Annotated in this window: 180 protein-coding genes, 4 tRNA genes and 11 pseudogenes (1 of these 195 only partly in view); 100 read left to right on the top strand and 95 right to left on the bottom strand. The window is 72.0% G+C overall.

Going from position 1 to position 230,686, the window contains the following annotated elements:
* Positions 1-72 precede the first annotated feature (72 nt).
* Complete coding sequence (locus AC3CH1_RS19785; RefSeq protein WP_488464447.1) at positions 73-1,068, bottom strand: DUF2156 domain-containing protein; 996 nt, start codon at positions 1,066-1,068, stop codon at positions 73-75.
* A gap of 154 nt (positions 1,069-1,222) precedes the next feature.
* Here AC3CH1_RS19785 and AC3CH1_RS19780 point away from each other — a divergent pair.
* Both AC3CH1_RS19780 and AC3CH1_RS19775 read left to right on the top strand, forming a co-directional pair.
* Positions 1,223-1,313 (top strand) — tRNA-OTHER (locus AC3CH1_RS19780).
* Between the two features lie 27 nt (positions 1,314-1,340).
* Positions 1,341-1,431: transfer RNA gene (locus AC3CH1_RS19775), tRNA-OTHER, on the top strand.
* Here the strand turns inward: AC3CH1_RS19775 and AC3CH1_RS19770 are convergent.
* Entirely contained in the window at positions 1,395-1,841 is a 447-nt protein-coding gene (locus AC3CH1_RS19770; RefSeq protein WP_488464138.1) for a transposase, read from the bottom strand. The genes AC3CH1_RS19775 and AC3CH1_RS19770 overlap by 37 nt on opposite strands.
* A 48-nt stretch (positions 1,842-1,889) precedes the next feature.
* Here AC3CH1_RS19770 and AC3CH1_RS19765 point away from each other — a divergent pair.
* From AC3CH1_RS19765 to AC3CH1_RS19745, 5 genes are all read left to right on the top strand, one after another.
* Positions 1,890-1,980 (top strand) — tRNA-OTHER (locus AC3CH1_RS19765).
* A gap of 284 nt (positions 1,981-2,264) precedes the next feature.
* Positions 2,265-2,765, top strand: a complete 501-nt coding sequence (locus tag AC3CH1_RS19760) for a hypothetical protein (protein ID WP_488464137.1) — start codon at positions 2,265-2,267, stop codon at positions 2,763-2,765.
* Between the two features lie 840 nt (positions 2,766-3,605).
* Positions 3,606-4,322 carry an AfsR/SARP family transcriptional regulator gene (locus AC3CH1_RS19755; protein WP_488464136.1) on the top strand — a complete coding sequence of 239 codons (717 nt, stop codon included), beginning with the start codon at positions 3,606-3,608 and terminating at the stop codon, positions 4,320-4,322.
* A gap of 181 nt (positions 4,323-4,503) precedes the next feature.
* On the top strand, positions 4,504-4,950 hold the full coding sequence (locus tag AC3CH1_RS19750) for a PaaI family thioesterase (RefSeq protein WP_488464135.1): 447 nt from the start codon (positions 4,504-4,506) through the stop codon (positions 4,948-4,950).
* A 266-nt stretch (positions 4,951-5,216) separates the two neighbouring features.
* Positions 5,217-5,585, top strand: coding sequence for a nuclear transport factor 2 family protein (locus tag AC3CH1_RS19745; RefSeq protein ID WP_488464134.1), 369 nt, complete (start codon positions 5,217-5,219; stop codon positions 5,583-5,585).
* A 286-nt stretch (positions 5,586-5,871) separates the two neighbouring features.
* Here AC3CH1_RS19745 and AC3CH1_RS19740 read toward each other — a convergent pair whose 3' ends face one another.
* Positions 5,872-7,347, bottom strand: a complete 1,476-nt coding sequence (locus tag AC3CH1_RS19740; protein ID WP_488464133.1) for an MmgE/PrpD family protein — start codon at positions 7,345-7,347, stop codon at positions 5,872-5,874.
* 119 nt (positions 7,348-7,466) lie between these two features.
* A complete protein-coding gene (locus AC3CH1_RS19735; protein ID WP_488464132.1) occupies positions 7,467-8,426 on the bottom strand; it encodes a diacylglycerol/lipid kinase family protein in 960 nt (319 codons plus the stop codon).
* Between the two features lie 470 nt (positions 8,427-8,896).
* On the opposite strand from AC3CH1_RS19735, the gene AC3CH1_RS19730 reads away from it, so the two are divergent.
* The 12 genes and pseudogenes from AC3CH1_RS19730 to AC3CH1_RS19675 form a co-directional block, all read left to right on the top strand.
* Positions 8,897-9,865, top strand: coding sequence for an LLM class flavin-dependent oxidoreductase (locus AC3CH1_RS19730; RefSeq protein ID WP_488464131.1), 969 nt, complete (start codon positions 8,897-8,899; stop codon positions 9,863-9,865).
* A 245-nt stretch (positions 9,866-10,110) separates the two neighbouring features.
* Positions 10,111-11,778: an aldehyde dehydrogenase family protein gene (locus AC3CH1_RS19725; protein WP_488464130.1), complete on the top strand. Its 1,668-nt coding sequence runs from the start codon at positions 10,111-10,113 to the stop codon at positions 11,776-11,778.
* A 40-nt stretch (positions 11,779-11,818) separates the two neighbouring features.
* Positions 11,819-12,958, top strand: a complete 1,140-nt coding sequence (locus AC3CH1_RS19720; protein WP_488464129.1) for an acyl-CoA dehydrogenase family protein — start codon at positions 11,819-11,821, stop codon at positions 12,956-12,958.
* 84 nt (positions 12,959-13,042) lie between these two features.
* Positions 13,043-14,341: an aspartate aminotransferase family protein gene (locus tag AC3CH1_RS19715; protein ID WP_488464128.1), complete on the top strand. Its 1,299-nt coding sequence runs from the start codon at positions 13,043-13,045 to the stop codon at positions 14,339-14,341.
* 2 nt (positions 14,342-14,343) lie between these two features.
* Positions 14,344-14,832 (top strand): type II toxin-antitoxin system RatA family toxin, encoded by a 489-nt coding sequence (locus tag AC3CH1_RS19710; RefSeq protein ID WP_488464127.1) that lies wholly within the window; start codon positions 14,344-14,346, stop codon positions 14,830-14,832.
* Between the two features lie 26 nt (positions 14,833-14,858).
* Positions 14,859-15,407 (top strand): hypothetical protein, encoded by a 549-nt coding sequence (locus tag AC3CH1_RS19705; RefSeq protein ID WP_488464126.1) that lies wholly within the window; start codon positions 14,859-14,861, stop codon positions 15,405-15,407.
* Complete coding sequence (locus tag AC3CH1_RS19700) at positions 15,404-15,994, top strand: flavin reductase family protein (RefSeq protein ID WP_488464125.1); 591 nt, start codon at positions 15,404-15,406, stop codon at positions 15,992-15,994. The genes AC3CH1_RS19705 and AC3CH1_RS19700 overlap by 4 nt, the downstream gene beginning before the upstream one ends.
* The gene (locus tag AC3CH1_RS19695; RefSeq protein ID WP_488464124.1) at positions 15,991-16,977 is read left to right on the top strand and encodes a ferritin family protein; all 987 of its coding nucleotides are present in this window, start codon (positions 15,991-15,993) and stop codon (positions 16,975-16,977) included. The genes AC3CH1_RS19700 and AC3CH1_RS19695 overlap by 4 nt, the downstream gene beginning before the upstream one ends.
* 23 nt (positions 16,978-17,000) lie before the next feature.
* Positions 17,001-18,003: pseudogene (locus AC3CH1_RS19690) on the top strand (beta-ketoacyl-ACP synthase III).
* Positions 18,004-18,081: 78 nt separating this feature from the next.
* Entirely contained in the window at positions 18,082-18,312 is a 231-nt protein-coding gene (locus AC3CH1_RS19685; protein WP_488464123.1) for an acyl carrier protein, read from the top strand.
* The gene (locus AC3CH1_RS19680) at positions 18,312-19,529 is read left to right on the top strand and encodes a beta-ketoacyl-[acyl-carrier-protein] synthase family protein (protein ID WP_488464122.1); all 1,218 of its coding nucleotides are present in this window, start codon (positions 18,312-18,314) and stop codon (positions 19,527-19,529) included. Before AC3CH1_RS19685 ends, AC3CH1_RS19680 begins: the two co-directional genes overlap by 1 nt.
* Before the next feature lie 137 nt (positions 19,530-19,666).
* Positions 19,667-20,049 (top strand): annotated as a pseudogene (locus tag AC3CH1_RS19675) (aminoacyl--tRNA ligase-related protein); the annotation flags it as partial.
* A gap of 126 nt (positions 20,050-20,175) precedes the next feature.
* On the opposite strand, the gene AC3CH1_RS19670 reads toward AC3CH1_RS19675, so the two are convergent.
* Entirely contained in the window at positions 20,176-20,937 is a 762-nt protein-coding gene (locus AC3CH1_RS19670) for an AfsR/SARP family transcriptional regulator (RefSeq protein WP_488464121.1), read from the bottom strand.
* A gap of 718 nt (positions 20,938-21,655) precedes the next feature.
* Here AC3CH1_RS19670 and AC3CH1_RS19665 point away from each other — a divergent pair.
* The 3 genes from AC3CH1_RS19665 (at position 21,656) to fabI (ending at position 25,281) form a co-directional block, all read left to right on the top strand.
* Complete coding sequence (locus AC3CH1_RS19665; RefSeq protein WP_488464120.1) at positions 21,656-22,801, top strand: fatty acid desaturase family protein; 1,146 nt, start codon at positions 21,656-21,658, stop codon at positions 22,799-22,801.
* A 153-nt stretch (positions 22,802-22,954) separates the two neighbouring features.
* Complete coding sequence (locus tag AC3CH1_RS19660; protein WP_488464119.1) at positions 22,955-24,373, top strand: MFS transporter; 1,419 nt, start codon at positions 22,955-22,957, stop codon at positions 24,371-24,373.
* Positions 24,374-24,519: 146 nt separating this feature from the next.
* Positions 24,520-25,281: an enoyl-ACP reductase FabI gene (gene fabI / locus AC3CH1_RS19655; protein ID WP_488464118.1), complete on the top strand. Its 762-nt coding sequence runs from the start codon at positions 24,520-24,522 to the stop codon at positions 25,279-25,281.
* A 111-nt stretch (positions 25,282-25,392) separates the two neighbouring features.
* Here the strand turns inward: fabI and AC3CH1_RS19650 are convergent, their stop codons facing one another.
* Positions 25,393-25,779 (bottom strand): ArsR/SmtB family transcription factor, encoded by a 387-nt coding sequence (locus AC3CH1_RS19650; RefSeq protein ID WP_488464117.1) that lies wholly within the window; start codon positions 25,777-25,779, stop codon positions 25,393-25,395.
* A 95-nt stretch (positions 25,780-25,874) separates the two neighbouring features.
* Between AC3CH1_RS19650 and AC3CH1_RS19645 the strand changes: the two genes are divergently transcribed.
* Both AC3CH1_RS19645 and AC3CH1_RS19640 read left to right on the top strand, forming a co-directional pair.
* Positions 25,875-27,872 (top strand): heavy metal translocating P-type ATPase, encoded by a 1,998-nt coding sequence (locus tag AC3CH1_RS19645; protein ID WP_488464116.1) that lies wholly within the window; start codon positions 25,875-25,877, stop codon positions 27,870-27,872.
* Between the two features lie 30 nt (positions 27,873-27,902).
* Entirely contained in the window at positions 27,903-28,061 is a 159-nt protein-coding gene (locus AC3CH1_RS19640) for a hypothetical protein (RefSeq protein ID WP_488464115.1), read from the top strand.
* Between the two features lie 131 nt (positions 28,062-28,192).
* On the opposite strand, the gene AC3CH1_RS19635 is transcribed toward AC3CH1_RS19640, so the two are convergent.
* From AC3CH1_RS19635 to AC3CH1_RS19615, 5 genes and pseudogenes are all read right to left on the bottom strand, one after another.
* A complete protein-coding gene (locus AC3CH1_RS19635; protein WP_488464114.1) occupies positions 28,193-29,185 on the bottom strand; it encodes a DUF389 domain-containing protein in 993 nt (330 codons plus the stop codon).
* A 164-nt stretch (positions 29,186-29,349) separates the two neighbouring features.
* Entirely contained in the window at positions 29,350-31,476 is a 2,127-nt protein-coding gene (locus AC3CH1_RS19630) for an ATP-binding protein (protein ID WP_488464113.1), read from the bottom strand.
* Positions 31,473-32,177 (bottom strand): Pvc16 family protein, encoded by a 705-nt coding sequence (locus AC3CH1_RS19625; protein ID WP_488464112.1) that lies wholly within the window; start codon positions 32,175-32,177, stop codon positions 31,473-31,475. Before AC3CH1_RS19625 ends, AC3CH1_RS19630 begins: the two co-directional genes overlap by 4 nt.
* A pseudogene (locus AC3CH1_RS19620) lies at positions 32,174-35,427 on the bottom strand (hypothetical protein). The gene AC3CH1_RS19625 and the pseudogene AC3CH1_RS19620 overlap by 4 nt, the downstream one beginning before the upstream one ends.
* A gap of 239 nt (positions 35,428-35,666) precedes the next feature.
* A complete protein-coding gene (locus AC3CH1_RS19615; protein WP_488464111.1) occupies positions 35,667-36,434 on the bottom strand; it encodes a helix-turn-helix transcriptional regulator in 768 nt (255 codons plus the stop codon).
* Positions 36,435-36,672: 238 nt separating this feature from the next.
* On the opposite strand from AC3CH1_RS19615, the gene AC3CH1_RS19610 reads away from it, so the two are divergent.
* The 17 genes and pseudogenes from AC3CH1_RS19610 (at position 36,673) to AC3CH1_RS19530 (ending at position 58,198) form a co-directional block, all read left to right on the top strand.
* Positions 36,673-37,992 (top strand): COG1470 family protein, encoded by a 1,320-nt coding sequence (locus tag AC3CH1_RS19610; protein ID WP_488464446.1) that lies wholly within the window; start codon positions 36,673-36,675, stop codon positions 37,990-37,992.
* Between the two features lie 707 nt (positions 37,993-38,699).
* Positions 38,700-40,239 (top strand): annotated as a pseudogene (locus tag AC3CH1_RS19605) (phage tail sheath family protein).
* 63 nt (positions 40,240-40,302) lie between these two features.
* Complete coding sequence (locus AC3CH1_RS19600; protein WP_488464110.1) at positions 40,303-40,743, top strand: phage tail protein; 441 nt, start codon at positions 40,303-40,305, stop codon at positions 40,741-40,743.
* Positions 40,740-41,240 (top strand): hypothetical protein, encoded by a 501-nt coding sequence (locus tag AC3CH1_RS19595; RefSeq protein WP_488464109.1) that lies wholly within the window; start codon positions 40,740-40,742, stop codon positions 41,238-41,240. The genes AC3CH1_RS19600 and AC3CH1_RS19595 overlap by 4 nt, the downstream gene beginning before the upstream one ends.
* On the top strand, positions 41,237-41,395 hold the full coding sequence (locus AC3CH1_RS19590; RefSeq protein ID WP_003966147.1) for a DUF6760 family protein: 159 nt from the start codon (positions 41,237-41,239) through the stop codon (positions 41,393-41,395). The genes AC3CH1_RS19595 and AC3CH1_RS19590 overlap by 4 nt, the downstream gene beginning before the upstream one ends.
* Before the next feature lie 2,770 nt (positions 41,396-44,165).
* A complete protein-coding gene (locus tag AC3CH1_RS19585; protein ID WP_488464108.1) occupies positions 44,166-44,690 on the top strand; it encodes a hypothetical protein in 525 nt (174 codons plus the stop codon).
* Positions 44,691-44,785: 95 nt separating this feature from the next.
* Positions 44,786-45,211, top strand: coding sequence for a phage tail protein (locus tag AC3CH1_RS19580; protein WP_018959947.1), 426 nt, complete (start codon positions 44,786-44,788; stop codon positions 45,209-45,211).
* Between the two features lie 67 nt (positions 45,212-45,278).
* On the top strand, positions 45,279-46,001 hold the full coding sequence (locus AC3CH1_RS19575) for a CIS tube protein (protein ID WP_488464107.1): 723 nt from the start codon (positions 45,279-45,281) through the stop codon (positions 45,999-46,001).
* Positions 45,998-47,779, top strand: coding sequence for a VgrG-related protein (locus AC3CH1_RS19570; protein WP_488464106.1), 1,782 nt, complete (start codon positions 45,998-46,000; stop codon positions 47,777-47,779). Before AC3CH1_RS19575 ends, AC3CH1_RS19570 begins: the two co-directional genes overlap by 4 nt.
* Before the next feature lie 196 nt (positions 47,780-47,975).
* Entirely contained in the window at positions 47,976-48,293 is a 318-nt protein-coding gene (locus AC3CH1_RS19565) for a PAAR domain-containing protein (RefSeq protein ID WP_265599242.1), read from the top strand.
* A complete protein-coding gene (locus AC3CH1_RS19560; RefSeq protein ID WP_488464105.1) occupies positions 48,290-48,739 on the top strand; it encodes a GPW/gp25 family protein in 450 nt (149 codons plus the stop codon). Before AC3CH1_RS19565 ends, AC3CH1_RS19560 begins: the two co-directional genes overlap by 4 nt.
* Positions 48,739-50,700 carry a putative baseplate assembly protein gene (locus AC3CH1_RS19555; RefSeq protein WP_488464104.1) on the top strand — a complete coding sequence of 654 codons (1,962 nt, stop codon included), beginning with the start codon at positions 48,739-48,741 and terminating at the stop codon, positions 50,698-50,700. The genes AC3CH1_RS19560 and AC3CH1_RS19555 overlap by 1 nt, the downstream gene beginning before the upstream one ends.
* The gene (locus AC3CH1_RS19550; RefSeq protein ID WP_098021952.1) at positions 50,697-51,272 is read left to right on the top strand and encodes a phage tail protein I; all 576 of its coding nucleotides are present in this window, start codon (positions 50,697-50,699) and stop codon (positions 51,270-51,272) included. The genes AC3CH1_RS19555 and AC3CH1_RS19550 overlap by 4 nt, the downstream gene beginning before the upstream one ends.
* A gap of 691 nt (positions 51,273-51,963) precedes the next feature.
* A complete protein-coding gene (locus AC3CH1_RS19545; protein ID WP_488464103.1) occupies positions 51,964-52,728 on the top strand; it encodes an NADase-type glycan-binding domain-containing protein in 765 nt (254 codons plus the stop codon).
* Between the two features lie 582 nt (positions 52,729-53,310).
* Positions 53,311-54,177 carry a terpene synthase family protein gene (locus AC3CH1_RS19540; protein WP_488464102.1) on the top strand — a complete coding sequence of 289 codons (867 nt, stop codon included), beginning with the start codon at positions 53,311-53,313 and terminating at the stop codon, positions 54,175-54,177.
* Positions 54,178-54,409: 232 nt separating this feature from the next.
* On the top strand, positions 54,410-56,686 hold the full coding sequence (locus tag AC3CH1_RS19535) for a peptidoglycan recognition protein family protein (RefSeq protein ID WP_488464101.1): 2,277 nt from the start codon (positions 54,410-54,412) through the stop codon (positions 56,684-56,686).
* Between the two features lie 36 nt (positions 56,687-56,722).
* On the top strand, positions 56,723-58,198 hold the full coding sequence (locus AC3CH1_RS19530; protein ID WP_488464100.1) for a carboxylesterase/lipase family protein: 1,476 nt from the start codon (positions 56,723-56,725) through the stop codon (positions 58,196-58,198).
* A 39-nt stretch (positions 58,199-58,237) separates the two neighbouring features.
* On the opposite strand, the gene AC3CH1_RS19525 is transcribed toward AC3CH1_RS19530, so the two are convergent.
* The 8 genes from AC3CH1_RS19525 to AC3CH1_RS19490 all read right to left on the bottom strand — a co-directional run bounded on the left by AC3CH1_RS19525 (position 58,238) and on the right by AC3CH1_RS19490 (position 66,159).
* Positions 58,238-58,894, bottom strand: a complete 657-nt coding sequence (locus AC3CH1_RS19525) for a ScbR family autoregulator-binding transcription factor (protein ID WP_488464099.1) — start codon at positions 58,892-58,894, stop codon at positions 58,238-58,240.
* A gap of 93 nt (positions 58,895-58,987) precedes the next feature.
* Positions 58,988-60,055: a CopD family protein gene (locus AC3CH1_RS19520; RefSeq protein ID WP_488464098.1), complete on the bottom strand. Its 1,068-nt coding sequence runs from the start codon at positions 60,053-60,055 to the stop codon at positions 58,988-58,990.
* Between the two features lie 157 nt (positions 60,056-60,212).
* Entirely contained in the window at positions 60,213-60,428 is a 216-nt protein-coding gene (locus tag AC3CH1_RS19515; RefSeq protein ID WP_488464097.1) for an EF-hand domain-containing protein, read from the bottom strand.
* 39 nt (positions 60,429-60,467) lie between these two features.
* Positions 60,468-61,331: a polysaccharide deacetylase family protein gene (locus AC3CH1_RS19510; RefSeq protein ID WP_488464096.1), complete on the bottom strand. Its 864-nt coding sequence runs from the start codon at positions 61,329-61,331 to the stop codon at positions 60,468-60,470.
* Positions 61,332-61,766: 435 nt separating this feature from the next.
* The gene (locus AC3CH1_RS19505; RefSeq protein WP_488464445.1) at positions 61,767-62,282 is read right to left on the bottom strand and encodes an ATP-binding protein; all 516 of its coding nucleotides are present in this window, start codon (positions 62,280-62,282) and stop codon (positions 61,767-61,769) included.
* Between the two features lie 274 nt (positions 62,283-62,556).
* Positions 62,557-63,324, bottom strand: coding sequence for an enoyl-CoA hydratase/isomerase family protein (locus AC3CH1_RS19500; RefSeq protein WP_403754303.1), 768 nt, complete (start codon positions 63,322-63,324; stop codon positions 62,557-62,559).
* Positions 63,325-63,417: 93 nt separating this feature from the next.
* Positions 63,418-64,665 carry a L,D-transpeptidase gene (locus AC3CH1_RS19495; RefSeq protein ID WP_488464095.1) on the bottom strand — a complete coding sequence of 416 codons (1,248 nt, stop codon included), beginning with the start codon at positions 64,663-64,665 and terminating at the stop codon, positions 63,418-63,420.
* Between the two features lie 252 nt (positions 64,666-64,917).
* Complete coding sequence (locus AC3CH1_RS19490; RefSeq protein WP_488464094.1) at positions 64,918-66,159, bottom strand: L,D-transpeptidase; 1,242 nt, start codon at positions 66,157-66,159, stop codon at positions 64,918-64,920.
* 152 nt (positions 66,160-66,311) lie between these two features.
* On the opposite strand from AC3CH1_RS19490, the gene glgX reads away from it, so the two are divergent.
* Complete coding sequence (gene glgX / locus AC3CH1_RS19485; protein ID WP_488464093.1) at positions 66,312-68,570, top strand: glycogen debranching protein GlgX; 2,259 nt, start codon at positions 66,312-66,314, stop codon at positions 68,568-68,570.
* 16 nt (positions 68,571-68,586) lie between these two features.
* On the opposite strand, the gene AC3CH1_RS19480 is transcribed toward glgX, so the two are convergent.
* From AC3CH1_RS19480 to AC3CH1_RS19465, 4 genes are read right to left on the bottom strand one after another with little or no spacing between them, the layout of a single operon-like run.
* Entirely contained in the window at positions 68,587-69,240 is a 654-nt protein-coding gene (locus tag AC3CH1_RS19480) for a response regulator (RefSeq protein WP_488464092.1), read from the bottom strand.
* Positions 69,237-70,586, bottom strand: coding sequence for a sensor histidine kinase (locus AC3CH1_RS19475; protein ID WP_488464091.1), 1,350 nt, complete (start codon positions 70,584-70,586; stop codon positions 69,237-69,239). The genes AC3CH1_RS19480 and AC3CH1_RS19475 overlap by 4 nt, the downstream gene beginning before the upstream one ends.
* A gap of 14 nt (positions 70,587-70,600) precedes the next feature.
* On the bottom strand, positions 70,601-71,401 hold the full coding sequence (locus tag AC3CH1_RS19470) for an ABC transporter permease (RefSeq protein WP_488464090.1): 801 nt from the start codon (positions 71,399-71,401) through the stop codon (positions 70,601-70,603).
* A gap of 1 nt (position 71,402) precedes the next feature.
* On the bottom strand, positions 71,403-72,320 hold the full coding sequence (locus AC3CH1_RS19465) for an ABC transporter ATP-binding protein (RefSeq protein ID WP_488464089.1): 918 nt from the start codon (positions 72,318-72,320) through the stop codon (positions 71,403-71,405).
* A 164-nt stretch (positions 72,321-72,484) separates the two neighbouring features.
* Between AC3CH1_RS19465 and AC3CH1_RS19460 the strand changes: the two genes are divergently transcribed.
* A complete protein-coding gene (locus tag AC3CH1_RS19460; RefSeq protein ID WP_488464088.1) occupies positions 72,485-74,425 on the top strand; it encodes an ABC transporter ATP-binding protein in 1,941 nt (646 codons plus the stop codon).
* On the top strand, positions 74,422-76,305 hold the full coding sequence (locus AC3CH1_RS19455; RefSeq protein ID WP_488464087.1) for an ABC transporter ATP-binding protein: 1,884 nt from the start codon (positions 74,422-74,424) through the stop codon (positions 76,303-76,305). The genes AC3CH1_RS19460 and AC3CH1_RS19455 overlap by 4 nt, the downstream gene beginning before the upstream one ends.
* Positions 76,306-76,530: 225 nt before the next feature.
* Here the strand turns inward: AC3CH1_RS19455 and AC3CH1_RS19450 are convergent, their stop codons facing one another.
* The 4 genes and pseudogenes from AC3CH1_RS19450 to AC3CH1_RS19435 all read right to left on the bottom strand — a co-directional run bounded on the left by AC3CH1_RS19450 (position 76,531) and on the right by AC3CH1_RS19435 (position 80,205).
* Complete coding sequence (locus AC3CH1_RS19450; protein WP_488464086.1) at positions 76,531-77,622, bottom strand: DUF1996 domain-containing protein; 1,092 nt, start codon at positions 77,620-77,622, stop codon at positions 76,531-76,533.
* Between the two features lie 141 nt (positions 77,623-77,763).
* Positions 77,764-78,252: a discoidin domain-containing protein gene (locus AC3CH1_RS19445; RefSeq protein WP_488464444.1), complete on the bottom strand. Its 489-nt coding sequence runs from the start codon at positions 78,250-78,252 to the stop codon at positions 77,764-77,766.
* A gap of 453 nt (positions 78,253-78,705) precedes the next feature.
* Positions 78,706-78,937 (bottom strand): annotated as a pseudogene (locus tag AC3CH1_RS19440) (cysteine hydrolase family protein); the annotation flags it as partial.
* 65 nt (positions 78,938-79,002) lie between these two features.
* Positions 79,003-80,205: an FAD-dependent oxidoreductase gene (locus AC3CH1_RS19435; protein WP_488464085.1), complete on the bottom strand. Its 1,203-nt coding sequence runs from the start codon at positions 80,203-80,205 to the stop codon at positions 79,003-79,005.
* A 138-nt stretch (positions 80,206-80,343) separates the two neighbouring features.
* Between AC3CH1_RS19435 and AC3CH1_RS19430 the strand changes: the two genes are divergently transcribed.
* Positions 80,344-80,955, top strand: coding sequence for a TetR/AcrR family transcriptional regulator (locus tag AC3CH1_RS19430; protein ID WP_488464084.1), 612 nt, complete (start codon positions 80,344-80,346; stop codon positions 80,953-80,955).
* Between the two features lie 354 nt (positions 80,956-81,309).
* Positions 81,310-83,355 carry a M4 family metallopeptidase gene (locus tag AC3CH1_RS19425; RefSeq protein WP_488464083.1) on the top strand — a complete coding sequence of 682 codons (2,046 nt, stop codon included), beginning with the start codon at positions 81,310-81,312 and terminating at the stop codon, positions 83,353-83,355.
* Positions 83,356-83,550: 195 nt separating this feature from the next.
* On the opposite strand, the gene glgP is transcribed toward AC3CH1_RS19425, so the two are convergent.
* The gene (gene glgP, locus AC3CH1_RS19420) at positions 83,551-86,220 is read right to left on the bottom strand and encodes an alpha-glucan family phosphorylase (protein ID WP_488464082.1); all 2,670 of its coding nucleotides are present in this window, start codon (positions 86,218-86,220) and stop codon (positions 83,551-83,553) included.
* Positions 86,221-86,911: 691 nt separating this feature from the next.
* On the opposite strand from glgP, the gene AC3CH1_RS19415 reads away from it, so the two are divergent.
* The 4 genes from AC3CH1_RS19415 to glgB all read left to right on the top strand — a co-directional run bounded on the left by AC3CH1_RS19415 (position 86,912) and on the right by glgB (position 94,782).
* Positions 86,912-88,930 (top strand): alpha-1,4-glucan--maltose-1-phosphate maltosyltransferase, encoded by a 2,019-nt coding sequence (locus tag AC3CH1_RS19415; protein WP_488464081.1) that lies wholly within the window; start codon positions 86,912-86,914, stop codon positions 88,928-88,930.
* On the top strand, positions 88,927-90,633 hold the full coding sequence (treS, locus tag AC3CH1_RS19410) for a maltose alpha-D-glucosyltransferase (RefSeq protein ID WP_069755463.1): 1,707 nt from the start codon (positions 88,927-88,929) through the stop codon (positions 90,631-90,633). The genes AC3CH1_RS19415 and treS overlap by 4 nt, the downstream gene beginning before the upstream one ends.
* 231 nt (positions 90,634-90,864) lie before the next feature.
* Positions 90,865-92,286, top strand: coding sequence for a maltokinase N-terminal cap-like domain-containing protein (locus AC3CH1_RS19405; RefSeq protein ID WP_488464080.1), 1,422 nt, complete (start codon positions 90,865-90,867; stop codon positions 92,284-92,286).
* A 66-nt stretch (positions 92,287-92,352) separates the two neighbouring features.
* On the top strand, positions 92,353-94,782 hold the full coding sequence (gene glgB, locus AC3CH1_RS19400) for a 1,4-alpha-glucan branching enzyme (protein ID WP_488464079.1): 2,430 nt from the start codon (positions 92,353-92,355) through the stop codon (positions 94,780-94,782).
* A 99-nt stretch (positions 94,783-94,881) separates the two neighbouring features.
* Here the strand turns inward: glgB and AC3CH1_RS19395 are convergent, their stop codons facing one another.
* The 5 genes from AC3CH1_RS19395 to AC3CH1_RS19375 form a co-directional block, all read right to left on the bottom strand.
* Positions 94,882-95,787 carry an NAD(P)-dependent oxidoreductase gene (locus tag AC3CH1_RS19395; protein WP_488464078.1) on the bottom strand — a complete coding sequence of 302 codons (906 nt, stop codon included), beginning with the start codon at positions 95,785-95,787 and terminating at the stop codon, positions 94,882-94,884.
* 172 nt (positions 95,788-95,959) lie between these two features.
* A complete protein-coding gene (gene trxA, locus AC3CH1_RS19390; protein ID WP_488464077.1) occupies positions 95,960-96,325 on the bottom strand; it encodes a thioredoxin in 366 nt (121 codons plus the stop codon).
* Positions 96,322-96,732, bottom strand: coding sequence for a MerR family transcriptional regulator (locus tag AC3CH1_RS19385; protein ID WP_488464076.1), 411 nt, complete (start codon positions 96,730-96,732; stop codon positions 96,322-96,324). Before AC3CH1_RS19385 ends, trxA begins: the two co-directional genes overlap by 4 nt.
* A gap of 134 nt (positions 96,733-96,866) precedes the next feature.
* Positions 96,867-98,165: an LAETG motif-containing sortase-dependent surface protein gene (locus tag AC3CH1_RS19380; protein ID WP_488464075.1), complete on the bottom strand. Its 1,299-nt coding sequence runs from the start codon at positions 98,163-98,165 to the stop codon at positions 96,867-96,869.
* Between the two features lie 226 nt (positions 98,166-98,391).
* Positions 98,392-99,756, bottom strand: a complete 1,365-nt coding sequence (locus AC3CH1_RS19375; protein WP_488464074.1) for a cation:dicarboxylate symporter family transporter — start codon at positions 99,754-99,756, stop codon at positions 98,392-98,394.
* Between the two features lie 162 nt (positions 99,757-99,918).
* Here AC3CH1_RS19375 and AC3CH1_RS19370 point away from each other — a divergent pair, with 162 nt between their 5' ends.
* The 3 genes from AC3CH1_RS19370 (at position 99,919) to AC3CH1_RS19360 (ending at position 103,206) form a co-directional block, all read left to right on the top strand.
* Positions 99,919-101,649, top strand: coding sequence for a sensor histidine kinase (locus tag AC3CH1_RS19370; RefSeq protein WP_488464073.1), 1,731 nt, complete (start codon positions 99,919-99,921; stop codon positions 101,647-101,649).
* On the top strand, positions 101,646-102,320 hold the full coding sequence (locus tag AC3CH1_RS19365; protein ID WP_488464072.1) for a response regulator: 675 nt from the start codon (positions 101,646-101,648) through the stop codon (positions 102,318-102,320). Before AC3CH1_RS19370 ends, AC3CH1_RS19365 begins: the two co-directional genes overlap by 4 nt.
* 181 nt (positions 102,321-102,501) lie before the next feature.
* Positions 102,502-103,206 (top strand): helix-turn-helix domain-containing protein, encoded by a 705-nt coding sequence (locus AC3CH1_RS19360; RefSeq protein WP_488464071.1) that lies wholly within the window; start codon positions 102,502-102,504, stop codon positions 103,204-103,206.
* A gap of 90 nt (positions 103,207-103,296) precedes the next feature.
* On the opposite strand, the gene AC3CH1_RS19355 is transcribed toward AC3CH1_RS19360, so the two are convergent.
* On the bottom strand, positions 103,297-104,322 hold the full coding sequence (locus AC3CH1_RS19355) for an ATP-dependent 6-phosphofructokinase (protein ID WP_329159706.1): 1,026 nt from the start codon (positions 104,320-104,322) through the stop codon (positions 103,297-103,299).
* A 335-nt stretch (positions 104,323-104,657) separates the two neighbouring features.
* On the opposite strand from AC3CH1_RS19355, the gene pta reads away from it, so the two are divergent.
* The 3 genes from pta to pyk all read left to right on the top strand — a co-directional run bounded on the left by pta (position 104,658) and on the right by pyk (position 109,551).
* Complete coding sequence (gene pta, locus AC3CH1_RS19350) at positions 104,658-106,739, top strand: phosphate acetyltransferase (protein WP_488464070.1); 2,082 nt, start codon at positions 104,658-104,660, stop codon at positions 106,737-106,739.
* A gap of 65 nt (positions 106,740-106,804) precedes the next feature.
* Positions 106,805-108,016 (top strand): acetate kinase, encoded by a 1,212-nt coding sequence (locus AC3CH1_RS19345; RefSeq protein ID WP_488464069.1) that lies wholly within the window; start codon positions 106,805-106,807, stop codon positions 108,014-108,016.
* Between the two features lie 104 nt (positions 108,017-108,120).
* Positions 108,121-109,551 carry a pyruvate kinase gene (pyk, locus tag AC3CH1_RS19340; protein WP_488464068.1) on the top strand — a complete coding sequence of 477 codons (1,431 nt, stop codon included), beginning with the start codon at positions 108,121-108,123 and terminating at the stop codon, positions 109,549-109,551.
* 100 nt (positions 109,552-109,651) lie between these two features.
* Here the strand turns inward: pyk and AC3CH1_RS19335 are convergent, their stop codons facing one another.
* The 4 genes from AC3CH1_RS19335 to AC3CH1_RS19320 all read right to left on the bottom strand — a co-directional run bounded on the left by AC3CH1_RS19335 (position 109,652) and on the right by AC3CH1_RS19320 (position 113,951).
* A complete protein-coding gene (locus AC3CH1_RS19335) occupies positions 109,652-111,010 on the bottom strand; it encodes a hypothetical protein (protein ID WP_488464067.1) in 1,359 nt (452 codons plus the stop codon).
* A complete protein-coding gene (locus tag AC3CH1_RS19330; protein WP_488464066.1) occupies positions 111,000-111,575 on the bottom strand; it encodes a DUF6114 domain-containing protein in 576 nt (191 codons plus the stop codon). Before AC3CH1_RS19330 ends, AC3CH1_RS19335 begins: the two co-directional genes overlap by 11 nt.
* Positions 111,576-111,668: 93 nt before the next feature.
* The gene (locus AC3CH1_RS19325) at positions 111,669-112,313 is read right to left on the bottom strand and encodes a DUF6230 family protein (protein WP_488464065.1); all 645 of its coding nucleotides are present in this window, start codon (positions 112,311-112,313) and stop codon (positions 111,669-111,671) included.
* A 666-nt stretch (positions 112,314-112,979) separates the two neighbouring features.
* Positions 112,980-113,951, bottom strand: a complete 972-nt coding sequence (locus AC3CH1_RS19320; RefSeq protein WP_488464064.1) for a tetratricopeptide repeat protein — start codon at positions 113,949-113,951, stop codon at positions 112,980-112,982.
* 453 nt (positions 113,952-114,404) lie between these two features.
* Here AC3CH1_RS19320 and AC3CH1_RS19315 point away from each other — a divergent pair, with 453 nt between their 5' ends.
* On the top strand, positions 114,405-115,031 hold the full coding sequence (locus AC3CH1_RS19315) for a TetR/AcrR family transcriptional regulator (protein WP_488464063.1): 627 nt from the start codon (positions 114,405-114,407) through the stop codon (positions 115,029-115,031).
* Positions 115,032-115,109: 78 nt separating this feature from the next.
* Here the strand turns inward: AC3CH1_RS19315 and icmA are convergent, their stop codons facing one another.
* The 4 genes from icmA to AC3CH1_RS19295 all read right to left on the bottom strand — a co-directional run bounded on the left by icmA (position 115,110) and on the right by AC3CH1_RS19295 (position 119,350).
* Positions 115,110-116,810: a coenzyme B12-dependent isobutyryl-CoA mutase large subunit gene (icmA, locus tag AC3CH1_RS19310; protein WP_488464062.1), complete on the bottom strand. Its 1,701-nt coding sequence runs from the start codon at positions 116,808-116,810 to the stop codon at positions 115,110-115,112.
* 96 nt (positions 116,811-116,906) lie between these two features.
* Positions 116,907-117,233, bottom strand: a complete 327-nt coding sequence (locus AC3CH1_RS19305) for a DUF3817 domain-containing protein (protein ID WP_026290710.1) — start codon at positions 117,231-117,233, stop codon at positions 116,907-116,909.
* Between the two features lie 67 nt (positions 117,234-117,300).
* A complete protein-coding gene (locus AC3CH1_RS19300; protein WP_217226404.1) occupies positions 117,301-117,810 on the bottom strand; it encodes a MarR family winged helix-turn-helix transcriptional regulator in 510 nt (169 codons plus the stop codon).
* Positions 117,811-117,820: 10 nt separating this feature from the next.
* Positions 117,821-119,350 carry an MFS transporter gene (locus tag AC3CH1_RS19295; RefSeq protein ID WP_488464061.1) on the bottom strand — a complete coding sequence of 510 codons (1,530 nt, stop codon included), beginning with the start codon at positions 119,348-119,350 and terminating at the stop codon, positions 117,821-117,823.
* A gap of 83 nt (positions 119,351-119,433) precedes the next feature.
* Here AC3CH1_RS19295 and AC3CH1_RS19290 point away from each other — a divergent pair, with 83 nt between their 5' ends.
* Positions 119,434-120,417, top strand: a complete 984-nt coding sequence (locus AC3CH1_RS19290) for an ArsR/SmtB family transcription factor (protein WP_488464060.1) — start codon at positions 119,434-119,436, stop codon at positions 120,415-120,417.
* Between the two features lie 205 nt (positions 120,418-120,622).
* Complete coding sequence (locus AC3CH1_RS19285) at positions 120,623-121,672, top strand: glycoside hydrolase family 6 protein (RefSeq protein WP_488464059.1); 1,050 nt, start codon at positions 120,623-120,625, stop codon at positions 121,670-121,672.
* A gap of 24 nt (positions 121,673-121,696) precedes the next feature.
* Here the strand turns inward: AC3CH1_RS19285 and glxA are convergent, their stop codons facing one another.
* From glxA to AC3CH1_RS19265, 4 genes are all read right to left on the bottom strand, one after another.
* Positions 121,697-123,652, bottom strand: a complete 1,956-nt coding sequence (gene glxA, locus AC3CH1_RS19280) for a radical copper oxidase GlxA (RefSeq protein ID WP_488464058.1) — start codon at positions 123,650-123,652, stop codon at positions 121,697-121,699.
* 3 nt (positions 123,653-123,655) lie between these two features.
* Positions 123,656-125,473, bottom strand: coding sequence for a glycosyltransferase family 2 protein (locus tag AC3CH1_RS19275; RefSeq protein ID WP_488464057.1), 1,818 nt, complete (start codon positions 125,471-125,473; stop codon positions 123,656-123,658).
* Between the two features lie 181 nt (positions 125,474-125,654).
* Positions 125,655-125,948 carry an MTH1187 family thiamine-binding protein gene (locus AC3CH1_RS19270; protein WP_018958954.1) on the bottom strand — a complete coding sequence of 98 codons (294 nt, stop codon included), beginning with the start codon at positions 125,946-125,948 and terminating at the stop codon, positions 125,655-125,657.
* Entirely contained in the window at positions 125,945-126,295 is a 351-nt protein-coding gene (locus AC3CH1_RS19265; protein WP_003966215.1) for a DUF3817 domain-containing protein, read from the bottom strand. The genes AC3CH1_RS19270 and AC3CH1_RS19265 overlap by 4 nt, the downstream gene beginning before the upstream one ends.
* A 223-nt stretch (positions 126,296-126,518) precedes the next feature.
* Between AC3CH1_RS19265 and AC3CH1_RS19260 the strand changes: the two genes are divergently transcribed.
* The 4 genes from AC3CH1_RS19260 to AC3CH1_RS19245 all read left to right on the top strand — a co-directional run bounded on the left by AC3CH1_RS19260 (position 126,519) and on the right by AC3CH1_RS19245 (position 129,188).
* Positions 126,519-127,151 (top strand): AIM24 family protein, encoded by a 633-nt coding sequence (locus tag AC3CH1_RS19260; protein ID WP_488464443.1) that lies wholly within the window; start codon positions 126,519-126,521, stop codon positions 127,149-127,151.
* A complete protein-coding gene (locus tag AC3CH1_RS19255; protein ID WP_488464056.1) occupies positions 127,151-127,801 on the top strand; it encodes an AIM24 family protein in 651 nt (216 codons plus the stop codon). Before AC3CH1_RS19260 ends, AC3CH1_RS19255 begins: the two co-directional genes overlap by 1 nt.
* Positions 127,798-128,562 carry an AIM24 family protein gene (locus AC3CH1_RS19250; RefSeq protein ID WP_026290713.1) on the top strand — a complete coding sequence of 255 codons (765 nt, stop codon included), beginning with the start codon at positions 127,798-127,800 and terminating at the stop codon, positions 128,560-128,562. The genes AC3CH1_RS19255 and AC3CH1_RS19250 overlap by 4 nt, the downstream gene beginning before the upstream one ends.
* Before the next feature lie 149 nt (positions 128,563-128,711).
* Entirely contained in the window at positions 128,712-129,188 is a 477-nt protein-coding gene (locus AC3CH1_RS19245; protein WP_488464055.1) for a MarR family winged helix-turn-helix transcriptional regulator, read from the top strand.
* A 12-nt stretch (positions 129,189-129,200) separates the two neighbouring features.
* Here AC3CH1_RS19245 and AC3CH1_RS19240 read toward each other — a convergent pair whose 3' ends face one another.
* Positions 129,201-130,661, bottom strand: coding sequence for an ATP-binding protein (locus AC3CH1_RS19240; RefSeq protein ID WP_488464054.1), 1,461 nt, complete (start codon positions 130,659-130,661; stop codon positions 129,201-129,203).
* Positions 130,658-131,319 (bottom strand): annotated as a pseudogene (locus AC3CH1_RS19235) (response regulator transcription factor). The gene AC3CH1_RS19240 and the pseudogene AC3CH1_RS19235 overlap by 4 nt, the downstream one beginning before the upstream one ends.
* Positions 131,320-131,436: 117 nt before the next feature.
* Between AC3CH1_RS19235 and AC3CH1_RS19230 the strand changes: the two are divergent.
* The gene (locus AC3CH1_RS19230) at positions 131,437-132,174 is read left to right on the top strand and encodes a PepSY domain-containing protein (protein ID WP_488464053.1); all 738 of its coding nucleotides are present in this window, start codon (positions 131,437-131,439) and stop codon (positions 132,172-132,174) included.
* A gap of 82 nt (positions 132,175-132,256) precedes the next feature.
* On the opposite strand, the pseudogene meaB reads toward AC3CH1_RS19230, so the two are convergent.
* Together meaB and AC3CH1_RS19220 are read right to left on the bottom strand one after the other, a co-directional pair.
* Positions 132,257-133,223: pseudogene (gene meaB / locus AC3CH1_RS19225) on the bottom strand (methylmalonyl Co-A mutase-associated GTPase MeaB).
* 45 nt (positions 133,224-133,268) lie between these two features.
* Positions 133,269-134,474, bottom strand: coding sequence for an acetyl-CoA C-acetyltransferase (locus AC3CH1_RS19220; RefSeq protein ID WP_488464052.1), 1,206 nt, complete (start codon positions 134,472-134,474; stop codon positions 133,269-133,271).
* A gap of 134 nt (positions 134,475-134,608) precedes the next feature.
* Between AC3CH1_RS19220 and mce the strand changes: the two genes are divergently transcribed.
* From mce to AC3CH1_RS19185, 7 genes and pseudogenes are all read left to right on the top strand, one after another.
* The gene (gene mce, locus AC3CH1_RS19215) at positions 134,609-135,037 is read left to right on the top strand and encodes a methylmalonyl-CoA epimerase (protein ID WP_018958964.1); all 429 of its coding nucleotides are present in this window, start codon (positions 134,609-134,611) and stop codon (positions 135,035-135,037) included.
* A 198-nt stretch (positions 135,038-135,235) separates the two neighbouring features.
* On the top strand, positions 135,236-139,129 hold the full coding sequence (gene scy / locus AC3CH1_RS19210) for a polarized growth protein Scy (RefSeq protein ID WP_488464051.1): 3,894 nt from the start codon (positions 135,236-135,238) through the stop codon (positions 139,127-139,129).
* Positions 139,130-139,313: 184 nt separating this feature from the next.
* Positions 139,314-140,252: a coiled-coil domain-containing protein gene (locus tag AC3CH1_RS19205; protein ID WP_397921275.1), complete on the top strand. Its 939-nt coding sequence runs from the start codon at positions 139,314-139,316 to the stop codon at positions 140,250-140,252.
* Between the two features lie 84 nt (positions 140,253-140,336).
* Positions 140,337-141,341, top strand: a pseudogene (locus AC3CH1_RS19200) (ATP-binding cassette domain-containing protein).
* Between the two features lie 5 nt (positions 141,342-141,346).
* Complete coding sequence (locus AC3CH1_RS19195) at positions 141,347-142,126, top strand: ABC transporter permease (protein ID WP_488464050.1); 780 nt, start codon at positions 141,347-141,349, stop codon at positions 142,124-142,126.
* Between the two features lie 130 nt (positions 142,127-142,256).
* Complete coding sequence (locus AC3CH1_RS19190) at positions 142,257-143,393, top strand: ABC transporter ATP-binding protein (RefSeq protein ID WP_488464049.1); 1,137 nt, start codon at positions 142,257-142,259, stop codon at positions 143,391-143,393.
* Positions 143,390-144,241, top strand: coding sequence for an ABC transporter permease (locus tag AC3CH1_RS19185; RefSeq protein WP_488464048.1), 852 nt, complete (start codon positions 143,390-143,392; stop codon positions 144,239-144,241). Before AC3CH1_RS19190 ends, AC3CH1_RS19185 begins: the two co-directional genes overlap by 4 nt.
* A 234-nt stretch (positions 144,242-144,475) precedes the next feature.
* Here the strand turns inward: AC3CH1_RS19185 and AC3CH1_RS19180 are convergent, their stop codons facing one another.
* Positions 144,476-144,805 (bottom strand): ATP/GTP-binding protein, encoded by a 330-nt coding sequence (locus AC3CH1_RS19180; RefSeq protein ID WP_398062710.1) that lies wholly within the window; start codon positions 144,803-144,805, stop codon positions 144,476-144,478.
* A gap of 211 nt (positions 144,806-145,016) precedes the next feature.
* Between AC3CH1_RS19180 and AC3CH1_RS19175 the strand changes: the two genes are divergently transcribed.
* The gene (locus tag AC3CH1_RS19175) at positions 145,017-146,066 is read left to right on the top strand and encodes an LLM class flavin-dependent oxidoreductase (protein WP_488464047.1); all 1,050 of its coding nucleotides are present in this window, start codon (positions 145,017-145,019) and stop codon (positions 146,064-146,066) included.
* 143 nt (positions 146,067-146,209) lie between these two features.
* On the opposite strand, the gene AC3CH1_RS19170 is transcribed toward AC3CH1_RS19175, so the two are convergent.
* The gene (locus AC3CH1_RS19170) at positions 146,210-146,602 is read right to left on the bottom strand and encodes an SCO5389 family protein (RefSeq protein WP_488464046.1); all 393 of its coding nucleotides are present in this window, start codon (positions 146,600-146,602) and stop codon (positions 146,210-146,212) included.
* Positions 146,603-146,877: 275 nt separating this feature from the next.
* Between AC3CH1_RS19170 and nucS the strand changes: the two genes are divergently transcribed.
* Positions 146,878-147,549 carry an endonuclease NucS gene (gene nucS / locus AC3CH1_RS19165; protein WP_488464045.1) on the top strand — a complete coding sequence of 224 codons (672 nt, stop codon included), beginning with the start codon at positions 146,878-146,880 and terminating at the stop codon, positions 147,547-147,549.
* Between the two features lie 81 nt (positions 147,550-147,630).
* On the opposite strand, the gene AC3CH1_RS19160 is transcribed toward nucS, so the two are convergent.
* From AC3CH1_RS19160 to AC3CH1_RS19150, 3 genes are all read right to left on the bottom strand, one after another.
* Complete coding sequence (locus AC3CH1_RS19160) at positions 147,631-150,129, bottom strand: tetratricopeptide repeat protein (protein ID WP_488464044.1); 2,499 nt, start codon at positions 150,127-150,129, stop codon at positions 147,631-147,633.
* Positions 150,130-150,424: 295 nt separating this feature from the next.
* Positions 150,425-150,748, bottom strand: coding sequence for an STAS domain-containing protein (locus AC3CH1_RS19155; protein WP_003966237.1), 324 nt, complete (start codon positions 150,746-150,748; stop codon positions 150,425-150,427).
* A 292-nt stretch (positions 150,749-151,040) separates the two neighbouring features.
* Positions 151,041-151,889, bottom strand: coding sequence for a 3-hydroxyacyl-CoA dehydrogenase family protein (locus AC3CH1_RS19150; protein WP_488464043.1), 849 nt, complete (start codon positions 151,887-151,889; stop codon positions 151,041-151,043).
* Between the two features lie 182 nt (positions 151,890-152,071).
* On the opposite strand from AC3CH1_RS19150, the pseudogene AC3CH1_RS19145 reads away from it, so the two are divergent.
* Together AC3CH1_RS19145 and AC3CH1_RS19140 are read left to right on the top strand one after the other, a co-directional pair.
* A pseudogene (locus AC3CH1_RS19145) lies at positions 152,072-152,221 on the top strand (ABC transporter permease); the annotation flags it as partial.
* A gap of 13 nt (positions 152,222-152,234) precedes the next feature.
* Entirely contained in the window at positions 152,235-152,807 is a 573-nt protein-coding gene (locus AC3CH1_RS19140; protein WP_488464042.1) for a cob(I)yrinic acid a,c-diamide adenosyltransferase, read from the top strand.
* A gap of 2 nt (positions 152,808-152,809) precedes the next feature.
* Here the strand turns inward: AC3CH1_RS19140 and AC3CH1_RS19135 are convergent, their stop codons facing one another.
* Positions 152,810-153,382: a hypothetical protein gene (locus AC3CH1_RS19135; RefSeq protein ID WP_488464041.1), complete on the bottom strand. Its 573-nt coding sequence runs from the start codon at positions 153,380-153,382 to the stop codon at positions 152,810-152,812.
* Positions 153,383-153,532: 150 nt separating this feature from the next.
* Between AC3CH1_RS19135 and AC3CH1_RS19130 the strand changes: the two genes are divergently transcribed.
* The 3 genes from AC3CH1_RS19130 (at position 153,533) to AC3CH1_RS19120 (ending at position 157,446) form a co-directional block, all read left to right on the top strand.
* Entirely contained in the window at positions 153,533-154,762 is a 1,230-nt protein-coding gene (locus AC3CH1_RS19130; RefSeq protein ID WP_488464442.1) for a sensor histidine kinase, read from the top strand.
* Positions 154,759-155,421 carry a response regulator gene (locus AC3CH1_RS19125; RefSeq protein ID WP_488464040.1) on the top strand — a complete coding sequence of 221 codons (663 nt, stop codon included), beginning with the start codon at positions 154,759-154,761 and terminating at the stop codon, positions 155,419-155,421. Before AC3CH1_RS19130 ends, AC3CH1_RS19125 begins: the two co-directional genes overlap by 4 nt.
* A 153-nt stretch (positions 155,422-155,574) precedes the next feature.
* Positions 155,575-157,446 (top strand): glycosyl hydrolase family 18 protein, encoded by a 1,872-nt coding sequence (locus AC3CH1_RS19120; RefSeq protein WP_488464039.1) that lies wholly within the window; start codon positions 155,575-155,577, stop codon positions 157,444-157,446.
* A gap of 248 nt (positions 157,447-157,694) precedes the next feature.
* On the opposite strand, the gene AC3CH1_RS19115 is transcribed toward AC3CH1_RS19120, so the two are convergent.
* From AC3CH1_RS19115 to AC3CH1_RS18990, 26 genes are all read right to left on the bottom strand, one after another.
* The gene (locus tag AC3CH1_RS19115; protein ID WP_026290719.1) at positions 157,695-158,141 is read right to left on the bottom strand and encodes a DUF2550 domain-containing protein; all 447 of its coding nucleotides are present in this window, start codon (positions 158,139-158,141) and stop codon (positions 157,695-157,697) included.
* Between the two features lie 133 nt (positions 158,142-158,274).
* On the bottom strand, positions 158,275-158,649 hold the full coding sequence (locus tag AC3CH1_RS19110) for a F0F1 ATP synthase subunit epsilon (protein ID WP_364953936.1): 375 nt from the start codon (positions 158,647-158,649) through the stop codon (positions 158,275-158,277).
* Between the two features lie 109 nt (positions 158,650-158,758).
* Entirely contained in the window at positions 158,759-160,201 is a 1,443-nt protein-coding gene (gene atpD, locus AC3CH1_RS19105) for a F0F1 ATP synthase subunit beta (RefSeq protein WP_488464038.1), read from the bottom strand.
* Positions 160,201-161,118, bottom strand: coding sequence for a F0F1 ATP synthase subunit gamma (locus AC3CH1_RS19100; protein ID WP_488464037.1), 918 nt, complete (start codon positions 161,116-161,118; stop codon positions 160,201-160,203). The genes atpD and AC3CH1_RS19100 overlap by 1 nt, the downstream gene beginning before the upstream one ends.
* 3 nt (positions 161,119-161,121) lie before the next feature.
* Entirely contained in the window at positions 161,122-162,693 is a 1,572-nt protein-coding gene (gene atpA / locus AC3CH1_RS19095; protein ID WP_488464036.1) for a F0F1 ATP synthase subunit alpha, read from the bottom strand.
* A 135-nt stretch (positions 162,694-162,828) separates the two neighbouring features.
* Positions 162,829-163,644 (bottom strand): F0F1 ATP synthase subunit delta, encoded by an 816-nt coding sequence (locus AC3CH1_RS19090; protein ID WP_488464035.1) that lies wholly within the window; start codon positions 163,642-163,644, stop codon positions 162,829-162,831.
* A complete protein-coding gene (locus AC3CH1_RS19085) occupies positions 163,641-164,177 on the bottom strand; it encodes a F0F1 ATP synthase subunit B (protein ID WP_003966253.1) in 537 nt (178 codons plus the stop codon). Before AC3CH1_RS19085 ends, AC3CH1_RS19090 begins: the two co-directional genes overlap by 4 nt.
* Positions 164,178-164,214: 37 nt before the next feature.
* Complete coding sequence (gene atpE, locus AC3CH1_RS19080) at positions 164,215-164,451, bottom strand: ATP synthase F0 subunit C (RefSeq protein ID WP_003966254.1); 237 nt, start codon at positions 164,449-164,451, stop codon at positions 164,215-164,217.
* 94 nt (positions 164,452-164,545) lie between these two features.
* Entirely contained in the window at positions 164,546-165,373 is an 828-nt protein-coding gene (atpB, locus tag AC3CH1_RS19075) for a F0F1 ATP synthase subunit A (RefSeq protein ID WP_097963969.1), read from the bottom strand.
* 200 nt (positions 165,374-165,573) lie between these two features.
* A complete protein-coding gene (locus AC3CH1_RS19070; protein WP_397843851.1) occupies positions 165,574-166,014 on the bottom strand; it encodes a Cg1360 family ATP-synthase-associated protein in 441 nt (146 codons plus the stop codon).
* Positions 166,015-166,281: 267 nt separating this feature from the next.
* Entirely contained in the window at positions 166,282-167,673 is a 1,392-nt protein-coding gene (locus tag AC3CH1_RS19065; protein ID WP_488464034.1) for an MraY family glycosyltransferase, read from the bottom strand.
* Between the two features lie 126 nt (positions 167,674-167,799).
* On the bottom strand, positions 167,800-169,077 hold the full coding sequence (locus AC3CH1_RS19060; RefSeq protein WP_488464033.1) for a serine hydroxymethyltransferase: 1,278 nt from the start codon (positions 169,075-169,077) through the stop codon (positions 167,800-167,802).
* 151 nt (positions 169,078-169,228) lie between these two features.
* Positions 169,229-169,870 carry an arsenate reductase/protein-tyrosine-phosphatase family protein gene (locus AC3CH1_RS19055; protein ID WP_007447717.1) on the bottom strand — a complete coding sequence of 214 codons (642 nt, stop codon included), beginning with the start codon at positions 169,868-169,870 and terminating at the stop codon, positions 169,229-169,231.
* Positions 169,867-170,514, bottom strand: coding sequence for an L-threonylcarbamoyladenylate synthase (locus AC3CH1_RS19050; protein ID WP_007447713.1), 648 nt, complete (start codon positions 170,512-170,514; stop codon positions 169,867-169,869). The genes AC3CH1_RS19055 and AC3CH1_RS19050 overlap by 4 nt, the downstream gene beginning before the upstream one ends.
* 52 nt (positions 170,515-170,566) lie before the next feature.
* Positions 170,567-171,412: a peptide chain release factor N(5)-glutamine methyltransferase gene (gene prmC / locus AC3CH1_RS19045; RefSeq protein WP_073878327.1), complete on the bottom strand. Its 846-nt coding sequence runs from the start codon at positions 171,410-171,412 to the stop codon at positions 170,567-170,569.
* A 46-nt stretch (positions 171,413-171,458) separates the two neighbouring features.
* A complete protein-coding gene (gene prfA, locus AC3CH1_RS19040) occupies positions 171,459-172,535 on the bottom strand; it encodes a peptide chain release factor 1 (protein ID WP_361877507.1) in 1,077 nt (358 codons plus the stop codon).
* Positions 172,536-172,690: 155 nt separating this feature from the next.
* A complete protein-coding gene (rpmE, locus tag AC3CH1_RS19035) occupies positions 172,691-172,915 on the bottom strand; it encodes a 50S ribosomal protein L31 (protein ID WP_488464032.1) in 225 nt (74 codons plus the stop codon).
* A 154-nt stretch (positions 172,916-173,069) separates the two neighbouring features.
* A complete protein-coding gene (locus AC3CH1_RS19030; protein ID WP_488464031.1) occupies positions 173,070-174,173 on the bottom strand; it encodes an LCP family protein in 1,104 nt (367 codons plus the stop codon).
* Between the two features lie 187 nt (positions 174,174-174,360).
* Positions 174,361-176,034, bottom strand: coding sequence for a trypsin-like serine protease (locus AC3CH1_RS19025; RefSeq protein ID WP_488464030.1), 1,674 nt, complete (start codon positions 176,032-176,034; stop codon positions 174,361-174,363).
* Positions 176,035-176,231: 197 nt separating this feature from the next.
* On the bottom strand, positions 176,232-178,310 hold the full coding sequence (rho, locus tag AC3CH1_RS19020; RefSeq protein ID WP_488464029.1) for a transcription termination factor Rho: 2,079 nt from the start codon (positions 178,308-178,310) through the stop codon (positions 176,232-176,234).
* Positions 178,311-178,700: 390 nt separating this feature from the next.
* A complete protein-coding gene (gene thrB / locus AC3CH1_RS19015) occupies positions 178,701-179,618 on the bottom strand; it encodes a homoserine kinase (RefSeq protein WP_488464028.1) in 918 nt (305 codons plus the stop codon).
* Between the two features lie 408 nt (positions 179,619-180,026).
* Positions 180,027-181,097 carry a threonine synthase gene (gene thrC, locus AC3CH1_RS19010; protein WP_488464027.1) on the bottom strand — a complete coding sequence of 357 codons (1,071 nt, stop codon included), beginning with the start codon at positions 181,095-181,097 and terminating at the stop codon, positions 180,027-180,029.
* A gap of 6 nt (positions 181,098-181,103) precedes the next feature.
* Positions 181,104-182,459 carry a homoserine dehydrogenase gene (locus tag AC3CH1_RS19005; protein WP_488464026.1) on the bottom strand — a complete coding sequence of 452 codons (1,356 nt, stop codon included), beginning with the start codon at positions 182,457-182,459 and terminating at the stop codon, positions 181,104-181,106.
* A gap of 149 nt (positions 182,460-182,608) precedes the next feature.
* Positions 182,609-184,000, bottom strand: coding sequence for a diaminopimelate decarboxylase (lysA, locus tag AC3CH1_RS19000; protein WP_488464025.1), 1,392 nt, complete (start codon positions 183,998-184,000; stop codon positions 182,609-182,611).
* Positions 184,001-184,034: 34 nt separating this feature from the next.
* Positions 184,035-185,312 (bottom strand): ArgS-related anticodon-binding protein NrtL, encoded by a 1,278-nt coding sequence (nrtL, locus tag AC3CH1_RS18995; protein WP_488464024.1) that lies wholly within the window; start codon positions 185,310-185,312, stop codon positions 184,035-184,037.
* A 137-nt stretch (positions 185,313-185,449) separates the two neighbouring features.
* Positions 185,450-185,863, bottom strand: coding sequence for a response regulator (locus AC3CH1_RS18990; RefSeq protein WP_488464023.1), 414 nt, complete (start codon positions 185,861-185,863; stop codon positions 185,450-185,452).
* 212 nt (positions 185,864-186,075) lie between these two features.
* Here AC3CH1_RS18990 and AC3CH1_RS18985 point away from each other — a divergent pair.
* Positions 186,076-186,150, top strand: a tRNA-Arg gene (locus AC3CH1_RS18985).
* A 600-nt stretch (positions 186,151-186,750) separates the two neighbouring features.
* The gene (locus AC3CH1_RS18980; RefSeq protein ID WP_488464441.1) at positions 186,751-188,415 is read left to right on the top strand and encodes an ATP-binding SpoIIE family protein phosphatase; all 1,665 of its coding nucleotides are present in this window, start codon (positions 186,751-186,753) and stop codon (positions 188,413-188,415) included.
* A 64-nt stretch (positions 188,416-188,479) separates the two neighbouring features.
* Here AC3CH1_RS18980 and AC3CH1_RS18975 read toward each other — a convergent pair whose 3' ends face one another.
* On the bottom strand, positions 188,480-189,073 hold the full coding sequence (locus AC3CH1_RS18975; protein ID WP_488464022.1) for a hypothetical protein: 594 nt from the start codon (positions 189,071-189,073) through the stop codon (positions 188,480-188,482).
* 216 nt (positions 189,074-189,289) lie between these two features.
* Entirely contained in the window at positions 189,290-189,619 is a 330-nt protein-coding gene (locus AC3CH1_RS18970) for a hypothetical protein (RefSeq protein WP_488464021.1), read from the bottom strand.
* 288 nt (positions 189,620-189,907) lie between these two features.
* Here AC3CH1_RS18970 and AC3CH1_RS18965 point away from each other — a divergent pair.
* A pseudogene (locus AC3CH1_RS18965) lies at positions 189,908-192,147 on the top strand (ATP-binding protein).
* Between the two features lie 445 nt (positions 192,148-192,592).
* On the opposite strand, the gene AC3CH1_RS18960 reads toward AC3CH1_RS18965, so the two are convergent.
* On the bottom strand, positions 192,593-193,843 hold the full coding sequence (locus AC3CH1_RS18960; RefSeq protein WP_488464020.1) for a hypothetical protein: 1,251 nt from the start codon (positions 193,841-193,843) through the stop codon (positions 192,593-192,595).
* Positions 193,844-194,118: 275 nt separating this feature from the next.
* Here AC3CH1_RS18960 and AC3CH1_RS18955 point away from each other — a divergent pair, with 275 nt between their 5' ends.
* Entirely contained in the window at positions 194,119-197,370 is a 3,252-nt protein-coding gene (locus tag AC3CH1_RS18955; protein WP_488464019.1) for an AfsR/SARP family transcriptional regulator, read from the top strand.
* 401 nt (positions 197,371-197,771) lie between these two features.
* Entirely contained in the window at positions 197,772-199,415 is a 1,644-nt protein-coding gene (locus tag AC3CH1_RS18950; RefSeq protein ID WP_488464018.1) for a hypothetical protein, read from the top strand.
* Positions 199,416-199,598: 183 nt separating this feature from the next.
* Here the strand turns inward: AC3CH1_RS18950 and ku are convergent, their stop codons facing one another.
* Complete coding sequence (gene ku / locus AC3CH1_RS18945) at positions 199,599-200,789, bottom strand: non-homologous end joining protein Ku (protein WP_488464017.1); 1,191 nt, start codon at positions 200,787-200,789, stop codon at positions 199,599-199,601.
* 78 nt (positions 200,790-200,867) lie between these two features.
* Here ku and ligD point away from each other — a divergent pair, with 78 nt between their 5' ends.
* From ligD to AC3CH1_RS18895, 10 genes and pseudogenes are all read left to right on the top strand, one after another.
* The gene (gene ligD / locus AC3CH1_RS18940) at positions 200,868-201,758 is read left to right on the top strand and encodes a non-homologous end-joining DNA ligase (protein WP_488464016.1); all 891 of its coding nucleotides are present in this window, start codon (positions 200,868-200,870) and stop codon (positions 201,756-201,758) included.
* A gap of 222 nt (positions 201,759-201,980) precedes the next feature.
* Positions 201,981-204,182, top strand: coding sequence for a HEAT repeat domain-containing protein (locus AC3CH1_RS18935; protein WP_488464015.1), 2,202 nt, complete (start codon positions 201,981-201,983; stop codon positions 204,180-204,182).
* Positions 204,179-204,495: pseudogene (locus AC3CH1_RS18930) on the top strand (zinc-ribbon domain-containing protein). The gene AC3CH1_RS18935 and the pseudogene AC3CH1_RS18930 overlap by 4 nt, the downstream one beginning before the upstream one ends.
* A 220-nt stretch (positions 204,496-204,715) precedes the next feature.
* Positions 204,716-205,432 carry a hypothetical protein gene (locus tag AC3CH1_RS18925; RefSeq protein ID WP_488464014.1) on the top strand — a complete coding sequence of 239 codons (717 nt, stop codon included), beginning with the start codon at positions 204,716-204,718 and terminating at the stop codon, positions 205,430-205,432.
* Positions 205,429-206,808 (top strand): ATP-binding protein, encoded by a 1,380-nt coding sequence (locus AC3CH1_RS18920; protein WP_488464013.1) that lies wholly within the window; start codon positions 205,429-205,431, stop codon positions 206,806-206,808. The genes AC3CH1_RS18925 and AC3CH1_RS18920 overlap by 4 nt, the downstream gene beginning before the upstream one ends.
* Before the next feature lie 92 nt (positions 206,809-206,900).
* Positions 206,901-207,401 (top strand): SH3 domain-containing protein, encoded by a 501-nt coding sequence (locus AC3CH1_RS18915; protein WP_488464012.1) that lies wholly within the window; start codon positions 206,901-206,903, stop codon positions 207,399-207,401.
* A 184-nt stretch (positions 207,402-207,585) separates the two neighbouring features.
* On the top strand, positions 207,586-208,965 hold the full coding sequence (locus tag AC3CH1_RS18910; protein ID WP_488464011.1) for an FtsW/RodA/SpoVE family cell cycle protein: 1,380 nt from the start codon (positions 207,586-207,588) through the stop codon (positions 208,963-208,965).
* Entirely contained in the window at positions 208,962-210,419 is a 1,458-nt protein-coding gene (locus tag AC3CH1_RS18905; protein ID WP_488464010.1) for a penicillin-binding transpeptidase domain-containing protein, read from the top strand. Before AC3CH1_RS18910 ends, AC3CH1_RS18905 begins: the two co-directional genes overlap by 4 nt.
* Positions 210,420-210,457: 38 nt before the next feature.
* A complete protein-coding gene (locus AC3CH1_RS18900; RefSeq protein WP_488464009.1) occupies positions 210,458-211,540 on the top strand; it encodes an amidase in 1,083 nt (360 codons plus the stop codon).
* On the top strand, positions 211,537-212,022 hold the full coding sequence (locus AC3CH1_RS18895) for a DUF3291 domain-containing protein (RefSeq protein WP_488464008.1): 486 nt from the start codon (positions 211,537-211,539) through the stop codon (positions 212,020-212,022). Before AC3CH1_RS18900 ends, AC3CH1_RS18895 begins: the two co-directional genes overlap by 4 nt.
* Positions 212,023-212,080: 58 nt before the next feature.
* Here the strand turns inward: AC3CH1_RS18895 and AC3CH1_RS18890 are convergent, their stop codons facing one another.
* The 3 genes from AC3CH1_RS18890 to AC3CH1_RS18880 form a co-directional block, all read right to left on the bottom strand.
* Positions 212,081-212,971, bottom strand: coding sequence for a hypothetical protein (locus tag AC3CH1_RS18890; protein WP_488464007.1), 891 nt, complete (start codon positions 212,969-212,971; stop codon positions 212,081-212,083).
* Between the two features lie 115 nt (positions 212,972-213,086).
* Positions 213,087-213,986 carry an ADP-ribosylglycohydrolase family protein gene (locus AC3CH1_RS18885; protein ID WP_488464006.1) on the bottom strand — a complete coding sequence of 300 codons (900 nt, stop codon included), beginning with the start codon at positions 213,984-213,986 and terminating at the stop codon, positions 213,087-213,089.
* A gap of 127 nt (positions 213,987-214,113) precedes the next feature.
* Positions 214,114-215,226 carry a ferritin-like domain-containing protein gene (locus tag AC3CH1_RS18880; RefSeq protein ID WP_488464005.1) on the bottom strand — a complete coding sequence of 371 codons (1,113 nt, stop codon included), beginning with the start codon at positions 215,224-215,226 and terminating at the stop codon, positions 214,114-214,116.
* A 247-nt stretch (positions 215,227-215,473) separates the two neighbouring features.
* Here AC3CH1_RS18880 and AC3CH1_RS18875 point away from each other — a divergent pair, with 247 nt between their 5' ends.
* The 5 genes from AC3CH1_RS18875 (at position 215,474) to AC3CH1_RS18855 (ending at position 222,219) form a co-directional block, all read left to right on the top strand.
* Positions 215,474-216,409 carry an AurF N-oxygenase family protein gene (locus AC3CH1_RS18875; protein ID WP_488464004.1) on the top strand — a complete coding sequence of 312 codons (936 nt, stop codon included), beginning with the start codon at positions 215,474-215,476 and terminating at the stop codon, positions 216,407-216,409.
* Between the two features lie 114 nt (positions 216,410-216,523).
* Entirely contained in the window at positions 216,524-217,300 is a 777-nt protein-coding gene (locus AC3CH1_RS18870; RefSeq protein ID WP_488464003.1) for a TetR/AcrR family transcriptional regulator, read from the top strand.
* A gap of 4 nt (positions 217,301-217,304) precedes the next feature.
* Complete coding sequence (locus AC3CH1_RS18865) at positions 217,305-217,592, top strand: hypothetical protein (RefSeq protein ID WP_488464002.1); 288 nt, start codon at positions 217,305-217,307, stop codon at positions 217,590-217,592.
* A gap of 103 nt (positions 217,593-217,695) precedes the next feature.
* A complete protein-coding gene (locus tag AC3CH1_RS18860) occupies positions 217,696-220,695 on the top strand; it encodes an outer membrane protein assembly factor BamB family protein (protein WP_488464001.1) in 3,000 nt (999 codons plus the stop codon).
* Positions 220,696-220,866: 171 nt separating this feature from the next.
* Entirely contained in the window at positions 220,867-222,219 is a 1,353-nt protein-coding gene (locus AC3CH1_RS18855; RefSeq protein ID WP_488464000.1) for a C40 family peptidase, read from the top strand.
* A gap of 66 nt (positions 222,220-222,285) precedes the next feature.
* Here the strand turns inward: AC3CH1_RS18855 and AC3CH1_RS18850 are convergent, their stop codons facing one another.
* The 5 genes from AC3CH1_RS18850 to AC3CH1_RS18830 are packed head-to-tail and all read right to left on the bottom strand — an operon-like array spanning position 222,286 to position 228,418.
* Positions 222,286-223,521: a styrene monooxygenase/indole monooxygenase family protein gene (locus AC3CH1_RS18850; protein WP_488463999.1), complete on the bottom strand. Its 1,236-nt coding sequence runs from the start codon at positions 223,519-223,521 to the stop codon at positions 222,286-222,288.
* Between the two features lie 47 nt (positions 223,522-223,568).
* Entirely contained in the window at positions 223,569-224,219 is a 651-nt protein-coding gene (locus tag AC3CH1_RS18845) for a GTP-binding protein (protein WP_265599362.1), read from the bottom strand.
* A complete protein-coding gene (locus AC3CH1_RS18840) occupies positions 224,200-224,616 on the bottom strand; it encodes a DUF742 domain-containing protein (RefSeq protein ID WP_003966308.1) in 417 nt (138 codons plus the stop codon). Before AC3CH1_RS18840 ends, AC3CH1_RS18845 begins: the two co-directional genes overlap by 20 nt.
* Positions 224,613-225,104 (bottom strand): roadblock/LC7 domain-containing protein, encoded by a 492-nt coding sequence (locus AC3CH1_RS18835; RefSeq protein WP_403754002.1) that lies wholly within the window; start codon positions 225,102-225,104, stop codon positions 224,613-224,615. The genes AC3CH1_RS18840 and AC3CH1_RS18835 overlap by 4 nt, the downstream gene beginning before the upstream one ends.
* Positions 225,101-228,418, bottom strand: coding sequence for a sensor histidine kinase (locus AC3CH1_RS18830; protein WP_488464440.1), 3,318 nt, complete (start codon positions 228,416-228,418; stop codon positions 225,101-225,103). The genes AC3CH1_RS18835 and AC3CH1_RS18830 overlap by 4 nt, the downstream gene beginning before the upstream one ends.
* 363 nt (positions 228,419-228,781) lie before the next feature.
* Between AC3CH1_RS18830 and AC3CH1_RS18825 the strand changes: the two genes are divergently transcribed.
* Positions 228,782-229,576, top strand: coding sequence for a hypothetical protein (locus AC3CH1_RS18825; RefSeq protein ID WP_488463998.1), 795 nt, complete (start codon positions 228,782-228,784; stop codon positions 229,574-229,576).
* Positions 229,577-229,601: 25 nt separating this feature from the next.
* Here the strand turns inward: AC3CH1_RS18825 and AC3CH1_RS18820 are convergent, their stop codons facing one another.
* Positions 229,602-230,084, bottom strand: a complete 483-nt coding sequence (locus AC3CH1_RS18820; RefSeq protein WP_018959054.1) for a MarR family winged helix-turn-helix transcriptional regulator — start codon at positions 230,082-230,084, stop codon at positions 229,602-229,604.
* 262 nt (positions 230,085-230,346) lie between these two features.
* On the opposite strand from AC3CH1_RS18820, the gene AC3CH1_RS18815 reads away from it, so the two are divergent.
* On the top strand, positions 230,347-230,686 hold the 5' end (the start) of the coding sequence (locus AC3CH1_RS18815; RefSeq protein ID WP_488464439.1) for a polysaccharide deacetylase family protein. It continues 413 nt past the right edge of the window; 340 of the gene's 753 nt are visible here — the first part of the coding sequence; the start codon lies at positions 230,347-230,349; the stop codon falls past the right edge of the window.

Below are 230,686 nucleotides of genomic sequence, written 5' to 3'. Positions count from 1 at the left end.
GGGGAGTCGACTGCGGACGAGTGCGGCGTGAACCGGGTGTCGGCACGTGGCTGTCCCGGCTCGACGCAGGATTCAGAAAGCCTTGCAGGCGCGGAAGACGTGCGCGAAGCCCGCGAGCGAGGGCCCGCCCTGGAAGGCGACGTACTCGGGGATGACCAGGTCCGGCCCCCATTTCTGCTTGTACGCCAGCTGCGTCTGCGCCGGATACAGTGCGGCGCCCTCGGCCCAGAGGAAGTGCATGAGCCACTGGAACGACGGGCTGTGGCCGGGTAGTTCACAGTCCTCGCTCAGGCCCGTGAACGGGGTGAAGCCGAAGTGCAGCCACTCGACCCCCTCGCCGCGGAACACCTCTATGGCGTGCGCGTTGATCGCTTCCATCAGTCCGGGTGAGCCCGCCGGTACGCGCCGGCTGAGGTCGTGCATCCAGCCGGTACGAGTGCCGTACACGGGGCAGTAGGAGATGTAGCCGACCGGAGCGCCGTCGATGGTCCCGACGAACAGCCGGCGCAGCGTCTGCGTGGAGCCGCCGATCTGACCGACCAGGAACTCCAGTTGAGGGGAGCCTCCCTTGGACCCGAGCCAAGCGTCGTCGATGGTACTGAGCGCCTCGCCGTATGAGTCGGCATCGACCTCGCGCACCTGGAGCCCGTTGCGCAGGGCCCGGGAGATCTTGTTGCGCAACTGCATGAAGCGCGTCCCTTTGAGGGTGAGATCCGGCACCCGGACCGCCCACGAGGCGCCTATCTGGTTGACGGTGAACCCGTGACGCGCGTACGCCTCCCCGTCCGCGCGCTGCAACTGGACGCCGACCAAACGCAGTTCCTGCTCACGCACGTGCTCCAGGAAGAGAGCGAGCAGTGCGTCGTAGTCGTCGGCGCCGGCGAACGGGCCGCCGAACTGCACGGCGAACCTGCCGGTGCGACGGTAGACGATCACACCGTCGAGTCCGGGCGCGGTGAAAGTGAGGTTGCCGCTGTTGAGCGCGAGGAAGGAGCTGGGATTCTCGGCCGAGGAGTGCTCGGTGATGGCTCGCAGAATTGGATCTTCGATCGATACGGCAGACACGATCGTTCCCTTCTCGAAAAAATCGCGACGATGAATTACAGCATCGGCCGACGACAAAGGAAAGAGGATCATAGCGTCAGAGGAATGTCAGCGTTGTGTCAGAAGCATCTGGCACTGTTGTTTCTGTGAACGGCACGGGAGACCGGGCCGGGAGCAGGGAGAGGTGCCCGGAGTGGTTTATCGGGGACCTGAGGTTTCTTGGGTCGGGCTCTTATGGGCCTGCGCAGGTTCGAATCCTGCCCTCTCCGCTGCGGTTGCGGTTGGGCCGCGTTCTGGGAGAGGTGCCCGGAGTGGTTTATCGGGGACCTGAGGCTTCTTGGGTCGGGCTCTTACGGGCCTGCGCAGGTTCGAATCCTGCCCTCTCCGCCGCGGTTGCGGTCAGGTCGTGTTCTGGGGGGTTTCCGAAGGTGATGGGGGTGCGCCTTCCGTCGACTTCGCCGGGCGGTTGCACGACGTGACCGGAGGCGCGGGTCCTTCCGGCTTCGGAAGCCGAAGGCGTGGGGGGCTTCGAGCTTGACGAGGCGGTTGTTGCCTTCGGAGGCGGCGTCGGTGATGCCGACGGTCAGGTAGGTCTCGATGCCGTCCCACCACTGCTCGACGGTCTCGGCGAGGGTGAGGAGTTCAGGCAGGTGGGTGGGGTCGGCGACGTGGGTGAAGAAGCGGTTGCGGCGCAGGAGTGTGCGGACGGCTTCGCGCCAGGGGGCGGGCCGGGTGCTGGGCCAGTCGGCGACCGAGTCCGCGTTGTGGGCCTCGACCGTCCCGGACGGTGACCTCACGTCAGGCCGCCACCACCACAGCCCCATCAAGTCCGAAGACCCGTTCCAGGAGAGGTGCCCGGAGTGGTCCATCGGGGATCTGCGGTTTCCGGGGTCGGGCTCTTCCGGGTCTGCGCAGGTTCGCATCCTGCCCTCTCCGCGGTGAGCGAGCGCCCTGCGCGGCAGGATCCGAAGGCCCCCGGGGCGGCGTCCGCCGTCCTGCCGGGAGTACGGCCGGCGAGGTCGGCCCCGTGTTCCGACGCGAGCGGCGGGCCGCCCGGCGCGCGGTGCGCCAGGTCCAGGATGCTGTGGACGACCTGACCGGTGTCGACGAGGTCGCCGGAAGGGGCGATGGCCCCTCCAGCCGGTGCGCGTCTCCTCACGCCGAGGAGTACGTCTCGGGTCCGGCCTTCCGCAATCAGCATCCTGTTCCCGGAGGTTCATGTGAACACCGCGCAGCTCGCCCACAGGTACGAGGAGTTCCTTTCCGCCGCAGACGCTCTCGCGGCATTGGCGCCTCTCAGCCCTCGCGTCCAGGCGCGGTACGACTTGACGGTGGCGCACGTCTTCCTCGCTGACCGCGCACTGACTCTCGCCGCCCGCCAGATCCTGGACGGGGCCATGGCCGGCCTGGACAACAGCGACGCCATGTCGCGGACGGCGCTCGGGAACCTGATCGCCAGTACCAGCCACGCTGAGCGACTGACCGCGGTGCGGCAGGAGATGAGGACCCTGTTACAGCTGTTGCGGTCGATTCCGGACGAGGCCGCCGCCGTCGCCGTCACCGTGAGACTGGTGGACCCTGGCGGAAAGCGCATCTTCGAGGAGTGCCTGCTCTGGGGCGACCTGATCGACCTCAGGGCCGAGGAGCACCTCGCGGGCCACTCGCGACTGCTGGCCGAACTCTCGACCCAGGCCTCGTTGTTTCACAGGGCTGTGGGTTGATCTCGCGTCCGTGACGTCACGTCGAGTGCCGGCCGTCCACGGGGGAGATCCGCCCCTGGCGATGATGGGTCGCGAAGGTCTGGCAGCGCGCCTCGTGCCCGATCTCCTAGGGGGCGGCCTGTTCGCGTGCGGTGAAGGCCCGGTCGACGGAGCACTCCCAGCGAAACGTGGGGCTCCGGACTCGGTGCTTCACCGTAAATTCACGGGGTGGCGACGAAACGACACCACTCTGAGAATTTACGGTGAAAAACCGAGGAAGAAGCTTGCCGTCGGCAGCGCTGGGTAAGGGGGCGCACCCGAAGGACCGGGAGTTGCATTCCATCCGCTCACGGGGGTGGGGGCGGGTTTATTTCCGTTGACAACGGTGGGCGTGCGGGCGTCGCCCATTCGTCGTCCGGTGACAGGGGGGCAGGCCGGTAGTGATGGAAAGGTTTGCGCCAGGAATCGGCGGAGGCCGGGGCCGGTCGACGTGCGTAAAGCGGGTGAACCGGGTGAACCGGGCTGTCGGACCGAGAGTCACGAGGGAGCTTTTATGGCCACCATCAAGAGGGACTACTCCATCCCCATCTGATATGGCACTATTGATCGAGGTTGAAATGGCTTCTTTCCACTCCTGTCGATTCTCTCACTCAGGCCGGTGAGCAGCTAGGGCGCGTTTCCTGAGTGACGCGCCGTGAGCGTGGTCCGGCGCTTCCAGGATCCATTCGCCCCTCTTGCGGCGGCTCATTCCCCATCGCCCCCCGAGGCAAGGAGAACTTCGTGCTGAACTTTTCGGTACTCGGAGCGTTACAGATCTCCTCGGACGACGAGGCTGTGGAGATACCCGGCGATCTTCAGCGTGTGTTGATCCAGACCTTGTTGGTCAGTGAGGACCGACCCATCCCCGCGGAGGCCCTGGCCGAGGAGATGTGGGGCGAGGCGGCCCCGGACCATCAGGCCAACGCACTCCAGGCACACATCAGCCGGTTCCGGCGGCGGCTGCGCCGTCTGGAGCCGGACAGGAACCCCCAGCGCTTGGTTCTCCGTCCTTCCGGCTACCAGTTGTGCCTGCAGAAGGGAGAGTTGGACGCGGTGGAGTTCACCGAAAGCGTCAAGTCCGCAGAGGCGACGATCGACCGCGACCCGGCCGCCGCGGCGGACACGCTCCGCCGCTCGATGGAGCTGTGGCGTGGCGGGGTCTTCGGTGACCTGCACGCAGGACCGATCTGCCGCCTCGCGGCCGCCCGTTACGAGGCCATTCGCCTTCGGGGCATGGAGCTTCTCTTCGACGCGGAGTTGGCCATCGGCAGGCACGACGCCATCCTCGTGGAGCTGACCGAGGCGCACATGGCCAACCCACTGCGGGAACGATTCTGCCAGCACCTCATGGTCGCGCTCTACCGGGCGGGACGGCAGGCGGAGGCGCTGGAGACCTATCGGATCATGTGGCGACGGCTGTCCGAGGAGCTGGGGGTCCAGCCTTCCCGGGAACTGCGCGGGCTGGAGAACGCGATCCTCTCCCACGACACGGCGCTGACGGCCTCCGACGCCCTGGCGGGTGCGGTGCGGTCGCGCTGAGCGCCGCACCACGGGGAACAACCCGAGGCGCTCCGGGCGGTCGTCCCCTCTCTCGGAGTGGAGCCGGCCGGGGTTGTCGCCCGCAACGGCGGTGCCGCGCACCGCATCCGGCACCTTCCCGGGCGGGAGTAGAGTGCCTCCCGTCCTTCCCACCGGCACCACCGCGCGAGAGGTGTTCCCGATGTCCGACTCCAACGTCCCCGCCTCCCCCACGTCAGACCTGGCCGCCCGTCTCCTCGCCGAGATGCCGTACGCGGTCGAGTCCGGGGTGGTACTGACCGAGGCCCGGCCCGAGGTCGCGCGGGGCCTCCTCGAATGGTCGGCCGGGCGCTGCACGGTCGGCGGCGTGCTGCATGGGGGAGCCCTGATGACGCTCGCCGACACCGTCGGAGCGGTCTGCGGGTACCTCAACCTGCCGAAGGGGGCGAGCACGGCCACGATCGAGTCGAAGACCAACCTCTTCCGGGGAGCGGGCCAGGGCACGGTACGGGCGGAAGCCCGGCCGCTGCACGTCGGGGGCACGCTCATCGTCGTCCAGACCGACGTCTGGGACGATCGCGGGCGCCGGGTCAGCCAGACCACCCAGACCCAGGCCGTCCTCATGCCGCGTCCCCCGGAGGCGCGGTAGCACCCCGGTGGTCCGGCCGGTTCCGGTGCATTACCCCAGCGGTAATCGACCGCTCCGGACGGGTGCGTCAGGCTGAGGACGCAGGCAGGGCGAGGCACATCCCGTGCCCCCGGCAAGCTCTGTCCCCGCCGCGTCACGCCCGGGGCGGACAACGCCGGCCATCGCACGGGCAGGCCGCCGTCCGGCCGCGCCCCCGCCGACGAGGCGGTCGGCGCACGCCGAACCGCGCCCTTCGGGTGCACCCGTACAGACGAGAGGACACCGTTGTGACCACGCACGAGGACGCTGTCGAGCGCTACTTCACCGCCTGGAACAGCGCCACCCCCGAGGAGCTGGCCAAGGCGGTCGCCTCCGCGTTCACCGAGGACGGCACCTACACCGACCCGCTCGGCGACGTGAAGGGCCACGACGGGATCGCCGCGGCCATCGAGGCCGCCCACCAGCAGTTCCCCGGCTTCGAGTTCAAGCTGACCGGCACGCCGGACGCGCACCACAACCTGGTGCGCTTCACGTGGGACCTGGTCTCCGCCGCGGACGGCTCCGCTCCCGCGGCCGGCTTCGACGTGATCACGCTCGCCGATGACGGCCGCATCACCAGCGTCGCCGGCTTCCTGGACCGCCTGCCGGAAGCGTGACCCGCACCCCTCGGCAGACCGCTTGAAGGACCGCGGCCGTCTCCGCTTCGGCGGGCGGGAACGTCTCGACCGCCCACTCGGAGACGGCCGTCCGGCAGATCCACCGCGAGCAGACTTCGGCCATCACATGCCCGGGATCATCACGCCGCCGACCACGCGCACTTGGCCGAACGGCCCGGGAGCAGGCCCGGTCCACCCGCGCCGTTCGCACGGACGGACGTACGGACGGGCGTACGGACGGGCGTACGGACAGGCGTACGGACGGACGGGCGGCGGCCCGACGGCGTCAGCCGAGGCTCGCGCGGAGCCAGTCGGCCAGCCGGTCGCCGTCCATCCGGTCGAGCTCCGACGCCGCATGCGCCACGTCCGGCGCACCGCCGAGCGAGACGAACTTCTCCCTCATCAGACGTGCGTGCCCGGCCCGGGTGTGCGGGCCGGCCGCGCCGATCGGCACCAGGCGCTCGCGGACCTCGGTGCGACCGTCGCGCATCCGTACGGTCACCCGGGCCGGAGTCGCCTTCGTGGCGTCGGAGAAGTCGTCGGCCCGGTCCGCGCCCGGACCGGACGCGGCGAGCGCGAGTTCCTCCGTCTCCGGCCCGCCCAGCGCTCTCAGCCACGGCCCGGCGGCCGTGCCGGCCCGGCGTACCGCCTCCCCGAAGGGGGCCACCGACCCGAACAGCGCCCGGGTGAAGTCCTCGTCGTGCCGGAGGACGACCCGTCCGGCCAGCTTCCAGCGGTCGGGGCGGGCGAGCCGGGGAGCGGCGAAGTCGTCCACGGTGAGACCGCCCTGGAGCAGCGCGGTCGCCACCGGGTAGGGGGTGTGCAGGACCAGTGCGCCCATGGGGGCGTCGGGCCCCGTCACGTACCGCTCGGCGGTACGCCCCGCAAAGAGGGTGTAGAGCGACGCCTCCACGACCACCTCCTCGATGTCCTCCTCGCGCAACGGTCCCAACACGTCGTGCAGTTCGATCGCGCAGTCCACCGCGGCGTCGATGCCGGGGCCGCCCGGACGGGCCTTGAAGGAGAGCGTGTGGGTGTACCAGCGTGTGCCGAGGCCATCGTCGACCTCGCCGGGCAGCGGGACGGACGCGAAGCGGGCCAGGAAGCCGTCCGGATGCTCCAGGATGTCCGGCGCTCCGTGCAGCCCGGCAGCCGCCGCGTCGCAGGCGTCCATGGCGGCGCGTACCGGGGTGAAGGCGTTGAACAGACGCGCGTCACTGGCCAAAAACGCGCGGTAGAGCGGCCAGTTGGGCATCGCGAAGGCAAGCCCCAGGGCGTCCGTCCAGCGTGCCACCGGGGCGCCCTCGCAGTGCAGACGACCCGCGACGCCGCCGGCCAGGTGGGTGTGCGCCGCGCTCTGGCCGCGCAGCGGTCCGAGCGTCGCCGCCGCGGTGATCCTGGCCGCGCACTCGTTGGCGGCCACCACGGCGGTGATCAGCGCGGCACCGTCCAGACCGCGGGCGAGGGCGTGTGCCAGGGGCACCGCCACCGTCGAGTTGGAGAGGTGGCCCGCATAGGCGGTGTCGTCGAGATTAAGCCAGGAACCGAGCCCCGCCAGTACGCAGGCACCGGTCCGGGGATCGTCCTGCCACGGATCGCCGAACGCGGCGACGATGCGCCGGCCCAGCGGATGGTGGAGGCCCGCCCGGATCGAACCGAGTTGGGAGAGCACCTGGCTGGCCGCCAGCGAGCGGACCGGTGCGGGGATGTCGTCGTGCCTCAGCCCGGACGCCCAGCCGGCGAGCTCTTCCAGGACGGTCATCCTCGGTTCCCTTCGGTGGGCGGTCTCGCCGGAGTCTCGGCCGTGCTGCCGTGCTGGCTGCGCGCGTTCTGCCGTGGGCGACGGTGCGGTGCGGCGGCGGTCCGTGCGGGTCCCCGGCCTCAGCGGGGGCCGCGCCCGCTCGCCCCGGCGTTCCAGGCCAGGAGCGCGCCGGGCAGCACCTCCAGCGTCATGCCCGAGGTCGAGGCCGGCTGGAGCTCGCCGTCGTGCTCGTACCGGAGCGGTGTCCCGTCCATGCGCTCGACGACGATCCGGCGGCCGCGCCCGTAGAACACTCCGGGCACATCCAGGTGGGCCCCCGTCCTGGTCAGTTCGGGCACCCGGGTGGGTGGCACCTCGCCGCCTATCACGCAGACGTCCAGCAGACCGTCGTCCGGCTCGGACCTCGGCAGCACCAGGTAGTCACCGCCGCGGTACCGGCCGCCGCCGACGTTCGCCAGCACGGTCGGCCCCTCGTGCAGCACCACTCCGTCGACGGTGACCCGGCCCGGGTACGGCGTGAAGGCCTCGGCGGTGCGCTGGAACGCCTCCGCGTAACGCCGGCGGCCGGTCAGCGCGATGCCGCGCGCGGTGACCAGCGCCTCGGCGATGAGCCCCGAGCACGCCCCCAGGAGGACCTTCTCGCCGTTCTCGGCCAGCTCCGCGAGATCGACGTGACGCAGCCGGGCCTCGTTCGAAGAACCTTCCGCCGCATCCAGCACCGCGAGCAGCGCCGCACGCCAGGGCAGGTCGCCCCAGAGCATCCGGTATCCGGAGTTACCGGTTCCGGCCGGCACGATGAACAGGGCGGCTGATCCACCGGCCAGCGCTTCGACCACCTCGCGGACCGTCCCGTCACCCCCGACCGCCACCACCAGGTCGGGCGGTGCCGCCCCCGCGCACGCCTCCGCCACCCGCCGGGTGGCGTCGCCCTGCCGGGTCGTGCGGTGCAGCCGCACCTCGGGCAGCCACTTTCCGCACAGTTCGGCCACCTCCTCGACCAGCCGCGCACTGGTGGTTCCCGCAGTGGGGTTGGCGACGATCAGTGCTCGGCGCGGCAGGGCGGCGCGTGGTGCGGTCATGTGACCAACTCCGTCTCGGTTCGGTCGGCGGGGAGATCTGCGGCGCTCCCGGGCAGCGAGGGCGGTACGGAGTGGGACCGCGCGCTGCTCACTACCGGGACACACCAGTGAATGTGACCGCCGCGGATGACGTGGCGCTGACCCGGCGCTGACGGACGGGCCGGGCGGCGCCGGATCAGTGCGGTGTCAGGCACTCCTGGTTCCATCGGCTCCCGTCGGACCCCCTCGTGCCACGACGGACGCACGGCAGAGGGGCGCCCCACGGCAGACAGCGGAACCGGGACGCGGAGTGAGCCGCCCCTGGAACTGCGCGAAGAACCGGAGGAGCTGGTCGTGGCCCTCTTCAGGCGGAAACCCCGCGAGGCGTGCGTCCGCACCCCGGCCGTCCGACCGTCCCGTCCGCCCTGTACGGGGCCGACGGCACCACCGAACCGACCGCAGCTTCACGACAGAGAACGGAGGTGAGTTCGGTGACCACCCGCATCGGTGTCCTGTTGCCGACGAGAGAGCAGGCCATGACGGGTGACTTCGGCGCCAACCCGCTGCTGGAGTTCGCCCGCGAGGCCGAGGCCCTCGGATTCGACTCCCTGTGGACCGGGGATTCCCTCACCGCGCGTCCACGGCTCGACCCCCTGGTGGTACTCGCGGCGGCGGGGGCGGCCACCAGCGGCATCACCCTGGGCACCGCCGCACTGACCCCGGCCCTGAGGCACCCGCTGATCGGCGCCAACATGCTCGCCAGCCTGGACCACGTGTGCGGATCACGGTTGGTCCTCGGCCTCGGCTCCGGCTTCCCCCTGCCCGAGACGGAGGAGGAGTTCGCGGCCGTCGACGTGCCGTTCACCGGCCGGGCCGGCCGCCTGGACGAGAACGCCGACCTGTGGCGCACCGCGTGGCAGGCCACCCTCCCGGACGCGCCGACGTCCTTCAAGGGCAGGTACTGGCAGGCCGAGGGCCTGGACCGGCTGCCGCCGCCGCACCGGCCGGGCGGCCCCCCGCTCTGGCTGGCGGGCAGCGACACACCGAGGGTGCTGGCCCGGGTCGCCCGGCGTTACGACGGCTGGTTGCCCTTCCTCCCGTCGGCGGAGGCCTACGGCACGGCCTGGCAGGAGATCCGGCGGCTCGCGGCCGAGCACGGCCGCCCGGCCGACGCGATCACCCCCGGGCTGTACGCCACCGTCACCCTCGGCCCCGACCGGGACGCGGCCAAGCGGGAGCTGGAGCACTACATCGAGCACTACTACGGACGCTCCCTCGGCTTCATGGCCGCGATCCAGGCGTACGCCTGGGGCGACGCCGACGAGGTGGTCGAGTGGCTGGCCGGGTACGTGCGGGCCGGCGCACGGCACATCGTGCTCCGCGTCGGCTCGCTGACCCCCGCTCCGCACCTGGAGCAGATCGCGCGGGACGTCGTGCCCGCGCTGCGCCGACTCCCCTGAACCGAGTCCACGCCGCGCCGACTTCCCGAACCCCATGGAGGTACAGGCCTGTTCGGGCGAACCCGGCCCGATCCGTTTCCGTCACTCGGCCGCGCCTGCGTCCGGTCCCGCGGGCGACCGCGACCGCCCCGCTGTCAGCATCAGCTCGGTGTCAGAACCGGGTCAGAGACAACTGCAACGATCAGAATCCGGCGCCCCGTTGTCACGTGCCGGTCAGCACTGGGACCCACCCGGAAAGGCCAACCATGCTCTCGGACGGAACAACAGAGGAGCAGTCCTCCGTACGTCCTGCCTCTCCTGACCAGGCGGCAGAAGAACGCCAGGCACCCCTGCGCAGCTACAAGCTCTACGTCGCCGGCAAGGACGTCGACGGCGACGGATGGGTCTACACCGTGAGCGGCAGATCCCTCCTCGACGACGTGTTCACCAGCGTGACGCTCAAGCGGAGCCTGGAGCAGGACGCCGCGTCGGACGCGGCCCAGCACCCCTACGTCGTGGGACGCTGCGCGATCGCCGGCGACGACGCCATCGATCTGGCGAGCGAGGCTGCCGCGGCCGCCGCCCCAGGCTGGGCCGCCTACCCGCTGGAACGCCGCATGCGCCTGGGCCGCCGCTTCCGCGAAGAGCTCGAACGGCGCCGGGACGAGTTCATCGAGATGCTGATCGCGGAGGCCCATCCCGCCAAGCTCGCCCGCTGGGAACACAGCTCCCTGCTCCAGATCTTCAGCGAGGAGAGCCTCGGCTGGTACCAGGAGCAGATGCACACCGAGTTCCGGCACGGGAACCGCCGGCTGATCGTGCGTCGTCAGCCCGACGGTGTCGTCGCCTTCAACCCCCCGCAGAACGCCCCGCTGCCCAGCGCGGCCCTCGGGGTGCTGTGTCTGATGGCCGGCAACGCCGTCGTCATGCGCGCCCCGCGCAGCATCGCGCTGAGCACCATGTGGCTGATGCGGGACGTGGTCGCCCCGATCCTCGAGGAGCTGGACGCCCCGCCCGGCACGCTCAACGCCCTGTGCGCCAACCCCAAGCAGACGCTGGACCGCTGGATCGACAGCCCTCTGATCGACGACATCTTCTACATCGGGGGCAGCCAGGAGGGCCTGCGCTTCGAGCAGCAGTGCGTCGCGAAGGGCAAGAAGGCCATCCTGGAGCTGGCCGGCAACGACATCGTCGTCGTCTGGTCCGACGCGGACATCCCCAAGGCCGTCGAGGCCATCACCGAGGCCTTCTACGGCTCGGGCCAGATCTGCATGGTCCCCAACGGCGTGCTGGTGCACCCCGCCGTCGCCGACGAACTGCTGGCTGAGCTGAAGGAGCAGGTCAAGCGGATACGGCCCGGCTATCCGGAGGAGGAGGACGTCCTGCTGTCGCCGGTCCGGCGCAGCGAGCGGTTCTTCCGACTCCTCAACCAGGCCTTGGACCAGGGCGGGTCGCTCGTCACCGGCGGGCGCCGCGTGGAGGTCGACGGTACCCCCTCGGACACCGGTGTGTTCCTGCAGCCCACCGTGGTGCTGGTCGACGGCCTGGCCCGTGCCCGCGACTTCGACATCGTCCGGGAGGAAACGTTCTTTCCGTTGATCCCCGTCATCGTCGCCGAACCCGGCACCGACCAGGAACTCCTGGCCCGATTCGTCGACTTCACCAATTCCAATCCCTACGGACTGCGCAACTCGCTGTGGGCCCGGTCCGAGGACGTCATCGACACCTTCGTGCGACACGTCACCAACGGCGGACTGCTGAAGATCAACGACTCCCACATGGGGTGCGTCCCCTACCTGCCCACGCACGGCGGCACCGGCCTGACCGGCGGAGCCTTCGGCGAGGCCAACTACCCGATGCTCAAGACCTCCCACCTCCAGGGCGTGAGCATCGCCCGCGACGTCAGCCCCTACGAGGCGGTCTTCGGCGCCTGAGCTTTCGCCCCCGCACCCCCCTCTCCCACCGGAGGTACCCGTGCGCTCCCTCGACCGAGCCCGCGCCGTCTGCGAGCACTACCACCCAGGGCTCCTCAAAGCCCTGGAGGAGATCCCCTTCGACGAACTGGAGAAGCCCGGCAGCGTCGCCATCGACCTCTTCCGCGCCCACGGCGGCGTCGGACTGCTCATCCCCACCACGTTCGGCGGTCACGGGGCGTCCCCGCTGGAGGCGGTCCGCGTCCAGGAGGCACTGGGCGCGGTGACGCCGTCGCTGGCCGCCGCCACGACCATGCACCACTTCACCGCCGCCATGCTCTACGCGCTGGCCGACCGGCCGGACAGACTGACGCCCACCCAGGTGGAGCTTCTGCACCGGATCGTGCCCGAGCAGAAACTCATGGCCTCCGGCTGGGCGGAGGGACGCACCCAGCAGAACATCCTCGCCCCGACCGTGGCCGCGGCGCCCGCCAAGGGCGGATACCTCCTGCGCGGCTCCAAGAAGCCGTGCAGCCTCTCCTCCTCGATGGACCTGCTGACGGCCAGCATCTCCGTACCCGGCGCCGACGGCGGCCCCGAGCTCGCCCTCGCCATCGTGCCGGCGGGCTCGCCCGGCCTGAGCGTCCACCCCTTCTGGGGAACCGGCCTGCTGGCCGGAGCCGAGAGCGACGAGGTCCACCTGGAGGACGTGTTCGTACCGGACGAGCTGGTGGTACGGACCTCGGCCGACGACCCGACCCGGTTGGACGACCTGCAGACGGCTGGGTTCATCTGGTTCGTCCTGCTCATCTCCGCCGGATACACGGGAGCCACCGCCGCCCTCGTCGAAGAGGTGGTCACGCACCAGCGGGGCAACCCCACCGAACGCGCGGCCCTCGCGATCAGCCACGAGGCGGCCGTCGCCCTGCTCGAAGGCGCCGCGCGCGCCGTGGAGAGCGGGGTCGAAGGCGAAGAGGCCGTGGCCGGCACCCTGATCGCCCGGTACACCGTCCAGGACGCCCTGGTCGCCAACGCCAACCGGGCGCTGGAACTCCTCGGCGGGATGGACTTCATCAAGGGCTCCCCGAACGCCACCCGTGCCGCTTCGGTGCGGCCCCTGGCCTTCCACCCGCCGGCGAGGCCCGCCGCGGCCGGACCGCTTCTGGCCTACTTCGCCGGCGGGTCCCTTGAGCTGGCCTGAGACGCGCCGTCGCGTCCTCGTCCCGGCCGCCGCCCGCACCCGCGATTCCTGCTCCAGCCCCGTACCACTAGGGAGTGACCACTCGTGACCGTGATCCAGGAAGCCCGGCCCGGCGCCGCCGCGCCGACCACGGAGGCAGAGATCCTGCGCCTCTACCGGGCGCACCTCAGCAAGGGCCGGGCGACGCTCGCCGAGCTCTTCGGCAGCCATATGGAGGTGGCGTCCTCCGGAGCGTGGCTGACCACCAGCGACGGCGAGCGCTTCCTGAACGCCGGCGGCTACGGGGTCTTCATCATGGGTGCCCGCCACCCGCGGGTCGTGGAGGCCGTCCAGCGCCAGCTGCACACCCACCCCACCGCGACCCGCATCCTCCTCGAGCCGACCGCCGCCCGCGCCGCCGAGGCACTCGTATCGGTCATGCCCGAGGGCCTCGACCGCGTGCACTTCGCCCTGTCGGGTTCCGAGGCCGTCGAAACCGGTCTCAAGCTCGCCCGCGCCAACGGCTTCAAGCGGACCGTCTCCCTGCGCGGCGGTTACCACGGCAAGACTCTCGGCGCGCTGTCCGCCACCGCCAAGGACGTCTACCAGCAGCCCTTCCGGCCGCTCGTACCGGACTTCCTGCACCTGCCGTTCGGCGACGCGGACGCGCTGGAAGCCGAGCTGGCGGCCCATCCCGGCGAGGTCTGCGTCATCATCGAACCCGTCCAGGGCGAGGGCGGCGTGATCATCCCGCCCAAGGGCTACCTCAAACGCGTCGAGGAACTTGTCCGCGAGTACGAGGGCTTCCTCGTCCTCGACGAGATCCAGTCCGGCCTGGGCCGCCTCGGCGAGTGGTGGGGCGCGGACGTCGAAGGCGTCGTCCCCGACGTCCTGCTGACGGGCAAGGCCCTGGGCGGCGGCGTGCTGCCGGTCTCCGCGGCGGTCGCCACCCGCAAGGCGTTCCGCCCCTTCGACAAGGACCCCTTCCTGCACACCTCGACGTTCTCGGGGCAGCCCCTGCTCATGGCCGCCGTCCAGGCGTCCATCGAGACGATCAAGGAAGAGCGGCTCGTCACCAAGGCCGTCGACCTCGGTGGCATCCTGCTGCCCGGGCTCACCGAGATCGCCCGCCGCAACATCCCCGGCCAGCTGGTGGAGGTCCGCGGCCGCGGCCTGCTGATCGGCGTCGAGCTGGTCGAGGCCGGGCTCGCCGGCGAGCTCCTGATCGAGCTGTTCAACCACGGGGTCGTCGCCAACCACTCGATGAACGGAAGCGCGGTGGTGCGCTTCACGCCGCCGGCCACCTTGACCGAGGCCGAAGTGCGGTTCCTCCTCGATTCCTTCGACAAGGCCACCCGCGACCTCGTACGGGGCGCGGCCACGATGCCGGAAAGTGGTAACTGACCGTGCGACACGTAGAACTCAAGGTCCTGGTTCCCGCCCAGGACGCCCGGACCGTCTTCGACGGGATCATCCAGTGGGAGAAGTACCCCGACCTGGCACCGCACGTGCACACCACCACCGTGCACGGCACGCTGCCGGCCGCCGAGTGCAGCTCCAGCTGGGAACTGCACTTCCGCAGCGGCCTGCTGCGCTGGTCCGAGAAGGACGAGTTCTCCGTCCGGGACCTGACCGCCCGCTTCGAGCAGACCGACGGCGACTTCGACAGCTTCGTCGGCCGGTGGACGCTGCGCCAGGACGGCGCCGACGTCACCGTCGCGTTCGAGGCCGACTTCGACTTCGGCATCCCCAGCCTCGAGGGGATCCTCGACCCCATCGCCGAACGCGTGATCAAGGAAAGCGTGGCCTGGGCGGTGACCGGCCTGTTCCCCGGCTCCACGCTGCTCGGCGACGCCAACCTCAGCGACGCCCGCCCGGAGAACGTCGCGGTGTGACCCGCTGCCCCGACAGGAGTTGAACCGTGGATCAGGCCAACCCGTTCGAGACCCCGCGCACCTACTCGCTCCACCGGGCCGAGTACCTCGTCGCCCTGGCCGTCACCACCGGTCTGATCATCGCCCACCTGGGCGACATCCGATGGGGGCCGGCCGTCCTGCTGTTCCTCTACATCGACCTGATCGGGTACCTCCCCGGCGCCATCGCCTTCCGGCGCAGCGGCGGCCGCCCGATCTCCAAGACGTACTACGTGCTCTACAACGTGATGCACAGCCTCATCACCCAGGCCGCGGTCGTGGCCCTGTGGTGCTGGCTGATCGGGCCGGAGTGGGCTCTGCTGGTGATCCCCTTCCACCTCTTCGGTGACCGGGGCCTCTTCGGCAACTTCATGAAGTCCTTCGCCCTGCCCTTCGAGCCTGTGCGCCAGCCCGGCTACCTGAGACTCCTGGACGACCTGGGCCTTGAGCACCCCAAGCCCGTGGGCCACGTCGCGGACCCCGCGCCCGTGGGACACGTCCCCGCCGCGCGGACGACGGCCGCGAGCGAGCGCGTCCGGCAGGAGGCGACGCGATGAGCACCGCGCTCCGCCCTCGCACCGGGCTGTCGACCGGGCCCCGCAGTCCGGACGGACGCCTGCGCCGGCGTAGGGCCCTGTACCACCTCACCGCCCCGGTGGCCGTGCTGACCGTCAGCCACGGAGGCGTCCTGCACGGAACCACCGTGAGCACCGTGACCACCGTGTCCCGGGAACCGCTGCTGCTGGGAACCTGCCTCAGGAGCGGGTCGCAGTTCGCCGCACTGGCCGCGGCGGCGGGCCGCTACGCGGTCAACGTCCTCACCGGGGCGCAGGCCGATCTGGCCCGGTACTTCGCCGACAGCTCGCGCCCCGGCGGGGCGGAGCAGTTCGCAGGCATGGGATGGGAACACGACCCGTACGCCCACGCGCCTCTCCTCGACGGCGCGCTGGCCCACTACACCTGCCGGCTCTACGGCTCGACCCCGCTGGGCGACCACGAGGTACTGATCGGCCACGTGACGCACGCCGCCGTCGGTGGCGGCGACCCTCTGCTCAGTTACGCCGGCGGGCTGTTCGGCGGCCCGCCCACCCCCGTCCGGGACCCCGGGCCGGGCAAGCACACCAGGAAGGAGACCACGACATGACCGAGTCCGTGGCGCCGGAGGCAGACTGGGACAAGGCACCCGGCCTGCTCGACGGAGCGAAAGAACTGACCCTCGGCCCCGAGGAGTGCGACCTCTCCTACTGGTTCACCTCCGTGGCTCAGGGGACCCTGCGGGACCGCGGTGACACCGGCCACCACGCGGACGCCGTCGTTCCCGACTTCCTCAAGGAGCCCGGGCCGCTGAGGGACGCCCTCACCCTGGAGTTCGGCTTCCGTGCCCTGTCCGAGGAGATGGCCACCCGGATCCTGGGGCGCTACGTCACCATCGCCCCGGGGATACCGGAGATGGAGTTCTACGCGACCCAGCTCATCGACGAGGCCCGTCACGCCCGGGTGTTCCGCAACCACCTCGTCGAGCTCGGTCACCCCGCCGGCAGCCTGCTGCGGGACGTGGACGAGATGGCGGCCGACTACCGGCGCCGGGTCCTGGAGCCGGTGAAGGAGTTCACCGACGACATCGTGACCGGGCAGTCGGACTTCATCGGCGGGGTAGCCGTGTTCGCCATCGTCATCGAAGGCGTACTGGCCCCCGCGGCCGAGCTGAGCGAGCGCAAGTGGACCCCGCTGTCGCCCGCCACCGGGGAGATCTCCCGCGGCACCGCCATCGACGAGATCCGACACCTGACCGTGGCCAGCACGATCCTGCGCGACCACGTGGTCAAGCACCCCGAGTACGAGCCGAGGCTGGTGGAGATCCTGCGTGCGGGCGCCCGACTCTGGGACGAACTCCCCGACCGCGAGTACGTTCTGCCCCGCGAGGAGATGTTCCAGAGGGGCATGCGGGAGCACACCGACCTGATCGGCGACTACGAGCTGTGGCCCGGCGTGCGCATGCTGGACACCACCCCCGAGCAGCGCTACGACATGGCCGAGCAGTGGACCGACGACATGGCCGAGGCCCGCATGGCCTACATGGGCCTGCCCGTCGACGCCCTGGCCTCCGGGCAGGGGAGCACAGGGTGACCACGGCCACGCGGCAGCCGCCCGTGGGGCGCACGGCGGTCATCGCGGGCATCGGGTCGTACGTGCCGCCGGACGTGGTGACCAACGAGGACCTGACCCGCCGGCTCGACACCACGGACGAGTGGATCCGCAGCCGCACCGGAATCGCCACCCGCCACGTGGTCTCCGTCGGCACCGCCACCTCCGACCTGGCCGTCGAGGCCGGGCAGCGGGCCCTGAAGTCCGCGGGCAGCGCCGACGTCGACGCGGTGGTGCTCGCCACCACGACACCGGACCACTCGTGCCCCGCCACCGCACCGGCCGTGGCCGCCCGTCTCGGTCTGACCGGCGTGCCGGCATTCGACGTGGCGGCCGTGTGCACCGGCTTCCTCTACGGCCTGGCCTCCGCCTCCGGACTGATCGCGGCGGGCATCGCGGACCGGGTACTGCTGGTGGCCGCCGATACCTTCACCACCATCGTCGACCCCGACGACCGCACCAGCGCCGTGATATTCGCGGACGGGGCGGGGGCTGTCGTACTACGCGCCGGAGACCCGGACGAGCCCGGGGCGATCAGGACCCCTGGTCCTGGGCAGCGACGGCAGCCTGGCGGACCTCATCGAAGTACCGGCAGGCGGTTCGAGGCAGCGTTCCTCGGCGCGGAGCGCCCCCATCGAGGACCACTACTTCCGGATGCGGGGGCGGGACACCTACCGCCACGCGGTGGAACGGATGACCGCCGCCTCCCTGGAGGCGGTCCGGCGCCGGGGATGGACCATGGCCGAGGTCGACCGGTTCGCCGCGCACCAGGCCAACGCCCGCATCCTCACCGCGGTCTCGGACCGGCTGGAGATCCCGGCCGAGCGCCAGCTGTCCAACATCGAACACGTCGGCAACACCGGCGGCGCCTCGATCCCGTTGCTGCTGTCCCAGGCGGCGCAGGACGGCCGCCTGGCCGCCGGCCACAAGGTCCTCCTCACCGCGTTCGGCGGCGGCCTGGCCTGGGGCGCGACAGCCCTGTACTGGCCCGGGCTCACTCCGTTCTGAGGAAACCGCCGCCGTCCCGCGGACCCGTACGACGCAAGGAAACGCACGCGCAACGCTGCGCACGACCGAAGGGCAATCATGTTCGAACAGTTCAAGAGCCTCCTCGTCGACAAGCTGAAGGTCTCGCCCGACCTCATCACGCCCGAAGCCACGCGGGAGGACATCGAACTCGACTCGCTGGCCGTCGTGGAGCTGTCCCTCATGCTGCAATCCGAGCTGGGCCTGACGATCAGCGACGACGAGCTGCTGGAGGCACCCACCGTCGGCGACATCGTGGCGCTCATGGAGCAGCGAGGCGCGAAGATCTGATGGCGGGCATCGATGTTGCCGTCACCGGTCTCGGCCTCGTCACCCCCGCAGGCATCGGGGTGGGGCCGAGCTGGGCGACGGTCCGCTCAGGGCGCTCCACGGCCGCCTTCGACCCGGTGCTGGAGTCGAACCCGGTCAAGATCTCGTGCCGCGTTCCCGGGTTCGACGCCGATGCCCTGCTGGGATCCAGGCGCGCCCTGCGCCTGGATCCGTTCGTGCAGTTCGCGCTGGTCGCCGCCCGTGAGGCGCTGGCCGACGCGGGGCTGGATCCGAAGACCTGGGACGGAGCCCGGGTCGGTGTGGTGCTGGGCAACGGTGACGGGGGGCCCACCACGGTGGAAGCCCAGCACCGGACGCTGCTCGAGCAGGGCGCCGGCCTGGTCTCCCCGCTCCTGCTGCCCATGCAGCTGCCCAACATGCTCGCCGGCCAGGCGGCCATCGAGTTCGGGGCGACCGGCCCCAACCTCGTGGTGGCCACGGCGTGCGCGTCCGGCACGACGGCGGTGGGCGTCGCCCGCGACCTCCTCGCCCTCGATCGCTGCGACGTGGTCCTGACCGGCGGCAGCGAGGCCCTGATCACGCCCCTGGCGATGGCGGGCTTCGCGCAGATGGGCGCCCTGTCCCGACGCGAGGACCCCGCCCGCGCCTCGCGTCCCTTCGACGCGGACCGGGACGGGTTCGTCGCCGGTGAGGGCGCCGGAGTGCTCGTCCTCGAAAGGCGGGCGGACGCTCTCGCCCGCGGTGCCCGGGTCCGGGCGCGCGTGGTGGGTTACGGGGCGTCCGCCGACGCTCACCACATGACCTCGCCCCATCCGACGGGCGCCGGGATCGAATCGGCCGTGCGCGCCGCCCTGCGCGACGCGGGGGCCGGGCGGGGAGACGTGCAGCACGTCAACGCGCACGGCACCTCGACGCCCCTGAACGACCTGGCCGAAGCCGCCATGCTGAACCGGACCCTGACCGGGGACCCGCTGGTCACCTCCACCAAGGGCGTGACGGGTCACCTCTTGGGGGCGGCGGGGGCCGTGGAGGCCGTCTTCACCGTCCTGTCCGTGGAGCGAGGGCTCGTACCGCCCACCGCCAACCTGACCACGTTGGACCCCCGCATGGACATCAAGGTCGCCGAGACCGAGATGGCCGTGCCCATCGAGCTGGCGCTGAGCAATTCCTGCGGCTTCGGCGGCCAGAACGCCGTTCTGGCCATCGCCGCCGCCTGACCGCCGACGCCGTCCGAGGCAGCGGATCCGACTTCGGGTCGACTGTTCCCTCCCGTACCCGCGGAAACCAAGGAGAGTACCGTGCACGACGCACGCGAGCTCATCGCGCTCGGACCCGAGGCCGTCCGTCGGCCGGCGCGGCGCGACCGTGCTTCCGCTCCGAAGCCGGATCCTACGGGCGCGACAACCGCGGCCTGCTGCGGCTGCACCAGTTCGAGAAGGTGGAACTGGTACGCGTCTGCGCACCGCAGGACGCCGGGGCCCAGTTCGACCTGATGGTCGGGCACGTCGAGAAATGCCTGCAGCGGCTCGAACTGTCCTACCGCGTGATGCTGCTCCCCCCGGGCGGCATGGGCTTCTCCGCTCGGATGACCTACGACCTCGAGGTGTGGCTATAGGCCGCACGGTGGCGGCCCTCCTCGAACAGGGCGCGCGGCCCGACGGAAGTGTGGTCCTGCCGGACGCCCTCGTCCCCTACACGGACTTCCGGACGATCCTGCCGGGAGGGCGCACCGCCTGAGACGGAGCGACGCGTCGGGCCCGTCCGCCGGAGGGAGGGGCTCAGGGGCCCGACGCGTACCCGCCTACGCGCGTACGGGCGGCGAGGTCACGGCGGGGCTGCTCCCCTGGATGAGGGGACAGCCCGTCAGGGTGAGGAAAGGTCGTGGGACAGGATGGCGTGTTCCACGCTCCGCAGTGAGGGAGAGGGCAGCACGCCGATCTCCTCGGAGAGGCGCTGCCACATGCGCCGGTAGGTGTCGAGCGCGTCCGCCCGGCGGCCGGAACGGTACAGGGCGATCATGAGCTGCTCGCAGAATCGCTCACGCAGGGGAATGCTGAGGTGGGCGTCGTAGAGCTCGGCGAGGATGTTCGCGTGGTGCCCGGCACTGAGCTCGGCGTCGAACAGCAGCTCCTGGGCACGCAGCCGGCGTTCTTCGTACAGGGCGCTGGTGAGCCGGCACACCGAGCCGCCGGGCAGGGACCCGAAGACGGGACCGCGCCACATGGACAGAGCGGAGCGCAACAGGTCGGCCGCCTCGGCGGGGTGGGCGCCGGCGACCGTCTCGGCACGACGGACCTCGCGCAGGAACCGGGCGGCGTCGAGCTCGTCCTCGTCCACGGCCAGGCGGTAGCCGGACGGGTGCATGGTCAGACGTGATGCGGAGCGCTCGGGCTCCATGGACTTCAGACGGCGCCGCAGGCGGCTGACGTGTGCCTGCAGGGCGTTGACCTGGTTGTCAGGGGCTCTTTCCCCCCACATCTCATCGATGAGCGTCTCGCCGGATACCGCCTGACCCTCGCTGACCAGCAGAATCTGGACAAGTATGCGCTGCAGATCTCCGGAGATCTCGACCTGACCCGCTCCGGTGTGCACTTCTAACGCCCCGAGAATCGAAAAACTCAGCATATCGTGCTCCCTTGTCATGTATTCGGTGGAATGAATACGGACCTGGTCTCACATGAAGATTGGTCGACGTGGAGGTGCGGAACCGGCCAAGGCCATCAAGCACGCGGGAGACCGAAAACGACTTGTTTATACACTTCTCGCTTGTTTATACACTTCTCCCGTAGCCGTCGGATGGCTAATTTTCGACGGTGCTGCCATATGCCAGCGGCACCTTCATTTGACGCACGCCGATCCTGCCACATTGAATATTCCTATCGAAAGCATTCGCCTCACCCCTCCGTGAAATTTTACGAACCGTTTGCGCGGAAAAGCCCGGCCATGGGGAACGGCCGGGCGCTGCTCGGAAACTGGCAGCCGATAGGGGTTTTCCGGTGCCTGCCCGAGCTGTGGGCGCGCCCAGGAACGTAGAGCGCATCCGTGGAAGCACGTCACCAGCACGTTCCCCGCATGCCGCTTCTGGCCCCTGGCCCTGGCGCCCTCGCTGTCGCTGTCGCTCCGGTCAGCCGGGTATCAGAACCGCATCAGCGCGGTAGGCCAGGCTGGGGGCACGCCGGCTCGGAACCAGGCGCAACGCACCGCATCGCCACGGCACAAGTGCGGGCAAGGTCACGAGGCCACTGTGCGGTTCCTGCCTCCCACCAGCGCAGTCTCCTGATCGTGGGACGGCTGCCGAGCCACCGCCTCACCATCGGGCACGTCAGCCCAAGGAGTGCACCGTATGTCATCGCCGTACGTCCCTTCCCAGAACGGCGTGGTCGAGTCCCTCGACGCACGCCGTGCGACTCCCGCTCCCGTTCCTGCCGCGTCCGCGGCTCCTGCCGCACCGACCGCAGGAGCCTCCGCGACGTTCTCCGAGCTTCTGAAGCGGGTGAAGGCCGAGGGCCTGCTGGACTTCGACCCGCGCTACTACACGGGCCGACTGGCCCTCAACACCCTGCTCCTGGCGTCCGGCTTCACGGCGTTCTTTCTGCTCGGCGACTCCTGGTGGCAGTTGGTCGTGGCCGCGTGGATGGGCTTGTGCGGGACGCAGAGCGCCTACATGTTCCACGACGCCGGCCACAAGGCGATGTTCCGCGACAAGCGGGCCGCCACCGCCGTCGGCTACATCCATGCCAACCTGATCAACGGGTCCAGCTACGGGTGGTGGGTCAACCACCACAACCGGCACCACAGCAATCCGAACCACCTGGACATGGATCCCGACATCGGACGTCGCACCGCGATATTCGACCTCAAGCAGTACGCCAGCCGTCGGGGAGTCAAGCGCTTCATCGTCCGGTACCAGAGCGTCCTCTTCTTCGTGCTTCTGGTGCTCGAATCCCTCAAGATGAGCAAGACCGCCATCAAGGTGATCGCCCAGGGCCAGACCAAGCGCCCGGTGCTCGAGGCTTCGCTCATCCTGCTGCGGGCGGCGATCTACCTGACGCTGGTCTTCACCGTGCTCTCCCCGCTGCTCGCCGTCGTCTTCATCGTCGTCCAGCAGTTCGTCCAGGGGCTCTACTTCGGAATGATCTTCGCCCCGAACCACAAGGGCATGGAGATCCGCGACGGCGAGGAGGAGACCTTGGACTGGCTGGAGCGCCAGGTGCTCACCTCGCGCAACATCCGCCCTTCCCGGCTCGTCGACTTCATGTACGGCGGTCTGAATTACCAGGTCGAGCACCACCTCTTCCCCTCGATGGCGCAGAAGAACCTGCCCCGTGCCCGGGAGCTGACCCGCGAGTACTGCGCGGAGCGGGGCGTCCCCTACCACGAGGTGAGCTTCTGGGCCTCGTACCGGGAGGTGGCCACCTTCCTCCACCAGGTGAGCGCACCCGTGCGCCGGGGCGAGGTCGAACAGGCCCTGGACCGGCGCGCGGCCTGACCCGAGCGGCCCGACGCGCGGCGCACTTCGCGTACCCCCGGACAGACCGGCCGGCGACCTCGACCCGGGGCGGGCGGGTCGCCGCCCTGCCGTGGCCGTCACGACAGGGCGAAGAAGAAGCGAAAGCAGCCCAGACGAGGAGTCCTCCCTCCGATGCGTGAGACTGCCACGCCGCCGAAGAACAGTGCGGACGGAGCCGCCTCGGCGGCGATCGGCGATCGGCTGGACCGCATGCCGATCACCTCCACGCACCGTCAGCTCACCGCCGTAGTCGGGATCGGCCTGCTGTTCGACACGTTCGAGAACAACCTCGCCGGCACGATCTCCCAAGTCCTCCAGAACGACTTCGCCTTCAACGGCACGACCCTCAAACTCGTCCTGGCCTCCGCCTTCGTCGGACAGTTCATCGGCTCGCTGACGCTCGGCAGGGTCGCGGACCGGTACGGCAGGCGCCGGGCCTTCCTGATCAACCTCGCCCTCTACTCGGGCTTCTCGCTGCTGGCGGCCTTCTCACCCAACGCGGTGTGGCTCATCGCGGCTCGGTTCCTGGCCGGCATCGGCATCGGAGCCGAGCAGACGCTCTCCGACTGCTACCTCGCGGACGTGCTCCCGGCGTCGCAGCGGGGGCGGTACACGGCGTGGGCCTACACGATCGCCTTCTGCGGGGTGCCGGCGGTCGGGTTCGCGGCACTGTGGCTCGTACCCCTGAGCCCGCTCGGCATCGACGGATGGCGCTGGCTGTTCATCCTGGGCTCCCTGGGCTCGGCCGTGGTCTGGATCCTGCGCCGCAAGCTGATCGAGTCACCCAGATGGCTCGCGGCGAACGGCCGCCTGGAGGAGGCCGACATGCTTGTCGCGCGGATGGAAGCGGAGTCTGCAGGCCCAGCCGCCCGCCGCGCACAGCGGGCCCCGACGGCGACCGCACCCGTGCTCACGGGAGGAAGCGCACCCGCCCCCACCGAGCAGCGGACGCGCCTGCGGACCATCTTCGCCAAGCGTTACCGCCGCCGCACAACGATGCTGTGGATCTTCAGTGTCCTCTCCGTCTTCGGCTACTACGGCTTCGGCGCACTGACCCCGCAGATCCTGGCGGCCAAGGGCTACGACGTGGTGACCGGTCTGGGCTTCATCGCTCTCTCCTTCCTGGGCTACCCCATCGGATCAGCCCTGTCGCTGCCGATCATCGACCGGTACGAGCGCAGGACCCTGGTGGCCGTCGTCGCCGCGGCCATCGTGGCGACGGGCATGGGCTTCGCCTACGCCGACTCCGCGGTGCTCGTCGTCGCGTTCGGGTTCGGCTACACGCTCTGCAGCAACGTCTTCTCCAACGTCTCGCACGTGTACCTGGCGGAGCAGTACCCCACCGCCTTCCGGGCGACCGCTTCGGGAGCGGCGTACTCCCTGTCGAAACTCAGTGCCGCCGCGCTGCCCTTCGTCCTGCTGCCGGTCCTCGACGCGTACGGCCCCGCCATGCTCTTCCTGGTCATCGCCGCGGCCATGGCTCTGCTCGCGGCGACGGTCCTGATCCTGGGAGACCGGACCACCGGGGCTTCGGTGGACATGGAGCGGTGACGAGCTTCGACGGGGCGTGCGACGTGGTGATGCGGCCCGACAGACACCGGCCCGGCAGAACCTCCCACGCCGGGGGCTTGAAAGGGGCTCCCGTCCTACCCAACGAAGCCGCCCGGCGTCCGGGTGGCGGACCGATAAGGATGATCATGAGCGGCATACTCGACGGCAAGCGCATCCTCGTCACCGGGATGCTGACCGAGCGATCCATCGCCTTCCACTCGGCCAGAGTCGCGCAGGAGGAGGGCGCGGAGGTCGTCCTCACGGGCTTCGGCCGTCCGACCCTGGTCGAACGCACCGCCCGGCTGCTGCCCAGAGCCGCCCCGGTCATCGAGCTGGACATGACGTCCCCGGAGCAACTGGCCGGCCTGGCCGCCCGGATCGGCGAGCACTCCCCGACCCTTGACGGCATCGTGCACTCGGTCGCCTTCGGACCCAGGGGCGCCTTCGACTTCCTCGCCGCCGACTGGGACGACGTGGCCACGGCCGTCCAAGTGTCGGCGTTCTCCTACAAGGCCCTCGTCACGGCCTGCCTGCCCCTCCTGAGGCCGGGCGCCTCGGTGGTCGGCCTGACCTTCGACGCCGGCGTCACGTGGCCCCACTACGACTGGATGGGCGTGGCCAAGGCGGCCCTGGAGTCCACCAACCGCTACCTCGCCCGCGACCTGGGCGACAGGAACATCCGCTGCAACCTCATCGCGGCCGGCCCGCTCCTGTCGGTGGCGGCCAAGTCCATCCCGGGCTTCGGCGACCTGGCCGACGTGTGGGAGAAGCGCTCGGCCCTCTCCTGGAACCTCAAAGACCCGGAGCCGGTCGGCCGAGGCGTCGTCGGCCTCCTGTCCGACTTCTTTCCGCAGACCACCGGGGAGATCGTCCATGTCGACGGCGGCGTACACATGATGGGTGCCTGAGCTTGACCCTGTCGGGGATCTTGGAGTTTCCCGGTGCGGCAGCGTGATCGGCGGGCAATGCTCGGACGGCCCGAAAGTCCACGGCCCATCAGCCGTGACGGGATCACGGGATCAGTCGACGACGGCGGGCTCGGGGGCCTCGGCCGGGAGGTCGCGGACGCCCAGGCGCAGGTGTTCGACGTGGAAGAGGGCCTGGTCGAGGAGTTCGGCGACGTGGTTGTCGTAGAGGGCGTAGATGATCGAACGGCCGTGACGTTCGCCGGTGACCAGGCCGAGGTTGCGCAGCAGGCGTAGTTGGTGGGAACAGGCGGAGGCCTCCATCCCCACGGCGTCGGCGAGGTCGCTCACCGAGCAGGGGCCTTCCTGGAGGCGGGCGAGGATGTGCAGCCGCGAGGGCGTGGCGAGGGCCTGGAGGGTGGCGGCGACGTCGGCGGCGCCGACCGCGTCGAGGCGTTCGCGGGTGGTGGCGCTGCTCCTGGCGTCTGCTCCGTGGCCCATACCGTCATCATACGCGCGACACATGAAGACCTGTTCATGTGTTCCTGTATGGTGAGCGCGTTGCCCGTCGTCCACCCGTGAAGGGTTGATTTGTCATGTCTTCTGTCGTGGGTCAACGGCCCGATCCGACGATCGCAGGGGCTCCGCGCCCGGTGGAGCCGAGGCGGCGTACGCGTCTCCTGGCGCTGCCGGAAGCCAGGTGGGCGCTGGCCTCCCTGGTGCTGTTCCTGCTGGCGCTCCCCGTGTACCTGCTGGGTGCTCCGGCATGGGCGTGGGGCCCGTTGTTCGCCGCCTGTTACGTCACCGGCGGCTGGGATCCCGGGCGGGAAGGGCTCAAGGCCTTGCGGGAGAAGACGCTGGACGTGGACCTGCTGATGGTCGTCGCCGCGCTCGGCGCCGCCGCGATCGGGCAGGTCCTGGACGGGGCTCTGCTGATCGTCATCTTCGCCACCTCCGGCGCCCTGGAGGCAGTCGCGACCGCCCGCACCGCGGATTCCGTACGCGGCCTGCTCGACCTCGCCCCCGATACGGCGACCCGGCTCCGCGCGGACGGCGTCGAGGAGACGGTGGACGCCGAACGGCTGGCGGTGGGGGACGTCATCCTGGTGCGCCCCGGTGAGCGGGTCGGCGCGGACGGGCAGGTCCTGGACGGGGCGAGCGACGTCGATCAGGCGACGATCACCGGCGAGCCGCTGCCGGTGGCCAAGCAGGCGGGGGACGAGGTGTTCGCCGGCACGGTGAACGGCACCGGTGCTCTGCGGGTGCGCGTCGAGCGGGATCCGGCGGACTCGGTGATCGCCCGGATCGTGCAGATGGTCGAGGAGGCCTCCGGGACCAAGGCGCCGACCCAGTTGTTCATCGAGAAGGTCGAGCAGCGCTACTCGATCGGCATGGTCATCGCCACCCTGGCCGTCTTCGGCGTCCCGCTTGCCTTCGGCGACGACCTCCGGTCGGCGCTGCTGCGCGCGATGACGTTCATGATCGTCGCCTCGCCGTGCGCGGTGGTCCTGTCGACCATGCCGCCGCTGCTGTCCGCGATCGCCAACGCGGGCCGCCACGGCGTGCTCGCGAAGTCCGCGGTCGTGATGGAGCGGCTGGGCCAGGTCGACGCGGTGGCGCTGGACAAGACCGGCACCCTGACCGAGGGCACTCCCCGGGTCACCGACGTCCTCCCCCTGCCCTCGTCGGGCCTGGACGAGGACCGGCTGCTGGCGCTGGCGGGGGCCGCCGAGCACCCGAGCGAGCATCCCCTCGCCCGCGCCGTCGTCCGGGCCGCCCGCGACCGCGGCCTCGTCCTCGCCGGGGCGACCGGTTTCGCCTCCTCCCCCGGGGCGGGCGTCACCGCGACCATCGACGGCCGCACCGTCCGGGTCGGGTCCCCGGCCCGCCTCGCCGTCGGCGGCACCGGCACCGGCACCGGCCCCGGCCCCGACCTCGACGAGGCGGTCCGGTCGCTGGAGGACGGAGGTCGTACCGCGGTCCTCGTACTCCGCGACGGCGCCCCGGTCGGCGTGCTGGGGATCGCGGACCGGCTGCGCCCGGACGCGAGGGCGACCGTGGCCGCGCTCACCGAACTGACCGGCCGCACCCCGGTGTTGCTCACCGGGGACAACGAACGCGCCGCCCGCCGACTGGCCGCCGAGGTCGGGATCAGCGACGTCCGTGCCGGCCTGCTCCCGCAGGACAAGGTCGCCGCCGTGCGGGCGTGGGAGGCGGAGGGCCTGCGGGTGCTGGTCGTCGGCGACGGGGTCAACGACGCGCCCGCGCTGGCCGCCGCGCACACCGGCATCGCGATGGGCGGGGCCGGATCCGACCTCGCCCTGGAGACCGCCGACGCCGTCGTCGTCCGCGACGAACTCGCCGCCGTCCCCGCCGTCGTGGCCCTCTCCCGGGCCGCCCGCCGGCTGGTCGTCCAGAACCTGGCCATCGCCGGTACCTTCATCGCCGCCCTGGTCGCCTGGGACCTGATCGGCACCCTCCCCCTGCCGCTCGGCGTCGCCGGGCACGAGGGCTCCACCGTCATCGTCGGCCTCAACGGCCTGCGCCTCCTGCGGGAGTCCGCCTGGCCCCGGCCCGCCGAGGACACCGCCTGAGCCGCGCTCCAGGACGGCCCGGTACGCGGTGTGGTCGCGGATCCGGAAGTCGTCGTCCCGCCAGAGCACGAGCCCGCCGCCTTCCCCAGGGCGTCCCTGCTCACGGTGGACACCGTGGGCCACGGGATGTACGGCCTGAAGGCGCCGAGACGGGCGATCGACACCTACCTGAGCAGCCGGCGGAACTGAACCGGTCGGGCCGCGTCGGCGGAGGAGGCCCAGGACCGTACCGGCGGGGATGCTCCCCAGGGCCGTGCCGGCGGGGATGCTCCCCAGGGCCGTACCGGCGGCGGGGCGCTCCACCGGCGCGGCCGTGCGGGTCAGTCCCCGACCCGGCCGACCTGGAGCTGCCTGCCCTGGGTCGTCACCACCGCGACCGGCACCCCGTCGGGCACCTTCCCGCGGAGGTCCGCGAGGAGCCGGTCCAGCGGTGGCAGGTCGGCCGGTGTGCGCACGGCGATGTACAGCGTTCGGGAGCGTGTCTGTACGTCGATGACCTGCGCGCCGGGCGTACCGGAGAGCCAGGCGGTCGCGGCGGCGGAGGTGCGCGTGGTCCACACGTGGAGCAGCACGGTCACCGTGGTGCTGGCCGCGAGGACCAGCCCCACCGCGGCGAACAGCAGACCGAGCGTCGCGTAGGCACGCCGCGATGCGCGGGCCGGGCGCTCCTGGGCGTGGTCGAGCGCGGCGAAGACCACCATGCCGGCGAAGACCAGGGCGAGCAGGTTGGAGACGAAGAGCACCAGCGCGCCGAGCGCGAGCCACCAGGCGCCCTGCCCGGCGCAGACGCCGACGACGACCAGCGGCGGCACCAGCGAGATGGCGATGGCGACCCCGGGCAGCACCGCGGCGACGTCCTTGCGGGACAGTGCGAGCGCCCCGGCGAAGCCCGTCGCCAGGGCGGCCACCAGGTCCAGCAGGCCGGGCGAGGTCCGGCCGGCGATCTGACCGTCCGACAGCAGGTCGTAGTGGGAGGGCACGGCCAGCGAACCCACGGCGCCGACCGCCACCACGAGGAGCACCCCGGCGAGCACGAACCGGCCCGCCGAGCCGCGCCGGCCCTGTACGGCGCCGATGGCGATGCCCATGATCGGGGTGGACAGCGGCGCGATGATCATCGCGCCGATCACGGTGGCCGTGGAGTCGGTCAGGACGCCGCCGGCCGCGATCACCGCGGAGAAGAACAGCATGGTCCAGAAGGCCGACTGTTTGGCGCGGGCGTCCCCGCACGTGAGGTCCAGGTCCTCGGCGAGTTCGGTCTGCGACCTCCGTTGACGCTCCGGAAGCACCCACGCGCGCAGCCCTGTGATCATCGGATCAGTATCGGAGCCGGGCGTCGGCGGGGACGGCAGCCACCCGCGTGGCGTCATCCGATCGGCTCAGCGCGCCGTCTCGCCGGCCGCGTGCACCTCGCCGGCCGTTCCTGCCGGTCACATGCACCTCGCCGGCCGTCCGGCCGGTCACGGCCGGGTGTCCACTACCGCAGGCCGCGCCCCCGCTCCTTGGCCAGCCACGGCCCGAACTCGCTCTCCAGCACCAGCCTTCCGAGCTTGCGGTACTCCTGGAGCACCGCCGTGACGAGCTGGTCCATGTCCAGCGGCTCCCCCGACTCGGCCGCGAGGTAGGCGGCGGTCACCGCGCAGGCCCGGATCGAACCGCCCGCCAGCTCGAACCGGTCCGCGCAGAACTCCAGGTCGAGCGCGGCGTCGCGCGGGATCGCCGGGCCCAGACAGCGGTCCCACAGGGCCAGGCGCTGCCGGGCGTCGGGCATCGGGAACTCGGCGATCACGTCCAGGCGGCGGGTGAACGCCTCGTCGAGGTTGGCCCGGAGATTGGTGGTGAGCACGGCGATGCCGTCGAAGGACTCCATGCGCTGGAGGAGGTAGGCCGACTCCACGTTGGCGTGCTTGTCGTGCGCGTCCTTGACCTGGGACCGCTTGCCGAAGATCGCGTCGGCCTCGTCGAACAGGAGGATGCCGTTGACGTCGGACGCCTCGACGAAGATCCGCTCCAGGTTCTTCTCGGTCTCCCCGATGTACTTGTCGACCACCGTGGACAGGTCCACGACGTAGAGCTCCATGCCCAGTTCGGCGGCGATCACCTCGGCGGACATGGTCTTGCCGGTGCCGGACTCCCCGGCGAAAAGGGCGATGACGCCTCTCCCCCGGCCACCGCCCGGCCGCATCCGCCACGTTCCGAGGACCGTCTCGCGGTGGCGGGCGCGCAGGGCGAGTTCGCCGAGCTGGGTGCGGGTCGCCGGGGGCAGCACCAGGTCGTCCCAGCCGACCGCGGGGTCGATGCGGCGGGCGAGCCGCTCCAGGCCCGCGCCGTTCTGGGCGCGGACCGCCGTACGCAGGTCCTCCGGGGTCACCGGCCGCCGCCCGATGACGGCCAGCCGGGACGCGACGATCGCCGCCCGGCGCAGTTGGCCGGAGTCGAGCCGGTAGGCGGCGGCGGACTCGATGAGCGCTTCGTCGGCGGCCGCGTGCGCGGCGGACAGGCCGACCGACCGGCCCGCTTCGGCGAGCGCGCGCGCCCACTGGCGCCCGGCGCCGTCGGGGCCGGGCGGCGGGACGGTGACAGGCACCGGGCTCTCCGCCGTCCACAGGGGGTCCCAGTTCTTCTTCCCGTACGCGATCAGGGGCGTGGAGCCGAGCGCCGCGCACAGGGAGCCGAGCAGCCGGGCCCCTTCGGGGCGTTCGGGGGCGAGCGTTTCGAGCGGGCCGAGGATAACCCCGGCGCGGCCGATGCGGGCCTCGGTCGCCAGGGCCCGTACGAGCGGGGCCGGTTCGGCGGCGGTGGTGAGCGCCGCGACGTCGACGACCAGCGGGCGCCGGCCCGCCTCCGCCAGCGCCTCGACCGCGAGGCCGCACGGGTCGCCGCCCCGGTCGAGGAGGTGCACCAGACCGCTGCCCGTGCCGAGGGCCGCCGCGATCCGGGAGACCTCGGGACGCTCGTCCGGCTCCCGGGAGGGCGTGGCCTCCTGGACGACCCCGCGCAGCCGGCCGTCGGTCCCCTCGTCGCCGAGGAGGTGCGCGGTGACCCGGTCCGGTACCCGCAGGGCCCGGGAGAGCAGCGGGCGCTCGCCGTCCGTGATCTCCAGCAGCCCGCCCGCGACGAGCGGGGCGGACGGTGTGAACCGGAAGCGGCCGGGGCCGGCGGCGGGCAGCCCGCAGAGTTCCAGGGCCAGGCCGATGGTGGGTCGGCGGCGGGTGAGGTCGTCGTTGAGGTAGCCGTACAGCCGCTCGAACCGGGTGTCGATGTCCGGGGCCACGGCGACCAGCAGGAGGTCGACGTCCAGCGGGGCGAGACCGAAGCGGTCCGCCAGTCGGCCGAGCCGGCTCCCGGCCGGGGCGGCGTCCGGCAGGGCTCCGTCCTCGTACGCCGGTACGGGCGTGAACGCGTCGCGGGTCTCCAGGACCCGTGCCGCGCCCTCGGGGGTGAGGTACTGCCCCCGGTAGGGGTCGTCGGGGTCCGGATCGACGGCCCGGCGAGCCGCTACGGCCTCCCGGACCCGCTGCTCGACGCGGCCGAGCCGCTCCCAGAGTTCCTCGACGCCGGTCAGGGGGCCGTGACCGTCCAGCTGTTGTGGTGCCAGGGTCATCGCGCGGCGTTCCCCCGCTTGCGTCGGCCGGGCGGCAACCGCCGCTCGCGAGGCGCGGCGAAGCCCTGCCCGCCCGGGTCGGACGCTCCCTCGTAGCGCAGGCGCCGGCCGGGGCCGTCGGTGTCGCCGTCCAGGTGGGGTGCGGTCTTCATCACGAGTCCTTCGGTGACGGGCGGGCCGGCGGGGGTGCGCATCCCGGACAGCGGTGCGACGACCCGCAGATCGATCGCGGCCTTCAGCTCGCCGCCGAGCGCGGACCAGACGTCCGAGGCGGAGGGCCCGCCGGCCCCCGGCCCCGCCGCCTCCAGCTCCACGGTCAGGCCGAGTTCGGCGAGGCTTCCGGTGTGCATCCGCGCGGGCAGCACCTCGGAGCGGACGAGGACGCGCAACACCTCGGAGAGCAGCCGGTGTTCGTCCTGCGGGCGGTTGGTCCAGGCGGTGACCAGATAGGTCAGCTCGAACCAACGGGGCGGGGTCCGCCAGCCGGTGACCACGCCCTCCTCGTCGTGCGTCTCGGCCGTGCCGCTGCGCCGCCTGCCCGCGTCCTCGCGGATGCCGTGCAGGAAGACGCTGATGGTCGGGGCGTTGCGGCGGGCGGACCAGTCCTTGGTCGGGGCGTCGAAGACCAGGTCGACGCCGCTGTCCTCCAGCCCGGACTCGGCCAGCAGCAGCCGCAGCCCCTCGTCGACCTCGTGGATCATCGGCGGATCACCTCGTCCGGCGGGGTGATGGTGCCGAGCACCACGAGGAAGTCGGTCTTCACGGGGCTGAAGCCGGGGCCCTTCGCGGTGATCGTGCGCGGCCCGGTGCGGTCCTTGGCGACGATGAGGAGCTGGGCGATGAACGTGCCGTCGCCCAGCGGCCGGGTCGGAACCGCGGCGGCGGTGATCCCGGGCTTCCAGCTGAGGGCGACGGGCGTCCCGGGCGGGAAGTCCTTGCCCCGTACGGAGGTGACGAAGCCGGGCTTGCCGACGGCGGGCACCGAGACGATGCGGGGCTGGAGGATGCGCAGCGGGATCCGGGAGACGTTGTCGCGGAGGCTGGAGTCGGTGCCCGTGGTGGTGAGCGACGCCGTGATCGTCGTACGGAGTGCCTTGTCGGGCGACAGGACGACGCTGAGGACCGTGGACGCGCCGGGTGCGAGGTCGGGGAGCGTGCACGTGCCGCCGGTGCAGCCCGCGGGGAGCGGCCCGGCGGGGATGCCTCCGGGCAGTCCCGGCTTCAGCCGGAGTCCGGTGGCGAGCGCGTTCCTGCCGTTGCGCACGGTGTACGTCACCACGACCTTGCCGCCGACGTAGCCGGGGCTGGGCTGGGCCCGCACGGTGACGCCGGGCCCGGCCTCGGGCGCGGGCGGCGGCTCGGGGGCCGGCGGGGGCTCGGGGGCCGGCGGCGGGGGCGGGGGCGGCGTGGTCGGCGGCGGCGGGGCGGGCGTCGTCGGGGTCGGCGTCGTGGGAGTGGGTGTGGGAGTCGGGGTCGGCGTCGTGGGAGTCGGGGTCGGGGTCGGGGTCGGGGTCGGAGTCGGGACGTCCTCGACCGGGACGATCGTTCCGCCGGCGTTGTCCGTGGGGTTGGGGTCCAGGACCGCCCCGGTGACGGACCAGTCGATCCGCTGGTCACCGGTGGTCACGCCGGTCAGCCGGGCCGTGATCGTCACGTCGGTCCCGGGCGGGACGACGCCGAGGTCGCACTGGGGTGTGCCGGCGGCACAGGTCCCGGCGTCGGTGGTCAGCTCCTCCAGCCGTACGCCGGGCGGGGCGTCGACGGTGAGGAGCGTGCCGGGCGAGGGCGAGGGGCCCCGGTTGGTGACGGTGATCGCCACCTCGGTGGAAGAGCCGACCTCCACCGGGTCTCCGGTGGGCGGTGCGGTCAGCGACAGGTCGACCGACGGCTGGAAGGCGGGCTCCTTCTGCCGTCCGTCGTGCGTGTTGTCGAGGGGGGCCACGTCGCCGGAGGCGATGTCGAGTACGGCGAGCCGCTCCATGGAGTTCAGCGGGAACTCCCGGCGCGAGGTGAACAGAAGCTTGCTGCCGTCGGGGGACCAGGCCACGTCACGGGGCTGGTGGGGGCCGGTCACGGAGGTGTCGGGGATCGGCAGGTCGCAGCCGTCGGGGTGGTCCTTCTGGACGGAGGGCAGGACGACCCGGCAGCCGCCGCCGCGCAGCGGCTTGATGAGGACCCCGGCCTGGTGGTTGTTCCGGCCGCCGCCGTCCTTGCGGTTGAAGGCCACCTTCTTGCCGTCCGGGGAGAACGCGGGGCTGTCGTCGATGACCTCGCAGCCGCCGGGGCAGATGGTGGCGCTCAGATCCCGCTGGCGGTCGAGGTCCGCCACCGGCACGACCCAGATGTGCTTGTTGCCGCCGTTGCCGTTGATGACCTGGCTGCGGGTGAAGGCGAGGTTGACGCCGTCGGAGGACCAGGCCGGCTGGGCGTCGTCGTCCGTCTGCCGGCCCTCGGGCGGCCGGACGCGGTCGAGGATCGCGCCGGTGGCGACGTCGGCGATGAGGATGCGGCTCCGGCCCGGCGCGCCCTCGACACCGCCGGGCGAGGTCCGGGTGAACGCGACCTTGCTGCCGTCGGGCGAGAAGGTGGGGTCGGTGTCCCAGTCCGTGGAGGCGCGCCCGTCGAGCTCCAGCAGCTCCGCGTTCCCGCCGTCGGCGTCGGCCATCCAGATCCGTTCGATCCGTCCGGCCTCGCTGTCCTCGAAACGGGTGACGGCGATGCGCCGGCCGTCGGGCGTGTAGGTCTGCCGCTCCACCCACGGGTCGTAGCCGGGACCCGGTTTGAAGAGAGGGTCCTCCGCGGGGGTGTGGTCCGTGCTCGTGCGGGCCTTCGGGTCCTCCTTCAGGATGGGGAGGCCCAGGTCGCGGGGGTCGGAGCCGTCCTGGCGGACGTCCTGGAGCGTCACGATCTGCGCGGCAGCCAGCAGCTCGCCCGGCTTCTTGACGGTCTCCGGGTCCGGGGTGATCCGGGGCACGATGACGGTCCCGGCCGGGGCGAACCAGGTGGGCGGCCCCAACTCACGGTTTTCGTTGACCAGTTGGTCAGGCGGCACGTCGCCCTGGAACGCGGTCACCCGGTAGGCGTGGTCGAAGTCGTCGCAGCCGCAGGTGTGGTACGGGCTGAGGAAGACGATGTCCTTGCCGTCGGGCAGCCAGGAGGCCGAGCGGGTGCCCCACTTGGCCTGCGCCCCGGCCAGCAGCGGCCGGTCGGTCCCGATGCCCTGGGTGGCCCACAGTTTCCTGCCGTCGTCGACCTTCGGGTCGGGGTTCGTGGTGAGGGTGTACGCGACGAGGTCCCGACGGGCGTCGTCGTCGACCGGGTTCCAGGACGGCTCGGTGGCGTCCCCGGCCGGTGCGTCGCTGATCCGGGTGCGCGGGCCGCCGGCGACGTCCTGCACGAAGATCTGCCACCTGCCCAGGACGTCGCCGTCGCAGGCGTACGCGATCCTCTTGCCGTCCGGGGACCAGGTCGGGGACTCCTCGTTGTCCGGGGTGTCACTGAGCCGGCGCAGGTTCCTGCCATCGACGCCGATCGACCACAGGTCGCGCTGGACCGTGCCGTCGGCTCCGGTCTCCGCCGAGTCGAAGACGACGGTCCGGCCGTCCGGGAGAGTTCGGGGTGGGCCGCGTCCCGGTCGGTGGTGAGCCTGCGCACCGATCCGTCCGCGCCGCGCAGGTACACCTGGGGCCGGGCGCTGTCACGCAGGCTGGTGAAGACCAGGACGTCTCCCCGGGCGGAGGGGTCCTGGTCGTAGTGGGTGGGGCCGTCGCCGAACAGCGGGTCGGTGGTGTCCTTGCCGTTGGCCCGCCCCAGGCTGCGGTGTTCGGTGCCGGCGAAGGCGACGCGCCCCGCCTGGAGCGGTTCCGCGTCCGCCACGGCGGCGACGGCGTCGGCGGCCGCGTGCGGGGCGGCGGCCGAGCCGACCAGCAGCAGCGGCGCCAACAGCACCACCGCACCGGTCAGTCGGCCCAGCCGGGAATGCTTTGCCGGGCCAGCAGTGCCGGTCACGGCCCACCTCACAGTCTGTCGATGACTCTCCACCGGCCAGCTTCGCCCCCGCGCGGGGGCGAAGGACAGGCCGCGAGTACCCGGGGCGGGGGAAGGGATCGCTGCCCTTTGCGGCGGCGGGGCGCCGCACCCGGGGCATGGGGCCCGGGCGTCCGGCTACCGCGGACACGGGCGCCGGGCCCTCAGATCAGCCCGTGCCGCATCGCGTATCCGACCGCGTGGGCCCGGTTGCGCAGTTCGAGCCGGGTCGCGACCTCGTGCAGCACGTTCTTGACGGTGCGTTCGGAGTACGAGGTCTTCTGCGCGATCTCCGCGGTGTCGCAGCCCTCCGAGACCAGCCGGATCATCTCCGCCTCGCGAGCGGTGAGGGTGGAGAGCGTGAGCCCCCGGGGGTCGAGGACCGTCCGCTGGAGGGAGCTGACGTGGTCGAGGAGCTTGCCGAGCAGATCGCCGGGCAGGACGCCCTCGCCGTTGGCCATCGCCCGGACCAGGTGGACGAGCCGGTCCTGGTCGGCCTCGCCGCGCCGGAGCACGGCGGCGACCCCGCACTCGATCATGGTCTGGAGGGCGCCCGACTCGAAGAACCCCACGACCAGTCCGGTGCGGGTGGAGGTGTTGCGCTGGAGGCGGTGCAGGAGCTGGACGGTGGGCTCGTCGACCATGTCCACCACGACCAGGGAGACCTGGGCCCGGTCCGCCTCGGCCTCCGGCAGCAGTTCTATCTCGGGCCGGACGCGCAGTTGGTGGATCATGCCGGTCTGCAGGATCAGGTCCTCCGCGTACACCGCCACGGAGACCCTGCCCCCGGGCGCTCCCCCGGGGCCCGCCGTGCGGCGGTGGGCCGCGTCGGGCCTGCGGTAGTGCCCGCGCGCCGCCGTGCCGTTGGCGGTTGCCGTGCCGTTCGCGGTCGCGTTCGCCGTGCTGTTCGTCGTGTCCGTGATCGTCGTCATCGTTCCGTGCCCGTCTTCCTCAGGTACTTCAGCCCGATATGCCTGCTCGTCCTCATGTCGCCCTCCGCCGGCCGGGGCACGGCCCGCGGGCGCGCGGAGGTGGCGCGGGGACACTGTGCCGAGGGGCCCGCGGGGCACCACCCCTGCCCGCTCGTTGCCCTCGCGTCTCTGCTGCCGAGCGGTGCGGGCGGCCTAACGTCGCAGAGTGACCACATCTGCCGAACTCGAAAGCCCCACGGTGACGGTGTCGCCCGGCGGTACCGCGACGACCACCCTGACCGTGCGCAACGACGGCGACATCGTCGAGGCCTACACACTTGAGGTGGTCGGCGACTGCGCCGTCTGGAGTACCGTCGAGCCGGCGCGTGTGTCGCTGTACCCGGGCACCTCCGAGACGGTGACCCTGACCTTCGCCCCGCCGCGCTCCCACGAGGTCCGTGCGGGTGAAACCCCCCTGGCCGTAAGGGTCCTGCCCGCGGAACGGCCCGAGTCGGTGGTGGTCCCCGAGGGCACGGTGACCGTGGAGCCCTTCCACGAGCTCCGCACGGAGCTGGAACCGCGCCGCCGCCGGGGCTGGCTGGGCGCCCGCTTCGGTGCCGCGGTGCAGAACAGGGGGAACACCCCGGTCGATGTGGCCCTCGCGGGCAAGCAGGCCGGAGAGGATCTGCGGCTCACCTTCACGCCGGACAGGAAGCGACTGGAGCCGGGAGAGTCGGCGGAGGTCCGGCTGAAGGTCCGGGCCCGGGCGCTGATCTGGTTCGGGGAGCCCGTCACCTGGCCGTTCGAGGTCCGGGCGACCGAGGGGGCCGAGGGGGAGGCCGAGGAGGAGCAGCCCGGTGGAGCCGATCCGCTGCCCGGGGAGTTCGCCCAGATACCGGTGCTGCCCAAGTGGCTGCTGATCGTGCTGGCGGTACTGCTGGCCCTGCTGCTCGCGTGGTTCGCGCTGGTGCGGCCCGCGGTGCAGAGCACGGCCGAGCAGGCGGGGACGAAAGCCGCGCAGAAGGAGACCGAGCGGGGCAGGGAGCAGGGGTCGACGCCGCCCGGCGGCGCGGAGAACCCGGCAGGCGGTCAGGGAGAGGGCGCCGGTCCGGACGGAACGGGCCCCGGTACGGGCGGTTCCGGTCCGGGCGGCTCGGGTCCGGGCGGCTCGGGTCCGGGCGGTTCCGGCGGAGGCGGGGGCACCGGCGGGAGCGGTGGCGGTGCGCAGCACTCCAAGACCATCGACGTGAAAACCCGGGCGGGAAGCTCGGCAGAGGGCGTCTACAAGGTTCCCGCCGGGAAGGTGTTCGGCGTCACCGACATCGTGGTGGCGAACTTCCAGGGGGACGAGGGCATCGTGACGATCTCCTTCGGAGAGAACAAGATCACGACGATCGCGCTGGAAACCTTCCGCAACCAGGACTATCACTGGGTCACCCCCATTCAGGTTCCGGAGAACGCCACCGTCACCGCCTCCGTCACCTGTGCCAAGCCCGGCACTCCGGCCACCGGTACGCAGGCTTCCGGGTGCCATCAGGTTCTGAATGTCAGCGGCGAACTGAGCGATCTCGCACGATAGAAACAGCGACGCCGAGCGTTCTGCTTCGTCTGCCGACGAGACAACAGCAGAAACCCGTTCGAGAGGAAACCCGGCGTGCCGGGGGGTGGCGGATTCGCCCTCCCCGGTACACCAGAGGTCGCGACCAGTTCGGTCGTCCGCGGCGACGACAGCATCGGAAGAATATCCGCACCAGATGGCCGTGAGCACGAACATGCCTGCTCAGAAACGGTCCTGACGGTCCGGTGGCGGGAGGCGGGTGCCCGTTCGGAGCGTTCCCGTGCCCGATTTCCACTCCCGTACACGACCGAATCCACCCACTTTCTCGGCGCATTCTGGCCGAATCGCGTCACCTCGGCCCGTTCGCCCGGTGACCCCCGGACGGCGCTCGGCCTTCCGTGGTTTACCGGGAAAAAGAGATACCAAACACATCAGGTCCCCGGCGCGGTGTCCGCCTTTTCGCTCAACCCCCCGGCGGGGGCGACCGGCTTCGGACCGTTCCGTAACACATTGTTCTCATTCTCTTCACGTCGCCCGGGGAATGCGGGTCGGCTCCGCGAATACGGCTACCGGTCCACCCGGCCCGCCAAGGGCAGCGTCACCCGGCGTACGGGGGCCCGGAAAGGGCAGCCACATTGCCCCGGGTCCAGGACTCTGGGGCCTACTCCCCGCCCGGCCGGACGGTCAAGACTGGCCAGTGATCGAGTGACCGTCCAGAAGGAGCGAGCATGCCGTCGTACCTCACCCCCGGTGTTTACGTGGAGGAGGTGCAGTCCGGAGCGCGGCCCATCGAAGGTGTCGGCACCGCGGTCGCAGCCTTCGTCGGCTTCGCCGGGACGGGCCCCTTCCACCAGCCGACGCTGGTGACCAACTGGGACCAGTACGTGCAGACGTTCGGCGCCTTCACCGCGGACACCTATCTGGCGCACGCCGTCTACGGCTACTTCGCCAACGGCGGCGGCGCGGCCTACATCGTCCGCATCGGCGGTCCCGCACAGGGCGCGGAGGCCACCGCTCAGGGCTCGGTCGCCCAGGCCCCCGCCCCGGTCGCGCTCGGCGGGTTCCTGGTCTCCGCGAAGCCCGGCACGGGCGCCGACCTCTCCGTGGAGATCGCCGACGCCGAGGGCGAGAACCCCCCGGAGGACCGCTTCCGGCTGCTGGTGCGCCAGGCCGGCAAGGCCGTGGAGACGTACGACGTCTCCACCCGCAAGAACGTCAAGGGCTACCTGGTCACCCAGGCCCGCGACTCCAAGCTCGTCCAGGTCACCGAGCAGCCCGGCGCGGCGCAGAGCCGCCCCGAGAAGCAGACCGTCGCCCTCGCCCCCGCCGCAGCGGGCGCCCGGCTCCGGTGTGGCACGGCTCGACGCCTCGGAGTACGTGGGCGACGCCTCCGCGCGTACCGGTTTCTCCGGCCTCGAGGCGATCGACGAGATCACGATGGTCGCCGTCCCGGACCTGATGAGCGCCTTCCAGCGCGGCGACATCGACGCCGAGGGCGTCAAGACCGTGCAGCTGGCGGTCATCTCGCACTGCGAGCAGATGGGCGACCGGGTCGCCGTCCTCGACACCCCGCCGGGCATGAACGCCCAGCGGGTGCGCACCTGGCGCAACGAGGACGCCGGTTACGACTCGCGTTACGCGACTCTCTACTACCCGTGGGTCAAGGTCTTCGACCCGGCGAGCGGCCGCAACTCCCTGGTCCCGCCGAGCGGTCACGTGGCCGGCGTCTGGGCGCGCAGCGACAACGAGCGCGGTGTCCACAAGGCCCCCGCCAACGAGGTCATCCGGGGCGCGGTGGACCTGGAGATCCGCCTCAGCAAGGGCGAGCAGGACCTCCTCAACCCGATCGGCGTGAACTGCGTACGCGCCTTCCCCGGCCGCGGCATCCGCATCTGGGGCGCGCGCACCCTCTCGTCCGACCCGGCCTGGCGCTACCTCAACGTGCGCCGCCTCTTCAACTACCTGGAGGAGTCCATCCTCCTGGGCACCCAGTGGGTGGTGTTCGAGCCGAACGACGACCGCCTCTGGTCGAGCATCCGGCGCAACGTCACCTCGTTCCTCACCGAGGAGTGGCGACGCGGGGCGCTGTTCGGCCGCACGGCCGAGGAGGCGTTCTACGTCCGGTGCGACCGGAGCAACAACCCACAGGAGTCGATCGACCTCGGTCAGGTCGTCTGCGAGATCGGGGTGTCTCCGGTGAAGCCCGCGGAGTTCGTGATCTTCCGTCTCTCGCAGTTCTCCGACAGCACCAGCCTCGTCGACGAGTGACCTCGCGGTCCTCCCCCCCACCCCTTCACTTGCACCATCGACCAGAACAGGTGACACAGAGTCATGGCAGAGGGCGACGCTCTTTCCACCCATATCTTCGGCGTACAGCTCGGCGGCTATCTCGTGGAGTCCATCCAGGAGATCAGCGGCATGACCGTCGAGGAAGAAGTCGTCGAGGTCCGTCAGGTGACGGCCGAGGGCAAGCAGATCATCCGCAAGCAGCCGGGCGCCCGGCAGGCGGGCGAGGTGACGATCACCCGCGGGCTCGACCAGAGCAGCGAGTTCACCACCTGGATCAAGGAGACCCTCAACAACGGGGCCGTCGACACCGCGCGGCAGAACCTCACGATCGAGATCAAGGACTCGACCGGTGCGACCGTCCGCCGCATCCAGCTGATGCAGGGCTGGGCCTCCAAGTGGGAGGGCCCCTCCCTCAAGGCCGGCGAGTCCAGCGCGGCGACCGAGACGGTGACCATCACCTTCGAGGAGATCGTGGTCGAATGAGGCGCCGGACCGTTACGCCGGGCGCCGGCCTCGAAGAGGTCCTGGACCATCTCGCCTCGGCGCCCGCCGCACGCGAGGAGGCCGCCGTTCCCTCGCCCGCCCGCCCCCGGGAACGGGAACGGGACACGCTCCAGACGGAGTTCGCCTTCGAGCTGCCGCGCGGGTACGTCGACGACGAGGGCCATGTGCACCGCAGCGGCACCATGCGGCTCGCGACGGCCCGGGACGAGCTGCGCCCGCAGATCGACCTGCGGGTGAAGGAGAACCCGGCGTATCTGTCCGTGGTGCTGCTGAGCCAGGTGATCACCCAGCTCGGCACGGTCACCGATGTGCACGCCGGGATCGTCGAGCGGATGTACGCGACCGATGTGGCGTTCCTCCAGGACTTCTACCGCCGGATCAACAGCGAGGGCCACACGCATGCCGCGGTGACCTGCCCGCTGTGCCACGGGTCGTTCGAGGTGGACCTCTCGGGTGGGCGCCTGGGGGAATCGTGACGTACGCGCTTCCCCGGCTGCGGGAGGAGATCGCGTACGTCGCCTACCACTTCCATTGGCAGCGTGAGGACATTCTCGACCTCACCCACGGCGAACGTCAGCAGTGGGTGCGGGAGATAGCGCGGATCAACACCCGCGTCAACGAAGGCGGGTGATCGTGTGGGGCTCGGGGACTGGCTGCGCCGGGCGGACCGGCAGCGCTCCGGCGCGCCCTCGCGAGAGGGCGGCGGGCACGCCGAGGTGTCCGCCGTACCCACACCCGTCCAGGACTCCGGCCCGGATCCCGACCCCGCATCGGGTTCGGCAGCCGGTTCGGCTTCCGGTTCCTCGGCGGCTGCCGGCGGGGAGGGCGGTGGCTGGGACGGCGGCTGGCGGCGGGTGGCCCCGCCGACGGTGACCGTCGCCCGGTCCTCGATCGGCGTGAGCGACGGGCTGCGGTTCCGTTCGCGGCTGGCCTCCTGGCAGAACCCCGCGCTCGGCGGGGAACTTGGGCACTCCGTGCTGCCGTCGGCCCCGGTCGGCCTCATCCACGGCGTGGCCCGCCCGGGCGGCGCGAGGGCCACGTCCCCCGGGGGGCCGCTGCTGCTGCGCGCGGTCCGGCCCCCGGGCGCCGACGCCCCCGCCGCTCCCACGACGGACCTGCCGCCCGCCTCGGTGAACCGGGCGGCGGCCAGGGGCAGCGGGACGAACGGCGGTACGGGGGCGGGGAAGCCGAGCCCCGGCTCGCCGACGGTCCAGCGGTCGAGCGCCCCGCCTGCCCCGGCTCCGGCCCTGTCCACTGCCAACCGGTCGTCGGCGGGCGGGTCGAGTACGGCGGACGGATCGAGGGGCTCCCGCACGTCGGGTACGTCGGGTACGTCAAGTACATCGGGTACGTCGGGTACGTCGGGTCCATCCGCTGCGTCGGGATCGTCCGACCCGTCCTCCTCCACGGCCTCGTCCGACTCCACGGCTCCATCCAGGTCGTCCGTGTCCTCCGGTGCGCGCCCTCCCGCCGCCGTACGTCCGCAGCGGATCGCTCCGCCGCTGATCGTCGCCCGGCGTCCGGCGATGCCGCTGCGGCAGATCGCCGGGCTCGTGCCCGCCACGCCCACCGCCCCTTCCTCCTCCTCCGCATCCCCCGCTTCTTCCGCTTCCTCCTCGGCAGCCGCGCCGTCCGCCGGAGCTGCTGCCCGCGCCGTCCAGCGGGCCGGGATCGAGCGGCGCAGCGGTCCGGACCGTGCGGTTCCGGAGGGCGACGCCCCGTCTCCCGACCGTGACTCCGGCCGGCCCGCCGCCGATGTGGTGCGGCCGGCCCTGGGCAGGCCTCTGCGCGAGATGCCCGCCGGAGCCAGGCAGGCCGGTGCCGACGGACCGGCGGGCGCCGTTCCGTCCGCCCCCGCTACGGCCCACCCGGCGGAGATGCCGGTGCTCCAGCGCCAAGCTTCGGACCCGCAGAGTCCGCCGAGCTCGCCGGGCCTTCCGGCGACGACGGCCACGACAGCCGCGACACTCACGCGCCGTCCGACCGGCTCGACTGGCCCGGCCGGCCCGACCAAGGCAGCGACACCTGCGCCTTCGTCTTCGTCTTCGCCGGCACCGCACCAGCAGCCGTCGTCACCGGAGAGCCGTTCCCGTACGCCCCAGCCGCCCCAGTCACCCCGGGCGTCCCCGTCACCCCAGTCGTCACAGTCGGCACAGAGCACCCAGTCGTCCGGTCCGTCGACGGCCTCGGGGCCCTCCCCTTCGGTGCAGCCGGCGCCGCGGGCGGACACTTCCGGCAGCGCACGCGCCCGTGCGCGGGGCGGGATCGGCACGCCGCTTCCCTCGCTGCCGCCCACGGCCCGGCTCGGCGGCGCCGCGCCGCTGCTCGGTGACCGCGCGCCCGCCGGGGCGCGGCCGGATCCGGGTCGGCCCCCGAACACCGGGCCCGCTGTTCCCGCACCCGCCCCGGGGCCGCCGGGCGCGACGTCCGCGATGCCGGTGCGGACGGCTTCCGTCCCGCCCGCCGTACCCTCGGCACCCGCCGGACCGTCGTCCGGAAGCACGCCCGTCCAGCGCGCGGCGGACCCCGCCCGCACCCGGACCGGTCCGGCCCCCACGGCTCCCCTGCCGCCCGTACACGTGCCGCCCGTACGCGTCCGGCCGATCGCTCGGGGCCGTACGGCCCAGGGCTCCGCCGGCGCGACGCCGTCACCCACGGTCCAGCGGTCACGAACGCTGCTCTCCGGCCGCGCCCTGACGGTGAACACCGGTTCCGCCGAGGGGTTTTCGGCGCCTTTGACGACGGTGACGGCGGGCGGCGGCACCGCGCGTCCGGTCGTGGCGGCCACCTGGCGGCGCGACGTGCGGCAGCCGGGTACCGGCGCTCCCTCACCGGACCCCGCCGACGGGCGGACCGGTGGCGGGCCGAGTGCCGGCCTCGCGCGACCGGCGTCCTCCGGTACGGCTTCGGGGCCCCCGGTCCAGCGCTCGGCGACCGCGAACCCCCCGCACCGGGGTGGTGACGCCTCCACCGACCGGGCCCGGGGCACCGCGAACCGGAGCGCCGTACCCACCGCCCGCCACGACGGGAGCGCGCCGGGTCGCGCGCCGGGGACCACGGCCGCCCCCGCCGGGCGCGGTCCGTCCGCCGGCGGCGTACTCCAGCGACTCGTACGACGGTCCGGACGGGCCACCACGCCCCCGCCCACGCCGTCCGGCACGCCCTCGCCGCAGCAGGCTTCCGGGCCGACGCCCCGCCAGGCTCCGGGGCGGGTCTCCGAGCCGGCGTCCCGCCGGAGTCCGCAGCAGGTCTCCGCACGGCACGCCGCCCCGGCCTCGGACCGGCCCCCCGCCCCGCGCACTGCCCCTGCCCCCGCCCCTGCCCCCACCCCTGTCGTTCAACGCGCCGCACCGCTCCCGCACACCCCGCACCCTCGGCCGGGGGTGCAGGGTGCCGCGCCGATGCCTCCGGTGTCCGTGACCGCCGCCGCCACGCGTCCCGTTCCCGTCGTCCGGCCGCATCCGCCCGACGCGGCGCGTCCGGAAGCCGCCGTACCCGTACAGCGGCTGGCCATGCCGGTGACGCCCGACGGCGCCGGGCCACCGCTCACCGGGCCTGCCCCCGCGGGCGGCGCCGCTCCCGGCGCATCGCCCGGACTCTCCGTACGAGTCCCGCCCCGCGCGCCCGCGCAGACCGCCGGAACGGGCCGCCCGGAGAGCAGGGCGCAGGCGGTCCAGCGTGCGGCGGCGAAGGCCGGGATCACCGGGGTCCCGGTGCAGGCCGCCCCGCCGAAGCCCGCAGCCGGGGCGACGGGCGCGGCCACCGGCTCCGACGACGCTTCCGGCGCTCCGTCGGCGAACCGGCTGAGCGGAGGGGAGATCGAGGAGCTGGCCCGCCGACTCCTCGACCCGGTGAGCCGGCTCATCCGCGCCGATCTGCGCCGGGGCAGGGAACGCAGCGGACGGCTGCACGACGGCCGACGCTGACGGCACGACCGCCCCGGCGCCCGCCCGGCGCACCGGGAAGAACCGCACCGCCCCGCACGACCCGTACGAGAGACAGCAGAGAAGACGAGAGACGCATGACGGACAACATCTTCGCGACGAGCGTGTTCTTCAAGCTCGCGATCGGCGGCAGCGACCTGGGCGCGTTCCACACCTGCTCCGGTCTGGGCGCCGAGGTGGAGATGGAGACGTACGCCGAGGGCGGGAACAACGGATTCACCTGGCAGCTGCCGGGGCGGATCAGCTGGACGAACATCACGCTGACCCGCCCGGTGACCGCCGACACCCTCAAGATCGCGCGCTGGCTGAACGAGACGATCCAGCGGGTCGAGCCCAAGGACGGCGAGATCGTGGCGCTGCGGCCCGACCTCAGCCGGATCATCAGCTGGCAGGTGCACGGCATCGTGCCGGTGCGCTGGCAGGGGCCCTCCTTCGATCCGGCCAACTCCGAGGCGGCGATCGAGACGCTGGAGATCGCGCACGAGGGCCTGGAGCCCTCCTGACCGGGCCCGACGACACCAACGGCACCGACACACCCGCCAGGAACCGGACGAAGGAAGGAGGAACGCAATGTCGCCCGCTCTCCGCGCGAGCCGCGCTCGCGCCCAGCTGACCATCATGGAGCCGCCGTCGACGGTCGGCGCCAAGCCCGGCGGGGCGCTCGCCCGTCTCACGTTGCAGTTCAACCCGTCGAAGCTCTCGCTGAGCAAGACCACCGAGTGGCGGCGCACTCCGTCCCGGATGGCCGGACAGTCCGCGCTGCCCGAGTTCGTCGGCAGCGGGCCGCGAGCCCTGTCGCTGGAGGTGTTCCTGGACGCCACCGCCACGCACGACAACTCCGTGGAGAAGGCGGTGGAGAAGTTGATGACCGCGTGTGTCCCCACCCCCAAGAGCCTGGCCCGCAAGACGCCCGCCAGCCCCTGGGTGCGCTTCGACTGGGGGACGTCCAAGACGACCTCGTTCGACGGGGTGCTCTCCAACCTCTCCGTCTCCTACACCCTGTTCGACGTCGACGGGAAGCCGCTGCGCGCCACCTGCTCCCTGTCGATCGAGGAGGCGAGCATCGGCCCGGCCGGCCAGAACCCCACCTCGGGTTCGAAGGAGGCACGGCGCACGCACCGGGTCGTGGCCGGGGACAGCCTGCCGCTGCTGGCCTGGCGGGAGTACGGCGACGCCACCGCCTGGCGGACCATCGCGCACGCCAACGACATCGACGACCCCATGCAGTTGACCCCCGGCCGGGAACTCCTGGTGCCCGGACGGGCGGACCGCCTGGCGGAGGAGAGCCGATGAGCGGCAAGGAAGCCCCCGGCCGTTCCTTCGCCGCCGACCCGGTCGTCGAGGCGCCCGCCGCACTGCCCGCCGCCTGGGCCACCCAGCTGGTGAGCTGTGTGGTCGACGAGAACGTGGGCCTGCCGGACACCGCCGTCCTGATGTACCGGGACCCCGACCACACCTTCCTCACCGCGACCGGCATCGGCATGGGCACCCCGCTGAAGGTCTCGGTCGTCACCGCGCGGGACCGGGCGCCCGAGCGACTGTTCACCGGGGAGGTCACGGCGGTCGAGCTGGACACCGACACCACCGGATCGTTCACCGTCGTGCGCGCGTTCTCCAAGGCGCACCGGCTCCAGCGCGGCCGGAAGGTCATGGCGTACCGGAACATGAAGACCGCGGACATCGTCCGCAAGGTCGCCGCCGGCGCGGGTCTGGCCTGCGGGCGGATCGAGGCCGCGCCGGTCACGTACAAGCAGGTGACCCAGCCGAACGTGTCGGACTGGGAGTTCCTCCAGCACCTCGCGGCCGAGAGCGGGGCCACTGTGCGGGTGGACGAGAAGGGCCGGTTGCAGTTCACCAAGCCGGACCCCGCCTCCTCGGCCCCCTCGCCCTCGACCTCCGCCGCGAACGACCCGATGGTCCTGGAGTACGGGAACAACCTGCTGGCCCTGCGCGCGGTGCTGACCGGTGCGGACGGGGCGGACAGCGTCGAGGTGCGCGGCTGGAACGTGGAGACCAAGACCCGGCTGGTGGCCCGGCAGCAGTCCGTCCGCAGTGACACCGTCACCCCGGGGATGAGCCCCTCGACGGCGGCCAAGATGTTCGGCTCGGGGTCCCGTACGACGATCGCCGACACCCCGTACCGCACCCAGGCGGAGACCCGTGCCGTGGCGGGTGCGCTCGCCGCGTCGGTCAGCGCCGGCTTCGGCGAGATCGAGGCGGTCGCCTACGGGAACCCGCAGCTGCGGGCGGGCATGCCCGTGGCCCTCGGCAACGTGGGGCCCGCGTTCTCCGGCCGCTACACCGCGACCGCCGCGCACCACGTCCTCGAACCGGACACCGGCTACCGCACGACGGTGATCGTCAGCGCCTCGCCGGACCGGTCGCTCTCCGGCCTGGCCTCCGGCGGCAACGCCCCCTCGCGCGGCCCCCGCATGCCGGGCCTGGCGATCGGGGTGGTCACCGACATCCGCGAGGAGGGCCGGGGCCAACGCGGCTGGGTGCGGCTGAAGTTCCCGTGGCTGGACGACACGTACGTCACCGACTGGGTCCGTACGGTGCAGTGGGGCGGCCAGGGCGGCGGCGGGGTGTTCAGCCCCGAGGTCAACGACGAGGTGCTGGTCGGGTTCGAGCAGGGGCTGCTGGACAGCCCGTACGTGCTCGGCGGTCTGTACAACGGGGTCGACAAGCCATCGCCGCACGACGTCCCGCTGGTCGACCCGACGAGCGGGAAGGTCAACCGCCGTTCCCTGGTGTCCCGTTCGGGCAACCGGCTGGAGCTGCTCGACGCCCCGCGCGGCCCGTCCGGGGTGCGCATCGCCAGCGGTGACAAGCGGCTCGACGTGATGCTCGACGAGAAGAAGGGCGAGATCACGCTGACGGTGAAGGCCCGTGGCGGCACCCGGGACCTCAGCTCGGTGACGCTGTCCGCCTCCGGCATCACGCTCGACGCGGGCGCCACGGGTGACGTGAACATCACGGGCCGCTCGGTGACCGTCAACGGCAGGACGGGCGTCACGGTCGACGGCGGGCTGCTGGCGGTGCTCAAGGCCAAGCTCATCAGGATCAACTGACCACCCGGCCGCCGCGCGCCCGTCCGTCCGCGGCCCGCCCGGCCGCCGCCCTCGCGCCCGTCCGGCACAAACCCCGACTGCCATGAACCCCGACTGTCCCGAAGTTCGATCGCCCCAACCCCGACTGTCTCGAAGTCCGATTGCCCCGAAGTCCGACTGTCCCGAAGTCCCTTTCACAGCTAGGAGAACCCCGGCCATGCCCCCCGCAGCCCGCACGGGCGACAGCACCGCCCACGGCGGTCTCATCGGCACCCCGCCCCCGGGTGCGGTGGCCGTGGCCACCGTGTTCATCGGCGGCCGGCCGGCGGCCGTCACCGGGAGTCTCCACGTGTGCGTCATCCCCCCGCACGCCCTCCTCGGGCCGGGCAACGTGATCATGCCCAACCCGGCCGGCGCGCTCACCGGTCAGGTGCTCATCGGCGGGCTGCCCGCCGCCCGGATGATGGACAGGACCAGCTGCGGCGCGCCCATCATCAGCGGTGCGCCGAACGTCCTGATCGGGGGCCCGATGTGAGCGGCGGCGGATTCATCGGGCGCGGCTGGGCCTTCCCGCTGCGGGTCGGGTCGACGGGCGGGATCGCGCTGGTCGAGCGGGACCGGGAGATCGAGGAGGCGATCCGCCTGATCCTCGGCACCGCCCCGGGCGAGCGGCCGATGCGCCCGGAGTTCGGCTGCGGCATCCACGACTACGTCTTCGCGCCCGGCGACGGGGCGACGGCCGGGCGGATCGCGCAGGAGGTCCGCACCTCGCTGGAGCGGTGGGAGCCGCGCATCGAGGTGACGGACGTGGTGATCGCGTTCGACGGCATCGAGGACGGCACGCTCTACATCGACGTGCACTACACCGTGCGGGCCACCAACGACCTGCGCAACCTCGTCTTTCCCTTCTACACGATCCCGTCGTCGGAGGGCTCTTCCGAGAGCTCGTCCGGGGCCGCTCGGGAAGCGGGAGCGCTCTGATGCCCCTGCCCTCGCCCAATCTGGACGACCGGCGCTTCCAGCAGCTCGTCGACGAGGCCAAGCGGTACGTCCAGCAGCGCTCCCCCGAGTGGACCGACCACAACGTGTCGGACCCCGGGGTCACGCTGATCGAGACGTTCGCCTACCTGGTCGACCAGTTGCTGTACCGGCTGAACCGGGTGCCGGACAAGAACTACGCGGCCTTCCTCGACCTGCTGGGCGTGACCCTGTTCCCGCCGGCCGTGGCGCGGGCCGAGATCGACTTCTGGCTGTCCGCGCCGCAGCCGGAGACCGTGCACCTCCTCGCGGGCACCGAGGTCGCCACCGCGCGCGGGGAGGCCGAGGAGCCGGTGGTGTTCTCCACCTCCGACGACCTGCCGATCGTGCCGAGTTCGCTGGTCCGGCTGGTCACCGCCCCGGTGTCGGGCGAGCAGACGGACCGGACGGGACCGCTCGGCGCGGGCAAGGACATCCCGTGCTTCCAGGCCCGGCCCGAACCCGGCGACGCCCTGCTGTTCGGGCTGCCGACGGCCGTGCCCCGGTGCATCGTCGCCGTCCGCCTCGACAGCCGGGTGGAGGGCGTGGGCGTGGACCCGCGTCAGCCGCCACTGGTGTGGGAGGCGTGGGACGGGGCCCGCTGGGTGACGTGCGCGACCGGCACCGACAGCACCGGCGGGCTGAACAGGCCCGGTGAGGTCATCGTGTTCGTGCCGGCCGGGCACACCCCCTCCGTCGTGGCGGGGACCCGGGCGGGGTGGCTGCGCTGCCGGGTCACCGCCCCGGAGCCGGGCCAGCCCTTCTACTCGGAGTCGCCGACGATCCGGGAGGCCGAGGTGTTCACGGTCGGCGGCACGGCGGCGGCTGAGCACGCGGAGACCGTCCTCGACGTGCCCCTCGGGGTGTCCGAGGGCGTCGCCGGGCAGCGGTTCTCGGTCAGCCGGGCGCCGCTGCTGCTGGACGGGGAGCCGCCGGTCGTCCAGGTGTCGACGGACGAGGGCTGGCAGGTGTGGACCCCGGTCGAGCACTTCGGCGCGTCCGGTCCGGGCGACCGGCACGTGCGGATCGACGCCGTCGCCGGGGAGTTCGCGTTCCCGCCGGAGGTGCGGGAGCCGGACGGCACGATGCGCGCGTACGGCGCGGTGCCGGAGAAGGGCGCCCAGCTCCGCGTCCCGCGCTACCGGACGGGCGGTGGCGCGGCGGGCAACGTCGCCCGGGGTGCGATCTCCGTGCTGCGCAGTTCGGTGCCGTACGTCGCGGGCGTGAACAACCGTGAGGCGGCGACCGGCGGCGTCGACGGGGAGACCGTGGAGAACGCGAAGGTCCGCGCGCCCAACATCCTGCGGGTGCAGGAGCGGGCGGTGACAGCCGAGGACTACGAGGTCATCGCCCGCGAGGCCGCGCCGTCGCTGCGCCGGGTGCGGTGTCTGCCGGCCGTGGCGGGCGAGGCCGGTGCGGTACGGGTGCTGGTGGTGCCCGACGCGACCCCCGACGAGGACGGCCGGCTGCGGTTCGAGCAGCTGATCCCCTCGGACCCGGTGCTCGCGGCGGTCACCGAGCGGCTCGACGAGCGGCGGCTGGTCGGCACCCGGCTGCTCGTGGAACCCCCCGCCTACCAGGGCGTCACGGTCGTCGCCCGGCTGGTGGCCGCGCCCGGCGATGTGGACCGGGTCCGGGTGGAGGCGCTGGAGGCTCTGTTCCGGCACATCGACCCGTTGCGGGGCGGGGCGGACGGCCAGGGGTGGCCGTTCGGCAGGCCCGTGCAGTACGGGGAGGTCTTCGCCGTGCTCCAGCGCGTGGAGGGGGCCGGTCTGGTGGAGGACGTCCGGCTGTTCCCGGCGGACCCGATCACCGGGCGGCGCGGGACGGCGGTGGACCATGTCGACGTGGCGCCGGGGGCGTTGGTCTTCTCGCACCAGCACCAGGTGGTGGTCACCGCGAACGGGGCCGGTGAGGGCGTATGACGCGGGCCGCGATACCCGGGCTGCCCAGCCGGTACCCGATCGGCGAACTGCTGCCCGCCCTGTACGCGGACGACGACCTGGCCCAGCGGTTCACGGCGGGCCTGGACACGGTGCTGGCCCCGGTCCTGTCCACCCTGGACAACCTGCCCGCCTACTTCGACCCGTCGCTGGCCCCGGCCGACTTCCTGCCCTGGCTGGCGTCCTGGGTGGGCGTCGAGGCCGATCCGGCGTGGCCGGTCGAGCTGCGCCGGGCGGTCGTCGCCCGCGCCGTGGAGCTGCACCGGTGGCGCGGCACCCGGCGGGGTCTCGTCGAGCGGCTGCGGCTCTGCTGCGGTGTGCACGCGGACGTCCGGGACGGCGGGGGCGCCACCTGGTCGGCCGAGCCGGGCGCGGCTCTCCCGCCGCCGCCGACCGGTGAACTGCTCGTCCGGGTCTGGCCGGTGCGCGAGGGCGTCGCGGTGGACGCCCGCCGCGTCCTGGACGTCGCCACCGCCTCGTGCCCCGTCCACCTCACCTGCCGGGTGGAGGTCCTGCCGGGCCCGCCCGGAGAGCCCGAACAGACAGGAAGCTGACGTGATGCGTTCGTGCCCGGCGTGCGGTACGGCCAACGGCGAGAGTGACGACTTCTGCGGCAACTGCGGCGGCTACCTGGGCTGGTCCTCCCAGCCGACACGGCCGAAGCGAGCAGCGGTTCCGGACCCTGAGCCGGAACCGGAACCGGAACCGGAACCGGAACCGGTCCGGAAGCCAGAGCCGGAGCCGACCGCTGCTGCGGCGGCGGCGGCGGAAGCGGAAGCGGAAGCGGCGGAGGCCCGCCCCGGGCCCGCGCCGACCCCGATCCCGTTCCCGGCCCCGGCCGGGCCGCCGACGCCGACGCCTCCGCCCGCGACGGACCCGGGCCCGTCCTCCCCCGCACCCGCGCCCGACGCGCCGGAGCGGCCCGGACAGCCGCCGCGCCCCGAACCAGCGCCCTCGGAACGCCCCGAGCCGCCCGCGCGCCCCGCCCCCGAACGACCGCCGGCGCCGCCCCGGTCCGCTCCCGCGCCCGGGCGTACCGCGACGCCTCCCGCTCCCGCGCCCACCCCCGTACCGCCGCAGCCCACCGCGTCGCCGGCGCACCCCGTGCCGGCGACTCCGCCCGTGCCTCCGGTCCGGCCCGCCCCCACCCCCGTACGTCCCGGAATCCCGGCGTCCGCACCGGTCGCCGCACCGGCTGCCAGGAGCGCGTCCGATGGGGACGGGGGAGACGAACCCATCGGGGCGGTGCGGCCGGCCAAGCCCGTGGCCCGGCGGCCCGTCGTGCGGCCGGTGGAGGCGGACGAGACGCCGGACGGTCCGCCCTGCCCCGCCTGCGGCACGCCGAACCTGCCGGGGCGGCAGTTCTGCCGGCGGTGCGCCGCTCCGCTCCGGACCCGGGAAGAGCCCGCCGCCCTGCCGTGGTGGCGCACCGTGTGGCCGTTCCGCCGCCGGGTACGCGGCGGTTCGGGCCGGGCGCTGCGGCGGACGCTGCTGATCCTGGTCGTGGCCGGGCTGCTGGTGGCCGGCTTCCTGTTCTTCCCGCTCGGGCGCTACGTCTACGAGGACGTCCGGGACAAGCTCGGCGGCACGCGGGAGATCAGCCCCACCGGGGTGACCGCCAGTGCCTCGGCCCCCGGCCGTCCGGCGAGCGCGGCGATCGACAGCCTGACGAACAGGTACTGGGGCGCGCCCGCGCTCGGCGCGTCGCTGACCGCCACGTTCCGGACGCCGTTCCGGCTGGTCGGCGTCGTGGTGTACACCGGTGTGTCGAAGGAGCCGCAGGAGTTCCGGCGGGGCGCGCGGCCGACCCGGGCCGAGCTGATCGTCACCACGAAGGACGACAAGGTGCACAGGAGGACGGTGACCCTCAACGACAAGCCCGGCAAGCAGGAGACACGGTTGGGCGTCAGCGACGTCGTCTCCGTGGAGCTGGTGCTGCGGGAGGCCGCCGGCCAGGGCGCGGGGCGGCCGATCGCGGTCGGCGAGGTCGAGTTCTTCAAGCGCACCTGAGCAGGCGCGCCCGAGCCGGAAGCGGCCGCACCCCGAGCCGGCAGCCGTCACTCCGCCCATCCCACGACACTCCCGGTCCCCCTCCCGACACTGCCGCACCGAGGACCCCGCGAGGACGCCAACTGCCCAGTAGCGATCAGGGAGTTATGAACGATCAAACATTTTCGGTCACAAATGGCTTCCCTCCGCGCCCCCACCCGGGGTTGACTGGGCATCACCCATGGTGACGCGCCCGCCCATCGGCTCGCCGCCCCTGCCCCGACGCCCCGGGCTCCCGGCGGAGGAAGGAAGCCGGCAATGGCACTCCGACCTCGCATGTCGCCCGCGCCGTCCGGCCGCCGGGCTCGCGGCAGCCGCCTCCGGGCAGGCACGTCCCCTGCCCGATCACCCGGAATGCGACGTTCACATCGTCCGCCCGCATTCATCAGTCGAGGGGCTGCAATGAGCCATATCACGTTACCGGCGTTTCACATGCCGTTCCAGAGTGCTGGGTGTCATCCAGGCCTGGCGGAAACCCGCGAGGCAGCCTGGGAATGGGCCGAATCCGAGGGGCTCCATCTGTCCCTGCCGGCCCGGAAGAAAATGATCCGGACACGCCCGGAACTGTGGATTTCGCTCATCTTCCCGCAGGCCTCACAGAAGCATCTCGACCTCTTCTGTCAATGGCTCTTCTGGGCCTTCCTCGTGGACGACGAGTTCGACGACGGCCCGGCCGGACGCAATCCACTGATGTGCGAGACGGCGATCACCCGCCTGGTGGACGTCCTCGACGGGGCCGCGCCGAGCGGGCCGATGGAGCGGGCGCTCGCCGGGCTGCGGGACCGCACCTGCCGCGGCCGGTCGCCGCAGTGGAACCGGCAGTTCCGGCGGGACACGGCCGCCTGGCTGTGGACGTACTACGCCGAGGCCGTCGAGCGCGCCGCCGGGCAGGTGCCGAGCCGGGCGGAATTCGCCAAGCACCGGCGGGATTCGGTCGCCATGCAGCCCTTTCTCTGCCTGCACGAGATCACCGCCGGAATCGACCTCCCGGATTCCGCCCGGAGTCTGCCCGCGTATATCGCCCTGCGGAACGCGGTCACCGATCATTCCGGTCTCTGCAACGACATCTGCTCCTTCGAGAAGGAAGCCGCTCTCGGGTACGAGCACAACGCCGTACGGCTGATTCAGCGCGACCGGGGCTGCACCCTCCAGGAAGCGGTCGACGAGGCCGGTGTCCAACTGGCCCGGATCGCCGAACGGGTGCAGCGGGCGGAAAAGGAACTGATCGAGGAAATCGAGGCGGCGGCCATCGGCGGCCCGACCCGGGCGGCCCTGGAGCGCTGTGTCCGGGACTACCGGGGCCTCGTACGGGGCGATTTCGACTACCACGCGCGCGCCGAGCGCTACACCCGCCCGGATCTGGTGGAGCTGGACGAACGCGACTCGCTGTCCCAGCACTTCGCCGCCTGAGTTCCCCCGCCCGCGACGACCGCCTCCGCCCCGCCGGGCGGCCCGGACGTTTCCTGCCGGACGGCGGCGGGGTGGAGGGGGGTCCGGTCCGATCGCATGGAAGACTGAGGGCCGCAAGCATGTCCCGGGTCGCCCCACCGGCCGGGCCGACGGAGACGCCGTGCCCCCGGTCAGCGACTGACCGGCCGGAATGCCCTGCCTTCCAGCCAGCGTCGTCCCCGGGAAATCACACGTGAGAGCACAGCGAAGAGTCTGGACCACGGCCGCCGTCACGACGGCGGCCGTGGCGGGTGTCCCGGTCTTCCAGGGCGTGACCGGCACCTCCGACGCCGACCGCGACGGGCGGGCGGCGGACGCCAAGTCCGCTCCGGAGAAGGCCGATGTGCACCGCACCGCGCTGAAGACCTCGCCCGACGGCGGCTCCGCGTCGCTCGCGCGGCGCGACAGCGAACCCTTCAGTCTGCTCGGCGTCACCTGGACCGATCCCACCGCCCGGGTGACCGGGAGCGTCGAGGCCCGTACCCGCTCCGCCGCCACCGGCGAATGGACCGGCTGGCTGCCCCTGGACACCGAGATCGACGGCCGCACCGAGACCGGCCGGTCCGGCGTCCGCGGCACCACCGAACCCCGCTGGGTCGGCCCCTCCAACGGCGTCGAGGTCCGCGTCCGCGCCGGTGACGGCGCCCGGGCCGGACTGCCCGACGGGCTGCGGCTCGACACGGTCGACCCGGGCGGCGACACCACCCCGCTGGTCGCCGAACCGGCCGCGTTCAGCGTCGAGGAGACCCCCAGCGAGGAGCCCCCCGTCGCCCCGCCCACGGAGGAGCCGGTCGAGGAGCCCACGGAAGAGCCCTCGCCCGCCCCGACCACCCAGACGCCGGCGCCGCCGAGCCCCACGCCGAGCCCGAGCACCGAGTCCCCGACGCCGTCCGAGTCGCCGACGACGCCCACCGGCTCCCCGTCGCCGACGCTCCCGCCCGTCCCGCCGTCCACCGTTCCCCAGCCGCCGATCGTCTCCCGGGCGGCCTGGCAGGCCGACGAGTCGCTCAGCACCGAGGCGCCCGACTACCTGGACCGCGTCAAGGCCGTCTTCGTCCACCACACGGCGCAGACGAACGCGTACTCCTGCGCCGACTCGGCGGCCATCGTGCGCGGTCTGCACACGTACCACGTGGAGTCGAACGGCTGGAAGGACCTCGGCTACAACTTCGTCGTCGACAAGTGCGGCACGGTGTTCGAGGGCCGCAAGGGCGGTGTGGACCGGCCCGTCATGGGAGCGCACACCTACGGGTTCAACCGGGACACCACCGGCATCGCCGTGATCGGCATGTACACCGACACCAAGGCCGCCACCGCCGCGACCACCTCCGTCGCCCGCGTCGCCGCGTGGAAGCTCGGCCAGTACAAGGGCGACCCGGCCGGTTCCGTCCAGCTCACCGCAGGGGCGAACGGCGGCAACTTCGCCGGCAAGTCGTTCGTCGCGAGCACGGCCTACCCCTTCCAGCAGATCTCCGGCCACCGGGACGGGTTCAACACCGAGTGCCCCGGCGGCAGTCTCCAGGCCCAGCTCCCGGCCATCCGCTCCCTGGCCGCCGGACCCGTCACCGGTCTCACCATCACCTCGGTGACCGGGGCGAGCGCCGTCGGCTCCTCGTACTACACCCGGTCGAAGATCACCGTCGGCTGGAAGGCGGCCACGCCCTCCGCCCTCGTGAAGGGATACGAGCTGCTCGTCGGCGGAAAGCCGGTGGCCACGGTCAAGGGCAACGTCACCTCGGCCCCGGCCACCCTCGCCGCCGGCAAGCACTCCGTGCAGGTCAGGGCCGTCCACCAGTCGGGGAAGACCTCCCTGTCGCCGGTCGCGACCGTGGTCGCCGACATCGCACCGCCGGTCTTCTCCAGCAAGCCGGACCTCACCCTGCGCGTCGGCACGGTGAACGCCACCGCGGTCCCGCTCACCCTGAAGTGGAAGGCCACCGACGCCGCCTCCCTCAAGGAGGTCCGGCTGACCGCCCCCGGCGCGAAGACCTACGGCCCGACCACGAGCAGCGCCTCGCACACCGCGAAGCCCGCCAGGGCCACCGCCTGGAAGATGACGGCGTACGACCGCGCGGGCAACACGGCCGCCGCCTCGGTCTCCGGCACCCCGGTGATCCTCCAGGAGTCCGCCGCCAAGAAGGGCGGCAAGTGGACCACGAAGTCCTCCGGCAGCTACCTGGGCGGCGAGTCGTACTCCAGCAGCGCCAAGGGCGCGAGTCTGACCTGGACGTTCACCGGCCGGTCAGCCGCCTGGGTGGTGTCGCGGGCCGCCACTTCGGGGCAGGCATACGTCTACGTCGACGGGAAGAAGGCCGCCACGGTGGACCTGAAGTCCTCGGCCACCAAGTACCGGCAGGCGGTCTGGACGAAGTCCTGGTCCTCCAGTGCCAAGCACACGGTCAAGATCGTGGTCGTCGGCACGAAGGGCCGCCCGACGCTGACCACGGACGGGCTGGTCTACCTGAAGTAGCCGCCCGGACCACCGCGAGAGGGGTGGGCACGCACCATGTCCGACAGCGTGGCGGGGACTCCCCCGCAGGTGAGGACCGTGCACGGCACCGTGCGCGGTGCCGTGGAGCGGGGCGTCGCGGTCTTCCGCGGCATCCCGTACGCGGCCCCGCCGGTGGGCGCGCGCAGGTTCCGCGCGCCCGGTCCCCCCGAGCCGTGGACGGGGGTGCGCGAGACCGTGGCGTACGGTCCCACGGCCCCGAAGCGGCCCTACGCCCCGCCGCTGGACCGGCTGCTGCCGGATCCGGCGGTGCCGGGCGACGACTGTCTGAACCTGAACGTGTGGACGCCGTCGCCCCGGCGGGGTACGGCCGGGCTGCCGGTGCTCGTGTGGATCCACGGCGGCTCGCTGGTGCACGGCTCCTCGGCGGTCCCGGTGTACGACGGTTCCGCGTTCGCCCGGGACGGGGTGGTCCTCGTCTCGGTCAACTACCGCCTGGGCGTCGAGGGCTTCGGCGTCTTCCCGGACGCGCCCGCCAACCGGGGGCTCCTGGACCAGCTGGCCGCCCTGGAGTGGGTGCGCGACAACATCGCGGCGTTCGGCGGCGACCCGGACCGGGTGACGGTGGCCGGGGAGTCGGCGGGGGCGATCAGCATCGCCGCTCTGCTGGCCTCGCCCCGGTCCGCGGGGCTGCTGCGGCGGGCGGTGCTCCAGAGCGGGGCGCCCGCCGCGCTGCCGCCCGCCGCCGCGCGCGGGACGACCGAGCTGATCGCGAAGCGGCTCGGGGTCCCCGCGACCGCCGCCGCGCTGGCCGCCGTGGACCCGGAGGCGCTGCTCACCGCGCAGACCGGGGTCACCGGCGGCGGGAACCCGCTGACCGGCCGCGACTCCTTCCAGCTGGTCGTGGACGGCGAACTGCTGCCGCACGACCCCGTGGAGGCGCTGCACGCGGGCGCGTCCGCCGGGATCGACCTGCTGCTGGGGACGAACACGGAGGAGTACCGGCTCTGGTTCGTGCCCGGCGGGCTCACCGAGAGGATCAGCGCGCTGCGGCTCCGACTCGCGCTGCTGAAGTTCAAGGTGCCGGGCGCCACGGCCCGCGTCTACCGCGCCAACCGCCCGGACGCCACCCCCGGTGAGATCCTCGGGGCGCTCGCGACGGACCTGCTGCTGCGGGTCCCGCTCAACCGGCTGGCCGACGCCCGGAAGGACGCGCCGGGCACCACGTACGTGTACGAGTTCGGCTGGCCCACCCCCGTACAGCGCCTCGGCGCCTGTCACGCGCTGGAGCTGGGCTTCGTCTTCGACACGCTCGCCCACCCAGACACGATGGCCCTGACCGGCCCGGACGCCCCGCAGGAGCTGGCGGACGCGATGCACCGGGCATGGGTGGACTTCGCGACGGGCGGGGACCCGGGGTGGCCGTCCTGGGACGCGCGGCGGCCCGTGAGGGTCTTCGGCCCGGGCGCTCCGGAGCTGGTCCTGGCCCCGCGCGACGACGAGTTGCGCGGCTGGAAGCCGTACCGGCGCTGAGGCCGCACGGAGGTCCCGTACGGATCGGGCCGGGGAGGCTCAGCGCTGCCGCGCGGTGCCCGCGGGTGGTGCGCTCAGGCGCAGCCGGGTGAGGACGGCGGGGCGGGCGAGGCCGGGCATGATCAGGGCCCACATGGCGCTGACCTGCTGGTGCAGGGCGTCGCGCTCGTCGAGGGCGAGTGCCAGGAGCTGCACTCCGCTGTAGCAGCCGACGATGGTCCGGGATGCCTCCTCCGGGGTGACGTGGTCCTGGAGCTCGTCGGCGGCACGGGCCGATTCGAGGACGGCGGTGACGGCCCCGAGCGGGCCCGCGTAGCTCTCGGCGGTCAGGTAGGGGCCCGGTTCGATCGACAGGCGCACGGCGGCCCGCAGGACGGGGTCCTCCAGGATGCCGGCGGTGTAGAGGTGGCTGATGTCGATCAGCGCCTGGAGCCAGACCTTGGGCGCCGGGCCCGAATCCGCCTGCTCGGAGATGTGCTCGAAGAACGCGTGCTGGCGGTCCAGGATCGCGTTGCCGAGCTGTTCCTTGCCCTCGAAATGGCGGTGGAAGGCGCCGCTGGAGACTCCGGCCCGGCGCAGGATCTCCGGGGTCGACGCTCCGGCGTACCCGGCGCGGTCGATCACGACTCCGGCGGCCTCGACGAGCCGCCGGACCGTCTGTTCGCCGCGGTCCTGGCTCTCCCCGTGCTCCTGCATCGCCGTGACGCCTCCCTCGGTCGCCTCCGACGCTACCCGGGGGCCCGGCGACACGCTCCCGGTACGCGACCGGATGTCGGGCATCCGTCCTTCTCAAGGCCGCAGGGAGATCCAGTGCGGGTCGGGGACGACGGTGAGGATCGCCGACACCACCACGACCAGGCCCAGGACGACCTGTTCGCGGCGGGCCAGCAGGTGGGCGATCGACGGGTCGGTGTCCCGGAGCATCCGCCGCCGGGCCGCCACCGCGAGCGCGCTGACCACGGCCATCAGCGCGAGCTTGACCAGCAGGGTGCGCCCGTAGGCGGAGGTGAACACCACGTCCAGCGGCAGCCGGCGCAGGGTCGACGCCGTGCCGGTGGCGGCGAGGGCGACGTACAGCCAGATGGCCAGGCGCGCGTACCGGCCGAGCAGGGCGCGGGCCGCGACGGGTGAGCCGCGCCAGAGCCACATGGTGCGCAGTACGTACAGCAGGCCGCCGGTCCACAGCGACGCGGCGGTCAGGTGGACGACGGTGAGCGCGGCGCCGAACTCGGGGCTGTACGCCTCGGGATGGGCGCGCAGGGCCTCCGCGCCGATGACGAGGGCGAGCGGGGCGAGCGCGAGGGCCGGGCGTCGGCTCGCGGCGCAGAAGGCGGCGAGGAGCAGGCCGTTGGCGATGAGGAGGAGCAGTCCGCCCTCGCGGGTGCCGTAGGTCTCGGTGATCCCGAGATCGCTGACGGCGGCGAGGCGGACGATCTGCCCGGCCGCGGCGGCCGCCCCGGCGAGCGAGGCGTACACCGCCCAGCTCCGTACGGCGGTGCGGGGGCGGCCCCGGACGGGCCGGATGAGCTGCGGGGCGAGGAGTTCGCCCAGGTGGAGGGCGAGCGCGGCGAACAGGCCGGTGCGGAGCACGGTGGTGAGCCCCGCGCCGGGTATCCGAAGCTCCCCGGTGCCGCGGGCCACGAGTCCGGGACCGAGCAGGGCCACAAGGAGCGCGAGGAGGCCTGCGGCGCTCAGCAGGAGAGGGGTGGTCCAGGAGCGTCCGGCCCGCGGCCCGGACGGCCCGCCGGGTATCCCCCCGGCGAAGGGCGCGTCGTCCGTCGGCGCCGGCGCGGCCGCCGCCGCGGGCAGGCCGGGCACGGTCGGCGCGGCCGGGTCGGCGGGGGGTCCGGAGAACATCACGGCCCGATCCTCGCCGGTGGACAAAGACACAGCAAGCCGCGCACAGCGGGTGGGACCGCTGGAAGGCGCCCGGAAAGGGCCGTAACGGGGTCTCTTCGGACGTGTCCGGCGGCGGCCGGGCCCCGATGGACGCGGGACCGGCCGCCGCGGCCGATCAGGCCTTGTTCTGCGAGGCCCAGAACTCGTCGAAGGTGAGCAGGCCGTCGCCGTTGGCGTCGTGGGCGTTGATGATCGCCTGCGCCACCGTCTCGGTGACGAAGGGGTCGCCCAGCTGGGCCATCGCGCTCTTGTACTCGACGGCCGTGATGAGCCCGTCGCCGTCTCGGTCGAACCGCTCGAATGCCGTCCGCGCCGACTCGATGTCCGCCACAGTTCCGCCCCTTCGTGATGCCGAATGTCAGAGATCAGATTATCGGGCCGTCCGGGTGACATCGGCGGCCGGTCGGCCCAGCAGCTCCGTGGCCGTCACCGCGCGCAGCCCGCGGCGGCCGATCTCGGCGAGAAGCAGCGGCAGCGCGTCGACGGTGACCGGCCGGCCGAGACTCAGCTCCACCACCGATCCGTTGCGCAGCTCCCCCGCGACCTTCCGGGTGACGGCGGCGACGCGGGTGGCCGCGTGGTCGAGCGACTCCACGTCGCAGCCGAGGACATGGGGGTAGCCGGCCCGCTGGGCGAGGCGCTGGAGGAGCGGGGAGGCGTACGCGGTGGGCGAGGGACGGAACCAGGTGCCGATGGACCCGGTGAGCCGGCGCAGTCGCCGGGCGCACGCGGTGATCTCCTCGTACGCGGCGCGTTCGTCCAGGGACGCGAGGTCGAGGTGGTGCTCGGTGTGGTTGCCGATCTCGTGGCCCCCGTCGAGGATCCGGCGGGCCAGGCCGGGGTGTTCGGCGAGCCAGGCGCCGACCGCGAGCACCGTGACGCTTGCGCCGGCCTGTTCGCACCGGGCGAGCGCGGCGTGGGCGAGGTCCGGGTCGCCGCGCCCGTCGAAGGTGAGGGCGACGCGGGGCCGGTCGCGGGGACCGTGCGCGATCCGGAAGGGCAGGCCGGGGAAGCGGTGCGGGGCGGGGGCGGCGACCCGGGAGGCGGCGGAGTGCGGAGTCACGGTGGCGTCGGTGGCGGGGACTTCGCCGGGAGGACGGGTGACGGCCGCGGGTCCGGCGGCTCCGCCCGGCCCGTCGCTCCGGGCGCATCCCGCGGCGAGGACGGCGGCCAGCGCCCCGGCCCCCGCGCCCAGCGCGTTCCGGCGGCCCATCGGGGCCCTGTGTCCATCCATGCCCGACCACCTCGCGTTCCACGGGTTCCCTCGGTTCCCGGGACACAGTAGAGGCGCGATGGGCGAGATGGGCTGATTGAGCAATTCATCAGATGATCAATGAATCATTCAGGCACTGCCATAAAGATGCATGGAATGCCAGGCGAGTGACCGAGCACACCTACGATTCAACCGAAGAATGCCCGGTTGTTCCATAAATATACCGACAAGTCGCTTTGGCTCCAGGGTCGCCCGTCTGCCATAGTCGGAGTCACGACCCCCATTGACCCGGGCACAGGTCGTCTCCAAGCGGCCGTGGACACACCCCCCATTTCACGGCCCCCGCCAGAAGCCCCCGCAGCGCCGCACCACGGCCGACCGGGGGCTTCTGCGCATCCGGGGCGACAGGGGCGCCAGGACGGTCGGGGCAGCCAGGGCGGGGGCGGGGCAGGGCGGTCAGCGGTCGGAGATGCGCATCTCGAACCAGGTGGTCTTGCCGCGCGGCAGCAGATCCACCCCCCAGCGGTCGGAGAGCTTGTCGACGAGGAAGAGCCCGCGACCGCTGATGTCCATCTCGCGCACCGGCATCAGACACGGCAGCCCGCGCGAGGGGTCGCCCACCTCGATCCGGATCCAGCCCCGGCGACGGACCATCCGTAACCCGAAGGACCGGGCCCCGGTGTGGCGCACCGCGTTCCCCACGAGCTCGGAGACGAGGAGCACCGCGTACTCGGCGGTCTGGGACGAGAGGCCCCACTGGCGGAGCACGACGCAGGAAGTGATGCGCCGGGCCGTCGCCGCCGACTCCGGGCGGGACGGCAGCCGAACCTCCCCCTCGGTCGGATTTCCGAACAACTCCAGCGCCTTGAACGCCTGTTCGTCATCCATGGTCGACGTCCAGCGTGCCGCGGTCGCGCTGCTGCGCGGTCGCGGCTGATCCACACCCTCCAGGCCCGCCATGCCCACCATCATGGCCGCAGGCATGCCCTTCCGGGGCCGTTCCGGAGGAATCCGCACCCCGGAACAGCCCCTGACGCAGAAGGCTTTTGGCATATGCCTCTGGCAGAACAGCTCCCCGAACGGCCCCGTTGAGCTGCGGCGATTCCCTTCCCGACGAGGACGGCCGGGCCGAAGGCGACACCGGGCCTTAAGGTTGCCTTAAGGCCCGGATAATCCGCTCTGACGGATGAACTCCCCGCGCGGGGCCGCCCGACCCGACTACCGGGCCACCCGTTCTGACTACCGATCAGCCGAAGGTGGCCTTGCCCGGACCTTCCTCGACGAAGCTGCGCATACCCCGCTCGCGGTCCTCGGTGGCGAACAGACCGGAGAACCAGTTCCGCTCGATCGTGAGCCCGGTGTCGATGTCCGTCTCCAGCCCGGCGTCGATCGACTCCTTGGCCGCGCGCAGCGCCAGCGCGGGCCCCTTGGCCAGCTTGGCGGCCCAGGCGTGCGCCTGCTCGTGGACCTCGGCGGCGGGGACCACCCGGTCGACCAGACCCAGCGTCAGGGCCTCCTCGGCCTTGACCATGCGGCCGGTGAAGATGAGGTCCTTGGCCCGGGAGGGGCCGATCAGCCGGGCCAGCCGCTGAGTGCCGCCCGCACCCGGGATCAGGCCGAGGAGGATCTCCGGCTGGCCGAGCTTGGCGTTGTCCGCGGCGATCCGGAAGTCGGCGCAGAGCGCCAGTTCGCAGCCGCCGCCGAGCGCGTAGCCGGTGACGGCGGCGACGACCGGCTTGGGGATGCGGGCGACGGCGGTGAAGGCGTCCTGGAGGCCCTTGGACCTCAGGACCATCGCCGTGTGGTCCATCGCCTGCATCTCCTTGATGTCCGCGCCCGCGGCGAACACCTTCTCGCCGCCGTAGAGGATCACCGACCGCACGTCCTCGCGCCGGGTCGCCTCCTCGGCCAGCTCCCGCAGCCGGTCCTGGATCGCCACGTCCAGGGCGTTCATGGGCGGCCGGTCCAGGAGGATCGTGCCGACGCCGTCGCGTACTTCGAGGGTCACAGTCATGGAGGCAGGTTAACCAGTGCTAACGCCGGCGGGCCCGGTGCTGTTGGTCACAGCACCGGGCCCGCCGGGTCGATCGGGGAGCGGAGGGAAGTCCTACTTCTTCCACTCCTCCCAGTCCATGTTCCAGCCGTTGAGCCCGTTGTCGGGCTGGATGGTCTTGTCGTGGGAGTTCTTCACGATGACCACGTCGCCGATCAGCGACTTGTCGTAGAACCAGGCCGCGGGCGTCTGGTTGTCGTAGCCGCCGCGCACATCCCGCAGACCGACGCAGCCGTGGCTGGTGTTGCTGTTGCCGAAGATGGAGGACGCGCCCCAGTAGTTGCCGTGCAGGAAGGTGCCCGAGGTGGACAGCCGCATGGCGTGCGGCACGTCCTTGATGTCGTACTCGCCGCCGAAGCCGACGGTGTCGCCGTTCATCCGGGTCACCTTGAGCTTCTCGCTGATGACCATCTGCCCGTTGTACGTGGTCGTCGCCGGGGCGCCCGCGGAGATCGGGATGTCCTTGATCTGCTTGCCGTCGCGGACCACCTTCATCCGCTTCGCGCTCGCGTCGACGGTGGAGACCTGGCTGCGGCCGATGGTGAACGACACCTTCTTGGCCTGCTTGCCGTAGACGCCCGGCCGGCCCTCGACGCCGTCGAGGTTGAGGTCGACGGTCACCTTGGTACCCGCCGCCCAGTACTTCTCCGGGCGGAAGTCGAGACGGTCGTTCCCGAACCAGTGGCCCTCGATCTCGACGGCCGGCTCGGCCGTCACCTTGATCGCCCGCTCCACCGCGTCGGGGTCGGTGATGCCCCGGGTGAAGTTGATGGAGACCGGCATGCCGACCCCGACGGTCGAGCCGTCCTCCGGCGTGTAGTGCCCGATGAAGGTGTTCGCCGGGACGAGCGTGGTGAAGGTGGTGTCCTTCGCCGACTCGCGTCCCTCCGCGTCCTTCGCGACCGCGTGCACCGCGTACTTCGTGGCGGCGGCGAGGTGCCGCTCGGGCGTCCAGCTCGCGCCGTCGGCCGCGATCTCGCCCTCGATCTCGCCGCCCTTGGGGTCGGAGACCTTCACCGTGGTCAGCTTGCCCCGGGTGGCGCCGATCTTGAGCGCGCCGCTGGTCGCCACGGACTCCGCGCCGTCCTTGGGCGCGATGGTCACCACCGCCTGCGAGGCGGTCGTGTCCTCCTTCTTCGCGCTGCCCGCCGGCCCCTTCTTGTCCCCCGCGCCGGTGTCGCCGCCGCCGCACGCCGTCACCAGCAACAACAGCGCTCCCAGAACCAGGGCCGAAAGCCCCGGTCCGCCGCGCCGCTTCCCGCTCGCCCCGGCCGATGCCCCCGATATCGGCTGCCCGTTCACTGTGGTCGTCTCCCCTCGCACGGCCCGGCTCCCGCCATGGCCCGCACCCCCGCGCGCCGAACATGCGCGCCGCCGCAAGATAATCACATCGCGAGTGGGGTGAACTCCCTCCGGAATGTCACCGTTCCGTACCAGTGGCCCGGGGAGCTGCGCAGGTGGCGCGGGGTGCGGGGTGCGGGGTGCGGGGTGCGGGGTGCGGGGTGCGGGGTGCGGGGTGCGGGGTGCGGGCACAACGTGACGGGCCCCGGGGCGTCAGTGCAGGGCGGAGCCGGCCTTCCACTTCTTCCAGCCGAGGTTCCAGCCGCTGAGCCCGTTGTCCGGGGCGACCTTCTTGTCCTTCGAGTTGACCACCTCGACCACGTCGCCGATCAGGGTCCGGTCGAAGAACCAGCCGCCGGGCGTGGAGCCGCTGCCGCCCTTGGCGTCCCGCAGCCCGACGCAGCCGTGGCTGACGTTCTCCGCACCGAAGACGGAGTCGTCGGCCCAGTAGTTGCCGTGCAGGAAGGTGCCGGACTCGGTGAGCCGGATCGCGTGCGGCACGTCCTTGATGTCGTACTCGCCCCTGCCCTTCTTGTCCGTGAAGCCGACCGTGGCCCCGTTCATCCGGGTCACCTCGTGCATCTCGGTGACGACCATCTTCCCGTTGTACGTGGTCGTCTTCGGGGCCCCCGCGGTGATCGGGATCGTGTCCACGAGCTCTCCGTCCCGGCGCACCTCCATGGTCTTCTCCTCCGCGTCGACCCGGGAGACCTGGGAGCGGCCGACCGTGAAGACGACTCTCTTGTCCTGGCTGCCGTAGACCCCCGGGGCGCCCTCGACGTCGCGCAGCCCGATGTCGACGGTGACCTCGGTGCCGGGCTTCCAGTACGTCTTGGGGCGGAAGTCGAGCCGGTCCTTGCCGAACCAGTGGCCGGAGACCTCCACCACCGGGTCGGACGTCACCCGGATGGCCTTCTCCACCGCGGCCCGGTCGGCGATCGGGCGGTTGAAGGAGAAGGAGACGATCATGCCGGTGCCGACGGTGGAACGGTTCTCCGGTTTGAAGTACCCGATGAAGCGGTGCTCGGGGACGAGCGTGGTGAACGTGGAGTGCCGGGCGGAGCGGCGGCCCGCCCCGTCCACGGCCACCGCGTCGATGCTGTACTTCGCGGCGAGGGCGAGCCGCCCCGCGGCCGGCTCCGGCTTCCAGGACCTCCCGTCGTCGGCGATGCGCCCGGCCACCGTCTGCTGCCGCGCGTCCTCGATCCGCGTGACCCGCACGCTCTCCAGCCGCCCGTCGGGGACCTTCACCGCGATGCGGGTCTCCTCGCCGACGTCGTCGGCGCCGTCCTCGGGGAAGACGCTGATCGCGTCGCCGGAGGATCGCCCCTTGCCGTTGAACACGGCCTCCCGGGCCTCGGTGCAGCCGGCCAGGAGGGCCAGCACGGTCAGCAGTCCTGCCCATGTCAGCACGGCGGCCGAGCCGGCCCGTGCGCTCTTCGCTGTGTGGTTCACGCTCCCCCCAACGACCGGGGCCGCTCGGGGGAAACGTGAGTGCGGGCCGTCCGGTGGGCAGAACAGAGGGGAGGACTACCCGAAGAGGCCGTGGCCGGGACGCCGCGCGCCACTCGTAGGTGCCCGTCCCACGAGCCGCGGGAGGCGACACGGTGTCCAGCGCAGCCGAGCAGGAGGCAGTACAGGATCCGGAAGCGGTGGCCGGCGCCGGGGCGGGGAACGCGGAGGCCCACCGCGTCGACGCCGCCCGGGACGGGGCGCCGTCCCCCGCCGTCTGGCCCGGGGCCCCGATGCCGCTGGGGGCCCGCTTCCGGGTCGGCCCGGACGGGGTGGCGGGGACCAATTTCGCACTGTGGGCGGGCGGGGCGGAGGCGGTCGAGCTGTGCCTGTTCGACGAGCGGGGCGCGGAGACCCGCTGTCCGCTGACCGAGCTGACGCATGAGATCTGGCACGGCTTCGTCCCCGGGGTGCGCCCCGGGCAGCGTTACGGCTACCGGGTGCACGGCCGCTGGGACCCGTGGACGGGCGCCCGGTGGAACGCGGCGAAGCTGCTCCTGGACCCGTACGCCCGTGCGGTCGACGGGACCTTCACCCTGCCGCCCGAGGTCTACGGGCACGTACGGGACTGGCCGGACCAGCATGTGGCCGACACCGTGCGGGACGACCGGGACTCGGCGCCCTTCGTGCCCAAGGGCGTCGTCGTCCGCGACGACGACGACTGGGTGGAGGACCGCCGCCCCAAGACCCCGTGGGCCGACTCCGTCATCTACGAGCTGCACGTGCGCGGCTTCACCAAGCTGCACCCGGACATCCCGCCCGAGCTGCGCGGCACGTACGCGGGGCTCGCGCACCCGGCCGCGATCGAGCACCTGACGCGGCTCGGGGTGAGCGCCGTCGAACTGCTCCCGGTGCACCAGTTCGCCCACGAGGACCATCTGCTGCGGCGCGGGCTGCGCAACCACTGGGGCTACAACTCCATCGGCTACTTCGCCCCGCACGCCGGCTACTCCGCCTCCGGGACGGCGGGCCAGCAGGTCGGCGAGTTCAAGCGGATGGTGCACGCGCTGCACGAGGCCGGGATCGAGGTGATCCTCGACGTCGTCTACAACCACACCGCGGAGGCGGGCGAGCTGGGCCCGATGCTGTCGCTGCGCGGCATCGACAACCGGGGCTACTACCGGCTGAGGGACGACCCGCGGCGCTACGCCGACTACACCGGCTGCGGTAACACCCTGCACGTGGTGCAGCCGCAGGTGCTGCGCCTCATCACCGACTCGCTGCGCTACTGGGTCACCGAGATGGGCGTCGACGGCTTCCGCTTCGACCTGGCGGCGGCGCTGGCCCGTTCGATGCACGACGTCGACATGCTCTCCCCGTTCCTCGCGGTGATCGCGCAGGACCCGGTGCTGCGCCGGGTCAAGCTCATCGCCGAGCCGTGGGACGTGGGCAACGGCGGCTACCAGGTCGGCGCCTTCCCTCCCCTGTGGACCGAGTGGAACGACCGCTACCGCGACGCGGTGCGCGACTTCTGGCGCGGCGCGCTCCCCGACGTACGGGATCTCGGCTACCGGCTGACCGGCTCCAGCGACCTGTACGCCTGGGGCGGCCGCCGCCCGTACGCCTCGGTCAACTTCGTCACCGCGCACGACGGCTTCACCCTGCGCGACCTGGTCAGTTACGAGCAGAAGCACAACGAGGCCAACGGGGAGGGCAACCGGGACGGGACGAGCGACAACCGGGCGTGGAACTGCGGGGCGGAGGGGGAGAGCGACGATCCGGGGATCAACGCGCTGCGCCGCCGTCAGCTCCGTAACCTGCTGACCACCCTGCTGCTCTCCACCGGGGTGCCGATGCTGGTGGCGGGCGACGAGATGGGCCGGACGCAGGGCGGCAACAACAACGCCTACTGCCAGGACAACGAGACCGGCTGGCTGGACTGGTCGCTCCTGGAGGAGCCCGCGTGGCGGGAGCTGACCGAGCTGACGGCCCGGGTGCTGACGCTGCGCCGGGCCCACCCGGTGCTGCGGCGCCGCGCGTTCTTCTCCGGCCGGGCGCAGGCCCCGGACGGACTGCGGGACCTGGCGTGGTTCGCCCGGGACGGCCGGGAGATGACGGAGGGCGACTGGTACGCGCCGGCGGCCACGCTCGGGCTGTACCTCTCGGGCCGGGACATCCCGGGGCGGGACGCGCGGGGCGAACCGGTCACCGACGACAGCTTCCTGGCGGTCCTGCACGCGGGCGCGGAGCCGACGGTCTTCGCCCTGCCGGGAGCGCCGTGGGCGATCACGTACGAACTGGTCCTGGACACCTCGCGGGAGGAGCAGGCCGAGGCTCCCGGCACGGTCCTGGACGGCGGTACGGAGATGGCGGTGCCGGCCCGTTCGGTGCTGCTCCTGCGGGTGACGGCGTAGGAGGGCGGGGCCCGGGTCAGCCGAGGATGCCCCGGTCGTAGCCGACGGCGACGGCCGCGGCCCGGTCCTTGGCGCCCAGCTTGGCGAAGACGTGGGTGAGGTGGGTCTTCACGGTCGCCTCGCTGATGAACAGTTCGGTGGCGATCTCCCGGTTGGTGGTGCCCCGCGCCACCAGGACCAGCACCTCGCGCTCGCGGGCCGACAGGGCGGTCCCGACGGGGTCGGCGGCGGGGGTGCGGACCCTGGTCATCAGCCGGGAGGCGACGGCGGGCGACAGGACGCCGTGCCCGTCGGCGGCGGCCCGGACGGCCGCGAACAGCTCCTCGCGCGGGGCGTCCTTGAGGAGGTAGCCGGTCGCGCCCGCCTCGATCGCGGGCAGGGTGTCGGAGTCGGTGTCGTACGTGGTGAGCACCAGGACCTTCGAGCGGGCGCCGCGCCGGGTCAGCTCCGCGATGGCCGCCACTCCCCCGCCGCCCGGCATCCGCAGGTCCATCAGGACGACGTCGGGGTCGAGTGCCTGGACGACCGCGAGGGCGTCCACGCCGTTCGCCGCCTCGCCGAGGACCTCGAATCCGGGTGCGGCGGCGAACATGCCCCGCAGCCCGTCCCGGACGACCGGGTGGTCATCGACGACGACGAGGCTGATGGTGCGGGCGGCGGGCTCGGTCATGACCGCACCGTACGGCGAGCCGGAGGCGTCTGGCCAGGGGCCGCCGCGGTGCTGTTCACGGGGTGCCTGACCAGGGGGACCCTGGCCGACACCGCCGTGCCGCCGCCCGGTTCCGACTCCACCTCGACCGCGCCCGCGATGCGCTCGGCGCGGGCCCGCATCCCGCCGAGGCCGAAGCCGCCGGTGCGGTCGGCCGGAGTGGCGGCGGCGGGGTCGAAGCCGCGCCCGTCGTCCCGTACGTCCAGGGTCAGTTCGTCGTCCATGAAGGACAGCGTCACCCCGACCCGGGAGGCCCCGGAGTGCCGCCCGGCGTTGGAGAGGGCCTCGCCCGCGATGCGCAGCAGGGTGGCGGCGATCTCGTCGTGGACCGGTTCGACGGTGCCGGTGACGGTGAAGTCGGCCCGTACGCGGTGCTGTTCGGCCCAGTCGGCGACGGTCTTCTCCAGCGCTCCGGCCAACTCGTCGTGCTCCAGGGCGACGGGGGCGAGGTTGTGCACGGAGCGGCGGGCCTCGCCGAGGCTGTGGCGGGCGAGCGCGGCGGCCCGCCCCAGGTGGACGCGGGCGGTCTCCGGATCGCGGTCCGTCAGGGAGGTGACGACCTGGAGCTGGGCGATGATCCCGGTGAGTCCCTGGGCGAGGGTGTCGTGGATCTCGGCGGCGAGCCGGCGCCGCTCGTCGTCGACCCCTGCCTCGCGGGCCTGGACGAGGAGTTGGGCGTGCAGGGCCGCGTTCTCCGCCATGGCCCCCTCCAGCCGGAGGTTGGTGCGCTCCAGCTCGGCGATGGTCTCGACCTGGATGCGGGCCTTCTCCTCCTCCCGCATGCCGACATGCCAGAAGAAGAGGGCCAGGGCGGCGTTGACGATGTAGAGCACGCAGAAGGCGACCCAGTTCGTCAACGAGGCGGGCGGCAGACCTCCGCTCTGCGAACCGGCCAAGGTGACGGCGGTGGTGAGCACCCCGACGCGGACGAAGCGCTTGGGCAGCAGGGGCTCGATGTCGAAGTAGCTGAGCGCCGCGTAGATCGCGAAGAACGGGTTGAGCCAGGACAGCACGAACGCCAGGACGGTCCGGGCGCCGTAGTAGGCCACCCCGGCCGGGGCGCCCGGAGCGGTACGCGGGCGGGCCCGTCCCCACCAGAGCTGGAGCCCGTACGCCGCCACGACGAGGCCCCCGGCGACGTACGTCTCGGTACGGGTCATGATCAGGTCGGCGGCGACGCCCCCGACGAGGACGGACAGGGTGAGAACGGCGTAGGGCCCGTACCGGTAGAACTGCTCCCAGCGGTCCTCGATGGTGCGGGGCCCTGTCGCACCCGAGGGGTACGAGGAGCGGGGCGGCGACGTCATTCCGGCAGTCTCCGTCACTGCCACCGGAAGAGTCGAACGGCCGCGAAGCCCAGAGCCGCGGTCCACAGGGCGAGGACCAGGAAGTGGATCCAGCCCGGCCAGCTCCCGGCCGCGGCCTGCTCCAGCGCCTGGGAGGCGGCCCCCAACGGGGTGATCTCCACGATGCGGCGCAGGGCGTCGGGCATCGTCCGGACGGGCAGCCACACCCCGGCGCTGAACATCATCACGAGGTAGGCGCCCGTGCCGAACGCGGTGGCCGCCTTCGCGGTCCGGGACAGGGCGCAGATGACGGAGCCCAGGGTCAGCACGGCGGCGACGGCGAGCAGCAGCGCCAGCAGATAGCCGGGGAGCTGTTCGGGCAGCGCGACCCCGTAGGCGATCCGGCCGACGACGGTGACGAGGAGCGCGGAGGCGAGGCAGGCCGCGCCGTGCAGCAGGATCTGGGCACAGAGCAGGGCGGAGGGCCGCACCGGGGTGGCGGACATCCGGCGCAGGATTCCGCGCTCGCGGTAGGCGGCGAGGACCGGCGGCATCGCCTGGACCGCCGCCGTGATCATGGCGAGCAGGATCGAGATGGGGACGTACAGGTCGATGACGCGCCGTCCGCCCAGGTCGTCCCGCGCCTCCTTGAAGGCGGGGATGAAGCCGAGGATCACCAGAAGAACGGAGGGGAAGGCGAAGATCCAGAAGAGGTTGCCCGGTTCGCGGAGGAAGAGCCGGGTCTCGGCGATCAGGACGGCGGCCGCGGGACCGCGTCGCCGGGCGATGCGGGACCCGGGGGCCGTGGCCGGTGCGGTGGCGGTCTCGGTCGGCATGTCAGAGGTCCTGTCCGGTGAGGTCGAGGAAGGCTTCGTCGAGGCTGGTCTCGGTGATGCGCAGCCGCTGGGCGGTGACGCCGAGTTCGGCGAGCAGGGCGACGAACGGGGTGACCGTCTCGTCGGTGCCGTGCAGCGTGAGCGCCCCCTCGCGGTCCGGCGGGGTCACGGTCGCGACGCCGGGAAGCGCGGTGAGCCGGGTGAGGTCGGGACCGGTGAGCGCCCGGGAGGGCACGAAGGAGAGCACGGTGGAGCCGGTGGCCCGCCGGATCAGCCCCGCCGGGGTGTCCAGGGCGACGACCCTGCCCCGGTCGATGACGGCGATCCGGTCGCAGAGGCGCTGGGCCTCCTCCATGAAGTGGGTGACGAGCAGGACGGTCACCCCGCCGTCGCGGATCTCCTCGATGAGCTTCCAGGTGTCGCGGCGGGCGCGCGGGTCGAGGCCGGTGGTCAGTTCGTCGAGTACGACGACCTTCGGGTTGCCGATCAGGGCGAGGGCGATGAACAGGCGCTGCTTCTGGCCGCCGGAGAGCTTGGCGAAGCGGGTGGTGAGCCGGTCCGCCAGGCCGAGCCGGTCCGCGAGCGGCCGCCAGTCGGCGGGGGCCGGATAGAAGGCGGTGTACAGCTCCAGCGCCTCCCGTACGGTCAGTTTGGCCTGGAGCTCGCTCTCCTGGAGCTGGGCGCCGAGCAGCCGCGTCACCCGGTCGTGGTCGGCGACGGGGTCGAGCCCGGCGACCCTGATGGTGCCCGCGTCGGGGATGCGCAGGCCCTCCACGCATTCGACGGTGGTGGTCTTGCCCGCCCCGTTGGGGCCGAGGATGCCGAAGATCTCCCCCTCGTCGACGGAGAAGGAGACGCCGTCGACCACGGCACGGCCGGCGTAGGTCTTGCGTACCCCGTTGACTTCGATGATGGCCATGTCCACCAGGGTTCCGGCGGTCGGGCGCGGGCGGTATCCGCCGTCACGCTCGACGGCGCATCAGCCGATCGGTTGACCCGGGGTACGACCGTCGCCGCCGGCCAGTCCGGCACGGCCGAAATTGGCAGGACCGATGTCAGTGGTGAACCGTAAGGTCGCCCCTGATGCCCAAAAAGCCTGCAGAGCGCACGGACCGGTCCGCCGTGCGCTCCCTCCTGCGCCTGTGGCCCTATGTCCGACCCGTGCGGGTGCGCCTGTTCACGGCCGCCTTGGTGGCGATCCTGGCGTCCTGTCTGGGACTGGTGATCCCGCTGGTCCTGAAGTGGATGGTGGACGGTCCCGTCGCCGGACGCGATCCGGGCGGGGTGTGGCTGGGGGCGCTGTACCTGCTGCTGCTGGCTATCGCGGAGGCGCTGCTGTTCGGGCTCCGGCGGTGGCTGGTGGCGCGCCCGCTGGCGGGGGTCGAGGCGTCGATGCGGGCGGATCTGTTCCGCCATCTGCAACGGCTCCCGGTGGCGTTCCACGACCGCTGGGCCTCGGGTCAGCTGCTGTCGCGCGGGACGACGGACCTGATGCTGCTCCGGATGTTCCTGGCGTTCCCGCTGACCTTCCTGGTCGTCAACACGGCCACGATCCTGGTCGGGTTCGTGATCCTGTTCGCCCAGGACTGGACGCTCGGTCTGGTGCTGCTGGCGCCCGCGGTGCCGCTGGTGATCCTGTGCTCGCTGTTCGAGACGAAGTACTCGGTGGTCGCGCGCCGGGCCCAGGACCAGGTCGGCGATCTCACCACGGTCGTCGAGGAGAGCGTGCTGGGCATCCGGATCGTCAAGGGCTTCGGCCGGCACCGCAGCCAGTCGCAGGCCTTCCGGGCGCTCTCGCACCGGCTGCGCACCACGGAGCTGGGCAAGGCGCGGCTGCTCGCCGGGGTCTGGGCGCTGATCACCGCCATTCCGGAGCTGGCGATCGGCGCGGCGCTGGTGCTGGGCACGATCCAGGTGGCGGACGGGACGCTGTCGGCGGGCACGTTGGTGGCGTTCCTCTCCACGGCGCTCGCCCTGCGCTGGCCGGTGGAGTCGATCGGCTTCCTGCTGGCGATGAGCCAGGAGTCGGCGACGGCGACCGACCGGTATTTCGAGGTGATGGACGTGGCGGAGGAGCCCGGGGCCGTCGCCGTACGGGAGAGCGCGCCGGCCACCGCACCGGGGATGGTGTTCGAGGGCGTCGAGTTCCGCTACCCGGACGCGGATCCGGGCTCGCCGCCGGTCCTCGCCGGGATCGATCTGCACATCCGGCCCGGTGAGACGCTGGCCCTGGTCGGGGGCACGGGGTCGGGCAAGACGACGCTGACAGCCCTGGTGCCCCGGCTCCACGAGGTGAACGGCGGACGGATCACGCTGGACGGCGAGGACATCGCCACGATGGAGCGTTCGCGGCTGCGGGAGCTGGTCTCGGTGGCGTTCGAGGAGCCGACGCTGTTCTCCGCGACGGTCGGCGAGAACGTGACGATGGGCGCGGCCGAAGCGGACGAGAAGCAGGTGCGCCGGGCGCTGTCGGTCGCCCAGGCCGACTTCGTGCACGAGCTGCCCCAGGGGCTGGACACCGAGGTCGGCGAGCAGGGCCTGAGCCTGTCGGGCGGCCAGCGCCAGCGCCTCGCGCTGGCCCGCGCGGTGGTCGGGGAGCCGCGCTTCCTGGTGCTGGACGACCCGCTCTCCGCGCTGGACGTGCACACGGAGACGCTGGTGGAGGCGGCGTTGCGGCAGGTCCTGGAGCGGACGACCGCGGTGGTCGTGGCGCACCGGCCCTCCACCGTGATGCTGGCCGACCGGGTGGCGCTGCTGTCCGGGGGCCGGATCGCCGCGGTCGGCACGCATCAGGAGCTGTTGCGGGACGACGCGGAGTACGCCTGGCTGATGTCGGGTGCGGGCAGCGAGCCTGCTTCCGGGCCGCCTCCTGCCCGTGCGGGAGAAGCACCGGGCGACGCGCCCAACGACGACCCGGTGGACGCGCCCGCCAACCCGGTGGACCCGCCCGCCGACCCGCACCCCGCCACTTCGGTGAGCGCCCCCGTACAGCAGGTCCCCGCCGAGGAGGGCAGTGCCCGATGACCACGACCACCGACGACGCCTCGCTCCCGGCCGCCGACGACGACGGCACGCCGAGGAGCCGGGTCGTCGCTCCCGCGCCCGAGCGCGCGGACGACCCGTTCGACCGGGACGACCTGCCCGCGCCGCCCGGGGCGACCGGGGCGCTGCTGTTCTCGCTGCTGGCCCCGATGCGGGGCCGGGTCGCGGTGTCGGCCCTGCTCCTGCTCGTCCAGCAGGTCGCGATGCAGGCGGGCCCGCTGCTGGTGGCGTACGCCATCGACAGCGGGGTTCCGGCGTTCCGGGACCACGACTACGGGCCGCTGATCGCGGTCGCGATCGCCTACGCGCTCTGTTCCGTCGGCGCGGGCGTCCTCCAGTACGCCTTCGTCCGGGCCGCCGCACGGATCAACCAGGACGTGCTGCTCGATCTGCGCGGCCGGATCTTCCGGCACGCGCAGGCGCTCAGCGTCGACTTCCACGAGCGCTACACCTCGGGCCGGCTGATCTCGCGCTCCACGACGGATGTGGAGTCGCTGCGGGAGCTGCTGAGCGAGGGGCTCCAGGAACTGATCGGCGTGGTCCTGTCGTTCGTGTCGATCGCGTCGGTGCTGCTCTGGCTGGACCTGGGGATCGGCGCGATCGCCACGCTCTCCTTCGTACCGCTGTATCTGATGGTGCGCCTGTACCGGCGGCGGGCGTCCGTCGCGTTCGCGGCGCGGTCGACGGCGATCGCCGCGGTGATCGTGAAGTTCGCGGAGACGATGAACGGCATCCGTCCGGTCCAGGCGTTCCGCCGCGAGCGGAGCAACGACAGCGTGTTCACGGCGCTGAACACCCGCCACGAGCGGGCGAACGGCGACGCGATACTGGAGATGGCCCGCTATGTCATCGGTTCGCGGCTGATCGCGAACACGGCCGTGGCCGGCATGGTCCTGTGGGGGGCCTACCGGGTCGCGGACGGAACGCTGGCGCTCGGGGTGCTGGCGGCGGCGGTGCTGTATCTGCGCCGGCTGTACGACCCGATCGACCGGCTGGGCATGTTCCTCAACTCCTACGAGTCGGCGGCCGCTTCGCTGGTGAAGATCGCCGGTCTGCTGGCCCAGACGCCGAACGTCCCGGAGACCGACCGGCCGAAGGAACTGCCGCCGCGCCGGGGCGGGCTCCCCGGCCGGGACGTCACGTTCGACGGGGTGCGGTTCGCCTACCGTACGGGCGGCGAGGTGCTGCCCACCTTCGACCTGCACATCCCGGCGGGCCGGACGGTGGCGGTCGTCGGGTCGACGGGCGCGGGCAAGTCGACGCTGGCCAAGCTGCTGGCCCGCTTCTACGACCCGACCGAGGGCCGGGTGCTGCTGGACGGCACCGACCTGCGCGACCTGGACACCGCCGAGCTGCGCCGGGGCGTGGTGATGGTGACGCAGGAGGCGTTCCTGTTCTCCGGGACGGTCGCGGAGAACATCGCGATCGGCCGCCCGGACGCCACCCGCGAGGAGATCGAGCACGCCGCGAGGGCGATCGGCGCGCACGACTTCATCGCCGCCCTGCCGGACGGCTACGACACGGACGTACGCAAGCGGGGCGGGCGCATCTCGGCGGGCCAGCGCCAGTTGGTGGCGTTCGCCCGGGCCCTGCTGGCGAACCCGGCGGTGCTGATCCTCGACGAGGCGACCAGCTCCCTGGACGTCCCCGGCGAGCGGGCCGTGCAGCGGGCCATGGACACGGTGCTGCACGGCCGCACGGCGGTGGTGATCGCCCACCGGCTCTCCACGGTGGAGATCGCGGACCGGGTGCTGGTGATGGAGCACGGCCGGATCGTGGAGGACGGCGCACCCGCCGAACTGATCGGCGGGACGGGGCGGTTCGCGGGGCTGCACCGGACGTGGAAGGACAGCCTGGCCTGAGCTGAGGGCGTGTAGGTTGCGCAATTCCGTGGACATTTTCGCGTGATCACGGGCACCGTTTGGACACTTTTACGTGATCATGGACAACAGTGACGCTCGGTAGATGATGCAGAGCCTGCCCGCGCGGCGAGGCGCAGTGATCAGAGGCGGGCACAGGAAACAGCCCGGCAGCGTCCCGGAGAAGGCGGGAAGCAGCCGGGCTGTGGGACAGCGCTGTCAGCCGGGTCAGGGCAGGCGGTGGTCGGTGGTCAGTGCGGCACCGCGTTCGGGGCGGTAGAGGTCGAAGCCCCGTGTGTCGCACTGGAGGCCGCCGACGATGCAGTGGTCGACCAGGGCCTTGAGGGTGCGCTCCTCCCACGCGTTGAAGAAGTCGTAGTGGAAGGAGTAGCCGCGGCCGCTGGCCAGGCGGACCTGGCTCATGTCGCCGTTGACCGGCCACGCCATCTTGAACTCGATCATCGGCAGGGCGACCGGGTGGGATATCGGGCACATGTTGTCGTTGGTGCCGGGCCTCACGACGGGGTAGGCCATGTGGCTCTGGTGGTTCGGGGTGTCCAGGTACTTTCCGTCCCAGCAACTGGGGGCCTGCATGCGCAAGTTGAGCTGCACATCGGGCCGACTCGGGCAGCTCGCCGGGATGTCGGTGTTGAAGAAGCTGTCACCGCATTCCCAACCCTCGACGAAGCCCTTGTGGCTGCGGAACTCCTGGGCGCTCTGCATCGGGTTGCCGACGACGAACCGCAGACCCTTGGGGAAGGGCCGCACGCTCCGGTAGTCGGTGACGCCCGCCTTGTAGTAGATGACCTGCGGTCCGACAGGCAGGATCTTCTGGTCGCCCTTGTAGAGCGAGGGCATCCAGTACGCGGAGGCATCCGCGGGCACCTTGCAGGAGGTGTTGCCTCCGTAGAGCGAGCCGGTGGTGCTGGCGGCGTCGGTGGAGGTGTTGCCCATGAACGTGTGGTCATGGGATCTGCCGAACTGGCCCGGGTAGACGATCGGGTCGTCGGGGGCGGTGTGGGTGACGGAGCAGCCGGCCTGGAACTCGTGGTGGTAGGCGGGGGGCGGGGTGGCCGTGGACGGGATGACGCCGGTGACCTGGGGTACGGCGGGAATGTAGCCGTCCCCGTCGGTGTCGTCACCCGACGCTTGGGTGGACACGGCCATGGTGTGGCCGGTGTGGCCTGCCGCGGCCATGCCGGAGGTCAGCGCAGGGGTGCTCGTGTCCGTGGCCGAGGCGATGGTCCCGATACCGAGGACACTGGCGATGAGGGCTGTTCCGACGAGAAGCGCTGGAAGCCGTCTGGGTTTCGATCTCATGGGGATCTCCTGCACGCGGGGGGGCGGGTGCGCGTGACGCGGACACGGCACGCGACTTCGGTGGACGACTACGAGGTGTGCGGTGGTGCGAGGCGGCGGCGGCCCGGTTGAGACTCCGCCGCCTGCTGGTGGTGTGCTCCGTCAGCTGTAGATGCCGAACTCGTGGAGGGAGTAGCGGTTCGTGCCGGCCGTGCCCAACTCAATCCGATACGCCTTGGCGGAAGCCCCCTCCCGGCGCAGCACCACCTGGCTGAGCGCGACGGAGCCGCCCGTGTCCACTCGCAGCCACCGCGCATCCAACGAGGCGCTCGACCAGCGGGCACCGAGATCCCCGTCGACCGCACCGGCCGGCGCGGTCCCGGAGCACTCCCGACTGGACGCCGAGACCGGTTGCCCTGGGACGTGAGCACCGGAGCAGCTTGCGCTGTCGTCGACGGGACTACCGGGAGAAGCGTGGTGGCGAACGCGGTGACCACAGCACCAGTGAGACTGCGCCGCGCGGGCCCCTGGGTCTGGGGAAACCCCGCCAGGGGCATGCCAAAAATGGACACAGCGGTGACTCCTTGGAGCGACGTAAGGAACCGGGAGAGCGCTCTCCCGACCATGTCGCCCATCCCGCGTGTGGTCAATACGCTGGACGCCACTTTCCTTCCGTCTTGAGTTGACACGTGGTTCGCGAGACCGCGGCGGGCCACCCGATAAGGCACCGCGAGGCCCCGTCGCGGCGACCGCTCCCGTGCGGCGAAGAGGACCTCACAAGCGGCACCGTCCAGCACTCGCACGATGACGCATATGCGGCTGACCGCGTCCCCTGCCGTCGCCTCAAGCGGTGCCGGGGACGCCGGAAGGCCGGCCCGACCTGCTGACCGGAACGCGCGCTGTCTGGCCGTGGTCGGCCCAACAGCACGCAGCGCCTCGGTGACGTCCTGTTCCGTCGGATCGGGGCAGACCTGCCGACCGGGAGTGCCCACCGACACCAACACTCCAGCTCAGATGCCCGCGGGCCCGCGGGTGTCCACGGAGTAGCGGAACCTACAGGGGCTCATCGGACTGTGGCAGCGAAGACCGTGCCGGCCCCCAGGCTCACTCGCGGTCTTCTCGAAGTAGCCAGTCCTCGACCGCGATGACCTCCGCCCACTGCGGGAACAGCTTCTCGGTGAGCATTTCGGTGCACCTCGGGGTCGGTGTCGAGGCAGCCGTCCGCCAGCACGGTGAGGCCGAAGTCCAGGTCGATGGCGTGCCACAGAGTGGACAGCACCACAGCGCTGGTGGCGATGCCGGTGAGAACGAGGCTGTCGATATCGCGGGCCCAGAGCGCATAAACGTCCTCCGTCGTCCTGTACGGACAGGACGTCGCCGCGGCTGCGCAGCCCGTGGAACTCAGCCCGGCAGCAGCCGCACCGCCGCGTTCCGCAACCGGGTGCGCTCCATGCTCATGAAGCGGTGCAGGGTCCGCGAGCCGAAGGCGGTCCGCTGGGCGCTGCGGCGGCGTTCGCGGTCGTAGGCGCGCAGGGCGCCCTGGATGCCCGCGGGGCCCGGGGGTGCTTCGGCCAGCGCACGGCTCAGGGCCTCCGCGTCCAGGATCGCGGTGCAGGCGCCCTGGCCGAGGTTGGGCGTCATGGCGTGGGCCGCGTCGCCGACCAGGGCGACGGGGACGGGCCGGCCGTCGGAGGACACACGGGACGCGGGCCGTGTGCCGGAGGAGACACGGGACGCGGGCCGGGCCCCGGAGGAGCCAGGCCGGGCATCGGAGGAGACAGGGGAGGCGGGCCCGGCGTCGGAGGAGGCAGAGAGGGCGGGCCGGGTGCCGGTGGAGACGAAGCTGGGCAGCGCCGGGTAGAGGTGGTGCATCTCGTAGCGGATCCAGGTGGCCGGGTCGGTGGCGTCCAGGATGCGCGGGACCGGGTCGTGCCAGCCGGCGAAGGAGGCGCGCAGTTCCTCGGCGGTGGTGGCCTCGGGCACGGTGGCGTACCAGTTGGTGCGGCCCGGTTCGACCGGGGTCAGCCCGAAGAAGCGCCCGCTGCCCCAGGTCTCGCCGTGCACCGGGCTCTCGAAGTCGGCGACGCCGATCCAGGCGACGGTGCCGATCCGGCGGGGGCCGCTGCGGTCGCCGAAGCGGGCGGTGCGAACGGCGCTGCGGATGCCGTCGGCGCCGACCACCAGGTCCTGTCCGGCGGCCGGCGCGTCCAGGCCGGTGACCCGCTCGCCGAACCTGAGCGGGACGTCTCCGAATGCCGCGAGGGAGGCGAGCAGGGCGTCGAGCAGGTAGGGCCGGGAGATGAGGAGTTCGGGGCGGCCCGCCTTGCGTTCGATGCGCTCCAGCGGGAGGCGGCCGATCGATGTCCCGTCCGGGGTGCGGATGTGCGCGTCGCGGTAGGGCACGGCGTGGTCGCGCAGCGCGTCACCCACGCCGAGCCGGTCGAGCGCGGACTGTGCGGTGGGGTGGATGCCGAAGGCCCCGCCGTACCGCTCCAGTTCGGCGCGCCGTTCCAGCACCGTGACCGTCCAGCCGGCGCGGCGGAGTCCGAGCGCGGTCGCCAGACCGCCGATGCCCGCGCCGACCACGGTCGCCGTTCCTGTCATGTCGCGCTCCCGAGCTCGTTCCGACCGTACGGAGGAGGACCGCACGGAGAATCACCACACCTGTGGTACCACGGCTGGGGTAGCATCGGCAAGGGCAGGCCGAGGACTCGGCAGCCGTACGGGAGTGAGGGAGCGCGCGTGAATCCGGATCGCCGGGACCGGCTGCGGGACGCGGCCGTCGAGGTGCTGGCCCGGGACGGCGGGCGCGGGCTGACCCACCGGGCCGTGGACCGGGCCGCCGAGGTGCCGCCGGGGACCACCAAGAACTACTTCCCGACCCGGGACGCGGTGCTCCGCGCGGCGGCCGAGCGATGCCTGGAGCAGTACCTCGCGCTCACCGCGCGGTTGGCGGCGACTCCGGGGCCGGCGGACCGCGAGGGCCTGACGGCCCTCTTCCGCTCGCTCCTGGAGAACGTCGCGGGGCCGGGCCGCTCCCGGTTGCTGGCGGTGCTGGAGCTCCAGGCCGAGGCGACCCGGCGACCCTGGCTGTCCTCCATCCTCGACCCGATGGCGAGCGGGGATTTCGTGGGCATGGAGCTGGCCCAGCGCTCCGCCGGACTGCCCGTCACCCCGCAGCGGGCCGCCGTCGTCACCCTCGCGCTGCACGCGGCGATCCCGCATCTGCTGACGGACGGCCCGGCCACGCTCGCGGCGTCGGGGCTGGACGACGTGGACCGCTTCGTGCGCGACCTCCTGGACGCGGTGTACCCGCCGGGGACCGCCGCCCGAGCGCCCCGCACCCCGTCCTGACGGTGCGACATGTTCCGGCGCGTGAATCTGGCCAGAACCCGACACCGTCTCACCAGGCGGTCATTCCGCCCCTCCCCGCCCATGGCGTCGCGGTGCCCTTCGCGCACGAAACCTGTGACCACCCTGTGAATACCGGGATTCCCAACCCTTGGTAACACTGCGGCAATGATCGGCGAAACGTCCGCTTAACGAACATGACCTTTCCGGCAACGAACGAAATCCGGCCAACTTGTTGACGCGCTCCTGACAGGTGCGGTCATCTGCTGACACTCTTCACCCCGTTCTGCGCACCGCCTGCACCGTCCGGACGGCCCGTCCAGCGCCGCCGGTACCCCCCTCGCAGAAGGAGTCCGCGTGAGATCCACGCCCAGCCGTCGCGCCACCGCGACCGGCGCTCTGATCGCCGCAGCAGCCCTCATAGCCGTCGCCATTCCGTCCGGGGCCGCGACCGCCACCTCCGCCCCTTCCTCGGCCCCGCTCGGCGGCATCACCGCCGGCACGAAGGCCGACCCGGGCGCCCTGCCCGTCAAGCTCTCCCCCGCCCAGCGCGCCGAGCTGCTCAGTGAGGCGAACGCCACCAAGGCGGCCACCGCGCAGGAGCTCGGCCTCGGGTCCACGGAGAAGCTCGTGGTCCGCGACGTCGTCCAGGACCGCGACGGCACGACGCACACCCGCTACGAGCGCACCCTGAACGGGCTTCCCGTCCTCGGCGGCGACCTCGTGGTCAAGGCGTCCGCGGCCGGAGCGACCGAGGGCGTCAGCAAGGCGTCGAAGGCGACCAGCGCGCAGCTGAAGGCCGTCGGCCTCACCGCCGACGTGACCCCGGCGGCGGCCGAGCAGCAGGCGCTCGGCGCGGCGAAGGCCGAGGGCTCGAAGGCGAAGAAGGCCAGCGAGGCCCCGCGCAAGGTGGTGTGGCTGGGCAGCGGCTCCCCGCAGCTCGCGTACGAGACCGTGGTGGGCGGACTCCAGCACGACGGCACCCCGAACGAGCTGCACGTCGTCACCGACGCCGCCTCCGGCGAGAAGCTCTACGAGTGGCAGGCCGTCCACAACGGCACGGGCAACACGCAGTACAACGGCCAGGTCACCCTGGGCACCGCGCCCTCGTACACCCTGACCGACACCACGCGCGGCAACCACAAGACGTACAACCTGAACCGGGGCAGCTCCGGCACCGGCACGCTGTTCTCGGGCCCGGACGACATCTGGGGCGACGGCACTCCGCAGAACGCCGAGACGGCAGGCGCGGACGCCCACTACGGCGCGGCCGAGACGTGGGACTACTACAAGAACGTGCACGGCCGCTCCGGCATCCGCGGTGACGGCGTCGGCGCGTACTCCCGCGTCCACTACGGGAACAACTACGTCAACGCGTTCTGGCAGGACAGCTGCTTCTGCATGACGTACGGCGACGGCAGCGGCAACGTCAAGCCGCTGACCTCCCTGGACGTGGCCGCCCACGAGATGACGCACGGCCTGACCTCGGTCACGGCCAAGCTGGTCTACAGCGGCGAGTCCGGCGGTCTCAACGAGGCCACCTCCGACATCTTCGCCGCGGGTGTGGAGTTCTACTCCGACACCGCCCAGGACCCGGGCGACTACATGGTCGGCGAGAAGATCGACATCAACGGCGACGGCACCCCGCTGCGCTACATGGACAAGCCCTCCAAGGACGGCGCGTCCAAGGACTACTGGTACTCGGGCATCGGCAACGTCGACGTCCACTACTCCTCGGGCCCGGCGAACCACTGGTTCTACCTGCTCTCCGAGGGCAGCGGCGCCAAGACCGTCAACGGCGTCAACTACGACTCGCCGACCTCCGACGGGCTCCCGGTGACCGGCATCGGCCGGGACAAGGCGGCGCAGATCTGGTTCAAGGCGCTCACCACGAAGTTCACCTCGACGACCAACTACGCGGCTGCCCGCACCGGCACGCTCGCGGTCGCCGGTGAGCTGTACGGGGCCACCAGCCCCGAGTACGCGGCCGTGGCCCACGCCTGGGCCGGCATCAACGTGGGCGCCCGCCCCGGCGGCGGCAACCCCGACCCGGGCGGCAAGGTGTTCGAGAACACCACCGCGGTGACCATCCCGGACGCCGGCGCCGCCGTCACCAGCGCGGTCACGGTCTCCGGTGTGACCGGCAACGCGCCGAGCACCCTCAAGGCGGACGTCAACATCACGCACACCTGGCGCGGTGACCTGGTCGTCGACCTGGTGGCCCCGGACGGCACCGCCTACCGGCTGAAGAACTCCTCCTCCGGCGACTCCGCGGACAACGTGGTGGCGACCTACACGGTCAACGCCTCGTCCGAGGTGGCCAACGGGGTCTGGAAGCTGAAGGTCCAGGACATCGCCCGCCAGGACACCGGGCGGATCAACAGCTTCAAGCTCACCTTCTGACCCCACCGGGCCCACCAGCCCGCGGGAGCACAGACGGAACGGCCCGGGAGGGGTTCGCCCCCTCCCGGGCCGTTCGCCGCGGTGTGGACGAGGGGCCCGGCGCGCGGGACCCGGCACCACCCGGGCACCGGGTCCCTCGGGTCCGCCGGGGCGGGCGCTCAGCGCGGCAGCACGCCCGCGCCCTCCCCCACCGCCTCAGCGCAGCAGCACGCCCGCGCCCTCCCCCACCGTGTCGGCCGGCAGCGCGACCAGGCCCAGTTCGGCGCTGGTGGCCAGCAGCGGGTGGGCGGGGAGGACGCGCACGGTGTAGCCGTACGGTCCCGTCCGGTCCAGCGCGAGCGGCCCCTCGTACAGCCAGCGGTCCTCCAGGTCCTGACCGCCCGCCGGCTTCAGCGGGACGGTCTGGGCGTCCGCGATGGCATCGCCCGAATCGACCCGGCCGGCGACCACCTGGACCTCCACGTCGTCCGGTTCCAGACCCCCGAGCGCGATCCGCGCCCGCAGCGCCAGGCTGGCGCCGAGCTCCGCCGAGCCGCCCGCCGCGGTGTCGGTCACCGACTCCACATGGTCGACGGAGACCCCGCGCCAGGCCGCCCGGACCTTGGCCTTCCACTGGGCGAGGTCCCGCGCGGCCCCGGGATCCAGGGCCCGCCGCGACTGCGCGGCGGGGGCGTACAGACGCTCCACGTACTCGCGCACCATCCGCCCCGCCAGCACCCTCGGCCCGAGGTTGACCAGCGTGGAGCGGACCATCTCGATCCAGCGGTCGGGCAGGCCCTCGGCCCCCCGGTCGTAGAAGCGCGGGGCGACGCGGTCCTCGATCAGGGCGTACAGGGCGTTCGCCTCCAGCTCGTCGCGACGGTCCTCGTCGGTCGCCGAGCCGTCGGCGGTGGGGATCTCCCAGCCGAAGTCCGGGTCGAACCACTCGTCCCACCAGCCGTCGCGCACGGACAGGTTGAGGCAGCCGTTCAGCGCCGCCTTCATCCCGCTCGTGCCGCACGCCTCCAGCGGGCGCAGCGGGTTGTTGAGCCAGACGTCGCAGCCCGGGTAGAGCTTCTGGGCCATGCCCATCCCGTAGTCCGGGAGGAAGACGATGCGGTGGCGGACCCCCGCGTCGTCCGCGAACCGCACCAGCTCCTGCACCAGCCGCTTGCCGCCGTCGTCGGCGGGGTGGGCCTTGCCCGCGACGACGATCTGGACCGGGCGGGTCGGGTGCAGCAGCAGCGCCCGCAGCCGGTCGCGGTCGCGCAGCATCAGCGTGAGCCGCTTGTACGAGGGGACGCGCCGGGCGAAGCCGATCGTCAGGACGTCCGGGTCGAGTACGCCGTCGATCCAGCCCAGTTCGGCGGTGCCGGCGCCGCGCCGGCGCCAGGAGGCGTAGAGCCTGCGGCGGACCTCGGTGACCAGCCGGCCGCGCAGGTCCCGCCGCAGGTCCCAGATCTCCTGGTCGCCGATACCGGCCAGCGCGTCCCAGCGGCGCGGGGCGCCGCTCCGCGAGGAGTCCTCGCCGTCCACCGGGCCGCCCGCCAGCACCTGGTGGGCGCGGTCCTCGCCGACCTGGCCCGCGCCGAGCCGGAACACCTCGGGGGCGACCCAGGTCGGTGCGTGGACCCCGTTGGTGACCGAGGTGATCGGCACCTCGGCGGGGTCGAAGCCCGGCCAGAGCCCGGAGAACATCTCCCGGCTGACGGCGCCGTGCAGGGTGGAGACGCCGTTGGCGCGCTGGGCGAGCCTCAGGCCCATCACCGCCATGTTGAACAGCTCCGACTCACCGCCGGGATAGGTCTCGGTGCCCAGCCGCAGGATCTTCTCGACGCCGACGCCGGGCAGTTCGCCGTCGTCGCCGAAGTGGCGGGCGACGAGCCCCCGGTCGAAACGGTCTATCCCGGCGGGCACCGGGGTGTGGGTGGTGAAGACGGTCCCGGCCCGGACCACCTCCAGGGCGGCGTCGAAGTCGAGCCCGGTGGGGATCAGTTCACGGATGCGCTCCAGGCCGAGGAAGCCGGCGTGGCCCTCGTTGGTGTGGAACACCTCCGGCTCCGGGGCGCCGGTCAGCCGGCACCAGGTGCGCACCGCGCGCACTCCCCCGATGCCGAGCAGCATCTCCTGGAGCAGACGGTGGTCGCTGCCGCCGCCGTACAGCCGGTCGGTGACGTCGCGTTCGCCCGGGGCGTTCTCCTCGACGTCGGAGTCGAGCAGGAGCAGCGGCACCCGGCCGACCCGGGCCAGCCAGATACAGGCGTGCAGCGAGCGTCCGCCGGGCAGGGCGAGCACCACCCGGGCGGGGGCGCCGTCGGCCTCGCGGACCAGGTCGAGCGGGAGTTCGTTGGGGTCGAGGACCGGATAGTGCTCCTGCTGCCAGCCCTCGCGGGAGAGGGTCTGGCGGAAGTAGCCGTGCCGGTAGAGCAGGCCGACGCCGATGAGCGGGACGCCGAGGTCGCTGGCGGCCTTGAGGTGGTCGCCGGCCAGGATGCCGAGGCCGCCGCTGTACTGGGGCAGCGCCGCGGTGACGCCGAATTCGGGGGAGAAGTAGGCGACGGCGGAGGGCAGTTCGGCTCCGGTGGCCACCTGCTCCTGGTACCAGCGGGGGCCGTTCAGGTATTCGGCCAGATCCGCGGAGGCCTCGGCGAGGCGGCCGAGGTACTCCTCGTCCCCGGCCAGTTCGGCGAGCCGCCCGGCGGACAGCGAGCCGAGCAGGCGTACGGGGTCGGCGTCCGCGGGCCGCCAGCCCTCGGGGTCGGCGGACCGGAAGAGCTCACGGGTCTCGGTATGCCACGACCAGCGCAGGTTGTGCGCGAGGTCGTGGAGAGGTCGGAGGGGTTCGGGGAGGACAGGACGCACGGTGAATCGACGAATGGCCTTCACGTACTCCACCTTTACAGGGGACTTGCGCATCCGGGCGGACGCACCACGGTGTGCGTCCCTTCCGTCACTCCTGAAGGTAGCGGCCGTCCGTGGCGTCCCGCCACGGCGCGCGGACGGCGCGCGAGGTCCCGGCGCGGCCGGCACGCGCCTCCCCACAGGGGCACCTCGCACCCCACCCGTGCTCCCCCGTCACTCCGCTCACCTGGGGGTTTGGCCGATTTCACCCCGTACGCAGCCTTGTGGACCTCCCGGTCACAGGGAAGGCTGCCGTGTGGCGCCGCAGAGCGGGTATCCGGAACCCGTGGAGGCGCTTCGGGCTCGCCTGAGGGCTGTCCCGCAATTCCCGGCGGGCGCGCCGCGTGCGGCGGGGCCCGGTCGAATACGACCGAGTAGTTAACACAGCGCCGGATTTCCCACCCCCGGACGCGGGGAAGGCTTCCCCGGTACGCGGCACGACCCGGCCCGCAGACCTTCTCCGTGCATGCAGAAACATGCACGAAACCCCCGCGACCCACCCATTCGAGTGCCATTCGAGTGAACGCGGACAGGAGCGGCCATGCCCACAGCCCGTCAGCAGACAGCTGAGCAGCTACAAAGGACAGATCCCCGTCTTCGCGGCACACGCGGTCGGTCCTCCGCGCCCGTGCCGTCCCCCGTGCACGCCGAGCTCCTCCAGCCCTCAGGTGATTCCATGATCGGTCGTATTCCCGTCCTGGACGTCCGTCCTCTCGTCGACTGCGGCAGACGGGCGGCGAAGGCCGTCGTCGGCGAGACCTTCCAGGTCAGTGCCACCGTCTTCCGCGAAGGCCATGACGCGGTGGCCGCCAATGTCGTACTGCGCGATCCGAGCGGACGGGTCGGGCCGTGGACCCCCCTGCGCGAGCTGGCGCAGGGCACGGACCGGTGGGGGGCCGATGTCACTCCGACCTCCGAGGGCCGCTGGACCTACACGGTGGAGGCCTGGAGCGATCCGGTCACCACCTGGCGGCACCACGCCGCGATCAAGATCCCGGCCGGCATCGACACGGATCTGGTGCTGGCGGAGGGCGCGGCGCTGCTGGAGCGGGCCGCGGCGGGCGTCCCGAAGAAGCACGGCCGCGAGGCGGTGCTGGCCGCGGTGGACGCGCTGCGCGACACGGCCCACCCGCCGGCCGCCCGGCTGGCCGCGGCCCTGACCCCGGCCGCCGACGCGGTGCTGGCCCGGTATCCGCTGCGCGAACTGGTCACCCGCTCCAAGCCGCTGGCGGTGCGGGTGGAGCGCGAGCGGGCGCTGTTCGGGTCGTGGTACGAGCTGTTCCCGCGCTCGGAGGGCGCGAAGCGGGTGCCGTTGGACCCGGCGGACACCTCGCCGGACGCGGAGACGCGGTTGGTCAGCGGCACCTTCCGGACGGCCGCCGAGCGGCTGCCGGCGGTCGCCGCGATGGGGTTCGACGTCGTGTACCTGCCGCCGATCCACCCGATCGGGACGACCCATCGCAAGGGCCCGAACAACAGCCTGACGCCCGGGGAGCACGACCCGGGCGTGCCGTGGGCGATCGGTTCGCCGGACGGCGGGCACGACGCGGTCCACCCGGAGCTGGGGACGCTGGCGGACTTCGACCACTTCGTCTCCGTGGCCCGCAATCTGCGGATGGAGATCGCGCTGGACTTCGCGCTCCAGTGCTCGCCGGACCACCCGTGGGTCAAGGAGCACCCGGACTGGTTCCACCACCGCCCCGACGGTTCGATCGCGTACGCCGAGAACCCGCCGAAGAAGTACCAGGACATCTATCCGATCGCCTTCGACAAGGACATGCGCGGTCTGGTGGCGGAGACGGTACGCGTTCTGCGCTTCTGGATGGACCGCGGGGTGCGGATCTTCCGGGTCGACAACCCGCACACCAAGCCGGTGGTCTTCTGGGAGAAGGTCATCTCCGAGATCAACGGCGCCGACCCCGACGTAGTCTTCCTGGCGGAGGCGTTCACCCGCCCGGCGATGATGCACACCCTGGGCGCGGTCGGCTTCCAGCAGTCGTACACGTACTTCACCTGGCGCGACACCAAGCAGGAGCTGACCGAGTACGTCACGGAGCTGGCCGGCGAGGCCGCCTCGTACATGCGGCCCAACTTCTTCGCGAACACCCCCGACATCCTTCCCGGCTACCTCCAGGAGGGCGGCCGTCCGGCCTTCGAGGCACGGGCGGTCCTGGCCGCGACGCTGGCCCCTTCCTGGGGCGTGTACGCGGGATTCGAGCTGTGCGAGAACACTCCGGCCAAGCCGGGGAGCGAGGAGTACCTGCACTCGGAGAAGTACGAACTCCGCCCGAGGGACTGGGAGTCGGCGGAACGCGAGGGCCGCACGCTGACACCCCTGATCACCTCGCTGAACCGGATCCGGCGGCGTAACCCCGCTCTGCGGCAGCTGCGCGACGTCCACTTCCACCACACCGACAACGAAGCGCTGATCGCCTACAGCAAGCGCTCCGGAACGAACACCGTTCTGGTGGTCGTGAACCTCGACCCGCACCACACCCAGGAGGCCACGGTCTCGTTGGACATGGAGCGGCTCGGCCTCTCATGGCACGAGCGCGTACCGGTGCGCGACGAGCTCACCGGCGATACCTACCACTGGGGCAGGGCCTTCTATGTGCGCCTAGAGCCGGGCATCACGCCCGCGCACATCGCCGTCCTGCGACCGTCCCCGCCGACCGGAGGGTCACCCACACCATGATCGTCAATGAGCCTGTCCACGACACGTTCGAGGACACTCCCGCCAAGGACCGCGATCCCGACTGGTTCAAGCGCGCCGTCTTCTACGAGGTGCTCGTCCGGTCCTTCCAGGACTCCAACGGCGACGGAATCGGCGACCTCAAGGGCATCACCGCCAAGCTGGACTATCTCCAGTGGCTCGGCGTCGACTGCCTCTGGCTGCCGCCGTTCTTCAAGTCGCCGCTGCGCGACGGGGGCTACGACGTCTCCGACTACACCGCCGTCCTGCCGGAGTTCGGCGATCTCGCCGACTTCGTGGAGTTCGTGGACGCCTCGCACCAGCGGGGCATGCGCGTCATCATCGACTTCGTCATGAACCACACGAGCGATCAGCACGAGTGGTTCCAGCAGTCCCGCACCGACCCGGACGGGCCGTACGGCGACTACTACGTCTGGGCGGACGACGACAAGCAGTTCCAGGACGCCCGGATCATCTTCGTCGACACCGAGACGTCCAACTGGACCTTCGACCCGGTGCGCAAGCAGTACTACTGGCACCGCTTCTTCTCGCACCAGCCGGACCTCAACTACGAGAACCCGGCGGTGCAGGAGGAGATCCTGGCGGCTCTGCGCTTCTGGCTGGATCTGGGCATCGACGGCTTCCGGGTCGACGCGGTGCCCTACCTCTACCAGCGCGAGGGCACCAACTGCGAGAACCTCCCCGAGACCCACCACTTCCTCAAGCGGGTCCGCAAGGAGATCGACGCCAACTACCCGGACACCGTGCTGCTCGCCGAGGCCAACCAGTGGCCGGAGGACGTCGTCGACTACTTCGGCGACTACGAGCAGGGCGGGGACGAGTGCCACATGGCGTTCCACTTCCCCGTGATGCCGCGGATCTTCATGGCGGTGCGCCGCGAGAGCCGCTATCCGGTCTCCGAGATCCTGGCCAAGACCCCGGCGATCCCGAAGAACTGCCAGTGGGGCATCTTCCTGCGCAACCACGACGAGCTGACCCTCGAAATGGTCACGGACGAAGAGCGCGACTACATGTACGCGGAGTACGCCAAGGACCCGCGGATGCGCGCCAACATCGGCATCCGGCGGCGGCTGGCCCCCCTGCTGGACAACGACCGCAACCAGATCGAGCTGTTCACCGCCCTGCTGCTGTCGCTGCCCGGCTCCCCGATCCTCTACTACGGGGACGAGATCGGGATGGGCGACAACATCTGGCTGGGCGACCGGGACGCGGTGCGCACCCCGATGCAGTGGACGCCCGACCGCAACGCCGGGTTCTCCTCCAGCGATCCGGGGCGGCTCTACCTCCCCACGATCATGGACCCGGTCTACGGCTACCAGGTCACCAACGTCGAGGCGTCGATGGCATCGCCGTCCTCGCTGCTGCACTGGACCCGCCGGATGATCGAGATCCGTAAGCAGAATCCGGCCTTCGGTCTCGGCGAGTACACCGAACTGCCCTCGTCCAACCCGGCGGTGCTGGCGTTCACCCGCGAGTACGGGGACGACCTCGTCCTGTGCGTGCACAACTTCTCGCGGTTCGCGCAGCCGACGGAACTGGACCTGCGATCGTTCGACGGACGTCATCCGGTGGAATTGATCGGCGGGGTACGCTTCCCGGCCATCGGCCAGTGGCCCTACCTGCTGACCCTTGCGGGACACGGCTTCTACTGGTTCCGGCTGCGCAAGGACGCGCCACCGGCCTGATGCGGTCCCCGCCCCGTGCGGGACGGTTTCCGCCGTCCCGTACGGGGCACCCTGACCCCCATGCAAGGCCTTGGGCCTTCACCCTCCGGCGCCTTCGGCCTTCACCGTTCCGCCGTTCGAGTCCGTAAGGACGCTCCTGACCCGACACGTCCCGCACAGCCGGACAGCCATTGCCGCAATCCGGGACACTCTTCGCATCCTGTGGTGTGCCCGGGGAAAGGACGCGATGCCATGTCGGAGGCTGCATCCACTCACGTCGCCCTGGCGAAGAGCACGAGGAACAGCGCAACGACCGGAGTGACGAGGGACGGGAATCTGCTGCCGTCCCTCGCCCCGCTGCTCCACGCCTGGCTGCCCAGGCAACGGTGGTTCGCCGGCAAGGGCCGGCCGGTCACCGGCTTCTCCCTGGTCTCCGCCACCGAGATGCTGCCGCTGGACGGCACGGCGGGCCCGGGGCTGCTGCACCTGCTGGTGCGGGTCGAGCAGCCCTCCCAGCAGACCCGCCCGGCCGAGGACTGCTACCAACTGCTCCTCGGTGCAAGAACGTCACTTCCGCCGCTCCTCGCGGGCGCCCTGATCGGCCGGGTCGAGCGGGGCCCGCTCGCCGGCCGAGCCGTCTACGACGCGCTGCACGACCCGCGGCTGGCCGATCTGCTGCTGGAACGCCTCCGCCGCCCCGGGAGTCTCGGCTCGCTGCGCTTCGAGCGGACCGCCGCGATCCCGGCCGGTCTCGTGCCCCGGGTGCTGGACGCCGAACAGTCCAACTCCTCGCTCGTCTACGGGGACGCGTACATCCTGAAGATCTTCCGGCGGGTCTTCCCGGGCACCAACCCGGACCTGGAACTGCCGCTCGCCCTCAGCGGCGAGGGGTGCGAGCGGGTACCGGCCCCGGTCGCCTGGTTCGAGGCGCCGGGACCCGAACCGCTCACCCTCGGCGTCCTCCAGCCCTTCCTGCACGGCGCGCGCGACGGCTGGCAGTTGGCGCTGGGCGCGCTCGCTTCGGGCCGCGACTTCCTCACCGAGGCGCACGCGCTGGGCCGGGCCACCGCCGAGGTCCACACCGCGCTCGCCGCCGCGCTGCCGACCCCGGCACTGCGCGGTACCCAGACGCGGCAGCTCGTCGCGGAGATGACCCGGCGGCTGGAGGCCGCCGCCCAGGCGGTCCCCGCGCTCGTGCCGTACGTCCCCGGACTCCGCGCCGCGTTCGAGGCGGTGACGGACCTCGGGGTGCGGGGCAGCGGCTGGGCCCAGCAGCGGGTGCACGGCGACCTCCACCTCGGACAGACGCTGCGCTCCGCCGACGGGTTCTGGTCGTTGATCGACTTCGAGGGCGAACCGGCCCGCCCGCTCCCCGAGCGCCGCATGCCCGCGCCCCCGGTCCGTGATGTCGCGGGCATGCTGCGGTCCTTCGACTACGCGGCCCGCTCGCACCGGCCGTGGAACCCGGAGTGGGCGGCCCGCTGCCGTGCCGCCTACTGCGAGGGTTACGCGCAGGCGTCGGGCAGCGACCCCCGCGGCGAACCGGAGCTGCTGCGCGCCCATGAGACCGACAAGGCCGTGTACGAGGTGCTGTACGAGGCCCGGCACCGCCCCGACTGGCTGCCGGTTCCGATGGCGGCCATCCAGCGACTGGCCCGGTCCGCGGCGGCCTGAACCGCACCCCACGCACCTCCCCTCCACCCCGCGCTCTCCCCTTCACCCTCCGAGGAGGCAGTCCCTGTGACCGCCCGCAAACCGTCCCGCAAGGCATCCCGCAAGACCGTCGAACCGCCCGCCGAACTGCCCGTCGAGATCCCTGCCGAAGCGCCGGTCGAGGCGCCCGTCGAAGCCGCCGTCGACGTGGCGGCGTCGTCGACGCCCGCGCCCGCGCCCGCCACGACCACCACGAAGACCGCGCCCGCCGGACGCCCCCGGCCCCGGCGCGCCGACGCGGGCCCGCCGCGGCCCCGGCAGGCCGGGGACGGCCAGGGCGCCCGCCCCGCACCGGCCCTGGACGGCGCGGACCGCGGCCGGCTGCTGGCCGGTGACCACCACGCGCCGCACGACGTGCTCGGCGCGCATCCGATCCCCGGTGGGGTGCTGGTACGGGCGCTGCGGCCGTTCGCCCGGTCGGTCACGGTGCTGGCGACCGGGCTGCGGGCCGAGCTGCACGACGACGGCGACGGCTTCTTCTCCGGTGTGCTGCCGGTGCCGGAGGCCCCCGCCTACCGGCTCGAAGTGGCCTACGACGACAACGTCATCGAGGTGGAGGACGCGTACCGCTTCTGGCCCGCGATCGGCGAGCTCGATCTGCATCTGATCGGCGAGGGCCGCCACGAGGAGCTGTGGCGGGCGCTCGGCGCGGAGCCGATGGAGCACCAGGGGGTGGCCGGCACCCGGTTCACCCTCTGGGCGCCGAACGCGCGCGGCGTGCGGATCACCGGTGACTTCAACTACTGGGACGGCACGGGTTTCCCGATGCGTTCGCTCGGCTCGACCGGGGTGTGGGAGCTGTTCCTGCCCGGGGTCGGCGAGGGCGCGCTGTACAAGTACGACATCTGCCGTCCGGACGGTTCGCACACGGTGCGGGCCGACCCGATGGCCCGGCGCACCGAGGTGCCGCCCGCGACCGCCTCGATCGTCACCGCGTCGCACCATCAGTGGCAGGACGCGGACTGGATGGCGCACCGGGGCGACCGGCCGGTCCACGAGGCCCCGTTCTCGGTGTACGAGGTGCATCTGGCCTCCTGGCGACCGGGATTGACGTACCGTCAGCTGTCCGAGCAGCTGCCGTCCTACGCGAAGGACCTGGGTTTCACGCACGTCGAGCTGATGCCGGTCTCCGAGCATCCCTTCGGCGGTTCCTGGGGCTATCAGGTCACCGGGTTCTACGCGCCGACCTCGCGGATGGGCACCCCGGACGACTTCCGCTTCCTGGTGGACGCCCTGCACCGGGCGGGCATCGGCGTGATCATGGACTGGGTTCCGGCGCACTTCCCGCGCGACGACTGGGCGCTGGCCGAGTTCGACGGGCGGCCGCTGTACGAGCACTCCGACCCGCAGCGCGCGGCGCACCCGGACTGGGGGACCCTGGAGTTCGACTACGGCCGCACGGAGGTCCGCAACTTCCTCGTCGCCAACGCCACGTACTGGTGCGAGGAGTTCCACATCGACGGTCTGCGGGTCGACGCGGTGGCCTCGATGCTCTACCTCGACTACTCCCGCGAGGACGGCCAGTGGTCGCCCAACGAGTTCGGCGGCCGGGAGAACCTGGACGCGGTCGCCTTCCTCCAGGAGATGAACGCGACGGTCTACCGCCGCAACCCCGGTGTCGTCACCATCGCCGAGGAGTCCACCGCCTGGGACGGCGTCACCCGGCCCACCGACGGCGGGGGCCTGGGCTTCGGGCTGAAGTGGAACATGGGCTGGATGCACGACTCGCTCCAGTACATCGCCAAGGAGCCGATCCACCGCAAGTACCACCACGACGAGATGACCTTCTCGATGGTGTACGCGTACAGCGAGAACTACGTACTGCCGATCTCGCACGACGAGGTGGTGCACGGCAAGCAGGCGCTGGTGGCGAAGATGCCCGGCGACTGGTGGCAGCAGCGCGCCAACCACCGCGCCTACCTGGGCTTCATGTGGGCCCATCCCGGCAAGCAACTCCTGTTCATGGGGCAGGAGTTCGCCCAGGGCGCGGAGTGGTCCGAGGGGCACGGGCCGGACTGGTGGCTGCTGGACCCCTCCTACGAGGCGTCCGGCGACCACCGCGGGGTGCGCGACCTGGTCGGCGACCTGAACGCGGTGTACGGGGCGGTGCCCGCGCTGTGGCAGCGGGACACGGCGCCGGAGGGGTTCAGCTGGGTGGACGGCGGGGCGGCCGAGGACAACGTGTTCGCGTTCCTGCGGTACGACGCGGACGGCTCCCCGCTGCTGGCGGTCTCCCACTTCTCCCCGGCGGTCCGGAGCGACTACCGCCTCGGGGTGCCGGAGACCGGTACGGAGGGCTGGGTGGAGGTGCTGAACACCGACGCCGCCCGGTACGGCGGTGGCGACGTGCGCAACGAGGAGCCGCTGAAGGCCGAGGCGGTGCCCGCGCACGGCCGCCCGTGCAGCATCTCGCTGACGCTGCCGCCGCTGGCGACGGTGTGGTTCCGCCCGGCGTAGCCCGGCCGGGGTGAACGGACCCGGGGCCCGTTCCGCGTCGATGACGACGTGGTGCGGGCCCCTCCCCGTAGCCGGCGGGTCAGTCCCGTAGCCGACGGGTCAGTGATCGGCGGCCATCACCTCGACGATGCTCGACCAGGAGTCGAGGCCGTGGCCCTCGGCGATCGCCCGGTCGGTGACGCCCTTGAGCGCGGCGAGCTGCGAGACGTCCAGGCCGCGGTCCTTCGCGGTGTGCAGGATGTGGTCGACGCCGGCCGCCATCATGGCGAGGTTCGCGCCCTCGCCCGTGTACGTACGCGTGTCGATGTCCTGCGCCGTGTACGCGGCGATCGGCGGCAGGATGCCCGCGATCGTGTTGAGGTACGGGGCGAGCGACGCGCCGTCGATGCCCTCCGCCCGGGCCAGCGCGAAGGCGTGGACGAGGCCGCCCATGGCTCCGTAGAAGAAGTCCAGCAGCGCCATGTCGTAGGCGGCGGCGAGCCCGTGGTCCTCGCCGAGGAAGGTGGCGGGCGCGCCGAGCGCCTTGAGGGTGGATTCGTGCGCCTCGAACGCGGCCCGGTCGCCGGAGTGGAACACCAGCGCGTCCGCCGAGCCGACCACGTCGACCGGCACCATGATCGCCCCGTCGAGGTACGCCAGGGAGTGTTTCTCGGCCCAGGCGGCGGCCCCCCGCGACCGGGCCGGGGTGTCCGAGGTGAGGTTGACCAGGACCCGCCCCTCCAGCGCCCCGGCCAGCGGCTCCAGGACCGCGTCGGAGGCGTCGTAGTCGACGAGGCAGACCACGACGAGCCCGCTCGCCCGCACGGCCTCCTCGGCGGACGCGGCCCGCACCGCGCCCAGGGAGACGACGTCCTCGCCCTTCTCGGGAGAACGGTTCCAGACGGTGGTGGGGTGGCCGGCGGCCACGAAGGCGCGGGCCAGGGAGCGGCCCATGTCACCGAGGCCGAGGACGGTGACGGGGGTGAGGTCGGAGGTGGGGGCGGTGATCGTGTTCGCTTGCGTCATGGGGATCATGCTGGGCGGACGAACCGCCCCTGACCAGAGCCCACTTGACTGTCAGATACACACTTCCGGGAAAGCGTCCAGGTCAGTGCGGTTCAGATCGGGGCCGGTTCGGCTCTGTGCGATCAGGGGCGGTTCGCGCCGGTGCGGTCAAGGGCGGTTCAGGTCGGTGCGGTCAGGGGCGGTTCAGGTCGGTGGGGGCGGCCGGGGCGAGGAAGTCCTCCAACTCCTGGAGGAGCCTGCGCTTCGGCCGGGCGCCGACGATCGACTTCACCGGCTCGCCCGCCCGGAAGACCATTAGGGTGGGTGTCGCCAGCACGCCGTACCGGACGGCGATCCCCGGTTCGCGGTCGACGTCGAGCTGGACGATCCTTATCCGGCCGGCCTCCTGGCGGGCGATCTCCCCCAGCACGGGAGCGAGTTGGCGGCAGGGGCCGCACCAGTCGGCGGTGAACTCGACCAGCACGGGCAGCGCCGATTCCAGCACCTCCGCCTCGAAGGTCTCCTCGGTGACGTCGGTGACGCCTTCGGTCCGGATCATGGGTGTCCTCCCAGTTCGCAACGGGGTTCCGGTCCACCGGGCAGGGTGGCCGACGCCTCCAGTTCGGCTCGGGCGAGCTGTATGCCGACCTCGGCGCGCACCGACGTGAGCCGGCCGATCAGGGCGTCCAGCTCGTCGAGTTTGCGCCGGTAGCCGGCGAGCGAGGCGGGACAGGAGTCCCCGGCCGGGTGACCGGCGCGCAGGCAGTCGACGAAGGGCCTCGTCTCCTCCAGGCCGAACCCGAAGTCCTGCAGGGTCCGGATCTGGAGGAGGAGGCGCAGGTCGCCCTCGTCGTAGCTGCGGAAGCCGTTCTCCGCGCGCCGCGCGGGCAGCAGTCCGCGCGACTCGTAGTAGCGGAGCGTCCGCGTCGTCGTCCCGGCTCGTCTCGCCAGCTCCCCTATTCGCATGGGACGAACGTATTCCTTGACGCCGACGTCAACGCAAGGGCGTGGGCGCTGGCGTCGGCGGCGGATCGGGTCGGCGGCGTCGAACCGGGGCGTCCGGAGCCGGCCGGGGCCATCCGGGAGGGGGGACCGCGCCGTCAGTTGGCGCGGGCCGCCGTCCGCCGGCGTACGGCCCAGATGATGCCGCCGCCCGCGGCGACCGCCGCGGCCGCCATGCCGACGAGCGGGGCGGTGGAGTCCGAGCCGGTCGCGGCGAGGTTGCCGCCGGTCGTCTGCGGGGTCGCGCCACCGGCCGTCGAGCCGCCGGTGTCGGCGGAGCCGCCGGTGGTGCCGGTCCCGCCGACGGTGCTCGTGGAGCCGGTGGAGCCGGAGCCTCCGGTGGACGAGGAGCCGCCCGTACCCCCCGTACCGCCGGTGGAACCGGTGGAGCCCGAGGTGTCCGCTTCCTTGCCGGTGTCGATCACGATCTGCGCGGTGTCGTTGGCCGCGTTCCGGTCGAAGGGGCGCTCCTGCCCGCTGAAGGAGACCTCGCCGGTGGTGCGGCCGACCGCCTTGTCGACGCGCAGGACGAAGGGGTAGCTCTCGCCGCCGTCCGCGTCCACCCAGGACTGCGAGGTCCCGCAGCTGTAGTGCGTCTTGGTGACCGCGTCGCAGTATCCGTGCGCCTTGACGACGGAGGTGCCCTTGGGGATACGGATGTCGACGGTGGTCACGCTCTGGTCGGTCTTCCCCTGCACCCGGGCGGGGCCCTTGTTGGCGAACTTCACCGTCGCTTCGACCTTGTCGCCGACCTTCCCCTTCAGCTCGGCGCCGGTCAGGCCGAAGTCGGCGGTGTTCGCCGCGGTGACGTCGGCCTCGGCGGTCGGTCCGGGGTGGTTCTTCCGGTCGGCGTCGGTGGCGGGGCCCTTCTCCACGAGGGTGAGCGGGTCAGCGGTGCCCTGGACCGGATCGGTGGAGCCGCTGTCGCCCTGGTCCGGGTCCGGCTCGGTGACGCCCAGCGTCACCCTCAGGTCGTCGTTGAGCGCGGAGTCGAGCGCCTTGAGGGAGAGCGGCTTCTCGATCCCGTAGACGACGCCCGGCTTCAGCGGCTGGTCGATCGTGCAGGCGGCGACGTGGGAGTCGGGCATCTCGTCGGAGGACGGGATCGTGTAGTAGCTGCAGTTCTTGTACATCTCGTCGGCCTGGAGGCCGGGTGACACGGCGTACGTCACGTAGGAGACGGGCACCTCCTCCGTCCCCTTGTTGAGGAAGGTCAGGGGTGTGGAGAACGCGCTGCCGGCCTGGACCCCCTTGATCGGCGCGATCGTTCCGACGCCCAGGTCCGGCTCCGGCTCGGCGGCGAGCGCCGGCACGGCGCCCAGCGCCGCCATCGCCGCGGCGGCTACGGCGGCGGTCCCGCCGCGCAGGGTACGGCTGCGGGAAGGGGGGATGCGCATGGAGGTCCTTCGGTCGTGGGGGTTCGTGGGCGGACTGCGGTCCTGCACCTCTCAAGACCGGTGCCGGACGGGCGGGGTTGCGCGGTCCGGAGCAGTCGTGACAGAACACGGACACAAGGCACCAGTACCGGACACGGAAACCGAGGACACCCGTACCGGGGGTACGGGTGTCCTCGGGTGGGGGGCGCCGCAGTGGCTGTGAGGGATGCGGGGGCGGGGCGTCGGGTCAGACCTTCGCGGGCTGCTCCGCGGTGTCCCGCTGCTCGGGGACCTCGCCCGAACCGCCTGCCGGGGCATGGTCGTCGACGAGGGTCTTCTCGTCGAACGGGACGCGGCCGGCCAGCACCTCGTTGACCCGGTCCTTGTCGATCTCCTTGGTCCAGTGGCCGACCAGCACCGTGGCGACGGCGTTGCCCGCGAAGTTGGTCAGGGCGCGGGCCTCGCTCATGAAGCGGTCGATGCCGACGATCAGGCCGACGCCGTCGACGAGTTCGGGGCGGTGCGACTGGAGTCCGCCGGCCAGGGTCGCCAGGCCGGCGCCGGTCACGCCCGCCGCGCCCTTCGAGGCGATGATCATGAAGATCAGGAGCGAGATCTGCTCGCTCGCGCTCAGCGGGTCGCCCATCGCGTTGGCGATGAACAGCGAGGACATCGTGAGGTAGATCGCGGTGCCGTCGAGGTTGAAGGAGTAGCCGGTCGGCACGGTGATGCCGACGACAGGCTTGCTGACGCCGAGGTGCTCCATCTTCGCGATCAGTCGCGGCAGGGCCGACTCGGAGGAGGAGGTGGACAGGATGAGCAGGAACTCACGGCCCAGGTACTTCAGGAGCGAGAACAGGTTCACCCCGGCGACCAGGCGCAGGATCGCGCCGAGCACCACGAAGACGAACAGCGCGCAGGTGACGTAGAACCCGATCATGATGATCGCCAGGGACTTCAGGGCGTCGAGGCCCGTCTCGCCGACCACCGCGGCGATCGCGCCGAACGCGCCGACCGGGGCGGCCCACATGATCATGGCGAGGATGCGGAAGACGAGGCGCTGGATGTGGGTGATGCCGCGGATGATCGGCTCGCCGGTCGAGCCCATCGCCTGGAGCGCGAAGCCCGCGAGCAGCGCGACGAGCAGGGTCTGGAGGACCTCGCCGGCGGTGAAGGCGGAGACGATCGTGGTCGGGATGATGCCGAGCAGGAAGTCCACGGTGGACTCGCTCGCACCCGACGCCTGCGCCTCGCCGGCGGCCCGCGCCTGCTCGGTGATGTGGAGGGTGGAGCCGGGCTCCAGGACGTTGCCGACGAGCAGGCCGATGGCGAGGGCCACGGTCGACATGACCAGGAAGTAGCCCAGCGCGAGACCGCCGACCGCGCCGACCTTGGCGGCCTTGCGCACCGAGCCGACGCCCAGGACGATCGTGCAGAAGATGATCGGCGAGATCATCATCTTGATCAGGTTCACGAAGCCGGCGCCGATGGGCTTCAGCTCGACGGCCACCCCGGGGGCCGCAAAGCCCACCAGGATGCCGAGCGCCACGGCGGCGATCACGGCAATGTACAGGTAGTGGGTGCGGTCCCGTTGTTTGGCTGCCACAGCCATGGTGGGGCTCCTCGGCTCGGTCATAGCTCGGTGCCCCCGTCCCTGGGGGCTTCGGCGACTATCCACTGAGCTGTGACCCCGGTCACCCTTGCGTTCATATCGTTCACAGTCACTTTCCGGCCACCCGGAGAAGGCCCGGCGGGGCGAGGCAGACTGTGGGGTATGCGCCTCCCCCGTACCCGCCCCCGATCCCTGGCGGGCCAGCTCTTCGCCATGCAGGTCGTACTGATCGCCGCGGTGGTGGCGGGATGCGCCGTCTTCGCGTACGTCTCGGGCAGCGCGCAGGCCGAGGAGACGGCCGCGCGGCAGGTGCGGGTGGCGGCGCTGGCGGTGGCCGATTCCCCTTCCGTACGGGAGGCCATCCGCACCCCGGACCCGTCCGCGGCGCTCCAGCCGTACGCGGAACGGGTCCGCGAGGACACCGGGATCGCCTTCATCACGATCATGGACACCGAGCGGGTCCGCTGGACGCATCCGGACACCGATCAGATCGGGGACACCTTCCTCGGGAACACCGCGAAGGCCCTGGACGGGCAGACGTTCACCGAGACGTACACCGGCACACTGGGCCCCTCGATACGGGTGGTGACCCCGATCCGCGACAGCGGGCGGATCGTCGGCCTGGTCAGCGCGGGCATCACCGTGGACCGGGTCTCCTCGCAGGTACGGGACCAGCTCGGCGCGCTCGCACTGGCGGCGGGCGGGGCGCTGGCGCTCGGCGGGATCGGCACGTACGTGGTCAACGCGCGGCTGCGGCGGCACACCCACGGGATGAACGCGGCCGAGCTGAGCCGGCTGCACGACTACCACCAGGCCACCCTGCACGCGGTGCGCGAGGGGCTGCTGATGCTCGACGGGCGGCGGCGGATCGCGCTGATCAACGACGCCGGGCGGGAGCTGCTGGGTCTGGAGCCGGACGCGGACGCGGTCGGCCGTACGGTCGACGAGCTGGCCCTGCCCGCGCCGCTGACCGGGGCGCTGCTGGCGTCCGAGGCCCGGGTGGACGAGCTGCATCTGACGGCGGAGCGGGTCGTCGTGGTCAACACCCGTCCGGTGGTGGGCGGTGAGCGTCGCGGCACGGTGGTGACCCTGCGGGACCACACCGAGCTCCAGGCGCTGACCGGGGAGCTGGACTCGGAGCGCGGTTTCACGCAGGCGCTGCGCTCCCAGGCCCACGAGGCGGCGAACCGGCTGCACACCGTGGTGTCGCTGATCGAGCTGGGCCGGGTGGAGGAGGCTGTGGACTTCGCGACGGCGGAGCTGGAGCTGGCGCAGGTGCTGACCGACCGGGTGGTGGGGGCGGTGGAGGAGCCGGTGCTGGCGGCTCTGCTGCTCGGCAAGGCGGCCCAGGCACACGAGCGGGGCGTGGAGCTGGTGCTCGCGGAGGACAGCCTGATCGACGACGGGGCGCTGCCGCCCTCGCTGGCCCAGCGCGATCTGGTGACGATCCTGGGCAACCTGATCGACAACGCGGTGGAAGCGGCTTCGGAGGGCGCCGACGACGGCTCGGACGACGGCGCCGCGGCGGTGCCCGCGCCCCGGACGCCCGGAAGCCCGGTGGGGCGGGCCCGGGTCACCGTGACGGCGCTCGCGGACGAGCGTGAGCTGCTGCTGCGGGTCGCGGACACCGGAGCGGGCATCCGCCCGGAGGCGGCGGACGAGGTGTTCCGGCGCGGCTGGTCGACGCACGGGGCGGGGCGCGGGCTCGGTCTGGCGCTGGTGCGGCAGGCGGCGTACCGCAACGGGGGCACGGTGGAGCTGGACGCGGGTCCGGACGGCGGCGCGCGGTTCACCGTACGGCTGCCGCTCCCGGCCCGGGCGCCGACGGGTTCGCGGCCCACGCCCGGGTCCGGGTCGGCGGCCGGGTCCGCGCACGAGGAGGTCACGGCATGATCCGGGTCCTGGTGGTGGAGGACGATCCGGTGGCCGCCGACGCCCACCAGATGTACGTCGAGCGGGTGGAGGGCTTCACGGTCACGGCGGTGGCGCACACCCGGGCGGCGGCGGTGCGGGCGCTGGAGCGGACGCCGGTGGATCTGCTGCTGCTCGACCTCTTCCTGCCCGACGGGCACGGGCTCGGGCTGCTGCGCTCGCTGCGCGCCTCCGGCCACGGGGCGGACGTGATCGCGGTGACCTCGGCGCGGGATCTCGCGGTCGTGCGGGAGGGGGTGTCGCTCGGCGTCGTGCAGTACGTGCTGAAGCCGTTCACGTACCCCACGCTGCGGGACCGGCTCGTGCGGTACGCGGAGTTCCGGGGCGCCGCCGGGGAGGCGAGCGGACAGGAGGAGGTGGACCGGGCGCTGGGCGCGCTGCGGGTCGCGCATCCGGCCGCGCTGCCCAAGGGGCTCAGCGGCCCGACGCTGGAGTCCGTGACCCGGGTGCTGAAGGAGTCGCCGGAAGGGGTGACGGCGGCCGCCGCCGGGGAGCGTCTGGGCATGTCGCGGATCACCGCCCGGCGGTATCTGGAGCACCTCGTGACCGTCGGCAGCGCCGCGAGGCGTCCGCATTATGGGCAGGTCGGCCGACCGGAACTGCACTACCGCTGGCTGGCCTCGGGGCGCTGACCGTTCGCCGCGAGAAAGGCCGACAAGCGCTTGCCGGTCGGTTTCACCGCCGAGGCGCGTCCCTCCCGAGGAACAAAAGAAAGCGCTGGTGGGACGGTATTCGCGTACCGCCCGCCCGGTTCGTGGCTGGAGGTTCCTACGAAGCGTGATCTGTGGGGAACGTACCGTAGCCAGGGCGGAAATGGACTTCTACGGTGGGCCCGTGCACCCCACCCCGCCATTCAACGCCCCCGCCGCGCGCCGTCTCCGCGAGGCTCTGGGGATGGCTCCCGGCCATGTCGCCTACGGGCTCGCCGCCCAGTACGGACTCCGGATCAGCGCAGAGACCGTCATCGCCTGGGAGCGCGGCCTCGCGACACCCGGGGAGCGCGAGCTGACCGCCCTCGCCGGCGTCCTCTGGTGCGCCCCCGGGGAGCTGCTGGCTGCCGCCGCCACCCTGCGCGAACACCGGATGACCCGGGACCTGGGCGTGGACGACCTGGCCCGTCAGTTGGGGATGACCGGCGCCTCGTACCTGCGGATGGAGGAGTCGGGACGCTGGCGGGGCAACGAGAAGCAGTCGGCGGCCCTGTGCCGGGCGCTGGAGCTGACGGCCGCGCAGTTCCTGACGGCGACGGGCCGTGACGCGGAGCTGGCGGAGCTGCTGAGCAGCGCGGTCACCACGCGCTGGCAGGCGTACGTCCGCCCGGTCTCCAAGATCGTCCCGCTGGACCGGGCGCTGATCCAGGACGTGCTGGAACAGCTGCACGCCGACTACCAGGCCCTGATGGTCTCCACGCTGAGCTGGAGCAGCACCGGCCAGGAACGCGCCGGGTCGACGGGCGACGCGGGCCGGGCGTTCCTGGCCCGGGTGGTGGACCAGTTCTGGCGGACCGCCGGGGTGTGACCCCGCACGGGCCGCCCGTGCGGCCCGTGCGGTTCCTCAAGGGCCTGCGCCCCGGCCGAAAAGGGCCTGCGCCCCGGCCGGAAACACGCCCTAGAAGACGGACTCGGCCTCGAACATCCGCTCGGCGGGCACCCTCTTCAGCTGGGTGACGGCCTCGGCGAGCGGGACCATGGCGATGTCGTTGCCGCGCAGGGCGGTCATCCGGCCGAAGTCGCCGCGGTGCACGGCCTCCACGGCGTTCCAGCCGAAACGGGTGGCGAGCACCCGGTCGTACGCGGTCGGCGTGCCGCCGCGCTGGACATGGCCGAGAATGACCGGCCGGGCCTCCTTGCCGAGCCGGGTCTCCAGCTCGATGGCCAGACGGTTGCCGATGCCCTGGAAGCGCTCGTGGCCGTACTGGTCGATCTCGCCCTTGGCGTACGGCATGGAGCCCTCCGCCGGGTGCGCGCCCTCGGCGACGCAGATGACGGCGAACTTCTTGCCGCGCGCGAACCGCTCCTCGACCATCTTGACCAGGTCGTCGACCTGGAAGGGACGCTCGGGCAGGCAGATGCCGTGGGCGCCGCCGGCCATGCCGGACTCCAGGGCGATCCAGCCCGCGTGCCGGCCCATGACCTCGACGACCATCACGCGCTGGTGGGACTCGGCGGTGGTCTTGAGACGGTCTATGGCCTCGGTGGCGACGCCCACCGCCGTGTCGAACCCGAAGGTCCGGTCGGTGGAGGAGATGTCGTTGTCGATGGTCTTCGGGACGCCGACGACCGGCATGCCCGCGTCGGAGAGCATGCGGGCCGCGGTGAGCGTGCCCTCGCCGCCGATCGGGATGAGCGCGTCGATGCCGTAACGGCGGGACAGCTCCTCGCAGTTCTCGGCGGCCTCGCGCAGCCGGTCGCGCTCCAGGCGGGCCGAGCCGAGGATGGTGCCGCCGCGGGCGAGGATGCCGCTGACCGCGTTGAGGTCGAGGGGGCGGAAGTGGCCGTCGAGCAGCCCCTTGAAGCCGTCCTCGAAGCCGATGACCTCGTCGCCGTGGCCGACCACGGCCCGGTGGACGACCGACCGGATCACTGCGTTCAGGCCGGGGCAGTCGCCGCCCGCGGTGAGAATTCCGATGCGCATCGAGGTGTGTCTCCTGCTCGCTAGTCGCGCTTTTCCGGGAGGCCGACCGTGGCGCCCTCCCTGCCCTGAACCAGAACGATTGTCCCACGCCCGGCGCGGGCCCCGCGCTTTCGGCCGGGCACAGGGGGTAGGAAGGCCCCTCGGGCGGGGGCCACTGTGCCGCCCGACAAGGCGAGGCCTCCGGCGGGCGGCATAGCGGCCCCCGCAGGTATCGTCAAGAGGCAATGCAGGCCAATGCCGCACCCGGCGGATCACTGGACGGGCACGGGGGGCGTCACCGCACGTCCGGACGCCCCACGGGTCGCGGCATCGAACACGAGGACGGGAGAGCACGCGTGGCGCGCAGCGTGTACGTGACCGGGATCGACCGGGGGGACGGCCGGCAGGTCGTCGAGCTGGGAGTCATGGAGCTTCTGACGCGTCAGGTGGACCGGGTCGGCGTCTTCCGTCCGCTGGTCCACGACGGGCCCGACCGGCTCTACGAGCTGCTGCGGGCCCGCTACCGGCTCTCCCAGAGCCCGGCCTCCGTCTACGGCCTGGACTACCACGAGGCATCCGCCGTGCAGGCGGAGAAGGGCACGGACGAGCTGGTCTCCCGCCTCGTCGAGCGCTTCCACCAGGTGGCCCGCGACTACGAGGTGGTCCTGGTCCTGGGCAGCGACTTCGCCGCCACCCAGCTCCCCGACGAGCTGGCGCTGAACGCCCGGCTGGCCAACGAGTTCGGGGCCTCGGTCATCGCGGTGGTCGGCGGCAAGGGGCAGAACGCGGAGTCCGTCCGCGCCGAGACCCGTAACGCGTACCGCGCCTACGCGGGCCTCGGCTGCGACGTGCTGGCCATGGTGGTGAACCGGGTCGCCGCCGAGGACCGCGCGACGATCGCGGAGCGGCTCGCGGCCCGGCTGCCGGTGCCCGTCTCCGTCCTGCCGGACGACCCGGCGCTCTCGGCGCCCACCGTCGCGCAGATCACCGCGGCGCTGGACGGCACGGTGCTGCTCGGCGACGACTCGGGGCTCGCGCGCGACGCGCTGGACTTCGTGTTCGGCGGGGCGATGCTGCCGAACCTGCTGAACGCGCTGACGCCCGGCTGCCTGGTGGTCACCCCCGGGGACCGGGCGGACCTGGTGGTGGGGTCGCTGGCCGCGCACAGCGCTGGCACCCCGCCCATCGCGGGCGTCCTGCTGACCCTGAACGAGCGCCCCGGCGAGGAGATACTCACACTGGCCGCCCGGCTCGCACCGGGGACCCCGGTCGTGTCGGTGGCCGGTGGATCCTTCCCCACCGCCGGGGAACTCTTCGCTCTCGAAGGGAAGTTGAACGCGGCGACCCCCCGCAAGGCGGAGACCGCCCTCGGCCTGTTCGAGCGACATGTCGACACCGCCGCCCTCCTCGACCGGATCTCCGTGGCCCGCAGCGGACGCGTCACGCCGATGATGTTCGAGCACGAGCTGCTGGAGCAGGCCCGCTCCGACCGCAAGCGCGTGGTGCTGCCGGAGGGCACCGAGGAGCGCGTGCTGCGCGCTGCCGACGTACTGCTGCGCCGGGACGTCTGCGACCTCACGCTGCTCGGCGACGTGGACGTGATCCGCAAGAAGGCCGCCGACCTCGGCATCGATCTCGCGGACACCCAGCTGATCGACCCGCACACCTCGGAGCTGCGGGGCGTCTTCGCCGAGCGGTACGCCGAGCTGCGCGCGCACCGCGGGGTGACGGTGGAGCTGGCCGTCGACGTGGTGGCGGACGTGAACTACTTCGGCACGCTGATGGTGCAGGAGGGCCTCGCCGACGGGATGGTGTCCGGGTCGGTGCACTCCACGGCGGCCACCATCCGCCCGGCGTTCGAGATCATCAAGACGAAGCCCGACGCCAGGATCGTGTCGTCCGTCTTCTTCATGTGCCTGGCCGACAAGGTCCTGGTGTACGGCGACTGCGCCGTCAACCCGGACCCGAACGCGGAGCAGCTCGCGGACATCGCGGTGCAGTCGGCGGTGACGGCGGCCCGGTTCGGCGTGGAGCCCCGGATCGCGATGCTGTCGTACTCCACCGGGACCTCCGGCTCCGGCGCGGACGTCGACAAGGTGCGCGAGGCCACCGAGCGGGTGCGGGCGGAGCGGCCCGAGCTGCGGGTGGAGGGGCCGATCCAGTACGACGCGGCGGTCGAGCCGTCCGTCGCGGCGACGAAGCTGCCCGGCTCCGAGGTGGCGGGCCAGGCGACCGTGCTGATCTTCCCCGACCTGAACACCGGCAACAACACCTACAAGGCCGTGCAGCGCTCGGCGGGCGCGGTGGCGGTCGGACCGGTGCTCCAAGGCCTGCGCAAGCCGGTCAACGACCTGTCGCGCGGCGCGCTCGTCCAGGACATCGTCAACACCGTGGCCATCACGGCGATCCAGGCACAGGGCGAGGAGCGCCCCGCATGACGACCCCCACTCCCCCGGCCACTCCCCCGACCACTTCCTCCGGAAACGAAAGCACGGCAGCCCCTGTGGAACCGCACCGCGTCCTCGTCCTCAACTCCGGCTCCTCGTCGGTGAAGTACCAGCTCCTCGACATGCGCGACCGCTCCCGGCTCGCCTCGGGGCTGGTCGAGCGGATCGGCGAGGAGACCTCACGCCTGGTGCACACGCCACTGGCCGGCGGCGACGCCGAGCCCCGTGAGCGTACGGGCCGGATCGCGGACCACGACGCGGCGCTCAAGGCGGCGGCCGAGGAGCTGGCGGCGGACGGGCTGGGCCTCGACTCGCCCGAACTCGCCGCGATCGGGCACCGGGTGGTGCACGGCGGGCTGAGGTTCAGCGCGCCGACCGTGGTCACCGACGAGGTGCTGGAGGAGATCGAGCGCCTCGTCCCGGTCGCGCCGCTGCACAACCCGGCGAACATCACGGGCATCGTCACGGCGCGGGCGCTGCGCCCGGACCTGCCGCAGGTCGCGGTCTTCGACACGGCGTTCCACACGACGATGCCGGAGGCGGCCGCGCGGTACGCGATCGACGTGGAGACCGCCGACGCGCACCGCATCCGCCGCTACGGCTTCCACGGCACCTCGCACGCGTACGTCTCCCGGAAGACGGCCGAGCTGCTGGGCCGGGCGCCCGAGGACGTGAACGTCATCGTGCTGCACCTGGGCAACGGGGCGTCCGCGTCGGCGGTCGCGGGCGGGCGGTGCGTGGACACCTCCATGGGGCTGACGCCCTTGGAAGGGCTCGTGATGGGTACGCGCTCCGGGGACATCGATCCGGCGGTCACCTTCCACCTGAAGCGGGTGGCGGGCATGTCGGCCGACGACATCGACGTCCTGCTGAACAAGAAGAGCGGGCTGGTCGGCCTCTGCGGCGACAACGACATGCGGGTGATCCGCCGAAGGATCGACGAGGGCGACGAGCGGGCCGCGCTGGCCTTCGACATCTACATCCACCGGCTGAAGAAGTACATCGGCGCCTATACGGCGGTGCTCGGCCGGGTGGACGCGGTGGCATTCACGGCGGGGGTCGGGGAGAACGCGGCCCCGGTGCGGGAAGCTGCCATCGCGGGCCTGGAGGGGCTGGGCATGGCGGTGGACGCCTCGCTCAACGCCGTACGGTCCTCAGAGCCGCGGCTGATCTCGCCGGAGCACGCGCGGGTGGCGGTCGCCGTGGTGCCGACGGACGAGGAGCTGGAGATCGCCGACCAGACGTTCGCGCTCGTCGGCCGGCCGTAGCCCGCGGGGATCGGAGGGGTCGACAACTGAGCACCCCCGCGCCCCTTTGTACCTTCCACCAGACGGAATATTCCGCAGCGAAACAAACCGATAGGATCCGCCTCATGCGCCGTTCCAAAATCGTCTGCACCCTCGGTCCCGCCGTCGACTCCCATGAGCAGCTCGTCGCTCTGATCGAGGCCGGCATGAGCGTGGCCCGTTTCAACTTCAGTCACGGTTCCCACGAGGAACACCAGGGCCGTTACGACCGTGTCCGCAAGGCGGCCGCCGAGACCGGCCGCGCGGTGGGCGTGCTCGCCGACCTCCAAGGCCCGAAGATCCGGCTGGCGAAGTTCGCCGAGGGCCCGGTCGAGCTGGTCCGCGGGGACGAGTTCACCATCACCTCCGAGGACGTCCCCGGCGACAAGTCGATCTGCGGCACGACCTACAAGGGGCTGCCCGGCGACGTCGTCAAGGGCGACCCGATCCTGATCAACGACGGCAACGTCGAGTTGAAGGTCGTCGCGGTCGAGGGCCCCCGGGTGAGGACCATCGTCATCGAGGGCGGTGTCATCTCCGACCACAAGGGCATCAACCTGCCCGGCGCGGCGGTCAACGTCCCCGCCCTGTCCGGGAAGGACGTCGAGGACCTGCGCTTCGCGCTGCGGATGGGCTGCGACCTCGTCGCCCTCTCCTTCGTCCGGGACGCCGAGGACGTCAAGGACGTCCACAAGGTGATGGACGAGGAGGGCCGCCGCGTACCCGTCATCGCCAAGGTGGAGAAGCCGCAGGCCGTCGAGCACATGGAGGGCGTCGTCGCGGCGTTCGACGGTGTGATGGTGGCCCGCGGCGACCTGGCCGTCGAGTATCCGCTGGAGAAGGTCCCGATGGTGCAGAAGCGCCTGGTGGAGCTGTGCCGGCGCAACGCCAAGCCGGTGATCGTGGCGACCCAGATGATGGAGTCGATGATCACCAACTCGCGGCCGACCCGCGCCGAGGCGTCCGACGTCGCCAACGCGATCCTGGACGGCGCGGACGCGGTCATGCTCTCCGCCGAGTCCTCGGTGGGCGCGTACCCGATCGAGACGGTCAAGACGATGGCGAAGATCGTCGTCGCGGCGGAGGAGGAGCTGCTCTCCAAGGGCCTCCAGCCGCTGGTCCCCGGCAAGAAGCCCCGTACGCAGGGCGGTTCGGTGGCCCGCGCCGCCTGTGAGATCGCGGACTTCCTGGACGGCAAGGCCCTGGTCGCCTTCACCCAGTCCGGCGACACCGCCCGGCGCCTCTCCCGCTACCGCACGGCCCAGCCGATCCTGGCCTTCACCACGGACGAGGCCACCCGCAACCAGCTCGCCCTGAGCTGGGGCGTCGAGTCGCACGTCGTCCCGCACGCGGACACCACCGACGCGATGGTCGACCTGGTCGACGCGGAGCTGCTGAAGCTGAACCGCTACAACGACGGCGACACGATGATCATCACCGCCGGCTCGCCCCCCGGCGTCCCCGGCACCACCAACATGGTCCGGGTGCACCACCTGGGCGGCGGCGAGCGGGTCTGACCCGCACCCCGCACCGAAGCGCCGTGGGCCGTACTCCTGGTGAGGAGTACGGCCCACGGCCCTGTGCGGCTCCCGGACGGGATCGGGGGGCGGGCGGCTGTCAGCCGTCGCCGCCGTCGAGGTAGTTCCTCAGTCCCGGAACGGTGAGCGTGCCGCCGAACTGGCCGGCCTGGACCACCTTCACCTCGGTGAAGAAGGCGAAGGGCACGTTCAGCGGCGGCGGGGTCTGTGGGCTGAAGGTGATCGGGATGAGACCGAAGAGGTTGCCCTTCAGCTCCTCCGTGTACATCGTCACCTCGCCGTCGCGGATCGTCGACGTGGAGCCGGGCCGCGACTTCACATGGCCGGTCGTGCCCGCGGGGCCGACGGTCAGCTGGTGCAGGTCCTTGATGTCGATGGAACCGGCGGTGAACTTGAGCACCTTCTTGATGCTGCCGTCCGCCTTCTTCACCTCGACGATGCCGTGGTAGTCCAGGCCGTTGAGGGTGAGCAGCGTCGACTCCAGGATCCACGGGTCGGACGGGAGCAGCGGCATGCCGGGCTCCAGTTCGGCCGCGGCGAGCGCGTCCGGGTCGGGCTCGGGACACGGGAAGCGGGGTTTGGCGCCGTCCGGGATGTCCTCGTCCTTCTTGGGGTCGAGTCCCTTGACGTCCTCGTCGAGCTCCTCGACGTCCTTGCCCGCTCTCCCTGCCGCCTCGCGGATGGCGTCGGCCGTCTTGTCGGACGTCTCCTTCGCCTGGTCCGCCGCGCTCCCGGCCGGGTCCGTCGCCGGGTCCTTCGCCGGGTCCTCCGGCTCGTCGGACGGCTTCGGGGCCTCGGTCGTCGGGCTCGGGGACGGGGTCGCCGGCTTCTCGGTCCCGGCCTCGTCGTCCGGCCCGTCGAAGAGGTCCTTGAGCGCGTCGCCGACCCCGAGCGGGTCCAGCGGGTTCTTCGACTTCGTGGGCGTCGGGGTCGGGGTCGCGGAGGGCGTCTCGGCGGGCGTCTCCCCGGCGGACCGCGCCGACTTGTCCGCGTCCGCGTCGGGCTTCGCCCCGTCGGCGGAACCGCCGGGCGAGGGCGTCGGCGTGGGCTTGGCGGTGGCGTCGTCGCCGGGCTTCGCGTCCTTGTCGGACCCGTCCTTGCCGGACTCGTCCTTGTCCGCCTCGTCCTTCGCCGTGGCCGACGGGGACGGGGTGGCCTTCGGCGACTCGGACTCGCTCGGCTCGTCGGACCGGGTGACGCACGGTCCGGGCGCGAACGGGATGTCGGTGCGGTCGTCGGCCAGGGCCAGCCTGGGCGTCAGCCCCATGCCCACGAAGACCGCCGTCGGCATCGCGGCGAGCGCCAGGGCCTTCTTGCCGCTGGGCAGGTGGAGTTTGGTCAGCAGCGACTTCCTGGGGGCCGCGTGACGGGGGCCCTTGCGCTCGCGGAGGTCGTCGCCGGGGTGGGCGTTCATCCGCTGTCCGTCGTCACCCCGCACGGTTCCTCCCGCCGTCGCCCTCGGCTGCCAGGTCGTACCCGGAGCCCTGCTGCCGCGGGACGGCCGCGGCCGGGAACTCGTCCTCGGAGCGCTCCTCGTACGGCAGGTCCTTCGCCGGCGCGGTGCGCCGGGGTCCGCGCTCGCCGAACGGCTCCTCGTCGTTCCTCGTCTCGCCCGGGGCCCAGGAAATGGACAGGGCTCCGCCGACGAGGGCGAGGACGAACCCGATGACGAAACCGCCGATGTTGGCGACAGGTATCGAGATCAGCGCCAGCAGGATGGCGGCGACACCGGCGAAGACCCGGACGATGCTGTGGAACCACATCGTCAGGCCGAGCGTGACCAGGAGGACCCCGATGATCAGGGATCCCGCGCCGGCCGTGGTGGACATGGCCAGCGTCACGTTGCCGAGGTGCATGTTGGCGTACGGGAAGTAGGCGATGGGAAGACCACCGGCCGTGGTGAACAGTCCGGCCCAGAACGGCCGGTTACCCCGCCAGGCGCGGAAGCGTCGCCGATAGACGCGGACGTAGTGCTCGTTCTGCCCTGTGGACTCGGGGCTCATGGAAAACAGCTCCCTGGAACCGGTACTGCTGGAGGAGAAGAAGAAAGGGTGGGCGGCCGGACGCCGTTGAAGCACCGGCCGCCCGAGCGAGTGCTAATAGCACTCATCGACGCCGGAGACGAGCTTCAGCGACAGGTCGGGAAGCTTGAACGTCCCCGCCGTCGTGGCCCACGCCTTCTGCTTGACGCCCTTCAGCACAGCCTTGTCCGCGCGCTGGGAGAAGCCGTTCTCGTTGGCCTTGGTCCCCGGCTGGATGCCGGGCTTGCCCTCCGCCTTCGGCAGCGAGCCCGCCGCGACACCGATGTCGATGTTCCTGAACTCGGCGTCCGCGCCGAGCTCCGACACATCGAGGTAGAGATCCTTGGCGAAGACCTTCTCCTTGCCGGTGCCTGCCGTCAGCTTGAGAGTGACGTTGCCGAGGTCGAACGGCAGGTTCGGCGTCACCACCGACTGGCACATCTCGGTGATGTAGGCCTTGCTGAAGCCCGACACCGCGACCGGCGCGTTCATCGGCTTGCCGTCCAGCGTCTTGCCCGACGCCACGCTGCCGTACTGGACGAAGTCCCAGCCCTCGAGCTCCTTGGCCTCGACCTTGAACTCCTGGCCGGAAACGCTGAACGACGCGGCCAGCGCGCCCTGTGCCAGACCGATGCCCACCGCGGCCGTCGCCGCGACGCTCGGCACCATGACCAGTGCGAACCGCTTCCATCTCGTCCCACCGCGAACCTGGGAACTCATATTTGCTCCTTCTTCTCGGACGTACATCTCCGGTCCGGGCGTCGTGCCCGTCCTGGGATGGGAGAAGTGCTACGTCCTCGGGAAGGAGAGCGCCCGCACTCGGAGACGTGTCCCGTATCCGATCCACCGGCGTTCACCCCCGAGCGACAACCACTGGCCGCGCTTTCCGCGCGACCGGTCGGACAGGCCCCGCCCGTGGGCGGGAACCCCCCTGTCCGCGGTCGGCGCCACTGCCGCCGACCACTCGGTGGGGACCCAACAGACCCTCGGGCACCGGCTGGAGACCGGGCCGAGGGTATGGGACCGAGCGTGGCCGATCGTGGTGCATTCACGGCCGTGACACAAGGGGGATCGTTACTGACTAGTAACGGCCCGATAACCACAGGACGACAGGACGGCATCACACGGCGACACAGGGTGGCACGAAAGGGACATCCGAATGGCGGGAAACTTCATGGAAACAGGACAGAATCACCGACCTGCCTTACTGCGAGTAACAGCTTGCATCTTTGTCAAGATTTGGTAAAGCGCGGCCTTCTCGCATTCCTCTTCGGCGTCAGGACGGCAAAACGGCCGCGCCGCCCGGGGGGCGGTGCGGCCGTCTTGTCACATCGGGACAACCGGGAGGTCCGGAGCGGACGGCGGGCCCGGGGCCTCCGGTTCGGATCAGAACAGGACGCGGGCCAGCGCGGTGCGCGCGGCGGTGACCCGGGGGTCCTCCGGACCGATCACCTCGAACAGCTCGAGGAGTCGCAGCCGGGCGGCGTCGCGGTCGTCGCCCGCGGTGCGGCGGACCGCTTCGACGAGCCGGCCGAAGGCGTCCTCGACATGACCGCCGACCAGGTCGAGATCGGCGGCGGCCAGCTGGGCGTTCACGTCGCCCGGGCTGTCCGCGGCTTCCTTGCGGACCGCCTGCGGGTCCAGGCCCTGGACGCGGCCGAGCAACTCCGCCTGGGCCAGGCCCAGCTTGGCCTCCGGATTGCCCGGGTCGTCCGCGAGGACGTTCTCGTACGCCCGGACCGCGCCGCCGAAGTCATTGGCGTCGAGAGCGGACGCGGCGGCCTCCAGCACGGCGTCGTACGGGCCGGCCGGCGCCTCGGCCGGGACCGCGTCCGCCGGGGCGGCGTCCGGGTCGACGGCGATCCCGGTCAGCCCGAAGCGCTCCTCGCCGACCTGGATCAGCTGGTCCAGCGTCTCGCGGATCTGGGCCTCGGGGGCCGCGCCCTGGAAGAGCGGGAGGGCCTGCCCGGCGACGACGGCGAAGACCGCCGGGATGCCCTGGATGCCGAACTGCTGCATCAGCATCTGGTTCGCGTCGACATCGACCTTGGCCAGCAGGAAGCGGCCGTTGTACTCGACGGCCAGGCGCTCCAGCAGGGGGCCCAGCTGCTTGCACGGCTCGCACCACTCGGCCCAGAAGTCGATGACGACGGGGACTTCGGCGGAGCGCTGGAGGACATCGCGCTCGAATCCGGCTTCATCGACGTCGATCACCAGGGCGGTGGGCGCGACGGCGCCGACGCCCCCGGTACGGGCGGCCTCCGCGCGGGCCTGCTCCGCCTTGGCCTTGGCCTCACCGGCCGCCTTGACAGCGGCGAGGTCGACAACGCCGCTCATGGACATGTTCCTAGGCTGCATGCGTACATCCTCCCCCCTGAGCACTCCGTTCCGGAAAGCGAGTGCGAGAACCGGACCGGCCCGGGCGCCCCCAACCGGTGTGCGGGGGGCGGACGGGCCGATACGGTCCCGGCTCCCCCGAGCGCCCGTAGGGCCCGAGGAACCGGTCGGGCCCCTGAAAGACCCTGGCTGGAACTGACCGGACCCCGAAGGGCCCGGGTGGACCTTCCGGATCCCCATCCGGCCGGTCCGTGCGGCTCCGGGTCCCCACCCGGCGCCTGGGATCCCCGTGGAGACCCCGATGGCTGTCGCTCGTTCGTTCCGTGGCGCAGGGGGCGATCCGGCCGCCTTCCTTACGCTACGACCCGTAGCGTAACTGCCGATCACCCCGCCCGGACAGGTGCTCGCGGTGATCTGTCTCACGGGTACCGGAGCACAACCATCTCCCCTACCGGCCGGTATGGTCGCCGCATCATGAGCGACAGCGACCCCCGAGTCACCCGACCAGGACGTCCGCGGAGCACCGCGGCCGATGCCGCGATCCTCGAAGCGACGCGGGCGTCCCTGGTCGATCTCGGCTGGTCGAAGCTGACGATGGGCGATGTGGCGACCCGGGCCGGTGTCGCCAAGACGACCCTCTACCGGCGCTGGGCGGGCAAGAACGAACTGGTCGTGGACGCGGTCGCCGTCCTCTTCGACGAGCTGGAGCTGCCCGACCGGGGCAGCCTGGCCGCCGACGTCCAGGGCGTCGTGCTCCAGTTCGCCGCCCTGCTGGAGCGGCCGGAGGCCCGTACGGCGCTGATGGCGGTGGTCGCCGAGTCCACCCGCGACGACTCGTTGCGCCTGAGGATCCGCTCGGCGATCGTGGACCGGCAGAAGCGGCTGGTGCTGCTGGGCCGGGAACGCGCCCAGGCCCGCGGCGAGCTGCGGTACGAGGACGACTCCTCGACCGCCGCCCGCAACGCGGACCTGATCTTCGACGTGATCGCCGGGGCCGTGGTGCACCGCACTCTGGTGAGCGCGGAGCCGGTGGACTCCGCGTGGGCGAGCGGCTTCACCTCGCTGCTGCTGCTGGGGCTGGCGGGCGCGCAGGCCGGATAGCCGGGGCCGGAACCGCTCGTACGTGCCGGCCGCCGCGCCCCGGCGGGAAGCCACCGGGTCGCGCGGAGTGACGGGCCCTCAGAACCCCGGCGGCTCCGTGTAGGTGCCCCACTCCTCGCGGAGCACCCCGCAGATCTCGCCGAGCGTGGCCTCGGCCCGCACGGCGTCCAGCATCGGCGCGATCATGTTCGAGCCGTCGCGGGCGGAGGCGAGCATCGCGTCGAGGGCGGCGGTCACCTTGGCGTCGTCGCGGGCGGCCTTGCGGTCGGCGAGCTGGCTGACCTGGTCGCGCTCGACCTCGTGGCTGACCCGGAGGATCTCCAGGTCGCCGGTGACCGAGCCGTGGTGGACGTTGACGCCGACGACCCGCTTGTCGCCCTTCTCCAGGGCCCGCTGGTACTGGAACGCGGACTCGGCGATCTCGCCGGTGAACCAGCCGTCCTCGATGCCGCGCAGGATGCCGGAGGTCATCGGCCCGATGGGGTGCCGCCCGTCGGGGTGCGCCCGGGTGCCGCGCTCCTTGATCTGGTCGAAGATCTTCTCGGCCTCGGCCTCGATCCGGTCGGTGAGCTGCTCGACGTACCAGGAACCGCCCAGCGGGTCGGCCACGTTGGCGACGCCGGTCTCCTCCATCAGCACCTGCTGGGTGCGCAGGGCGATCTCGGCGGCCTGCTCGGAAGGGAGTGCGAGGGTCTCGTCGAGGGCGTTGGTGTGCAGCGAGTTGGTGCCGCCGAGCACGGCGGAGAGCGCCTCGACGGCGGTGCGCACCACGTTGTTGTACGGCTGCTGCGCGGTGAGCGAGACGCCGGCGGTCTGGGTGTGGAAGCGGAGCCACTGCGCCTTGTCGGTCCTGGCGCCGTACGTCTCCTTCATCCAGCGGGCCCAGATGCGGCGGGCGGCGCGGAACTTGGCGATCTCCTCGAAGAAGTCCAGGTGCGCGTCGAAGAAGAACGAGAGCCCGGAGGCGAAGGCGTCGACGTCCAGGCCGCGCGAGAGGCCCAGCTCCACGTAGCCGAAGCCGTCCGCGAGGGTGTACGCCAGCTCCTGCGCGGCCGTCGCCCCGGCCTCGCGGATGTGGTAGCCGGAGACGGAGAGCGGCTTGTAGGCGGGGATGTCGCGGGCGCAGTGCTCCATCAGGTCGCCGATGAGGCGCAGGTGGGGCTCGGGCTGGAAGAGCCACTCCTTCTGCGCGATGTACTCCTTGAAGATGTCGGTCTGGAGGGTGCCGTTGAGCACGCCCGGATCGACGCCCTGGCGCTCGGCGGCGACCAGGTACATGCAGAAGACGGGCACGGCCGGGCCGCTGATCGTCATCGAGGTGGTGACGTCGCCGAGGGGGATGTCCCCGAAGAGGACCTCCATGTCGGCGGCGGAGTCGATGGCGACCCCGCAGTGGCCGACCTCGCCGAGCGAGCGCGGGTCGTCGGAGTCCCGGCCCATCAGCGTCGGCATGTCGAAGGCGACGCTGAGGCCGCCGCCGCCCGCCGCGAGGATCATCTTGTAGCGCTCGTTGGTCTGCTGGGCGTTGCCGAAGCCGGCGAACTGGCGGATCGTCCACGTACGGCCCCGGTAGCCGGTGGGGTGCAGTCCGCGGGTGAAGGGGTACTCCCCCGGCCAGCCGATCCGCTCGAATCCCTCGTACGTGTCGCCGGGGCGTGGCCCGTACGCGGGCTCGACCGGGTCGCCGGAGAGCGTGGTGAAGTCCGCGTCACGCTTGCGGGCCTTGTCGTAACGGGCCTGCCAGCGGAGGCGGCCTTCCTCGATCGCGTCAGCGTCCATACCTCGAATTTACTAGGACGTCCTAGTAAATGTCGATGGCAAACCGCCCGGCGCTTTTCGCGCGGGGCGGTTCGGGGTGATCCGGGAGCCCTCGGCTCAGGCCTTGGCGGTCACCGGTGCGGGGTCGGTGACCAGGGCGCGGGCCTCGCGGCTGACCTTCGGTTCGACGAAGAACGAGGCGAAGGGGATGCAGCCGGCGGCCAGCACCCACAGGAGCTTGCCGAAGGGCCACTTCGCCTTGGAGCCGAGATCGAAGGCGAAGACGACGTAGACGATGAACAGCACGCCGTGGATCTGCGAGATCAGCATGGTGTCGCCGGTCTCGAAGCCGTACTTCGCGATGATCGCCACGGTGAAGACGAGCAGCCAGATGGCGGTGACGTAGGCCATCACCCGGTAGCGGGTGAGCACGTTCTGTTTCATGGCTACGAGCGTAACGGGACGACCGGCGCGATCTTCGCGCGACCCCGGCCTCATCGGAGGCCCGCGTTCACTTCTCCTCGAAGTCCTGGGCCGCCACCCGCAGTGGACGCAGCATGGCGAAGATCTCGGCGCACTCCTCGGAGTCGTACACCCCGAGCCCGAAGTCGATCGCGACCAGGTCCCGGGTGGCCGCCTCGACGACGTCGCGGCCCTTGTCGGTGATGGACGCCAGCGTTCCGCGGCCGTCGTTGGGGTTGGGCCGCTTGTCGACGAGACCGGACCTGACCAGCCGGTCCACGGTGTTGGTGACCGAGGTGGGATGCACCATCAGACGCTCCCCGATCTTGGACATCGGCAGCTCACCGGCCTTGGAGAAGGCGAGCAGCACCAGCGCCTCGTACCGGGCGAAGGTCAGGCCGTACGGCTTGACGACGGCGTCGACCTCGGCGAGCAGGATCTGCTGGGCCCGCATGATCGAGGTGATCGCCCCCATCGAGGGCACGGGCCCCCAGCGCTGCTGCCAGAGCTCGTCGGCGCGGGCGATGGGATCGAAGGGAAGACTGAGCGGCTTCGGCACGGCACCGACCTTACCCACTGGTCACATGCCGGTCAGCCCCGTCTCGTCCTTCGGTATCGGACATGCGTCCGGGGGCTGTCCTGCGGACCTCGGCGACCAGCAGGAGCGTGAGGACGGTACCGATGATTCCGGATCCGGCGACCACCTGGTGCACGGGGAAGAACTCGGCCGCGAGCCCCGCCAGCGCCATCCCGAACCCCTGGACGGTCATCAGCCCCGCGGTGAGCAGCGTCATGGCCCGGCCGCGCAACTCCTGGGGCACGGCGTCGACGAACCACTGGTCGAGCCCGATCACATAGGCGGCGCCCGCGCCGGCCAGGGCGAGGGCCGCCAGGGCGAGCGGCAGCCCGGGGCGGACCACGTACACGAGGAGCGGGAGAAGGCCGACGGCGGCGACCGGCAGGACGATCCGGGAGCGGTTACGGGGGCTGAGCGCGGCGCCCACGAACAGCTCGGCCCCGATGTGCCCGACGGCCATCGCGCAGAGCAGCAGCCCGAGCGCGGCGGGCGGGGCCCCGATCGCGTCGGCGTACGGGGCGGCGAGCGCCTCCGGGGCCACCACGAACATCGCGGGCAGCCAGGACAGCAGCATCAGCGCCCGGATACGCCGGTCGCCCAGCACCAGACGGGCCCCGGAGAGCGACTCCTTGAGCAGGGTTCCGCCGCCGCCACCGGCGCCGACACGGGCGGGGCGGTCGCGGGTGCCGAAGCGGAGCAGGACCGCCGAGCAGAGGAAGGTCACCACGGTGACGGTGATCGCGCCGCGCGGGGACAGCACGGTGAGCAGCACCCCTCCGGCGCCGAACCCGATGAGCATCGCGCTCTGCGAGACGATCCGCAGCAGCGAACGGCCCAGTACGTAGAGGTCGCCCTCGCCGAGGATGTCGGTGAGCGCCGCCATCCGCGTCCCGGTGAAGACGGGCGCGATGGCGGCGACCAGGCAGCGCAGGGCGAGGAGGCCGGCGACCGGGGTGGCGGGCACCAGCATCACGGCGACGCAGGCCGCGCAGAGCAGGTCGCAGACGACCAGGACGCGGCGGGCCGGGTAGCGGTCGGCGACGCCCGCGAACAGGGTGCCGCCGATCATGTACGGCAGCAGGCCCAGCGCGAACGTCAGCGCGCTGAGCAGCGGGGAGCCGGTGAGGTCGTAGACGAACACGGTGAGCGCCAGCTCGCTGACGACGACGCCGAGCAGCGAGAGGAGGTGCGCGGCGAAGACGGCCCGGAATTCCGCGACGGCGAAGACGGCCCGGTAGCCGCGCGGGGCGGCGGACGCCAGGGCATTGGGGCCGGGGCCGGAGACGGCGGACGCCAGGGCATCGGGGCCGGGGCCGGAGACGGCGGACGCCAGGGCATCGGGGCCGGGGCCGAAGACCGCGGACGCCAGGGCATCGGGGCCGGAGGCGGCGGGCTCCCGGAGCGTGGGCCCGGGGCCCGGGTCAGGGCGGGCGGCACGCTCCGGGGGCGGAGCCGGGACCGGCGCCGCCGGGGCGGGCGGGGTACGGGGTGTGTCCGCCGGGGCGGGGCTGTCGGTCGGCATGGGACGAGCCTGTGGCCGAGGAGCGGCCGGTCCTAGACTTTCGGCTGGAGCCGAATGTCCGGGCCGCCGCGCGAGGGAGAGGGATGCCGTTCCAGCTGCACTTCGGCGAGAGCGATCTGCTGCGCTGCCGGTTCGCGCTGTCACCGCTGTTCGAGACCCAGGAGGCGGTGCGTACCCTGCACCGCCCCGGCCGCCACGGCTACCACCTGCCGTGGCTCCGCCAAATCCGGGAGGCGTCCGGGGCACTGGACCTGGAGCCGCTGTGGCTGCTGATGCCCGCCATCGGCCACAACCCGGACTTCATCTGCCCGCCGCCGATCGGGCCGCTCGCGACGTTCGAGGAGGAGATCGCGGCCGTCCGGGCGGTCGATCCGGAGGTGGCGCGGGCCGACATGGCGCTGGCCCTGGCGGACCGGCCCGGCGGGACCGCGTCGGCGACGGGCCGGCGGCTGCTGGCCGATCCGGCGCGGGCGGTGCGCGAGCTCGCCGATCTGCTGGAGCGGGCCTGGCAGGCGCTGATCGAGCCGTACTGGCCCCGGCTGCGGGCGCTGCTGGAGGCCGACGTCGCCTACCACTCCCGGCGACTCGCGGAGAGCGGCCTCGAACAGCTGCTGGGTGAGGTGAGCCCCCGGCTGAGCTGGAACGGCTCGACGCTCACCGTGACCGGGACCCAGGGCGACCACGAGCGGGTGCTCGGCGGGCAGGGGCTGGTGCTGATGCCGAGCGTCTTCGTCTGGCCCGAGGTGGTGGGCGGCCACGAGGAGCCGTGGCGGCCGGGGCTGATCTACCCGGCGCGCGGCATCGGCGGGCTGTGGAGCGAGTCCGGCGACCGGACCCCCGAGACCCTCGCCCGGCTGCTCGGCCGGGTCCGGGCCGACGTGCTGTGCGCCCTGGACGAACCGGCCGGGACGAGCGCGCTGGCACACCGGATGGGCCTCGCCCCCTCGTCCGTGTCGGCCCATCTGTCCGTGCTGCGCGGGGCGGGGCTGCTGACCTCGCGCCGCTACGGACACCAGGTGCTGTACGAGCGAACCCCGCTGGGGATCGCGCTGGCCGCCTCGGACTGACGCGCGCCGGGCCGTGGGGCCTGTCCGACCCTTCCCGCCCGCCGCACGGCCGCCCTGCGGGCAACCACGGGAACGGCCGGAGGGGCCCCTGGCGGCGTACGGGTCACGGACGGTGTCGCACCAGCACTCTCCGTGACCGTTGTGTCACGATGGCCCACGCTCCCTGTGCTCCGTGTCCGTGCGTCATCACCGTCGAGGGGTCTGGATGTCCGGCCGCAGAATCGTCCCCCGCGCTCTCCCCCGTACCGTCCCCGTCCTGGCCGCCCTCACCCTGGCGACCGTGCTCACCGCGGGCTGCTCGACACCGGAACCGCGCGTCACCAAGACCGCCGACGCGGCGGACGAACTCGTCCGGGGGGAGCCCGCCCCGAGCGCAGCCTCCCCGTACTGGGTCGACCCGAACAGCGACGCGGCCCGCCAGGTGCGCGCCTGGGAGAAGGAGGGGCGCGAGGCGGAGGCGAAGATCCTGCGGCGGATCTCCGGCCGGCCGGTGGCCGACTGGCCCGCGTGGGACGACCCGGCCCCCGGCATCCGGGCCGCCGCGAAGTCCGCCGCCCGCACGAAGAAGACCCTCCTGCTGGTGGCGTACAACATCCCGCACCGCGACTGCGGGCTCTACTCCGCGGGCGGCGCGAAGGACGCGGACGCCTACCGTTCCTGGATCGGCGCGTTCGCCGACGCCGTCGGGAACGCTCCGGCGACCGTGATCCTGGAGCCGGACGCCCTCCCCCACATCACGGACGGCTGCACCCCGCCCGAGCACCACGCCGAGCGCTACCAGCTCCTCTCCGAGGCGGTGGACACGCTCAAGGCCCTGCCGAAGACCCAGGTCTACCTGGACGCGGGCAACCCGGACTGGATCGACGAGCCGTCCAAGATGGCGCAACCGCTGCGGCAGGCCGGCATCGACCGGGCCGACGGCTTCTCCCTCAACGTCTCCAACTTCCAGTCGAACGAGAACGTCAAGGCGTACGCGAAGCGGCTCTCCGACGCCGTGGGCGGCTCGCACTTCGTGATCGACACCAGCCGCAACGGCAAGGGCCCCCTGTCCGGGGGCCGTGAGGAGGCCTGGTGCAATCCGCCGGGCCGGGGGCTCGGCACCCCGCCGACCACCGACACCGGCGACGACCGGCTCGACGCCTATCTGTGGATCAAGCGGCCGGGCGACTCCGACGGCACCTGCCGGGGCGGCCCGCCGGCCGGCGACTGGTGGCCGGAGTACGCGCTCGGCCTGGCGAGGCGCGCCGCCTCCTGAGCCGGTCGCGGCACGCCCCCGGGGTCAGGCGACCTTGACCCACTTCGCCTCGGAGGGCACGTCGTCGGTGTCGGTGACGAAGAGCATGTACCAGCCGGGCGGCACCAGCGTGGGGTCGTCCGGCACGGTCACGCTCACCTTGCCGTCGCCCTTCTTCAGGCCCAGTTCGATGGAGCGCTGCTCCACGTCGGTGGTGTGGGTGACGGCGCTCGGCCGCATCAGGCGGGCCGTGGCGATCCGGTCGGCGTCGGCGCTCTCGTACGTGACCGTCGCGCCGCGCTCGGCGTTCTCGGGGCCGTTGCCGATCACCGGGCGCTCGTCCTTGCCGCGGTGCAGGGCGGGCGGGGTGTAGACCTCCATCCGCTGCTCGAACTTGCCGAGCTTGGTGTTGTCCTTGTCGCCGTAGAGCGAGTCGGAACCGAAGGTCGCCACCCGCCCGTCGGGCAGCAGCAGCGCCTCGGAGTGGTAGTTGCGCCCCACCGTCGGCTCGGCCGCCTCCTTGAAGGTGTTGGTCCTCGGGTCGTAGGACTGCGCCTTCAGGATGTTGCTCGCCCCGCGGCCCCGGTAGTCCTCGGATCCGCCGCTGGTGAAGACGGTGTCGTCGGGCATGATCACGCTGTTCAGATAGCGCGTGCCCTGCGGCAGGTCGGGGCCCGGCTCGAAGGCCGGGTTGTCCTGCTTGAGGTCGATGACCGCCGTGCGGGCGGTGGACTTCTTCGACTCGCCGACCCCGCCGCCGCCGAGCACCATCACCTTCTGGTCCTGCACGGGCGGCAGCAGCAGCGAGGCCGCCGTCTCCAGCTGGTCGGTGTCGGTCAGTCCGGGCACCTTGGTGAAGGTGTTCTTCTTGATGTCCCAGATCCCGGGCTCGCGCCCCTTGTCCGCCGGGCCGTATCCGGCGTTGGCGCCCGGGTAGAAGAGCTTGCCGCCCTTGGTCAGGAAGAGCGCCGGATAGGTCGGGAAGTAGTGGAAGGGGCCCTTGGACCACTTTTTCGTCTTCGGGTCGTAGACCTCGTTGTCGCCCGGGAGGATCGCGCCGACGTCGTCGAGGCCGGAGACGGAGAGCACCCGGCCGTCCTCGAGACCGACGAGCGTCGGATACCAGCGGGCCTCCTTCATCGGGTCGACCTTGATGTACTTCTCCGCCGTCGGGTCGAACTCGTAGGCGGCGCGGATCCCCTGGAAGTCCTGCTTGTCCATGGTGATCTTCTCGGCGAGGCCGTAGGAGTTGTCGGCGGCCTTGCCCTTCAGCCCGACGATCTCGTACTGGGCGGCGTCCGCCGCCACCGCGTCGGGCCCTTCGTCCACCGCCTCGACGAAGACCCGCTGCTCGGAGGCGGTCACCTTGGTCTTCCACGGCTTCATCTGGCCGCTCTCGAAGTAGTCGACGTCGAACTCGCGCTTGGCCTTGGGGACGGTGACGTCGAACTTGGCCACGTACTCGGCGCCGGAGGGCGAACGGAAGACCGTGCCCTTCTTGAGCTTCAGCGGCTTGTCCGGGTTCTCGTTCTTGACCCGCATACCGCCGCCGGCCCGCTTCACCTTGTCGTCGAGCACCTCGTAGCGGGCGGTGCCGCCGGCGATCAGGAGACGGCCGTCGGGGAGCTGGGCGTGGCCGCCGCAGAAGAAGTCCTCGGGGGTGGGGATCTTCTGGAAGGTGTTCTCGGCCGGGTCCCAGAGCACGGTGTCGAAGGTGCCCGCGTCGAAGTTCTTCTCGTCGTTGCCGGAACCCGCGACGATCAGCACCTTGCCGGTGTGCAGGAGCGCCGCGTGGATCGCGTTGGTCCGGTACTCCTTCGGGATGTCCACCCGCTCCCAGGAGCCGTACTCCGCCTTGTACTCCGGCTGGTCGATCTTGTACGCGTGGTACCTGTCCTCGGCGAAGGACAGGGCCGCCGGAGCGTTCAGCCCGGCGAGCAGCACCACCGCGCCGCCTCCCAGGAGCGTCTTCCTCATCTGCTTCGAGGGCCGGTAGGCCATGGGTCAGTTCCCTCCTGCGGTGGTGGTGGCGGTGGTGCCGGCGCTCGCCGCGGTGGTCGCCGACGGGGCGGGGGCGGTGGTGGTGGTGACGTACGCCGGTTCGGGCGGCGGGAGCGCCGGGACGGGGACGGCGCGCGCGGCCTCGGCGCGCCTGTCCTGCCGGACGGTCCAGGCCCAGACGGCGACCGGGGAGAGGGATATCGCGAGACCCAGCGTCGCCCAGGTCCGCATCGCCACATGGGTGTGGTCCAGGTACACCGACGCGGCGAGCGAGGAGAGCAGGACCGCCGCCCAGCAGAGGTGGATACGGAAGGTGAGCAGCCGGTCCGGGGAGGTCTGGCCGCCCTTGGGTGTGACGACGAACCGTCCGTCGGTGCGCAGCACGGCCGAGCCCAGGGACTTCAGGTAGATCGGGGCGGAGAGCGCGGACATGGCCATGCCGGCGAGACCGCCGGAGCCCTCGGGCTCGTGCGGGGAGACGTTGTGCCGGCGGTTCCAGAGGTAGAGGCCGATCTGGAGGGCGGCGGCGTCGCTGTAGAGCATCAGCCAGATGGAGGCGGCGACCTGGGTGCCGGACGCCCCGAACCAGAGGAACAGCACACAGCTGCCCACGCCGAGCAGCCAGTTGACCGCGGTCATCGGGTAGTAGACGAGCATCAGCGTGTAGCTGAGGAGGCGGCCGGGGGGCACCCGGAACAGCGCCTTGCCGTACTGCTTGAACAGCGTCTCGTACGTTCCCCGGGACCAGCGCAGCTGCTGGGTGAAGAAGTCCGTCCAGGAGGCGGGCCCCTCGCCCACGGCGAGCACGTCGGGGGTGTAGACGGAACGCCAGTAGTGCCCGGTGTGCGGGTTGCGGCGGCGGTGGATCTCGAAGCCGGTGGCCATGTCCTCGGTGATCGAGTCGTACAGGCCGCCGACCTGCCGCAGCGCGGCGATGCGCACGACGTTGTTGGTGCCGACGAACATCGGGGCGCCGTAGCGGTTGCCCGCGCGCTGGATCAGTGCGTGGAAGAGGAACTGCTGCGACTCGGCGGCCTTGGTGACGGCCGAGTCGTAGTTCCCGTAGACCTGCGGTCCGACGACGAAGGCGACGTCCGGGTCGCGGAAGTAGCCCATCATCCGCTCCAGGAAGTTGGGCATGGGCACGTGGTCGGTGTCCACGGAGGCGAAGAAGTCGTAGTCACCGCCGTGCAGGGCGATCCAGGCGTTGTAGTTGCCGTGCTTCGTCCTCGCCTTGTGGACGCCATTGTCACGGTTCCACTCGGGGACGCCGCGCCGGGTGAAGTGGTGGACGCCCAGCTCGGCGCAGAGCATCCGGGCCCCGGGGTCGTCGCCCTCGTCGAGCAGCCAGACGTCCAGCGGGCCGGGGTGCTTCAGGCGTACGGCGCCCTTGAGAGTGGCGCGGACCATGGAAAGCGGTTCCTTGCCGGGGACGTACGTGGTCAGGAAGGCGACCCTGGTGCCGGGCTCGGGCGTCACCGGGACCGGGTCCCGCGCGACGAGCGTGGCGTGCGCGATGGAGACCACGTTGACCAGCATGAACAGCTCGATCAGCGCGATCGACACCAGCATCACGGTGTCGGCGACGACCAGCCAGCGCTCCCCGTTCTCCCGCTCGGTCCAGTGCGTGGGCCAGACCAGGTACAGCAGCAGGACGCCCGTGAGCACCGGGGCGAGGGTCATCAGCAGGACGGCTCTTATTCGGTGCTTCTCCGTCGAGAGCAGGCTCCTGTACCGCACCCGGTACCCCGTCGGTTCCGGCTCCGTGAGCGGACCCGCGAGCCGGCTGTAGGTGTCGTAGTCGTAGCCCTCCGACCGCACCGTGCCTCCCACTGTCGAACGGGTTGATATCCCTACAGAAAGGGACAGCTAACGGCGTGTCGACTTGGCGGGTCCGAGTGAGCGGTTTTTGGTCCGGAGCCGGAAAAGCCCCCGACCGTGTGGCGCCGGGGGCTTTTCGGGTGAACGCGGGCGAGGGCGGGACGTCCGCGCGGACGGTGCGTCAGGACGAGAGGTGGCGCTCCACGGTCGCGACCTTGGAGGTCAGGCCGTCGGTGACGCCGGGCCGGATGTCGGCCTTCAGTACCAGGGAGACGCGGCCGGCGCGGGCCTCGACGGCGGCCACGGCGCGCTTGACGACGTCCATGACCTCGTCCCACTCGCCCTCGACGGAGGTGAACATGGCGTCGGTGCGGTTGGGGAGACCTGACTCACGCACGACCCGCACGGCGTCGGCGACGTACTCCCCGACGTCCTCGCCGACACCGAGCGGGGAGACGGAGAACGCGACGATCATGCGCTGACCGTGCCCTCGCGGCGGGCGCGGGCGGCGATGACGCCGTCGGCCTCGTACTTCTTGAGGAGCTTGTCGCCGTAGAGCCCGCCGAAGGGGATGACCGCGAGGACGAAGAACAGCGCGACGCGCTTGAGCGGCCACTTGGCCTTGACCCAGACGTCCAGCAGGAACACCACGTAGATCGTGAAGAGGAGGCCGTGCAGCGCGCCCAGCGGCGGCATCAGGAAGTCGATGTCCGAGACGCGCATGAGGAGCGAGCCGAAGATGAGCAGCGCCGGGAAGGACAGCGCCTCGGGAAGCGAGATGAGGCGCAGCCGGTGCAGGGCGGAAGCGGTCTTGATGTCCACGAGGGCACCTTCGAGTGGGAGGGTCGCGTGAGCTTGTGAAGACACGCACAAGCCGACCCCATTGTGGCATCGCGCCGACGCGTCCCCGGCGGCGGGGGCCGTCCCGTCCGCCGGTGCGCGTATCGCCGCATATCAGGGCCGGTCCGCGTGCGCATCAGGGACGTAACGGTTCCGGAGCCTCTGGCCGGGGTGCGGCGGGGACGGCTACCGTCGTCGCGTGGCGATGTTCCGACTCCAAGGCAGCAAGACGCTCGCCGTCGACCTGACGGGCGATGCCGTCAAGGCGAAGAACGGCTCGATGGTCGCGTACGACGGCCGGATGTCCTTCAAGAAGATGTCCGGCGGCGGTGAGGGGCTCCGTGGCATGGTGACCCGCCGGCTGACCGGCGAGCAGATGACGGTGATGGAGGTGTCCGGGCAGGGCACCTGCTACTTCGCCGACCGGGCGAGCGAGATCAACCTGGTCTCGCTGCACGGCGACACCCTGTACGTGGAGGCGAGCAATCTGCTGGCCACCGATGCCGCTCTGCGCACGGGCACGACGTTCACCGGGCTGCGCGGCGGGGCGAGCGGCAACGGCCTGTTCACCACCACGGTGGAGGGCACCGGGCAGGCGGCGATCACGTCGGACGGCACGGCGGTCCTGCTGCGGGTGTCCGAGCGGTATCCGCTGATGGTCGACCCCGGCGCGTACATCGCCCACCAGGGCCGGCTCCAGCAGAGCTTCCAGGCGGGGGTGAACTTCCGGACGCTGATGGGTGAGGGCTCCGGCGAGGCGTTCCAGATCCGCTTCGAGGGCGATGGCCTGGTCTATGTGCAGCCGAGCGAGCGCAACACCGTGGGGGGCGATGTCTGATGCCGTTCCGGGAGATCAACTCCAAGATGGTCGAGGCCACCCTGGCCCCGGGCCAGAAGCTGTTCAGCCGGCGCGGCGCGATGCTGGCGTACCGGGGCGAGGTGTCCTTCACCCCGAACCTCCAGGGCGGCGGGGGCGGCGTCGCGTCGATGATCGGCCGCCGGGTGGCGGGCGAGTCGACGCCGCTGATGACGGTCGAGGGCTCGGGCACGGTGATGTTCGGCCACGGCGGCCACCACATCCAGGTGATCGAGCTGGCGGGCGACACCCTGTACGTGGAGGCGGACCGGCTGCTCGCGTTCGACGGGACGCTCCAGCAGGGCACGATGTTCATGGGCTCGCAGGGCGGGGTGATGGGCATGGCGCGCGGCCAGGTGACCGGCCAGGGCCTGTTCACGACCACGCTCAAGGGGCACGGCGCGGTCGCGGTGATGGCGCACGGCGGGGTGATCGAACTGCCGATCACCCCGGGCCGGGACGTCCATGTGGACCCGCAGGCCTACGTCGCCCACCACGGTGAGGTCCGGAACAAGCTGTCCACGGCGGTCGGCTGGCGGGACATGGTGGGGCGGGGCTCCGGCGAGGCGTTCCAGCTGGAGCTGAGCGGCAGTGGTGCGGTGTACGTCCAGGCGTCGGAGGAGAAGCTTTGAGCACGCCCGTGGTCCTCGACCCGATGACGCTGCCGTCGGACGACAACGTCAACTCCTACACCTTCTGCGTGGAGCTCAAGGGGAGCCGGTGGTTCCTGCAGAAGGGCAAGATGATCGCCTACTACGGGCAGATCCAGTTCGACGGCATCGGACACGGTCGGTTCGAGCGGCTGGTGCGGTCCAGCTTCCACTCGCCGCTGCACGCGAGCGACTGGGTGGTGGCCGAGGGCAGCGGGAAGATGCTGCTGGCGGACCGGGCGTTCGATGTGAACTCCTTCGACCTGGAGGACGGGAACCTCACCATCCGGTCCGGGAACCTGCTGGCGTACCAGCCGACGATGGCGCTGAAGCAGTCGATCGTGCCGGGGTTCGTGACGCTGATCGGCACGGGGAAGTTCGTGGCCGCCTCGAACGGCCCGGTGGTCTTCATGGAGCCGCCGCTGCGGGTGGATCCGCAGGCGCTGGTGGGCTGGGCCGACTGCCCCTCCCCGTGCCACCACTACGACCACGGCTACATGACGGGCGTGATGGGCGGTATCCGGTCGCTCACGGGGATCGGCGGGACGTCGGGCGAGGAGCACCAGTTCGAGTTCGTCGGGGCGGGCACGGTGCTGCTCCAGTCGAGCGAGGCGCTGATGCCGGAGCAGGCGGCGGGCGTGGTCCCGAACGAGCCGGGCGTTCCGGGCGGCGGGGGTCAACCCGGATCCGCTCCGCGCATGCCCGGCCAGCTGGGGGACCTCCAGCGTCGCTTCGGGTTGTGAGCGGTAGTCTGCGGAGTGTGACGTCGAACGCCTGCGCCCAGCCGTCGGTGCTTGCCGACGGACCCCTCGGCACTCCCGCGGGCCGGGGGTGCCCGTCGTCACACACCCCAATTTCGTCCGGCTTTCAACTTCTTAGGTAGAATCCATATATGGAGACCGAGACGGCCACCCGCTGGCTGAGCGACGCGGAGCAGTGCGCCTGGCGCACCCACCTGGACGTCAGCAGGCTGCTGATGCACCAACTGGAGAAGGACCTCCAGCCGTTCGGCCTGACCATGAACGACTACGAGATCCTGGTCAACCTCTCCGAATCGGACGACCAGCGCATGCGGATGAGCGACCTCGCCGCCGCCACCCTCCAGTCCAAGAGCCGACTCTCGCACCAGATCACCCGTATGGAGACCGCCGGGCTGGTCCGCCGCATCCACTGCGAATCGGACCGGCGCGGACTGTTCGCGGTCCTCACCGACCAGGGCGCGGAGACCATGCGCAAGGTCGCCCCGCACCACGTCTCCTCGGTGCGGCAGCACTTCATGGACCTGCTGTCCCCCGAGGCGCTGGCCGACCTGCACGCCGCGCTGACCCCGATCGCGGAACACCTGCGCGGCAAGCGCGGCAAGCTGTAGGGGCCGGGACCGTCAAGCGGGGCGGGGCAGCCACAGCCGGAAGGCCGCACCGCCCTCGGCCGCCGCGTGCACCGTCAGCGTCCCGCCGTGGCGCGAGGCGACGTCCCGGGCGATGGCCAGCCCGAGTCCCGCTCCGCCGTCGTCCCGGCTGCGGGCGTCGTCGAGCCGGACGAACCGTTCGAAGATCCGCTCCCGCTCGTCCTCGGGGACGCCCGCCCCGTCGTCCCTGACCTCCACCCGTACGCCGCGCCCGTCGGCCGCCACCGACACCGCGACGCTCCCCTCGGCGTGCCGCTGGGCGTTGTCCAGCAGATTGCCGATCACCCGGGACAGCTGTCCCCGCGACCCGCTCACCTCGAACGCGCCGCCCTCCGGCGCCTCGACGCCCACCGCGATCCGGTCCCCGGCCCGCTGCGACACCTCCTCCCGGACCAGCGCGCCCAGCTCCACCGTCGCGCTCCCGGGCTTCTCCCCCGCGTCGAGGCGGGCCAGCAGCAGCAGATCCGCCGCCAGCACCTGGAGCCGTACGGTGTCGGCGACCGCGCCGGGGAGGTCCAGCAGCTCCGGATGGGCCTCGGCCACCTCCAGCTGGGTGCGCAGCGAGGCGATCGGGGAACGCAGCTCGTGCGAGGCGTCCGCGACGAACCGGCGCTGGCGTTCCACGGACGCCTCCAGGACGGTGAGCGTCTCGTTCGTCGTCCGGGCCAGCGCCGCGATCTCGTCCCGCGAACCGGGCTCCGGAACCCGGCGGGCCAGGTCCTCGGACGCGGTGATCGCCGCCATCTCGCGGCGGATGCCCTCGACCGGCCGCAGGGCCCGTCGGGTCACCAGCCAGGTCACCCCGGCGACGACCACCAGGAGCAGCGGCAGCCCGGTGAGCATCGCCCCGCGCACCGTGTTCACCGCCTCCTGCTCGGCGGCGAGCGGTGCGCCCGCGTGCACGGTCAGGGTGACGCCGCGGGGGGTCGTCGCCTCGACGGCGGCGAAGCGGTAGTCGGCGGTGGTCCGGTCGACGGTGGCGGTGCCGTCGGAGAAGTCCGGGTCGTCGGAGGAGACCTGGCCGCGACCGGGGCGGCTGCCGTCATCGTCGTCGTCGGCGCTGTCGTCGTCCCCGTCCCCGTCATCCTCGCCGGGCGACGGGGAGGCCCCCGCCGAGGCCGAGGGCACCGGGGCGACGCCGCTCGTGCCGGTGCCGGTGACGGCCCGCAGGTCCTTGGAGACGATGACGACCCGGCCCTCCTCGTCGGTCACCTGGACCGGGTGGTCCTCCTCGTCGTCCAGTTCCAGTTCGCCGTACGGGGTGTCCGTGGCCAGCTGTCCGGCCACCTCGCGGGCCGCCACCTCCGCCTGGAGGTCCGCCTGGTCGATCAGGTTGGCCCGCAGGACCAGGAGCACGGCGAGACCGGCCGCCACCAGGGCCACGGCGACGACCAGGGTGGCTCCGATGGCGGCCCTGGCCCGTACGGATCTCACTGCGCCTCCAGCCGGTAGCCCGCGCCGCGCACGGTACGGATGGCAGTCGCGCCCAGCTTGCGGCGCAGGGTGGAGATGTAGACCTCGACGATGTTCGGGTCGCCGTCGTAGGCGAAGTCCCAGACGTGCTCCAGGATCTCCGCCTTGCTGACGACCTGGCCCGCGCGCAGGGCGAGCTGCTCCAGCACCGCGAACTCCTTGGCCGTGAGCGCGATCTCCACCTCGCCGCGGATCACCCGGCGGGCGGCGGTCTCGATGCGCAGGGACCCGACGGTCAGGACGGGCGCGGCGGTGCCGGCGCCCGGCGGCGCAGCAGGGCGCGGACGCGGGCGACGAGGACGACGTAGCTGAAGGGCTTGGTCAGATAGTCGTCGGCGCCGGTGTCCAGTCCCTCGGCCTCGTCGTACTCGCCGTCCTTGGCGGTCAGCATGAGGATCGGCACCTCGTGTCCTGCGGCGCGCAGGTTCGAGCAGACGCGGTAGCCGTTCATGCCGGGCAGCATGATGTCGAGGATCACCAGGTCATGGACGCCCTCGCTCGCCCGGTGCAGCCCTTCGAGCCCGTCGTGCACGACATCCACGGCGAAACCCTCGGCGGTCAGCCCCCTGGCCAGGGACACCGCGAGGCGCTTCTCGTCCTCCACGATCAACAGGCGCATGCGCACAGCCTCGCAAACTCCACCTGAAGGCGCCTTCAGGTGGCTTCAGGTTGCGTTCAGCTACCTCCCGGCAGTGTGGGTCACGTCGAACAGCAGCAGCTCTCGGGAGGAACCCTCATGAAGCGCAACGTCACCATCGCAGCGATCACCGCGGCCGTGCTCATCGGCGGCACCACCGCCGCCACCGTCGCCTTCGCGGACGACGGTGACGGCGGCCGTACGCCCGCCGGGAACGTGAGCGCCGTGAGCCTCGCCGCCGACGACGCCTCCGACGACCGCACGGACGACGCCTCCGACGACCGGGCCCCGGCCGCCGCGAAGACCACCGGGATCACCCTCGACCAAGCCGTCGCCGCCGCCCTGAAGAGCGTCCCGGGCACGGTCACCGAGGCCGAGCTGGACGATGACGACGACGACAACGACCGCGCGGTCTGGGAGCTGGACGTCCGCGGTTCCGACAAGAAGTGGCACGACGTGACGGTGGACGCCGGCAACGGCAAGGTCCTGAAGACCCGTGACGACGACAACGACGACCGCGACCGCCACGCGCCCCGCTCCTCCGCCGTCACCCTGAACCAGGCGGTGGACGCGGCTCTGAAGACCGCGCCGGGCAGCGTCACGTCGATCGACCTGGACGACGACGATGACGACGAGAACCGGGGCGACGTCCTGCGCTGGGACATCGACATCACGGGCAAGGACGGCAAGCAGCACGAGCTGCGCGTCGACGCGAAGACCGGCAAGGTCACCGTGGACCAGGACGACGACGGCGACGACGACCGGGACGACCGCGCGGACGACAAGGACGACGACCGCGGCGACGACCGGGATGACCGGGACGGCGACGACAGCTGACGGGAGCCCTGGCGGGCACACGTGAACCAGGAGAAGGCCCTCGGAGCGGCACACGCCGGTCCGAGGGCCTTCTCCGTGTCGCTCAGGAGCTTCCCGTCAGCCCCGCCACCAGCTCATCGGCCGCCGCGTACGGGTCCAGGGTCCCCGCCACGATGCGCTCGGCCAGGGCGTGCAGCCGGCGGTCGCCGCGCAGGTCGGCGATCCTCTCGCGGAGCGCGGTGACGGCGATCGTCTCGACCTCGTGCGCGGCGCGGGCGGTGCGGCGCTCGGCCAGCACGCCGTGCTCCTCCATCCAGGCCCGGTGCTTCTCCAGGGCCTCGACGACCTCGTCCGTGCCCTGGCCCCGGGCGGCGACCGTCTTCACGATCGGGGCGCCAGTCGCCGGGGCCCCTGGCCTCACCCAGGCCCAGCATGTGGTTCAGCTCGCGGGCGGTGGCGTCCGCGCCGTCCCGGTCCGCCTTGTTGACCACGTAGACGTCGCCGATCTCCAGGATCCCGGCCTTGGCCGCCTGGATGCCGTCGCCCATGCCCGGGGCGAGCAGCACGACGGAGGTGTCGGCCTGGGAGGCGATCTCCACCTCGGACTGGCCGACGCCGACCGTCTCGACGAGGATCACGTCGCAGCCCGCCGCGTCCAGCACCCGGATGGCCTGCGGCGCGGACCAGGCGAGGCCGCCCAGGTGGCCCCGGGTCGCCATCGAGCGGATGTAGACGCCCGGGTCGGAGACGTGGTCCGCCATCCGGATCCGGTCGCCCAGCAGCGCCCCGCCGGAGAACGGCGAGGACGGGTCGACGGCGAGGACGCCGACCCGCTTGCCCGCCCGGCGGTAGGCGGAGACCAGGGCCGAGGTGGAGGTGGACTTGCCGACGCCCGGCGAGCCCGTGAGCCCGACGACGTAGGCGTGGCCGGCCAGCGGCGCCAGCGCGGCCATCACCTCCCGCAGCTGCGGGGACGCCCCCTCCACCAGCGAGATCAGCCGGGCCACCGCACGCGGCCTGCCTGCTCGCGCCTGCTCGACCAGCGTGGGGACATCCACGTCCACGTTCACCGCTCCGTTCGCCTTGCCCTGCCCTGCCCTGAATCCGTACGGGTACTACTTGCCCGGGACGCGGATGATCAGCGCGTCGCCCTGGCCCCCGCCGCCGCACAGCGCGGCCGCGCCGGTGCCGCCGCCGCGCCGCTTCAGCTCCAGGGCCAGGTGCAGGACGATCCGGGCGCCGGACATCCCGATGGGGTGGCCGAGCGCGATGGCGCCGCCGTTGACGTTGACCTTGTCCGAGGTGACGCCCAGGTCCTTCGTGGACTGGACGGCGACGGCCGCGAACGCCTCGTTGATCTCGATCAGGTCGAGGTCCTCGACGTCGAGGCCGTCCTTCTTCAGGGCGTGCCGGATGGCGTTCGAGGGCTGCGACTGGAGGGAGTTGTCGGGGCCCGCGACGTTTCCGTGGGCGCCGATCTCGGCGATCCAGTCGAGGCCCAGCTCCTCCGCCTTCGCCTTGCTCATCACGACGACCGCGGCCGCGCCGTCGGAGATCTGCGAGGAGGTGCCGGCGGTGATCGTCCCATCCTTGGCGAAGGCCGGGCGCAGCTTGCCGAGGGTCTCCGCCGTCGTCTCGGCGCGGATGCCCTCGTCCTGCGAGAACAGGACCGGCTCGCCCTTGCGCTGCGGGATCTCGACCGGGGTGATCTCGGCCTCGAAGAGGCCGTTCTTCTGGGCGGCGGCGGCCCGCTGGTGGGACTGCGCGCCGATCGCGTCCTGGGCGGCGCGGTCGAGTCCGAGGCGGCCGTTGTGCTTCTCGGTGGACTCTCCCATCGGGATGTTCTCGTACGCGTCGGTGAGACCGTCGTGCGCCATCGAGTCCAGCATCCCGATCGCGCCGTACTTGTGGCCCTCGCGGGACTTGGGAAGCAGGTGCGGGGCGTTGGTCATGGACTCCTGACCGCCCGCGACCACCACGTCGAACTCCCCGGCGCGGATGAGCTGGTCGGCCAGCGCGATGGCGTCGAGCCCGGACAGACAGACCTTGTTGACGGTGAGCGCGGGGACGTTCATCGGGATGCCGGCCTTGACCGCGGCCTGCCGGGCGGGCATCTGGCCCGCGCCGGCCGTGAGCACCTGACCCATGATCACGTACTGCACCTGCTCACCGCCGATGCCGGCCCGGTCCAGGGCTGCCTTGATGGCGAAGCCGCCGAGGTCGGCGCCGGAGAAGCTCTTGAGGGAGCCGAGGAGGCGGCCCATGGGCGTCCGGGCGCCCGCGACGATCACTGAGGTGGTGGTACCGGTCGTTGCTGGCATGGGCACGGCCCCTTGGGATCGGATGTGAACGAGGGTTTACCTGAATGTACTGAGAGCCACCGCGCCCGTCATCCGGCAACCGGTGTGACGGCGCGCACGTTGCGTAACCATGGCGGTGGCGCTGCACTGGATCCATGCTGACGCGAATCGACCACATCGGGATCGCCTGTTTCGACCTGGACAGGACGGTCGAGTTCTACCGTGCCACGTACGGCTTCGAGGTGTATCACTCCGAGATCAACGAGGAGCAGGGCGTCCGGGAGGCGATGCTCAGGATCAACGGGACCTCGGACGGCGGGGCCTCCTACCTCCAACTGCTGGAGCCCACCCGGGAGGACTCGGCCGTCGGCAAGTGGCTGGCGAAGAACGGGGAGGGGGTGCACCACATCGCCTTCGGTACGGAGGACGTGGACGGGGACGCCGCGGACATCCGTGAGAAGGGCGTCCGGGTGCTGTACGACGAGCCCAGGACGGGGTCGATGGGGTCCCGGATCACGTTCCTGCACCCCAAGGACTGCCACGGTGTCCTGACGGAACTGGTCACGAGCCGGGCGGAGCACTGACCACCGCATACCCGGCCCGGTAGAGTGGGCGGTTCCGGGCCGGGGCCGGGTTCGGGGCCGTGCCGCGTCCTCGTCGTTTGTCTGTCACCATTCCCCGGGGGACTCACGCCGACGAGCAGCTCGTGCGGAGAGTCGCGACCAGGGTAGGGGTCTCCCCCGCTCGAACAAGTTGAGCTCGGGGAAGGATGGGACCGCGCAGTGCGGGGCTACGAACGCCAGGAGAGCCACCTCGCTGAAGACGACCATCTCTCGCGGTTCGAAGCCAAGATGGACCGGCTGAAGACCGACCGGGAGAAGGCCGTCCAGCACGCCGAGGACCTCGGCTACCAGGTCGAGGTCTTGCGTGCCAAGCTGCACGAGGCCCGGCGCAATCTCGCGACCCGTCCCGCCTACGACAGCGCGGACATCGGCTACCAGACCGAGCAGATGCTGCGGAACGCGCAGGCCCAGGCCGAGCAGATGCGCAGCGACGCCGAGCGCGAGCTGCGCGAGGCCCGTGCCCAGACGCAGCGGATCCTGCAGGAGCACGCCGAGCACCAGGCGCGCCTGCAGGCGGAGTTGCACACCGAGGCCGTCCAGCGCAGGCAGCGGCTCGACCAGGAGCTGGCGGAGCGCCGCCAGACCGTCGAGTCGCACGTCAACGAGAACGTCGCCTGGGCCGAACAGCTGCGCGCCCGCACCGAGTCACAGGCCCGCCGACTGCTGGAGGAGTCCCGCGCCGAGGCCGAACAGGCGCTGGCCGCCGCCCGCGACGAGGCCGCCCGGCTGGCGGAGGAGACCCGTCGGCGCGCCGGCTCGGAGACCGAGACCGCCCGGGCCGAGGCCGAAGCGATCCTGCTGCGCGCCCGCAAGGACGCCGAGCGGCTCCTCGGGGCCGCCTCCGCCCAGGCGCAGGAGGCCACCAGCCACGCGGAGCAGCTGCGCTCCAGCACCACCGCGGAGACCGACCAGACCCGCCGGCAGACCGCCGAGCTGAACCGGTCCGCCGAGCAGCGCCTCTCGGAGGCCGAGACCCGGCTGCGCGAGTCCCGCCTGGAGGCGGAGAGACTCCTCTCCGAGGCGAAGGACGCCGCCGCCAAGCAGTTGGCCGGCGCCGAGTCGCAGAACGAACAGCGCACCCGTACGGCCAAGTCGGAGATCGCCCGGCTGGTCGGCGAGGCCACCAAGAGCACCGAGGCGCTGAAGGAAGAGGCCGAGCAGGCGCTCGTCGACGCCCGCGCCGAAGCGGAGCGGCTGGTCGCCGAGGCGGGCGAGAAGGCCCGTACGGTCGCCGCCGAGGACGCCGCCGCCCAGCTGGCGAAGGCGGCCCGCAGCGCCGAGGAGGTGCTCACCAAGGCCTCCGAGGACGCGAAGTCGACGACGAGGGCGGCGAGCGAGGAGGCCGAGCGGATCCGCCGCGAGGCGGAGGCCGAGGCGGACCGGCTGCGCGGCGAGGCCGCCGAGCAGGCCGACGAGCTCAAGGGCGCGGCCAAGGACGACACCAAGGAGTACCGGGCCAGGACGGTCGAGCTCCAGGAGGAGGCCCGCCGGTTGCGCGGCGAGGCCGAGACGCTGCGCTCCGAGGCGGTAGCCGAGGGCGAGCGGATCCGGGGCGAGGCCCGCCGCGAGGCGGTCCAGCAGCTGGAGGAGGGCGCGCGCACCGCCGAGGAGCTGTTGACCGAGGCCCGCTCCGACGCGGACGAGCTGCGCACCAAGGCGAACGGCGAGAGCGAGCGCATCCGCGCCGAGGCCGCCGAGCGGGCCGCGACCCTGCGCAAGCAGGCCGAGGAGACGCTGGAGCGCACCCGGGCCGAGGCCGACAAGCTGCGGGCCGACGCGGAGGAGCAGGCGGCGGCCGTCACGGAGGCGGCCGAGCGGGCCGCGACCGAGCTGCGCGAGGAGACCGAGCGCGGTGTCGCCGCCCGGCAGGCCGAGGCCGCCGACGAGCTGGCCCGGCTGCACACCGAGGCCGATTCCCGGCTCGCCGCCGCCGAGGAGGCGCTCGGCGAGGCCCGGACCCAGGCCGAGCGGATCCGCCGCGAGACGAACGAGGAGGCGGAGCGGCAGCGCGCCGAGGCCGCCGAGCGCGTACGGGCGCTGACCGAGCAGGCCGGGGCGGAGGCCGAGCGGCTGCGCGACGAGGCGGCGGCCGACGCCGCCCGGGCCCGTGCCGAGGGCGAGAACCTCGCCGTACGGCTGCGCGGTGAGGCCACCGCCGAGGCGGAGCGGCTCAAGTCCGAGGCGCAGGAGAGCGCCGACCGGGTGCGCGCGGAGGCCGCGGCCGCCGCCGAGCGGGTCGCCGCCGAGGCCGCCGAGGCGCTGAACGCCGCCCAGGAGGAGGCCACGCGCCGCCGCCGGGAGGCCGAGGAGATCCTCGGTGCGGCCCGGACCGAGGCGGAGCAGGAGCGCGAGCGGGCCCGCGAGCAGAGCGAGGAGCTGCTCGCCTCCGCCCGCAAGCGGGTCGAGGAGGCCCAGGCCGAGGCGCACCGGCTGGTCGAGGAGGCGGACGCCCGGGCGACCGAGCTGGTCACGGCGGCCGAGCAGACGGCCCAGCAGGTACGGGACTCCGTCGCCGGTCTGCAGGAGCAGGCCGAGGAGGAGATCGCCGGGCTGCGCTCGACGGCGGAGCACGTCGCGGAACGCACCCGGAGCGAGGCGCAGGAGGAGGCGGACCGGGTCCGCGCCGACGCGCACGCGGAGCGGGAGCGGGCCGCCGAGGACGCGATCCGGCTGCGCCGCGAGGCGAACGAGGAGGCGGCCCGTCTCCGGCGGGAGGCCGAGGAGGAGACCGACGCCGCGAAGGCGCTGGCCGAGCGGACGGTCTCCGACGCGATCGGCGAGTCGGAGCGGCTGCGCGCGGACACCTCCGAGTACAGCCAGCGGATGCGCACCGAGGCGTCCGACGCGCTGGCCTCGGCGGAGCAGGACGCGTCGAAGGCCCGTGCCGAGGCCCGGCAGGACGCCAACCGGATCCGTTCGGAGGCGGCGGCCCAGTCGGACCGGCTGATGGCCGAGTCGGCCAACGAGAGCGAACGCGTCCGCAACGAGGCGGCCCAGGCCTCCGAGCAGCTCGTCGTCGAGGCCACCACGGAGGCCAACCGCCGCCGGGCCGAGTCCACGGAGCAGGCGGACCGGATGCTGGCCGAGGCGACCGCGGAGTCCGAGCGGCTGCGCGCGGAGGCGGCGGAGCGGCTCGGCTCCGCGCAGGAGCACGCGGCCCGCACCCGCGAGGAGGCGACACGGCTGCACGCGGAGGCGGAGTCGGCGGCCGAGGAGATGCGCTCCGAGGCCCGCCAGGAGGCGGACCGGCTGCTGGACGAGGCCCGCGAGGCGGCGGCCAAGCGCCGGGCGGACGCGGCCGAGCAGGCGGACCTGCTCATCAACAAGGCGCGGGAAGAGGCGCTGCGTACGGCCACCGAGGCCGAGGGGCAGGCCGACACGATGGTCGGCGCGGCCCGCAAGGAGGCTGTGCGCATCACCTCGGAGGCGACCGTCGAGGGCAACACCCTGGTCGAGCGCGCCCGTACCGACGCCGACGAACTGCTGGTCGGCGCACGGCGCGACGCGACGGCGATCCGGGAGCGGGCCGAGGAGCTGCGGGCCCGGCTGGAGAGCGAGATCGAGGAGCTGCACGAGCGGGCCCGGCGGGAGACGTCCGAGCAGATGAAGACCGCCGGCGAGCGTGTCGACAACCTGATGAAGGCGGCGACCGAGCAGCGCGACGAGGCCGAGGCGAAGGCCAAGGAGCTGATGGCCCAGGCCAATTCGGAGGCGAGCAAGGTCCGTATCGCCGCGGTGAAACGGGCCGAGTCGCTGCTGAAGGAGGCCGAGACCAAGAAGGCCCTGCTGATCCGCGAGGCGGAGAAGCTGCGCGCCGACGCCGAGGCCGAGGCCAAGCAGACGGTCGACGAGGGCAAGCGCGAGCTGGACGTCCTGGTGCGCAGGCGCGAGGACATCAATGCGGAGATCTCCCGTGTCCAGGACGTGCTGGAGGCGTTGGAGTCTTTCGAGGCTCCGACCGGGGGCGGGAAAGCGGGCGGCGGTTCCGCGGGAGGCGCCAAGGCTCCGGCGGCGGCGGGCACTCGGTCGGGGGGCAAGTCGTCCGAGCGGTGACCGATCCGCGGTGTGCCGTGCATCGTCATGGACATTCAAGCCTTCGAGTGGCAAGCACTCCGGGGGTCAGCCACTCAAAAGGGGTGTCATTCTCCAGATCAAACCGGCATCTTCACGCTGACACGCCGCCATGGCCCCTAGGATTCCCCCTATCACCTCACCGGTCTCATTCGACAGGAACCTCATGAGTGACCCTTCCTCCCCCTTCGGCTTCGAGCTCGTGCGACGAGGCTACGACCGCGGTCAGGTGGACGACCGCATCAGCAAGCTCGTCGCCGACCGTGATAGTGCACTGGCCCGAATCACCTCTCTGGAAAAGCGCATCGAGGAGCTGCACCTCGAGACGCAGAACGCCCAGGCCCAGGTAAACGACGCCGAGCCGTCGTACGCCGGTCTCGGCGCCCGTGTCGAGAAGATTCTCCGCCTCGCCGAGGAGGAGGCCAAGGACCTGCGCGAGGAGGCCCGCCGCGCGGCCGAGCAGCACCGGGAGCTCGCCGAGTCGGCGGCCCAGCAGGTGCGCAACGACGCCGAGTCGTTCGCCGCCGAGCGCAAGGCGAAGGCCGAGGACGAGGGCGTCCGCATCGTCGAGAAGGCCCAGGGCGAGGCGAACACGCTCCGCACCGACGCCCAGAAGGACGCCCAGCAGAAGCGCGAGGAGGCCGACGCCCTCTTCGAGGAGACCCGCGCCAAGGCCGCCCAGGCCGCGGCCGACTTCGAGACCAACCTCGCCAAGCGCCGCGAGCAGTCGGAGCGCGACCTCGCGTCCCGCCAGGCCAAGGCCGAGAAGCGTCTCGCCGAGATCGAGCACCGCGCCGAGCAGCTCCGCCTGGAGGCCGAGAAGCTCCGCACGGACGCCGAGCGCCGGGCCCGCCAGACGGTGGAGACCGCCCAGCGTCAGGCCGAGGACATCGTCGCCGACGCCAACGCCAAGGCCGACCGGATCCGCAGCGAGTCGGAGCGCGAGCTGGCGGCGCTCACCAACCGCCGCGACTCGATCAACGCGCAGCTGACCAACGTCCGCGAGATGCTGGCGACGCTGACCGGCGCCGCCGTGGCCGCCGCCGGCTCCCCGGTGGAGGACGAGCCCGCCACCCGCGGTGTCCCGGCCCAGCAGACCCGCTGACCCCCGGCGCGTGTAGTACCCCCGTGTGCGCCCGGTTCCGCCCTTGTGGTGGCGCCGGGCGCTCGGGCGTTCTAGCGTGAACGCATGATCGAGCTCGAGGGACTCACCAAACGGTTCGGCAGCAAGATCGCCGTCGATCATCTGTCGTGTCAGGTCAGACCGGGCATCGTGACCGGTTTCCTCGGCCCGAACGGGGCGGGCAAGTCCACCACGATGCGGATGATGCTCGATCTCGACAACCCGACCAGCGGTACGGTGCGCATCGACGGCAAGCACTACCACGAGCTCTAGGAGCCGTTGAAGTACATCGGGGCGCTCCTCGACGCCAAGGCGATGCACGGCGGCCGCAGCGCGTACAACAACCTGCTGTGCCTGGCGCAGAGCAACCGCATCCCGCGCAAGCGGGTCGACGAGGTGCTCGACATGGTCGGCCTGAGCGCGGTGGCGAGGAAGAAGTCCAAGGGGTTCTCCCTCGGCATGGGCCAGCGGCTCGGCATCGCGTCCGCGCTGCTCGGCGATCCCGAGATCCTGATGTTCGACGAGCCGGTCAACGGACTGGACCCCGAGGGCATCCACGGGATCCGCAATCTGATGAAGGCGCTCGCGTCGGAGGGCCGGACGATCTTTGTCTCGTCCCATCTGATGAGCGAAATGGCGCTGACCGCCGACCATTTGATCGTGATCGGCCAGGGCAAGCTGCTCGCCGACACCTCGATGGCGGACTTCATCCACGAGAACTCCCGCAGTTACGCGCGGCTGCGCTCCCCGCAGCAGGAGCGGCTGCGCGACGTGCTGCACCAGGAGGGCTTCACCGTCGTCGAGACGGCGGGCGGCGTCCTGGAGATCGACGGCGCCACCACCGAGGAGTTGGGTGAGCTGGCCGCCCGGCACCAGCTGGTGCTGCACGAGCTGAGTTCCCAGCGGGCCTCCCTGGAGGAGGCGTTCATGCAGATGACCGCCGGTTCGGTGGAGTACCACGCCCATTCGGAACGGGACCCGGCGGCCGAACCGCCCGCGGTGGGGGCCGGCTGGGGCGAGAGCTGGAACAAGCCCGGGGGCACCGACGACTCCGACGGCAAGGGGGCGTGACGACCATGGCATCGGTACCCGCGGTACTCACCTCGGAATGGACCAAGATCCGGTCGGTGTCCTCGACGACCTGGACCCTCATCGCCGCGTTCGCCGTCACGGTCGTGATGGGCGCGGCGCTGAGCGCCCTGCTGAACGCCACGTTCGACGACCTCTCGGAGGCCGAGCAGGCCACGTTCGACCCGACCTTCGTCAGCTTCTCCGGGACCGTTCTCGGCCAGCTCGCGATGGTGGTGTTCGGAGTCCTCGTGGTCGGCACCGAGTACAGCTCCGGCATGATCCGCACCTCGCTGGCGGCGGTGCCCCAGCGTGGGACCTTCCTCCTCAGCAAGATCACGGTGGCCGGCGGGCTGGCCCTTGTCGTGGGGCTGCTCACCAGCTTCGTCTCGTTCTTCCTGAGCCAGGCCATGCTCGGCGACCGGGGCACCGACATCGGCGCGGAGAACGTGCTGCGCGCTGTCGTCGGCGGCGGGCTCTACATGGGGCTGATCGCGATCTTCTCCATGGGGGTCGCGGCGATGCTGCGCAGTTCCATGCTGTCGCTCGGCATCCTGATGCCGTTCTTCTTCCTGGTCTCGCAGATCCTCGCGGCGGTGCCGGGCGCCAAGAGCGTCGCCCGGTACTTCCCCGACCAGGCCGGGTCGAAGATCATGCAGGTCGTTCCGGACGCGTTGAACAGCGACCCGGCCCCGTACGGCCCCTGGGCGGGACTCGGGATCATGGTGCTCTGGGTGCTGGCGGCGGTGCTCGGCGGCTTCCTGGTCCTGAAGAAGCGGGACGCGTGACGGTCCCCTCGCACGCTGTGCGCAACTTGGCCGGAACCGTCACCGCCTGGTTATCCTCCTAACTCTTACGGGGGTGCGCGGCCGGGCGGCCCGAGCCCCGAACGACAGAGTGAGTCGATGGGGCTGGAGAATGATCGAGGCAGTCGGCCTGACCAAGCGCTACGGCGCGAAGACGGCCGTGGACGACCTTTCCTTCCAGGTGCGGCCGGGGGCCGTCACCGGGTTCCTCGGTCCGAACGGGTCGGGCAAGTCCACGACCATGCGCATGATCCTCGGCCTTGACCGCCCCACCGCAGGTCACGTCACGATCGGCGGCCACCCCTACCGCGACCTGCCGAACGCCCCGCGCCAGGTGGGCGCCCTGCTGGACGCCAAGGGCGTGCACGGCGGACGCACCGCCCGCAACCACCTGCTGTCCCTGGCCCAGCTGGCCGGCATCCCGGCGGCCCGGGTCGACGAGGTGCTGGGCGTCGTCGGCCTCAGGGACGTCGCCAAGCAGCGCTCCAGGGGCTTCTCGCTCGGGATGGGGCAGCGGCTCGGGATCGCGGCGGCGCTGCTCGGCGATCCGCAGGTGCTGCTGTTCGACGAGCCGGTCAACGGCCTCGACCCGGAGGGCATCCACTGGGTCCGCAATCTGATGAAGATGCTGGCCTCCGAGGGCCGTACGGTCTTCGTCTCGTCCCACCTGATGAGCGAGATGGCCCTCACCGCCGACCATCTGATCGTGATCGGGCGCGGCCGGCTGCTCTCCGACATGAGCGTCACGGACTTCATCTCCGCCAACTCCGCCGACTTCGCCCGGGTCCGGGTGCCGGACGGCGGCCCCGAGGAGCGGCAGAAGCTGACGGCCTCGCTCATCGAGGCGGGCGGCCGGGTCATGACGGAGCCGGGCGGTGCGCTGCGGGTCACCGGGCTGCCGCTGCCGCGGATCAGTGACCTGGCCCACGGCTGCGACGTACGGCTCTGGGAGCTGTCGCCGCACCAGGCCTCCCTGGAGGAGGCGTACATGCGCCTCACGCAGGGCCTGGTGGACTACCGCTCGACGGACGACGCCAAGGCGGGGCTCGTGGAGCCGCTCCCCCAGGACGCGTACGGGAGCGCCGACAGCTTCGTGTACCCCGAGCCGGTGGCGGTGCCGCAGGAGGGCTGGTACGCCCCGCCGCCGCCCGTTCCGGGCCGGAGCCCCGCACCCGCGGCGCCCTCCCCCGAAGCCGAGCCCTCTTCCGCCGCCGCGGCCAAAGAGCAGACGAGCGAGGACCTCCGATGACGACGCCGGCCACCCCCCGGGTCCACCAGCAGGCGCCGGACGCCGGCCCGCCGGCCTCCTACGAGTCGCCGATCCCGATCCGGCCCGCCACCCTCGGCGACGCGGTCGCCTCGGAGTGGACCAAGATCCGCTCCGTGCGCGCCACGGTCTGGACGCTCGGCGTGATGGTCGCGCTGATGCTGACGGTCGGGCCGGGCACCGCGCTGCTGCTGGCGGCGGACAGCGGCGGCGGTATGCCGGACGAGCCGGTCCTGGCCCTCGGCTTCTTCGGGGTGCTGCTGGGCTCCATCTGCGTGATCACGCTCGGTGTGCTGACCATCGGGTCCGAGTACAGCACCGGCATGATCCGTACGACGCTGACGGCCTGTCCGAGCCGGGGCCGGGTGCTCGCGGCCAAGGCGATCGTCTTCGCCGCGCTGTCCTTCGCCGTCACGACGGTGACCGCCGCGGTCGTGGCGGGCCTCCAGACCCTGATCCTGGACGGCCGCGCCGCGTCGGGCGGCGAGTGGGCGCTCGCCACGGTCGGTGTCGGGCTCTATCTCGCGGCCCTCGGCCTGCTGTCGCTCGGGGTCGGCGCGATCGTGCGGCACTCGGCGGGTGCGATCACCATCATGATCGGCGTGGTGCTGGCGCCCCTGGTCCTCGCGCTGTTCATGTTCGCCGACACCCTGCGGGGCCTTCAGCGCTTCCTGATCGACTACTCGATCCCCAACCAGATCGGCGGGATATACGGCACGACGATGACCAGTACCGGTCCGACCGGCTGGGAGCCGCTGCTGCTGATGCTGTGCCTGGCCGCCGCGGCGCTGGGCGGGGCCGTCGCGATACTGAACCGGCGCGACGTCTGAGGGGGCGCGAGACGTCCGAGGGGGCGCGCGAGGCCTGACGTCGGCGGGGCCTGAGGGGTCGCGCGAGGCCTGAGGTCGGCGGGGCCTGAGGGGTCGCGCGAGGCCTGAGGTCGGCGGGGCCTGAGGGGTCGCGCGAGGCCTGAGGTCGGCGGGGCCTGAGGGGTCGCGCGAGGCCTGAGGTCGGCGGGGCCTGAGGGGTCGCGCGAGGCCTGAGGTCGGCGGGGCCGGTCGCCGTCAATAACGCGGAGCGTTCCGGGACCGCTGCACCCGGGTGGTGCGGCGGTCCTTCGCGTTCCAGCACGCCTTGTGCCAGTGCCTGCGGTCGTCGATGCCGCCGAACTCGGGCCAGGTCACGAGGTGCGGGACCCCGGAGGGGATCTCCTGGTCGCAGCCCGGGCAGCGGTACCGCTTGCCCTGGGCGCTCGCGCCGCTGACCGGGCGCACCGACCACTCCTCGCCCTGCCAGCTCTCGGTGGCCCCTCCCCCGCCGTACCTGCCGAGCGCCGAGCCGGGGTGTTCGTCGGGACTCTCGCCGCCACGGGGGCGGTTACGGCGCGGGGACACAGGACACCTCACGGGGCGGATCGGACACGTTCCGCCCAAGCCTAGGGCCTGCCGTCGGGGGTGGCGGTCGGGCTGTCCGGCGGCCCAGTTCGGCAGTGGGGTGAGTTAGCGGAAAATCGCAACAACTTCTTGCGGGACCGTGCCTTTGGCACGTGTCAGACGTTGTTGCCGGTGGGGGAGAAACGCGTCGGCCGCAAGGAGGCAATAGGCGATGCGCATCGGAACGTTCGTTCTGGCAGCCCAGTTCCCGGGACAGGGGCCCGGTGAGGCCCTGCACCGGGCCGTCCGGTCCACCGAGGCGGCGGAGGAGAGCGGTCTCGACTCGGTCTGGCTGGCCGAGCACCACTTCGTGCCGTACGGGGTCTGCCCGTCCGCGACCACGCTGGCGGCGCTGCTGCTGGGCCGCACCCGCAGGATCCGGGTCGGCACGGCGGTCAGCGTGCTGCCCAACCACCACCCGGTCGCGCTCGCCGAGCAGGCCGCGCTGCTGCATCTGACCAGCGGCGGGCGCTTCTCGCTCGGGGTGGGGCGGGGTGGTCCATGGGTGGACCTGGAAGTGTTCGGCGGCGGCCTCGACGCGTACGAGAACGGCTTCCCCGAGGCGCTCGACCTGGTGCTCGACTGGCTGCGGGAGACGCGCGTCGCGGGGCGCGGCAAGCGGTTCGGCTTCCGCGAGGTGGCGGTGGTGCCGCGCGCGGACGAGCTGCTGGAGGGCCCGGCGGACGCGGGACCGGGTGGAGCGGGGCCCGAGGTCGTCGTGGCGTGCACCTCGCCGACGAGCGTGCGGCTCGCGGCCCGGCAGGCGCTGCCGATGCTGCTGGGCATGCACTGCGGGGACGAGCAGAAGGCGGAGATGGTCGCCCTGTGGCGCACGGCCGCCCGGGAGGCCGGCCATCCGCCCGAGGTGGTGGAGGGGGCCGCGCATGTGTCCGCCGGGGTGGCCCAGATCGAGGACGGCGCCGGAGAGGCCACGGAGCTGCTGGTGAAGTCGATGCCCGGCTGGCTGCGCCAGGGGCTCGACGCCCATGTCACGGTCGACGACAGGCACCGCGTGATGCGGGACCCGGTCGCGTACACGGAACTGCTGTGCGGGCTGCACCCGGTGGGCCCGCCTCGGCTGGCTGCCGACCGGCTGGCGGCCACCGCCGAGCGGACCGGGATCACGCGCTTCGCCCTCCTGGTGGAGGGATCGGGCGATCTCGCGGCGACCGAGGAGAACGTCCGGCGGCTGGGCGCCGACGTGCTGCCGCTGCTCACCTGACCTGCGCCTGCCGGTGTTCCCTCGGAGCGTTCCCTCGGAGCCGTCCGACGCCGATACCCGTGGGACGAGTGGTGCGGTGGTGCGGGAGCTGCCGCCCCGGGGCCAGTTGCACCTCCCGCGGCCCGGGACGGCAGCAAAAGCGTTCAGCAGTCCCGAAGTCCGGGCGACTGATTGAGCAACTGGCCCCTCACCGAGGTGAACTTGGCCAGTCGGTCGTCGACCGAGGCGTCCAGCGGGAACACCGCGACGCGGTGGCAGTTCTGGAATGCGAGACGCACTCCGAAGTGCCGCTGGAGCGCGCCGCGTATCGCATCACTCGCGAGCGCGCGCAGCAGCTGACCACGTGCCTGCTCGTCCGGCGGCGGCGTCTGGTTGTCGGCGAACTGTCCGCCGTCGACCTTCAGCTGAGCCACCAACGAGCTGATCATCTCCCATGCGAAGGGCAGGGAGGTCCGGACGCAGTCGACGAAGTCGGCTTCGTCGACCTCGCCTCGCTCGGCCTGTTCCAACAGCGCCGGTGAGACGTCGAGCGACATGGGTTCTCCTCTCGCGACCCCGGGCGATGGCCGGGGCCTTACGGGCAGGGAAGGGGGGCGGCGACGACGCAGCGTGCACGGACGGCGACCTCCTGCTTCCACGGTAAGCGCGCAGTCGGGGCCGCACCAGGAGATTGGGAACACAACCGGCCAATAACGAAGGGGCGCAAAGAGGGGCAAGCCCGCATCGCCGCGTCGCGGTGTGCACCCAGTGACAGGGGGCGACGGGTGGGGAAATCGCGTCGAGCCCCCGACGTCGAGTAGCGTTGCCGACCATGCGTCTCGTCATCGCCCGTTGCTCCGTGGACTACGCGGGCCGGCTCACAGCCCACCTGCCCTCCGCCCCCCGACTGATCCTGGTGAAGGCGGACGGAAGCGTCTCCATCCACGCCGACGACCGGGCGTACAAACCGCTCAACTGGATGTCCCCGCCGTGCACCCTGAAGGAGGGCGCCGACGGTGAGGAAGGCGTCTGGACCGTGGTGAACAAGGCGGGCGAAAAACTGATCATCACGATGGAGGAAGTCCTCCACGACTCGTCGTACGAGCTGGGCGTCGACCCGGGGCTCATCAAGGACGGCGTGGAAGCGCACCTCCAGGAACTGCTCGCGGACCGGATGGAGATCCTCGGCGAGGGTCACACCCTGATCCGCCGCGAATACCCCACCGCCATCGGGCCGGTGGACATCCTCTGCCGGGACGCGAACGGGCAGACGGTGGCCGTGGAGTTGAAGCGGCGGGGCGACATCGACGGCGTGGAGCAGCTGACGCGCTATCTGGAGCTGCTGAACCGCGACCCGCACCTCGCGCCGGTCCGGGGCGTCTTCGCCGCACAGGAGATCAAGCCGCAGGCCCGGGTGCTGGCGACGGACCGCGGCATCGGCTGCCTGGTCCTGGACTACAACGCGATGCGGGGCATCGAGGACGACAAGCTGCGGCTGTTCTGAGCGACGGCGTCAACGGGGGCCGGGTGGCTCACGCGGAAGCGTGAGCCACCCGGCCCCCGTACGTTCGGCGGTCCGGCGTGCTCAGACCGCCGGGTCGGGGGCCGCTTCGGACTCCGGGGCGCTCGCCGACTCGGCGGGACCGGCCGCGGAGGAGGAGCCCTGGGCCGGGGGCGGGGCCGGGGGCTCTTCGGTGGGCGTCTCGGTGGGCGTCTCGCTCTCCGACTCGGACGGCGTGGGGTCCGGGCTCTCGCTCTCGCTCTCGCTCGCCGTGGGCTTGGGCGAGGTCCTCGTCGGCGTCGGCTCGCTCGGGGAGCTGCTCCCGTCGTCCGTCGGGTCGGCCGTCCCCGGCGGCGTACCGTCCGACGTGGAGGAGCTCGGGGACGGGGAGCCGGAGGTGCTCGGGCCGGCCGACTCCGAGGCGCTCGGGGTCGCAGACGTCTCGCCGCCGGTGGTCTCCCCGGCCGGGACGGAGCCGTCCTCCGACTTCTCCGGGGGCGGGCCGTCGTCGGTCGGGTCCTCGGTGGTCGTCTGCTCGGTGATGACGTTGCGGCTGCCCGGCTCGTCGCCGTCGCCCGCGGTGACGCCGAGCGTGACGACGGTGCCGAGCACCGCGATCAGCACGGCGCCCGCGCCCGCGGCGGCCAGGTTGCGCCGGGCGCCGCCCAGGACGGCCCGGCCGGCCCCCTTGCGCGCGGCGGGGCCGGGTTGCGGCGGGAAGACGACGGTGGGCTGCTCCTCGGCCGGCTGCCGCAGGAACACCGGTGCGCCCGGGAACCCGCCGGGCGGTGTGCCCGGACCGTCCTGGCGCACCGTGGGCACCTCGTCGCCCGATGCCGTGCGGCCGAGGGGGGCGAAGTCGCCGGAGCGGTCCGCGACCAGGGCGAGCGCGCGGCGTCCGGCCACGGCCCCGGACTTGTCGGCGAGGGCGCCGCGCATCCCGATCGAGGTCTCCAGCTCGGTCCTGGCCCGGTCCGTCTTGCCGGTGCAGAGTGCGAGGACGCCCAACTCGTGGTGGAAGTAGGCCTCCTCGGCGACCTCGCCGGCGATCCTGGCGGCCTCCTGGCCGATCCTGAGGGCCCGCTCCCAGGCTCCCCAGCCCAGACCCGCCGCGAAGGCCGGGGAGGCGCTGCGGGCCAGCAGGACGGCCGCGCTGGCCGCCCCCGCCTCGTCGCCCGGGACCAGCCGGCCCAGGGAGGCGACGATCGCGTCCGCCTCGGCGACGGCCCGTTCCGGGGTGACCGAGGGGTGCGAGGCCCACCAGGCGTAGTGCTGGGCGGCGGTACGGGCGTGGGCGGCGGCGTCGTCCTCGTAACCGGCCGCCGCGAGCTGGGCGAGGACTCCAGCCGCGAGGCGGTAGCGGGGACCGGCCGGGGAGAGCAGGCCGCAGCCGGCGAGCTCGCCGAGCGCGGCGTCCGCGTGGGTGTCGCCCACGAGGGCCGGCAGATGGGCCTGGTGGGGCACCTCGCCACCGAGGGCGACGGCGAAGCGCAGGGTGGCACGGGCCGCCTCGCTGAGCCGGGAGGCGAGCAGCACGGCAGGCGCGGCGCCCTCGCCGAGGCTCGGCAGCGGGACGTCGAGGGCTTCGGCGGCGTGCGCCGCGGGGGCCGGCGGCGCGTCGTCCGCGCGTGGCTCGAAGTAGTCGTACTCGTCGAAGGCTTCGGGGCCGGAGCGCAGCCGGTCGCCCTGTACGAGGAGCGATCCGGCCTGGACGAAGCGGAGCGGCAGGCCCTCGGACTCGAACCAGAGGTCGCCCGCCCAGTTCCGCTCCTCCTCCGTGAGGGGGCGTTCGACGACCTTCTCCAGCAGGGCCAGCGAGGCGCCGCGGCCGAGGCCGGCGAGGAGCACCTCCTCCAGGTGGGCGTCGACGCCGGGGGTGGTGGTGTCGGGGGTGGCGGCGAGCAGGAAGGCGCACTCGGGGGCGGCGGCGAGCAGTTCGTCGAGGGCCGCTCCGCCGATCTCCAGGTCGTCGATGGTGACGACGGCGCCGATGGACCGGACGAGCGCGAGCAGTTCGTCGCGGTCGGGGCGGTTGTTCGGGGCCTTGTACACGGTGTCGAAGAGGGCGTGCAGCAGATCGGCGCCGGTGCGGCCCCGCCCGTTGAGGCGGACGACTCCGTCGGGGGCCAGGTCCGCGCAGTCGGCGGCGACGGCGTCCAGCAGCGCGGTGCGGCCGGACCCGGCCTGACCGGTGAGGCGGACGCTGCGACCGCGCGCCAGCAGGCGGACCAGGCGTTCGCGCTCCTCCTCGCGCTCCAGGAGCGGCAGCTGCGGGGCGGGCGGTCCCGCGGGCACCGGGGGCGCACCGGCGCGTTCGTGGTCGGCGCGTTCGGCGGGGGTGCGGCGGACCGGGGCGTCGGGGCCCGAGCCGGGCGGGCGGGACTCGACCTCGCTGCCGTCGACGGGGTTGACCGTGAGCAGCAGGTCGCCGACGGTCAGCTGGACGACGCGGACCTGTTGCGGTGTCCCCGGGCCGAAGTCGGCGCCGCCCGATTCGCGGGACGGCCGGCGGTGGCCGGGATCGCCGCCGGAGCGGTCGTGGCCCTGCCCGTACTCATCGGATGCCCGGTGTGTCGGGTCCATCGCAAAGTCCCCCAGACGCGTCGTGCGCGGTTGCCCTCCCGGCCTCACACGCGTCCCGCTGTCGCTTCCGGTCCGGTGTCCGCCCATGGGTTCGTTGTCATTCGGCGGACGGCCGAACCCTAGACCTTGGCACAGTATTCATGAACCGCCGGGGTGCCACGCCGTCCAGGACGTCACGTTCCGGTGAGGATTGCGTGACTTCTTCCGCCAGGTGTGGTCCGTCCGGTCGTCCGACTCCCCGAGGGCGCGCGCGGCCGCTCGCACCGCCGGGATCCGAACGGCCGCGCGCACGCCCTCAGACGCGCGGCAGCGACTCGGCGGCGATGCCGCCCTCGATGGCCAGGATGCGGTGCAGCCGGGTGGCCACCAGGAGGCGCTGCATCTGTGGCGGCACGCCGCGCAGCACGAGGCGGCGTCCGGCCCGTCCCGCCCGGCGGTGGGCTCCCATGATGACGCCGAGTCCCGTGGCGTCCCAGGAGTCCAGCTCGGTCAGGTCCAGCACGAGGTCGCCGACTCCGTCGTCCACGGCCGAGTGCAGGACCGTACGGGCGTCCGCCGCGCTTCGGACGTCGAGGCGGCCCCCGACGACCAGCTCGGCGTGGTCGCCCCTGATGTGCATATGCGCTCCCCGGTCATGCTCCGTAGAAGGTCCGTCTGTCTGCTCTGCCGTCGGCCGTCCGTTCCGCCGTCGGCTCTGTCGTGGGCCCTGCCTCCGCCACGCGCGGCGCCCTGTCTCTGCCACCACTGACTGTCGCGACGACAGGGAAGTTGCCGTCTGTAAGCGAACTGATATCGAATTCACTCGGTGGAGTGACTCCGGTTCGTCGGAGACCGGTCTCCGCCGGGTAGGATCCCCGGCTCCCCCGGCCCGGACGGTGGCGGGCCGGGCCGGGCCGAGGAGCCGGGTCCGGTCAGTACGTGTAGAAGCCCTGCCCGCTCTTGCGCCCGATGTCACCTGCGTCGACCATCCGGCGCATCAGCTCCGGGGCGGCGAACTTCTCGTCCTGCGACTCGGTGTAGATGTTGCCGGTGGCGTGCAGGAGGATGTCGACGCCGGTCAGGTCCGCGGTGGCGAGCGGGCCCATGGCGTGGCCGAAGCCCAGCTTGCAGGCGATGTCGATGTCCTCGGCCGAGGCGACGCCCGACTCGTACAGCTTGGCGGCCTCGACGACGAGCGCCGAGATCAGCCGGGTGGTGACGAAGCCGGCCACGTCGCGGTTGACCACGATGCAGGTCTTGCCGACCGACTCGGCGAACTCCCGGGCGGTGGCGAGGGTTTCGTCGCTGGTCTTGTAGCCGCGCACCAGCTCGCAGAGCTGCATCATCGGGACCGGCGAGAAGAAGTGCACGCCGACGACGCGTTCCGGACGCTCCGTCACGGCCGCGATCTTGGTGATCGGGATGGCGGAGGTGTTGGACGCGAGGACGGTGTTCTCGCCGACGACCCCGTCCAGGGCCCGGAAGATCTCGTGCTTGACTTCCAGCTTCTCGAAGACGGCTTCCACGACGATGTCCGCGTCGGCGACGGCGTCGAGGTCGGTGGTCGTGGTGATGCGGGCGAGCGCGGCCTCGGCGTCCGCCGCGTCCAGCTTGCCCTTGGAGACGAACCTGTCGTACGAGGCCTCGATGCCGTCACGGCCCCGGGTCAGCGCGGCGTCGGTGACGTCCCGCAGCACGACGTCCCAGCCCGCCTGGGCGGAGACCTGCGCGATCCCGGATCCCATGAGTCCGGCCCCGATGACGGCGAGCTTCCTGGCCACGTTCGCACCCCTTGGTCTCTGTTCGCCCGTGCCCGATTGTTCACGGCGGTTCACATGCTCTCCGGCGGAGGTTAGTACCCGTCGGGCGCGCTGGGGCGGTGAAGAGATGCGCGTCACGTCTCAGATGACGGACATCACACCGGGACGCGTCATTCGGCTCCGCGTCGCGCGTAGTTGAGGACCCGTTCCGCTGTCCGGTGGACGCGGTGCGGGACGCCTGCACCGGCTCGTACGCCACGACGCACATGCTCCACGGGGCCCTCGTCGCCGTGGGCCTCGCCGCCGCGGCCGTGACAGTGGGCACACGGGTCTCCCGACGGGCCGGAGCATAACTAGGCTGGGCCCATGGTCAATCTGACGCGCATCTACACCCGGACCGGCGACCAGGGCACCACGGCCCTCGGCGACATGAGCCGCACCGCCAAGACCGATCTGCGGATCTCGGCGTACGCGGACGCCAACGAGGCCAACGCGGCGATCGGCGCGGCCATCGCGCTGGGGCAGCTGCCCGAGGAGCTGGTGAAGGTCCTCGTACGCGTCCAGAACGACCTCTTCGACGTGGGCGCGGACCTGTGCACCCCGGTGATCGAGGATCCGAAGCATCCGCCCCTGCGGGTCGAGCAGTCCTACATCGACAAGCTGGAGGCGGACTGCGACACCTTCCTGGAGGAGCTGGAGAAGCTGCGCAGCTTCATCCTCCCCGGCGGTACGCCCGGCGCGGCCCTGCTGCACCAGGCGTGCACCGTGGTCCGGCGCGCCGAGCGGTCCACCTGGGCGGCGCTGGAGGTGCACGGGGAGTCGATGAACCCCCTGACCGCCACCTACCTCAACCGTCTCTCCGACCTCCTGTTCATCCTGGCGCGGAGCGCGAACAAGGAGGTCGGGGACGTGCTGTGGGTGCCGGGCGGCGACCGGTAGGCCTACAGCCCGTCGGCCGGCTCCCGCTCCGTCACCGCGTCCTTCGGGGCCTGCTTCGGGAACAGCGTGTAGCCCCCGGCGATGATCAGGTTGATGCCGATCACCAGGCCCATCCTCTGCTGCCAGCCCCGTAGCGAGCTGATCTCCCCGCCGGTGCCGACGTACCAGACGGCTGCCTGGAGCAGGCCCAGCGCGACCACCGCGGCGAGGATCCAGCGGGCGGCGGTGCGCCACTCGTGGGCGGCGCGCGCCATGCCGTACTTCGGCGGCTTCACCGGCGGCGGGCCGCCGAACCAGCGGTGGGCGACGCGGGCGTCCACCCACTTGATGGTGGAGTGGCCCAGACCCACCGTGAAGCCGATGTAGACGGCGGCCAGCCCGTGCTTCCAGTCGGGCTCGGCCCCGTTCTTCAGGTCGATGGCCGTCACCACCAGCAGCACGACCTCCAGTACCGGCTCGCACAGCAGCACGGCCGCGCCGAGCTTCGGTTTCCTCGCGACGTACCGCAGGGCGAGTCCGAGGGCCAGCAGAACCCAGAATGCGACCTCGCAGGCCACGATCAGTAGGGCGATCACGACTCTCTCCTCCCGTTCCCCTCCAGCCTCCCGGCCGCCGGGCGCGGACACGTCGTCGGCAGTGACGAAACCGGACTGCATCCTTCGATGTAGTCCCGGATCAGCCGACGAAGGGAGGCCCGGGGGCGGCGGTGCGTGTTGGATGGAGAGGTGCTCACCCGGATCCGCCCCGACCGCGACGACGTGACCCTCGGCGTCTCCGGGCTGCTCGGCGGGCTGCTCCTGTGGCTGCTGGGCCTCCACACCCAGGGCGGCCACTCCCTCTCCGCACCCTGGGTCACCCTCGTACCGCTGACCGCCATGGCCGCGGCCGAGCTGCTGCGCCGCACCGCACCGCGCACGGCGCTGACGATCGGCACGCTCGCGCTGGTGGCGAACCAGTTCACCCGGGGCAACCTCGCCACCGTCCTGATGTTCACGGACGTCGTGTACGCGGCCGTGCTGTACGGGACCCCGGCCGCCGCCCGCCGGCTCCCGGTGGCCACGCTCCTGATCACCGTCGCGTCCACGATCGGCTTCCTGGCCTGGTTCCGTAAGCCCGAGGCCCTGTTGATCGGCCTGGTCATCGGGCTGGTCTCCTTCGTCCCCGCCATCACCGGCGTCAGTGTGCGCACCCACCGCGCCGCCGCCGACGCGGCCCGGCTGGCCGCCGCACAGACCGCGCGGCTGGCCGAGATGGACCGGACGCAGGCGGTGATCGCCGAGCGGGCCCGGATGGCCCGGGAGCTGCACGACATGGTGGCCAACCACCTCTCCGCCGTGGCGATCCACTCCACCGCGGCCCTGTCCATCGACGACCCGGAGACCTCGCGGAGCGCCCTGAAGGTGATCCGCGAGAACAGCGTCGAGGGGCTCGCGGAGATGCGCCGGCTGATCGGGCTGCTGCGGGAGGGCGGCGAGGACGACGCCCCGGCGGCGGCCCCGACGCTCGCGTCCCTGGACGTGCTCGTCGAGCAGACGAACGTCAACGGGGCGTCCGGCGGGCTGGTCTGCACCCTGGAGGACACCCGGGGGGCGGCGGCCGGGCCGCTGCCGACGCCGGTCGAGCTGGCCGCGTACAGGATCGTGCAGGAGTCCCTGACCAACGCCCTCAAACACGCGGCGCCGGGGCCGGTCGCGGTGCGGCTCGCCCACGGCGACGGGGTGCTGAGGATCGAGGTGACCAGTGTGTTCGGCCGCCGCCCCGGACCGACGGCGCCCGGTTCGGGTGCGGGCCTGGTGGGCATGCGGGAGCGGGTGACGCTGCTCGGCGGGACGTTCGAGGCAGGGGCCGAGGTGGGGGGCGACTACGACGGCGACGGCGACGGCGACGGCGACGGAACCAAGATCTGGCGGGTGCGGGCTCAACTGCCCGTGACGGAAGGGACGATGCGGGAATGACGATCCGGGTACTGGTCGCGGAGGACCAGTCGGCGGTGCGCGCGGGACTGGTGCTGATCCTCTCCAGCGCGCCGGACATCGAGGTCGTCGGAGAGGCGGGGGACGGCGAGGCGGCGGTGCGCCTGGCGCGTGAACTCCGCCCGGACCTGGTGCTGATGGATGTGCAGATGCCGCGCCTCGACGGGGTGGCGGCGACGCGGCAGGTGGTCGAGGAGGAGCTCGCGGACGTCCTGGTGCTGACCACGTTCGATCTGGACGAGTACGTCTTCGGGGCGCTGCGCGCGGGGGCCTGTGGCTTTCTGCTGAAGAACACCGACGCCCGCGATCTGCTGGAGGCGGTACGGACGGTGGCGCGCGGCGAGGGGCTGATCGCCCCGGCCGTGACCCGGCGGCTGATCGCGGAGTTCGCCGGGGCGTCCCCCGTACGCGGCCGGGGGACGTCCGATCCGGCGGTGCTGGACACGCTCACCCGGCGCGAGCGCGAGGTGCTGGGGTGCCTGGGCGAGGGGCTGTCGAACGCGGAGATCGCGCTGCGCCTCTCGATGGCCGAGGCCACGGTGAAGACCCACGTCAGCAGGGTGCTGGGCAAGCTGGAGCTGCGCAGCCGGGTTCAGGCGGCGGTTCTGGCACAGGAGTTGGGGATTCGAGTCACACCCTGATCTTTGGTCCAGACCTCTTGACGATTGGTCCAGACCTTCCTACTGTCACCGTCACACACTGCGGTGAGTACGAGAGCACCCGTACTCAGGGCGGCGCAGGGTTTGCAGTCCACGAATCATCCCCGTTTGTTGGACCTCACCCGAGGAGCTCCGTTGAGCACAGAATCCCCCCAACGCCGATCCAGATTTCGATGGGTCCCGGCCCGCAGCGGCCGGTCCAAGGTCATCGCGGGCCTGACGGCGCTGGTCGTGCCGCTGGCCGCGATGGTGGGGCTCGCCGCCCCCGCCTCGGCGGCCACGTCGGCCACCGCCACGTACACCAAGAAGTCGGACTGGGGCAGCGGCTTCGAGGGCCAGTGGACGGTGAAGAACACCGGCACCACCGCGCTCTCCTCCTGGACCATCGAGTGGGACTTCCCCTCGGGCACGACGGCGGGCTCCGCCTGGGACGCCAACCTCACCAAGAGCGCTGACCACTACACCGCCAAGAACCTCTCCTGGAACGGGTCCGTGGCGCCCGGCGCCAGCATCAGTTTCGGCTTCAACGGCACCGGCTCCGGCTCCCCCACGGGCTGCAAGCTGAACGGCGCCTCCTGTGACGGCGGCAGCGTCCCCGGCGACAACGCCCCCTCGGCGCCCGGCACCCCGACCACCAGCGACGTCACCGACACCTCGGTCAAGCTCAGCTGGAGCGCGGCGACCGACGACAAGGGCGTCAAGAACTACGACGTGCTGCGCGACGGCGCGAAGATCGCCACGGTCACCGGCACGACGTACACCAACACCGGCCTGACCGCCGGCACCGACTACTCCTACGCCGTGCAGGCCCGGGACACCGCCGACCAGACCGGCCCGGCCTCCGGCGCCGTCTCCGTGCGGACCACCGGCGGCGGGGGCGAGCAGCCCGGCGGCGACAAGGTCAACCTGGGCTACTTCACCAACTGGGGCGTCTACGGGCGCAACTACCACGTCAAGAACCTGGTGACGTCCGGTTCCGCCGCGAAGATCACGCACATCAACTACGCCTTCGGCAACGTGCAGAACGGCAAGTGCACCATCGGTGACGCGTACGCCGACTACGACAAGGCGTACACCGCCGACCAGTCCGTCGACGGCGTCGCCGACACCTGGGACCAGCCGCTGCGCGGCAACTTCAACCAGCTGCGCAAGCTGAAGGCCAAGTTCCCGCACATCAAGATCCTCTGGTCGTTCGGCGGCTGGACCTGGTCCGGCGGCTTCGGCCAGGCCGTGCAGAACCCCGCCGCCTTCGCCCAGTCCTGCCACGACCTGGTCGAGGACCCCCGCTGGGCCGATGTCTTCGACGGCATCGACCTCGACTGGGAGTACCCCAACGCCTGTGGTCTGACCTGTGACACCAGCGGCCCGGCCTCGCTCAAGACCATGGCCGACGCCATGCGGGCGAAGTTCGGCCCGAAGTACCTGGTCACCGCCGCCATCACCGCGGACGGCTCCAACGGCGGCAAGATCGACGCTGCCGACTACGGCGGCGCCTCCCAGTCCTTCGACTGGTACAACGTGATGACGTACGACTTCTTCGGCGCCTGGGCGGCCAAGGGCCCGACGGCCCCGCACTCGCCGCTGACCCCGTACACCGGCATCCCGCAGGCCGGCTTCTCCTCCTCCGAGGCCATCGCCAAGCTGAAGGCCAAGGGCGTCCCCGCCAAGAAGCTGCTCCTCGGCATCGGCTTCTACGGCCGCGGCTGGACCGGCGTCACCCAGTCCGCCCCCGGCGGCACGGCGACCGGCGCGGCCCCGGGCACGTACGAGGCGGGCAACGAGGACTACAAGGTCCTGAAGAACACCTGCCCGTCCACCGGCACCATCGCCGGCACGGCCTACGCGCACTGCGGCACCAACTGGTGGAGCTACGACACCCCGGCCACCATCGGCACCAAGATGACCTGGGCGAAGAACCAGGGCCTCGGTGGCGCGTTCTTCTGGGAGTTCTCCGGCGACACCAACAACGGTGAACTGGTGAACGCCATCAAGACCGGCCTCCAGTAAGCACCACGGTGCTCCCCACGCCATAACGGCAAGCACCACCCCGGAAAAGCACCGGGGAGACGGGTCCGCCCCCCGTCTCCCCGGTTTTTCGCTGTGTACGCGCGCTTAAGCGACATTCTCAGGCCACATCGGCCCTCCCCCAGACTCCGTCCGGGGGGGACCCCCTTCCAGCGGGGCTGCCTATCAGGCCACATTGACCCTCCCCCAGACTCCGTCCGGGGGGGACCCCCTTCCAGCGGGGCTGCCTATCAGGCCACATTGACCCGCTGGCCGGGCGGTGCCGCCTCCAGCCAGGCGAGGAAGCCGGTCAGGGCGTCCTCGCTCATCGCCAGCTCCAGGCGCGTCCCGTGGTGGAGACAGCCGAGCACGACGGAGTCGGACAGGAGCGCGAGCTCCTCCTCGCCCTCCGGAAGCCGGCGCGCGATCACCTCGATCGCAGAACGCTCCAGGCCCCGGCGGGGGCGAGGAGCGTAGGAGAAGACCCGGAACCAGTCGACGCGGTCACCGCTGTAGCGGGCGACCCCGTAGACCCAGCCCTTGCCGAGCGCATCGGGTTCCTCCGACACGTCCCAGCGCAGGCTGCAGTCGAAGGTCCCTCCGGACCGCTGGATCAGCCTCCGGCGCAGGCCGAAGACGAACAGTCCCAACAGAACCGTGACGATGACGGACGCTCCCACCCACAACGCGAGGACCATCTCCACCGACCTCCTCGCATCGTCGAGTAACGAACACCGAAACCGTATTGCACCTGCATCGCCTCAGCCGCGACACGGCTGGATCGCTCCAGCTCGGGCCGCGGCTGAGTAAAGACATCTGTCAGTGGGGGTGCTAGCGCACCGCCACCGCGCGCAGTCGTACGTCGGCACGCCGCTGGGCAGCGGCGTCCACGTCCGACTTCGCGAGTTCCAGCGCCCGCTCGGCGCGCTCGACATCGATCTCGTCGGCCAGCTCGGCGATCTCGGCCAGCAGCGACAGCTTGTCGTCCGCGAACGAGATGAATCCGCCGTGCACGGCGGCGATGACGGTGCCGCCCTCACTCGTGCGGATCGTCACCGGGCCCGATTCCAGCACACCGAGAAGCGGCTGGTGACCGGGCATGACGCCGATGTCGCCGGACGTGGTGCGCGCGACGACCAGGGTGGCCTCGCCGGACCAGACACTTCGGTCGGCGGCGACCAGCTCGACATGCAGCTCAGCAGCCAAGGGTGGCTCCTCGGGTCACCACCCGGCCGCCCGGCCGGGTGTCGGTTCAATTCTACGGGGCGTGGTGAGGGGGGCGGGACACACCCACCCCCCTCGGTGAGCCGGAGGCTCAGGAGACGCCGAGCTCCTTGGCCTTGGACTTGAGGTCGTCCAGGCCACCGCACATGAAGAACGCCTGCTCGGGGAAGTGGTCGTAGTCCCCGTCGCAGATCGCGTTGAACGCGGAGATCGACTCGTCGAGCGGAACGTCCGAACCGTCCAGGCCGGTGAACTGCTTGGCGGCGTGGGTGTTCTGCGACAGGAAGCGCTCGACGCGACGGGCACGGTGGACAACGAGCTTGTCCTCCTCGCCCAGCTCGTCGATACCGAGGATCGCGATGATGTCCTGGAGGTCCTTGTACTTCTGGAGGATCCCCTTGACGCGGCTGGCCGCGGCGTAGTGGTCCTGCGAGATGTAACGCGGGTCCAGGATGCGGGACGTGGAGTCCAGCGGGTCCACGGCCGGGTAGATGCCCTTCTCGGAGATCGGACGGGAGAGAACCGTCGTCGCGTCGAGGTGGGCGAACGTGGTGGCCGGGGCAGGGTCGGTCAGGTCGTCCGCGGGGACGTAGATCGCCTGCATCGAGGTGATCGAGTGACCACGCGTCGAGGTGATGCGCTCCTGGAGCACACCCATCTCGTCGGCCAGGGTCGGCTGGTAACCCACCGCGGACGGCATGCGGCCGAGCAGCGTGGAGACCTCGGAGCCGGCCTGCGTGAAGCGGAAGATGTTGTCGATGAAGAGCAGCACGTCCTGCTTCTGCACATCGCGGAAGTACTCCGCCATGGTCAGGGCGGACAGGGCCACGCGCAGACGCGTCCCCGGCGGCTCGTCCATCTGGCCGAAGACGAGCGCGGTCTTCTCCAGAACGCCCGACTCGGTCATCTCGTCGATGAGGTCGTTGCCCTCACGGGTGCGCTCACCGACACCGGCGAACACCGACACACCGTCGTGCAGCTTCGCCACACGCATGATCATTTCCTGGATGAGGACCGTCTTGCCGACGCCCGCACCACCGAACAGACCGATCTTGCCGCCCTTGACGTACGGGGTCAGCAGGTCGACGACCTTCAGGCCGGTCTCGAACATCTCGGTCTTCGACTCGAGCTGGTCGAAGGCCGGGGCCTTGCGGTGGATCGGCCAGCGCTCGGTGATCTGCGCCTCGGCCTCCGGCTCGTTCAGGATCTGACCGAGGGTGTTGAACACCTTGCCCTTGGTGATGTCACCGACGGGGACGGTGATGCCCGAGCCCGTGTTGGTCACCGCGGCCTGGCGGACCAGGCCGTCGGTGGGCTGCATCGAGATCGCACGGACCACACCGTCACCCAGGTGCTGGGCGACTTCCAGGGTCAGCGTCTTGCGGGCGCCGTCCTCGGCGGGGTCCGCGACCTCGACGTGGAGGGCGTTGTAGATCTCCGGCATCGCGTCGACGGGGAACTCCACGTCGACGACCGGGCCGATGACCCGGGCGACGCGGCCCGTGGCAGCGGCCGTCTCAACTGTCGTCGTCATTACTTGTCACTCCCCGCGGTCGCGTCGGCCAGAGCACTGGCACCGCCGACGATCTCGCTGATTTCCTGGGTGATTTCGGCCTGTCGGGCCGCGTTGGCAAGCCGGGACAGGCTCTTGATGAGGTCCCCGGCGTTGTCGGTCGCCGACTTCATCGCGCGGCGGCGGGCAGCGTGCTCGGAAGCGGCCGCCTGCAGCAGTGCGTTGTAGATGCGGCTCTCGACGTAGCGCGGCAGAAGGGCGTCGAGGACGTCCTCGGCCGACGGCTCGAATTCGAACAGCGGAAGGATCTCACCCTTGCGGGTGCTCTCCTGCGCCACCTCGTCGAGCGAAAGCGGCAGCATCCGGTCGTCGACCGCGTTCTGCGTCATCATCGACACGAATTCCGTGAAGACGATGTGCAGCTCGTCGACGCCGCCCTCGGCCGTGTCCTTCTGGATGGCCTCGATCAACGGGGCGGCGATGCTCTTGGCATCGGAGTACGCCGGGTTGTCGGTGAAGCCGGTCCAGGAGTCCTCGACCTTGCGCTCGCGGAAGCCGTAGTACGCGACACCCTTGCGGCCGACGATGTACGTGTCGACCTCCTTGCCCTCGGAGGCAAGGCGCTCACGCAGTCGCTCCGCGGCCTTGATGGCGTTGGAGGAGTAGCCGCCGGCCAGACCGCGGTCGCTCGTGACGAGCAGGACCGCGGCCCGGGTCGGGGACTCGACCTCGGTGGTGAGCGGGTGCTTGGCGTTGGAGCCGGTCGCCACCGCGGTCACCGCACGGGTGAGCTCGGTCGCGTACGGCTTGGACGCCGCCACCTTGCGCTGTGCCTTGACAATGCGCGAGGCGGCGATCATCTCCATCGCCTTGGTGATCTTCTTGGTCGCGGTGACGGCTTGGATGCGGCGCTTGTAAACGCGAAGCTGAGCGCCCATCGATCAGCCCTCGCCCAGGAGCTTGCCGTCCGAGGTCTCGAACTGCTGCTTGAAGGCGGCGATCGCGTCGGCGATCGACTGCAGCGTGTCGTCGGACATCTTGCCGCCCTCGGCGATGCTGGTCAGGAGGTCCTTGCGCTCACGGCGCAGGAACTCCAGCAGCTCGCCCTCGAAGCGACGGATGTCCTCGACCGGGACGTCGTCCATCTTGCCCGTGGTGCCGGCCCAGACCGAGACGACCTGCTCCTCCATCGGGAACGGGGCGTACTGCGGCTGCTTCAGCAGCTCGACCATGCGCTTTCCGCGCTCCAGCGAGGCCTTCGAGGCCGCGTCCAGGTCGGAGCCGAAGGCGGCGAACGCCTCCAGCTCGCGGTACTGGGCGAGGTCCACGCGAAGCCGACCGGAGACCTGCTTCATGGCCTTGTGCTGGGCGGAGCCACCGACTCGGGAGACCGAGATACCGACGTTGAGCGCCGGACGCTGACCCGCGTTGAACAGGTCGGACTCCAGGAAGCACTGGCCGTCGGTGATGGAGATGACGTTGGTCGGGATGAACGCCGACACGTCGTTCGCCTTGGTCTCGACGATCGGGAGGCCCGTCATCGAACCGGCGCCCATCTCGTCGGAGAGCTTGGCGCAGCGCTCCAGCAGACGCGAGTGCAGGTAGAAGACGTCACCCGGGTAGGCCTCGCGGCCCGGCGGGCGGCGCAGCAGCAGGGACACGGCGCGGTAGGCGTCGGCCTGCTTCGAGAGGTCGTCGAAGATGATCAGGACGTGCTTGCCGTCGTACATCCAGTGCTGGCCGATGGCCGAACCGGTGTACGGCGCCAGGTACTTGAAGCCGGCCGGGTCGGACGCCGGGGCGGCGACGATGGTCGTGTACTCCAGCGCACCGGCCTCTTCGAGCGCACCACGCACGGAGGCGATGGTGGAGCCCTTCTGACCGATGGCGACGTAGATGCAGCGGACCTGCTTGTTCACGTCGCCCGAGCGCCAGTTGTCGCGCTGGTTGATGATCGTGTCGACGGCCAGAGCGGTCTTACCCGTCTGACGGTCGCCGATGATCAGCTGACGCTGGCCGCGGCCGATCGGCACCATGGCGTCGACGGCCTTGTAGCCGGTCTGCATCGGCTCGTGCACCGACTTGCGGACCATGACGCCAGGGGCCTGCAGCTCGAGGGCGCGGCGGCTGTCGGTCGCGATCTCGCCGAGACCGTCGATCGGGTTGCCGAGCGGGTCGACGACGCGGCCGAGGTAACCCTCGCCGACGCCTACGGAGAGCACCTCACCGGTGCGCTGCACCGGCTGGCCCTCCTCGATGCCGCTGAACTCGCCGAGGACGATCGCACCGATCTCGCGCTCCTCGAGGTTGAGGGCGAGACCGAGAGTGCCGTCCTCGAACTTCAGCAGCTCGTTCGCCATGGCGGAGGGAAGACCCTCCACCTTCGCGATGCCGTCGCCGGCAACGCTGACCGTACCGACCTCCTCGCGCGAGGCCGCGTCCGGCTGGTACGACTGGACAAAGTTATCCAGTGCGTCCCGGATCTCCTCCGGCCGGATCGTGAGCTCCGCCATCTGGGTTCCCTGCTCTCCTTGTTGGGCCCGAAGTTTCTTAAGGGGGTCTGGGGGCCGACCCCCAGGAATCTTCTGCAATTTCTGCACGGCCCAACCGGGCCGCTGGTCTTGCTTGTTCTTCTGCGCTGCGCTGTGTCAGCCGGCCATGCGGCGGGTCGCCTCTTCGAGGCGCTCCGCGACGGTGCCGTTGATGATCTCGTCGCCGACGCGCACCGAGATCCCGCCGAGGACCGCGGGGTCCACGTCCAGGTTCAGGTGCATCTGCCGGCCGTAGAGCTTCGCCAGGGCGTCGCCGAGGCGCTGCTTCTGCCGGTCGCTGAGCGGCACCGCCGAGGTGACGACGGCGACCATGCGGTCCCGGCGCTCCGCGGCGAGCTTGGACAGTGAGTCCAGCCCTGCTTCCAGGCTACGTCCACGGGGCTGGGTGACCAGGCGGACGATGATCCGCTCGGTGACCGGCTGCGCCTTGCCGCCGAGCAGGCTGCGCAGCAGCTCGCCCTTGGCGGACGCCGTGGCCGTACGGCTGGTGAGCGCGGCGCGCAGCTCCTTGTCGGAGCCGACGATCCGGCCGAACCGGAACAGCTCGTCCTCGACGTCGTCGAGGCTGCCGCCGCGCTGGGCCGCGGTGAGGTCTGCGGTGTTCGCCAGTTCCTCGACCGAGTCCACCAGGTCACGCGACTGCGACCAGCGGGACCGGACCAGTCCGGAGACCAGGTCGACACTCTCGCCGCCCACCTGTCCGCCGAGCAGACGCGCGGCCAGCTCGGCCTTGCTCTCGCCGCTCTGGGCCGGGTCGGTGAGGACCCGGCGCAGGGATACTTCGCGGTGGAGCAGCGCGGTGACCGATGCCAGCTCCTCGGCGAGCTTCGCCGCGTCGACCGACGTGTTGTCGGTCAGCGCGTCGAGACGCTCGCGTGCGGCAGCCAGTGCTTCGCGGCTCGCGCTGTTCATCGGGCGGCCTCGGCCTTCGCCTCGAGCTCGTCGAGGAAACGGTCGACGGTGCCGCTCTGCCGGGCGTGGTCCTGGAGGGACTCGCCGACGAGCTTGCCGGCCAGGTCGGTGGCGAGCTTGCCCACGTCCTGACGCAGCGCCGAGGCAGCGGCCTTGCGGTCGGCCTCGATCTGGGTGTGGCCGGCGGCGATGATCTCTTCGCGCTGCCGCTGACCTTCCGCCTTCATCTCCTGGATGATGACGGCACCCTGCTCCTGCGCCTCCTGGCGCAGGCGGGCGGCCTCGTGGCGGGCTTCGGCGAGCTGAGCCTTGTACTGCTCAAGAACGCTCTGGGCCTCGATCTGAGCCGATTCGGCCTTCTCGATGCCACCCTCGATCGCCTCGCGGCGCTCTTCCAGAGTCTTGTTGATCACCGGAAGCAGCTTCTTCGAGAAGACGAAGAAGACGATGCCGAAGCAGATCAAGCCGATGACGACTTCAGGCCAGACCGGGAGCAGAGGCATCTGCGGTTCCTCGGCTGCCAGGTACATCATGGTGGACCTTTCGTCGAATGGGGCTACAGCCACAACGTCACTTGACGATGAACGGAACGACGAAGCCGATCAGGGCCAGGGCCTCGACGACGGCGAAGCCGAGCAGCATGTTCTGGCGGATGAGGCCGGCAGCCTCGGGCTGGCGGGCGATGGCCTGCACACCGTTACCGAAGATGATGCCGATGCCGATGCCGGGGCCGATCGCGGCGAGGCCGTAGCCGATGGTGCCGACGTTGCCGTTCACGGCCGCGAGGGTCTCGAAAGCAGCAGACATGTCTGTGGTTCCTTCTCTTGGTGGGTCCGGTGGAAATGGTCTTCGCACCGGGCGACTGGGGATCTGAGGGCGGGAGCCGGGGGCCGGCAGGTCCTCAGTGGGCTTCTTCGAGCGCCTGGGAGAGGTACGTGGCGGTCAGCACGGTGAACACGTAGGCCTGAAGGGCCTGGATGAAGATCTCGAACACGGTGATGACCAGCGTCAGGATGAACGACGCTCCGGCGTAGACCGTGCCCAGGACCGTACCGAGCATGTACCAGGTGGCGATCGTGAAGATCAGGATCAGGATGTGGCCGGCGAACATGTTCGCGAAGAGTCGTACCGCCAGCGTGAACGGGCGGACGAGCACGTTGGAGACGAACTCCAGCGGCGTCAGCAGCACGTAGATCGGCTTGGGCAGACCGCTCGGGACGCAGAGGTTGCGAATGCCCCCGACGAATCCGTTCGTCCGGAACGTCACCGTCATGTACGTCACCCAGACGATCAGCGCGAGGCCGACGGGGTAGGCGATGACGGAGCTGACCGGGAACTGGGCGAGCGGGATGAGGGCCCAGAGGTTCAGGATCCAGACGAAGAAGAACAGGGAGACCAGCAGCGGGACGAAGGGCTCGCCCTTCTTGCCGATGACCTCTTTGGCGATACCGCGGTGGACGAAGTCGTACAGCGCCTCGGCGACCATCTGCAGCTTGCCCGGGACGACCTTCGACTTCGAGAAGCCGGCCCAGAAGAAGGCCAGGATCGCGAAGGTACCGATGATCGCGAGCAACATGGGCTTGTTGAACTCGACAGGCCCAATAGTGAAGAGCGGCTCGAAGATGAACGACCACACACTGGGAGCTTGGAACCCGCAGTCCTTGAACAGGTGGCAGTTCGTCTCGAAGGCGAGCGTCTGGGCGTCAGTCACCAAGAGCTCCTTCTGCATGGCGCATGGATGCGGCTACCTCGTTGTGTCGGAGCGGCGGGTGGCCGCAGGTCGGCACCGGACTGGTTCTTACGGTGAGGAGGCGGCGGCCGGGCCCGAAGCCTCGCGATGAATCAAGCGACCGCCTTGTTGCCCGCGCTCGCACTACCGCAACCGAGACCGGACGATAGCAGCACGTCGAACATGGCTTTATTCCGCCCCTACTCATCACGATCTCCCCCAGGGCCGCCCGGACGGTTCCGGGTGTCCGCGTCGGGGTCGACGTAAAGGATCTTGCTCCGGGAGTGCAGTACGGCCTGCGTGGTGATCCACGTGATGACGGCCGCGACCAGCGAGAGGGCGAAGACCTGAAGATCGAAGAGCGAGGTGTTCCTGATGCTCAGGATGAAGATGAGCAGGAGCACGAGCTGAGCCGAGTAAATCATCAGCCCCATGCCCTGGAACAGGTGAGGCATGGTCTTGCCGACCCAGTTGAGCGCCAGCAGCCCGAGCGCCATGAAGACGATCACGACCACGCAGCCCACCGCGGCACCGATCGCCCCTTCGCCGCCGGCGAGCAGACCGCCGACAAGCGTGGCGATGGCTCCCACCGCGGCGGTGGGGGTGGCGATGCGCAGTAGTTCGCGCATGTCGGACTGCATGGCGGCAGCTCCACTGGTCTGAGGGGAGGAATGGGGCGTCGTCATGGACGAGCGTAGGCCCGGTCCGCGAGGCGGATTTTCGGGCCAATGGACCGTCCTGCAAGGGTCCTTCGACTCCGTCACCGGGTCTCGTGAACGGTATCACAAACTATTTGAGGAGGTCTTTACCTCAAACGTGTGCCAACTGTCACACATGAGAGTGAATCCGCGCGTGTGTGCACGACAAAACGGCATAATGTCTGGTAATGCACCGCGAGTTCCGAATCGTCAGCGCGAGGAGTCGATCGAGCGGCGATCCGGGAACCGAGAACGCGTGCCGATCGCGGTAGCGCCGTTGACGCCGGACACTCCGACCGCCACGGGAGCCCGTTCGGCGGCCTCCTCCTCGTCCATCGACGCGTCTGTCAGGCCCTGTTGGGCCCCGGAGGCCACGGGCGCCGGCTTCTCCTCGTACGGGACGGCCGGATCCTCCTCCGCTCGGCGGTGGCGGTAGCGCGGCGGCACGAAGCGGTTGGCCCAGTGCGGGGCGCGCGGGGTGAAGCGCGGCATCAGCAGCAGGACGAGGCCCACCGCGCTCGCCGCGATGATGACGAACACGATCCACGAGGACGCCGAGTGCACCGAGTAACCGACGGCGCCGAAGGCGATGAGGGCCGACCAGAAGTACATGATCAGCACGGCCCGGCTGTGCGAATGGCCGATCTCCAGCAGCCGGTGGTGCAGGTGGCCCCGGTCGGCGGCGAACGGCGACTGGCCGTTCCAGGTGCGCCGGACGATGGCGAGGACCAGGTCGGCGGCCGGGATCGCGATGATCGTCAGCGGCAGCACCAGCGGGATGAAGACCGGGAGCAGCGCGTGGGTGGCCTCGCGCTCACTGCCCTCGAAGATCTTCATGAGGTCCGGGTCGACCTGGCCGGTGATCGAGATCGCGCCCGCCGCCAGCACCAGTCCGATCAGCATCGAGCCCGAGTCGCCCATGAAGATCCGCGCCGGATGCATGTTGTGTGGCATGAAGCCGAGGCACATCCCCATCAGGATCGCCGCGAACAGGGTCGCGGGGGCCGCGGCCTCGATGCCGTATCCCATCCAGAGGCGGTAGGCGTACAGGAAGAACGCCGCCGACGCGATGCACACCATGCCCGCCGCGAGCCCGTCCAGGCCGTCGACGAAGTTGACCGCGTTGATCGTGATGACGACCAGCGCCACCGTGAGCAGCGTGCCCTGCCACTGGGTGAGGGCCACCGTGCCGACGCCGGGGATCGGCAGCCACAGGATCGTGAGCCCCTGGATGACCATGACGGCGGCCGCGATCATCTGGCCGCCGAGCTTGATCAGGGCGTCGATCTCGAACTTGTCGTCGAGGACGCCGATCAGCCAGATCAGGGCGGCTCCGGAGAGCAACGCCCTCGGCTCGTTGGAGAGTTCGAAGACACCCTGCAGGTTGAAGAGGTGGTCCGCGACGATCAGTCCCGCGCACAGTCCGCCGAACATGGCGATCCCACCGAGCCGGGGTGTCGGCTCGCGGTGGACGTCGCGCGCGCGGATCGCGGGCATCGCCCCGACCGCGATGGCGAACTTACGCACCGGTCCGGTCAGCAGATAGGTCACCGCTGCCGTAACACAGAGCGTCAGCAGGTAATCACGCACGGGCTGCCCCACAGAACTCGCCGGTCATCCAAAAACCACACCCTAGTCTCTGGAACAAGGACTCCAGGCTACGGATGATGGTTGCACAGGCTTCGGGTGCCCCGGATACGACGGAGCGATCCGCTCCGGGCGCCCCTACTACGGATACGGCGGATGGCGCGCGACGAGTTCACCGACCTCCGCCGCGATCGGGCTCACGTCGCCCGGCTCCCGTACGGCCGCTCCGAACAGGGCCGCGATCCGGGCCATGTCCCCGTCGTCCATCCCCTGGGTGGTGACGGCGGCCGTGCCCAGGCGGATGCCCCGGGCGTCCCCGTACGGCAGTGCGCAGGTGTCCAGGACCACACCGGCAGCCGCCAGCCGTTCCCGGGCGGTGCGGCCGTCGACGCCGAGCGGGGCCGGGTCCGCGACGACGATGTGGGTGTCCGTGCCGCCCGTGGTGACCTCGAAGCCCTCCGCTTCCAGGCCGGCCGCGAGCACCCGGGCGTGGGCGACGACCTGGTGGGCGTAGCGGGTGTACGCGGGGGTCGCCGCCTCCCCGAACGCGACGGCCTTCGCCGCCACCGTGTGCATCTGCGCGCCGCCCTGGGTGAACGGGAACACCGCCCGGTCGATCCGCTCGGCCAGCTCCGCGCCGCACAGGATCATGCCGCCGCGCGGGCCGCGCAGCACCTTGTGCGTGGTGGCGCAGACCACGTCGGCGTACGGGACCGGGCTCGGCGCCGCTCCCCCGGCGATCAGCCCCATCGGGTGGGCGGCGTCCACGATCAGGTACGCGCCCACCTCGTCGGCGATCTCCCGGAACAGCTCGTAGTCGGGGTGGCGGGGGTAGGTGGTCGAGCCGCAGACGATCGCCTTGGGGCGGCGGGCGCGGGCCAGGGCGCGGAGCCGGGTGTGGTCGATCAGGCCGGTCTCCGGATCGACCCCGTAGCCGACGAAGTCGAACCAGCGGCCGGAGAAGTTGCCCGGCGCCCCGTGGGTGAGGTGTCCCCCGTACGGGAGTCCCATCGCGAGCACCGTGTCGCCCGGGCGCAGCAGCGCGGCGTAGGCGGCGAGGACGGCCGAGGAGCCGGAGTGCGGCTGGACGTTGGCGTGTTCGGCGCCGAAGAGGGCGGTGGCCCGGCGGACCGCGACGCGTTCGGCGGCGTCCGCGTGCTCGCAGCCGCCGTGGTGGCGGGCGCCGGGGTACCCCTCGGCGTATTTGTTGGCGAGCGGGGAGCCGAGGGCGGCGAGGACCGCGGGCGAGGCGAAGTTCTCGGCGGCGATCAGCTGGAGGGTGGTGGCCTGCCGGCCGCTCTCGGCGAGCAGGACCCCGGCGAGCTCCGGGTCCTGGCGGATCAGGGCGCCGAAGTCCTGGGGCAGGGCGCCGGGCGCGGGCGACACGGCTGCGGGTGCGGCGGGAGAGGTGACCGGCATGGGACGGCTCCGGGCCTGGAGGTGGGTACGCCGGCGAGGGATGCCGGTGTCAGCTCCAATGTAGGCCGGGGCCGGGCGTCGTGCCCGCTGTCGCGGCGTGCCGTACGCCGGTCGGCGCACCCGCCCCGGCACGGTCCGGGCAGCGCCCCCGTCAGTGCGGGGCGCGTACGCCGGTGAGGGCGGTGACGACGGGGTCGAGCGCCTGGTTGATCTCGTCGCCGATGGAGCGGAAGAAGGTGATCGGGGCGCCGTAGGGGTCGTAGACCTCGTCCGCCTCGGCGGTCGGGGCCAGCAGCCAGCCGCGCAGCGCGGCGGCGGCGCGGACCAGGGCGCGGGCGCGCTCGACCACGCCCTCGTCGCGCGGGTCGGGCAGGGTGGCAGGGTCTATGGCCCGCACCAGCCGGGTGAACTCCTTGAGCGTGAAGGTGCGCAGGCCCGCGGAGTGGCCCATCGAGATGACCTGGGCGCGGTGGTCGCGGGTGGCGGTGAGGACCAGGTCGGCGCGGATCACGTGCTCGTCGAGCAGTTCACGGCCGACGAAGCCGGTGGCGTCCGCGCCGAAGTCGGCGAGGACGACCTCGGCGTTGGCCTCCATGGGCGCGCCCTCGTGGCCCCAGGTGCCGGCGCTCTCCACGACGAGGCCGCCGCTGAGCGGGTCGCCGAGGCGGTCCACCAGGGCATGGCGGGTCAGCCGCTCGGTGATCGGTGAGCGGCAGACGTTGCCGGTGCTGACGTGGAGGATGCGGAAGGTGTCGGTCCGCCCCGCTATGCCACGCCCCTCGGGGGCGGTCAATTGGCCACCTCGAGGTCGGGGACCACCTTGCGCAGCTCCTCCGCGGAGAGGGCGCCGGCGCGCAGCAGGACCGGGGTGGCGCCGGTGACGTCGACGATCGAGGACGGCACGATGCCGGGCGTCGGGCCGCCGTCGAGGTAGACGGAGACGGAGTCCCCGAGCATCCCCTGGGCGGCGTCGCAGTCCTCGGGCGAGGGGTGTCCGGTGAGGTTGGCGCTGGAGACGGCCATCGGGCCGACCTCGGTGAGCAGCTCGATGGCGACCGGGTGCAGGGGCATCCGGATGGCGACGGTGCCGCGGGTGTCGCCGAGGTCCCACTGGAGGGAGGGCTGGTGCTTGGCGACGAGGGTGAGGGCGCCGGGCCAGAAGGCGTCGACGAGCTCCCAGGCCTCCTCGGAGAAGTCGGTGACCAGGCCGTGCAGCGTGTTCGGCGAGCCGATGAGGACGGGGGTGGGCATGTTGCGGCCCCTGCCCTTGGCGTCCAGCAGGTCCGCGACGGCCTCCGAGGTGAAGGCGTCCGCACCGATCCCGTACACGGTGTCGGTGGGCAGCACGACCAGTTCGCCCCGGCGGACGGCCGATGCGGCCTCGCGCAGGCCCGTGGTCCGGTCGGTGGCGTCGTTGCAGTCGTATCGCCGAGCCATCAGCCGGCCTCCTGGAGCGGGTACGGGTACGGGTGGTGGTGCCGGGGGCCGGTCACGGCATGGCCTTGCGGGCGGTGGCGAACCGGGGGCGCTTGTTCAGGTCGGGGTGGTCGGCGGCATCCGCCCAGCCCCGCTCCTCGGTAAAGATCCACGGCACCTGGCCGCCCTGGGTATCGGCGTGCTCGATGACGACGAGGCCGCCGGGGCGCAGCAGACGGTGGGCGGTGCGTTCGATGCCGCGGATGGTGTCGAGACCGTCCTCGCCGGAGAACAGGGCCATCTCCGGGTCGTGGTCGCGGGCCTCGGGGGCGACGTACTCCCACTCGGTGAGCGGGATGTACGGCGGGTTGGAGATGACCAGGTCGACCTGGCCGTCGAGCTCGGGAAGGGCGCTCAGGGCGTCTCCCTTGTGCACGGTGACCCTGGACCCCTCGGCGTTCTTCCGCGTCCACCTGAGGGCGTCCTCGGACAGCTCCACGGCGTGCACCCGGGAGCGGGGGACCTCCTGGGCCATGGCGAGTGCGATGGCGCCCGATCCGGTGCAGAGGTCGACGACGACGGGCTCGACGACGTCCATCGCGCGCACCGCGTCTATGGCCCAGCCGACGACGGACTCGGTCTCCGGGCGGGGCACGAAGACACCGGGTCCGACCTGGAGTTCCAGGTAGCGGAAGAAGGCGCGGCCGGTGATGTGCTGGAGCGGTTCGCGGGCCTCGCGGCGGGCGATCGTCTCCCAGTACCGGGCGTCGAAGTCGGTGTCCGGCACCGTGTGCAGCGCGCCCCGCTTCACCCCGTGGACGAAGGCCGCGAGTTCCTCGGCGTCGAATCGCGGTGAGGGGACACCGGCGTCGGCCAGCCGCTGGGTGGCCTGGGCCACCTCGGCGAGCAGCAGGTTCATCGCGGATCTCCGTACGGGTTACGGGTGTGCGGGGCGGGCGGGTCGCTTACGCGTTGGCGAGCTTGGCGGCGGAGTCGGCGTCGACGCACGCCTGGATGACGGCGTCCAGCTCTCCGTCGAGCACCTGGTCCAAGTTGTACGCCTTGAAGCCGACGCGGTGGTCCGAGATGCGGTTTTCCGGGAAGTTGTACGTCCGGATCTTCTCGGAGCGGTCGACGGTGCGGACCTGGCTGCGGCGTACGTCGGAGGCCTCCTGCTCGGCGGCCTCCTGGGCGGCGGCCAGCAGCCGGGAGCGCAGGATGCGCATGGCCTGCTCCTTGTTCTGGAGCTGGCTCTTCTCGTTCTGGCAGGACGCGACGACGCCGGTGGGCAGGTGCGTGATGCGGACGGCGGAGTCGGTCGTGTTGACGGACTGGCCGCCGGGGCCCGAGGAGCGGTAGACGTCGATGCGCAGGTCGTTGGCGTGGATCTCGACGTCGACCTCCTCGGCCTCGGGGGTGACGAGCACGCCCGCGGCGGAGGTGTGGATGCGGCCCTGGGACTCGGTGGAGGGCACGCGCTGAACGCGGTGCACGCCGCCCTCGTACTTCATCCGGGCCCAGACGCCCTGGCCGGGCTCGGTGGCGCCGTTGCCGCCCTTGGTCTTCACGGCGACCTGGACGTCCTTGTAGCCGCCGAGCTCGGACTCGGTGGAGTCGATGATCTCGGTCTTCCAGCCGACGCGCTCGGCGTAGCGCAGGTACATGCGCAGCAGGTCGCCCGCGAACAGGGCGGACTCGTCGCCGCCGGCGCCCGCCTTGATCTCCAGGAGCACGTCCTTGTCGTCGCTGGGGTCGCGCGGGACGAGGAGGAGGCGGAGCTTCTCGGTGAGCTCTTCGCGCTGCTTCTCCAGGTCCTTGGCCTCGGCGGCGAAGTCGGGGTCGTCCGCGGCGTACTCGCGCGCGGTCTCGATGTCCTCGCCGGTCTGCTTCCAGCTCCGGTACGTGGAGACGATCGGGGTCAGCTCCGCGTAGCGCTTGTTCAGCTTGCGCGCGTTGGCCTGGTCGGCGTGGACCGACGGGTCGGCGAGCTTCTTCTCGAGACCGGTGTGTTCACCGATCAGTTCCTCGACCGCCTCGAACATTCGGGGGCTCCTGGTTGGTTGTGCGTCTGCGGGCCTGCTGGAGGGCGTGCTGCCCGGTGGGGCGTCCGGCGGGGGTTCCCCCGGGGACCGACCGGAAAAAACGCCGGTTCCGACGCCCCCGGGAAGAGGGCGCCGAGAACCGGCGCAGTGGCTCGCTACTTGCTGGCGGAGCCGGCAGCCTTGCCGAAGCGGGCCTCGAAGCGGGCCACGCGGCCGCCGGTGTCGAGGATCTTCTGCTTGCCCGTGTAGAACGGGTGGCACTCGGAGCAGACGTCGGCGCGGATGTTGCCGCTGTCGATGGTGCTCCGGGTGGTGAACGACGCACCGCAGGTGCAGCTGACCTGCGTCTCGACGTACTCGGGGTGAATCTCGCGCTTCAAGGTGTCTCCTAGTTTCGGGAGGGCGCCGGGTCGTCCGCGCGGATTGCGCGGCCGTGAACCGGGGCCGACGTACCAGTCTGCCAGGACCGGCCGTATCTCCCAAAACCGGGGGCGGGGCGCAGGTATTCCCCGACGGAGCGTGACGGTTGGGTGGCTACTCGACGACCTCGGCGGCGTCGCCCTTGTCGCCGGCCGACTTCTCGGTGGCGGAGGCGGGGATCGGCCGGTCGTGTCTGAGGGCGGCCCAGACCTGCCGGCCCGCCTTCTCCTGCGGCAGGACCCGGTTCGGGTCGGCCGGGTCGTACTCCACGGGCAGGGTCACCATGTGGACGTTCTTGGCGTCCAGACCCTTGAGGCCGCCGGCGAAACCGGTGAGCTTCTTCACGGAGCCGAGCCCGGAGTCGGTGGTGACGGCCTTGGTGGCGGCGTCGGCGAGGCCGTAGAGCTTGGTGGGGCTGGTGAGCACCCCGACGCTCTTCGCCTGCTCCATGAGCGCCTTGATGAACGCCTGCTGGAGCTGGATGCGCCCGAGGTCGCTGCCGTCGCCGACGCTCTTGCGCGTACGGACGAGGCCGAGGGACTCCTCGCCGTTCAGCGTGTGGGTGCCCGGCTCCAGATCGAGGTGGCTCTTGGAGTCGTCGATCGCGGTCCTCGTGGTGATCTCCACGCCGCCGAGCTCGTCGATGAGCTCCTTGAAGCCGGTGAAGTCGACTTCCAGGTAGTGGTCCATGCGGATGCCGGACATCGACTCGACGGTCTTCACCGCGCAGGCGGGCCCGCCGACCTCGTAGGCGGTGTTGAACATCGCCCGGTGCTCGGCGGGGACCTCGTCGCCGGTGGTGTCGCTCTCGCAGGCGGGGCGCTCTGTCAGGGTGTCGCGGGGTATCGAGACGACGCTCGCGGACTTGTGGCCCTTGTCGATGTGCATGACCATCGCCGTGTCGGAGCGGGCCGCGCCCTCGTCCTCGCCGTACTTCCCGTTGTCGCCGGAGCGCGAGTCGGAGCCCAGCACCAGGATGTCCTGCGAGCCGTCGTCCACGTCGTCGGGACGGTCGGTGCCGAGCTTGGCGTCGATGTCGATGCTGGAGAGGTTGCCGTCGAGCGCCAGGTAGGCGTATCCGAGTCCGGCCCCGCCGACGACCACGACACCCGCCGCCGTCCAGGCCGCGACGACCTTGGCACGGTGCCGGCGGGACGGCTTCCTCCGTCGGCTGCCGGTGCCGCGTATGCGACCGGTGCTCCTGCTCTGCTCGCTCACGCGTCTCCTCGTCGCTCCTGTGGCCCGTCTGCCCCCCTGCCGTGGTGTTCCACGCGCGGTCGGCCTCTCCTGGTGGGACGGCCGAAGCAGCAAGAAGGGTTGCATACGCGCCTGTGGCCCCCGTCGGAGGACGGGGGCCACAGGAGGAGGGGCGGGTGAGCGGTGAAAAAAACGCTCACCTGCGGTTTCAGCCGACGGTGTAGTAGCTCTTCCAACCGCTGCCGAGCTTGATCTGTGTGGCGAAGATCTCCGAGGTGGCCTGGCCCGTGCCCTTGAGGAGGTACAGGTCACCGGAGGTGGAGCGGGCCACGAGGTCGGCCTTCGCGTCCCCGTTCACATCCCCCGGGGTGACCAGGAGGTCGTAGGCGGACCAGTTGCTGCGGACCTTGACCGGCTCCTCGAAGGGGGCGGTGGACTTGCCTGTGCCCTTGATCAGGTAGAGGTCGTTGGTGCCGCCGCGTCGGGCAAGCAGATCGTTCTTGCCGTCGTAGGTGAGGTCGCCGTGGCCCCGCATCTGGTTGTAGACCTGGTACCCGGTCGCCGACTTGACCGCTGTGTTGAACTTCCCGTTGCCGTAGCTCGGGTAGGTCATGAGATCGCCCGTGGCGGTGACCGCGAGGATGTCGCCCTTGCCGTCGTTGTTCACGTCACCGGGGGCGACGATCGTCCGGACCGTCTTCCAGTTGCTGAAAATCTTCGTCCTCGCGTACGTCGCGCTGCTCACCGAGCGGTGCAGCCAGTAGATGTCTCCCGTAGACGCTTCACGCGCGATCAGGTCCTGGTAGCCATCCCGGTCGAGGTCGGTCTGGATGAACAGGTTGTACGCGCTGTAGGAGCCGGCGAAAACCTTGCGTGCCGCGAGCTTCTCGCCGGACGAGGGGAAGGTGTATGCCGTGGCACCGGTGGACCGGGCGAACAGATCGGCCCGGTGGTCACCGCTGAAGCTGGTGTCGTCGATGCGAGGCTGGATCGACCGGTAGTAGGTCGAGACCTTCGTGTAGGCGTCGTACGTTCCCCTGAGGTTGCACGCCTGAGAGTCGGTGGCGGGGCCCCAGGAGGTGATGCCGATGATGCGCCCGGTGACGAACATCGGACTGCCGGAGTCGCCGGGGCAGGTGGCCTGTCCGGTGGAGTCGCTGCCGGTACCCCCGACGCCTGCACAGATCATATGACCAGGCTTGTAGGCGCCCGGGACGCCGATGGCCCCGTCGAGATTCTCGGAGCACTCGGCATCCGAGCGCAGGGGCTGCTCCAGCCGCAGCAAGGTGTCAGACAGGGGGGAGAAGTCCCAGTCGGAACCGGTCATGCCCCAGCCGTAGGTGGTGGCGGTCGTGCCCGGGGCGTAACGCGCGGTGTCACCGTACGAAGCGGGCTGCGCCGACTTGTAGGGCAGCGGCTTGGAAAGCGTCAGCAGCGCGATGTCGTTGTCGATCTCGGCCGCGTTGTACGAACCCGCGAAATACGAGCGCGAAATGCCGACGGCGGTGCCTTCGTCATTGGGTCCGCCAGCCAGCTTCGCGGTTCCCGCCAGCACGAGTCCGCGGCCCACCATGTCGAGGGCCTTGCCATTCTCGTCAGTGACGCAATGGGCGGCCGTCATCACCTTGTTGGGGGCCACGAGGGTGCCACCGCAGGAGAAGTAGAAGATACCGTCGTTGTCGTACTCGAAGAGGAGCTGCACCATCCAGGGCGCGTCCTTGAAGGCGGTGTTCGTCCCACCGATGATCTTCGGCGAGAGCTTCTGCGGGCTGACCACCTCGACGCCCTTTGGCGGCAAGAATCGCTCACCGCCCTCGGCCGCCTGGGCTCCGGCCGTCAGGCCCCCACCCAACAACGCCAGTGCGGCGGCGGCAACCGCCACCAGACGACCGGCTATTCGTACTGATCCGGCATGGCGCGATATGCGCACGCAAGTCTCCCGTTTTTCAAGGGCATCGAGTGAAGTGCCGCAAGTGGGGGGAGATTGTCGGCAGATTGATATTACATGCAGGAATCCGCCCCGTCACTTGAGTAACGGGGCGGATTCACAGGGCAGTTGCCGGAACGGCGAAGCGGCGGTCAGTCGTTGCCGTTTCCGCTGCCCGGCGTCGTCTTCTGGATCTGGAGCAGGAACTCCGCGTTGGACTGGGTCTTCTTCATCCGGTCCAGGAGGAGCTCGATCGCCTGCTGCTGGTCGAGCGCGTGCAGCACCCGGCGCAGCTTCCAGACGACCGCCAGCTCGTCGGTGCCGAGCAGGATCTCTTCCTTACGGGTGGAGGACGCGTCGACGTCCACCGCCGGGAAGATGCGCTTGTCCGAGAGCTTCCGGTCGAGCTTGAGCTCCATGTTGCCGGTGCCCTTGAACTCCTCGAAGATCACCTCGTCCATGCGCGATCCGGTCTCGACGAGCGCGGTGGCGAGGATGGTCAGCGAGCCGCCGTCCTCGATGTTGCGCGCGGCGCCGAAGAAGCGCTTCGGGGGGTAGAGCGCGGTCGAGTCGACACCACCGGACAGGATGCGGCCGGAGGCCGGCGCCGCGAGGTTGTACGCGCGGCCCAGGCGGGTGATCGAGTCGAGCAGGACGACCACGTCGTGACCCAGCTCGACGAGACGCTTCGCGCGCTCGATGGCCAGCTCGGCGACGGTGGTGTGGTCCTCGGCGGGACGGTCGAAGGTCGAGGAGATGACCTCGCCCTTCACCGACCGCTGCATGTCGGTGACCTCTTCCGGACGCTCGTCGACCAGGACGACCATCAGGTGGCACTCGGGGCTGTTGACCGTGATCGCGTTGGCGATGGCCTGCAGGATCATGGTCTTGCCGGTCTTCGGCGGGGCCACGATGAGCCCGCGCTGACCCTTGCCGATCGGGGCCACCAGGTCGACGATCCGCGTCGTCAGGATGTTGGAGTCGGTCTCCAGACGGAGCCGGTCCTGCGGGTAGAGCGGGGTCAGCTTCTGGAACTCGGGGCGACCGCGGCCCGACTCCGGGGCCATGCCGTTGACCGAGTCGAGGCGGACCAGCGCGTTGAACTTCTCGCGCCGCTCGCCGTCCTTGGGCTGGCGCACCGCGCCGGTGACGTGGTCGCCCTTGCGCAGGCCGTTCTTGCGGACCTGGGCGAGCGAGACGTACACGTCGTTCGGGCCCGGCAGGTAGCCGGAGGTCCGGATGAACGCGTAGTTGTCGAGGATGTCCAGGATGCCCGCGACGGGGATCAGGACGTCGTCGTCGGCCACCTGCACATCGCTGGCGAAGTCGTCGCGCCCGCGACGGCCACGGCGGTCGCGGTAGCGGCCGCGACGGCCGCGACGGCCGCCCGCCTCGTCGTCGAAGTCGTCCTGCGGACCGGTGTCACGGTTCTGCTGGCCCTGGCTCTGGCCCTGGCTCTGTCCCTGGCCCTGACCACCCCCGCCCTGGCCCTGGCGCTGCGGGCGCTGCCCGCCGCCGCCCTGCTGGCCCTGGTCGTCGCCCTTGCCGCGGCGGTCGCGCTGACGCTCACGACGCTCGCCGCGCTCACCTCGGTCGCCCCGCTCACCGCGGCCCTGGCGGTCGCCGCGACGGCCCTCGGCCGTGTCGGCCGCCGCCTCGGCCTTGGCGTCGCCCTTCGGCTCGCCGCGCTCCTCGGTCTTCTGCTCGGCCTGGGGCTCCGCCTTGGCCTTGACCTCGGTCTTCGCCTCGGTCTTGGTGTCGGGGCTGCCCGCCTGCGCGGTCGCACGGCGGCGACGACGCTCGCCCGCGGGCTGGTCGTCGCTGGCCGGCTGACCGGGGATCTCGATCTGCTGCTGGGCCGTGTCCTTCTCGGCGGCGGCAGCGGCGGCCTCGTCCCCGGTGCGCGCCTTCGAGGTCGCGCGGCGCTTCGGCTTGCTCTCCGCCTCGGCGGGGGCCTCTGTGGCCTTGGAGGAGGCCTTGGGGGCGGCGGATCCGCCACCCGCCTGCGCCTCCTTGATGACCTCGATCAGCTGGCTCTTGCGCATCCGCGCAGTGCCCCTGATGCCGAGGCCGGACGCGACCTGCTGCAGCTCGGCCAGGACCATGCCCTCGAGGCCGGTGCCGGAGCGGCGGCGCCGTGCGGTGGTGCCAGTGGCAGCACCTTCGGCGGGCGCGGCGCTGTCGACGCTCTTGTCGGCAGTCACGCCCATCAGATCGGTGGTGTCGCTCACGAAGGGTCCTTCCCTGGAGCGGACGTCGGCCTTCTGGCTCGGCGACCGGTTGTGCTGTCCGACTGCGGTCTGTTGATCTTGCTGGATCGCGGACCTTGCCGGGGCGGTGGTCCGCCGGGTGTACGGCGGAGAGATGAACGTGCGGGGTCCGGCGCGAGATCCCCCTGCTCGGCCCACTCCTGGACGAGCGAGGGGTGTCGTGCCGGTTCCGGAGCGTGCTCGAAACTGCTCAGGCAGGCTGCTCAGGCAGTTGGGGAGGCTCCCGGAAGAATGGTGGTCCCGGAGGGGGACACGAAGCAACGCGCCTCAAAGACGTCGGTTGCAGACTTGAGGTTAACACTACCGGCTCCAACAAACATTCCCCTCTCGCTCACCGGTAATCACATGCGGTCACGCCGCCAGCGGCAGCACGCTGGCGCCCGTCGCGTCGAGGGCCAGCCGGTTCGCCGCCCAGCCCTCCCCCGCCAGTCGGGCCACCTTGTCGGCCGAGCCTTCCTCCGTCAGCGCGAGGACCGTGGGTCCCGCGCCGGAGATGACCGCGGGCACGCCGTCTGCGCGCAGGCGGTTGACCAGTTCCACGCTCTCCGGCATGGCGGGGGCCCGGTATTCCTGGTGGATCCGGTCCTCGGTGGCGGCGAGCAGCAGCTCCGGGCGGCGGGTCAGGGCCTCGACGAGCAGGGCCGCCCGGCCGGCGTTGAGGGCCGCGTCGACGTGCGGGACGGTGCGCGGGAGCAGGCCGCGCGCCGTCTCGGTGAGCACCGGGCGCCCGGGTACGAAGACCACCGGGACGACGGATTCGGCGGGGTCCATCCGGATCGCCCGGGCCGCGCCGCCGTCCATCCAGGCGAGCGTGAAGCCGCCGAGCAGACAGGCCGCGACGTTGTCGGGGTGTCCCTCGATCTCGGTCGCCAGCTCCAGCAGGGCCGCGTCGTCGAGGCGGGCGTCGCCGCCCGTCGTCACGGCGCGGGCGGCGACGATTCCGGCGCAGATGGCGGCGGAGGAGGAGCCGAGACCGCGGCCGTGCGGGATGCGGTTGGCGCAGACGATCTCCAGCCCGCGGGGCTGGCCGCCGAGCAGGTCGAACGCGGTGCGCAGGGAGCGCACGAGCAGGTGGCTCTCGTCGCGGGGCAGCGTGTCACCGCCCTCACCTGCGATGTCGATGTGCAGCCCGGAGTCGGCGACCCGGACGACGACGTCGTCGTACAGCCCCAGCGAGAGGCCCAGGGCGTCGAAACCCGGCCCCAGGTTGGCGCTGGTTGCGGGGACGCGCACCCTGACGGCGGCGGCTCGGAACGCGGGACCGGCCATCGGTCGGACCACTCCTTGTAAGGCGGCGGGGATGCAGTGCGGGTGGCTCTGCGGCGGCGGGGCGTGAGGGCGGTGCTGAGGGGTGGTGTTCAGGGGGCGATCGGCGGGGGGTCATGGCGGTGGGGGTCGCGGCTGTGCGGAGGGCTCCGAATCGATGCGGGAATCCGGCGACCGGCCCGGCGGCCGTTACGGGGACCGCGGGCATGGCGGTCCGGCGGGCGGATGCCGGGCGGATGGGGTACAGCTTATCGAAGGAAGGTTCTGTGGCGACATAGGGCGCACAGGAGGCGCACGATGCGTGTCGCCCGCCTCCCATGCGCTCTCGCCCCGGAAAGGGGCTGGTTGAGCGGGTTGTCGCGGTTTCCCGGACCGGCCGCGGCGCGTGCCGACGCCCGGCCCGGGACCGGATCAGACGAGGCCGAGCTTCTCGGCGGCGGTGGCCGCGTCGACCGGGACGGTGACCGGCTGCGGTGCGCCCGCGACGGCCCAGTCGGGGTCCTTGAGGCCGTTGCCGGTGACCGTGCAGACGATGCGCTGGCCGGGGTCGACCTTGCCCTCCTCGGCGGCCTTGAGCAGGCCGGCGACGGAGGCGGCCGATGCGGGCTCCACGAAGACGCCCTCCTGGGAGGCCAACAGCCGGTACGCGGACAGGATCTGCCGGTCCGTCACCTCGTCGATGAAGCCGCCCGACTCGTCGCGTGCGGCTAGTGCGTAGTTCCAGGAGGCCGGGTTGCCGATACGGATCGCGGTGGCGATGGTCGAGGGGTCCTTGACGATCTCGCCGCGCACGATGGGCGCGGAGCCGGAGGCCTGGAAGCCCCACATACGCGGGGAACGGGTCGAGACGGCGTCACCGGCGTACTCGGTGTATCCCTTCCAGTACGCGGTGATGTTGCCCGCGTTCCCGACCGGCAGGACGTGAATGTCGGGGGCGTCGCCGAGCGCGTCGACGATCTCGAACGCGGCGGTCTTCTGGCCTTCGATACGGACTGGATTGACCGAATTGACCAGCGCCACCGGGTAGTTGTCCGAGAGCGAGCGGGCCAGGGTCAGGCAGTCGTCGAAGTTGCCGTCGACCTGGAGGATCTTGGCGCCGTGCACGAGCGCCTGGCCCATCTTGCCGAGCGCGATCTTCCCCTGCGGTACGAGGACGGCGCAGACCATCCCCGCGCGCACGGCGTACGCCGCGGCGGAGGCCGAGGTGTTGCCGGTGGAGGCGCAGATGACGGCCTTCGCCCCCTCCTCCTTGGCCCGGGTGATGGCCATGGTCATGCCGCGGTCCTTGAACGAACCGGTGGGGTTGGCGCCCTCGACCTTGAGGTGCACCTCGCATCCCGTGCGCTCGGAGAGGACCTGCGCCGGAACGAGCGGCGTACCGCCTTCACGAAGCGTGACGACCGGAGTCGTCGCCGTGACCGGAAGCCGGTCCCGGTACTCCTCGATGATGCCGCGCCACTGGTGGGTGCCCTTGCTGGTCATGGGTCCTTACTCCCCTTCAACACGCATGATGCTGGCGACACCGCGCACGGTGTCGAGCTTGCGCAGCGCTTCGACGGTCCCGGAGAGGGCGGCGTCGGGCGCGCGGTGGGTGACGACGACGAGGGACGCCTCGCCGCCTCCGCCCACCCGTCGCCCGCCGCCACCCTGCTCGATGGCGCCTTCGTCGCCGCTGCCTGAACTTCGTCCTTGCTGGCGGACGGTATCGATCGATACGCCCTGCTCGGCGAAGACCGTTGCCACCTGGGCGAGCACGCCCGGCTTGTCGGCCACGTCGAGGCTGATGTGGTAGCGCGTGACGACTTCGCCCATGGGGCTGACCGGCAGGCGCGTGTAGGCGGACTCACCGGGGCCGGTGGCCTCGCCCAGTTTGTTGCGGCAGACCGCGACGAGGTCGCCGAGGACCGCGGAGGCGGTCGGCGAGCCGCCGGCGCCGGGCCCGTAGAACATGAGCTGCCCGGCCGCGTCGGCCTCGATGAAGACCGCGTTGTACGCCTCGCGGACCGAGGCCAGCGGGTGGCTGAGCGGGATCATCGCGGGGTGGACGCGGGCGGTGACGGAGGCCCCGTCGGCGGCGCGCTCGCAGATGGCCAGCAGTTTGACGGTGCAGCCCATCCGGCGGGCCGAGGCGATGTCGGCGGCGGTGACCTCGGTGATGCCCTCGCGGTGCACGTCGCCGATCTTCACGCGGGTGTGGAAGGCGATCCCGGCGAGGATCGCGGCCTTCGCCGCGGCGTCGAAGCCCTCGACGTCGGCGGTCGGGTCGGCCTCGGCGTACCCGAGGGCGGTGGCCTCGTCGAGCGCCTCGGAGTAGCCGGCCCCGCTGGTGTCCATCTTGTCGAGGATGAAGTTGGTCGTGCCGTTCACGATGCCGAGCACCCGGTTGACCTTGTCCCCGGCGAGCGACTCGCGCAGCGGCCGCACCAGCGGGATGGCCCCGGCGACGGCGGCCTCGTAGTACAGGTCGCGGCCGTACTTCTCGGCGGCGGCGTGCAGGGCCGCGCCGTCCTCGGCGAGCAGCGCCTTGTTGGCGGAGACGACGCTCGCGCCGTTCTCGAAGGCGGCGGTGATGAGCGCCCGGGCCGGCTCGATGCCCCCGATGACCTCGATGACGACGTCGATGTCGCCGCGCCCCACGAGCGCTGTGGCGTCGGTGGTGATCAGCGCGGGGTCGATGCCCTCACGCACCTTCGAGGGCCGGCGGACGGCCACGCCGACGAGCTCGACGGGCGCGCCGATGCGCGCCGCGAGGTCGTCGGCGTGCGTCGTCATGATGCGCGCCACCTCTGAGCCGACCACACCACAGCCCAGCAGCGCCACCTTCAGCGGACGCGTACGCATCATCCGACCTCGTTTCTCATACCTGGACCCTCCGGAGATTGGGGGGCGGCGTCGCACCCCCGATCGCCGGAGGGCCATGCTCATTGGGGACCAGTCTCACTCACCGGACGGGAGTTTCTGACCCTCGTCCGGATCCTGAGATGACTATTTCATCAGCCGACATCGAGGCGCAGGAGATCTTCCTCCGTCTCGCGCCGGACGATGACGCGGGCCTCTCCGTCGCGGACCGCGACGACCGGCGGGCGCAGTGCGTGGTTGTAGTTGCTGGCCATGGAACGGCAGTACGCGCCGGTGGCGGGGACGGCGATCAGGTCGCCGGGGGCCAGGTCGGCGGGGAGGAACGCGTCCTTGACCACGATGTCGCCGCTCTCGCAGTGCTTGCCGACGACCCGGACCAGCATCGGTTCGGCGTCCGAGGTGCGGGAGACGAGCGCGACGCTGTACTCGGCGTCGTACAGCGCGGTGCGGATGTTGTCCGACATGCCGCCGTCGACGCTGACGTACGTCCGCAGCCCCTCCAGGGGCTTGATCGTGCCGACCTCGTACAGCGTGAACGCGGTGGGGCCGACGATGGCACGCCCCGGCTCGACGGAGATCCGGGGGGTGCGCAGCTTCGCGGCCTCGCACTCGCGGGTGACGATGTCGCTGAGCGCCTTGGCGATCTCGTGCGGCTCGCGGGGGTCGTCCTCGGAGGTGTACGCGATGCCGAGGCCGCCGCCGAGGTCGATCTCGGGCAGTTCGACGCCGTGCTCGTCGCGGATCTCGGCGAGCAGCTGCACCACCCGGCGGGCGGAGACCTCGAAGCCGGCCATGTCGAAGATCTGCGAGCCGATGTGCGAGTGGACGCCGATGAGTTCGAGGCCGTCGAGGGCGAGGGTGCGGCGCACGGCCTCGGCGGCCTGCCCGTCGGCGAGCGCGATCCCGAACTTCTGGTCCTCGTGCGCGGTGGCGATGAACTCGTGGGTGTGGGCCTCGACGCCGACGGTGACGCGGATCTGCACCCGCTGGCGGACGCCGTGCCGCTGGGCGATGTGGGCGACGCGGACGATCTCCTGGAAGGAGTCGAGCACGATCCGCCCGACGCCCGCCTCGACGGCCCGCTCGATCTCGGCGACGGTCTTGTTGTTGCCGTGGAAGGCGATGCGCTCGGCGGGCATACCGGCGTCGAGCGCGGTGGTCAGCTCCCCGCCGGAGCAGACGTCGAGGTTCAGCCCCTCCTCCTTCAGCCAGCGCACGACGGCACGGGAGAGGAAGGCCTTCCCGGCGTAGAAGACGTCGGCGTCCGGTCCGAAGGCGTCGGACCAGGCGCGGCAGCGGGCCCGGAAGTCGCTCTCGTCGAGGAAGTAGGCGGGCGTGCCGAACTCCTCCGCGAGCCGGGCGACGGTCATCCCGCCGACGGTGAGGGCGCCGTCCGCGTCGCGGGTGACGGTGCGCGACCAGACCTTCTCGTCGAGGACGTTGAGGTCGGCGGCGGGCGCGGAGTAGTGCCCCTCGGTGAGGACGTCGGCGTGACGGGGGCCAGCGGGGTGTGCGGAGCGGCTCATCGTGATGGTTCTTTCGGGTCTCTGTCTGATCGCGTCAGAGCTGTTCGGGCGCGCGGATGCCGAGCAGGGACAGGCCGCCTGCCAGCACCGTCCCGGCGGCTTCGGCGAGAGCCAGCCGGGCGCGGTGGGCGGCCGAGGGTTTCTCGTCACCGGAGGGCAGGGGCGGGCAGGAGTCGTGGAAGTCGAAGAACGCGTGCGCGACGGCTTCCAGCTGCCGGGCGACCCGGTCGGGCGCGCGGTGACGGGCTGCTGCGAGCAGGACGCCGGGGTGGTCGGCGATGAGGTCGAGGAGGGGGCGGGCGGCGCTGCCGTACGGGGCGGGGCCCTCGGCGGGGCTGTCGCTGTACGGGGCGCGGCTCTCGCCGTAAGCGGCGTGCGGGGCGGGTCCGGTGTGCCCGGCGGGCTGGGCGTACGGGGTGGGGTCTTCGGTGCCCGGGGCGGGCTCGGGGTGGCTTCCGCGGTGCGCCGCATGCTCGGCGTACGGGGCGGGCTCGGGGTGGCTTCCGCGGTGCGCGGCGGGCCCGCCGTACGGGGCGGGCTCGGCGGTGAAGCCGAGGAGGGCGGCCCCGCGGGTGAGCGCACGGGCCCGGGCGTGGGCGTAGCGGACCCGGAAGAGCGGGTTCGCCTCGCCCTGGACGAGCAGTTCGGGGCCGAGGGCGGCGCGGTCGTGGCCGGCGGGCCGCAGGAGCCCCCAGCGGGCCGCGTCGGACCCGAGCCGCTCCAGCAGCTCCCCCGCGGTGGCCCCGGCGGGGACGGGCCGGATCCCGGTGAGCGGTACGGGGGGCGTCCCGTGCGCGTCGACGGTGACGCCGAGGCGGGCCCAGTCCGGGTCGGACGGCTCCTCGCAGCTGGTCCGGACCCGGGCGCCCTGGGCGATGGCGAGCCGGCGGACGGCGTGGGCGGTGACGGCGGCGCGGACCTCCCGGGCGTGGTGGAACTGGAGGATCTCGTCCCGGAGCGCGTCCCCGTGTCCGTACGCGAGGCCCTGTTCCCGTACGGCGTCGAGCACGGCCCGGTCGCCCGCGGCCGGTGCGTCGAGGGTGAAGCTCAGGAACCCCGGTCCGGTGATCTCGACCCGTCCGACGCCGGGTTCGGCGGCGACGCGTTCCCGCAGGATGCGGGCGACCTCCAGGGCGGGCAGCGCGGCGTCCCCGGCGAGCTGGAGCGCGACGGCGCAGGCGTAGTCCCCGCTGCCGCCGGGCCGTGTCCTCTCCACCCGCACGCGCGCGGGCACGGGTGCGCGCAAGGCATCCTCGTCGACCGCGCGGCGCACGGCGCGCAGCACGGTCCGGGAGAGGTCGGCGGGGGTCACGGGTCAAGCGTAGGTGAGAGAGGGGGGCACTCCGCGACCCGGTTTCGCCATCCGGTCGGCCGGACCGGCCCGACGCCCGGCTCGGCCGGACCCTGCGGCACCGCCCCGGTCGGCCCGGGACCGGTTCGCCGCCCAGGTCAGCCGGTGGCGCTCCCCGCCCGTCCGGCGCCGCGCCGACCGTCCACCGAGGGCTCTTCCTCCCCCGTCACCAGCCGGCGCATGATCCGCACCAGCTCGCTGGGCTCGAACGGCTTCGCCAGGAACGCGTCGACCCCGGCGGCCACACCCGCGTCGACCTCGTAGGGCGTACAGGCGCTGATGACGGCGATGGGCAGGTGCCGGGTCCGGGGGTCGGAGCGCAGGCGGGTGGCGGTCTCCAGACCGTCCATCCGGGGCATCACGACATCGAGGGTGATCGCGTCGGGGCGGGCCCGCGCGACCATGTCCAGGCACTCGACACCATCGGCCGCGGTCACGACCTCGAAGCCCTCCAGCTCGAGATTGACCCTGATCAGCTGCCGGATGACCTTGTTGTCGTCGACAACAAGCACGCGGCCGTAAGCCCCTGGCACCCTTCGAGAGTAGGTCGGCCGGAGGTGCGGCGTCCGGGTTTTGTCCACTTCCGCCCCCGTGAGGTGGCCACGGCCCCCACGGACCGCCCGACCGGGGCGATTGAGCCCCGGAGGCACGGCGGAATACCTGTTCACGGACACCCCGCGGGAGCTGGTAGTGTTTCACCCGTCGCAGAGCAGCACCGCGATACGCCCCCGTAGCTCAGGGGATAGAGCATCGGCCTCCGGAGCCGGGTGCGCAGGTTCGAATCCTGCCGGGGGCACCACAGTTCAGGTGCCATACAGGCCCTCTGATCAGGCATTCAGCCAGATCGGGGGGTCTGTTTCCATGAGTGGGCAGATGCCAGTGGGCGCGGCCCCGGCAGATGCCAGTGGCCGCGGCCCCGGGACGGCCACCGTGGGACTGCCGAACCGGGTACGGCCGACGGCGAAGGTGTCCGGGCGGCGTCCACCCCATCCCTCTTCGCCGGGTGCTGGTCGGCCACCGGGGGGTTGCTCCTCGCCTCCGTCGTGGTGTTGGCGCGGCCTGTGCCACCGGGTGCCGGGAACGGTTCGGGCCCGGGCCGTGCTGTTGCGCCCGGCTGAGCCCCGGCCGGACGGTCGCTCGTCGTCGCGTCTGTGGCGGGCCGGTCGCGTCCATGGGTCCATCGGGGCGCGGAGGGCCTGACCTGGTGATCTGCCTCCGCTCCGACTGGGCCGCGCCGGGTATGCGCGGGAGTATGGTTCAATCCGGCCAGGCAAGCGCCAGACGGGAGGCTCGGTTCGTGCGAGAAGGCGACCGCAGGCGGGGCCCCCTGCGCACACGGAGCGGGGCCGCCGCAGCGCTCTCCCGGCACCGTCGCAGCGCGGCATCGGCCGGCCGTTCCGTGATCCGCGACCACTTGGAGTGGCTCAACGAGGCGAGTACGAGCATCGGGACCACGCTCGATCTGGAGCGCACGGCGCAGGAGTTGGTCGAGTTCATCGTGCCCCGGCTGGCGGACGGCGGGGCCGTCGATCTACTCGAGTCGGTGCTTCGTGGCGAGGAGGGTGTGCGGGCTGACGCACAGCCGACCGACACCCGGGCCATCGCCGTGACCGTCATCGACGCGCTGGCGCACCTGGAGCCGGACACGGTCGGGGAGATCTCCGTCTATCAGGAGAGAGCGGTGGACCGCTGCCTGACCGAGCGGAAGCCCGTGCTGCTCGCCCGGTTGAGCGCCGAGGACTACGGGTGGGTGGCTCCTACACCCGAAGCGGCGGCGCTGTTGCGCGACGGGGGCGTGCACAGCTACATGGCTGTGCCGCTGATCTCTCGGGGCGTACTGCTCGGTGTGGCCGATTTCATTCGCGCGGGCAACAGGCCTCCCTTCACCGACACCGATCTCGCGCTCGCGATGCAACTCGCCTCGCGGGCCGCTGTCTTCCTGGACAACGCGCGTCTGTACGGGCAGGAGCGGGAGCGCCTGGTCGCCCTCCAGCGCAGCCTGCTCCCTCGTGCCGTGCCGAGCACACCGGGCCTGGACGTCGACGCCTTCTACGCCCCGCCGACGGACATGAGCGGCGTCGGCGGGGACTGGTACGACGTGGTGGCTCTGCCGGGGGGCCGGAGCGCCCTGATCGTCGGTGACGTCATGAACCACGGCCTGTCGGCCGCGGCGACCATGGGGCGGCTGCGTACGGTGGCGCGCACGCTCATGGCCCTGGACATCGCCCCCGAACACACCCTCGCCCGCATGGACCTGGCCGCCCGCGACCTGGACGACGACCAGGTCGCCACCTGCCTGTGCGCGGTGTACGACCCTGCGACCAGGGAATACACCCTGGCGAGTGCGGGACATCCGCCACCGTTGCTGGTCGACGACGCGGGGCACGCCACGTACGTCGACGTGCCGCTGGGCGCACCGCTCGGCGCCGGCGTCATCCCGTATACCTCTGTCCGTCTGCCGGCGCCCACGGGAAGCCGGCTCGTGCTCTACACCGACGGGTTGTTCAAGACCCGCACGGATGAGCTGGACACCCAGCTGGAGAGGCTGCGCGACACCGTGGAGCGGATGGATCCCGCTCTCCTGGGCACTCTGGTGACGTCCGGGGCGGGACCCGGCACCCGCTTCGACGAGGCTGTCATGCTGATGTCCACCAGCCGCCCCGTCTCCGGCGAGGGTGACGTCGTCGTCTGGGAGCTGCCGTCCGACGCCACCGCTGCTTCCGCCGCCCGTCGGCTGGTGCGGGAGCAGCTCGGCCGGTGGAACCTGGCCGGGCTGGCCGACACCACCGAGCTCGTCGTCAGCGAGCTGGTCGGCAACGCCCTGCGTTACGGAGGCGGCCCCGGTCAGCTGCGGCTACTGCGTCACGACCGGGTGACGGTCGAGGTCACCGACACGGGAGCGGACCTCCCGCATATTCAGCCGCCGACCCTCAGCGATGAAGGCGGCCGAGGCCTCCAGCTCATCAACATGCTGTGCCGGCGCTGGGGATCCTGCCGGACGCCCACCGGCAAACTGGTCTGGGCCGAACAGGACGTCACCGCCGCCGCTTTCGACCCCGACTGACGGATGTCGACGGTCGGGCCGCCCTGGCGGAGCGCGGTCCGGCTCGCCCCCGCGAAGTGGGCGGTCAGAACTTGCCGTTGACCGGGATCCAGCCGGACCAGGTCTCGGGCTGGTAGAACTTGCCCGTGTCGCCGTCGTAGCGCAGGACCCGCAGACGTACGTTCCCGTCCTCGCGGTAGTCCTTGTTGCAGGTCGCCCAGGTGTCCACGCCCAGCTTGTTGACGCAGACCTCCTCGGCGCGCCCGTAGTCGGTGTAGACACCGACCGCCGCGGACATGCCGTCCTTCTTCGTGTCGCCCGCCCAGACGACGTCGCCGTTGTGCTGGAAGCACCCACTGGTGCCGTAGGCGGCGGTCGAACCCAGGCACACGCTCGACGACGGAGCGGCGGCGGCCACGGCTTCCGCCTGTCCGCCCGGCGCCGCGCCTTCCACCGGTCCCGCCGGCTCCGCCGGTCCTGCCGGTCCCGCCGGGAAGGGGACGGTCTCCCCGGGCGCCGTGGCCCCGCCTTCGACGATCCGCACGTCCGCCGGCATCCGCACTTCCTGGGGGCCCACCGGTACGTCGTCGGCCAGCGCCGGCGTCACGGTGACCACGGAGACCGCGAATGCTGACGCGCCGGCGAGAACGCTCACCTTCGAGCGCCACTTTTCACGCATGCTTCACTACCCCCGCGCCTGACCTCTGTTGCGAGGTCATCAAATACCAATATGTGAACAGAGTGTGAGACTAAGAGATCGTCGTGACGGATGGAAGGGGCTCCCGTGACGCGGGGGCCCCCTGGTGCGAACGATGCACACCCGGCAGGCACGCCGCGGGCACAGGAAGAGGGGCGGGCGCACCTGCGTGCGCCCGCCCCTCCTGGGTAACCGGTGTCACCGCACGGGTGGCCCCCCGGCCGGCTCCCCCTCGGCGAAGCCGTGGAACGAGAGATCGAGGGCGCATTCCGCCGGGATCGCGGCGGCGGAGGTCTCGCACCTCGCGGGGCCCGCCCCGACCCGGCCGTCCTTCTCGGGCGGACCGGCCCGACGCTCGCCCGTCTCGAGGGAGCCCGCCATGCCGTCCACGGGAACAGGCGTCGCAGAGGTGGCGGGACCGGCGGGACGGGTGGCGTCGGCGGTGTCCGACGGGGACGAACAGGCGGCTGCGCCCGCCGTGACGCACAGGACGAGTGCGGCCGAGACCGCGACGGTGCGACATCGCATGAGGATCCCCCTACGCGGACGCCCGGACATCCGGGTCGTCAAGCGATCCACGGTGCCACAACGCGCGGCGCCGAAGGCGGAGAACGCGTGAAAAGGCGGGGCTGGTGTGCGCGGCGCGTAAGGTCGCCGTTACGCAGCGCATACCCGATAGGCATATGCCGAACCGTCCTGCGCTCCCCCGGTGAGCATGCGGCCACCGCGGTCGATCGCCGTGGGCCCGGGTATCGAGCGCCTGTACGGAAAGGATGTCTGGTGAAAGCTGGTACTCGGCTGTCCGGAGGGGGACGCATGCGGGGGCACGAGCACAGCACGAACGCCAACGACCTGAGCGGCACGGTGCACGGTTTCGTGGTGCAGACGGGGAGCGTGCACGGCGGGATCCACGTGTCCGGGGCCGGGGCGCGGGAGGAGGTACCGCCACCCTGGCAGTTACCGCCCTCGGTCCGGATCACCGACCGCACCGACGAGCTCCGCGCCCTGGAGGCGCACCGGGACCGGGCCACGGAGGACGGGCATCCCACGCTGGCGGCGGTGAGCGGGCTGGGCGGGGTGGGGAAGACCGCGGTCGCGCTGGCCTGGCTTCATACGCTGCGCCCGCACTTTCCCGGCGGTCAACTGTACGCCGATCTGGGCGCGCAGGCACCGGACGGTCCCGCCGACCCCGGAGAGGTGGTGGCCAGGTTCCTGCGGGCGCTGGGCGTCCCGAGCGGTCAGGTGCCTTCGGCTCTGGGTGAACGGGTCGCGCTCTACCGGTCGTTGACGGCGGGCCGGCAGCTCGTGGTGCTGCTGGACGACGCGGCGACCGCGGCCCAGGTGCGGCCCCTGTTGCCGGCGGGACCGTGTGTGACGGCGGTGACCAGCCGTCGGAGGATGCCGGGGCTGAGCCTCGACGGGGGCCATGTGATCCATCTGGAGCCCCTCTCCCCCGAGGCGGGGGTCGAACTGCTCGACGCGACCCTCGCCGACGGCCGGGTCGCCGCCCAGCCCGAGGAGGCGCGGGCCCTGGTCCTGCTCTGCGCGGGGCTGCCGCTCGCGGTGCGCATCGCCGGGGCGCGGCTGGCGGCCCGCCCCCGTCAGGGCATCACCGCGATGGTCCGGGCCCTGTCGGAGGAGCACGAACGGCTGGAGGCACTGGCGATAGAGGGCGACCACGACGTGCGGGCGACGCTGGACCTCTCGTACCAGGGCCTGCCCCCACGGCGGCCCGCCTCTACCGGCTGCTGGGGCTCCACCCGGGCAGGGAGTTCGGCGTCCCGGTGGCGCGGACGCTGCTGGGCGGGGACGCCGTCGAGGCGCTCGACGCGTTGCACGACGCGAATCTGCTCGTCGACGTCGCCGAGGCGTCGGGCGGTGAGCGCTACCGGTTCCACGATCTGGTGCGGCTGCACGCCGCCGCGCGGGCCGCTCAGGACGAGAGCGGCGACGAACGGGCCGCCGCGTTGCTGCGCATCGGCCACCACTATCTCGCCGCCGCCGGCCGGGCCGAGGAGATCATCGAGCCCGGACGCGCCGGTGCGGCGCGGGAGTTCGGGCGGGGCGGGGAGGCGGGGTCCGTCGCGGAGGAGGACTTCGATCCCGTCGGCGGACAGACGGCGGCGGAAGCGGCGCTGGACTGGCTGGAGCGGGAGCTGCCCAATCTGATGGCGGTGGTCCGTCTCGCGCGCCCGATGGGTGCTCCGGAGCTCGCCTGGCAGCTGACCGACGCGTTGTGGCCGCTGTTCCCGCGTCGCAAGCTGTACCGCGAGTGGATCGAGGCGCACCGGGAGGGGCTGCTGGCCGCCGAGGAGGCGGGAAACGGTGAGGCGTCCTGCCGGATGCTGACCTCCGGCGCCCTGGGGAGGCTCGCCACCGGTGATCACGCCGAGGGGCTGGCCATGTTCGAGCGGGCCGCCGCCTCCTTCCTGGAGCGCGGCGACGCCCTCGGGCACGCCCGGACGCTGAACTACCGGGGGCTGGCCCATCAGCGGCTCGGGCACCAGGACCGCGCGGCCGAGTACTTCGCCCGGGCGGCCGCCGAGCTGCCCGCCCACGGGGATCTCCGGGCCGGTGCGCTGGCCCGGTTCAATCTGGCCGACATCGCCCTGTCCCGGGAGCGGTACGAGATCGCCGCCGTCGAGGCCGAAGCCGCCCGCCTCACGCTGGAGGCGGCCGGCGACACGTACAACGCGGCGCGCGCCGCCGGCCTGACCGGCCGGGCCTGCGTGGGTCTGGGCAGGCTCGACCGGGCGGAGGCCGAGCTGTCGGCGGCGCTGTCCGCGTTGCGGGCGGAAGCCGCCGGGTTCGAGGCGGCCCACGTGCTCGGAGGCCTCGCCCTGCTCTCCGAGCGGCGCGGGCAGCAGTGGCAGGCCCGGCAGTACTACCGGGAGGCGGTGTCCCTGTACCGCTCCGTCGGCCGCTCGGGGTCGGCGGAGGCGGTCGGGGCGGCGGCCCGGCTCGGTGCCCTGGAGCCGCCGGGGACGGAGGGCTCCCCGCCCGCGTCCCCGGGACCGGGCCTGTCCGGGGAGGGTAGGGGCGGGGCCGGCGCGTAGTCGCGTACGGTCCTGACGACCCGTACGGCGGCCGGGTCGAACGCCTCCGGGTCCAGGCCCGCCACCAGCCAGACGTGGGCGACCGAGGCCCAGACCGCCCAGGGTTGCACGGGCCCTCCGGGTCCGCGGACCAGCAGCCGCGGCCGGCCGCCGAGCCGCAGCCAGCAGCGCGGGCCCCGGTACACGGCCACCACCAGGGCGCCGGGGTGGCAGTCGGCGAGTTCGGCGGCGTACCGGGCGGGGCCCTCGTACGGCGCCCGCGCACCGGACGGGAGCTCCGCCACCAGGACGTCCGCCAGCAGCGGCATCGGGTGCGCGGCCGGGAGCCGGACGCGCAGGTGTTCGTCGACGACCCGCAGTGGGCGGTCGGGGTGCAGCAGGGCGGCTCCGGTCCGGCGGACCCCGCGCTGCGGGGCGTCCTCGGTGAGCCGTACGGTCGTCGCGGTCATCGGGCGTGCCCCCAGCCGTCGTGGCACGCCGTCACCGGCAGCGGCGCGTGGTCGGTACGCGGGCGGACGGCGGGGGCGCGCAGCCGGAGCTTGCGGTAGATCAGGGCCCGCATCCTGACGGCGAACCGTCCCGGCTCCGAGGTGATCCGGGCCGTCACCTGCGCGTACCGCTCCGCGCGGTAGGCCGCGGCGGCGCGGGCGAGCTGGCGGTCCAGGGGGCGGTCGGCGTATAGCCGCGGGGCGAAGGAGGCCAGTTCGGCGGCGGGCGAGCCGGGGTCCAGGTCGCCGTCGGGGACGTTGCCCATGAGGACCGGGACTCCGGTCATCGCCCCGTAGAGCGAGACGGAGCCGTGGTCCCCCACGATGTGGTCGGCGGCGACCAAAGCGCCGACCCAGTCCGCGTGCTGGCTGATCACCAGGAGCCCGGAGCGCACGAGCCCCGCGAGCCAGCTGCGGATCTGCCATTCGCCGTGGGCGTTCCAGACGTGCGGGTGGAGCAGGAGCGCGACCCGGAAATCCTCCCGGGGCAGCTCGTCGACCAGCCGTTCCAGAAGTTCCCACTGGCGGCCCAGGAGGGAGCCCGGCCCCCAGGTGGAGGAGACGGTCACCAGTCGCTGGCGTGCTCCGACCCCCAGGGCGTCGCGGTAGAGGGCCCGTTGCGGCAGGCTCGCCGTGATCCGGTCGGAGCAGGGATCGCCGACCACCTCGGCGGCGGGCAGCGCCTCGGGGCACGCGCGGCCGAGGCGGGTCAGGTCCTCGTGGTGGGCCAGCACGATCGATTCGGGCACCAACCGGCCGTCCTGGACGAGCCATTGCCGGTCGAGTCCGTAGATCCCGCGCCCGGCGACCTGGCGGCCGCGTTGCCCGGCGGGGATCAGCTTGTTGTGCCCGACGCCGTGCGGCAGCACGATCACCGGGGCGTGCAGTTCCTGGAGCCCGCCGTGGGCGGCCGCCACCGCCAGGTCGAAGGGCAGTTGGACGGCCTGGTGCCAGGGCAGGACCAGGCCGCCCAGCCGTTGCAGGAAGTGGTCCACGCCGTGGCTGAACACGTCGGGCGCCTGGGTGAAGAACACCTGCACCCGGGCGTCGCCCTCCAGCAGCCGTACGGCTTCGAGCAGCCGCTGTCCGGCCGTGACGGTGTGCACCACGGCCAGGATCTTCCTTCGGGTACGCCGGGTGGCCCAGCGTTCGACGTCCAGGCGCACCGGTACAAGGGGCCGGTACGCATCCGGCATGGTCAGGCTCATCTGATCAGTCCCCGTTTCCGTCGCCGCGGACCAAAGGCCTGCGGAGGCCGCGGCTGACGGCGGCCCGGGACGCATCTGCCCACCGACGTGGACAGGCGGCTTGCAGGAATCCTGCGTTCCAGCTGTACGCGGGAAAGCGCCGCGCCATGCGCCCCGCTCACGCCCCCCGTGCGCTCTGGTCCGGGCCGGTGGCGCAGGGAACAGTGGGCTGTTCCGCACAGACGTGCGGACGCTGCCGGTGGCGGCAGGAAGTGGCGCACCCATCGGGGGGCGATATGGACCTTCTTGCTCTGGGACCTCTGGAACTATGGCACGGGGACCAGCAGCACTTGCTCGGTTCGGTGAAACACCGCTGCGTGCTCGCCGTTCTGGTACACGCGCGCGGGGAACCTGTCGCCGTGGACACGTTGATGGAGCGCGTCTGGGGCGACGAGCCCCCGCCCAAGGGTCCGGCCACGCTCCAGACGTACCTCTCCAAGCTGCGTAGACACCTGCGCGACGCGGTGGGGCCGCTCGTGCGGCTGGACCACACGCCGCCCCGGCTGTACCGGCTCCGGATGAGCGACCAGAACGATCTGGACCTGGTCCGCTTCCAGCGGTTCCGCGCCGAGGCCGCGGTGGCGGCGGAGCAGGGCCGCACGGACTGGGCGATCGGGCTGCTGCGGACCGCCGAGAGCATGTGGCGGGGCGAGCCGCTGACCGAGAGCTCCGGCGAGTGGGCGGCCTCGGTGCGCACGCGGCTGGTGGAGGACCACCGTCATGTCCGGGAGGAGCGCATCCGGCTGGAGCTGGAGCTCGGGCGGCATGCCGATCTCATCGGCGAGCTGCGCGAGTTGGCGGCGGAGAGCCCGCTGGCGGAAGGGGTGGTCGGCTCCCTGATGCTGGCACTGACCCGCAGCGGGCGGCACAGCGAGGCGCTGGAGCTCTACCGCACGACGCACACCCGCCTGCGTGAGGGGCTCGGCATGGAGCCGGGTGCCGATCTGCGGGCGCTGCACCAGCGGATCCTGGAGCAGGACCTGGGGCTGGCAGGGCCCCGTGCGGAGGCCGTCACCATCGGGGCCCCTGCCCCGGCCGCACCCACTCCCCCGGCGCCCGGCGCCGCCCGGACCTCGCCCACTCCCCCCACGCCCAGCGCCGCCCCGGCCGCGCAGCCCCCGTCCTGCCATCCGGGTCGCAACAACCTGCCCCGCGATACCCGGGACTTCACCGGCCGGGCCGAGGAGTTGGCGCTTCTGCGCGAGGGGATCGCCGACGCCGACGGGTACGCGCTGCCGCTCGCCGTTCTGCATGGAATGCCCGGTATCGGCAAGACCGCGCTGGCGGTGCACGCCGCGCACCGGCTGGCCGAGGACTATCCGGCCGGTCAACTGTACGTCGATCTGCACGGGTTCAGCGGCAGGCGACCCGTCGACCCGGCCGAGGCGCTGGCCTTCCTGCTACAGGCCGCCGGGACCGCCGAGGCGCTGCCCGACACCCTCGACGGGCGGGCGGCCGCATGGCGGGAGTGGACCGCGCACCACCGGGTGCTGGTCGTGCTCGACAACGCCCGGGACGCCGCACAGGTGCGCCCGCTGCTGCCCGGGTCGCCCGGATGTCTGGCGATCGTGACGAGCCGCAACCGGCTCTCCGCACTGGACGGGGCCACCTCCCTGCCGGTGGACGCGCTGTCGGCCCGGGAGGCGGCGACCCTGTTCACCCGGATCGCCGGCACCGCCCGCACCTCCCGCGACCCGGAGACGCTGAAGCTCCTGGTGGAGGCCTGCGACCGCCATCCGCTGGCCACGACGCTGCTCGCGGGCCGCTTCCGGCATCGGGAGATCTGGGACCTGCGCCATCTCCTGGAGCGCCTGGCCCAGTCGAGCGATCCGCTGGACGGACTCGACGAGGAGGTGTTCGTCTCGGCGTTTCGCTTCTCGTACGCGGAGCTGACGCCCGGCACGCGCCGATTACTGCGCCTGCTCGCGCTGCACCCCGGGCCCGACATCACGGCGACGGCCGCGGCGGCCCTGTCGGGGAGCCCGCCCGGGCCCGTCGGCGGCGGGGGCGTGCGGCGGGGCATCGAGGAACTGCTGGACTGCCATCTGCTGACCGAGCCGACGCTCGGCCGCTACCAACTACACGACCTCACAAGGGCGTTCGCGCTGCGCATGTCCACCGCCGAGGAGGCGGAGAGCGCCCGGGGCGATGCCGTCGGCAGGCTTCTCGGTTACTGCCTCACCTCCGCGTACCGGGCCCACCGCGCCACCCACCCGCGCCGCAGGGCCCTGGAGCCCGAGCAGGTGTCGGTGTACGCGGCCGAGTTCGGCGACGCCCAGGAGGCGGTGGCCTGGCTGGGCGTCGAGCGGGCCAACCTGCTGGCCGCCGCCCGCACGGCTGCCGCAGAGGACCCGCAGCGCGCGGCGCTCTTCCCGCACGCGCTGGCCCCGTCGCTCAGGATCTGGGGCAGCTGGGACATCACCAACGAGCTGTACGGCGCGGCCGTGGAGGCGCTGCGCTCCCGGGGCAACCCGCTGCTGCTGGCGCAGACCCTGGTGGAGGCGGCCGAGGTGCTGGCGCAGACGGGGCCCGGGGAGGCCCTGAGCTGCGCGGGCGAGGCACTGACCCTGTTCCAGGACCTGAAGGACCCGGCGGGGTGTGCCGACAGCTCGCTCCAGGCGAGCCGCGCGCATCTGGCCGCCGGACACACCGGGCCGGCGCTGCGCATGGTGGCGCGGGCGCTGGAGATCTACCGCGGCCTGGGCGACCTGCACGGTGAGGCGGACTGCCTCAACGTCGAGGGGGCCGCGCTGTACTACGAGGGGCGGTACGACGAGGCGCTCGGCCGGGCGCGCCGGACACTGCACATCCACGAGGGCACGGGGGATCTGCTGGGGCAGATCCGCGCGCACAACAACATCGGCGAGATCCACCAGCTCCAGGGGCGCATCGAGCGCGCCCACGACCACCTCGAACGGTCGAGGGTGCTGGCCGGCCTGCACAGCGGAGCCCAGGAGCTGGCGATCCTGGACACCAACATGGGTGCGGTGCACCAGGCCATGGGGGACACGTCGCGAGCGCTGGAGGGTTTCCGGCGGGCGCTGGCGAGCCACCGGGCCCGGGGGGACGCGCTGGGCGAGGCGAACGCGCTGATCGGTATGGGCGCCGCGTACGCCGAGAACGGCGACACCGGTGAGGCGCTGCTCTACTTCACGGCGGCGGAGAAGGTGGCCCGAAGGATCGACAGCGCCTACGAACGCACCCGGGCCCTGCTCGGCGTGGCCGACGTGCATGCGGCGGGCCGGCCGGAGGTGGCGACGGAGGCGTACGAGCAGGCGCTGGAGCTGGCCGAGCGCACCGGCTCCCGCCCCGCCGCGGCGCGAGCGCTGGAGGGTCTGGCCCGTACGGCGCTGCGTATGCACCGGAGCGACCTGGCTGTGGAGTACGCGAGGAGGGCGGAGGAGGTGTACCGGACCCTGGGCGCCGAGGCCGAGGCGGAGCGCTTGCGGGAGCTGCTGCGGGAGGAGACGAGAAGGACCGGCTCCTGAGCCTCGCCCGGGTGCCGGTCCGTTCGACCGCGGTGCGGATCAACCGCAGGTGACGTGGCCCTTCGGGCCGCGCGGGGTCACCACATCCACTGGAGAATCTTCCACATACGCGTGACAACTACCTTCGTTATGAACTGACTTGGCCTTGCTGCGAGCACCGGCGAACCGGCTCAGCGATCATGACACAGGAAGGGGCCTCGATGATCCGAACACCCTCACCCGTTCGAGTTTTCTTTCTGTGGCCTCATCCAGCAACTCCCCTACCTGGCATGCCATTTCGCCACATAGGCCACCGAACGACGTGATGTACGGGGCAGAATCTCCGGCCCTCCGCGCGTGAGGCGGCACGGCCCCGGGCAGAGTCGGAGTGACCTTTTCGGCTCGACGGTGGGGGGACCGTTATGGAGTCCGACGATGGGTACGAGGCCGCGCGGCAGGGGCAGGGAGTCGGCGGGTCCGGGTTCGGCGGGCCTGTGCCACCTCCGCCGCCCTCCCGCGCGCCGGCCGTCGGGCCGCCGCCGCCCGGTGCACCCCTGCGTGCGACCGGTGCCGCGCTGCTCAATCTGACCGGACTCGGGCTCGGTTACGCCCTGTTGGGGCGCTGGGTGCGGGCGGCTGTGTGCTGGGCGGCCACGGCGGTGCTGCTGTGGGCGGCGTTGCCGGCCGATCCGGACGGGGTGCCCGGTGGCGTTCTCGTCGGGTATCTGCTCGTGCTGGTGCTCGCCGCCGCCGACGGGGCGCGGATCGCCCGGCGTTCGGCGCTGGGCGGGGCGTGGCGGCCCGTTCTGGCGGTCGGGCTCGGCGTGGTGCTGCTCGCCGTGCCGACGGGCGGAGCCGTGGTGTACGGCTCCGCGCGGGACGAGGCGCGGGAGCAGATGCTGCTGGACCGGCTGGCGGCCGGGGATGAGCGGGTCGCGGCGGCTTCGCGGCAGCCGTTCGGCTCGGCGAAGGGCGAGTACGAGCGGGCGCTCGACGCCTATCGCGCGCTCGGCCAGGACCATCCCGGCTCCCGGGCCGCGAAGCTCGTCCCGGACCGCCTGAAGACGTACTACGACGCGGTCTCCGCCCCGTACGCGGAGAAGCGGCTCTGTGAGGCCGTCGCACCGTTGACCTATCTGCGGACGCTTCCGGACTCGGTGGACGAGAAGCTGCTGGGCGCGCTCGCCGCGTGGCCCGACGAACCGCTCGCCGTGTCGCTGTACGGGTGCGGTGTGTCGCGTCTGGGCGGGCCGGACGGCGGCGGCGGCACGGAGCTGGGAGAGCTGTTGCGCACGTTCCCCGATTCCGCCTCCGCGCGGCAGGTGGGGCCGGCGATCGGGAAGCGGATCAAGGAGCAGGTCGCGGCGTTGAAGGGGGCCGAGCCGTGTGCGGCCACCGAGGTGCTGCGGGGCCTCGGCGCCACCGCCTCCGGTCTTCCGGCCGAGGGGGTGAAGGCGCTGCGCGGCGATGCCGACCAGGGTGTCGTGGACGGGGTGTACGCCTGTGGGGTCGACCAGTTCGAGGACGCGAAGTTCGACGACGCGCGCACGACGCTGACCGACTTCGCGCGGACGTACAAGAGCGACGGACGGGTGCGGCAGGCGCAGAACATCGCCATAGCCGCGGAGATCGCCGACGACCGGCCGGCGGCGGGCAAGCGGCTGCCGCCGTCGAAGCGGCCCGGCGGCTCACGCATGGAGCTGGTCATCAGCAATGACGCGCCGAACGCGGTCGAGGTGCTGTACACCGGTCCGGTCACCGGCACCGCCACGCTGAAGGCCTGCGCCGGCTGTGAGCGGTACAGCGCCTCCGAAGGCTCGCGGCGGGCTTGCGGGGCGAGCGGCAGGAACTACCCGAAGGCCCGGCTCCGGCTGCCCGCCGGGGAGTACCACTTCCTCTACAAGCACGGCACGGGCGCGACCGCGCGGGTGGACAGCTACTCCTCCGGGACGAAGGTCCAGCCGGGCTACACCTACACCAGCTGCACGTACGTCATCGAGCGGAGCCCGTTCGACCTGGACCTGCCGCAGCTTCCGGATCCGATCCAGCCGGTGCTCGGCCCTTAAGGGCGCGGGCTCCTCTCATTGACCCGGCCGCCCGGTCCGGCGGTGAGGAAGGCGCCGCCGTGCACGCCGGAGACGTAGACGCGCAGCACCGGGGTCGTCGTGGACCCGGGCGGCAAGAGGCCCTCGGCCGTGAGCCGTTCGCGGGGCGGCGTCGGGGCGCGTCGTCCTGGGGCCGCGTCCCCGTCAGGCCGAGGTGCGTTTGCGGGAGGACGCGGTCTTCTTCGCCGCCGTGCCGCCGCTCGACGGCGTCCGCTTCTTCGCCGTGGTCTTCTTCGCTGTGGACGCTGTGGACGCTGTGGACTTCTTCGCCGTGGTCTTCCTCGGCGTGGTCTTCTTCGCCGTGGACTTCCTCGGTGTGGACTCCTTCGCCGCGGTCGTCTTCGCCGTGGACTTCTTCGCGCCGGTGGACTTGGGGGCGGACTTCTTCGTCGTGGAGCTTCCGGAGCGGGTGACCGTCTTGCCGGTCGGGGTGCGGTGGGTGGTCTTCTCCGCGGCTCTGGTGGTCTGCGCGGTCTTCCCTGACGCCTTCGACGACGTCTTCTTGATGGGGTGGACGTCGGCCATGTCATCGCCGCCGTCGCCCTCGCCGTCGCCGTCCTGGGATCTCCTGGCCGCCCGCACGCTGTTCTCCAGGGCAGCGATCAGGTCGATGACCTTGCCGCCGCCGGTGTCCTCGGGTTCGGCCGGGAGCACGCTCTCGCCGGAGGCCTTCGCGGCGACGAGCTCCTCCACCGCCTCCCGGTAGTCGTCATGGAGGCTGTCCATGTCGACCTCGCCGAGGGTGTCCATCAGGGCGTCCGCCAGGTCGAGTTCGGCGTCGCGGACCGTGACGTCGCCGTCCGGGGCCGCGTCCTGCGGGGGCCGGATCTCGTCGGGCCACAGGAGGCCGTGCATGGCGATCACGTCGTCCACGACGCGGAGCATGCCGAGCCGTTCGCGGCCGCGCAGGGCGTACTTGGCGACGGCGACCCTGTTGCTGTGCTTGAGGGCCTCGCGGAGCAGGGTGTACGGCTTGGCGGCCGGGACCCCGTTGGCGGAGAGGTAGTACGCCGTGTCCATCTGGAGGGGGTCGATCCGGTCGGCGGGCACGAAGGCGACGATCTCGATCGTCTTCGCCGTCGGCAGCGGGAGCTGGGCGAGATCCTCGTCGGTGATCGGGATCATCGTGCCGTCGGCGTCCTCGTACGCCTTGCCTATCTCGCCGCCGGAGACCTCCTCCTCATCCAGTTCACAGACCTTGCGGTACCGGATCCGGCCACCGTCGGCGAGGTGGATCTGCCGGAAGCTGATCGAGTGGTTCTCGGTGGCGTTGATCAGTTTGATCGGGATGCTGACCAGCCCGAAGGAGATCGCGCCGTTCCATATGGACCTCACCGTTCACCCCTTGCCGACCGTTGAGCACCCTGAAGACGTCAGAGACGCTTTGGCATGGTTTCGTGTGATTCTTATCGTATGACGCCGATCACCGAGGTGGAGGGGCGACGGGTCTCGCTCAGCAATCTCGACAAGGTCCTGTATCCGGCCACCGGGACGACCAAGGGCGAGGTGCTGCACTACTACGCGGCCACCGCGGGTGGCGTGATCCTGCCCCATCTGCGCGATCGCCCCGTGTCCTTCCTGCGCTACCCGGACGGGCCGGACGGCCAGGTCTTCTTCACCAAGAATCCGCCGCCCGGTACGCCCGCCTGGGTGGGGACCACCCCCGTTCCGCGCACCGAGGACCCGGGTGCCCGGCAGGTGGTCGTGCGGGATCTGGCTTCCCTGATGTGGGCGGCCAACCTGGTGGTGGAGTTCCACACCCCGCAGTGGCGTGAGGACGCGCCGGAGATCGCCGACCGGATGGTCTTCGACCTGGACCCCGGCTCCCCGGCGACCGTCGTGGAGTGCTGCACGGTGGCGCTCTGGCTGCGGGAGCGCCTCGCGGCCGACGGGCTGACCGCGTACGGGAAGACGTCCGGGTCCAAGGGGCTGCATCTGCTGGTCCCGCTGGAGCCGACCCCGTCCGGCGAGGTGTCCGCGTACGCGAAGCGGCTCGCCGTGGAGGCGGAGACGGCCCTGCCGGGGCTGGCCCTGCACCGGATGAAGCGCGCCCTGCGGCCGGGCAAGGTCTTCGTCGACTTCAGCCAGAACGCGGCGGCCAAGACGACGGCCACGCCCTACACCCTGCGCGCCCGCCCCGAACCCACCGTGTCGGCGCCGGTGACCTGGGACGAGATCGCGGAGTGCCGGGAGGTGGACGCCCTGGTGTTCCGGGCCGGGGACATGGCCGCCCGGCTGGACCGCCACGGCGATCTGCTCGCGCCCTTGAACGACCCGGAACAAGCGCGTCCCCTGCCCGCGTGACACACCCCGGTCCACAGGAATCCACAGCCGAATCGTCTTGACCGGGTCATGACCTGGTTACGGCCCGAGGAAAGGCCACATGTGGCGGGTGGATTGTCGGACCCGTGGTGCACACTCTGCGCAGGCGCTTTCTCCAGGGCGCGCCGGGAGGGGTGTGACGGACAGGGCGCGCCACGGGGCGCGCCGGTCCGGGCGCTGTCGTGATCGTGGGGAGGGGATGGCGTGTTCTCGGGGATCGACGAGGTCGACTGGGCCTCGATGGAGCATGCCTACGGGCCTGCCGACGATGTGCCGGAGCTCCTGCGGGGGCTCGCGTCCGAGGATCCGGCGGAGCGCGAGGCCGCGCTCGACGGTATGTACGGCGCGGTGCACCACCAGGGCGACGTGTACGCGTGCACGCTCGCCTGCATCCCGTTCCTGTTCGAGCTGGCCGTGGACCCGGAGGTGCAGGACCGCGGCAGCGTGGTCGAACTGCTCACCAGCATCGGCGGCTTCGACCTCGACGAGGACGACGAGGCGGAGTTCGACGAGGACGAGATCGAGGGCGCCGCGAACTACGCGATGGCGGCGGCGGCGGTCACCGCGGGCGCCGGGGTGTTCTTCGAGCTGATCGCCGACGAGGACCCCGGGGTGCGGCTCGCGGCCCCGCTGGCGCTCGCCACGCTGCACCGGCACCCCGTGCGGGTGCTCGCGCTGCTGCGGGAGCGGCTCCCGGTGGAGCCCGACGAGGAGGTGCGGCTCGCTCTCGTGGAGGCGGCCGGGCGGGTCGCGCTGCGCCACCGGCCGCTGGCGGGGCGGGTCGCCCAGTGGCTGGGCCGGTTGGCGTCGCGGGCGCACTCCCCGGGGCTGCGGCTCGCGGCCCTGGCCCAGCTGGCGCGCTGTTCGCCGGACGGGCTGCCCGGCGATGTGGTGCCGGTGGTCTCGGGGCTGCTGCGCGAGATGCGTTCCCCGCCGGAGGGGGACACTGCGCAGGGGGACGGGACGGAGGCGGGCGGGACGGATCCCGACCGGGACCCGGACGCGGAGCCGGTGGACCCGGACGCCGAGCCGGTGGACGCGGAACCGGTGGCCGCCGCGGAGGCCTCTCGGGGCGAGCAGGTCGTGACGCCGACGCTCGTGGGGCAGTTGCGGTCGCTGTCCGCGCAGGAGAGCGCCGGGCGCGGTGCCCCCTGGGCCGCGGATCTGCTGCGCACCCTGCACGTCGGCCTCGACGACCGGGTGGGCGACCGCACGGCGCTGCTCGCCGACCAGTTGCGCAGCCCCGACCGTCGGCAGCGCATCGACGCCGTGCGGATGAGCGGCGGGCTGATACGGGCCTGGCGCGGCCCCTACGAGGAGCTGGTGGCGCTCGTCGGCGATCAGCTGTCCGACCCCGAGCCCCGGCTGGCGGAGGCCGCGTCCCATGTGCTGGAGGAGTTGTTCGGCCTCGCCGCGCCCGCCGCGGACGCCCTGGCCGCCCGGCTGGCCGACCGCCCCGGGGACTGGGTGAAGTCCTGGGCCAGCGGCCCGCCCGGCCTCGGCTCCACCGTGAAGGCCCTGGCGCGCCTCGGCGACGCCCGGGTGGTGCCCGCGCTCGCGGCGGCGTTGGAGCTGCCGCAGGTGGCGCACGACGTGGGGTTCGCGGTGGGCCATCTGGGGGCGGCGGCCCAGCCGCTCGCCGGGGCGCTGCGGAGCAGGCTCGCGGAGATGGAGCTGGACGAGGGGGCCTACGACCGGGCGAGCCCGCTGCTGGCCGGGCTGACCGGGCTGCGGGCGGGCGAGGCGACGCCCGAGGTGCTGCGGGTGCTGCGCGGGGCGCCGCAGTACCGGGGCGAGTGGCTGCGTACGGCGGCGCTGCGGGCGCTGGGTTCGTTCGGGCCGGCGGCGCGGGAGGCCGTCCCCGAGCTGCGGGCGCTGATCAGCCGACCCGGGACGGCCTCCGCGACGGAGGCGGCCGAGGCGTTGTGGGCGATCTCCGGCGACGCCGAGGCGGTGCTGCCGGCACTGATCGAGGGCCTCCAGTCGCCCCAGGTCCACGAGCGGCGGGCGGCGGCGGTGGCGCTGGGGTCCCTCGGGCCGCGCGCCGCGGTGGTCGCGCCCCGGCTGCGCGGGCTGCTGGCGCACGAGGAGCTGTGGCTGCGGGTCGACGCGGCGATCGCCCTGTGGGAGGTGTCGGGCCGGTCGCAGGAGACCGTCGAGGCGCTGCTCGCCGGCTGGGAGCGGAGCCGCCATGTGCGGGTCCGGGTGGCAGAATGCGTAGCACGGATGGGGCCGGTCCCGGAGGGGTCGGCCGCAGCACACGTCCTGCGGAGCGAACTCGCCTCCGTACGCCGTCACAACGCGATGGACGGCGGGTACGGCAGTCATGACATCCACGAGGACGAGAAGCTCCTGGCGCTGTGCCGACAGGCACTCCGGGGGACGGGGAAAGGAACCACGGCATGATCATTTTCGGCACCAAGGGCTACCTCCACCAGCTGGCCATCCTGACGATGGTGTGCGGCTGGTGCGGCAATCCGGCGGCGCACACGCTGCGCAAGCGGGTCACGAAGTTCACGCTGTTCTTCGTGCCGCTGTTCCCGTTCTCGACGAAGTACGCCACGCAGTGCACGTTCTGCGGCGGGAGCGGCAGATATCCAAGGAGGAGGCGGACCAGCTACTCGCCCAGGCCGCGGCCGGGCAGGACGGCAACGCCCACGGCCAGGCCCCGCAGCAGCCGGGTTTCACACCTCCCGGGCAGAACCCGTACCAGCGCTGAACCCGTACCAGCGCTGAGCCGCACCGGAGAACCGAAAGCGGTACGGACACTGGTCCCGTACCGACGCTGAGCCCGCGGCCCTCCTGACCGCTCCGGCCCCGTGGCCCCAGGCCCGCGGGGCCGCGTACGTTGCACAGGGGTACGAAGTCGACATTGCGCACGGTCGTCCGATTAGGGTGTGAGACCGCTGTGTCGTCCGTCGTCGTAGAGGAGGCGAGCCTTGCGCCCGCACCGCGTCCCGGCGGCGACCCGTACCGCCGCGTTCGCCCTCGCCGCGCTCACCCTGCTGTCCGGCTGTGGCGCGGCCGGCGGGCTGGAGAGCGCGGGGGACGCGCCGTCGGCCGTGGAGCCCAGGAGCCTCTGGCCGGAGCTGCCGCCCGCCTCCGCCGCCCCGTACGACTACGGCGAGGGCGAGACCGCGCGCATCCCGGGGATCCGGGTGACCGGTGGCGATGTGCGGCGGCTGGACCCGGTGGCCGTGGCACAGGCCGGGCTGAAGGCGAAGACGGACCGGGGCAGCGGTCTGGACGAGCTGCCGGACGGGACGGTCCGCCGCATCGAGGCGTGCCGGACGGTCCCGGACGACTGCCCGGTGCTCCCGCCCTACTACCGCGACCTGACCGGTGACGACAGGGACGAGCTGGTGCTCGGCATCCGGATGCCCGACCGGCAGCTCGCCGTGCGCGTCTACATGCCGGACGAGGGGCGGCTGACCCGGATCATGTCCACCTACGACGCCGTCATCAGCGTGGAGCTGGCGGGCCGGGACCTGATCATGCGGGCCCCCTCGGTGATCCCGGGGTACGAATACCGCACCGCGTGGTCCTGGGACGACCGACAGCGCGCGATGCTGCCCACCCGGGACGAGATCCTGCGTACGCCCGAGCACCGGAAGGCCCCGAAGCCCGCCCCGGAATCCTCTGCGGGGACGCGATGAGGCGGCGCGGGTTCCGCTCGCCCTCCTGGACCGCGAGCCTCACCTGGAAGTCCGCGGTCTTCCTGACCGTCATGTGCTGCACCCTGGCGGCGCTCCTCGGCTTCCTGGTGCACACGGCGGTGACCCGGCAGACGGTCGAGCAGGCCCGGGAGAAGACGCTGAGCCGGCTGGAGGTGGTCACCGACGCGTACGAGGCCGGGGAGCCGCTGCCCCCGAGGTCCGGCGTCGACCCGCCGGGCCTGCCCGCCTCGCTGCGCGCCCTGGCCGCGGACGGCGAGCGGGGCACCGTCGTCGCGGACGGACCGCGCCGGCCGGGCGACCCGGACGGGCGGAGCCGCCCCGCCATGTGGGCGGCGGGCCCGGCGGACGGGCGGGCGCTCGCCACCTGGACGGACTACGGCCACAGCGCCCGCACCATCGGGGGTCTCGACCGGGCGATCATCGGCTCCTCGCTGCTGGCCATCGCCGCGACCCTGCTCGTCGGCCTGTTCGCCGTCGGCCGGGTGACCCGCAGACTCCACCAGAGCGCCCGGGTGGCCCGCCGGATCAGCGCCGGCGATCTCGACGCGCGGGTGCGCGACCCCCGGACCGCGCGCCCGGTCCGCGCCCAGGACGAGGTGGCGATCGTGGCGGGCGCGCTCGACACCATGGCCTCGACCCTCCAGCGCAAGCTCCAGACCGAGCAGCGGTTCACCGCCGACGTGGCACACGAGCTGCGCACCCCCCTGACCGGTCTGTCGGCCGCCGCCGAACTGCTGCCGCCGGGCCGCCCGGCGGAACTGGTGCGCGACCGGGTGCGGGCGATGCGGGCGCTGACGGAGGACCTGTTGGAGATCTCCCGGCTCGACGCCCGCACCGAGGAGGTCGACCTCGCCGTGCACGAACTCGCACCCCTGGCGGAGCGGGTCGTCCGGGCGTCGGGCACCGACACCGAGGTGCGGGTGACGGGCGCGGCCCGGGTGGAGACGGACCGGCGGCGCCTGGAGCGGGTCATCGGCAATCTGGTGGCCAACGCCCATCGGCACGGGCGGCCCCCGGTGGTGCTGAGCGTGGACGGCGCGGTGGTCTCCGTGACCGACCACGGCCCGGGGTTCCCGGCGTATCTGCTGGAGGGCGGGCCGCAGCGGTTCCGCACGGACGGCGGGGGCAAGGGGCACGGTCTGGGGCTGACCATCGCCCTCGGCCAGGCCGAGGTCATCGGCGCCCGGCTGGACTTCGGCAACCCGCCGGACGGCGGGGCGCTCGTCCGGGTGACCCTGCCGGAGTACGTGCGCCTCGACGACGGCGACGCCGACGGGAATCCCGGTGACGGCGGGGGCCCGGGCACCAGGGACGACCCGGACGGCTCAACGCGTAGGGGCCTTCACGCACCGTGACGCGTTGCGGGCCGTGGGTGGCGAATTTAGCGTGACGAGCACGAGCCCAGCTCGTGTCCCCCACGGCCCCTTCCTCATCGCATGGAGGCAGCATGTCCCCCCTGTCCCGCCCCTCGCGGCTCCGCCGGCTCGGCCTCTGCGTCGCCACCGGCACGCTCGCGGCGCTCACCGCAGCCGCTCCCGCCGCACTGGCGGCCGACCCCCAGCCCGTCGGACAGCGCGCGGAGGCCGCCGCTCCGGACCCGACGTCCGACGAGCTCTCCGCCTCGGCGCTGCAGCGCGAGCACGAGGCGCAGCAGAAGCAGGCCCGCGAGGAGGCGCGGAAGCAGGGGCAGGCGAAGCCCCAGGCGCCGAAGCGCACCTACAAGGGACGCGTCATCGCCAAGCCGTACCTGCTGCTCCGCGACAAGCCGACCCGCAGCAGCCGCGTCGTCGGCTCGGTCGAGTACGGCGAGATCGTCAACATCTTCTGCAAGACCAAGGGCGACGACGTCGACAACAACAACCGCTGGTACCTGCTGACCGACGGCACCTGGGCCTGGGGTTCGGCCCGCTACATCGAGAACATCGGCACCGCGCCGAAGTGGTGCTGACCTCGCGTCACCCATACATCCGCCCGCCCGTGGAGCCCGGCCGTGTCGCCGTCGGCTCCCCGGGCGGGCGCATGTCCGGTGGGCGCGTGTCCGGTGGGCGCCGGCCGCGTGTGCGAGAGGCACTGGCAGAGGCAAAGGTGTGACATAAGGGAAATATCGCGTGCCTCTTGCTACGTTGCGGGGCATGACCGCAACGACGGCGGACGCTCCCCCGCCCGAGCTACGCCTGCCCAAGCGGCGCGGGGTGGAGCTCACCCTCCTCGTCGGGGGCGTCCTGATCTCCGTCCTCGGCTATGCGGCGGTCGGCCTCGCCCACGACGGCACCGTGCCTCCCGACGTCGCCGGGTACGGCGCCGGGCTCGGCACGCTCGCGCTGCTCGCCCATGTCGCGGTCCGTTTCCGGGCCCCGTACGCCGATCCGCTGCTGCTGCCGATCGCCGTCCTGCTCAACGGGCTCGGCCTGGTGCTGATCTACCGGCTCGACCTGGAGACCCCGAGGGACCAGGCCGCGCCCACCCAGCTCGTCTGGTCCACGCTCGGCGTCGCGCTGTTCGCGGCCGTGGTCGTGCTGCTGCGCGACCACCGCGTGCTCCAGAGGTACGCGTATCTCTCGGTGGCCTCGGCGCTCGTCCTGTTGATCGTGCCGATCTTCTTCCCGGCGGTGAACGGGGCGAAGATCTGGATCCGGATCGGCGGTCTCTCCTTCCAGCCCGGCGAGTTCGCCAAGATCCTGCTCGCGGTGTTCTTCGCCGCCTATCTGGCCGCCAACCGCAACGCGCTCGCGTACACCGGCCGCACCTTCTGGAAGCTGCAACTGCCCTCCGGCCGGGTGCTCGGGCCGATCGTGGCGATCTGGCTGCTGAGCGTCGGGGTGCTGGTGCTGGAGCGGGATCTGGGCACCTCGCTGCTGTTCTTCGGGCTCTTCGTCATCATGCTGTACGTGGCGACCGGCCGGACCGGCTGGATCGCGGTCGGTCTGCTCCTGGCCGCCGTCGGCGCCTTCGTCGTCGGCTCGTTCGAACCGCACGTCCACAGCCGGGTGCAGGACTGGCTGGACCCCTTCGCCTCGATCGACGCGGGACAGGGGCCGGGCCAGCTCGCCCAGTCGCTGTTCGCCTTCGCCGCGGGCGGGATGCTCGGGACCGGGCTCGGCGCGGGCCACTCCATCCTGATCGGCTTCGCCGCCAAGTCCGACTTCATCCTGGCGACCGCGGGCGAGGAGCTGGGCCTGAGCGGGCTGACCGCGATCTTCCTCCTCTACGCGCTGCTCGTGGCGCGCGGCTACCGGGCCGGGCTCGCCCTGCGCGACCCCTTCGGGCGGCTGCTCGCCATCGGCCTGGCGTCGATCCTGGCGCTCCAGGTGTTCGTGATCGCGGGCGGGGTGATGGGGCTGATCCCGCTGACCGGGATGGCGATGCCGTTCCTCGCGCAGGGCGGCTCGTCGGTCGTCACCAACTGGATCATCGTGGCGCTGCTGATCCGGGTCAGCGACGTCTCGCGCAGACCCCACCCCGAACAGGCCGAGACCGGGGTCATCGCCGCGGCCGTGGAGGAGGACCGGTGATCCGCTACATCCGGCGGGCCGCCGCCTTCTGTCTGCTGCTGCTGGTGGCGCTGCTCGTCAACGCGGCCCGGATCCAGGTCTTCGAGGCCGACGAGCTGGACGACAACCCGGCCAACCGCCGTAACACCATCGCCCGTTACGACCAGCCGCGCGGCAACATCCTGGTCGGCGACCGGCCGGTGACCGGCAGCAAGGAGACCGGCGAACAGCTCAGCTTCGAGCGCACCTATCTGCACGGCCCGCTGTACGCCCCGGTGACCGGATACGCCTCGCAGACGTACGGCACGACGCTCATCGAGAACGCCGAGGACTCCGTCCTGTCCGGTACGGACTCCCTGCTGGCGCCGCTGCCCTTCTGGAACGAGTTCACGCGGGGCCGGCAGCCGGGCGGCGATGTCGTCACCACGATCAGGGCGTCGATGCAGCAGGCCGCGTACGACGGGCTGGGCGGGCGGCGGGGGGCGGTCGCGGCCCTGGATCCGTCGACGGGCGCGATCCTGGCGCTGGTCTCGACCCCGTCGTACGACCCCGAGCGGCTGTCGGGGACCGGTTCGGCGGTGACCGACGCGTGGGCCCGGCTGAACGCGGCCGAGAGTCTGCCGATGCTCAACAGGGCCATCCGGCAGACCTATCCGCCGGGCTCCACCTTCAAGATCGTGACGGCGGCAGCGGCCCTGGACGCCCGGGCGGTGACGGACGCCGACGCGCCCACGGACACCCCGTCGCCGTACGTCCTGCCCGGCACGAGCACGACCCTGCCGAACGAGGCGAGGGGCTGCGACCGGGCGTCCCTGGCGGACGCGATCCGGGTCTCCTGCAACACCGTGATGGCCCATCTCGGGGTGGAGGTCGGGCTGGAGGGGATGGCGGAGGCGGCGGAGAGGTTCGGCTTCAACGACAGCGGGCTGCGGATCCCGTCCGGGGTGGCGAGGAGCAACTTCGACACGGACATGAGCGACGACCAGCTCGCGCTCTCGTCGATCGGGCAGTTCAACACGACGGCGACCCCGCTCCAGATGGCGATGGTCGCGTCGGCGGTGGCCAACGGCGGGGATCTGCGCCGCCCGCATCTGGTGGAACGGATCACCACGAGCGACGGGGACACGGTCCGGCAGGAGCGGTCGGAGCCGTACGAGCGGCCGATGAGCCCGTCGACGGCCGTGCAGCTCCAGCGGATGATGGTCGACGTGGTGGAGAACGGCACCGGGGCGAACGCGGCGATCGACGGGGTGAAGGTCGGCGGCAAGACCGGTACCGCCCAGCACGGCGTCGACAACTCCGGGCTGCCGTACGCCTGGTTCATCTCCTGGGCCCAGGCCCCCGACTCCGGCCGACCGGCCGTCGCGGTGGCGGTGGTCGTGGAGGACGCCGCCGCCGACCGGGCCGACATCAGCGGCGGCGGCAGCGCGGCCCCGATCGCCCGGGCCGTGATGGAGGCGGCGTTGGAGGAGTAGCCGGGACGCGCGCAGCGGCACAGCGGCAGACTGGTCCGATGACACGGACGACCTCCGCGGTGGCGCGGGCCCTGGAGCGGATCGGCCGGCTGGACCCGGTCCTGCACGCATTCATCGAGGTCTGGCCGGACGAGGCGCTCGCCCGGGAGCGGGAGGCCCTGGCGCACCGACTCCCGCTGGGCGGGCTGCCGTTCGCGGTGAAGGGTCCCGCCGGGATCCGGTCCTTCGCGGCCCGTCGGCTGATCGCGGCGGGCGGCTCCCCGGTCGGTGCGACCTCGGTGCCCGGGCCCGGCACCCACTGGCAGACCTGGGGCCTGGGCGCGCACGGCCGCACGGTCAACCCGTGGCGGGCGGACCGCACCCCGGGCGGCTCATCGGCCGGGTCGGCGGTCGCGGTGGCGACGGGGATGGCGGAGCTGGCGACGGGCAGCGACGGGGCCGGGTCGGTCCGCATCCCGGCCGCCTGGTGCGGGGTCTTCGGGCTGAAGACGACGAACGGGCTGCTCCCCTCCCCCGACCGGACGGGGCTGGCCTCGGCCGGGGTGCTGGCCCGGTCGGCGGCCGCGGCGGAGCCGTATCTGCGCCAGGTGCTGGACGGATACGAACCGGTCGCCGCCCCCGCCCTGCCGCTGCCCGCCGTGTACAGCGAGGACCTCGGGTACGCGGAGGTGGACCCGGAGGTGGCGGCCGTCGTCCGGGCGGCGGTGGACCGGCTCGTCGCGGCGGGGACCGTACGCCTGCTGGACGCCGACTGCGCCCTGCTCGACCCTGTGCGGGCCTGGACGGCGGTACGGGGCGGGGCACCCGGGGACCCGGAGGCAGTGGCGGTCCGGCGGGCGAACGACGACCGGCTCGATGACCTCCTCGCCGCCGCGCCCCTGTTGCTGACCCCGGTCACGCCGAACCGGCCGCACGGACACGAGGGCCCGGGCGACCTCTACTCCACCGCCCTGACCTGGGCGTTCAACCTCAGCGGGCATCCGGCGGCCAGCCTGCCCGCCGGGTTCACCGGGGACGGCTGCCCGGTGGGGCTCCAACTGGTGGCGGCGCGCGGGGCGGACATCTCGCTGCTCGGAATGGCCCGCGCGGCGGAGAACGCCTTGCCTACCGTGACGCCATGACCTCTATCGAGACCGATCTCGGCGGCGCACCACACGAGTTGGCTCAGGTGAATATCTCACGCCTCAGATTCCCGCTGGATTCACCGCAGTTGAAGGACTTCGTCGAGGGCCTGGACCCGGTGAACGCGGTCGCCGACGGAGCCGACGGGTTCGTCTGGCGTCTGCGCTCCGCATCCGGGAACGCCACGGACGTCCCGGTCTTCGGGGACGACTGGATGATCGTGAACATGTCGGTGTGGCGGGACGTCGAAGCGCTCACCGACTTCATGTTCGCCGGACGGCACCGGGAGCTGATGAGCCGGCGCCGCGAGTGGTTCGAGCAGATCCGGGAGGCGATGACCGCCCTGTGGTGGGTGCCGACCGGGGAACGCCCGACGGTGGCGGACGCCGAGGAGCGGCTGCTGCACCTACGCGAACACGGCCCTACCGAGCGGGCGTTCACCCTGCGCGCCCGCTTCCCTGCGCCGGCCGGAGTGCACTGACCGGCGACAGGGCGGGCGGCCGGGGGAGCCGCGGCCCGCACACCTGGACCGCGACGGGTCAGCCGATCGGCCGGCGGATCTCCTCGCGGATCTCGGCGGTCTCGGCCGCCGCCGCCTCCAGGTCGATCGCCTCGGGGTCCTTGAGGGCCGTCTCGGGACGGATGATCCCCACGGACGCCCCGGTGTTGTCGTCGCCCCAGGCGCACATCGGTATGTTCGCCCTGACGCCGTTCTGGTTCGACTGGAGCACCTGGCACTTCAGCGTGATGTCGTGGCCGGCGGGGGTGAACTCCTTCGGGGGGACGGCGACGGTCGCGCCCTTGCCTTCGGCCCCGCCCTTCATCATCTTGTCGGGCATGGCCTCCGGCTCCGTGAACCGCCCGTACATCCCGGAGATCACCAGGGCTCCGCCCTTGGCCGAGCTGTACTGACCGACGACGGCCTTCGCGTCCCGGACGGTGGGGTCGTACATGTCCTCGATCTGCTTGCCCTGGCTCGACGACAGGTCCTGGGCCAGGGTGAACTCGCCGTCCACCAACTCCTGCTGGAGGACGAGCTCGTACTCCGCCGCCGGGAACGCCGCGTCGGTGGCCTTCCCGAACAACTGGGAGACGCCGTAGGTGATTCCGCCCGCCGCCAGGACCGCGCCGGCCACGATCCCGACGATCAGTACGCCCCTCTTCTTCCGCGGCGGCTGCGGCCCTTGGGGCGGCCACCCGGCAGCGCCGGGACCGCCCCCGCCGGGTATGCCGGGCTGCTGCCCCCAGCCGGGCCGGCCCCAGCCGTCCTGCTGGGGCGGGGCCGGGGGCTGCTGCGGGTAGCCGTAGGGCGGTTGCTGCGGCACGGGCCCGGGCGCGGCCGACGGCGACCCGTAGGGGTTCTGGCCGTAGGGGTTCTGCGGGGGCGGCGGCCCGTACGGGCCCTGCGGCGGGTGCGGCGGGGTGGTCATGCGCTCACCGTACGACACCTTTGCGAACGGAATTTCGATGCGTCCGGTATCGGTATTCGGTCGAGAGCGGCGGCCCGGAGCGGCCGGCCCCCTCCCGCCCCTCGGGGCCGCCGCCTCACCCCAACGGCTCGCGCCTGCGCAGCCAGTCCTCCGGCGCCCCGGCCGTCCCCGTCGCCGCCCCGACCACGCCCCCGGTGATCGCGCACGTGGTGTCGACGTCGCCGAGGCCCTCCGCGGTCGCCCAGAGCGCCGCCTCCAGGTCGTCCCCGTGGCGGGTGGCGGTCCACAGCGCGAAGGGCACGGTGTCGTCGGCCCGGATGCGCTGTCCGTTGCCGAGGAGGTCCGCGGCCTTCCACGGTTCCGTGGTGAGGGGCGTCCGCGCGGCTCGCCGCACTCCGTCGCGTACCGGCCCTTCGGGCGTGCGTTCCGCCACCGCGTCCAGCGTCAGTTCGCCGCGTGCCGAGAGCGCCGCCGCCACCGCGACGGCCACCGCGCCCGCGATGCCGTCCGGGTGGGCGTGGGTGACCTCCGCCGACAGCGCGGCCTGGGCCGCGACATGGTCCAGGTCCTCGTGGAACCGGGCCCCGAGCGGCGCGACCCGCATGGCCGCGCCGTTGCCGAGGCTGCCGCCGTCGAAGAGTCCGGGGGCCAGGGTGCGCCAGTCGGCCGGGGCCTGAAGCAGTCGGGGCAGCAGGAGGTGCATGCCGTGGCCGTAGCCGCGGGCCTGGTCGGCGTCGAAGGCCAGGGCGTAGCAGAGGGCCAGGTGGTCCTGGTCGACGTGGCCGTGCTCGTCGAGGGAGCGGTTCAGGGCGAGTGCCAGGGCCGTGTCGTCGGTCCAGTGCCAGCGGGGCTCCGGCGGGGTGCGGCGGGCCCGGATCTCGTTCGCGGCCTGCCGGGGCTCGCGGAAGAGCGGGAACCAGCGCTCCCCGAACGCGTCGCCGAGCGCGAGTGATTCGAGGCTGCGCCGGGCGGCGGCGCGACCGGCGGCGGTGGCTGCGGGCGGGTTCGTCGTCATGCCCGCATCGTGACGGCCGGGGCCCGGTGGCGTACATCCCTTATCGGCCTCCGCGCCCCCGGTGGCGTACATCCCTTATCGGCCCCCGAGCCCCCGGGGGCTCCGTACCGCACCGCCGCGCGCCCCCTCAGGCGGCGTCGGCCGCGCCCTCCTCGATCGCCTCCGCGACCTCCGCCACCCGGGCGTCCTCCTCGACGGCGAAGCGTTCGCGGTCCAGTTCCTCGGCTATCTCCTCGTCCATCGACATCAGCAGGTCGAGGTTGGAGTCGCCGAGTTCGAGGACGCCCATGTCGACGTACGCCTTCTGGAGTCGCGGGCCCCACAGGCCGATGTCCTTGACGCACGGGACGATCCGGCTGAACAGGAGCTTGCGGAAGAGCTGGAGGAACTCGGAGTGCTCCGAGAGGTCCGTCGCCTCCTGCTTGCCGATGCCGAAGTTCTCCAGGACCTCGACGCCGCTGAGCCGGTCGCGCATCAGGTAGCAGCCCTCGATGACGAACTCCTCGCGTTCGCGGAGTTCGGCGTCGCTCAGCTGCTGGTAGTAGTCGCGCAGCGCCATCCGCCCGAAGGCGACGTGCCGGGCCTCGTCCTGCATCACGTACGCCAGGAGCTGCTTGGGCAGCGGCTTGGTCGTGGTGTCGCGGATCATCCCGAAGGCGGCCAGCGCCAGGCCTTCTATCAGGACCTGCATCCCGAGGTAGGGCATGTCCCAGCGGGAGTCGCGCAGGGTGTCGCCCAGCAGCCCCTGGAGGCTGTCGTTGACCGGGTAGAGCATGCCGACCTTCTCGTGCAGGAAGCGGCCGTAGATCTCGGCGTGCCGGGCCTCGTCCATGGTCTGCGTGGCGGAGTAGAACTTGGCGTCCAGGTCGGGGACGGACTCCACGATGCGCGCCGCGCACACCATCGCGCCCTGCTCGCCGTGCAGGAACTGGCTGAACTGCCAGGAGGTGTAGTGCTTGCGCAGCTCGCCCCGGTCCCTTTCCGTCATCTTCGCCCAGTGCGGGGTGCCGTACAGCGTGAGCGCCTCGTCGGGGGTGCCGAGCGGGTCGGTGGGGTCGACCTCCAGCGACCAGTCGATGCGCTTGTCGCCGTCCCACTGCTTGTCCTTGCCCTTCTGGTAGAGGGCAAGGAGGCGTTCGCGGCCGTCGTCGTAGTCCCAGCTGAACCGGGCGGCGCCGGTGGCGGGGACCTGCCAGGTCGGTTCGGCGGGCGGGGTGGTGTAGAGGTCATGGGTGGACACGGACGGCTCCTTCGCCTCGACTGACTCGACCTGATGGACAAGTTCCGTGACACCGACGGCAGTTGAGCGCGCGCGAGCAGATGCGCAGGCCGCCTCCCTGGCAGGTTCACACGTTGGTAGACGGCGGGTCAACAAGTCGTACGGAGTCGCGTCCAAGGGATTGACGGCCTTGCTGACAGACAGTCTCATAAGAGGTGACCGCCGGTAACGCCCGTTCCCGGCAACCCCCGTGTGAGGTGCTCCCGCCATGACACCCGTCACCGCTCGCGATGCCACCGCGCTCCGCGACGCACTCGGCCCGCTCCGCGACCGCGAGCAGGTCGCCCTGCGGCTGCTCGAATCCTCGGCCAAGCACTCCTTCGACCCCGACACCGAACTCGACTGGGACGCGGCCGTCGAGGAGGGCAAGTGGTTCTGGCCGCCGGAGCTGCTCTCGCTGTACGGGACCCCGCTGTGGGACCGGATGTCCGAGGAACAACGCCTGGACCTCTCCCGGCACGAGGGCGCCGCGCTCGCCTCGCTCGGCATCTGGTTCGAGATCATCCTGATGCAGCTTCTGGTCCGGCACGTCTACGACAAGCCGGTGACCAGCAACCACGTCCGCTACGCGCTCACGGAGATAGCCGACGAGTGCCGGCACTCGATGATGTTCGGCCGCATGATCGACTGGGGCGGCGCCCCGACGTATGCGGTGCCGCGCGTTTACCACAACCTGGCACGGGTCCTGAAGACCGTCTCCACCACCCCCGGTTCGTTCGCCGCGACCCTGCTCGGCGAGGAGATCCTCGACTGGATGCAGCGCCTGACCTTCCCGGACGACCGTGTGCAGACCCTGGTGCGCGGTGTGACCCGGATCCATGTGATCGAGGAGGCCCGGCACGTCCGGTACGCCCGCGAGGAGCTGCGCCGCCAGATGGTGACCGCCCCGCGCTGGGAGCGGGAACTCACCAAGGTCAGCTGCGGCGAGGCGGCCCGGGTCTTCTCCATCTGCTTCGTGAACCCGCAGGTGTACGAGAACGTCGGCCTGGACCGCCGTGAGGCCGTCGCGCAGGTGAGGGCCAGCGGCCACCGCGCGGAGGTGATGCAGTCCGGCGCGAAGCGGCTCACCGACTTCTTCGACGACATCGGGCTGTTGAACGGCGTCGGCCGGCGGCTGTGGCGCGGCTCCGGGCTGCTGGCCTGAAAGCCGTGCCGACGGAGACGAAAGCCGGGCGCACCGGGAGCGCCGGCGCCCGCGGGCCCCGGCACCATCCGAACGACCGCCACCATCCCAACGAGAGGCCTTAGGGTCGGTGGCATGACCTCCACCGCCGCAGTCCCGCCGCCCCGGGCGACGTACCGCAGGCTCAGCGTCGAGGAGCGCCGCGCCCAGCTGCTGCTCGCCGCGCTCGGCCTCTTCGCCCACCGGGCGCCCGACGAGGTCTCGCTCGACGAGGTGGCAGTGGCGGCCGGGGTGTCCCGGCCGCTCGTCTACCGCTACTTCCCGGGCGGGCGGCAGCAGTTGTACGAGGCCGCGCTCGGCTCGGCGGCCGACGAGCTGACGCTGTGCTTCACCGAACCGCCGGTGGGCCCGCCCACCGAGCGGGTCGCCCGGGTGCTCGACCGCTATCTGCGCTTCGTCGACGAGCACGACACCGGGTTCAGCGCCCTGCTGCGCGGCGGCAGCGTCGTGGAGACCTCCCGCACGACGACGATCGTGGACGGGGTGCGGCGGGCGGCGGCGGACGAGATCCTGCGCCACCTGGGGCGGATGGGCGGGGCCGGGGAACAGCCCGCCGGGCCGCGGCTGCGGATGATGGTGCGCAGTTGGATCGCCGCCGTCGAGGCGGCCTCGCTGATCTGGCTGGACGACGGGAAGCGGCCGGCCGCGGCGGAGCTGCGCGGCTGGCTGGTCGACCATCTGATCGCCCTGCTCGCCGCAACCGCCGCCACCGACCCGGAGACCGCGGGGGTGGTGAACGAGCTGCTGACCCTGGAGACCTCCGGAGGACCGGTCGGACAGCTGGCGGAACGGGTGATTCCGGTCGTCGCGGAGGCGGCGCACCTGCTGCCCGCCGCCGCTGCGTCAGACTGACCGGGTGAAGAGCGAGAACACCCCTTTCCGAGGCGGCCCCCTGGACGGCCGGGTCCTGCCGATCCTGCTGGGCCCGACCGGCCATCCGCCGAAGTGGTACGAGGTCCCGGTGCCCTCGCCCGACGGTGGCCCCGCCACCGTGTACGCCTACCAGCGGGTCCCGGCCGGCTACACCAAGCGGCTCGGGCTCCAGCGCGGCTGGGTGTACGAGTACGCCCCCGGGGGCCGCGAGCACCGCACCCTCAAGTGGCCCTGGTCGAAGACTCCCCCGAGCCCCCCGGACCGCGACTGAGCGGCGGGCGACCGCCCGTGGGGCCCAGGCCCTAAGATCGACGGTCAGGCGCCGGAGGACGGGTCACCCGGTCGCCGTAGGACGGTCACAAGGGGGGTGCGCCATGGAGGCGCTGCGTCAGGACGATCCACGCCGCTTCGGCCGTTTCACCGCACTGGCCCGCTTCCACGAAGGCGCGAGCGCGGTGCGGTACGTGGCGCGGGACACCGCCTCCGGCGAGGTGGCCCTCATCACCGCCGCGCGCCCGGAGCTGGCAGGCGTACCGGCGTACCGCCGCCGCTTCCAGGCCGAGGCGCGCACCGCCGAACGCCTCGCGGGCGGCTGGGTGGCCGAGCCCCTGGACACCGGCGAGGAGCCGGAGGCCCCGGCGGAGGGGCCGGAACCCCTGTGGACGGCGGCGGGTTACGTCCCCGCGCTGCCGCTGGCCGAGGCGATCGGGATCGCCGGTCCGCTGGACGAGCGGGCCCTGCGGATACTGGGCGCGGGCATCGCCGAGATCCTCTCCCGGGTGCATGCCGCCGGGGCCGTGCTCCAGGGGCTGGCCCCCGGCACGGTGCTGCTGGCCGCCGACGGACCCCGCCTCACCGCCTTCGGTCCGCTGGGCGCGGCGGCTTCGGCCGAGGCCCGGCCGGGCGGCCAGCTCTCGGTGCGGCTGGGCTATCTGACGCCCGAGCAGATCGAGGGCAAGGAGGTCTCCGCCGCCTCCGACCTGTTCGTGCTGGGGCTGCTACTGGCGTACGCGGCGACCGGGACGACCCCGTTCACGGCGGGCCCGGCCGAGGAGGCCGCCCGCCGGATCGCCGGGGACGAGCCCGAACTCGAGGCCGTACCGGAGGCGTTGCGCGAGCTGATCACCAACTGCCTGGCCAAGGACCCGGCCGAGCGGCCCTCCGCCGGCACGGTCGCCGCCGAGCTGGCCCTGGAGGGCGCGGCGGGCCTCGCCCGGGGCGGCTGGCTCCCCGAACGGCTCGCGGCGGCGGTCGCGGACCAGGAGGCGCGGGTCCTGGCCCTGGAGGTGCCGGAGGAGGGCCCGGAGCACGGGCCCGAGGGGGCTGCGGGGGCGGAGGGAACTGCCGGGGCGGCCGTGCCGGAGAGGGGCGTGCAGCCGGAGGGGGAACCGGGGCCGCAGGACGCCCGTACGGACGGCACCCGGACCGAGAGCGCCGACGTGCGCCCGGAGCTGGAGGACGCCCGTACCGCCCCGGAACCGGAGGACGCCCGTACCCGCCCGGAACTGGAGGACGTCCGGCCGCAGAACCCCCGTACGGACGGCCCCCGGACCGAGAACGTGGACGCGCGCCCGGAACCGCACGACGCCCGGCCGCTGCCCGCACCGGCGGTGGACGGGCCCGCGTCGCAGGAACCCGCCGCGGCGCAGGAACCCACCGCGCCGGTCTCCGCGGGCGGCGGGGACGTCGGGGACGTCGGGGAGGACCGGGGTACCACCCGGTTCCTCAACACCGGGCCTCGGCCGCCGCGGACCGACCGCCCGACGACCCAGCTCGCGCTCCCCCACGAGCTCACCGCGTCCCCGGGGGCCGCCCCCGTCCCGACGCCCCACCCGCTGCCGCCCGCCCTGCCCGCGCTGCCGACCGGGTCCGGCCTGCCCGCGCTGCCGACCGGGTCCGCCCTGCCCGCCGCCCCGCAGCAGGGCCACCCGCACGGCGGACCCGCCCCGTATCCCGCGGCGGCGCTCCCGGCCGGGCCCGCCGGTCCCGGGGGCGCGGGCGGGGGCCCGATGGTGTCGTTGCCGCTGCCTCCCGCGCCGGCCCCGGCACCCGACCCCGCCTTGAGCCGCCGGACCCTGCTGACCATCGCGGCGGCGGCCGTCGGCGGGCTGGTCGTGGGCGGCGGTTCGGTCGCCGCTCTCGGGTCCGGGGACACCGCGGTGGCGACGGACGACAAGCCCGCCCCGAAGCCCCGCCGCACGCTCCCCGGGCAGCCCCCCGAGCCGCGCTGGATCTACACGCACCCGGCCTCCGAGGCGCCCCCGCTCACCACCGCCGTATGGCGGGACAAGCTCCTCGTGATGACCAGCGAGAGCCAGGCGAGCGCCGTGGACCTGCGCACCGGCAAGCGGCTGTGGCAGCGCGCGGACGCGGCGAAGGGCCAGGCCGCGCTGGCGGCGGGGGCCGATCTGGTCTTCGTGGCGAGCCCGACGGAGTTCCTGTGGCTGTCGCCGAAGAACGGCAAGGTCGCGCACCGTGAGCGCTACACGGAGGCCTTCGGCGACCTGCCGGGCCTCGCGGTCGGGCGGCTGGCCGGGAGTTCCGGGCCGGTCATCTGGTTCACCGGTTCGCACACGGTCACCGTGAAGGCCCCGAAGCCGAAGAAGGGCAAGAAGAAGGGCAAGGACAAGGAGGTCGTCCAGGCCTACTTCTTCGCGTACGACATCGTGCAGCGCAAGGAGCTGTGGCGGACCGCCGTGCCCGCGGGCCGCGCCCCGGGCACCCCCGCCTACCGGGTGGTCGTGGAACGCTCCGCCGACGTCCTCGTACGGCAGGACGCGGGCAGCCTGACGGCGGCCGAGGTCAAGGCTGCCAGGAGGAAGGGCTCCGTCCGCTCGTTCGACCAGAAGACCGGCAAGCTGCTGTGGACCAAGCAGTACGGCGCGGCCTCGCCCGAGGCGGCCACGGCGGGCGACGAGGACGGGTCGCTGTACACGGCGATCGGCAGGGATCTCCAGGCCTTCGAGACGGACACGACGAAGCCGCTGTGGCGCGTCGAGGGCAGCGACGGCTCGGTGTTCGGCACCCCGCTGGTCGCCGGGTCCCTGATCCACACCACCGAGCGCAGCCGACTGGTCGGAGCGGTAGAACGGGAGAGCGGCCGGCTCGTGTGGCGGCGCTCCACGGAGGTGCCGGGCATCGGGAACGCCCCGTCGCTCACGCTCAGCGGCAGCGAGAAGACCCTGATCGCCGCCGACACCGTCCAGGTCACAGCGTTCTCGGCGGCCGACGGCGAGCGGCTGTGGAAGTTCCAGGACATCGGGTCGGCCGATCCGAAGGGGGCGACGGTGAGGGCGTCGTACCAGGCGCTCGCCGCCGGGGAGACCGTCGTCGTCCAGCGGGACAGGGCCTTCTACGCCTTCCCGGTGGCCTGAGGCCCGGGCCGTCCGACCCCTTTCATTTCTCACCACCGCCGTCCGGGGGGTCCCCGGACGGCGCGCCGCCCGGTGCTTGCATCACCTGACACCACGTGACCGGATTATCGGATTCGCCCATGTATGGACGAGCCCGTAGCCGGGCTACGTCTCCGTCACGGAGGTGTTGTCGTGTCAGGCAGGCTCCTGCGCGTGGTCTGCACGACCGCGCTGGCCGCGGCGCTCACGGTCTCCCCCGCCACCGCCGCACCGGCCGAGCCGGGCCCCGTACCGTCCGAGGAGGCCTCCGGAACGGCCGGGCCGGACACACCGGAGGAATCCGACGCGTCCGGCCAGGCGGAGGAATCGGACGCGTCCGACCCGGCGGAGGAGGCCGACGCGTCCGACCCGGCGGAGGTCGACGCCGGAACCGACCCGGCGGCCCCCGACGCCGGGACCGACGCGGCGGAGGTCGACGCCGAGACCGCTCTCGGCGCGCCCGAGGCGCCCAGGAGCGTCGCCGCGCTGCTGCGCGAGCTCCAGACCCGCTACCAGGCCGCGGAGGAGGCGAGCGAGACCTACAACGCCACCGCGGAGAAGCTCGAGCAGCGGACCGCGCAGGTGAAGAAGGTGACCGCGGGCCTGGCGAAGGCGCGGGCCGCGCTGGAGCGCAGCCGCGGGGAGGCCGGGCGGCTGGCCCGGGAGCAGTACCAGGGGCGTACCGAGTTCTCCGCCTACCTCCGGCTGCTGCTGTCCCGTGATCCCCTGCGGGCCCTGGACCAGACCCATGTCGTGGGGCGACTGGCCGCGAACCGAGCGGCGACGGTGGACCGGCTGACCGGCGACGCCCGGCGGGCCGACAAGCTGGCCGCCGCCTCCCGCGAGGCGCTGGGCCGGCAGAAGAAGCTGGCCGACCGCCAGAAGAAGCAGCGCGACACCGTGCGCGGGAAGCTGAAGGAGGTCGAGGGGCTGCTGGCCACGCTCTCCGAGGAGCAGGTGACCCAGCTCGCCGCTCTCGAACAGCGGGGCGTGGACGAGGCGCAGCGCGACCTGGTGGCCTCCGGGGCGCTCAGCTCCACCCGGCCGCCCACCCGGCAGGGCGGCGACGCCGTCGCGTACGCGGTCCGGCAGATCGGCAAGCCGTACGTGTGGGGGGCCGAGGGCCCCGATTCCTTCGACTGCTCCGGACTCACGTCCCGGGCCTGGTCGGCGGCGGGGCGGACGATCCCGCGCACCTCGCAGGAACAGTGGAAGCGGCTCCCGAAGGTGCCGGTCTCCGCGCTCCGCCCGGGCGACCTGGTGATCTACTTCCCGAAGGCGACCCACGTGGCGCTGTACATCGGCAGGGGTCTGGTGGTGCAGGCGCCCCGTCCCGGCACGAAGGTCAAGGTCTCGCCGCTCGCGTCGAACCCGCTGCTGGGCGCCGTCCGGCCCGACCCCGGCGGCGCCCCGCTGTCCACGTACACGCCCCCCGAACTGCCCGAGGGCGCTCGCGACGGCGCGGACACCGGGTACGGCACGGACGCGGCACCGGACGCCCCGTAGGCCCTACGGACAGACCTCGGCGGCCGGACCGGCGGTGCGGGTCCGGCCGCCGAGGGCGTTCGCGGCTCAGGCTCCGGTGAGCGAGGCCAGGTAGGCGTTGGTCTTCTCGGGCTCGTAGAAGAAGTTCTCGAAGTCCGCCGGGTTGTCGAACCCGTTGGCGAAGCGGTCCGCGGCGGGCTGGAGCTGGCCGGCTGCGCCGATCAGGTTCAGCACGTGCTCCGGCGGGACGCCGAGCATCGCGTTGGTCCACTTCGTGACGTGCCGCGCGGTCTCCCAGTAACGGTCGAACGTGGACTGCATCCACTCCGCGTCGAACTCCTTCTCCCCGTGCTCGACGATCGAGTCCAGGTACGCGTTCGCGCACTTGGAGGCCGAGTTGGAGCCCTGGCCGGTGACCGGGTCGTTGGCCACGACGACGTCCGCGACGCCGAGGACCAGGCCGCCGCCGGGCAGCCGCCCGATCGGCTTGCGGACCGTGGGGGCGTAGCGGCCGGCGAGGGTGCCGTTGGCGTCGGTCAGCTCGACCTTGGTGGCGCGGGCGTACTCCCAGGGCGTGTACTTCTCCATGAGCTCCAGCGTCTTCGCCAGGTGCTCGGAGGGGTCCTTGATGCCCTGGAAGGCGTCGAGCGGTCCGCCCGGGATGCCCTCCCAGAAGAGGATGTCGGCGCGGCCGGAGATGGTGAGCGTCGGCATGACGAACAGCTCGCCCACGCCCGGGACCAGGTTGCAGCGGACCGCGTCGAACTCCGGGTGCTCGGGGCGCGGGCCCATGCCGTGGACGTAGGCGACGGCCAGCGCGCGCTGCGGGGCGTCGAACGGCGAACGGGCCGCGTCCCGGCCGAACATGGAGACCAGCTCGCCCTTGCCTGCCGAGACCATGACCAGGTCGTAGGTGCGGGAGAAGTAGTCCAGGTCGGAGACGGCGGCCCCGTGGATGACGAGCTGGCCGCCGCGCTGGGCGAAGGTCTCCATCCAGCCGGCCATCTTCACGCGCTGGTCGACGGACTGGGCGAAGCCGTCCAGTCTGCCGACCCAGTCGATGGCGCGCGAGGAGTCGGGGGCGGCGACGGAGACGCCGAGGCCCTCGATCTTCGGGGCCTGGGACTCCCAGAAGTTCAGCTGGTAGTCCCGCTCGTGCTGGAGCGCGGTGTGGAACATGCACTGCGTCGACATGACCCGGCCGGTGCGGATCTCGTCGGCGGTGCGGTTGGACATCAGGGTGACTTCGTACCCTCTGGACTGCAGCCCCAGGGCCAGCTGGAGCCCGGACTGGCCGGCTCCGACTATGAGTATCTTCCGCATCGCGGCTCTCCGTTGTCTCTGATTCGAGGAGGTCCGAGGGACAGCCCTCAGACGGGGGTGGCGTCGAGTGCGTGGCCCACCAGGGCGAGCAGCGACTCGACGACCGTGATCCTGTTACGAGCGTCCATGATCACTATCGGGACCTGCGGGGGTACGGTCAGGGCCTCCCTGACGTCCTCCGCCTCGTAACCGGGCGTCCCCTCGAAGTGGTTGACGGCCACGATGTACGGCAGCCCGCAGCTCTCGAAGTAGTCGAGCGCGGGGAAGCAGTCCTCCAGCCGCCGGGTGTCGGCGAGGACGACCGCGCCGATCGCCCCGCGCACCAGGTCGTCCCACATGAACCAGAAGCGCTGCTGGCCGGGGGTGCCGAAGACGTACAGGACGAGGTCGTCCTCCAGCGTGAGCCGGCCGAAGTCCATGGCCACCGTGGTGGTGGTCTTCTCGGGCGTCGCGGAGAGGTCGTCGGTCTCCTCGCTGGCCTGGGTCATCAGCGCTTCGGTCTGGAGCGGCGTGATCTCGGAGACCGAGCCGACGAACGTCGTCTTGCCGACGCCGAACCCGCCCGCCACCACGATCTTGGTGGCGGTGGGCGCGCGGGTGTGGTCGAGCTGCCAGGCCTGGAGGGACTCCTCGGCCTGTTCCCGGGGCCCCGGCTGGCGCGGGGCGAAGAGCGGCGCCTCAGAGACGGCGGAGTCCATTGAGCACCCTTTCGAGCAGTGCGCGGTCGGGCTGGCCGGCGCCGTGGCCGGTTCCGTACACGCGGATCTTTCCCTGGTCGGCCAAGTCGCTGAGCAGCACCCGGACGACTCCGAGCGGCATCTTCAACAGGGCCGAGATCTCCGCGACCGTACGCATCCGGCGGCAGAGTTCGACGATGGCCCGCAGCTCCGGCATCACGCGCGAGGCGAGATTGCCGTTGGTGAGTTCGCGGCGCTCGTCGGGTGCTTCGAGGGCCGCGACGAACGTCTCGACCAGCAGGACGTGCCCGAACCGGGTGCGACCGCCGGTGAGGGAGTACGGGCGGACCCGGGCGGGGCGCTTGTCCGCCCCTCGGACGGGGAGCCGGGGGGCGGGTTCTGCGGCGGCGGTGGTCACAGGGCGCTCTCCATCGATGTGCGCAGCTCGCTGCGGAGTTCGGGGGTGAGTACGTGTCCGGCCCGGCCGACGAAGAGGGCCATGTGGTAGGCGACGACGCTCATGTCGCAGTCCGGGGCGGCGTGGACGCCGAGGAGGGAGCCGTCGCTGATCGACATGACGAAGACGCTGCCCTCGTCCATGGCGACCATCGTCTGTTTGACGCCGCCGCCGTCCATCAGCTTCGCGGCTCCGACGGTCAGCGAACCGATGCCGGAGACGATCGTGGCCAGGTCGGCGCTGGAGCCCCTGGGCCCGTCCGACTTCCCGGCGGCCGGTCCGGCCGCCTTCGCGGTCAGATGGCCGGGGTCGGAGGAGAGCAGCATCAGGCCGTCGGACGAGACGACAGTGACCGAGTGGACCCCTGGCACCTCCTCCACGAGATTGCTCAGCAACCAGTGAAGGTTCCGGGCTTCGGTACTCAGCCCGAATGTGCTGGGCGCAGTCAACTGCGTGCCTCCTCGACTGTGTCCCCCGTCTCTTCGTTCCGGCCGTCCGCCCGGCCGCCGGTCTCGGCGGTCCGTGCGGTCCTTGCGTCCTGTGCGGCGCCTGTGGCGTGTGCGGTGGTGGTCTCGTGCCCCGTACGCCCGGTGGGTACGCCCCCGGGGCCGGCGACGGCGATGCCGCCGGTCTCGGCGATCTCCGCCTCGACGTCGCGCCGGCCCTCCTTCGCCGCCTGGTGGAAGCTGCCCAGCCGGCGGCGCAGGGCGTCCCGGTCGAGGCTGCCGGTCCGCCCGGGGGCGGGGGTCGCGTCGGGCCGGGCCACCTTGGGCGTGCGCTTCGGCAGCCCCTTGTCGGTGATCCGCTTGTCGGTGATCCGCGCCGCCTCGGGGCGGCGGGGGCCGGGGACGGTGCCGTCGGGGGCCGGGGCGGCTTCGGCGTGGGGCGCGGGGCGGACCGCGGGCCCCTCCGGGTCCTGGTCCCCCGGGCCGGTCTCGGCCGGGCGCTCGTGGCGGTCGGGGCCGATCGCGTACGGGTCGGCGGCGCCCGGGACTGCCGGGGTGTCCGCTCCCGCCGGGGGGCCCGGAGCGGTGGGGGGGGCCACCGGGTCGGCAGGGGCCGGGGGAGGCTTCGGGAGCCGGACCTGCAAGGTGATCTCGGAGTCCAGGCCGGCTCCGGACCCGTCTTCGGTCCCGACCTCGGCTGCGCTCCCGGTATCGGCTTCGATCTCGGTACCGGCTGCGCTCCCGACCTCGGCTTCGGTCCCGGTACCGGCTTCGGCCCCGGTGCCGGCCTCCGCGACCGGCTGCCGCGCGTCCTGCTCCTGCTCCTGCTTCTGCTCCTGCTCCTGCTCCTGCGGCGGTACGGCGGTGGCTTCCGGGTCCTCGTCGGGTCCCGTGCCCTCGGCTGCCGCGTTCTCGCGGATCGTCCGCTCGGCGGCGACGATCAGCGGGTCGACGGCGGGCAGGGGCTCGGCGACCGCCTCGGGGGCGTTCTCCGCTTCCGGGTCCGACGCCGGCCCGGGCTCCGGAGTCGATGCCGTGGCCGGCGCCGGCGCCGCTTCGGCGGGCGTACCGGGCGTACCGGGCGTGGCTGCCGAGGGCGCCAGCGGTGAACGGCTGGGCAGGGCGTTGGAGTTCGCCTCCGCCACCGAGCCCGGGAGGTTGAGCGTGGGCGCGTCACCGGGAAGCTGCACGGCGGGCGGCGAGGAGGCGGGCAGGGAGTTGGGCAGCAGGGCGCTCGGCAGCACGACGACGGCCGTCACACCACTCCCCTTCTGCTCACGCAGCTGGACCCGCACTCCGTGCCGGGCGGCCAGCAACGACGTGACCTGAAGGCCGAGTCCGGCCCCGGTCATGTCGATGTGCCTCGCCCCCGGCTCGAACGAGGCCGGGTCGGCCAGCCTGGCATTGAGTTCGCCCATGCGGACCGTCGACATGCCGATGCCCGCGTCCGACACGGAGAGCATCACCTCGCCGCTCTCCAGCAGCCAGCCGGACAGCTCGACCTGGGAGTCGGGCGGCGAGAAGGAGGTCGCGTTCTCCAGGAGTTCGGCGAGGAGGTGGCTGAGGTCGTCGGCGGCGAACCCGGCGATCTGGGCGTGCGGCGGCAGGGACTGGATGGTGACCCGCTCGTACCGCTCGATCTCGCTGACGGCCGCGCGCGCCACGTCGACCAGCGGGATCGGCCCGGGGTGGCCGTGGCCGTGCTCGGCGCCGGCGAGGACGAGCATGTTCTCGCTGTGGCGGCGCATGACCGTGGCCATGTGGTCCAGCTTGAACAGGGTGGCCAGGCGCTCCGGGTCCTGCTCCCGCTCCTCCAGGCCCTCGATGACGCCGAGCTGCCGCTCGACCAGCCCGAGGGTCCGCAGGGAGAGGTTGACGAAGGTGTGGTTGACCGTGTTCCGCAGCTGTTCCAGCTGCCTGGCCAGCTCGGCGGCATGCTCCTGGAGTTCGGCCCGCTGGGTGACGAGGGTCTCGCGGCCGGCGATCAGCTTGGAGCGTTCGCCGGTGAGGCTCTCGACGCGTCCGCCGAGGTCCTGGTGGAGGGTGGTGAGCCTGCCGTGCAAGGAGTTCATCGACCGGACGACCCGGGCGAACTCGTCGTTGCGGCCGGTGTAGCGGACCGGTTCGGCGCCCTCGGGGTCCTCGGCGAGGCGGGCGGCGCCGATGCGCAGGACGGCGAGCGGCTGGGTGAGGGTGCGGGCGACGGCGGTGGAGACGCCGACGGCGAGCAGGAAGCAGCCGCCGAGCAGGGCGATGCTCAGTTCGAGGGCGGTGACGTCGTCGTCGCGGAGGCCCTCCAGGTGCTGGACCTGGCCGGTGGTCAGGGCCGACTCGACGCTGCGCATCCGGTCGACGCGGGCGGAGAGCGCGGCCTCCAGCTTCTTGGGGCTGATCCCGCGCTCCGCCTCCGACAGCTCGGGGCGGTCGGTGAGGCGGGTGAGGTACTTCTCCGCGTTGTTGACCTCGGATCCCGTGACGGTGGCGGAGAGCTTGTCGCGGGCCTCCGGGTCCGCCGCCTGGTCGAAGTCGGCCAGCGCGGCCAGCTCCCGGACGCGGGCCTGCTGGGCGGCGGCGCTCAGCTCGTCGCGTTCGCGGCCGGCCCGCGTGTCGCTCTCGTCCTGGGACGTCACGGGGAGCCCGGTGAAGGGGTCTGTCCGGGTCTCCGGCTCGGGGCTCGGCACGGCGAGCGCGGCGAGGAGGAGCCCGCGGGTGGCGGAGGCCTGTTCGGACGCGCTGCCGAGGGTCCCCGGCGCCCGGGTGGCGTCGGCGGCGCGCGGTGGGGTCTTCTCTGCCAGTTCGGCGGCGATGCCGTGCAGCTTGGCGATGACGTCGGAGTACGCCTGGTGCGCCTCCAGGGCCGATCCCTTGCCGGTCAGCGCTGCGCGGCGCAGCGAGGGAACCGTCGAGAGGTCGCGGCGCAGGGCGGCGGAGGCCGCGGCGTGGATCTCGTCGATCTGCTGGTCGACGCGGGTGGTGCGGGCGGTGCGGTTCTTCGCGCCGTCGTCATCCTTCTCGTCGCGGCCGTCGGCGATGTACGCGGTGATGGCGTCGCGCTCGTCGGCGAGGGAGTGCCCGAGGGTGACCGCCTGCTGGTTCAGCTCGGCGAGGGTGACCAGCCGCTGGGACTCGGTCAGATCGGCGGAGGCCCCGAGCACGGCGGGGGCGCCCGCCGCTATGACGATGACGCCGACGACCGCGACTCCGGCGACCAGTCGGCTGCGCACCCGCACGGTCCGCTTGTCCACGCCGGGTGCCGGAGGCGTCGCCCCGGAACCGTCGCGCGTCGTGCCCTTGCTCCGCGGCCGCTTCTTCTGCACCGGTGCTCGCAATCTTGACTCGTCCACCCTTGAAGCAGAGGTGACGCACGGTCACATGGAAGGTCGCCCCGCTCCTGGTACGGCTTCTGACCATTCCAGCGCTTTTGAGAGGGGGGCGCGCATCAACCGCTCCGCCACTCGAAGGAGTGAACAACACTCTTGAGTTGGCGAACAAGTCTCCCCTGGTGCGCCCCTGACCATGCGTGGACCGCGGGGTGGAACTTCCGCTCCGCCTTTGGCAGGATGCCCGCCCGCATCGGTCCGGAGTCGCCCCTTCCGCCTCGCGCGCCCGCGTTGACCTGCTGGTACAGGCGCTTTCCGGTCGCGGGCGGAGAAGGTGAAGGGCTCGTGCAGACTGGCGGCATGCGCATCGAACTCGCCACCGCGCCCGGAAGCCCCGGACGCCCCAACGAGGACTGGGCCTCCGGGGCCCTCCCCGCCTCCGGCCAGGGCGGTGTGCTGGTCGTGCTCGACGGCGTCACCCCACCGCCGGGGGACGACGGCTGTGTGCACTCGGTGCCGTGGTTCACCGCGCGGCTCGGCGGCGCACTGGTGGAACTGTCCGGTTCCCGCCCCGACCTGACCCTGACCGAGGTCCTGGCCGAGGCCATCTCCCGTACAGCCGACACACATCGCGTCACCTGTGACCTTTCTCACGTACGCACGCCTCAGGCGACCGTGGTGCTGGCCCGCTGGGACGAACGCGTGATCGAACACCTGGTGCTCTCCGACTCGGCCCTGCTGCTGGAGTCCTTTGACGGTGCGGTCCGGGCCGTCCTCGACGACCGGCTGGACCGGCTGCCGCCGGGCTCGCTCGCCTCGAACGAGATCGCCGATGCCACGGTGCGCAACAAGGAGGGCGGCTTCTTCACCGCGGCCGCCGATCCGGCGGTGGCGGCGCGCGCGGTGACGGGCAGCACCCCCGCGGCCGGCGTCCGGGCCATCGCCGCGCTCACGGACGGCGCGACCCGGTGGACGGAGGTGTTCGGCGAGGGCGACTGGACGGACGCGCTGGGGCTGCTGCGGAAGGCCGGGCCGCAGGGCCTGATCGACCGGGTGCGGGAGCTGGAGGACGCCGACGTGGCGGCCGGGCGCGTACGGCTGCGGCACGGCAAGACGCACGACGACGCCACCGCGCTCCTGGTGGAGCTGGGCTGAGCAGAGCAGAGGGGCGGCCGGCGGCTCAGCTCTCGGCGCGGGCGTTCAGCTGGTGCAGGAGCCGGGCCAGCTCGGCGACCTCGGCCCGGTCCCAGTCGGCCAGTTTGCGCACGTAGCGCCCCCTGCGGGCGTCCCGGACGCTGCGGAAGCGGGCCAGGCCGTCGTCGGTGAGATGGACGAGCCAGGCCCGCCCGTCGGCCGGGTCGGGTTCGCGGGCCACCAGCCCGAGGTTCTCCAGGGAGTGCAGCTGGCGGCTCATGGTGGCCTTGCCGACGCCGAAGTAGGCGGCCAGTTCGGTGGCCCGCTGCCGGCCCGCCGCCTCCAGACGGACGAGCAGGCCGTAGGCGGCGGGCTCCAGTTCGGGGTGGACCTCCCGGGCCATGTCGCCCGAGGTGGCGCGCGCCCGGCGCAGGAACACGGCCAGCTCCCGCTCCAGTGCCAGGAATTCGTGGTCCACACCGCTTCCGTCCGTCGCGCCCGGCTCCGGCTCGCTGTCGTTCCCGCGCACGTCAGTACCCCTCGTACGGTTTCCTGCCGATGAAAGTCTCTCCGCGACCGGTCGACGCCGCAGTTCGGCCAGTATTTCGCAGGAGCGGACCAACGGCGGCGGCCTGCCCCTCTTCCGCACCCCGGGTCACGTCAACGGGGCTCCTCGCAGCCCGAGCCCCCTCTATACACTCCATGTATACGCACTATGTATAGTCCTCGGCGTACCGCACACCTGTGCGGGATTTCCCCGCACAGAGGAGTGATGTGTCGTGCCCAGAAAGATGCCGTCGTCCAGGATGGGGTTGACCGCGGCGCTGGTGACGGCGCTCACACTGGCCTTGGGCGGCTGCTCCATGGACACCACGGCGCCTGGCTCGGCACGCGGCGAGGCGGCCTCCGACGCCAAGGGCTCGTTCGGGCCGGTGGACTGCCGCAAGGCCAAGTGCATCGCCCTGACCTTCGACGCGGGACCGGGCAAGGACACGCCGAGGCTGCTGGAGATCCTCAAGGAGAAGAAGGTGCACGCCACCTTCTTCCTGCTGGGCAAGCACCACGTCATCAAGTACCCCGCCGTGGTGCAGCGCATCGAGGACGAGGGCCATGAGGTCGCCAACCACACCT

The organism is Streptomyces sp. MGP-P1 (assembly GCF_057766565.1).
This window is presented reverse-complemented; position numbering and strand designations above follow the sequence as displayed.

Excerpts from the sequence above, each read along its gene's own strand:
- AC3CH1_RS19750 (WP_488464135.1), top strand. The coding sequence starts at position 4,504 with ATGTCCGACTCCAACGTCCCCGCCTCCCCCACGTCAGACCTGGCCGCC.
- AC3CH1_RS19740 (WP_488464133.1), bottom strand. The coding sequence starts at position 7,347 with ATGACCGTCCTGGAAGAGCTCGCCGGCTGGGCGTCCGGGCTGAGGCAC.
- AC3CH1_RS19735 (WP_488464132.1), bottom strand. The coding sequence starts at position 8,426 with ATGACCGCACCACGCGCCGCCCTGCCGCGCCGAGCACTGATCGTCGCC.
- AC3CH1_RS19725 (WP_488464130.1), top strand. The coding sequence starts at position 10,111 with ATGCTCTCGGACGGAACAACAGAGGAGCAGTCCTCCGTACGTCCTGCC.
- AC3CH1_RS19700 (WP_488464125.1), top strand. The coding sequence starts at position 15,404 with ATGAGCACCGCGCTCCGCCCTCGCACCGGGCTGTCGACCGGGCCCCGC.
- AC3CH1_RS19695 (WP_488464124.1), top strand. The coding sequence starts at position 15,991 with ATGACCGAGTCCGTGGCGCCGGAGGCAGACTGGGACAAGGCACCCGGC.
- AC3CH1_RS19685 (WP_488464123.1), top strand. The coding sequence starts at position 18,082 with ATGTTCGAACAGTTCAAGAGCCTCCTCGTCGACAAGCTGAAGGTCTCG.
- AC3CH1_RS19680 (WP_488464122.1), top strand. The coding sequence starts at position 18,312 with ATGGCGGGCATCGATGTTGCCGTCACCGGTCTCGGCCTCGTCACCCCC.
- AC3CH1_RS19670 (WP_488464121.1), bottom strand. The coding sequence starts at position 20,937 with ATGCTGAGTTTTTCGATTCTCGGGGCGTTAGAAGTGCACACCGGAGCG.
- AC3CH1_RS19665 (WP_488464120.1), top strand. The coding sequence starts at position 21,656 with ATGTCATCGCCGTACGTCCCTTCCCAGAACGGCGTGGTCGAGTCCCTC.
- AC3CH1_RS19660 (WP_488464119.1), top strand. The coding sequence starts at position 22,955 with ATGCGTGAGACTGCCACGCCGCCGAAGAACAGTGCGGACGGAGCCGCC.
- fabI (WP_488464118.1), top strand. The coding sequence starts at position 24,520 with ATGAGCGGCATACTCGACGGCAAGCGCATCCTCGTCACCGGGATGCTG.
- AC3CH1_RS19650 (WP_488464117.1), bottom strand. The coding sequence starts at position 25,779 with ATGGGCCACGGAGCAGACGCCAGGAGCAGCGCCACCACCCGCGAACGC.
- AC3CH1_RS19645 (WP_488464116.1), top strand. The coding sequence starts at position 25,875 with ATGTCTTCTGTCGTGGGTCAACGGCCCGATCCGACGATCGCAGGGGCT.
- AC3CH1_RS19635 (WP_488464114.1), bottom strand. The coding sequence starts at position 29,185 with ATGATCACAGGGCTGCGCGCGTGGGTGCTTCCGGAGCGTCAACGGAGG.
- AC3CH1_RS19630 (WP_488464113.1), bottom strand. The coding sequence starts at position 31,476 with ATGACCCTGGCACCACAACAGCTGGACGGTCACGGCCCCCTGACCGGC.
- AC3CH1_RS19625 (WP_488464112.1), bottom strand. The coding sequence starts at position 32,177 with ATGATCCACGAGGTCGACGAGGGGCTGCGGCTGCTGCTGGCCGAGTCC.
- AC3CH1_RS19615 (WP_488464111.1), bottom strand. The coding sequence starts at position 36,434 with ATGACGACGATCACGGACACGACGAACAGCACGGCGAACGCGACCGCG.
- AC3CH1_RS19600 (WP_488464110.1), top strand. The coding sequence starts at position 40,303 with ATGGCAGAGGGCGACGCTCTTTCCACCCATATCTTCGGCGTACAGCTC.
- AC3CH1_RS19595 (WP_488464109.1), top strand. The coding sequence starts at position 40,740 with ATGAGGCGCCGGACCGTTACGCCGGGCGCCGGCCTCGAAGAGGTCCTG.
- AC3CH1_RS19585 (WP_488464108.1), top strand. The coding sequence starts at position 44,166 with ATGCCTCCGGTGTCCGTGACCGCCGCCGCCACGCGTCCCGTTCCCGTC.
- AC3CH1_RS19580 (WP_018959947.1), top strand. The coding sequence starts at position 44,786 with ATGACGGACAACATCTTCGCGACGAGCGTGTTCTTCAAGCTCGCGATC.
- AC3CH1_RS19575 (WP_488464107.1), top strand. The coding sequence starts at position 45,279 with ATGTCGCCCGCTCTCCGCGCGAGCCGCGCTCGCGCCCAGCTGACCATC.
- AC3CH1_RS19570 (WP_488464106.1), top strand. The coding sequence starts at position 45,998 with ATGAGCGGCAAGGAAGCCCCCGGCCGTTCCTTCGCCGCCGACCCGGTC.
- AC3CH1_RS19565 (WP_265599242.1), top strand. The coding sequence starts at position 47,976 with ATGCCCCCCGCAGCCCGCACGGGCGACAGCACCGCCCACGGCGGTCTC.
- AC3CH1_RS19555 (WP_488464104.1), top strand. The coding sequence starts at position 48,739 with ATGCCCCTGCCCTCGCCCAATCTGGACGACCGGCGCTTCCAGCAGCTC.
- AC3CH1_RS19550 (WP_098021952.1), top strand. The coding sequence starts at position 50,697 with ATGACGCGGGCCGCGATACCCGGGCTGCCCAGCCGGTACCCGATCGGC.
- AC3CH1_RS19540 (WP_488464102.1), top strand. The coding sequence starts at position 53,311 with ATGATCCGGACACGCCCGGAACTGTGGATTTCGCTCATCTTCCCGCAG.
- AC3CH1_RS19530 (WP_488464100.1), top strand. The coding sequence starts at position 56,723 with ATGTCCGACAGCGTGGCGGGGACTCCCCCGCAGGTGAGGACCGTGCAC.
- AC3CH1_RS19525 (WP_488464099.1), bottom strand. The coding sequence starts at position 58,894 with ATGCAGGAGCACGGGGAGAGCCAGGACCGCGGCGAACAGACGGTCCGG.
- AC3CH1_RS19520 (WP_488464098.1), bottom strand. The coding sequence starts at position 60,055 with ATGTTCTCCGGACCCCCCGCCGACCCGGCCGCGCCGACCGTGCCCGGC.
- AC3CH1_RS19510 (WP_488464096.1), bottom strand. The coding sequence starts at position 61,331 with ATGGATGGACACAGGGCCCCGATGGGCCGCCGGAACGCGCTGGGCGCG.
- AC3CH1_RS19505 (WP_488464445.1), bottom strand. The coding sequence starts at position 62,282 with ATGATGGTGGGCATGGCGGGCCTGGAGGGTGTGGATCAGCCGCGACCG.
- AC3CH1_RS19500 (WP_403754303.1), bottom strand. The coding sequence starts at position 63,324 with ATGACTGTGACCCTCGAAGTACGCGACGGCGTCGGCACGATCCTCCTG.
- AC3CH1_RS19480 (WP_488464092.1), bottom strand. The coding sequence starts at position 69,240 with ATGACCGAGCCCGCCGCCCGCACCATCAGCCTCGTCGTCGTCGATGAC.
- AC3CH1_RS19475 (WP_488464091.1), bottom strand. The coding sequence starts at position 70,586 with ATGACGTCGCCGCCCCGCTCCTCGTACCCCTCGGGTGCGACAGGGCCC.
- AC3CH1_RS19470 (WP_488464090.1), bottom strand. The coding sequence starts at position 71,401 with ATGCCGACCGAGACCGCCACCGCACCGGCCACGGCCCCCGGGTCCCGC.
- AC3CH1_RS19465 (WP_488464089.1), bottom strand. The coding sequence starts at position 72,320 with ATGGCCATCATCGAAGTCAACGGGGTACGCAAGACCTACGCCGGCCGT.
- AC3CH1_RS19460 (WP_488464088.1), top strand. The coding sequence starts at position 72,485 with ATGCCCAAAAAGCCTGCAGAGCGCACGGACCGGTCCGCCGTGCGCTCC.
- AC3CH1_RS19455 (WP_488464087.1), top strand. The coding sequence starts at position 74,422 with ATGACCACGACCACCGACGACGCCTCGCTCCCGGCCGCCGACGACGAC.
- AC3CH1_RS19450 (WP_488464086.1), bottom strand. The coding sequence starts at position 77,622 with ATGAGATCGAAACCCAGACGGCTTCCAGCGCTTCTCGTCGGAACAGCC.
- AC3CH1_RS19435 (WP_488464085.1), bottom strand. The coding sequence starts at position 80,205 with ATGACAGGAACGGCGACCGTGGTCGGCGCGGGCATCGGCGGTCTGGCG.
- AC3CH1_RS19415 (WP_488464081.1), top strand. The coding sequence starts at position 86,912 with ATGATCGGTCGTATTCCCGTCCTGGACGTCCGTCCTCTCGTCGACTGC.
- treS (WP_069755463.1), top strand. The coding sequence starts at position 88,927 with ATGATCGTCAATGAGCCTGTCCACGACACGTTCGAGGACACTCCCGCC.
- AC3CH1_RS19405 (WP_488464080.1), top strand. The coding sequence starts at position 90,865 with ATGTCGGAGGCTGCATCCACTCACGTCGCCCTGGCGAAGAGCACGAGG.
- AC3CH1_RS19395 (WP_488464078.1), bottom strand. The coding sequence starts at position 95,787 with ATGACGCAAGCGAACACGATCACCGCCCCCACCTCCGACCTCACCCCC.
- trxA (WP_488464077.1), bottom strand. The coding sequence starts at position 96,325 with ATGATCCGGACCGAAGGCGTCACCGACGTCACCGAGGAGACCTTCGAG.
- AC3CH1_RS19385 (WP_488464076.1), bottom strand. The coding sequence starts at position 96,732 with ATGCGAATAGGGGAGCTGGCGAGACGAGCCGGGACGACGACGCGGACG.
- AC3CH1_RS19380 (WP_488464075.1), bottom strand. The coding sequence starts at position 98,165 with ATGCGCATCCCCCCTTCCCGCAGCCGTACCCTGCGCGGCGGGACCGCC.
- AC3CH1_RS19375 (WP_488464074.1), bottom strand. The coding sequence starts at position 99,756 with ATGGCTGTGGCAGCCAAACAACGGGACCGCACCCACTACCTGTACATT.
- AC3CH1_RS19370 (WP_488464073.1), top strand. The coding sequence starts at position 99,919 with ATGCGCCTCCCCCGTACCCGCCCCCGATCCCTGGCGGGCCAGCTCTTC.
- AC3CH1_RS19365 (WP_488464072.1), top strand. The coding sequence starts at position 101,646 with ATGATCCGGGTCCTGGTGGTGGAGGACGATCCGGTGGCCGCCGACGCC.
- AC3CH1_RS19360 (WP_488464071.1), top strand. The coding sequence starts at position 102,502 with ATGGACTTCTACGGTGGGCCCGTGCACCCCACCCCGCCATTCAACGCC.
- AC3CH1_RS19355 (WP_329159706.1), bottom strand. The coding sequence starts at position 104,322 with ATGCGCATCGGAATTCTCACCGCGGGCGGCGACTGCCCCGGCCTGAAC.
- pyk (WP_488464068.1), top strand. The coding sequence starts at position 108,121 with ATGCGCCGTTCCAAAATCGTCTGCACCCTCGGTCCCGCCGTCGACTCC.
- AC3CH1_RS19330 (WP_488464066.1), bottom strand. The coding sequence starts at position 111,575 with ATGAGCCCCGAGTCCACAGGGCAGAACGAGCACTACGTCCGCGTCTAT.
- AC3CH1_RS19325 (WP_488464065.1), bottom strand. The coding sequence starts at position 112,313 with ATGAGTTCCCAGGTTCGCGGTGGGACGAGATGGAAGCGGTTCGCACTG.
- AC3CH1_RS19320 (WP_488464064.1), bottom strand. The coding sequence starts at position 113,951 with ATGCAGCCTAGGAACATGTCCATGAGCGGCGTTGTCGACCTCGCCGCT.
- AC3CH1_RS19315 (WP_488464063.1), top strand. The coding sequence starts at position 114,405 with ATGAGCGACAGCGACCCCCGAGTCACCCGACCAGGACGTCCGCGGAGC.
- icmA (WP_488464062.1), bottom strand. The coding sequence starts at position 116,810 with ATGGACGCTGACGCGATCGAGGAAGGCCGCCTCCGCTGGCAGGCCCGT.
- AC3CH1_RS19305 (WP_026290710.1), bottom strand. The coding sequence starts at position 117,233 with ATGAAACAGAACGTGCTCACCCGCTACCGGGTGATGGCCTACGTCACC.
- AC3CH1_RS19295 (WP_488464061.1), bottom strand. The coding sequence starts at position 119,350 with ATGCCGACCGACAGCCCCGCCCCGGCGGACACACCCCGTACCCCGCCC.
- AC3CH1_RS19290 (WP_488464060.1), top strand. The coding sequence starts at position 119,434 with ATGCCGTTCCAGCTGCACTTCGGCGAGAGCGATCTGCTGCGCTGCCGG.
- AC3CH1_RS19285 (WP_488464059.1), top strand. The coding sequence starts at position 120,623 with ATGTCCGGCCGCAGAATCGTCCCCCGCGCTCTCCCCCGTACCGTCCCC.
- glxA (WP_488464058.1), bottom strand. The coding sequence starts at position 123,652 with ATGGCCTACCGGCCCTCGAAGCAGATGAGGAAGACGCTCCTGGGAGGC.
- AC3CH1_RS19270 (WP_018958954.1), bottom strand. The coding sequence starts at position 125,948 with ATGATCGTCGCGTTCTCCGTCTCCCCGCTCGGTGTCGGCGAGGACGTC.
- AC3CH1_RS19260 (WP_488464443.1), top strand. The coding sequence starts at position 126,519 with ATGTTCCGACTCCAAGGCAGCAAGACGCTCGCCGTCGACCTGACGGGC.
- AC3CH1_RS19255 (WP_488464056.1), top strand. The coding sequence starts at position 127,151 with ATGCCGTTCCGGGAGATCAACTCCAAGATGGTCGAGGCCACCCTGGCC.
- AC3CH1_RS19245 (WP_488464055.1), top strand. The coding sequence starts at position 128,712 with ATGGAGACCGAGACGGCCACCCGCTGGCTGAGCGACGCGGAGCAGTGC.
- AC3CH1_RS19230 (WP_488464053.1), top strand. The coding sequence starts at position 131,437 with ATGAAGCGCAACGTCACCATCGCAGCGATCACCGCGGCCGTGCTCATC.
- AC3CH1_RS19220 (WP_488464052.1), bottom strand. The coding sequence starts at position 134,474 with ATGCCAGCAACGACCGGTACCACCACCTCAGTGATCGTCGCGGGCGCC.
- mce (WP_018958964.1), top strand. The coding sequence starts at position 134,609 with ATGCTGACGCGAATCGACCACATCGGGATCGCCTGTTTCGACCTGGAC.
- AC3CH1_RS19205 (WP_397921275.1), top strand. The coding sequence starts at position 139,314 with ATGAGTGACCCTTCCTCCCCCTTCGGCTTCGAGCTCGTGCGACGAGGC.
- AC3CH1_RS19195 (WP_488464050.1), top strand. The coding sequence starts at position 141,347 with ATGGCATCGGTACCCGCGGTACTCACCTCGGAATGGACCAAGATCCGG.
- AC3CH1_RS19190 (WP_488464049.1), top strand. The coding sequence starts at position 142,257 with ATGATCGAGGCAGTCGGCCTGACCAAGCGCTACGGCGCGAAGACGGCC.
- AC3CH1_RS19185 (WP_488464048.1), top strand. The coding sequence starts at position 143,390 with ATGACGACGCCGGCCACCCCCCGGGTCCACCAGCAGGCGCCGGACGCC.
- AC3CH1_RS19175 (WP_488464047.1), top strand. The coding sequence starts at position 145,017 with ATGCGCATCGGAACGTTCGTTCTGGCAGCCCAGTTCCCGGGACAGGGG.
- AC3CH1_RS19170 (WP_488464046.1), bottom strand. The coding sequence starts at position 146,602 with ATGTCGCTCGACGTCTCACCGGCGCTGTTGGAACAGGCCGAGCGAGGC.
- nucS (WP_488464045.1), top strand. The coding sequence starts at position 146,878 with ATGCGTCTCGTCATCGCCCGTTGCTCCGTGGACTACGCGGGCCGGCTC.
- AC3CH1_RS19160 (WP_488464044.1), bottom strand. The coding sequence starts at position 150,129 with ATGGACCCGACACACCGGGCATCCGATGAGTACGGGCAGGGCCACGAC.
- AC3CH1_RS19155 (WP_003966237.1), bottom strand. The coding sequence starts at position 150,748 with ATGCACATCAGGGGCGACCACGCCGAGCTGGTCGTCGGGGGCCGCCTC.
- AC3CH1_RS19140 (WP_488464042.1), top strand. The coding sequence starts at position 152,235 with ATGGTCAATCTGACGCGCATCTACACCCGGACCGGCGACCAGGGCACC.
- AC3CH1_RS19125 (WP_488464040.1), top strand. The coding sequence starts at position 154,759 with ATGACGATCCGGGTACTGGTCGCGGAGGACCAGTCGGCGGTGCGCGCG.
- AC3CH1_RS19115 (WP_026290719.1), bottom strand. The coding sequence starts at position 158,141 with ATGGTCCTCGCGTTGTGGGTGGGAGCGTCCGTCATCGTCACGGTTCTG.
- atpD (WP_488464038.1), bottom strand. The coding sequence starts at position 160,201 with ATGACGACGACAGTTGAGACGGCCGCTGCCACGGGCCGCGTCGCCCGG.
- AC3CH1_RS19100 (WP_488464037.1), bottom strand. The coding sequence starts at position 161,118 with ATGGGCGCTCAGCTTCGCGTTTACAAGCGCCGCATCCAAGCCGTCACC.
- atpA (WP_488464036.1), bottom strand. The coding sequence starts at position 162,693 with ATGGCGGAGCTCACGATCCGGCCGGAGGAGATCCGGGACGCACTGGAT.
- AC3CH1_RS19090 (WP_488464035.1), bottom strand. The coding sequence starts at position 163,644 with ATGAACAGCGCGAGCCGCGAAGCACTGGCTGCCGCACGCGAGCGTCTC.
- AC3CH1_RS19085 (WP_003966253.1), bottom strand. The coding sequence starts at position 164,177 with ATGATGTACCTGGCAGCCGAGGAACCGCAGATGCCTCTGCTCCCGGTC.
- atpE (WP_003966254.1), bottom strand. The coding sequence starts at position 164,451 with ATGTCTGCTGCTTTCGAGACCCTCGCGGCCGTGAACGGCAACGTCGGC.
- atpB (WP_097963969.1), bottom strand. The coding sequence starts at position 165,373 with ATGCAGAAGGAGCTCTTGGTGACTGACGCCCAGACGCTCGCCTTCGAG.
- AC3CH1_RS19070 (WP_397843851.1), bottom strand. The coding sequence starts at position 166,014 with ATGCAGTCCGACATGCGCGAACTACTGCGCATCGCCACCCCCACCGCC.
- AC3CH1_RS19060 (WP_488464033.1), bottom strand. The coding sequence starts at position 169,077 with ATGCCGGTCACCTCTCCCGCCGCACCCGCAGCCGTGTCGCCCGCGCCC.
- AC3CH1_RS19050 (WP_007447713.1), bottom strand. The coding sequence starts at position 170,514 with ATGGCTCGGCGATACGACTGCAACGACGCCACCGACCGGACCACGGGC.
- prmC (WP_073878327.1), bottom strand. The coding sequence starts at position 171,412 with ATGAACCTGCTGCTCGCCGAGGTGGCCCAGGCCACCCAGCGGCTGGCC.
- prfA (WP_361877507.1), bottom strand. The coding sequence starts at position 172,535 with ATGTTCGAGGCGGTCGAGGAACTGATCGGTGAACACACCGGTCTCGAG.
- thrB (WP_488464028.1), bottom strand. The coding sequence starts at position 179,618 with ATGGCCGGTCCCGCGTTCCGAGCCGCCGCCGTCAGGGTGCGCGTCCCC.
- thrC (WP_488464027.1), bottom strand. The coding sequence starts at position 181,097 with ATGACCAGCAAGGGCACCCACCAGTGGCGCGGCATCATCGAGGAGTAC.
- AC3CH1_RS19005 (WP_488464026.1), bottom strand. The coding sequence starts at position 182,459 with ATGATGCGTACGCGTCCGCTGAAGGTGGCGCTGCTGGGCTGTGGTGTG.
- lysA (WP_488464025.1), bottom strand. The coding sequence starts at position 184,000 with ATGAGCCGCTCCGCACACCCCGCTGGCCCCCGTCACGCCGACGTCCTC.
- AC3CH1_RS18975 (WP_488464022.1), bottom strand. The coding sequence starts at position 189,073 with ATGCGTGAAAAGTGGCGCTCGAAGGTGAGCGTTCTCGCCGGCGCGTCA.
- AC3CH1_RS18970 (WP_488464021.1), bottom strand. The coding sequence starts at position 189,619 with ATGCGATGTCGCACCGTCGCGGTCTCGGCCGCACTCGTCCTGTGCGTC.
- AC3CH1_RS18960 (WP_488464020.1), bottom strand. The coding sequence starts at position 193,843 with ATGAGCCTGACCATGCCGGATGCGTACCGGCCCCTTGTACCGGTGCGC.
- AC3CH1_RS18955 (WP_488464019.1), top strand. The coding sequence starts at position 194,119 with ATGGACCTTCTTGCTCTGGGACCTCTGGAACTATGGCACGGGGACCAG.
- AC3CH1_RS18950 (WP_488464018.1), top strand. The coding sequence starts at position 197,772 with ATGGAGTCCGACGATGGGTACGAGGCCGCGCGGCAGGGGCAGGGAGTC.
- ligD (WP_488464016.1), top strand. The coding sequence starts at position 200,868 with ATGACGCCGATCACCGAGGTGGAGGGGCGACGGGTCTCGCTCAGCAAT.
- AC3CH1_RS18920 (WP_488464013.1), top strand. The coding sequence starts at position 205,429 with ATGAGGCGGCGCGGGTTCCGCTCGCCCTCCTGGACCGCGAGCCTCACC.
- AC3CH1_RS18915 (WP_488464012.1), top strand. The coding sequence starts at position 206,901 with ATGTCCCCCCTGTCCCGCCCCTCGCGGCTCCGCCGGCTCGGCCTCTGC.
- AC3CH1_RS18910 (WP_488464011.1), top strand. The coding sequence starts at position 207,586 with ATGACCGCAACGACGGCGGACGCTCCCCCGCCCGAGCTACGCCTGCCC.
- AC3CH1_RS18900 (WP_488464009.1), top strand. The coding sequence starts at position 210,458 with ATGACACGGACGACCTCCGCGGTGGCGCGGGCCCTGGAGCGGATCGGC.
- AC3CH1_RS18895 (WP_488464008.1), top strand. The coding sequence starts at position 211,537 with ATGACCTCTATCGAGACCGATCTCGGCGGCGCACCACACGAGTTGGCT.
- AC3CH1_RS18890 (WP_488464007.1), bottom strand. The coding sequence starts at position 212,971 with ATGACCACCCCGCCGCACCCGCCGCAGGGCCCGTACGGGCCGCCGCCC.
- AC3CH1_RS18885 (WP_488464006.1), bottom strand. The coding sequence starts at position 213,986 with ATGACGACGAACCCGCCCGCAGCCACCGCCGCCGGTCGCGCCGCCGCC.
- AC3CH1_RS18875 (WP_488464004.1), top strand. The coding sequence starts at position 215,474 with ATGACACCCGTCACCGCTCGCGATGCCACCGCGCTCCGCGACGCACTC.
- AC3CH1_RS18870 (WP_488464003.1), top strand. The coding sequence starts at position 216,524 with ATGACCTCCACCGCCGCAGTCCCGCCGCCCCGGGCGACGTACCGCAGG.
- AC3CH1_RS18860 (WP_488464001.1), top strand. The coding sequence starts at position 217,696 with ATGGAGGCGCTGCGTCAGGACGATCCACGCCGCTTCGGCCGTTTCACC.
- AC3CH1_RS18850 (WP_488463999.1), bottom strand. The coding sequence starts at position 223,521 with ATGCGGAAGATACTCATAGTCGGAGCCGGCCAGTCCGGGCTCCAGCTG.
- AC3CH1_RS18845 (WP_265599362.1), bottom strand. The coding sequence starts at position 224,219 with ATGGACTCCGCCGTCTCTGAGGCGCCGCTCTTCGCCCCGCGCCAGCCG.
- AC3CH1_RS18825 (WP_488463998.1), top strand. The coding sequence starts at position 228,782 with ATGCGCATCGAACTCGCCACCGCGCCCGGAAGCCCCGGACGCCCCAAC.